193 protein-coding genes are annotated in these 220,812 nt (G+C 42.2%); 72 read left to right on the forward strand and 121 right to left on the reverse strand.

What is annotated here, in order from left to right; genetic code table 11:
* Window positions 1-17 precede the first annotated feature (17 nt).
* The 5 genes from ABKW31_RS10415 to ABKW31_RS10435 all read left to right on the forward strand — a co-directional run bounded on the left by ABKW31_RS10415 (window position 18) and on the right by ABKW31_RS10435 (window position 4,222).
* Entirely contained in the window at window positions 18-230 is a 213-nt protein-coding gene (locus ABKW31_RS10415) for a hypothetical protein (RefSeq protein WP_348616284.1), read from the forward strand.
* Between the two features lie 825 nt (window positions 231-1,055).
* Window positions 1,056-1,313, forward strand: coding sequence for a hypothetical protein (locus tag ABKW31_RS10420; RefSeq protein ID WP_348616285.1), 258 nt, complete (start codon window positions 1,056-1,058; stop codon window positions 1,311-1,313).
* A gap of 104 nt (window positions 1,314-1,417) precedes the next feature.
* A complete protein-coding gene (locus ABKW31_RS10425; protein WP_348616286.1) occupies window positions 1,418-1,882 on the forward strand; it encodes a hypothetical protein in 465 nt (154 codons plus the stop codon).
* A gap of 31 nt (window positions 1,883-1,913) precedes the next feature.
* Window positions 1,914-2,216, forward strand: a complete 303-nt coding sequence (locus ABKW31_RS10430) for a hypothetical protein (RefSeq protein ID WP_348616287.1) — start codon at window positions 1,914-1,916, stop codon at window positions 2,214-2,216.
* 518 nt (window positions 2,217-2,734) lie between these two features.
* Window positions 2,735-4,222, forward strand: a complete 1,488-nt coding sequence (locus ABKW31_RS10435; RefSeq protein WP_348616288.1) for a Fic family protein — start codon at window positions 2,735-2,737, stop codon at window positions 4,220-4,222.
* Window positions 4,223-4,521: 299 nt separating this feature from the next.
* Here ABKW31_RS10435 and ABKW31_RS10440 read toward each other — a convergent pair whose 3' ends face one another.
* Both ABKW31_RS10440 and ABKW31_RS10445 read right to left on the reverse strand, forming a co-directional pair.
* Complete coding sequence (locus ABKW31_RS10440; protein ID WP_348616289.1) at window positions 4,522-5,730, reverse strand: HipA domain-containing protein; 1,209 nt, start codon at window positions 5,728-5,730, stop codon at window positions 4,522-4,524.
* The gene (locus ABKW31_RS10445; protein WP_348616290.1) at window positions 5,720-5,941 is read right to left on the reverse strand and encodes a helix-turn-helix transcriptional regulator; all 222 of its coding nucleotides are present in this window, start codon (window positions 5,939-5,941) and stop codon (window positions 5,720-5,722) included. Before ABKW31_RS10445 ends, ABKW31_RS10440 begins: the two co-directional genes overlap by 11 nt.
* Before the next feature lie 759 nt (window positions 5,942-6,700).
* Here ABKW31_RS10445 and ABKW31_RS10450 point away from each other — a divergent pair.
* The 3 genes from ABKW31_RS10450 (at window position 6,701) to ABKW31_RS10460 (ending at window position 13,180) form a co-directional block, all read left to right on the forward strand.
* Window positions 6,701-7,726: an alpha/beta fold hydrolase gene (locus tag ABKW31_RS10450; protein WP_348616291.1), complete on the forward strand. Its 1,026-nt coding sequence runs from the start codon at window positions 6,701-6,703 to the stop codon at window positions 7,724-7,726.
* Between the two features lie 204 nt (window positions 7,727-7,930).
* Window positions 7,931-11,254 (forward strand): two-component regulator propeller domain-containing protein, encoded by a 3,324-nt coding sequence (locus ABKW31_RS10455; RefSeq protein WP_348616292.1) that lies wholly within the window; start codon window positions 7,931-7,933, stop codon window positions 11,252-11,254.
* Between the two features lie 324 nt (window positions 11,255-11,578).
* A complete protein-coding gene (locus tag ABKW31_RS10460) occupies window positions 11,579-13,180 on the forward strand; it encodes a diguanylate cyclase (RefSeq protein WP_348616293.1) in 1,602 nt (533 codons plus the stop codon).
* Between the two features lie 32 nt (window positions 13,181-13,212).
* On the opposite strand, the gene ABKW31_RS10465 is transcribed toward ABKW31_RS10460, so the two are convergent.
* The 8 genes from ABKW31_RS10465 to ABKW31_RS10500 form a co-directional block, all read right to left on the reverse strand.
* Entirely contained in the window at window positions 13,213-14,502 is a 1,290-nt protein-coding gene (locus tag ABKW31_RS10465) for an NAD(P)/FAD-dependent oxidoreductase (protein WP_348616294.1), read from the reverse strand.
* Between the two features lie 122 nt (window positions 14,503-14,624).
* Window positions 14,625-15,290, reverse strand: coding sequence for a 3'-5' exonuclease (locus ABKW31_RS10470; RefSeq protein WP_348616295.1), 666 nt, complete (start codon window positions 15,288-15,290; stop codon window positions 14,625-14,627).
* Window positions 15,291-17,132, reverse strand: a complete 1,842-nt coding sequence (locus ABKW31_RS10475) for a DUF294 nucleotidyltransferase-like domain-containing protein (protein WP_348616296.1) — start codon at window positions 17,130-17,132, stop codon at window positions 15,291-15,293. It abuts the gene before it with no gap.
* Window positions 17,133-17,197: 65 nt separating this feature from the next.
* Complete coding sequence (locus ABKW31_RS10480) at window positions 17,198-18,202, reverse strand: LacI family DNA-binding transcriptional regulator (RefSeq protein WP_348616297.1); 1,005 nt, start codon at window positions 18,200-18,202, stop codon at window positions 17,198-17,200.
* A gap of 60 nt (window positions 18,203-18,262) precedes the next feature.
* Window positions 18,263-19,594: an MFS transporter gene (locus tag ABKW31_RS10485; RefSeq protein ID WP_348616298.1), complete on the reverse strand. Its 1,332-nt coding sequence runs from the start codon at window positions 19,592-19,594 to the stop codon at window positions 18,263-18,265.
* A 104-nt stretch (window positions 19,595-19,698) separates the two neighbouring features.
* Window positions 19,699-22,305 (reverse strand): cellulase family glycosylhydrolase, encoded by a 2,607-nt coding sequence (locus ABKW31_RS10490; protein ID WP_348616299.1) that lies wholly within the window; start codon window positions 22,303-22,305, stop codon window positions 19,699-19,701.
* Between the two features lie 19 nt (window positions 22,306-22,324).
* Complete coding sequence (locus ABKW31_RS10495) at window positions 22,325-24,676, reverse strand: glycoside hydrolase family 2 TIM barrel-domain containing protein (protein WP_348616300.1); 2,352 nt, start codon at window positions 24,674-24,676, stop codon at window positions 22,325-22,327.
* Window positions 24,677-24,803: 127 nt separating this feature from the next.
* Window positions 24,804-27,530: a TonB-dependent receptor gene (locus ABKW31_RS10500; protein WP_348616301.1), complete on the reverse strand. Its 2,727-nt coding sequence runs from the start codon at window positions 27,528-27,530 to the stop codon at window positions 24,804-24,806.
* 552 nt (window positions 27,531-28,082) lie between these two features.
* Here ABKW31_RS10500 and ABKW31_RS10505 point away from each other — a divergent pair.
* Complete coding sequence (locus ABKW31_RS10505) at window positions 28,083-29,537, forward strand: sulfotransferase (RefSeq protein WP_348616302.1); 1,455 nt, start codon at window positions 28,083-28,085, stop codon at window positions 29,535-29,537.
* A 311-nt stretch (window positions 29,538-29,848) separates the two neighbouring features.
* Window positions 29,849-31,012, forward strand: coding sequence for an NF038122 family metalloprotease (locus tag ABKW31_RS10510; protein ID WP_348616303.1), 1,164 nt, complete (start codon window positions 29,849-29,851; stop codon window positions 31,010-31,012).
* Between the two features lie 190 nt (window positions 31,013-31,202).
* Here the strand turns inward: ABKW31_RS10510 and ABKW31_RS10515 are convergent, their stop codons facing one another.
* The 3 genes from ABKW31_RS10515 to ABKW31_RS10525 form a co-directional block, all read right to left on the reverse strand.
* Window positions 31,203-31,568 carry a hypothetical protein gene (locus ABKW31_RS10515; RefSeq protein ID WP_348616304.1) on the reverse strand — a complete coding sequence of 122 codons (366 nt, stop codon included), beginning with the start codon at window positions 31,566-31,568 and terminating at the stop codon, window positions 31,203-31,205.
* A 144-nt stretch (window positions 31,569-31,712) separates the two neighbouring features.
* Entirely contained in the window at window positions 31,713-33,521 is a 1,809-nt protein-coding gene (locus tag ABKW31_RS10520; protein ID WP_348616305.1) for a sodium:solute symporter family protein, read from the reverse strand.
* Window positions 33,522-33,531: 10 nt separating this feature from the next.
* Window positions 33,532-33,792, reverse strand: coding sequence for a DUF4212 domain-containing protein (locus ABKW31_RS10525; protein WP_348616306.1), 261 nt, complete (start codon window positions 33,790-33,792; stop codon window positions 33,532-33,534).
* Window positions 33,793-34,018: 226 nt separating this feature from the next.
* Here ABKW31_RS10525 and ABKW31_RS10530 point away from each other — a divergent pair, with 226 nt between their 5' ends.
* Window positions 34,019-37,441, forward strand: a complete 3,423-nt coding sequence (locus ABKW31_RS10530; protein ID WP_348616307.1) for a PAS domain-containing hybrid sensor histidine kinase/response regulator — start codon at window positions 34,019-34,021, stop codon at window positions 37,439-37,441.
* 6 nt (window positions 37,442-37,447) lie between these two features.
* Here the strand turns inward: ABKW31_RS10530 and ABKW31_RS10535 are convergent, their stop codons facing one another.
* Together ABKW31_RS10535 and acs are read right to left on the reverse strand one after the other, a co-directional pair.
* Window positions 37,448-38,098: a response regulator transcription factor gene (locus ABKW31_RS10535; protein WP_348616308.1), complete on the reverse strand. Its 651-nt coding sequence runs from the start codon at window positions 38,096-38,098 to the stop codon at window positions 37,448-37,450.
* A gap of 138 nt (window positions 38,099-38,236) precedes the next feature.
* Window positions 38,237-40,177, reverse strand: a complete 1,941-nt coding sequence (gene acs / locus ABKW31_RS10540) for an acetate--CoA ligase (protein ID WP_348616309.1) — start codon at window positions 40,175-40,177, stop codon at window positions 38,237-38,239.
* Between the two features lie 209 nt (window positions 40,178-40,386).
* Here acs and ABKW31_RS10545 point away from each other — a divergent pair, with 209 nt between their 5' ends.
* Complete coding sequence (locus ABKW31_RS10545) at window positions 40,387-41,553, forward strand: DcaP family trimeric outer membrane transporter (protein WP_348616310.1); 1,167 nt, start codon at window positions 40,387-40,389, stop codon at window positions 41,551-41,553.
* 38 nt (window positions 41,554-41,591) lie between these two features.
* Here the strand turns inward: ABKW31_RS10545 and ABKW31_RS10550 are convergent, their stop codons facing one another.
* Window positions 41,592-42,626, reverse strand: a complete 1,035-nt coding sequence (locus ABKW31_RS10550) for a GGDEF domain-containing protein (protein ID WP_348616311.1) — start codon at window positions 42,624-42,626, stop codon at window positions 41,592-41,594.
* A 330-nt stretch (window positions 42,627-42,956) separates the two neighbouring features.
* On the opposite strand from ABKW31_RS10550, the gene ABKW31_RS10555 reads away from it, so the two are divergent.
* Genes ABKW31_RS10555 through ABKW31_RS10585 form a run of 7 tightly spaced genes read left to right on the forward strand, consistent with a single transcriptional unit; the run spans window position 42,957 to window position 50,578 of the window.
* A complete protein-coding gene (locus ABKW31_RS10555) occupies window positions 42,957-44,123 on the forward strand; it encodes a Gfo/Idh/MocA family oxidoreductase (protein WP_348616312.1) in 1,167 nt (388 codons plus the stop codon).
* A 12-nt stretch (window positions 44,124-44,135) separates the two neighbouring features.
* Window positions 44,136-45,188 carry a sugar phosphate isomerase/epimerase gene (locus ABKW31_RS10560; protein ID WP_348616313.1) on the forward strand — a complete coding sequence of 351 codons (1,053 nt, stop codon included), beginning with the start codon at window positions 44,136-44,138 and terminating at the stop codon, window positions 45,186-45,188.
* A gap of 15 nt (window positions 45,189-45,203) precedes the next feature.
* A complete protein-coding gene (locus ABKW31_RS10565) occupies window positions 45,204-46,451 on the forward strand; it encodes an MFS transporter (RefSeq protein ID WP_348616314.1) in 1,248 nt (415 codons plus the stop codon).
* Window positions 46,452-46,472: 21 nt separating this feature from the next.
* The gene (locus tag ABKW31_RS10570; protein ID WP_348616315.1) at window positions 46,473-47,411 is read left to right on the forward strand and encodes a TIM barrel protein; all 939 of its coding nucleotides are present in this window, start codon (window positions 46,473-46,475) and stop codon (window positions 47,409-47,411) included.
* Between the two features lie 57 nt (window positions 47,412-47,468).
* Window positions 47,469-49,154 (forward strand): GMC family oxidoreductase, encoded by a 1,686-nt coding sequence (locus ABKW31_RS10575; RefSeq protein ID WP_348616316.1) that lies wholly within the window; start codon window positions 47,469-47,471, stop codon window positions 49,152-49,154.
* On the forward strand, window positions 49,154-49,765 hold the full coding sequence (locus ABKW31_RS10580; protein WP_348616317.1) for a gluconate 2-dehydrogenase subunit 3 family protein: 612 nt from the start codon (window positions 49,154-49,156) through the stop codon (window positions 49,763-49,765). Before ABKW31_RS10575 ends, ABKW31_RS10580 begins: the two co-directional genes overlap by 1 nt.
* 54 nt (window positions 49,766-49,819) lie before the next feature.
* Complete coding sequence (locus ABKW31_RS10585; protein WP_348616318.1) at window positions 49,820-50,578, forward strand: family 16 glycoside hydrolase; 759 nt, start codon at window positions 49,820-49,822, stop codon at window positions 50,576-50,578.
* Between the two features lie 41 nt (window positions 50,579-50,619).
* Here the strand turns inward: ABKW31_RS10585 and ABKW31_RS10590 are convergent, their stop codons facing one another.
* Window positions 50,620-51,372 carry an MBL fold metallo-hydrolase gene (locus tag ABKW31_RS10590; RefSeq protein WP_348616319.1) on the reverse strand — a complete coding sequence of 251 codons (753 nt, stop codon included), beginning with the start codon at window positions 51,370-51,372 and terminating at the stop codon, window positions 50,620-50,622.
* Between the two features lie 7 nt (window positions 51,373-51,379).
* On the reverse strand, window positions 51,380-51,553 hold the full coding sequence (locus tag ABKW31_RS10595) for a hypothetical protein (RefSeq protein WP_348616320.1): 174 nt from the start codon (window positions 51,551-51,553) through the stop codon (window positions 51,380-51,382).
* Between the two features lie 167 nt (window positions 51,554-51,720).
* Here ABKW31_RS10595 and yjjX point away from each other — a divergent pair, with 167 nt between their 5' ends.
* Window positions 51,721-52,266: an inosine/xanthosine triphosphatase gene (gene yjjX, locus ABKW31_RS10600; RefSeq protein ID WP_348616321.1), complete on the forward strand. Its 546-nt coding sequence runs from the start codon at window positions 51,721-51,723 to the stop codon at window positions 52,264-52,266.
* 163 nt (window positions 52,267-52,429) lie between these two features.
* Here the strand turns inward: yjjX and pdsS are convergent, their stop codons facing one another.
* Together pdsS and pdsR are read right to left on the reverse strand one after the other, a co-directional pair.
* Window positions 52,430-54,595, reverse strand: coding sequence for a proteobacterial dedicated sortase system histidine kinase (gene pdsS, locus ABKW31_RS10605; protein ID WP_348616322.1), 2,166 nt, complete (start codon window positions 54,593-54,595; stop codon window positions 52,430-52,432).
* Between the two features lie 18 nt (window positions 54,596-54,613).
* Complete coding sequence (pdsR, locus tag ABKW31_RS10610; RefSeq protein ID WP_348616323.1) at window positions 54,614-55,303, reverse strand: proteobacterial dedicated sortase system response regulator; 690 nt, start codon at window positions 55,301-55,303, stop codon at window positions 54,614-54,616.
* A 239-nt stretch (window positions 55,304-55,542) separates the two neighbouring features.
* On the opposite strand from pdsR, the gene pdsO reads away from it, so the two are divergent.
* From pdsO to ABKW31_RS10630, 4 genes are all read left to right on the forward strand, one after another.
* On the forward strand, window positions 55,543-56,259 hold the full coding sequence (gene pdsO, locus ABKW31_RS10615) for a sortase-associated OmpA-like protein PdsO (protein ID WP_348616324.1): 717 nt from the start codon (window positions 55,543-55,545) through the stop codon (window positions 56,257-56,259).
* A 38-nt stretch (window positions 56,260-56,297) separates the two neighbouring features.
* Window positions 56,298-58,451, forward strand: a complete 2,154-nt coding sequence (locus ABKW31_RS10620) for a marine proteobacterial sortase target protein (protein ID WP_348616325.1) — start codon at window positions 56,298-56,300, stop codon at window positions 58,449-58,451.
* Window positions 58,412-59,032, forward strand: coding sequence for a class GN sortase (locus ABKW31_RS10625; protein WP_348616326.1), 621 nt, complete (start codon window positions 58,412-58,414; stop codon window positions 59,030-59,032). Before ABKW31_RS10620 ends, ABKW31_RS10625 begins: the two co-directional genes overlap by 40 nt.
* A 253-nt stretch (window positions 59,033-59,285) precedes the next feature.
* Entirely contained in the window at window positions 59,286-59,651 is a 366-nt protein-coding gene (locus ABKW31_RS10630) for a hypothetical protein (protein ID WP_348616327.1), read from the forward strand.
* Between the two features lie 125 nt (window positions 59,652-59,776).
* Here ABKW31_RS10630 and ABKW31_RS10635 read toward each other — a convergent pair whose 3' ends face one another.
* The 11 genes from ABKW31_RS10635 to sufB all read right to left on the reverse strand — a co-directional run bounded on the left by ABKW31_RS10635 (window position 59,777) and on the right by sufB (window position 68,654).
* Window positions 59,777-60,559, reverse strand: coding sequence for a ferredoxin--NADP reductase (locus tag ABKW31_RS10635; protein ID WP_348616328.1), 783 nt, complete (start codon window positions 60,557-60,559; stop codon window positions 59,777-59,779).
* A gap of 19 nt (window positions 60,560-60,578) precedes the next feature.
* Window positions 60,579-61,550 carry a lipoyl synthase gene (lipA, locus tag ABKW31_RS10640; RefSeq protein ID WP_348616329.1) on the reverse strand — a complete coding sequence of 324 codons (972 nt, stop codon included), beginning with the start codon at window positions 61,548-61,550 and terminating at the stop codon, window positions 60,579-60,581.
* Between the two features lie 114 nt (window positions 61,551-61,664).
* Complete coding sequence (locus ABKW31_RS10645; protein ID WP_348616330.1) at window positions 61,665-61,907, reverse strand: BolA/IbaG family iron-sulfur metabolism protein; 243 nt, start codon at window positions 61,905-61,907, stop codon at window positions 61,665-61,667.
* Window positions 61,908-61,960: 53 nt separating this feature from the next.
* Window positions 61,961-62,323 (reverse strand): Grx4 family monothiol glutaredoxin, encoded by a 363-nt coding sequence (gene grxD / locus ABKW31_RS10650; RefSeq protein ID WP_348616331.1) that lies wholly within the window; start codon window positions 62,321-62,323, stop codon window positions 61,961-61,963.
* 43 nt (window positions 62,324-62,366) lie between these two features.
* Window positions 62,367-62,825: a SufE family protein gene (locus tag ABKW31_RS10655; RefSeq protein WP_348616332.1), complete on the reverse strand. Its 459-nt coding sequence runs from the start codon at window positions 62,823-62,825 to the stop codon at window positions 62,367-62,369.
* Window positions 62,825-63,349 (reverse strand): putative Fe-S cluster assembly protein SufT, encoded by a 525-nt coding sequence (sufT, locus tag ABKW31_RS10660; protein ID WP_348616333.1) that lies wholly within the window; start codon window positions 63,347-63,349, stop codon window positions 62,825-62,827. Before sufT ends, ABKW31_RS10655 begins: the two co-directional genes overlap by 1 nt.
* 29 nt (window positions 63,350-63,378) lie before the next feature.
* A complete protein-coding gene (locus ABKW31_RS10665; RefSeq protein WP_348616334.1) occupies window positions 63,379-63,735 on the reverse strand; it encodes an iron-sulfur cluster assembly accessory protein in 357 nt (118 codons plus the stop codon).
* A gap of 33 nt (window positions 63,736-63,768) precedes the next feature.
* Entirely contained in the window at window positions 63,769-65,016 is a 1,248-nt protein-coding gene (locus ABKW31_RS10670) for a cysteine desulfurase (RefSeq protein ID WP_348616335.1), read from the reverse strand.
* 2 nt (window positions 65,017-65,018) lie between these two features.
* Window positions 65,019-66,341 (reverse strand): Fe-S cluster assembly protein SufD, encoded by a 1,323-nt coding sequence (gene sufD / locus ABKW31_RS10675; protein ID WP_348616336.1) that lies wholly within the window; start codon window positions 66,339-66,341, stop codon window positions 65,019-65,021.
* 2 nt (window positions 66,342-66,343) lie between these two features.
* Window positions 66,344-67,117 (reverse strand): Fe-S cluster assembly ATPase SufC, encoded by a 774-nt coding sequence (gene sufC / locus ABKW31_RS10680; RefSeq protein ID WP_348616337.1) that lies wholly within the window; start codon window positions 67,115-67,117, stop codon window positions 66,344-66,346.
* Window positions 67,118-67,211: 94 nt separating this feature from the next.
* Window positions 67,212-68,654 (reverse strand): Fe-S cluster assembly protein SufB, encoded by a 1,443-nt coding sequence (gene sufB / locus ABKW31_RS10685; RefSeq protein ID WP_348616338.1) that lies wholly within the window; start codon window positions 68,652-68,654, stop codon window positions 67,212-67,214.
* Between the two features lie 402 nt (window positions 68,655-69,056).
* On the opposite strand from sufB, the gene ABKW31_RS10690 reads away from it, so the two are divergent.
* Window positions 69,057-69,503, forward strand: coding sequence for an SUF system Fe-S cluster assembly regulator (locus ABKW31_RS10690; protein ID WP_348616339.1), 447 nt, complete (start codon window positions 69,057-69,059; stop codon window positions 69,501-69,503).
* Between the two features lie 119 nt (window positions 69,504-69,622).
* The gene (locus tag ABKW31_RS10695) at window positions 69,623-70,063 is read left to right on the forward strand and encodes a phosphate-starvation-inducible PsiE family protein (protein WP_348616340.1); all 441 of its coding nucleotides are present in this window, start codon (window positions 69,623-69,625) and stop codon (window positions 70,061-70,063) included.
* Between the two features lie 45 nt (window positions 70,064-70,108).
* Here the strand turns inward: ABKW31_RS10695 and ABKW31_RS10700 are convergent, their stop codons facing one another.
* Both ABKW31_RS10700 and ABKW31_RS10705 read right to left on the reverse strand, forming a co-directional pair.
* Window positions 70,109-70,711, reverse strand: a complete 603-nt coding sequence (locus ABKW31_RS10700; protein WP_348616341.1) for a DNA-3-methyladenine glycosylase I — start codon at window positions 70,709-70,711, stop codon at window positions 70,109-70,111.
* A 46-nt stretch (window positions 70,712-70,757) separates the two neighbouring features.
* On the reverse strand, window positions 70,758-71,240 hold the full coding sequence (locus tag ABKW31_RS10705; protein WP_348616342.1) for a MarR family transcriptional regulator: 483 nt from the start codon (window positions 71,238-71,240) through the stop codon (window positions 70,758-70,760).
* Window positions 71,241-71,628: 388 nt separating this feature from the next.
* On the opposite strand from ABKW31_RS10705, the gene putP reads away from it, so the two are divergent.
* From putP to ABKW31_RS10730, 5 genes are all read left to right on the forward strand, one after another.
* Window positions 71,629-73,125 (forward strand): sodium/proline symporter PutP, encoded by a 1,497-nt coding sequence (gene putP / locus ABKW31_RS10710; protein ID WP_348616343.1) that lies wholly within the window; start codon window positions 71,629-71,631, stop codon window positions 73,123-73,125.
* On the forward strand, window positions 73,125-74,252 hold the full coding sequence (gene proB, locus ABKW31_RS10715; protein ID WP_348616344.1) for a glutamate 5-kinase: 1,128 nt from the start codon (window positions 73,125-73,127) through the stop codon (window positions 74,250-74,252). Before putP ends, proB begins: the two co-directional genes overlap by 1 nt.
* A gap of 297 nt (window positions 74,253-74,549) precedes the next feature.
* The gene (locus tag ABKW31_RS10720; RefSeq protein ID WP_348616345.1) at window positions 74,550-75,491 is read left to right on the forward strand and encodes an ABC transporter ATP-binding protein; all 942 of its coding nucleotides are present in this window, start codon (window positions 74,550-74,552) and stop codon (window positions 75,489-75,491) included.
* Window positions 75,484-76,254 (forward strand): ABC transporter permease, encoded by a 771-nt coding sequence (locus tag ABKW31_RS10725; RefSeq protein ID WP_348616346.1) that lies wholly within the window; start codon window positions 75,484-75,486, stop codon window positions 76,252-76,254. The genes ABKW31_RS10720 and ABKW31_RS10725 overlap by 8 nt, the downstream gene beginning before the upstream one ends.
* Window positions 76,255-76,286: 32 nt before the next feature.
* Window positions 76,287-76,943, forward strand: a complete 657-nt coding sequence (locus ABKW31_RS10730; protein WP_348616347.1) for an SAM-dependent methyltransferase — start codon at window positions 76,287-76,289, stop codon at window positions 76,941-76,943.
* Here the strand turns inward: ABKW31_RS10730 and ABKW31_RS10735 are convergent.
* Complete coding sequence (locus ABKW31_RS10735) at window positions 76,933-77,646, reverse strand: EAL domain-containing protein (RefSeq protein WP_348616348.1); 714 nt, start codon at window positions 77,644-77,646, stop codon at window positions 76,933-76,935. The genes ABKW31_RS10730 and ABKW31_RS10735 overlap by 11 nt on opposite strands.
* Before the next feature lie 141 nt (window positions 77,647-77,787).
* On the opposite strand from ABKW31_RS10735, the gene panP reads away from it, so the two are divergent.
* Window positions 77,788-79,407, forward strand: coding sequence for a pyridoxal-dependent aspartate 1-decarboxylase PanP (panP, locus tag ABKW31_RS10740; protein WP_348616349.1), 1,620 nt, complete (start codon window positions 77,788-77,790; stop codon window positions 79,405-79,407).
* 42 nt (window positions 79,408-79,449) lie between these two features.
* Here panP and panC read toward each other — a convergent pair whose 3' ends face one another.
* From panC to sfsA, 7 genes are all read right to left on the reverse strand, one after another.
* Window positions 79,450-80,298, reverse strand: a complete 849-nt coding sequence (gene panC / locus ABKW31_RS10745; protein ID WP_348616350.1) for a pantoate--beta-alanine ligase — start codon at window positions 80,296-80,298, stop codon at window positions 79,450-79,452.
* Window positions 80,299-80,336: 38 nt separating this feature from the next.
* Window positions 80,337-81,131, reverse strand: a complete 795-nt coding sequence (gene panB, locus ABKW31_RS10750) for a 3-methyl-2-oxobutanoate hydroxymethyltransferase (protein ID WP_348616351.1) — start codon at window positions 81,129-81,131, stop codon at window positions 80,337-80,339.
* An 84-nt stretch (window positions 81,132-81,215) separates the two neighbouring features.
* Entirely contained in the window at window positions 81,216-81,713 is a 498-nt protein-coding gene (gene folK, locus ABKW31_RS10755) for a 2-amino-4-hydroxy-6-hydroxymethyldihydropteridine diphosphokinase (protein WP_348616352.1), read from the reverse strand.
* Window positions 81,710-83,020: a polynucleotide adenylyltransferase PcnB gene (gene pcnB / locus ABKW31_RS10760; protein WP_348616481.1), complete on the reverse strand. Its 1,311-nt coding sequence runs from the start codon at window positions 83,018-83,020 to the stop codon at window positions 81,710-81,712. Before pcnB ends, folK begins: the two co-directional genes overlap by 4 nt.
* A gap of 128 nt (window positions 83,021-83,148) precedes the next feature.
* Complete coding sequence (gene gluQRS, locus ABKW31_RS10765) at window positions 83,149-84,069, reverse strand: tRNA glutamyl-Q(34) synthetase GluQRS (protein ID WP_348616353.1); 921 nt, start codon at window positions 84,067-84,069, stop codon at window positions 83,149-83,151.
* Window positions 84,070-84,141: 72 nt separating this feature from the next.
* Entirely contained in the window at window positions 84,142-84,591 is a 450-nt protein-coding gene (dksA, locus tag ABKW31_RS10770; protein ID WP_348616354.1) for an RNA polymerase-binding protein DksA, read from the reverse strand.
* 167 nt (window positions 84,592-84,758) lie between these two features.
* Window positions 84,759-85,463 (reverse strand): DNA/RNA nuclease SfsA, encoded by a 705-nt coding sequence (sfsA, locus tag ABKW31_RS10775; RefSeq protein ID WP_348616355.1) that lies wholly within the window; start codon window positions 85,461-85,463, stop codon window positions 84,759-84,761.
* Between the two features lie 118 nt (window positions 85,464-85,581).
* Here sfsA and pepB point away from each other — a divergent pair, with 118 nt between their 5' ends.
* On the forward strand, window positions 85,582-86,865 hold the full coding sequence (pepB, locus tag ABKW31_RS10780; RefSeq protein WP_348616356.1) for an aminopeptidase PepB: 1,284 nt from the start codon (window positions 85,582-85,584) through the stop codon (window positions 86,863-86,865).
* A 60-nt stretch (window positions 86,866-86,925) separates the two neighbouring features.
* Here the strand turns inward: pepB and ABKW31_RS10785 are convergent, their stop codons facing one another.
* Window positions 86,926-87,108: a helix-turn-helix domain-containing protein gene (locus ABKW31_RS10785; protein ID WP_348616357.1), complete on the reverse strand. Its 183-nt coding sequence runs from the start codon at window positions 87,106-87,108 to the stop codon at window positions 86,926-86,928.
* A 246-nt stretch (window positions 87,109-87,354) separates the two neighbouring features.
* On the opposite strand from ABKW31_RS10785, the gene ABKW31_RS10790 reads away from it, so the two are divergent.
* On the forward strand, window positions 87,355-87,945 hold the full coding sequence (locus ABKW31_RS10790; RefSeq protein ID WP_348616358.1) for a YhgN family NAAT transporter: 591 nt from the start codon (window positions 87,355-87,357) through the stop codon (window positions 87,943-87,945).
* Window positions 87,946-87,964: 19 nt separating this feature from the next.
* The gene (locus ABKW31_RS10795) at window positions 87,965-88,549 is read left to right on the forward strand and encodes a YjaG family protein (RefSeq protein WP_348616359.1); all 585 of its coding nucleotides are present in this window, start codon (window positions 87,965-87,967) and stop codon (window positions 88,547-88,549) included.
* A gap of 35 nt (window positions 88,550-88,584) precedes the next feature.
* On the opposite strand, the gene rsmD is transcribed toward ABKW31_RS10795, so the two are convergent.
* Window positions 88,585-89,172 (reverse strand): 16S rRNA (guanine(966)-N(2))-methyltransferase RsmD, encoded by a 588-nt coding sequence (gene rsmD, locus ABKW31_RS10800; RefSeq protein ID WP_348616360.1) that lies wholly within the window; start codon window positions 89,170-89,172, stop codon window positions 88,585-88,587.
* Window positions 89,173-89,257: 85 nt separating this feature from the next.
* Between rsmD and ftsY the strand changes: the two genes are divergently transcribed.
* The 3 genes from ftsY to ftsX are packed head-to-tail and all read left to right on the forward strand — an operon-like array spanning window position 89,258 to window position 92,229.
* Complete coding sequence (gene ftsY, locus ABKW31_RS10805; protein ID WP_348616361.1) at window positions 89,258-90,505, forward strand: signal recognition particle-docking protein FtsY; 1,248 nt, start codon at window positions 89,258-89,260, stop codon at window positions 90,503-90,505.
* A 5-nt stretch (window positions 90,506-90,510) separates the two neighbouring features.
* Entirely contained in the window at window positions 90,511-91,206 is a 696-nt protein-coding gene (gene ftsE, locus ABKW31_RS10810; RefSeq protein WP_348616362.1) for a cell division ATP-binding protein FtsE, read from the forward strand.
* A 42-nt stretch (window positions 91,207-91,248) separates the two neighbouring features.
* Complete coding sequence (gene ftsX / locus ABKW31_RS10815; RefSeq protein WP_348616363.1) at window positions 91,249-92,229, forward strand: permease-like cell division protein FtsX; 981 nt, start codon at window positions 91,249-91,251, stop codon at window positions 92,227-92,229.
* Between the two features lie 51 nt (window positions 92,230-92,280).
* Here ftsX and ABKW31_RS10820 read toward each other — a convergent pair whose 3' ends face one another.
* The 3 genes from ABKW31_RS10820 to ABKW31_RS10830 form a co-directional block, all read right to left on the reverse strand.
* Entirely contained in the window at window positions 92,281-93,864 is a 1,584-nt protein-coding gene (locus ABKW31_RS10820; protein WP_348616364.1) for a carboxylesterase family protein, read from the reverse strand.
* 61 nt (window positions 93,865-93,925) lie between these two features.
* Window positions 93,926-96,238, reverse strand: coding sequence for a DNA topoisomerase IV subunit A (parC, locus tag ABKW31_RS10825; protein WP_348616365.1), 2,313 nt, complete (start codon window positions 96,236-96,238; stop codon window positions 93,926-93,928).
* A 145-nt stretch (window positions 96,239-96,383) separates the two neighbouring features.
* Window positions 96,384-97,517, reverse strand: coding sequence for a PQQ-dependent sugar dehydrogenase (locus tag ABKW31_RS10830; protein WP_348616366.1), 1,134 nt, complete (start codon window positions 97,515-97,517; stop codon window positions 96,384-96,386).
* A gap of 130 nt (window positions 97,518-97,647) precedes the next feature.
* On the opposite strand from ABKW31_RS10830, the gene ABKW31_RS10835 reads away from it, so the two are divergent.
* Window positions 97,648-100,770: a 7TM diverse intracellular signaling domain-containing protein gene (locus ABKW31_RS10835; protein ID WP_348616367.1), complete on the forward strand. Its 3,123-nt coding sequence runs from the start codon at window positions 97,648-97,650 to the stop codon at window positions 100,768-100,770.
* 59 nt (window positions 100,771-100,829) lie between these two features.
* Here the strand turns inward: ABKW31_RS10835 and ABKW31_RS10840 are convergent, their stop codons facing one another.
* The 4 genes from ABKW31_RS10840 to ABKW31_RS10855 all read right to left on the reverse strand — a co-directional run bounded on the left by ABKW31_RS10840 (window position 100,830) and on the right by ABKW31_RS10855 (window position 108,877).
* Window positions 100,830-103,526 carry a CHASE domain-containing protein gene (locus tag ABKW31_RS10840; protein ID WP_348616368.1) on the reverse strand — a complete coding sequence of 899 codons (2,697 nt, stop codon included), beginning with the start codon at window positions 103,524-103,526 and terminating at the stop codon, window positions 100,830-100,832.
* 198 nt (window positions 103,527-103,724) lie between these two features.
* Window positions 103,725-104,426 (reverse strand): DUF2982 domain-containing protein, encoded by a 702-nt coding sequence (locus ABKW31_RS10845; RefSeq protein ID WP_348616369.1) that lies wholly within the window; start codon window positions 104,424-104,426, stop codon window positions 103,725-103,727.
* 156 nt (window positions 104,427-104,582) lie between these two features.
* Window positions 104,583-107,711 carry an efflux RND transporter permease subunit gene (locus ABKW31_RS10850; protein ID WP_348616370.1) on the reverse strand — a complete coding sequence of 1,043 codons (3,129 nt, stop codon included), beginning with the start codon at window positions 107,709-107,711 and terminating at the stop codon, window positions 104,583-104,585.
* Window positions 107,708-108,877 (reverse strand): efflux RND transporter periplasmic adaptor subunit, encoded by a 1,170-nt coding sequence (locus ABKW31_RS10855; RefSeq protein WP_348616371.1) that lies wholly within the window; start codon window positions 108,875-108,877, stop codon window positions 107,708-107,710. The genes ABKW31_RS10850 and ABKW31_RS10855 overlap by 4 nt, the downstream gene beginning before the upstream one ends.
* Window positions 108,878-108,999: 122 nt before the next feature.
* On the opposite strand from ABKW31_RS10855, the gene ABKW31_RS10860 reads away from it, so the two are divergent.
* The 3 genes from ABKW31_RS10860 (at window position 109,000) to ABKW31_RS10870 (ending at window position 112,815) form a co-directional block, all read left to right on the forward strand.
* A complete protein-coding gene (locus ABKW31_RS10860; RefSeq protein WP_348616372.1) occupies window positions 109,000-109,644 on the forward strand; it encodes a TetR/AcrR family transcriptional regulator in 645 nt (214 codons plus the stop codon).
* 107 nt (window positions 109,645-109,751) lie between these two features.
* A complete protein-coding gene (locus tag ABKW31_RS10865; RefSeq protein WP_348616373.1) occupies window positions 109,752-112,397 on the forward strand; it encodes a reprolysin-like metallopeptidase in 2,646 nt (881 codons plus the stop codon).
* Window positions 112,381-112,815 (forward strand): hypothetical protein, encoded by a 435-nt coding sequence (locus ABKW31_RS10870; RefSeq protein ID WP_348616374.1) that lies wholly within the window; start codon window positions 112,381-112,383, stop codon window positions 112,813-112,815. Before ABKW31_RS10865 ends, ABKW31_RS10870 begins: the two co-directional genes overlap by 17 nt.
* Before the next feature lie 39 nt (window positions 112,816-112,854).
* On the opposite strand, the gene ABKW31_RS10875 is transcribed toward ABKW31_RS10870, so the two are convergent.
* The gene (locus ABKW31_RS10875) at window positions 112,855-113,169 is read right to left on the reverse strand and encodes a hypothetical protein (protein WP_348616375.1); all 315 of its coding nucleotides are present in this window, start codon (window positions 113,167-113,169) and stop codon (window positions 112,855-112,857) included.
* A gap of 409 nt (window positions 113,170-113,578) precedes the next feature.
* On the opposite strand from ABKW31_RS10875, the gene ABKW31_RS10880 reads away from it, so the two are divergent.
* From ABKW31_RS10880 to ABKW31_RS10890, 3 genes are all read left to right on the forward strand, one after another.
* Entirely contained in the window at window positions 113,579-115,609 is a 2,031-nt protein-coding gene (locus ABKW31_RS10880) for a TonB-dependent receptor (RefSeq protein ID WP_348616376.1), read from the forward strand.
* A gap of 93 nt (window positions 115,610-115,702) precedes the next feature.
* Complete coding sequence (locus tag ABKW31_RS10885; protein WP_348616377.1) at window positions 115,703-116,755, forward strand: agmatine deiminase family protein; 1,053 nt, start codon at window positions 115,703-115,705, stop codon at window positions 116,753-116,755.
* Window positions 116,752-117,660: a carbon-nitrogen hydrolase gene (locus ABKW31_RS10890; protein WP_348616378.1), complete on the forward strand. Its 909-nt coding sequence runs from the start codon at window positions 116,752-116,754 to the stop codon at window positions 117,658-117,660. The genes ABKW31_RS10885 and ABKW31_RS10890 overlap by 4 nt, the downstream gene beginning before the upstream one ends.
* A 392-nt stretch (window positions 117,661-118,052) precedes the next feature.
* Here ABKW31_RS10890 and ABKW31_RS10895 read toward each other — a convergent pair whose 3' ends face one another.
* The 4 genes from ABKW31_RS10895 to ABKW31_RS10910 all read right to left on the reverse strand — a co-directional run bounded on the left by ABKW31_RS10895 (window position 118,053) and on the right by ABKW31_RS10910 (window position 120,758).
* Complete coding sequence (locus ABKW31_RS10895) at window positions 118,053-118,439, reverse strand: DUF2306 domain-containing protein (protein WP_348616379.1); 387 nt, start codon at window positions 118,437-118,439, stop codon at window positions 118,053-118,055.
* 71 nt (window positions 118,440-118,510) lie between these two features.
* A complete protein-coding gene (locus ABKW31_RS10900) occupies window positions 118,511-119,452 on the reverse strand; it encodes an MBL fold metallo-hydrolase (protein ID WP_348616380.1) in 942 nt (313 codons plus the stop codon).
* Window positions 119,453-119,539: 87 nt separating this feature from the next.
* Window positions 119,540-119,971, reverse strand: a complete 432-nt coding sequence (locus ABKW31_RS10905; RefSeq protein WP_348616381.1) for a DUF3859 domain-containing protein — start codon at window positions 119,969-119,971, stop codon at window positions 119,540-119,542.
* A 178-nt stretch (window positions 119,972-120,149) separates the two neighbouring features.
* Window positions 120,150-120,758 (reverse strand): glutathione S-transferase family protein, encoded by a 609-nt coding sequence (locus ABKW31_RS10910; RefSeq protein WP_348616382.1) that lies wholly within the window; start codon window positions 120,756-120,758, stop codon window positions 120,150-120,152.
* Window positions 120,759-120,946: 188 nt separating this feature from the next.
* Here ABKW31_RS10910 and ABKW31_RS10915 point away from each other — a divergent pair, with 188 nt between their 5' ends.
* Entirely contained in the window at window positions 120,947-121,315 is a 369-nt protein-coding gene (locus ABKW31_RS10915; RefSeq protein ID WP_348616383.1) for a DUF2237 domain-containing protein, read from the forward strand.
* A gap of 4 nt (window positions 121,316-121,319) precedes the next feature.
* Here the strand turns inward: ABKW31_RS10915 and ABKW31_RS10920 are convergent, their stop codons facing one another.
* The 3 genes from ABKW31_RS10920 to ABKW31_RS10930 form a co-directional block, all read right to left on the reverse strand.
* A complete protein-coding gene (locus tag ABKW31_RS10920; RefSeq protein WP_348616384.1) occupies window positions 121,320-121,739 on the reverse strand; it encodes a DUF4112 domain-containing protein in 420 nt (139 codons plus the stop codon).
* Entirely contained in the window at window positions 121,739-122,818 is a 1,080-nt protein-coding gene (hemH, locus tag ABKW31_RS10925) for a ferrochelatase (protein ID WP_348616385.1), read from the reverse strand. The genes ABKW31_RS10920 and hemH overlap by 1 nt, the downstream gene beginning before the upstream one ends.
* Window positions 122,819-123,258: 440 nt before the next feature.
* On the reverse strand, window positions 123,259-123,645 hold the full coding sequence (locus ABKW31_RS10930) for a DUF1304 domain-containing protein (protein WP_348616386.1): 387 nt from the start codon (window positions 123,643-123,645) through the stop codon (window positions 123,259-123,261).
* Window positions 123,646-123,858: 213 nt separating this feature from the next.
* On the opposite strand from ABKW31_RS10930, the gene ABKW31_RS10935 reads away from it, so the two are divergent.
* A complete protein-coding gene (locus ABKW31_RS10935) occupies window positions 123,859-125,046 on the forward strand; it encodes an SAM-dependent methyltransferase (RefSeq protein ID WP_348616387.1) in 1,188 nt (395 codons plus the stop codon).
* A gap of 39 nt (window positions 125,047-125,085) precedes the next feature.
* On the opposite strand, the gene ABKW31_RS10940 is transcribed toward ABKW31_RS10935, so the two are convergent.
* The 10 genes from ABKW31_RS10940 to ABKW31_RS10985 all read right to left on the reverse strand — a co-directional run bounded on the left by ABKW31_RS10940 (window position 125,086) and on the right by ABKW31_RS10985 (window position 136,397).
* Complete coding sequence (locus tag ABKW31_RS10940) at window positions 125,086-126,327, reverse strand: leucine-rich repeat-containing protein kinase family protein (protein ID WP_348616388.1); 1,242 nt, start codon at window positions 126,325-126,327, stop codon at window positions 125,086-125,088.
* Between the two features lie 83 nt (window positions 126,328-126,410).
* Window positions 126,411-127,289, reverse strand: a complete 879-nt coding sequence (gene hflC, locus ABKW31_RS10945) for a protease modulator HflC (RefSeq protein ID WP_348616389.1) — start codon at window positions 127,287-127,289, stop codon at window positions 126,411-126,413.
* 3 nt (window positions 127,290-127,292) lie between these two features.
* Window positions 127,293-128,447, reverse strand: a complete 1,155-nt coding sequence (gene hflK / locus ABKW31_RS10950; RefSeq protein ID WP_348616390.1) for an FtsH protease activity modulator HflK — start codon at window positions 128,445-128,447, stop codon at window positions 127,293-127,295.
* A 98-nt stretch (window positions 128,448-128,545) separates the two neighbouring features.
* Window positions 128,546-129,832, reverse strand: a complete 1,287-nt coding sequence (gene hflX / locus ABKW31_RS10955; RefSeq protein ID WP_348616391.1) for a ribosome rescue GTPase HflX — start codon at window positions 129,830-129,832, stop codon at window positions 128,546-128,548.
* Between the two features lie 21 nt (window positions 129,833-129,853).
* The gene (gene hfq, locus ABKW31_RS10960; RefSeq protein ID WP_348616392.1) at window positions 129,854-130,096 is read right to left on the reverse strand and encodes an RNA chaperone Hfq; all 243 of its coding nucleotides are present in this window, start codon (window positions 130,094-130,096) and stop codon (window positions 129,854-129,856) included.
* Between the two features lie 77 nt (window positions 130,097-130,173).
* Window positions 130,174-131,118 (reverse strand): tRNA (adenosine(37)-N6)-dimethylallyltransferase MiaA, encoded by a 945-nt coding sequence (gene miaA / locus ABKW31_RS10965; RefSeq protein WP_348616393.1) that lies wholly within the window; start codon window positions 131,116-131,118, stop codon window positions 130,174-130,176.
* Window positions 131,111-132,907, reverse strand: a complete 1,797-nt coding sequence (gene mutL / locus ABKW31_RS10970) for a DNA mismatch repair endonuclease MutL (protein ID WP_348616394.1) — start codon at window positions 132,905-132,907, stop codon at window positions 131,111-131,113. Before mutL ends, miaA begins: the two co-directional genes overlap by 8 nt.
* Window positions 132,908-132,953: 46 nt before the next feature.
* Window positions 132,954-134,300 carry an N-acetylmuramoyl-L-alanine amidase gene (locus tag ABKW31_RS10975; RefSeq protein WP_348616395.1) on the reverse strand — a complete coding sequence of 449 codons (1,347 nt, stop codon included), beginning with the start codon at window positions 134,298-134,300 and terminating at the stop codon, window positions 132,954-132,956.
* 10 nt (window positions 134,301-134,310) lie between these two features.
* Window positions 134,311-134,823, reverse strand: a complete 513-nt coding sequence (gene tsaE / locus ABKW31_RS10980; protein ID WP_348616396.1) for a tRNA (adenosine(37)-N6)-threonylcarbamoyltransferase complex ATPase subunit type 1 TsaE — start codon at window positions 134,821-134,823, stop codon at window positions 134,311-134,313.
* Window positions 134,820-136,397: an NAD(P)H-hydrate dehydratase gene (locus tag ABKW31_RS10985; RefSeq protein ID WP_348616397.1), complete on the reverse strand. Its 1,578-nt coding sequence runs from the start codon at window positions 136,395-136,397 to the stop codon at window positions 134,820-134,822. The genes tsaE and ABKW31_RS10985 overlap by 4 nt, the downstream gene beginning before the upstream one ends.
* On the opposite strand from ABKW31_RS10985, the gene queG reads away from it, so the two are divergent.
* Window positions 136,382-137,518, forward strand: a complete 1,137-nt coding sequence (gene queG, locus ABKW31_RS10990) for a tRNA epoxyqueuosine(34) reductase QueG (protein ID WP_348616398.1) — start codon at window positions 136,382-136,384, stop codon at window positions 137,516-137,518. The two genes, ABKW31_RS10985 and queG, sit on opposite strands and share 16 nt — an antisense overlap.
* A gap of 32 nt (window positions 137,519-137,550) precedes the next feature.
* Here queG and ABKW31_RS10995 read toward each other — a convergent pair whose 3' ends face one another.
* The 5 genes from ABKW31_RS10995 to ABKW31_RS11015 all read right to left on the reverse strand — a co-directional run bounded on the left by ABKW31_RS10995 (window position 137,551) and on the right by ABKW31_RS11015 (window position 143,018).
* Complete coding sequence (locus ABKW31_RS10995) at window positions 137,551-139,953, reverse strand: MMPL family transporter (RefSeq protein WP_348616399.1); 2,403 nt, start codon at window positions 139,951-139,953, stop codon at window positions 137,551-137,553.
* Between the two features lies 1 nt (window position 139,954).
* On the reverse strand, window positions 139,955-140,899 hold the full coding sequence (locus ABKW31_RS11000) for a VacJ family lipoprotein (RefSeq protein WP_348616400.1): 945 nt from the start codon (window positions 140,897-140,899) through the stop codon (window positions 139,955-139,957).
* A gap of 290 nt (window positions 140,900-141,189) precedes the next feature.
* A complete protein-coding gene (locus tag ABKW31_RS11005) occupies window positions 141,190-141,567 on the reverse strand; it encodes a hypothetical protein (RefSeq protein WP_348616401.1) in 378 nt (125 codons plus the stop codon).
* 64 nt (window positions 141,568-141,631) lie between these two features.
* On the reverse strand, window positions 141,632-142,381 hold the full coding sequence (locus tag ABKW31_RS11010) for a methyltransferase (RefSeq protein WP_348616403.1): 750 nt from the start codon (window positions 142,379-142,381) through the stop codon (window positions 141,632-141,634).
* A 7-nt stretch (window positions 142,382-142,388) separates the two neighbouring features.
* The gene (locus ABKW31_RS11015) at window positions 142,389-143,018 is read right to left on the reverse strand and encodes an NAD(P)H-binding protein (protein WP_348616405.1); all 630 of its coding nucleotides are present in this window, start codon (window positions 143,016-143,018) and stop codon (window positions 142,389-142,391) included.
* A gap of 125 nt (window positions 143,019-143,143) precedes the next feature.
* Between ABKW31_RS11015 and ABKW31_RS11020 the strand changes: the two genes are divergently transcribed.
* A complete protein-coding gene (locus ABKW31_RS11020; protein ID WP_348616406.1) occupies window positions 143,144-145,357 on the forward strand; it encodes a S9 family peptidase in 2,214 nt (737 codons plus the stop codon).
* A 76-nt stretch (window positions 145,358-145,433) separates the two neighbouring features.
* Here ABKW31_RS11020 and ABKW31_RS11025 read toward each other — a convergent pair whose 3' ends face one another.
* The 4 genes from ABKW31_RS11025 to ABKW31_RS11040 form a co-directional block, all read right to left on the reverse strand.
* Window positions 145,434-146,915: a HAMP domain-containing sensor histidine kinase gene (locus ABKW31_RS11025; protein WP_348616408.1), complete on the reverse strand. Its 1,482-nt coding sequence runs from the start codon at window positions 146,913-146,915 to the stop codon at window positions 145,434-145,436.
* Window positions 146,912-147,634, reverse strand: coding sequence for a response regulator transcription factor (locus ABKW31_RS11030; protein ID WP_348616409.1), 723 nt, complete (start codon window positions 147,632-147,634; stop codon window positions 146,912-146,914). The genes ABKW31_RS11025 and ABKW31_RS11030 overlap by 4 nt, the downstream gene beginning before the upstream one ends.
* A gap of 118 nt (window positions 147,635-147,752) precedes the next feature.
* Window positions 147,753-148,490: a spondin domain-containing protein gene (locus tag ABKW31_RS11035; protein ID WP_348616410.1), complete on the reverse strand. Its 738-nt coding sequence runs from the start codon at window positions 148,488-148,490 to the stop codon at window positions 147,753-147,755.
* A 10-nt stretch (window positions 148,491-148,500) separates the two neighbouring features.
* Complete coding sequence (locus ABKW31_RS11040) at window positions 148,501-149,205, reverse strand: spondin domain-containing protein (RefSeq protein ID WP_348616411.1); 705 nt, start codon at window positions 149,203-149,205, stop codon at window positions 148,501-148,503.
* Window positions 149,206-149,608: 403 nt separating this feature from the next.
* On the opposite strand from ABKW31_RS11040, the gene ABKW31_RS11045 reads away from it, so the two are divergent.
* Window positions 149,609-150,016: a hypothetical protein gene (locus ABKW31_RS11045; RefSeq protein ID WP_348616412.1), complete on the forward strand. Its 408-nt coding sequence runs from the start codon at window positions 149,609-149,611 to the stop codon at window positions 150,014-150,016.
* A 105-nt stretch (window positions 150,017-150,121) separates the two neighbouring features.
* On the opposite strand, the gene ABKW31_RS11050 is transcribed toward ABKW31_RS11045, so the two are convergent.
* On the reverse strand, window positions 150,122-150,985 hold the full coding sequence (locus ABKW31_RS11050) for a DUF4010 domain-containing protein (RefSeq protein WP_348616413.1): 864 nt from the start codon (window positions 150,983-150,985) through the stop codon (window positions 150,122-150,124).
* 364 nt (window positions 150,986-151,349) lie between these two features.
* Window positions 151,350-151,724 (reverse strand): PH domain-containing protein, encoded by a 375-nt coding sequence (locus ABKW31_RS11055; protein WP_348616414.1) that lies wholly within the window; start codon window positions 151,722-151,724, stop codon window positions 151,350-151,352.
* A 119-nt stretch (window positions 151,725-151,843) separates the two neighbouring features.
* On the opposite strand from ABKW31_RS11055, the gene ABKW31_RS11060 reads away from it, so the two are divergent.
* The 3 genes from ABKW31_RS11060 to ABKW31_RS11070 all read left to right on the forward strand — a co-directional run bounded on the left by ABKW31_RS11060 (window position 151,844) and on the right by ABKW31_RS11070 (window position 157,067).
* Window positions 151,844-152,839 carry a serine/threonine dehydratase gene (locus ABKW31_RS11060; protein ID WP_348616415.1) on the forward strand — a complete coding sequence of 332 codons (996 nt, stop codon included), beginning with the start codon at window positions 151,844-151,846 and terminating at the stop codon, window positions 152,837-152,839.
* A gap of 107 nt (window positions 152,840-152,946) precedes the next feature.
* The gene (locus tag ABKW31_RS11065) at window positions 152,947-154,590 is read left to right on the forward strand and encodes an amidohydrolase (protein ID WP_348616416.1); all 1,644 of its coding nucleotides are present in this window, start codon (window positions 152,947-152,949) and stop codon (window positions 154,588-154,590) included.
* Between the two features lie 122 nt (window positions 154,591-154,712).
* Window positions 154,713-157,067: a PilZ domain-containing protein gene (locus ABKW31_RS11070; protein WP_348616418.1), complete on the forward strand. Its 2,355-nt coding sequence runs from the start codon at window positions 154,713-154,715 to the stop codon at window positions 157,065-157,067.
* Window positions 157,068-157,092: 25 nt separating this feature from the next.
* Here ABKW31_RS11070 and ABKW31_RS11075 read toward each other — a convergent pair whose 3' ends face one another.
* The gene (locus tag ABKW31_RS11075; RefSeq protein ID WP_348616419.1) at window positions 157,093-157,578 is read right to left on the reverse strand and encodes a GNAT family N-acetyltransferase; all 486 of its coding nucleotides are present in this window, start codon (window positions 157,576-157,578) and stop codon (window positions 157,093-157,095) included.
* A gap of 1 nt (window position 157,579) precedes the next feature.
* On the reverse strand, window positions 157,580-158,443 hold the full coding sequence (locus ABKW31_RS11080; RefSeq protein ID WP_348616420.1) for an MBL fold metallo-hydrolase: 864 nt from the start codon (window positions 158,441-158,443) through the stop codon (window positions 157,580-157,582).
* A 79-nt stretch (window positions 158,444-158,522) separates the two neighbouring features.
* Here ABKW31_RS11080 and ABKW31_RS11085 point away from each other — a divergent pair, with 79 nt between their 5' ends.
* Window positions 158,523-160,274 carry a Na+/H+ antiporter NhaC family protein gene (locus ABKW31_RS11085; protein WP_348616421.1) on the forward strand — a complete coding sequence of 584 codons (1,752 nt, stop codon included), beginning with the start codon at window positions 158,523-158,525 and terminating at the stop codon, window positions 160,272-160,274.
* Between the two features lie 2 nt (window positions 160,275-160,276).
* Here ABKW31_RS11085 and ABKW31_RS11090 read toward each other — a convergent pair whose 3' ends face one another.
* From ABKW31_RS11090 to ABKW31_RS11170, 17 genes are all read right to left on the reverse strand, one after another.
* Entirely contained in the window at window positions 160,277-160,489 is a 213-nt protein-coding gene (locus tag ABKW31_RS11090) for a DUF1653 domain-containing protein (RefSeq protein WP_348616422.1), read from the reverse strand.
* A gap of 2 nt (window positions 160,490-160,491) precedes the next feature.
* Window positions 160,492-161,682 carry an MFS transporter gene (locus ABKW31_RS11095; RefSeq protein ID WP_348616423.1) on the reverse strand — a complete coding sequence of 397 codons (1,191 nt, stop codon included), beginning with the start codon at window positions 161,680-161,682 and terminating at the stop codon, window positions 160,492-160,494.
* A 75-nt stretch (window positions 161,683-161,757) separates the two neighbouring features.
* Window positions 161,758-162,828: a DNA polymerase IV gene (gene dinB / locus ABKW31_RS11100; protein ID WP_348616424.1), complete on the reverse strand. Its 1,071-nt coding sequence runs from the start codon at window positions 162,826-162,828 to the stop codon at window positions 161,758-161,760.
* 110 nt (window positions 162,829-162,938) lie between these two features.
* Complete coding sequence (gene nqrM / locus ABKW31_RS11105) at window positions 162,939-163,172, reverse strand: (Na+)-NQR maturation NqrM (protein WP_348616425.1); 234 nt, start codon at window positions 163,170-163,172, stop codon at window positions 162,939-162,941.
* Window positions 163,173-163,184: 12 nt separating this feature from the next.
* Window positions 163,185-164,201 carry an FAD:protein FMN transferase gene (locus ABKW31_RS11110; protein ID WP_348616426.1) on the reverse strand — a complete coding sequence of 339 codons (1,017 nt, stop codon included), beginning with the start codon at window positions 164,199-164,201 and terminating at the stop codon, window positions 163,185-163,187.
* A gap of 96 nt (window positions 164,202-164,297) precedes the next feature.
* Complete coding sequence (gene nqrF, locus ABKW31_RS11115) at window positions 164,298-165,530, reverse strand: NADH:ubiquinone reductase (Na(+)-transporting) subunit F (protein ID WP_348616427.1); 1,233 nt, start codon at window positions 165,528-165,530, stop codon at window positions 164,298-164,300.
* 26 nt (window positions 165,531-165,556) lie between these two features.
* Entirely contained in the window at window positions 165,557-166,165 is a 609-nt protein-coding gene (gene nqrE, locus ABKW31_RS11120; protein WP_348616428.1) for an NADH:ubiquinone reductase (Na(+)-transporting) subunit E, read from the reverse strand.
* Between the two features lie 3 nt (window positions 166,166-166,168).
* Window positions 166,169-166,801 carry an NADH:ubiquinone reductase (Na(+)-transporting) subunit D gene (locus tag ABKW31_RS11125; protein WP_348616429.1) on the reverse strand — a complete coding sequence of 211 codons (633 nt, stop codon included), beginning with the start codon at window positions 166,799-166,801 and terminating at the stop codon, window positions 166,169-166,171.
* Window positions 166,802-166,813: 12 nt separating this feature from the next.
* Complete coding sequence (locus tag ABKW31_RS11130) at window positions 166,814-167,569, reverse strand: Na(+)-translocating NADH-quinone reductase subunit C (RefSeq protein WP_348616430.1); 756 nt, start codon at window positions 167,567-167,569, stop codon at window positions 166,814-166,816.
* Window positions 167,559-168,770 carry an NADH:ubiquinone reductase (Na(+)-transporting) subunit B gene (locus ABKW31_RS11135; protein ID WP_348616431.1) on the reverse strand — a complete coding sequence of 404 codons (1,212 nt, stop codon included), beginning with the start codon at window positions 168,768-168,770 and terminating at the stop codon, window positions 167,559-167,561. The genes ABKW31_RS11130 and ABKW31_RS11135 overlap by 11 nt, the downstream gene beginning before the upstream one ends.
* A gap of 3 nt (window positions 168,771-168,773) precedes the next feature.
* On the reverse strand, window positions 168,774-170,117 hold the full coding sequence (locus ABKW31_RS11140) for a Na(+)-translocating NADH-quinone reductase subunit A (protein WP_348616432.1): 1,344 nt from the start codon (window positions 170,115-170,117) through the stop codon (window positions 168,774-168,776).
* Window positions 170,118-170,505: 388 nt separating this feature from the next.
* Window positions 170,506-171,684: an enoyl-ACP reductase FabV gene (fabV, locus tag ABKW31_RS11145; protein WP_348616433.1), complete on the reverse strand. Its 1,179-nt coding sequence runs from the start codon at window positions 171,682-171,684 to the stop codon at window positions 170,506-170,508.
* A 223-nt stretch (window positions 171,685-171,907) separates the two neighbouring features.
* On the reverse strand, window positions 171,908-173,032 hold the full coding sequence (locus ABKW31_RS11150) for a TRAP transporter substrate-binding protein (RefSeq protein ID WP_348616434.1): 1,125 nt from the start codon (window positions 173,030-173,032) through the stop codon (window positions 171,908-171,910).
* 5 nt (window positions 173,033-173,037) lie between these two features.
* Window positions 173,038-174,399, reverse strand: a complete 1,362-nt coding sequence (locus ABKW31_RS11155; RefSeq protein WP_348616482.1) for a TRAP transporter large permease subunit — start codon at window positions 174,397-174,399, stop codon at window positions 173,038-173,040.
* Complete coding sequence (locus ABKW31_RS11160) at window positions 174,399-174,920, reverse strand: TRAP transporter small permease subunit (protein WP_348616435.1); 522 nt, start codon at window positions 174,918-174,920, stop codon at window positions 174,399-174,401. Before ABKW31_RS11160 ends, ABKW31_RS11155 begins: the two co-directional genes overlap by 1 nt.
* Before the next feature lie 190 nt (window positions 174,921-175,110).
* Complete coding sequence (gene bolA / locus ABKW31_RS11165; protein WP_348616436.1) at window positions 175,111-175,431, reverse strand: transcriptional regulator BolA; 321 nt, start codon at window positions 175,429-175,431, stop codon at window positions 175,111-175,113.
* A 194-nt stretch (window positions 175,432-175,625) separates the two neighbouring features.
* Entirely contained in the window at window positions 175,626-176,243 is a 618-nt protein-coding gene (locus tag ABKW31_RS11170) for an alpha-ketoglutarate-dependent dioxygenase AlkB (protein ID WP_348616437.1), read from the reverse strand.
* Between the two features lie 32 nt (window positions 176,244-176,275).
* Here ABKW31_RS11170 and ABKW31_RS11175 point away from each other — a divergent pair, with 32 nt between their 5' ends.
* From ABKW31_RS11175 to ABKW31_RS11185, 3 genes are all read left to right on the forward strand, one after another.
* Complete coding sequence (locus ABKW31_RS11175; protein WP_348616438.1) at window positions 176,276-177,421, forward strand: methyltransferase; 1,146 nt, start codon at window positions 176,276-176,278, stop codon at window positions 177,419-177,421.
* A gap of 195 nt (window positions 177,422-177,616) precedes the next feature.
* The gene (locus ABKW31_RS11180) at window positions 177,617-177,877 is read left to right on the forward strand and encodes a hypothetical protein (protein ID WP_348616439.1); all 261 of its coding nucleotides are present in this window, start codon (window positions 177,617-177,619) and stop codon (window positions 177,875-177,877) included.
* A gap of 68 nt (window positions 177,878-177,945) precedes the next feature.
* Window positions 177,946-178,287 carry a hypothetical protein gene (locus ABKW31_RS11185; protein WP_348616440.1) on the forward strand — a complete coding sequence of 114 codons (342 nt, stop codon included), beginning with the start codon at window positions 177,946-177,948 and terminating at the stop codon, window positions 178,285-178,287.
* Between the two features lie 63 nt (window positions 178,288-178,350).
* On the opposite strand, the gene ABKW31_RS11190 is transcribed toward ABKW31_RS11185, so the two are convergent.
* Window positions 178,351-179,103 carry a transporter substrate-binding domain-containing protein gene (locus ABKW31_RS11190; RefSeq protein WP_348616441.1) on the reverse strand — a complete coding sequence of 251 codons (753 nt, stop codon included), beginning with the start codon at window positions 179,101-179,103 and terminating at the stop codon, window positions 178,351-178,353.
* Between the two features lie 176 nt (window positions 179,104-179,279).
* Here ABKW31_RS11190 and ABKW31_RS11195 point away from each other — a divergent pair, with 176 nt between their 5' ends.
* A complete protein-coding gene (locus ABKW31_RS11195; RefSeq protein WP_348616442.1) occupies window positions 179,280-179,882 on the forward strand; it encodes a peptidylprolyl isomerase in 603 nt (200 codons plus the stop codon).
* Here the strand turns inward: ABKW31_RS11195 and ABKW31_RS11200 are convergent.
* The 4 genes from ABKW31_RS11200 to efp form a co-directional block, all read right to left on the reverse strand.
* On the reverse strand, window positions 179,860-180,408 hold the full coding sequence (locus ABKW31_RS11200; RefSeq protein WP_348616443.1) for a GNAT family N-acetyltransferase: 549 nt from the start codon (window positions 180,406-180,408) through the stop codon (window positions 179,860-179,862). The two genes, ABKW31_RS11195 and ABKW31_RS11200, sit on opposite strands and share 23 nt — an antisense overlap.
* A gap of 5 nt (window positions 180,409-180,413) precedes the next feature.
* Window positions 180,414-180,857, reverse strand: a complete 444-nt coding sequence (locus ABKW31_RS11205) for a hypothetical protein (protein WP_348616444.1) — start codon at window positions 180,855-180,857, stop codon at window positions 180,414-180,416.
* Between the two features lie 25 nt (window positions 180,858-180,882).
* A complete protein-coding gene (gene epmA / locus ABKW31_RS11210; RefSeq protein ID WP_348616445.1) occupies window positions 180,883-181,860 on the reverse strand; it encodes an elongation factor P--(R)-beta-lysine ligase in 978 nt (325 codons plus the stop codon).
* 82 nt (window positions 181,861-181,942) lie between these two features.
* Entirely contained in the window at window positions 181,943-182,512 is a 570-nt protein-coding gene (gene efp / locus ABKW31_RS11215) for an elongation factor P (RefSeq protein WP_348616446.1), read from the reverse strand.
* A 35-nt stretch (window positions 182,513-182,547) separates the two neighbouring features.
* Between efp and epmB the strand changes: the two genes are divergently transcribed.
* Window positions 182,548-183,573, forward strand: a complete 1,026-nt coding sequence (epmB, locus tag ABKW31_RS11220; RefSeq protein ID WP_348616447.1) for an EF-P beta-lysylation protein EpmB — start codon at window positions 182,548-182,550, stop codon at window positions 183,571-183,573.
* Window positions 183,574-183,624: 51 nt separating this feature from the next.
* Here the strand turns inward: epmB and ABKW31_RS11225 are convergent, their stop codons facing one another.
* Complete coding sequence (locus ABKW31_RS11225) at window positions 183,625-183,816, reverse strand: hypothetical protein (RefSeq protein WP_348616448.1); 192 nt, start codon at window positions 183,814-183,816, stop codon at window positions 183,625-183,627.
* Between the two features lie 92 nt (window positions 183,817-183,908).
* On the opposite strand from ABKW31_RS11225, the gene ABKW31_RS11230 reads away from it, so the two are divergent.
* On the forward strand, window positions 183,909-184,217 hold the full coding sequence (locus ABKW31_RS11230) for a hypothetical protein (RefSeq protein WP_348616449.1): 309 nt from the start codon (window positions 183,909-183,911) through the stop codon (window positions 184,215-184,217).
* 105 nt (window positions 184,218-184,322) lie between these two features.
* The gene (locus ABKW31_RS11235) at window positions 184,323-184,658 is read left to right on the forward strand and encodes a hypothetical protein (protein ID WP_348616450.1); all 336 of its coding nucleotides are present in this window, start codon (window positions 184,323-184,325) and stop codon (window positions 184,656-184,658) included.
* Window positions 184,659-184,694: 36 nt separating this feature from the next.
* Here the strand turns inward: ABKW31_RS11235 and ABKW31_RS11240 are convergent, their stop codons facing one another.
* The 6 genes from ABKW31_RS11240 to nudF form a co-directional block, all read right to left on the reverse strand.
* Window positions 184,695-185,975: a hypothetical protein gene (locus ABKW31_RS11240; RefSeq protein ID WP_348616451.1), complete on the reverse strand. Its 1,281-nt coding sequence runs from the start codon at window positions 185,973-185,975 to the stop codon at window positions 184,695-184,697.
* A 57-nt stretch (window positions 185,976-186,032) separates the two neighbouring features.
* Complete coding sequence (gene parE, locus ABKW31_RS11245) at window positions 186,033-187,928, reverse strand: DNA topoisomerase IV subunit B (RefSeq protein WP_348616452.1); 1,896 nt, start codon at window positions 187,926-187,928, stop codon at window positions 186,033-186,035.
* A 76-nt stretch (window positions 187,929-188,004) separates the two neighbouring features.
* Window positions 188,005-188,583 (reverse strand): YqiA/YcfP family alpha/beta fold hydrolase, encoded by a 579-nt coding sequence (locus ABKW31_RS11250; protein ID WP_348616454.1) that lies wholly within the window; start codon window positions 188,581-188,583, stop codon window positions 188,005-188,007.
* A 3-nt stretch (window positions 188,584-188,586) separates the two neighbouring features.
* Entirely contained in the window at window positions 188,587-189,345 is a 759-nt protein-coding gene (locus ABKW31_RS11255) for a metallophosphoesterase (RefSeq protein WP_348616455.1), read from the reverse strand.
* Between the two features lie 28 nt (window positions 189,346-189,373).
* Window positions 189,374-189,817 (reverse strand): DUF1249 domain-containing protein, encoded by a 444-nt coding sequence (locus ABKW31_RS11260; protein WP_348616456.1) that lies wholly within the window; start codon window positions 189,815-189,817, stop codon window positions 189,374-189,376.
* Window positions 189,818-190,441 (reverse strand): ADP-ribose diphosphatase, encoded by a 624-nt coding sequence (gene nudF, locus ABKW31_RS11265; RefSeq protein WP_348616458.1) that lies wholly within the window; start codon window positions 190,439-190,441, stop codon window positions 189,818-189,820.
* Window positions 190,442-190,682: 241 nt separating this feature from the next.
* Here nudF and tolC point away from each other — a divergent pair, with 241 nt between their 5' ends.
* Window positions 190,683-191,999 (forward strand): outer membrane channel protein TolC, encoded by a 1,317-nt coding sequence (gene tolC / locus ABKW31_RS11270; RefSeq protein WP_348616459.1) that lies wholly within the window; start codon window positions 190,683-190,685, stop codon window positions 191,997-191,999.
* 103 nt (window positions 192,000-192,102) lie between these two features.
* Here tolC and ABKW31_RS11275 read toward each other — a convergent pair whose 3' ends face one another.
* Window positions 192,103-192,534 carry a thioesterase family protein gene (locus ABKW31_RS11275; RefSeq protein ID WP_348616460.1) on the reverse strand — a complete coding sequence of 144 codons (432 nt, stop codon included), beginning with the start codon at window positions 192,532-192,534 and terminating at the stop codon, window positions 192,103-192,105.
* Window positions 192,535-192,581: 47 nt separating this feature from the next.
* Entirely contained in the window at window positions 192,582-193,733 is a 1,152-nt protein-coding gene (locus ABKW31_RS11280; RefSeq protein ID WP_348616461.1) for an iron-containing alcohol dehydrogenase, read from the reverse strand.
* Between the two features lie 186 nt (window positions 193,734-193,919).
* Between ABKW31_RS11280 and ABKW31_RS11285 the strand changes: the two genes are divergently transcribed.
* Window positions 193,920-194,738 carry an ion transporter gene (locus ABKW31_RS11285; RefSeq protein WP_348616462.1) on the forward strand — a complete coding sequence of 273 codons (819 nt, stop codon included), beginning with the start codon at window positions 193,920-193,922 and terminating at the stop codon, window positions 194,736-194,738.
* 386 nt (window positions 194,739-195,124) lie between these two features.
* Window positions 195,125-196,603 (forward strand): M4 family metallopeptidase, encoded by a 1,479-nt coding sequence (locus tag ABKW31_RS11290; protein ID WP_348616463.1) that lies wholly within the window; start codon window positions 195,125-195,127, stop codon window positions 196,601-196,603.
* Between the two features lie 112 nt (window positions 196,604-196,715).
* On the opposite strand, the gene prsT is transcribed toward ABKW31_RS11290, so the two are convergent.
* A complete protein-coding gene (gene prsT / locus ABKW31_RS11295) occupies window positions 196,716-199,487 on the reverse strand; it encodes an XrtA/PEP-CTERM system TPR-repeat protein PrsT (RefSeq protein ID WP_348616464.1) in 2,772 nt (923 codons plus the stop codon).
* 404 nt (window positions 199,488-199,891) lie between these two features.
* Here prsT and ABKW31_RS11300 point away from each other — a divergent pair, with 404 nt between their 5' ends.
* Window positions 199,892-201,664, forward strand: a complete 1,773-nt coding sequence (locus ABKW31_RS11300) for a DEAD/DEAH box helicase (RefSeq protein ID WP_348616465.1) — start codon at window positions 199,892-199,894, stop codon at window positions 201,662-201,664.
* 177 nt (window positions 201,665-201,841) lie between these two features.
* Here the strand turns inward: ABKW31_RS11300 and ABKW31_RS11305 are convergent, their stop codons facing one another.
* Both ABKW31_RS11305 and ABKW31_RS11310 read right to left on the reverse strand, forming a co-directional pair.
* Window positions 201,842-202,198, reverse strand: a complete 357-nt coding sequence (locus ABKW31_RS11305; protein ID WP_348616466.1) for a RidA family protein — start codon at window positions 202,196-202,198, stop codon at window positions 201,842-201,844.
* A 116-nt stretch (window positions 202,199-202,314) separates the two neighbouring features.
* Complete coding sequence (locus tag ABKW31_RS11310) at window positions 202,315-202,932, reverse strand: FMN-binding negative transcriptional regulator (RefSeq protein WP_348616467.1); 618 nt, start codon at window positions 202,930-202,932, stop codon at window positions 202,315-202,317.
* A 172-nt stretch (window positions 202,933-203,104) separates the two neighbouring features.
* Between ABKW31_RS11310 and cysG the strand changes: the two genes are divergently transcribed.
* Complete coding sequence (cysG, locus tag ABKW31_RS11315; protein ID WP_348616468.1) at window positions 203,105-204,487, forward strand: siroheme synthase CysG; 1,383 nt, start codon at window positions 203,105-203,107, stop codon at window positions 204,485-204,487.
* Here cysG and ABKW31_RS11320 read toward each other — a convergent pair.
* Entirely contained in the window at window positions 204,484-205,596 is a 1,113-nt protein-coding gene (locus ABKW31_RS11320) for a hypothetical protein (protein WP_348616469.1), read from the reverse strand. The two genes, cysG and ABKW31_RS11320, sit on opposite strands and share 4 nt — an antisense overlap.
* A 91-nt stretch (window positions 205,597-205,687) precedes the next feature.
* Entirely contained in the window at window positions 205,688-206,437 is a 750-nt protein-coding gene (locus ABKW31_RS11325; protein ID WP_348616470.1) for a ferredoxin--NADP reductase, read from the reverse strand.
* A 194-nt stretch (window positions 206,438-206,631) separates the two neighbouring features.
* Between ABKW31_RS11325 and ABKW31_RS11330 the strand changes: the two genes are divergently transcribed.
* The gene (locus ABKW31_RS11330; protein WP_348616471.1) at window positions 206,632-207,378 is read left to right on the forward strand and encodes a tetratricopeptide repeat protein; all 747 of its coding nucleotides are present in this window, start codon (window positions 206,632-206,634) and stop codon (window positions 207,376-207,378) included.
* Here ABKW31_RS11330 and ABKW31_RS11335 read toward each other — a convergent pair.
* Together ABKW31_RS11335 and ABKW31_RS11340 are read right to left on the reverse strand one after the other, a co-directional pair.
* The gene (locus ABKW31_RS11335) at window positions 207,368-208,495 is read right to left on the reverse strand and encodes an aminotransferase class V-fold PLP-dependent enzyme (protein WP_348616472.1); all 1,128 of its coding nucleotides are present in this window, start codon (window positions 208,493-208,495) and stop codon (window positions 207,368-207,370) included. The genes ABKW31_RS11330 and ABKW31_RS11335 overlap by 11 nt on opposite strands.
* Entirely contained in the window at window positions 208,477-209,226 is a 750-nt protein-coding gene (locus tag ABKW31_RS11340; RefSeq protein ID WP_348616473.1) for a tryptophan 2,3-dioxygenase family protein, read from the reverse strand. The genes ABKW31_RS11335 and ABKW31_RS11340 overlap by 19 nt, the downstream gene beginning before the upstream one ends.
* Window positions 209,227-209,333: 107 nt before the next feature.
* On the opposite strand from ABKW31_RS11340, the gene ABKW31_RS11345 reads away from it, so the two are divergent.
* On the forward strand, window positions 209,334-209,819 hold the full coding sequence (locus tag ABKW31_RS11345; RefSeq protein WP_348616474.1) for an Lrp/AsnC family transcriptional regulator: 486 nt from the start codon (window positions 209,334-209,336) through the stop codon (window positions 209,817-209,819).
* On the opposite strand, the gene ABKW31_RS11350 is transcribed toward ABKW31_RS11345, so the two are convergent.
* On the reverse strand, window positions 209,816-210,685 hold the full coding sequence (locus tag ABKW31_RS11350; protein WP_348616475.1) for a hypothetical protein: 870 nt from the start codon (window positions 210,683-210,685) through the stop codon (window positions 209,816-209,818). The genes ABKW31_RS11345 and ABKW31_RS11350 overlap by 4 nt on opposite strands.
* A gap of 283 nt (window positions 210,686-210,968) precedes the next feature.
* Here ABKW31_RS11350 and ABKW31_RS11355 point away from each other — a divergent pair, with 283 nt between their 5' ends.
* From ABKW31_RS11355 to ABKW31_RS11370, 4 genes are all read left to right on the forward strand, one after another.
* Window positions 210,969-212,144, forward strand: a complete 1,176-nt coding sequence (locus ABKW31_RS11355; protein WP_348616476.1) for an efflux RND transporter periplasmic adaptor subunit — start codon at window positions 210,969-210,971, stop codon at window positions 212,142-212,144.
* Between the two features lie 9 nt (window positions 212,145-212,153).
* Window positions 212,154-215,315, forward strand: a complete 3,162-nt coding sequence (locus ABKW31_RS11360; protein WP_348616477.1) for an efflux RND transporter permease subunit — start codon at window positions 212,154-212,156, stop codon at window positions 215,313-215,315.
* Between the two features lie 468 nt (window positions 215,316-215,783).
* Entirely contained in the window at window positions 215,784-219,050 is a 3,267-nt protein-coding gene (locus ABKW31_RS11365; protein WP_348616478.1) for a winged helix-turn-helix domain-containing protein, read from the forward strand.
* A gap of 34 nt (window positions 219,051-219,084) precedes the next feature.
* Window positions 219,085-219,447, forward strand: a complete 363-nt coding sequence (locus ABKW31_RS11370) for a DP-EP family protein (RefSeq protein WP_348616479.1) — start codon at window positions 219,085-219,087, stop codon at window positions 219,445-219,447.
* A 298-nt stretch (window positions 219,448-219,745) separates the two neighbouring features.
* Here the strand turns inward: ABKW31_RS11370 and ABKW31_RS11375 are convergent, their stop codons facing one another.
* Window positions 219,746-220,465 (reverse strand): transposase, encoded by a 720-nt coding sequence (locus ABKW31_RS11375; protein WP_348616480.1) that lies wholly within the window; start codon window positions 220,463-220,465, stop codon window positions 219,746-219,748.
* Between the last annotated feature and the right edge of the window lie 347 nt (window positions 220,466-220,812).

Consider the following 220,812-nt stretch of genomic DNA (forward strand, 5'->3'; position numbering starts at 1 on the left):
GGTAAGTTAAATAAACGGTGACCTTCCTACAGAGGACTTTCACCTCATTAGTTCATGCCCATGCTGGGCGTACACAAGTTGCCAAAGTTCGCCGCAAAAAGCGCGGCTGGGACAAACACTCACAGGGCTTTGCCCAACAACGTTCGCATTTGCCCCTTGGCAAAGCGTTAGTGCGTCAAGCAAGCTTGATGCATCTTGCAGGGTGTAAGTCCCTGTCGGGTAAGGTTTAGCCAACCACCCGTATCGAGTCTTGCGCATTGCGCGGAGTCTGTGCAAAGGAAGTGCTTTGCAGTGTGAAGACACAATCAGACGAACAACCAATGTGAAGCGTAGACAGAGAATTATATAGGCCATAGGGGATACGTGTCCCTGAAGTGCTGGTATCGCTTCGATAATACATTAAGTTCTGACTGACCAGGCTTGTAACGCCGTCGAAGTCCATGCAAAGCAATCGTTATGGTGAGATTGTGGCGAGTCAGCGGAGTTATCAAGCCGTGGCATGTATAAAGAGATGGATCAGGAACTTGAGAGAGCCAAAGGTGTTCCATAGGGATATGGTAGGGATGCTAAGTCATAAACGAGGCGAACGAAGACCTTTTGGCAGTCAGACTTGCTCATAGTAGTCTGAGGTTGGGAAAGCCAACCACATGGCGAAGGGGCAAGCGGTTATATCAGAACTGCAACAGAAACATGCACCGGACATGTAGGGCTGGAGAATGCATGAAAACCGAATTGCAATTCGTCACATTCAGGCGAAGTTGTGTCGGGAATTAAATGTCGCTGGATAAAGGAACGAAAGTAAGATGTTTTATTATCGGACACGTGAAGGCAACGTCTGCACGAGTGAATATATAACTGAAGAGCCGGATGCGGTAGTTCCGCACGTCCGGATCTGTGTGGGGGCGGCTCAGTGATGGGCCGTTCTACCACGATTGCGTCTATGAAAAATGTTTAGTGACGGTTTAGTTTCTTGGTTTTTTATTTTGCTAAACATCGGTATCCCAATTCTACTGATTGTGCTTTATAAATATTCAAAGACTGAAAGAAATGCATATTTGAGTGGAATTGCAGCGATGGTTCCTGCTCTAGTATTTCATTTGATTATTACAATTGACTTCCATGTGAATCAACGCACTGGACCTGATTCTTTTGCCTATCATGCGCAATGGGCAATGGCTGGTTGGGTTGGCCCCATCTTCGCTTTAGCGAGTTATGTGCTGCGGCGTTCTTTGTTTAAAGGCCTCACTAAAACCTATTCAATATTGTTAGGCTTTATTCCATGTGCATTGCTATATTTGGGGATATACTTTTGAGTAAAACGACGCATAACAAATCAATGAAGACGGACGTTCCCGAAAAAAAAGCGCTCGGCGCTTATTGAGGCGTTAGGCCTTTTTTCGAGAAACTATCTCCGAATATGAAAATAAGCATCAACGCAAATATGGTAGATATTCATACTCAGCCAATATCGGTAGAATTAATTCCAATTTTCAAGAAATTGAGTGATAGTCTTGAAGGCGAATATGGTGGGGATATGGAAAATCTACTCATTGACTTTGAGCTAATTGAAAGCATAGCGAAAGAAAATGGACAACCATTACATGCATTTCGGTTTCAAAAGCGAGTTTCTGGCCGCTCTCATTTTGGATTGCCTTCGAGGCCGGATATGTACAACGTCGGACATTTCAGCGTTAGGCCTGATTTCCCAAAAATAGTTAGCCTGAAAGGCAAGGCATTAATTCATTATTCTCTGTCACTATTGTTTGATTCAACTAGCGTCTTACTCAGTAATCAAAAAAGATTAGGGGCTTTTGACGCTGTCTCATTCAGAAGTAAGTTCCAAGAAGCATGTGAAGTATTGGGGCATGCTGTAGGGCGTTAGGGTTTATCCAATTACCAAAGAGGATTCAGCAATGGCATTAATTACAAATATTCAGCACTTTTTGGATGAAGATGGAAGCTTGGCTGAATTAAACTTTGAATCAATCGAGTTATTAGCTTTTTTGACTGCAATTATTGAATCAGCTTCAATTGCATATGAGCGGCCAGTAAGTTTCGCTAGTGTTAACTGTCGTAAGTGTGATGGCGAAATAGAAGTATGGGTTGATCCTGATAGTCATATAATTGGGTGGGAATGTCTAGAGTGTGGTGAAGAAGGTTTTATATCGAATTGGGAAGGAACTCAATGGGATAAACGAGATGATGTGCGCCATTAAAAACCCATGCAAGCTCATCAAATCTGACTCCACAAGCTGTCCGATTTTTTGCAAAAAAAACGGCGCAAGAAAACGCCCAACTTACTCCGCATTTTATGCGGGCGTTAATGTCTGCTTTGCAGTAACTTGGAGGGTAACCAAATCAGTGGTGAATGTCTGCAATTGGCACATGGCCGATATTCGGCTTCGAGCGATAAAGCGGAAGTTGCTTCTGTAGATTTCTAATGACAGCAACAGACAATATTGCAGGCACTCATGAGGTTATTGTTATCGGACTTCCTATTTGTGCCATTTTTATTCTAAAAGAGTTGGGTTCTTAACTCTCATTGCTACTTATATCAATTAATTCCCTTTGCAACCCATTTTATATTAAGTAATTCACCAAATAGAATTTTTATATCTAATAACTCCCTTTGTAACGCACTTTATATTAAATAATTCACCTTATGGACTTTTTATATCGAATAATTCATTTATAATGCGTTTTATGTTAAGTAATTCGCTTTTTTGAGGTAACTATGTCTAATTTGTATTTCCCAAAAGATACCGCTGAGTCCAAAGCGCTGTCAAAGAAGTATACCGCTGGCGCACTTAAACGCATCAGGCAGGGGATATACACAGATGCACCTTATGAAGAAATTAACGATTTGGTGATCAAACAATGGTCGAAGATAGTTGATTACCTTTACCCAACAGCCATTGCTAGCCACAGCACAGCGGAATATCTCAAACCTATCGATGGTGTCGTTTATATCACGGCAGATATTAAAGTGCGTAAGAGCGTCAAGATAGCAGATTCACTAACAGTCAATATCATCCCTGGCGACGTTAACACATTAACTGAACGCTTCTTGCCAGAGTTATCTAGGAGTGCACCTGCAAGACTGTTACTTGAAAACCTGCAAATAGCCCATGGCGATACTGGCGCTATAAAGTCTCTGGGCAAAGTCTGGGTAGAAGAAAAGCTTTGCGCATTTCTGGATAGGTACGGTGAAGATGAGCTAAATCGATTACGTGACTTAGCAAACAAAAGTGCTATCACTCTTAACATGCAACGAGAAGCGAAAATGCTAGATTTTATTGTCGGCAGCATTCTTTCGACACAACCAATTAAAAACCTTGATAGCCCAAGAGCAATCGCTCACGCTAAGATTGAACCGTTTGATAATCATCGCATGACACTTTTCCATTCTTTAGCGAATTACTTACAGCGCTGTGAGTTAATTCCGTCATCATATAGCTACAATACTCAAGGATGGCGAAACCTCTCTTTTTACGAGAGTTATTTCTCGAATTACATTGAAGGCACTGAATTTGAAATCGACGAAGCTGAGAAGATTGTTTTTGAAAAAACGATGATCAACAATCGTTATCAAGATAGTCATGACGTCCTATCTGTATTTGGAGTAGTAAGTGATTATTCTGAAATGTGTGTTGTGCCATCTTCACCGGAAGAACTTATCAATCTACTTAAAGAGCGCCACGCACTCATCATGAGCGAGCGCCCAGAGAAGCGCCCTGGCGAATTCAAGATCGAACCGAATAAAGCTGGGGATACTTCGTTTGTGCTGCCGGAGCATGTAGAAGGCACATTTACACAAGCATTTCCAATATACCAATCATTGCCAGCAGGTTTACCCAGAGCCATCTTTATGCAGTTCTTAGTGGCCGAAGTCCATCCGCATGATGATGGTAATGGAAGGTTATCTCGCATCATGCTCAACGCAGAGCTTGTTGCCAATGAAGAGCATAAAGTTATCATCCCAACAGTTCACCGTGAAAGTTATTTAAATGGTCTAAGGCAGGCGACTCGCAGTGGAAAATTCAGAACACTGACCAAAGTCTTTGCAAATATGCAAGCGTATACAGCAAGCATTGATTGGAGTGATTATGGTGAGGCAAGAGGAACTCTTGAGCGACATATGGCTGACAAACTTCCCGATCAAGGTATAGCGACATTCAATAGGGAAATTGCCAAGCACAAAATTTCTCTCCCAGCAGGATAGTTATTGCACGGCTAAATCACAGTGATTTATTAAGGAAAAATCCGCTTCGGTGCATCACCAAGAAATATAAAGAACAATCCCAATAGCAGTTGTTAGCTCAAGCGTGCTATTAAAATCTCAGTGACCAGCGACCGGAATACGTACACAGTTGCCAATCAAAGAGGACTCTAAATGAACTGTTTTACCGAATTAGTTTCCCTAACATTTAAATTAACTATCTATAAAAGGCTGTATCCGCGTTATACCTAGGAAAATCTCGAAGTGTAAAATACATGTTAATCCTTCAAGTAGTTAATCCCTTAAACATCAACATGAATGTTAGGCACCATTGATGTTAATCGGCCTATGTCAGCAGAACTCACTTCATGGTTCATGAAGTAGCATTGCCATTCATGAACTAATTCTGCGACTTCTTTTACGATACGCTTTGCTTTAAAACGTCTTAACCCAAAACGCTTTGACTGACTTAATACATTGTCTATCTTACCAAAGCGCCCCTCTTCACCGACACCTATACCTTGCAGTACACTTTTATTTATAGGCAGAACATCATAGGCAGGAGATAATCTCCAAGTGCGCGTTGCGAACTCAAAGAGTAAAGCATGGTTACGTGAGTGGTCGTCAGTATTTCCCATCAGCACATTAAACACCATACGGTAATACAGCTCGTGGGCATCTTCTGGCTCAGCCCCATGCTTTCGAATGAACTCCGCTAGTTGACCATATGAGTAGTTTGTTTTAAGCGACGTATCACTGACCTTCTTGAGATTGAATAAAGAGTTGGCGCTCAGGAAGTGGGATGTTGGTACGCCCTTATCTACATCAAAGCGCTCAACTAACAGAACATCACCAGCTTCTGCTTTAAACACTCGCGTACCCGCCACTCGAACGGGCAACTCTGCTAGCATGTGCATACAGGCGTTTTCTACCCTCACCACATTAATAATGTCATCTGGCCGATTAAACTTTGCCAGGTACAATTTATCACCCTCAGATACAACCGTCTTGGGTCTTGCTCCGCCCATGCTACTGCCATATTCAAATGCTTTCTTGGCTTCGTCTGAAACATTTTCATCGTCCAATATCGCATCTTTAGTTCTTAACAACATTGGCAACATCCCAAGATTGTTTTTATTTACCTTATGCTTAGAGCCAGTCTTAGAGAGGCTAAATACGAGTGCGCCGACGCCCATACCCGATCCGGCCAGAAGGAACTCTAGTTTGTTTTTTGGCTTAGTGCTATGCAGCGATAAAATCACCTTCTCACCCCAGGAATCAGCGCCAGCATCTGACAGCGCACCGAATAATCCCTTATTTACTGTTGTCGTGAATTCTTTATCTACCAGAGGCAAGTTAACCGGATCAATAGGGAATGCATCATCTCGCTCAAGATACGATTTACCATAGCGGAAACGACCAAGCTCGTTTTCGGTGTCTAGCACGATGACACCACAAATAACCGGCTTGTTTTCTAAGCCGTCGACAAACACATAGGCTTTAGAATTCATTATCTAACTCTTGATATTTACGTGACTTACGCCGCAGTTTTGTATCGTGTTCACTGATCTTTTCATCCACAAATACTTGGAATTCATCTATCAGTTCCAGTTGTTCAAGGACTAACAATAGTGAAAGTCCACTTACGCTCTTTCCGTTCTCTATATTGGATACCGTATTGCGACCCACGCCACTTCGAACAGCCAATTCCTGCTGCCCCATAGTGAGAGAACGAACGCCTCGTACGAGCATTCCGATGGAATGTAGTAGATTGCCTGATTTCTGCATGAATTTCTAAACGTTAATAAGCTATTGCTTACATTATAGGGCTTAATTAGGATAATTCAATGTATGCTTTTCCACGTATTAGCAACCTTTTGATTCGTTTTTAAATTATTTGGATGAGCGTTAATGTCTGCTTTGCAGTAACTTGAGAGGGTCACCAAGCAGGTTGTCAACGGCTGCAATTGTGCCCTCAAGTGCCATTCAACGACAGTTTGGAATGGAGAGCTTTAACAACCAGATTAGTTAGTATCGGATATCGGATATCGGATGAATAACTTCCGCTATTGGTTTATTGTTATTAGAACGTGAGTCCATTTCCTAGACTCAAATTTGCGAATTACACTATTTAGATTTCGTTTGAATAGTGATGCTGGGTATATAGCGTCGCACTCTGTGCTATATTTAATCATTGTGAGCAATTATATTCACCTATCTCTATATGTTGTCGTTCTTTTCGGCTTACTCTCCTCTTGGTGAGTTCTGAGTTTCAAAATTAATTCGTCGAATTTTCAAAGTAATTACGCTTTAGCGTTGCACAATGTCAAACTTTACTTCAGTCATAAATGTGCAAGCTCATACCCATAAGGTTTTTGTGACTGCCTGCAGTTTCTTTGGGTCTCGATAATTGAAGAGCAGACCGGCTGCTAAAGTGGTTTAATAGGATCTAATGCCTATTGTAAATGAGACTCAAAGGCGATGAATTTCTATATTTTAGCAGTGATTTCAAGTGTTCTTCTGTGGAGCAATCTGAGTTTTGCCAGCGCCTTGCTCAAAGCCCCACAACAATTCGCCAACTTTGCTGAATGCCCTCTTATAAGCGGGCAAGTATTAGCGCCTTGCAAAATTGGCTATCGAACTTACGGCACACTGAATGACGAAAAATCCAATGCTGTGCTTGTTCCAACTTGGTTCACTGGCACGTCTGCTGAACACGCTTATTTGGCCTCTCCAGAATTACTCAATCCTGAAAAGTATTACATCATTATTGTCGATGCTCTAGCTAATGGGGTATCCACTTCACCATCAAACAGCGAGACGCAAGCGGGTGGTCAGTTTCCGCAGATAAATATTTCCGACATGGTCGACAGCCAGTACAGGCTTCTTAACGAAACCTTAAATATTCAGTCTTTACACAGCATAGTGGGCTTATCGATGGGCGGTATGCAGGCTTTTGAGTGGTCGGTCCGTTTTCCTGGTTTTGCTAAAAAAACGGTGGCAGTCATAGGTAGCCCTCGTTTAGCAGCGTTTGATATCGCTTTATGGAGTACCAACAATCGATTACTCGCTCTTTATAGGGAATGCCAGTGCAAAGAGGTTCTCGAGGTGATGGCTGGTATTGGCATGTTAGCCGCTGTTCCTTCCAAGTTGGCTGAAGATATAAGCCGCGAAGACACGATTTCGATTATCACTACAAGAGGCCAATCCAACACCATGAGTGTGGCTGAAAGCTGGGATAGGCAGCGTCAGGCCGAAGCGATGATAGAGCATAATATTGCTCGTAATTTCGACAACGATTGGCAAAAAACAGCCGCCCAAATCAAGACCGAGTTTTTGATTATAATTGCTGATGATGACAGAGTCGTTACGCCCCAACCTGCGCGAAAATTTGCTGCATTAATTGGGGCAAATGTGCTAGAGCTTGACGAGGACTGCGGCCATGGTGATCCGTGGTGCGCGCCAGAGGTTTTCGCTCAGGCAGTGCGCAGCTTTATTAATAAATGATCAAAGGTTAGCCAAAAAACGTGCTAGTAAAAACCCGTGTATTAATTGTTATTTTTAATGCCCAGATTAACAAGCTAAACACTAAATATTGCGGATTCTAAGTACTCATTGCCCCTACTAACTTATGTTTATCACGCCCAGTTATTGACTGCTTAGCAGCAAGCTTTTAATCTGGACTGAGAATTAATACAGGAAAGTCGTCAAGTGCCGCAAAATAGTATTTCACAACGATTAACGATGTATTGTTGTCTGCTACTCATGCTTCTATCTGGGCACCTGTACGGTAATGAATCACTTACTCCTTTTTCACTCGCCAATAACGAATTTATCAGAATCGGGGATGAAAAAAAGATCCCTGAAAATGTTGTCGCCTCTTTGGCTCAAGACCGTCAAGGCTATCTTTGGATTGGCACTGCAGCGGGAGTAGTAAGATATGACGGCTACCGTTTTCGCTTGTTTACGCACGATACTCAGAAGCCTGAATCGCTGGGTGGAAACTTTATTAGAGATATATTGCCCTTATCTGACGGTAGTATTTGGATCAGTACTGAGCCAGGCGGGGTGTCGGTATTTAATCCTTTAACAGAGACCTTCAGCCATCTTTTTGACCATCAACAATTGTTGCAACATCCTTACTTATCGAGTGTCTCGGCCGTTGTACAGGATAGATTAGGTAACATTTGGCTAGGCACCAAAAGCGGTGTAGTTAAAATCAACTCTCTCAATAAATCAGCCATACAGCCCTTCAATAAAGAACAAAATCAACTGCTACACAACGATATTCGGGCCTTGCTCATTGATGAAGCTGGGGACCTTTGGGTAGGTAGTCGAGGCGGTTTAAATAAATACAATTCTAAAGAAGAGCACTTTGAATCTATCTTGGCCGCGCCTGGCGAAGCCTTGGCAGAAAAGTTTATTCGCAGTCTTTATCAAGACGAAATGGGGCGTATTTGGATAGGTACCGACAAGGATGGTGTATACATACTAAATCCAGAAAAAATGACAATACAGCCTGCTTTGCAAGGCATTCTGCCCCAAGACAATAGTAGTGCTGTGTATACCATTACTCAGGCTGACAAAAATGAAATATGGATAGGCCGATTTGGCGGGATAGATAGAGTTGATCTGCGTTCTGGCGAATGGTTAAACAGAATAGTGCCTGATCCATCAGATCCCAACAGCCTAGCTAACAATGATATTCGAGCTCTGCTTAAAGATAATTCAGGGATAATGTGGGCAGCGGGTTATGGGGGAGGTTTGCAACGCCATCAGCAAAACCATAATGGCCTTAATGTGCTTCGCTACAGTATGTTAAAACCAAACTTATTATCTGATCCTAATATCAGCAGTGTACTTGAAACGCACAGTGGACAAATTTGGATAGGGACGCGAGGTAAGGGTATCGATATTTACGACATTAAAAACGGTGTTGTAGGTGGCTACCGTTCAAAACCAGGGGTAAGTGGCGCACTCCAAGCAGGTTGGATTACTGCAATGGCAGAGCGCATTGACGGTAAAATTTGGGTAGGTGTAAACCCGGGGAAACTCTACCTTTTTGATCCACAATCCGAGGTATTTGAGCCCTTTGGTCATGATAAGGGTTTGATTAGTGCCAATATTAGGGTACTTAAACCTGCTACAAACGGCGACCTTTGGATTGGTACTAATCAGGGATTGGCCTTATGGTCAGCATCAACAGATAAAATTTCAATGATATCTCTGCATGACGACATTGTATTTCGAGAGGGCATAAATGCTATCCAACAAGATCAACAAGGTAATGTGTGGGTCGCAACAGGCGCTACTGGCCTCTACAAAATAGCTCAGGGCTCTAACACGCTGCAGCAAATAAACGGTAAAGTTGATGGGGAGCTAGACTTACGTACTACCAGTATCGTGGGTATGTTAATCGACAGTAAACAACGATTCTGGTTAGACACGCCAGACGGACTCCTTAATATTACGAAGTGGCATAACGAGGACGATGTTGAGCTTACCAATATTAGCCGCCAAATGGGTTATGAGGGGCGCCCCCTTGGAGCCAACCTGTTAGAAGATAAGAGAGGAAGGATATGGTCGCAGAACTTCATATTCACACCTGACGAGAAACAAATTATCGAGTTACAACGGGCTGACGGTAATGACATTGGCACCCCGTGGTTCAGATCGTTTACCAAAACCCGCAATGGCACTTTACTTTTTGGCGGCAGCAAAGGCTTACTCATGATAGAGCCTGAAAAATTTGTCCCTTGGCAATTTCAGCCTCCACTGGTGGCAACAGAATTGCGGGTTAACGGTAAGAGTGCAAATATGGCTAGATTGTCAGAGGGCCTGAGTTTAAAAGCCGATGAGCAAAGTTTTAGTATTGAGTTTGCCGCCCTCGATTTGTCTGAACCAGAATCGAATCAATATTCTTATAAATTAGCAGGCTTTGACCGTGATTGGATTATAACTGACTCAAGTCGCCGCTCAGCAAGCTACAGTAATCTTTGGCCAGGAGACTATATTCTGCATGTTCGCGGAACCAACAGAAATGGTAACTGGAGCGACGACGAATTGGCTATCAAGGTAACAGTCTTGGCCAAGTTCTGGCAAACCCTTTGGTTTTTGTTACTTGTGTTAACACTCGGCGGTTTATTAATTTACGTGGCTGTAGGTCTGCGCACTAAAATTATTTTGCAAAGAGCTCACGAATTAGAAGGCTTAATCGCCGAGCGTACTCAAGAATTACAAAGTACCCAAAACAGTTTAATTGAACAAGAAAAAATGGCTTCACTAGGCAGCTTAGTGGCTGGAATATCGCACGAGATCAATACTCCAATAGGCATAGCAGTTACTGCAGCCTCTACTCTGGAGGATGCCACAACAGAGTTACTGAACAAGGTCAATAACGACAAACTGACTCGCTCGGGTTTCGTCAAATACCTTACGCATTTGGCAGAGTCGGTAAAACTTCTCATCAGCAGCCTTGAGAGGGCAAGACAATTGATCGGCAGTTTCAAACAAGTAGCGGTCGACCAATCCAGTGAAAGCAGGCGTAAAATCGAACTTAAAACATTTTTCCTCGATACCCATTTCGCCCTGCAAGCCTTGTTAAAACAGCAAAATTGTCAACTAAACATAGTTTGTTCAGAAGGAATAATGCTGGATACCTACCCAGGCGCGCTTTTTCAAATTATCAGTAACTTAGTCAATAATTCAATCACACATGGTTTTGCAGAAAATTTTTCTGGAGAAATTAACATTGACGTTGTTGCCAGCCAAGATTATGTGATCATTGAATATACTGATAATGGCATTGGTATGAGTGAGGAAGTGCAAAAAAGGGCTTTTGAACCCTTTTTTACAACCAAAAGGGGCTCTGGGGGCTCTGGACTAGGCTTACATTTAGTTTATAACTTTGTTACTCAATTGTTGGGTGGCGAAATTAAATTGCATGCTAGTCAGACCAATGGATTTAGTTGCTGTTTGAGCTTGCCAAAAGTAGCACCAGAACCGATAAATAAAAAACTATACACCTACAGTTAGGCTTCAGTAGTTTGTATAAACAATATAAAAAAGGTTGTTTCCATCGAGCCTAATGGCGCACTTTGAATAGCGATTGGGTGTCACCTTGCTGCCATTATCCTGATTGGTCGTTGCTTAAATTTTATGTGAGGTGATATTCCTTCTTTGTAGTATGATTCTAATAAAAGCGGGTTTTGCAAGGCTTAGGGATCTGCCATCAATTGTTTACCTGCTCATAACACCCCAAATTAGACAGCTTAGCTAACTTGCCAATATCTCAATATTCGACTGGCTAGTTCTCTAACGACCCGTTACCTGGTCCAATAAAAGTGGTTTACCGATTTAATGAAAATTAGCCAAAAACTCTATGTCCGAGTCGCATTATCCATTGCCTTTGTCGCAGTAATAGTTTCATTAGCTTCATCGACATTGTCTTATTACACTGGGCTTAAAGAAAAGCAACAAATAAACTATCAAATGGTCAAGCAGTTAGCTGAGACAATGGCAAAAACTGCAGCAGTTTCGGCTAATTTAGATGATAGCGAACTCGGTCAACAAATTGTCAATGGCTTACTCAATAACGATTTAGTAAAAGGGGTCAACTTAGAAAGTAAAACAGGCATGGTAATCTTTGTTGGCCAGATAGGGATTGATAAAGATCGCATTAGCATTAATTTAATGCATCCTTCTATCATTGATAATGTAGTTGGCGCATTAACACTTTATCCAAACAATACTTTTATTCAACAACAGGCCAAAAAATCCCTTAAAAAAGAAGTGCTGCTGATGTTAATTCATTCCATCATCATCGCTTTTTTTGTTTCACTTGTAGTGCGCAGGTGGTTAACAAAGCCGATTCAACGATTAACTGACAGCTTCGCGACGATTGATCCTAGTGCACCCGAAACGATGCGCATGTTAGTGGTAAAACAAGGTAAACAAGATGAAATTGGCAAACTAACCCAGGGCATTAACTCATTAATGCACGAACTGCACCTTACCATCAGTAATGAGAGAGAATTACGCGAAAAAACCCAAGAACTAGAAAGCAAATTCAGACTTATTTTTGAACAAGCCAGTGCCGGGATTTGTTTATTAGACGAAAAGAATATGATCACTACCTTCAACCCCGCTTTTGAACGTTATTTTACTGTGAATGAGCATGAAAAATTAGCCTCTTTGCACTTTCCTACCCTGCTAAATGATGTGGATAAGTTACAAGAACTATTATTTAGCATTCGGGCAGAAAATAATCTTCCACAAATCACCTTAGACATTGAATGTCGGGTAGGTAACAAAACCATGTGGATGCATTGTTTATTTGCAAAATTAACTGAGCAGCGCGCCACAACACGGGGTACACAAGATAGTTTGGTTGAAGTTATTTTACACGACGTCACTGAGCGCGCTGAGCGCGAATTTCAAACCCGCTTTGAGGCGGATCATGATCCCCTAACCCATTTACTCAATCGCCGCTCAGGCGAGAAAAAATTACATAAAACCCTATTTTACTGCCTTAAACAGAAACAGCACTTAGTATTGATGATGATCGATTTAGATAAATTCAAACCTATCAACGATACTTTTGGGCATGAGGCCGGTGATAAGGTCTTAGTAGAAATTGCCAGAAGACTCAAAACGCGTTTTAATTTGGATACAGATCTTTGTATACGTTGGGGTGGAGATGAGTTTATTGTCGCTCGTCAGCTTGGGCATTTTGAACAAAAATTAGTGGTCGAACAGGCCAACGCCATACTCGAAGATATCAAGCAGCCAATCTATATGACCGAATATGAGCAATGTGAAATTGGGGCAAGTATTGGTATTGTAGTCGGCCCTAAAGACGGCAATGTACTTCACGAGTTAATGGTAAATGCCGACAATATGATGTACCGCGTGAAAGAAAAAGGTCGGGGCCAAGTGGCCTTTTATGAAAAGCCCTATTAACCCCGTATTGTCAGGTATTGCTTTGAGTTAAGTTAATGAAGCTTAAGTTTACTTCCAACAAATTTACTCACCTGGCGACTTAACATGCCGACTGCACCTCTAATATAACCGTTTACCGCAAACTGGTGCATGCTATATAAGCTGTTATAAACGACTCGGGCCATATGCCCTTCGATAAACATACTGCTGTTAGATAAATTGCCCATCAAGCTACCTACTGTGCTGTATTTACTCAAATGAATTAACGAACCATAGTCATTGTAAATGTAGGCTTCTAAGGGTTTGCCCGTCATGGATGCTAGGATATTATTGTAGACCGTATTTGCCATTTGATGGGCTGATTGCGCTCGCGGCGGCACCCAACGACCATCGGGTTGTAAACAGGCACAACAGTCACCTAACACATAAATTCGTTGATCGACGGTGCTTTGTAATTGCTGATTCACCATAATTTGCTGAATTTTATTGGTTTCAAAGCCCCATTCTTTCACCGCATCTGGCGCCTTTATACCAGCTGCCCACACCATCAAATCAGCTTCAATTAGATGTTCGTCTTGGGTCACAAAACCAACTTTTTCTGCGCGAATAACGCGAGTGTTTTCAAGCACCTGAACGCCAATTTTTTGCAAAGCGTTTTTGGCTGACGCAGCTATCCGTTCGGGTAAGGCAGGTAGTATTCGGCTACCTGCTTCAATAATAGTCAATTGTAAACGTTTAGCTGAGAGACTTGTCATACCATAAGCGTTGGCCAGATTGGCAACGTGATGTAATTGAGCGGCTAGCTCTGTGCCCGTTGCACCACCACCGACAATACTTACTCGCAGAGGCGCTTGATTTTCACTGACATAATTAAGTCGCAGAAATTGATTGATCAGGGCGCGATGAAACTGTTCGGCTTGCTTGAGTGAATCGAGAAAATAACTGTGCTCTCTGACACCAGGGGTATTGAAGTCATTACTAACGCTACCCAAAGCCATAACTAAGTTATCGTATTCAATGTCTCGTTGCGGCAATATTTCATTACCCTCGTCGTCTAGCAGTCTTGCCAAAGTTAAACGCCGAGCTTCAATATCGAGAGCAATCATTTCGCCTTGTTGAAATTCGTAATGATGGCCACTAGCATGAATGCGATAATCGACACCATCAGAATTTTTATCAATAACTCCCGCAGCAACTTCATGTAACAGCGGCTTCCATACATGGGTGCGCTGTTTATCGACTAACACGATCTCTAACATCTCGCGTTTTTTAGCAAATTTACTTAACTTGGCAACTAACTCTAAACCGCCCGCTCCACCGCCAACCACAACAATACGTTTCACTTGTTAATCCTTCCCATTTGGCCGTGAATAGATAGTCACTATAATGCTTTATTCCTCTATTACTGCAAGTCTTGGCCGTGTTTTATGCACGATTTTTTGCTTATTTTGTTCCTACTCATATTTTAAACATAATATTGTAAACTGCGAGTATGACGTAAATCACTCACTGGATGCGGCATCGCTTTTAAATTATTTAACTGGGCAAAGGCCAATTCAAGTGTTGCCATTGCATCATCTAAAGCATTGTGCAGCGGTGCAGGCGGAAATTGATAACGATGACGGCAATCGGGCAAAGTAAAACTATGGCGACTAAATACCGCTTGGGCGCGTTCCATAATATATTTTTCAAGGCTCAAAGTATCCAAAGTCAGTAGACCGCTGAAATCAATTTGTCTGTTACGCATTTCTCTAGTAAGAATAGGCATATCCAAGGGCGCATGGTGAAATACCCAGAGATGAGTATGTAACATGCTACTGAGTTGTTGTAAGGCTGGCGCCAGTTCATTGCCTTTAGCAATGTCCTCAGCCGTTAAACCGTGGATCACTGGACTTTGCTGTAAATCGGCTTGGGTATTAATCACTTGGTAAAAAGCGCTAGTAAGATCGATTGTACCGTTGGTCCCCGCAATCCATCCAATTGATGTAATAGCGGCCACATTGGTATCTAAGCAGGTCAACTCTAAGTCGATAGCCAATAGTGGAATTTCCTGCCAAGAGCGATTTTTCCACTGCGCGGGCAAACGTTCGCTTAAACCCAGCCATTGTTTGTGTTTTGTCCACCAACTCATTTAACTCATTTCTCCACAAAATTTTAGCAAGGCACCTTGTTGAGCCACTTGAATAGCCTGGAATGCCGCTTTAAGTTGATGCTTTTCAATGGCAGACAAATCTTTAAGTAAAATACTATTATCAGTGACTTTATTGTTCACCTGATGGCGCCAGCGTAAACGATTTAAAAACAACCAAATATCCCGCAGATTATCAGCATCCTTTTTGGTCAAACTACCCTCTTCTGGCAAATTTGCCAGCCGACTTAGTGTACTGGGCATGCTGAGTTGAGCAGATAAGGCATAAATACGCACCAAGGAATTGATGATCACCACCGCGCCTTTTTTCAGATTAATCGCGTCTTCCGAACCTTTATCAAACGAAAAACGCTTAAATAAGGTCAGGGGTACGTGAAAGTCATGCACTTGTCTGGTTAACAGGGCTAAAAAACGGCTTTGTTTAAACAAGAGGCTACGTGCTTGATGCAGTTGTTTAAGCAAAGTTATATTACCTGCCACTGCGCGTACATCGAGAAAAATATTGAAACTTAACAGGGCTTTAGGATCAGGTGTATCGACCCAGTTATGGGCTTGATTTATCGCTTGCTCAATCGACAATCGCAATTCTGGGTTACTTGCCATAATGTTACCCGTACATAAGGCGATGCCACATTTATTCAAGCCTTTGCATACATAATCTGACATGTCAGCAAAGTACTGCCCTTGTTGCTCGTTAGGAATTTTTTCTAACAACAAGCCATTATCTTGATCTGAGCCCATCGTCTGGTCTTCACGAGCTTGGGAGCCATACACCAGCCAACAATAGTCAAAGGGCGCGGGCCCGTGCTTTTGTTGGAAAAACGTCAGTAACTTACGAGTCATAATGTCGGTAGCTTGCGATAAAATTTTGCCCGCTACATCAAAATCACCTAGTCGTTTGGCATGAGTCGAAAAATACTGCGGTAATTGCCACGACAAACGAGTCAACTCATACAAGCTTTGTGCTTTCATCAACTCGCCAATAATAAATAATACGTTGGCACGTTGATATCGCAACATATCGGTGGCTGTGACCAGCCCAATTGGAATTTGTTTATTACGTTCCACTATGGGTAAATGATGGATGTTTTTTTCGGTCATTAAACATAAGGCGTCAAACAAACTATGTTGTTCTTCGATATAACAGGGCTTCGCCGTCATGACCGAAGATACCGGCGCTTGGGTATCATAACTAACAGCAACTATACGATTACGAATGTCTCGGTCTGTAATAATGCCGACTAACTGCTCTTGATCATCGATAAAATCAGTAATCATCAAGGTAGACACTTGTTGCTGGGCCATGAGCTGTACTGCTAATAATATGGGCGTGTCTTGCCGAGCACTGACCAACTTATCGCTCAAGACCTCAGTCAGAGGTTTGTGCAACCAAATAGAATTGGAATCATCAATGGCTTGGTTATGCAGAGTTTGTTCTTTATAAGCCTGAAAAAATGCAGCAAATTCTGGGTGTTTTTGTAAGTACTGAAGCAAGGCTTCAGCGCCAATAACGTAGACTAAACCTGGATGATTGACAGTCAAAAACTCAGGATTAAACAGACCCAGTTTCGCCACAACGCTACCAAAATAGTCACCTTCGCTCAAATAACTCTGGATGCCATCTTGTTCCTGGATTGCAAACTGACCAGACTGAATTAGAAATAAGTTTTGTTTATTATCCGTTAATAGACTGTTGGCATTTTGCGCTGTTAAGTATAACACCGAGCAATACTGAGCTAAGTCAGCGAGTTGCTCTCTTTTGAGTTTGTCAAAAGGAGCCGATGCAGCGAGGAAATTAATCACTTGTTGCGGAACAGCGTGCATAAATGACTCCTATTGTATTGTTTAATCTCAGTCACATAAACCGTATTGCCTAGACTAACACTATATTAAGGCGGTGCGGCAACCGAATCCCGTTCAACCAATTCAGCTAAAAACAAATGGGTTTGACTGCTGAGCTTGCGGTTCGGACTATTTAATTCTATTGCCAAATTTGAGGCATAATTGGCCATTTCTTCTATGGGATAACGCATGGTAGTCAAGCGGGGCCTGCAAGCACGGGCCAAAGGTAAATCATCAAAACCTATCACCGAAACATCTTGTGGCACCCTTAACCCGGCAGCAAATAAGGCATGAATCGCACCGATTGCCATCAAATCATTGTAAGCCAATAATGCAGTAAATTTTATGCCTTTAGCCAACAGAGCATTAACCGCTTGCTCGCCACCTTCAATATTAGCAGTAGACTCCTCAATAGCATTATTGCTCAACTCTAAACCTGCACGAGCTAGTGCTTGGCGACTACCTTGCACCCGTAATTCAGGATCACCATTGCGATAGATACTCGTTATTATGGCGAATTTAAGATGGCCTTTATCAAGCAGATATTGTGCGGCTTGATCGGCACCTTGAATATTATCTAACCACACACATCGATTAGCTATTTTAGAAATAAAGCGATTAATTAATACTAGGCCGGGAATTTCGTTAGCCAATTTGGTTAGGGTTTTATGATCAGAATAATCACTGTGCAATATGATGCTATGGCAATTGTGCTCTCTGAGCGAATTAATAGCATCGAGTTCTGACTTGGTTTCATAGAGAGAATTAGCCATCAGTAATTTGTAACGATTTTCTCGGGCCGACTTTTCAACGCCGCTGGCCAAGGTACCAAAAAATGACATGGATAACTTAGGCGTCACAACACCAATGGTTTTACTGGTTTTGCCGACTAAAGCTTGGGCATTACTGTTAGGACGATAGCCCAGTTCAGCGATGACTTTTTTTACTCTGGCTCGGCACGCTGGCCCCACCTGAATACCATCATGAATAACCCGTGAAACAGTAGCCGTCGACACACCGGCAATTCGCGCCACATCTTTAATTGTCACCATGCCCGACTCTCTCTATTATCTAGTTGTTTTTTATAATAATTCATCAAGTTTCTTATTGCATTAATTGTTATTTACCGACAAACGTAAACGTATAACAAAGTAGGCCGCCAAACTAAAAAAACAGGTACCAAAAGCTAAAATAACACGTAAATTAGTCATACTACTGTCCGTTTGATTTGCACCTAATGCAGCGTCAAAACCGCTGAGATTCAAACACAGGCCTGAAAGCAGGATAGCCAATGCGCCACTTAGGCTGGCGACAACAGTAAACAAGGCGACAAAACGTCCTTCTTCTGCTCGGCCTGATTGCTGGGTATGTTGATCGCTTATGTCAGCTAACATTGAAGGGACCAAGGTTATCATCGCACTCCATACGACAGTGCAAAACAAGGCATCAACTATAATCCACAGACCCATATCTGGCACAAATATATACCATTTGATTACTCCCCCAAGCGCGGTTAACAAAAACACTCCCTGCAATACTTTTGTTTTATCTAGCCTAGCGGACAAACGAATTAAAAGTGGAATAGCCAACATGCCCAGCAAAGTGTAGGCAGTAGAAAGCCAACCTTTATCTATCGCTCCTTGGCTAATATCACCGCCGTGCACATAATAAACTAACAGGTAATAGTCCATACTGGCACTAAATGCCCCGCCCCCTAGTTGCAACACACAGACCACTAAAATAGCCACCAATGCTTTATTATTTTTTATTAGGCTCAGACTATCGTTGAGTTTAATTTTGATTTTTTTTTGTTTGATTGATTGTTGCTCACGACAAAAAATCGCTGGCAACATACCTAATAAGGCAATAACGCCAATACCGATAAGCCAGCCCACCACCTTAATCCCTAAAAAAACAGAGGAGAAAAGCGTCAATTGTGCCAAGGGAAATAACCATTGATAAAGCAAAGTCCCAAGTTTTACAAAGTAACTGGTGGTGCCCATTAGTCGCAAACGAATAACTGGATCTCGACTGATTTCATAGGATAAACAGGTCATGGGAATGTTTAAAAATGCATAGGCGCAATAGAGTAAAAAAGAGCTAAGCGCAAAATACAGCAACTGATTGTTGGCCGACCAGTGTTCTGGCACCATCCAAACGAGTCCAAACAATAAACCGCAAGCCCATGAAGACACAAAGATAAAAGGCCGGCGGCGCCCCCAGCGGCTGTAAAACTGATCACTTAAACGCCCCACCCAAGGATTGAGTAATGAGGCGAGAACTAAGGGGAGTATTAGTACAATACTGAGTAAAAAAGGGTCGACACCAAGCGTCATTTGATAAAATGGGATCGCCAACACCATCAAACTTTGGCTAACAAAAGAACTAGCAAAAAAGCCCGCGCCTAAGCTCCATTTTTGTCTGCTTGCTATGTTCTGGGACAAATCCCCCCCTATTGATTGGTATTCATACATGCTTCGCCGCTAAAGCAGCTCCTACAAAAAGCGGATTAATCACCTTGTAGGAGCAGCACGCAACTACAGATAATTTAACGGGATAGCAATTTAACCTCAGAAATGTCAATGCCATGCCAACCTTTGCTGGCCTTTTTAGCATATTTTTGCCCTAACAAAACCAACTGCATCCCTTGGAGAAGATTGAGTTGCTCAGTGAAGTGACTTTCTCTATCTTCATCAGCTACTTTATAGCTTGCTGGCATAAAACTCGGATAACTTTTTGGAAACAAGGTATCAAGCGCTTTTAAAGCAGACACGGGAACCACAAGATATTGCCAATCAGTGCTCACTTCAAGTGTAATTCCGTAGGCTAAGCCGTGACTATCTAATAAACTAAATTGTAGGTTTTCTGCTTGCTTTATGGCTCTTACCTTAATGGCCAGTGTATTGTATTTTGCAAGATTGCGCAGGGCTAATGGGTTATCAGGGGCTAAGGTCAAACGGAGCAGCGGGTTCTCTCCCTCAGTTAATTTTTCAGTTGATAAACGCAGGGCTAATCCTTGTCCTTGCTGACCGCTTACATACTGCCAATTTGATTCTGCATTTTTGGGATAAATCAGATTATCGTGATCCGCTAAAGCGTCAAAGAGGGTTACCGGCGCCCCAAGTGGCCTTAATTCAGTTGTCCAAAAAGGCACAGAGCTAACAAAGTCCCATTCCAAGGGTGAACCTTCAATTGCCCCCGGGAAAGTTGTATTTTTGCCATTTAGTGTCACTACAAAACCGTACTCTAATTGCCCAGCAACCGCCCATTGTTCCTGAGTAACGGGCAGACGCACTGTATAAGTATTGCCTGTAATCCTTTGCATATCTAACAGAGTAAAATCTTTATGGCCACGATATCGAATAGCCAAAGCCACATTGTTAGGTATTTTCTCACTGCCTATTTCGACTGAAAAAGTAAGTTTATCCGCTAAGTTCATTTCCCGTTGAGCTTGATGATGAATCGCTAACTTTGGGGGACTAAGTTGCGGTATTAAAAATTCAGTATTAATACCCACACTAGGGGTTTCTGGGGGGGTATTACGCGAAAGTAAATACACCCCTGGTCTTACCCAAACGGTGCCTTTTTCTGCTTGGGCAAACAACTCGTTATGCGCATTGAATCCTTTGATAAAATAACGCTTACCTAAATCAGCTAGTTTGATGTTCAGTTGCTGAGTTGACGAATACAGCCGCCCTACCTCACGTTTTAAGCTGGCAGGTTGATAAGGGTCTTGAATGGGCAGTAGGTCGGGATAGACTTCTAAACGCCAAAGTTCATCACCTATTTTATCTAAAAAGTAGGCTCCTGTTCCTTGATAATCTGCCACAGGAGAAGTACCAAGACCTGCAATCTGCTCTAGCTTTTGGCTGTCTGGCGGGCTAATTTCTGTTGTATTAGAATACAAAAACTGTTGCGCACTAACTAGCACACTTACATTTTGCTGATAATCCACACTTACTTGACTAGTACCTGCCATAAAGTGATTACTTTGTGGGTAATTGGCTTGTTTTTGTAAACGCGGCATTTGCCTGAAAGCTTCAGCAGCGATCATAAAGCTGATGGCCTTTGCCGGTGTGTACAACAAATTTAAATAGTGAGTATTGTAATCAGAATTTGTATCAGCAATAGCGGCCGGATCATAGGCAAACTGACTCGCCCACTGAAAGCCTGCTTCTCTAAAACTACGAGCCATGGCAGGGTACATCACCGACTTGCCCGTATCTGCTGCATCAAACTCATAAATCATCTTGGCTTTAGTTTGACAGGCGGCAATGTCGGCGAAAGGATCGCTATAATGAGCCACAGTGGCTAATAAATTTGATGTAAATTCAGCATTTTTCACTAGCCCCGCCGGATACCATTGATAAGCAATACCGTCGATTGACGTTGCACAAAGTCGAGCAGCAAAGTCAGGATTATTGCCCTGTTCACTAATGTTGTAATACAAAGGCAAGGTAATACCTTGCTCACGCACGGTTTTTATCAGACCTTCTATATAGTCTTCATTGTCTTTTAAACCGTCTTCATGTCGCGGTTCATTAAATAATTCAATAGCTAAAACATTGGGGTCTTGGCCGTAGCGCTTTTGAGTATAAGGGTTGATATGGGCAAAAAACTGTCTTAAGTAACGCTGTTGTGCGCTGATCGCTTGGCGGTTTTGGTTCATATCACCTTTGGAATACAGACTCGAGAACCCAGGTTCGTCGGGATCTGGCTCGGGATAGCCGCTGCCCCACCAGGCAATAGGCGTAATAATCACTCTGATACCTTTTTCTGCCAATTTTGCTAAGAGATAATCAAATAATTGAAGGTGTTCGTTGACTAACAAATTACCTTGTTCGTCGCTGATTTGCCTATCCCACACATGCACTCGATAGGCATCTAAACCTAATCTGGCAATATGAGCGACATCCATATCAATTGCCGCTTTATGGTCAATTCCCCGTTTTTGTAAAGCCCGATAACTATAAGCAAAAGGCACGGCATAATTGACCCCAAACAAGACCACTTCCTGACCTTGTTTACTGCCTGTGCTCCAGGTCAGTACTCCATTAATCACTTTTGCCTCAGCTGGCACTTCTCTAGCGAGTGCCGCTGAACTGACAAAGCCAAGTATCAATGTAAGTAAGGTGGTTTTAAGCAAAACACGCATAATCAAACTCTCTGTTTTATCAAAAGGTAACAGTGGGGCTAATAATATTCATGGAGGCTGACTTAGCTGAAACACTGGCGTTTTCTAAGGTAGAGCCAATGCGCAACAATACAGCTGCGGTGCCTTGCTCAGTCAATGGCGCCTCAGGATTCATAATTTCAATGTCGCCATTTACACTAAAATCAATTTGTTGATGATTTAACGGCACCTTATTACCTGCTGCATCTTGCAATTCTGCGTAGGCAAATACCACATCGTTTTGACCGGCTACTGGCGCCACACCACTGGTGTCAATCCGCAAACTTATGCTGGCAACATCACTCGGAGTTGTCACACTATCACTTGCTACTTCTTTGCCATCAATAAAGGCTTTAGCCACTAATTCACCTGCGGCAAATTGTGCCACTTCAAATTCAAAGGGTGGATGAGCAAGTTGATCCGATAAAGTGCTAGTGTTTGGTGTTTGTCTGGCGACTAATTTACCGTTTAAGTACAGCTCAACTTCCTGAGCATTGCTAAATACCCTGAGCTGAGTACTCGAGTCAGCCGTCCACTCGCTGGCTATTTTTACCATTGGACCTGCGCTGAATTTATCAGACTGCAAAGCAGGGTCACGCTGACTCTGAAAAAAGTAATAGCTGTATTTGGGTAAACGATACAAACTCATGATGCCCGAGGCTTCTAGGTCGTCGGCGTAACCGCGGTTATAGTCAAACATCACCCAATAACCATCAGCGTAAGCCGGTGTGTGCAAATTGTCGTTATGCGCTTCTTGAATATTACGGGCCTGTTGTAATAAGCGTGCTTCGCCACTACTTAATAACTGTCGACTGGTACGCTCTTCTTCTTTGAGATCAGCCCAACTATCCTGATTTAAACCAGCATTTTGTGCGTAATATTCCCAATCGCCATACTCTGAGACATTGTAGGGCACAGTGGGCGCTTCATAATGCTGCATACGGTGTTGGCGCGCTTGCAAGTACATATCAAAACCCATTTGCCACCCTGCTGAAAAAGCCCCAGGGTATTCTTGTTTAACCATGGCATCTAGATCAGCAATAAATTCTGCTGGCATCCACGATTCATTAAGTGAACACTCAAAGGCCAACACACTGGCATGATTGCGATCACGACGGACTAAATCCCGACAAGTACGCAGCGTTTGGGCCTTAAACTCAGGATTTTCCAGGTAATACTGCCAACCTAAGATCGCGTCTATTAACACCAAGCCAAGCTCATCTGCTGCTTGCATAAAAGCTGGAGAATGTGGGTAGTGGGATAAACGCACATAATCAAAGCCCGCCGATTTAATTTTAACCGCATCACGGTAATCAGCCTGCGGCGATACGGCATAACCCACATGGGGATATTCTTGATGGCGGTTTACCCCACGCAAAAACGTTTCTTCACCATTGATCAGTAATTTATTTTTAGCATTAAAGCTAAATTCACGAATGCCGATTTTGCGGCTTTGACTTTCGATAAGTTGACCGTCTTGCTCAACCGTAGTGGTTAAAGTATATAAATTGGGGTGATTGGGGTGCCATAAGTTTGCTTGCTCAACATCAATCAACTGAGAAAACTGTGCATCGCTATTGGCTGCTAGAATCTGTTGTTGGACATTTTCTGCCACAGTTTTATCACCAAAACTCAAGTGTTGGCGCAGGATAAAGCTTTGCTTTAGAGCCGTGTCATTAACAATATGGGTTTTTACTTGAACCTGAGACAACTGAGTATCTACTTTTGGATAGCTCACAAATACACCACCACTGGCAGTTTTATTCGCGAGTATTTCATCACTAATATACAGCGGAGATTTAATCGCCAAGGTCACACCACGATATAAACCACCGAAAGTATTAAAATCGAGTTGACTCAAAGGTTTAGGGCCAATTATCGGATTATCTTGGTTATTCAGTTTAACCAATAAAATATTGTCTTTAGCCAACAGCAATTTGTCGCTAAGATCAAAAGTGAAGGGTAAATATCCTCCCATATGACTACCTAATAACTCACCGTTTAACCACACTTGCGCATAATTCATCGCGGCTTCAAAACGTAAAAAGACCTTATTGCCTTGCCACTGTGGCTGTGCTTTTATCGTTTTACGGTACCAAGCGATGCCCTGCCATTGATTATTGACCACCATGGGTTCGATTTGCGGCGTGTGAGGTAAACTCACCTCTTGCCACGCCAAGTTGCTAGGAGGCTGACCTTCTGACTGCTCATCGCCTTTAGCAAACTGCCAATCTTGGCGATAATCCAAAACTACATGATTAAAAGTGTCTGTTTTTACATGGGGTACTGGACTGCATGCCAGTGCCGTCCAGCACAGCAGTGTCACAAGACTTATTCTTAGGGGATTAAACACAAACTTTTTCCTATCTATATAACGAGACTGCCCAACGGGTTTCACTTATTTGAGCCACAAATACACTTAACAGCAGAAAACAAAAAACAGACTGATTGGCATGCCAATCAGTCTGTTAGAGACTGACTTAAAGTGAGTATTGAAAACCAATCAGGAAGCGACGACCCCATTCAACAAAATCAGCGGGACGGGTTTTGTCGTTGTCCCAATAGCTAACTGACGCTTCATTTGTTAAGTTTTGCCCTTGTAGCGTCACTTTCAAATGCTCGTTCACTTCATAAGAGAAACTGGCATCAACTGTGGCTTGGGCATCTTGTAAGGCTATTCGACTTGGGTTCCAACTGTTAATCGAAGTATATTCACTGCGATAGTCATAAGACACTCGCGCTTCAAAACCTTCGTTGTAGTACCACAGGGTTAAATTAGCCACATCTTTCGACAGACCACCCAAGGTGTAAGGGTTATTTTCAGGAATGAATTCTTTCACGCTCGAGTCAGTATAAGAGTAGTTAGCATAGACCCCTAAGCCATCAAACGGAGCCGGTAGTCCAGTGAATGCATGTTGAAATAATACTTCAAGGCCCTTGATTTTACCGCCATCCCCATTAACAGGACCGGTAAATTCATAGTCTACGCCATTGAAACTTAAATTTTCTTGGGCATTACCTATGTGATTTTGCAGATCTTTGAAAAACAAAGACAGGGTAATGGCACCGTCATCACCAAAGTAGTATTCATAACCAAGATCAGCTTGATTGGCGACAAAGGGGTTTAAGCTTGGGTTACCACCCGATGCTGTATAAGGCTCTACAGTTTCATCAATCGCAAAACCGGTTCGCATCTCGATCAAAGGTGGACGTGAAATCGTTCTTGCTAGGCCAAAACGGAGTTGTGACTCTTCATTTAAGCTTAGAATTATATTTAAAGACGGCAACAACTCATTGTAATCATGGCTTACAGCAACAGGACTAAGAATCCCAGCGATTTGCTGAAAGCCCTTCGATTCAGATTCGGTTTTAACATATCTAACCCCAAGATTACCGCTATAGTCTAAACCACCGATTGTGCCTCGCAGATTGGCTTGTGCATATAAATTATAAGTGGTTTCAGCTAATTCCCACGATGCCAGTTTATCAGCTGCGTTTTGCTGTGAGTAATCACGTTCGCTTAGACCACCAAATACTTGCTCAGCAACTTGATCCCAATTGTTAAAGCTGTACAACATGGGGGCTACCACGTCACCACCGATTTCATATTGCATGGCGTAATCGCTTAAACCATTGTTGGCTATAACTTCACGAGCCCAATCTATAACGCGATTCTGTTTATCGCGGTCAGTGTAGCGTCCACCAAACTCAATGCTGTAAATATCGTTGAAATCAATATCATGGGAAAAGTCCAGCTGGGCACTGACCATCTCATCGCTGAGGTCTCGATCATCATCACCAAACATACCGTAGTTAAAGGGTTCCCACACACCAGGTGAAGTTTCAACCCACGTTTCGACCCCTTCCAAACTGTAGTTTTCAGGATTGCCAATATCCGTGTAGTTTAAGCCCTGTGCAGTGTTAGGTAATATCTCCACCGCTAAACGATCATTGTCAGCTAGATTCCAACCCAGATCATAAGCAGGGCCATTATAAGTTGAACGAATATCTACCCATACTGAATCGATACTCGCTTGTGAGTAACCCACATCCGCTTTAATTGTCCACTCATCGCCCACGTACTCGGCATTTAGGCCAGTACTGATTAATTCGTTTTCTTGAAACCACGTCGCGTTATGCACTTCATGAGAACCATAAGCTAATCCGCCACCAATCACTTGCTCGGTGCCATCAGGCTTGGTAATGATGTTAGGCGGCGTTATTGAATTTTGATAATTCCAGTTTTGCCCACCTTGCCAATTACCCCAATTAGTAAAATAATATTGGTCTTCACGCTCTTTAATCTCAAATTTGGAATAAAATAAATCATATTTTAAGGTCAGTTCATCAGTCGCTTGCCACTCAAGAATGCTTAAGGCACCAAAGCGTTCAGTATTGCCAATCTTAGTATCGGCTTGGCCGCCCCATGGCAAGGCTTCTGTCTTACCGTTTTCATTGATATCACCCTGATTTTCCGGTGTATTATTGTAGTCCCAAGACTCAATTCCGCGCTGTAAAGAGGGCTGATCTTGATAAGCAACACCAAAGGCATAACCAAAGTCATCGCCGATTTTGTCGACATAACTCACACTGAATTTTTTACCGGTAGACTGGCCATTAGGTAGTTCATCACCCAATTCATATTGCATTAGGTTGCCACTAACGGAAAATATGCGTTGGTCTTTGCTCAAAGGATCAACAAAGTCTAAGTTGACTAAACCAGAAATACCCCCTTCAATATTGCTCGCCATAGGGCTTTTATAAACTTGCGCACCGCTGACTAATTCGGCTGGAAACTGTTCATAACGCACATCCCGACTTGGCTCACCAGAAACAATTTCACGACCATTCATAGTCGCCATATTTAAACGGGGGCCCATACCGCGAATCGAAATACGACTTGCGTTACCTCTATCACGGTCGGCGGTGATACCGGGTAGTCTAGCTAACGCGTCGGTGATGGTGACATCGGGCAACGCTCCAAGGTCATCAGTGGAAATAATTTCTACAGTTTGCAGCGCACTGCGTTTTTCAAATAGAGATTGTTTTAAAGTGGAAGCAAAACCTCTCACTTCAATTTTTTCAAGTTCTTCAGGATTTTGTTGTACAGCATTTTCAAGTTCTACTTCTTGAGCATATACCACAGGCAGCGCCAGTGCATTAACGATAGCTGCAGCCATCAAACTGACTTTAAATGAATTTCTCATATTTTCCTCGTATCACTGTAATCATAATTAATTGTGTAAGCGTTAGCCTGTTACCGGCACTATGTTCAAAAACGGTTTGACCTAGAGTCGATAAATAAGCAGTCCTAAAGTCAATAACAACTTTATAACATAAGTTTAGGTAAACGTTTACCTAAATATACAATTAATTACCTAAATATATTATTAAGCATTGATATTATTAGTTATTTTTAAGTAACGATTTTCCAAATAAGCTGACAAAAATACAATACATGTCCTTTTTTGTGAACACCATTTGAGTCTGTTGGGCCAGCCGAATTTTGCTGGCCGACGGGGTCTACTAATCCAAACAACAGGCTTATCAATAAGGGGGCAAAGTGCTTGCCCTTTGACCTGCTATTTGGGTCCGCGCTAGTATGAGATGACAAAATCGTTATTTTTAGCCAACCAGTGTTGGTATGCTAAAAACAATACGCCGCATAATTAAGATTTTACCTAGGCTTGAAAAACTTATAAGATTTTTTATCTATTTATGAGGTATCTAGTTCAGTAACATTAGGGAACAGCACAGGTATGAATGCACCAAGTTGGATGCCAATAGTTGAAGCGCTGAAAAAGGCGATGGCAACTAAAGACCGTACAGCAATTAATTTAGCCATTAATCAACTCTTAGAAATGCATGCCCCTTTAGGGGAACATTGGCGCTCTTTTGCAGAATTAATGCGTATTAATGGTGAATTGACCTTGGCTCATAGGGCCATGGATGCTTTTGTTGTATCTACCGGCCATAGCCATGCAGCAAAATATGCCAAAGTGGTATTACATACCCAGTGCGGCCAAATGCAACAAGCTTTTGATTTACTCGCAACACTACCGTCTGACATACCCGACTCAGCAGGGCATCAATATGTACTGGGCAATATTGCCATGTCACTTGGCTTATTTGACGATGCAAAGTCGTATTTAAACCAAGCGGTGATGCTAAAGCCCGGTTGGGGGCCATCTTGGTTAACATTAGCCTCAATAGAGAACTTTAGTGATGATGCCTTGTGTCAGCGACTCATCGCTGACAAAGCTGCTGCGAAAAAACATGCTCCTGCTGAAGTTGCTCGCTTTTATTATGCCTTAGGAAAAATGTATCTAGACAAAGGCAAAGCAGATAAAGCGTTTGCTAGTTATAGTGACGGGGCTAAATTGCTTCGAAAAGAGGTGCCCTACAGCAAAAAGGGCAATGAAACCAATGCTAAAAATGCGATGACAGGCTTTGACAGTGGCTTAATTGAAAACCTGAACCAGCAAAAAAAGCAAGACACTAGCCGCCCCATATTTGTTACAGGCTTGCCTCGTTCTGGCACCACCTTAGTAGAACAAATTCTTGCCAGTCACAGTAAAGTGGCTAATGGCGCAGAGCTCAATATAGCGCAACAACTTGCTGTGACGGTAGGCGGCAATTCGGGTGAAGCCCTGCAAGCATATATTGATAGTGGTAAGTCCATTGATGAAGTGGCATCGCTGTATTTGCATTTGCTGTCAGAAAGATTTGGTCAAGAAGGCCGTATTATTGACAAAAGCATCGATATGAGCCGGTTTTTAGGACTCATTGCTGCAGCGCTGCCTGATGCCCCCTTAATTTGGATGCGACGGGATCCACTTGATTCAGCATGGTCTTGTTTTAGAACTTTCTTTATCCATGGTGTTGGCTGGAGCTATGACTTAAGTGATATTGCCCATCATTTTAGCTTAGAAGATCAGTTACTTGATTACTGGCAACAGCGTCTGGGTAAACGTTTACTCGTTGTACCTTATCAAGAACTAGTCACCTCACCCGAAGTCTGGACTAAAAAATTATTGGCTCATTGTGGGCTGTCAGAAGAAGCTGCCCCTTTTAGCCCGCATAAAACAGACAGAGTGGTTATGACTGCCAGTGCCCTGCAAGTACGTAAACCCATTAACCGCGATGGTCTTAATGTGGCACAACCGTATATTAAACAGATGCAGCCTTTTTCAAAAGCCTATTCAAAAACCTAACAGCAAATGACCTTAATATTGGTGTCCAGAAATTTTACAATCTTTTCTTAAGACTGCGTTTAATTTCTTGTGTTCACGAGCAATAGAATACTTATTACTGGCGTATACATCTGGTAACTTCAAGTTAAATGACTGTCGGTTTTTTTTACAAAAAGCCAACTTATCAACCAGATTAATTTGTTTTTTACAATTAAAACAATGCCTTGCAAAACTAGCACGATTAATGCTTACAATCTGATTAGCAAATTGATACACAGAATTTCAATTGCAACAAAATTATAAAAACAGATAAATTCAGAGGAACGTCTTTAATGAAAAAAACACTATTAGCCGCAGCAGTGGCAAGTACTATGGTTGTTGGGTATTCTCAAGCAGCTGTTATTAATTTGATTGATGTAGGTGGCGTGACCGGTTCAGTTGCAGAAAAGGGTTTTCAAGCAGCAGCAGATTATTGGGGCAAAATGTTTTCCAATGACGCAACCATTAACTTAGAGGTGTCTTTCGGTGCCTTACCACCTAATGTCATAGGATCTACCGGCAGTACAAGGATAGATTTTTTGGTTGAGGATTGGATTAATGGCGTTAATGCCACTAAAAGTGCGTCAACGATAGATCAAACAGCCGTATTACCTACAACCACAAATGCCATTTTTGGTGTCGAATCAATCATAGGCGGCTTAACTTCAGGTGTGAATGTTGATGGTAACAATGATACGACAGTCACCGCTTCTTTAGACGGTAAATACGCTTCTGCTGTTTTATACCAAAACACTTCGGTTCTTAAAGCTATCGGTTACGATGCTGCTCTCGCAGGCGTTGTAGATGGCTCAATGACCTTTAGCAGTACGTTTGCGTTCGATTTTGATCCAACCAATGGTATTTCTGCAGGTACTTTTGACTTTTTAGGTGTAGCTATTCATGAAATGGGGCATGCCTTAGGTTTTGTATCAGGCGTAGATTTTCTTGACGTTTATGGCTTTCCGAATGGACTTGGGACTCAAGCTCCTTATGGACCATTAGGCTATGATCTTAACGATACCTCTATTTTTAGTGCTTTAGACATGTTCCGATACAGCGCGCCTGGTGTAGTAGATTATAGACCAAATGTTGACTCATACTTCTCCATTGATGGTGGTGCTACTGCCTTGATGGGCGGCTACATGTCTACAGGTCGTTACAACGGTGATGGTAACCAAGCTTCACATTGGAAAGAAGAGCCATTTTGCGGCGTTGGTTTAGGTATCATGGACCCTACTTTCTGTTTTGGTCAAATGGGCGAAATCACTGGCCTAGATTTGGCTGCTTTCGATGCTATGGGTTGGAACTTAAAAGTTGACGCTCTTAATTATGGTAGTGAAACTTCAGCGCAAATTTACGCACGTTTAGTGCCAGCGCCTACAACTTGGGCCCTAATGTTAGGCGCCTTAGGTGGTTTAGTGGGTTTAAGCCGTCGTAGAAATGTAAAAGCTAAGTAGTTTATTGTGCTGCTATAGCAGCAATAGACAAACACTAAAAAAGCCCGCTAATTAGCGGGCTTTTTGTTGAGTGATATATTTGTTCATGGGGTTTTTAGCTGGCAATAAAAAAGTCAGCAAAGTGAGCTGACTTTTTTTATAACAAGCCAAGCGTATGCCTGGCGACTTAATTTGAGGTATTACCTGCTGACTAACTGGTGCGCCTAGCTACTTTCGCTGAAACCTTCAAATGCGCGTGCCGTGAAAGCGCAAAACTGAAGATCAATTTAGACCACAGAGTCGTGCCGGCAATAGCACTCCAAGTAGCGTAACTAGCAGAGCCCGTTACCACTAGATAAATCACTAATACAACCGTGATACCAGCTAATAAATTAATCAGTAACTCAAAGGTAGCAAATTTTTCTGGTGATGCCGGTGATTGACCGTGTTTGAGTGCAACTTCTGAAAAATCTCGTTTTATCGCTATGCGCCATGCTCTTCGCAACCAGAAAAAAGCCATAGGAAACAGCGCTAAGAATAAGATCCACGTTAATGCAACACTGACGTCAAAAACCATAAAATTCCCCTAATATTTACTACGCTATGCACTGCATAAGCGTTGATGAAAAAGACCCCTCCAAGAATACTGAGGGGCTTTACTCTCTTTTTGTTACTTGGATTAAGTGCAACAACTGTGCACTTAATCCAAAGGTACTGATACTTAGTGGGCGCCATCTACCGATTTAGAACCACGTGGTATACGTACTGCTTCTACCATAGCTTGAATGTGTTCTGGTGGCTCTTTAGTAAATTTGTCTACCACAAAGGCAACTGCAAAATTCACCATCGCACCAACAGCACCAAAGGCTTCCGGCGTGATGCCGAAGAAGCTATTAGCACCACCAATCATATCCAAGTAATCCGTACCTTTGACAAAGAACAGTCCTTTGTGGGCAAACACATAAAACAAAGTAATAAACAGACCAGCCAACATACCAGCAATAGCGCCTTCTTTGTTCATTTTCTTACTAAAAATACCCATCATAATGGCCGGGAACAGCGAACTAGCTGCAATACCAAAGGCAAGGGCTACTGTGCCTGCGGCAAATCCAGGTGGATTGAGTCCTAACCACCCTGCCAGCATTATTGCCACGGCCATGGATACCTTACCCGCCAAGAGTTCATTTTTGTCGCTGATCGTTGGTACAAAAATGTTCTTGATTAAATCATGCGATACCGCTGAAGAAATCGCCATCAACAAACCAGCGGCTGTCGACAATGCAGCCGCTAAACCACCAGCAGCAATCAAGGCAATAACCCAGTTAGGTAACAAAGCTATTTCAGGATTAGCTAATACGATAATATCCGCATTAACAGTCAATTCATTGCCTTTCCAGCCAGCTGCGTCAGCCTTAGCCTTCGCTTCTAGATTAGTCGTCTTGTCATTGTAGTACTGGATTCGACCATCAGCGTTTTTATCTTCAAAGGACAGTAGACCGGTTTTTTCCCAGCGTTTCATCCAATCAGGGCGTTTTTCGAATTCTAAAGAAGCACCTTTAGCATAAACATCTACATCGCCCATCACGACACCAGGTGTCATGGTACTGAGTAAGTTCATTTTTGCCATTGCAGCAACAGCAGGTGCTGTGGTGTATAAAATAGCAATAAAAACTAAGGCCCAACCAGCAGAAGAACGAGCATCTTTAACCGATGGTACGGTGAAAAAGCGCATAATAACGTGAGGTAGTCCGGCTGTACCTATCATTAATGATAGTGTGTACATGAACATATTCAGGGTACTACCGGGTACTGATGTTGTATATTGACCAAATCCAAGCTCAGTTACCACACTATCTAACTTAGCCAGCAACGATATGTCTTGACCGACTAAATCTGAACCCAATCCGAGCTGTGGAATTGGATTACCAGTGAGCTGAAAGGAGATAAATATAGCAGGTACTGTATACGCTAAAATCAACACAATATATTGAGCAACTTGGGTATATGTAATGCCTTTCATGCCGCCAAATACGGCGTACATAAATACAATGCCCATGCCAATATAGATGCCCATTTCGCTGGTTACACCTAAGAAACGTGAGAATGCCACACCCACACCGGTCATCTGCCCGATTATATAGGTCAATGAAGCGGTTAGTAGACATAATACCGCGACCGTGCTTGCACTCTTAGAGTAAAATCTGTCGCCAATAAATTGCGGCACCGTGAATTTGCCAAATTTGCGCAAATAAGGAGCCAAGAGCATGGCCAGTAACACATAACCGCCGGTCCAGCCCATTAAAAATAAGCCTCCACCGTAGCCCATGGTAGAGATCAAGCCCGCCATTGATATGAAAGAGGCAGCCGACATCCAATCTGCCGCTGTGGCCATGCCATTAGCAACAGGATGTACACTACCTCCAGCCACGTAAAACTCACTGGTGGAGCCAGCCCTAGCCCAAATCGCGATGCCGATGTAGAGCAAAAAGCTCAGGCTGACACCGATGTAAATAGTCGTTTGAAGTTCCATGATTTAGTCCTTAGTCTTCGTGCACGTCAAAGCGCACATCTAATTCGTTCATCTTCTTTTTGTAGTAAAAAATTAATACAATAAAGATATAAATTGAACCTTGTTGCGCAAACCAAAATCCTAAGGGATATCCACCTAGGTGGATGTTGTCTAAGACGGGGGCAAACAAAATGCCGGCGCCAAACGAAGCTAAGAACCACACAACCAGTATTTTGCCTAAAAGAGTAAGAGTTGCTCTCCAGTAGGCATGACTACTTAGGTCTTCTTTCATGTAAACCTCCTAAAAGTAATATTAAATGACATTGGTATTTTCCATCGATGTATTGCTAATGTTGATAACTTTAGACTGATATAATCAGTGATGAAATGCGACCATGGTCGTAGGTAACAAAAAAGTTAACAATGTTAATATTTTGCACACACTTAATAACCAGTAAATTGATAGTTTAATCAAGCAAGATGAGAGATGACGTGACTGCAAACGTAGGTAATTTTTTATGGGCTTAGCTTGGGTATTATTGGCTTTATTTTATTTGGGCGGACTTTTTTGGCTTGCCCGCTGGGGTGAAAGAAATAGCACCAAAGCCAAACGGTTTAGCTCGCATCCCGCCATTTATTCGCTAGCACTGGCCATTTATTGCACCGCATGGACTTTTTACGGCTCGGTTGGAGAGGCAAGTCGCACAAATTGGAATTATTTGCCAATACTGCTAGGGCCAATATTGCTGTATTTGTTTGGTTATCGCTTTATTTATAAATTGGCCTTGGTGAGCAAAAAACAACATATCACTACGATTGCTGATTTTATCTCTTCGCGTTATGGCAAAAGGCAAAACGTCGCCTTAATGGTCACACTTATCGCACTGTTAGCCACTATTCCCTATATCGCTTTGCAGCTCAAAGCCATTGGTTCAGCTTTTATTATTATATCTGGCCAAGTTAATGGTCAGTTGGTGATATTTTTGGCGGCCTCGTCTATTGCTACTTTTTCTATCCTATTTGGCACAAAACAGACAGACGTTACCGAATATCGCCGTGGACTCATGTTAGCTATTGCCTTTGAGTCGAGCATTAAACTCATTGCCCTAGTAGTGGTTGCGATCGTTGGTTTTACCTTATGGCAACATCAAAGTAGCTCGGCCTTATTTAGTAACTTAACCAGTAATGAGGCCTTAGCCACCTTTCAAACTGGTTCGTTTTGGGGCCAGACCTTAATGGCCGCAGCTGCCGTGATATGTTTACCACGCCAGTTTCATGTGGCCATTGTTGACAATCTGAGCTTGGAACACCTAAAAACCGCACGATGGTTATTTCCACTTTATTTAGCCATTACCGCTGTCACCATTCCAATTATTGCCGCCGCCGGGCAAGAGCTTTTTGCCCAAACCAATATCGAGCCTGATACCTATGTGCTCAATATTGCGGTTTTTTCGGATAGTTTATTGCTGCAATGTCTGGTTTTTATTGGTGGCTTGTCCGCTGCGACTGCGATGATTATTGTGGCAACACTGACCTTAAGTACGATGTTAACCAACGACGTTATTATGCCTAAGCTGTTAGTTAATAATCACTTTAATAAAGGCAGTCTCGACTACACCAATAAAATACTGCACATTCGCCGTTGGGTTATTGGTGCTATTTTGCTTCTGGCGTTTTTCTATCAACAACAAATAGCCAATACTAGCTCTTTATCTTCTATTGGCTTGTTAGCCTTTTCCTTAGTTGTGCAACTATTGCCTGCCATCGTCGGCGGCCTTTATTGGAAGCGCGGCCATGCACAAGGAGTTTATGCCGGTTTTATTACTGGCATAGGCAGTTGGATACTGTGGTTAATCGTGCCTTCAATAGATTCAAGTGTCTCTACTTCCTTGCAATCTGAAGATATTACCCGTGGTGCTATATTAAGTTTGGCAGTCAATTGCTTGGCTTATATCGTATTTTCACTGCTTGCAAGACCTCGATTGGCAGATAAAATTCAGGCCTTGGCTTTTGTTGCTCCCAAAGAAGCCATGTCAGGGCGCACAAAAAGGCGTTTGGGTAAAACTCAAGCTATCGATTTAATGACCCTAATGACGACCTTTATGGGCGAAAACCGATGCCAACAACTGTTAGCCGATTATCAGCTCAATAGTGGCAATACCGTCGAACCTCATGGGCCACCCGATCAAGAATTTCTCAGTTTTTGTGAGCGCGCCTTAGGCGGCGTACTGGGAGCGTCAACCGCTAAAGCCCTGCTAGACAGCGCCCTCAACGGTCGCAAACTAGACTTCGAAGAAGTCGCCAACGTATTTGATGAAACCACCCAAGCCATGCAATTCAATATGAGTGCATTGCTCATTTCACTGGAAAGCATTGATCAAGGTATCAGCGTGGTGGATAAAGATCTCAATTTAGTCGCCTGGAATAAACGTTATGTTGATTTATTTGACTACCCAGACTCTCTTGTCTCCATTGGCACACCGATTGAAAAATTAGTTCGTTATAATGCTCAGCGCGGCGAGTGTGGTTTAGGTGAAATTGATGAACTGGTTAGCAAACGCTTAGAACATATGCGTTTAGGCCACGCCCACCGTTTTATTCGCCAGCGTAGTGATGGAAAAATGATTGAAATGGTCGGCAACCCCCTGCCTGGCGGGGGATTTGTTACCAGTTTTAGTGATGTCACCGAACATATCGAGATCCAGAAAGCCTTAAAAGAAGCCAACATTGATTTGCAAATTCGGGTACAAAAACGCAGCGAAGAGGTACAAGCGATCAATGCTGAACTGCATAAAGAAATTGCGCGACGTGCTGAGTTAGAAGTTGAACTGACCAAGGCAATGAAACTAGCCGAGCAAGCAAACCACAGTAAAACCCATTTTTTGGCCATGGCAAGCCACGACATATTGCAACCCCTCAACGCAGCAAAACTGTATTTATCAGCCTTGAATGAAATGGCCAAACCGCAAGAAGTCGACACCATCATAGAAAAACTCGCTGAGAGCATTGGTTCAAGTGAAACCTTAATAGGCACTTTATTGGATATTGCCCGCCTTGATCAAGGCGGTTTACAAGCAAAAATTGGTCTGTATTCATTTTTAGATATTGTTAATCCCTTACTCGATGAAACGAAGATGATGGCTGCCAAGAAACAACTGAAGTTCAGAATAAGACTTGCTGACGCTTGGATTTACACCGACCGCACCTATTTATACCGAATCGTGCAAAACCTCTTGTCCAACGCGGTCAAATACACTGAGTCTGGCAGCATACTTTTTAGCGCTCGTATACGCCAAGGTAAGTTGCTCATACAAGTATGGGATAGCGGTTTGGGTATTTCAGCAGAGCAACAAAAACAAGTATTTAACGATTTTTACCGGGTTAGCAACCACAAAGAACATGGCATGGGCCTGGGTTTAGGGGTGGTATCTCGTCTAGCGGATAAAATAGAAGCCAATATCAGTCTGACTTCAAAATTTGGTAAAGGCAGTGTATTTAGCTTTTCACTACCACTGGGGACGGAAAGCCACGAAGTGAGTAAAACACCTCCGCCAATGGCAAGCACCCCGAGTAATATGCTTGCCCTATGTATTGACGATAAACAAGAAAACCTTGATGCAATGCAAACCTTGCTGTCTAAATGGCAAATTAAGTCAGTTATAGCCAATACCGTCGAACAAGCCAAAAAACAGTTTGAACAAGCTAAACCACAGGTATTATTGGTTGATTATCAATTAGAAGACAGTATCAATGGCATTGAACTTATTATGTTATTACGCCAGCAATGCGGCTCAAATCTACCCGCATTACTGATAAGTGCCAACCAAGAAGATGAGATCAAACAAGCCTGTATTGAGCAACAGATTACTTACCTGAGTAAACCAATTAAACCCGCGCGTTTAAGGGCGTTTTTGGCCAGCGTGGTGAGCACGCAAGCCTGACATTGATTAGTGTTGTAGACCTGAAGAGTTCAGTTGTAACTGTGCAGCAATTAATACCGCTTGAGTGCGATTGTTAATACCCAATTTTTTAAATACTGCGGTAATGTGAGCTTTAACCGTCGCCTCAGCAATCGCTAATTCATAAGCAATTTGTTTGTTTAACAGACCATCGCGCAACAAACACAGGACCTTGTATTGAGCAGGTGTCAAACTTGACACCTGTTGTACTAGTTGACTAAAAGCATCATTACTTTGACTTGCGCTAGCAGACATCGATTCAGGCAACCACAAATCTCCTTCTAGCATGCTACGAACGGCTTGTGCCAGATGCTCAGCACTGGTTGTTTTAGGAATAAACCCCAAGGCTCCTGCTTGCATTACTTTAGCGACTATATTGATATCTTCCAAACCCGAAATTACCGCTACAGGTAAGTCAGGAAACAACTTTCTTATATGAATTAAACCAAAGAGGTCACTGCTGCCTGGCATGTGTAAATCAAATAACAGCAAGTCAATATCTTGGTTGGATAACAAATCAACCGTTTCATCTAAATTGCTCGCTTCGAGCAATTTAAGATTTTCAATATTGTTGGACAATGCCCCGCGCAATGCATCGCGATAAAGCGGGTGATCGTCGGCGACTAACAATGTAATCATGCTGTTACCTAATTGTTATAATCATGACAGGAATGCCATGGTAACAATAGTGTCGCTTGGTGCAAAACAAATACTGCCCAAAAAGCAAAAAGGAATGCCGAAGCATTCCTTTTTTATAACAGCATCTATAGCTTAGGTTTAACGGTTAAGCCGCTTGTCAATCAGTGACTCGACTACCGTTGGATCGGCCAAGGTGGAGGTGTCACCAAGATTCTGATGTTCATTTGCAGCTATTTTACGCAGGATACGACGCATAATCTTGCCTGAACGGGTTTTGGGTAAACCGCTTGTCCAATGGATCAAGTCTGGCGTGGCAATAGGACTCAACTGTTTACGTACCCAATTGCGCACATCAATGGTCAATTGTTCAGTTACTTCAATGCCTTCAACTGGACTGACATAGACATATATGCCCTGCCCTTTTAAGTCATGGGGATAACCAACCACAGCCGCTTCGGCCACTGCCGGATGGGAGACTAAAGCGCTTTCTATCTCAGCTGTGCCTAAACGATGGCCTGAAACGTTCAATACATCATCTACGCGACCGGTGATCCAGTAATAACCATCCTCATCACGCTTAGCCCCATCCCCAGTAAAGTAGTTCCCTGGATAGGTGCTGAAATAGGTTTGGACAAAACGTTCATGATCGCCGTACACCGTGCGGGCTTGCGCAGGCCAACTGTCGGTAATAATTAAGTTACCTTCACAGGCACCTTGCATTTCATTGCCTTCATTGTCTACTAACGCAACTTGCACACCAAATAGGGGAAATGTAGCTGAGCCAGGTTTTAAATCAGTCACACTAGGCAAGGGAGATATCATCATTCCACCTGTTTCAGTTTGCCACCAAGTATCAACGATAGGACAACGACCTTTGCCAACAACTGAGTGATACCATTGCCACGCTTCAGGATTAATAGGTTCGCCTACCGAACCCAATAAGCGCAATGATTCACCACTAATACCTTCTGCCGGATAAGTACCGTGAGCCATCAGTGCGCGGATTGCTGTGGGGGCGGTATACAGTATATTAACTTTGTGTTTATCGATGATTTGCCCTATCCGTCTGACATCAGGATAAGTTGGAACACCTTCGAACAACAAGGTTGTTGCGCCATTTGCTAAAGGACCATAAACCATATAACTATGACCCGTTATCCAACCCACATCCGCTGCACACCAATAAATTTCGCCGAGATGATAGTCAAACACGTACTTGTGTGTCATGGCCGTGTAAAGCAAATATCCGCCAGTAGTATGCACTACACCTTTGGGTTTACCGGTTGAACCAGAGGTGTATAAGATAAACAGTGGGTCTTCGGCGTTCATCACTGTCGGTTCACAAGTGGCTTCGCAATCTTCAACTAGGTCATGCCACCAGATGTCATTGGCTTGCCAATGTACTTTGCCGCCGGTGTGTTTAAACACCACAACATGTTCCATAGACGGACAATCATGACTGGCAAAGGCTTCATCCACATTTGATTTAAGCGGTACAACTTTACCTGCGCGTAAGCCCTCATCCGCGGTTATCAGTACTTTAGCATCACAATTTTCAACTCTATCTGCGATGGCATTAGGCGAAAATCCGGCAAAAATAACCGAATGAATGGCACCAATGCGCGCGCAGGCCAACATGGCATAAGCGGCTTCAGGGATCATTGGCATATAGATCGCGACTCTATCGCCTTTCTTAACTCCCAATTTTTTCAAACCATTGGCAAGTTTACATACTTCATCATGCAGTCGTTGATAGCTTATTAAATCATGAGATTGCGGATCGTCTCCCTCCCAAATAATCGCTGTAACATTGCCGCGCGTGGCCAAATGCCGATCGATGCAGTTGTAGCTAAGATTTAACTCACCATCTTCAAACCAATTAATATGTACATTGTGGCTATCAAATGAGGTGTTTTTGATTTTAGTCGGCTGTTTGTACCAATCCAACATCTTGGCTTGTTCAGCCCAAAATACCTCAGGTTGCTCAACAGACTGTTTATACAGGCGTTGATGTTCGCTGGGCGTAAGATGCGAATTAAGTTTAGCCTGCTCCGGCACGGGATAAAGTGAACCCATCATTATATTCCTCTAATTTGTACTTTGTTTGTAAATACTTTACAGATAAACCAACAATATAGAATGAGACTTTGGTCTTACTTAGCTTAATCGAATCAATCATCCGTGGTAGGACAACTAAGACTTAAGTCTTATAGACCAAACGCTAATACCGAACAGAACATTTTTAGGTCATTGTTTGTTGTATAGAAACCAGACAATGAGAGACTATCATGAGTAAACCCACTTACATTCGTTACGCTGCACTTTTATCCACATTAAGTTTATCCACCTTAACCACAGCATCTGTATTAGATGATACTAAAGTTAATTTTAGTGGATATCTAAAGGCAGATGCCCTGATAAGTCAATATAGTGATGGAACCCTTGGAGCCGGAAACTTAGGTAGAGATTTCTATATCCCAAGTTTAACGCCCGTTGGCGGAGCCGAGGAAAATACTCAATTTGATGCACATATCCGTCAATCTCGTTTTCGCTTCACAACCAATACGGCTTTAGATTCAGGCGAAAAACTGACCGGCGTATTAGAATTCGACTTTCAAACCACAGTAGATGGTAACGAAAGAGTCAGTAACTCTTACACACCACGTGTTCGCCATGCCTTCATCCAATATAACAATTGGTTAATTGGACAAACATGGTCCACTTTTCAGGATACCTCAGCACTTCCCGAGACCTTAGACTTCGTCGGTGTCACTGATGGGACTATTTTTGTTCGCCAAACAATGGTGCGCTATTCAGCTAACGGCTTTGCCATTGCCTTAGAAAATCCAGAATCAACCATCACTCCCTTTGGTGGCGGTGGGCGAATAGTCGGCGATGACAATAGCATGCCTGATTTAGCCGCAAGCTATACCATGAAGCAAGATTGGGGATATTTCAAAGTCGCTGGTTTAATGCGAGAGCTAAGCTACGTGAACAAACAAAGTGGTGCCGATATCGACACTAGTACCAATAGCTACGGGATTAATGTAAGCGGAAAAATCATGTTAGGACAAGACGATATTCGTTTTATGCTTAACAGCGGTAAAGGTTTAGGCCGCTACTCAGCCTTAAATGCAGTCAATGGCGCGGTTCTCGATAGCAATAATGAGCTTCAAACTATTGATTCAACGGGTATTTCCTTAGCCTATCGTCATCAGTGGAATGAACAGTGGCGCAGCAACGTCACCTACTCTGCCCTTGATGTCGATAACGATGTTAGTTTAACAGGTGCAAGTGCAACACAAAAAACATCAAGCATGCGAGTAAACCTGCTTTATTCCCCCTCTAAAGAACTGACCTTTGGTGGCGAATACACCAGTGCAACTAGAGAATTAGAAAATGGTCAACAAGGCGATATGGATCGTTTGCAATTTTCAGCTATGTATAGCTTTTAATCAGTCACTAGGTGCCATCTAGGCAGTGGCAGCTAAGCTCAAGTAGACGCTGATTTAAGCGTCTTGTCTTGAGCAGTATAATACACCACTGTATTACGCCCTTGTTTCTTGCCTTGGTATAAGGCCTCATCTGCGGATTGTAACAATTTTTCGACCCCGTCAGTATAAGGCCTTATTGTAGAAAAAACGCCGATAGTTACGCTTACCTTACTGGTGGCATCTACCGCAACAGGGATACGGAGTTTAGCGATATTACTTCTAATTTTTTCTGCAATATTAGTAGCTTGAACCTCTGACACATCATCTAAAATAACCAAAAACTCTTCACCACCATAACGGCCAACGGTATCAATATTACTGCGAATACTGTGTTTGATACTATGCGCAACTGAGCGAAGGCATTCATCGCCTGTGGGGTGTCCATACTGATCATTAAATTGCTTGAAATGATCCACATCAATCATTAATACACTTAGCCAGTGTTTGTTGTTTTCATGACACTTTTCCTGCAATAACTGCATGATACTGCGCCTATTGGCAATTTGTGTAAGTTCATCTTCGAAAGCTTGTTTGCTTAACTTATGTCTTAGTAAGCGATTAGCTCGATCAAAATACATGACAAAGGTGGCACTGATAATGATGGCTAGTGACACCCAAATTGCTCGCGAGCGGCTTTTATGCAAAGACACAACTTCATTGGTTAGATCAGGTAAGTAGTCTTTAAAAATAAGCAATGTGAAGATAAGGACAAGCATAAAACTGCTGACCCACCAAGAAAATCGACTATTAGACATCAACGCCAGTGGGATGGGGATCATAGGAAATAATACAATGAATTGGCTATTCACTCCTCCCGAAATTATGACCAAAGGAATAAGGGTAATAAAACAGCCTATAGTGACAAACAGTTTATGCCAGTTAGCTGGTTTCCCCCGCGAAACCACCCAATAAATCGAACCAAAGAGGGCAGAATTAAAAAGTCCAATATAGGTAAAATAGAGACTTTGACTAACAACTAGCGGCACAAAACAGGTGGCAAATAACACCACGACAAACAATATGAGTGAAGTCATTTTAGTCACTTGATGTCGGGTATCTATCATAGCCTTGTGGTCACATTCGCTCGTTTTAGTTGCAGTTTGATTGTACTCAAATTTTTTTCCAAAAACAGACTTTAGTCGTCGACAGGTCGTTTGCATTAACTAAAAACAGTAAATAATTCAATATTTTCAGTCACTAAGAGTGTACAACGGCCCAATTTCTCTGATGAAAATAAAAAACAAACGCCGAATTTGTTGCATTCAAATGCCGATTTTATCTTAGTTATTACAGGACCACCTGGGTTAACATCATTAACATTACATTAACCTTTAGATAGCTAATCAAGCATACGGTGTCTTAAAATGGTAAGCAGTAAAATACGCATGGGTATGGTTGGTGGTGGACAAGGTGCCTTTATTGGTGCTGTTCATCGCATGGCCGCAAATCTTGATGGCCAAATCGAATTGGTCTGCGGCGCGTTCAGCTCTGACCCCGAAAAGTGTGTGCAATCAGGCGCAGAGTTATTTGTGCCAGCGGCACGTTGTTATGCCAATTATCAGCAAATGATGATTGCTGAGGCTAAACTTCCTATCGAGCAACGCATGCAATTTGTGGTAATTGTTACCCCAAATCATCTTCATTTCCCTGTCGCTAAAGCTGCCTTAGAAGCCGGTTTTCATGTACTTAGCGATAAACCTGCTACCTTTGATTTAGATGAAGTACTGGCCTTAGCCCAGATCGTCAAAAAATCAGGGCGACTCTACGGATTAACGCATACCTACAATGGTTATCCTTTGATCAAGCAAGCTAAGCATTTGGTTGCAACAGGCAGACTAGGCAAAATTACCAAAATAGTGGTTGAGTACAGTCAAGGTTGGTTAGCCAACAAAGATAATGATAGTGGTAAACAAGCCGCTTGGCGTATCGACCCCACCAAGGCCGGCATAAGTTGCTGCATGGGCGATATCGGCGTGCATGCAGCCAATTTAGCGGAATATGTCGCAGGTACAAATATCAGTGCCATGTGTGCTGATTTAGGCTCGGTTGTGCCCGGGCGTTTGTTAGATGACGATGGCAGTATTTTGTTGCGCTTTGATAACGGCGCACGCGGGGTATTGCTCGCCAGTCAAATTTCAATGGGTGATGAAAACAACCTGCGCCTGAGAGTCTACGGCGATAAGGCCAGTATCGAGTGGTCACAGCTCGAGCCCAATAGTTTGCAGCTTAAAACGAATGATAAACCTACTCAACTTATTCGCAGCGGGGTCGGTGAGTTTTGTGCAGCGGCCCAACAAGCGATGCGCACGCCAGCAGGTCACCCTGAAGGTTACTTAGAGGCTTTTGCTAATTTGTACCTTGGCTTTGCCGCTCAAATCCGCGCGTTTGAAAATCAGCAAAGCTGCAGTAATGCTGAGTTTGATATACCCGGTATTGAAGAGGCCATTCGTGGCATGGCATTTATTGAAAACAGTGTGCATGCCAGTCAATCAAACGAAAAATGGTTGCCTTTTCGCACCACCAAAGATTAGGAGAAACAAATAATGCAGCAAATTAAAGGACCCGGAATATTTTTAGCTCAGTTTGCCGGTGACGAGAGTCCGTTCAATAACTTCCCAGATATTTGCCGTTGGGCAGCCAGTGTGGGTTTCAAAGGTATACAAATCCCTACTTTTGACACTCGTTTGTTTGATTTAAAAGCCGCCGCCGAAAGCCAGCAATATTGTGACGATATAGCAGGTGTCGCAAAAGAAGCAGGACTAGAAATCACCGAATTATCCACTCACTTGCAAGGTCAGTTGGTAGCGGTTAATCCTGCCTATGACGATATGTTTGATGGTTTCGCCCCTGTGCATCTGCGCAAAAATCCTAAAGCACGCACCGAATGGGCTATCGAACAACTGAAATTTGCTGCTAAAGCCAGTCAAAGACTGGGCCTAAGTAGTCACGCAAGCTTTTCTGGCGCATTGTTATGGCATACCTTTTACCCTTGGCCGCAACGTCCTCAAGGTTTGGTTGAACAGGGATTTGCTGAGCTAGCAAAACGGTGGTTGCCCATATTAAATGTGTTTGATGAATGCGGAGTGGATGTTTGCTACGAATTACACCCGGGCGAAGATTTGCATGATGGCGTTACTTTCGAGCGTTTTCTCGATGCTGTTGGCAATCACAGCCGCGCCAACATTCTTTATGATCCGAGTCATTTTGTGCTGCAACAGCTTGATTATCTTGCCTTTATTGATATCTATCATGAGCGAATTAAAGCCTTTCATGTCAAAGATGCTGAGTTTACTCCTTCAGGCCGCTCTGGTGTTTATGGTGGATATCAGTCGTGGATTGACCGACCAGGGCGTTTTCGTTCACTGGGTGACGGCCAAATAAACTTTAAAAGCATATTCAGCAAATTAACCCAACATAACTTCAGTGGCTGGGCGGTAATGGAATGGGAATGTTGCATTAAGCATCCCTTAGATGGCGCAGCTGAAGGCGCAAAATTCATTGCAGAGCACCTTATTCGCCCTACAGAAAAAGCCTTTGACGATTTTGCAGGTCAAGGTAAAGACGTAGTACTGAACAATAAAATACTCGGCTTATAACTTAGAGAAATAATAATGAACGCCACACACAATATTTCAGAAAAAAACGCTAAAAGAATTTTTAATATCAGTTGTATCGCTCTCATCGTGACCGCGATGACATTTGCCATACGTGCGGGGATATTAGGCGAATTAGGTGTTCAATATGGATTAAGCGGTGAACAACTAGGTTGGATCACTACTATGGCATTTTGGGGTTTCCCTTTAGCCATGATATTTGGTGGCGCACTATATAACGCCATCGGCGCAAAATTAATTGTTTGGCTAGCCTTTATCGGTCATGCATTAGGATTAGTTCTAACGATTGTTGCTGATAGCTTTTGGGGCTTGATGATTTCATCTTTTCTTATTGGTTTTGCGAATGGCTTAGTTGAAGCAGGTTGTAACCCAATTATTGCGCAACTTTATCCAAACAATAAAACAGCTATGTTAAATCGATTCCACGTTTGGTTCCCAGGCGGCATTGTAATTGGCTCATTGGTTTCTGCTGGTATGACAAAATTAGGTCTAGGCTGGGAAGCACAAGTAGCCACTATGTTAATCCCCACCGCCATTTATGGTGTGATGATGTTAGGGTTCTCCTTCCCTAAATTAACCACAAAAGACGATTCTACTAGCGGTAATTTAAAAGCCTTATTCAATCCTATTTACCTGTTCTTATTTGTTTGTATGAGTATGACAGCAGTGAGTGAATTTGGTCCTGGACAATGGATCAACCAGATATTAGAAGCATCCGGTGCAACACCGATGCTAATTTTGGCATTAATTACCGGCATCATGGCGCTTGGTCGTTTTTATGCCGGTCCTCTGGTACATAAATTAAGCCCTCCTGGTGTGTTATTAGTGTCTGCAGTATTAGCTAGCTTTGGTTTATTTTTAATGACGCAACTTACTGGGTCTGCTGTGTATATTGCTGCGGTAGTCTTTGCCTTAGGAATCACTTACTTCTGGCCAACTATGATTGGTTGTACTGCTGAATATACCCCTAAAACTGGTGCGCTTGGCATGTCACTCATGGGTGGTGTGGGCATGTTCGCTATGGGTTGGTGGAGCCCGGTTATTGGTAAATGGGTAGATTCGGCCAAAACAACGGCAGCACAAGCTGGCCTAACAGGTAATGAAGCGTCGTTAGCTGCCGGTAACGAAGTATTAAACAGCCTTATTGTGTTTCCACTCGTCTTAATTGTGCTGTTTGCGGGTTTTTATTGGTTCATGCGCAAGAAAAGTGATGAAACTGCGAATTCAAGTTCGCTTAGTCACTGATCAATATATAGGGCGGATTATATGTCTACAAACAATAATACATTGCTACTAAAAGAACCTATTTCAGGTTCTCGGCGTCAGTTGATTAAGCATCTTGCTGCAGGAGCTGCAGGGGTTAGTTTATTGAGTCAAACCAGCATAGCCAGTACAAGTGATAAAAAATCAAACCAGACAGAAAATAGTGCTTTGAAAAACAACGTCCATCATTCAGTCGCTCGCTGGACTTATGGCGATCTGAGTGTTGAAGAGTTGTGTCAAGTGGTTAAACGTATTGGTTTTAGTGCCATTGATTTAATCGGCCCAGAAGAATGGCCCATTCTAAAAAAACATGGCATTGACTCGTCCATGTGTAACGGTGCCGAAATCAATCTAACCGATGGTTGGGGCGATACTCAATTTCATGATGTTCTCATTGAACGTTACCATCAACATATCGATTTAGTCGCGGATGCCGGCTATATCAACCTGATCTGTTTTAGTGGTAATAAACGTGGAATCGATCCAGAAGTCGGACTACAAAATGCGGTTAAAGGCTTAAAACAAATTATGCCACATGCAGAAAAGCGAGGGGTCATCATCCAAATGGAATTGTTTAACAGCAAAATCGATCATCCTGATTATTTTGCTGATAATTCAGCTTGGGGTATTGAGCTATGTAAGCGACTGGGCTCGGACAATTTTAAACTGCTCTACGACATTTATCATATGCAGGTTAATGAGGGCGACATCATTCGTACCATCAACAATAACCACCAATATTTTGGACACTACCATACGGCTGGTGTTCCAGGGCGACATGAAATAGACGATTCGCAGGAACTATTTTATCCAGCTATTGTACGCGCAATTTTAGCAACCGGTTATCAGGGCTATTTAGCTCAAGAATTTATACCCACCCCGGCTGACGTGGCAGGAAAAATAGCATCCTTACACCAGGCGATTCATATTTGTGATGTGTAGTCATCACCTCAAATCACGCACAATTAATCAAATTTAGGGGCTTAACTGAGAAAACTTATGGCAAATAATGAATATGATGCAATCGTCGTTGGCTCTGGGATCAGCGGCGGATGGGCAGCTAAAGAATTGGCTGAAAAGGGTCTTAAAGTATTGATGCTTGAGCGTGGTCGTAATATTGAACACATCAAAGATTACACGAATGCCTTTTATGAAGCGTGGGATTATCCCCATCGTGGTTTAGCGACTCAAAAAATGAAAGCCGACTCTCCTAAGTTAGCCCGCGAATATACTTTGAACGAACCCACCGAAGGCATGTGGGCTACGGATAAAGATCACCCCTACACTGAAGTTAAACGCTTTGACTGGTTTAGAGGCTACCACATGGGTGGACGCTCTTTATTATGGGGCCGTCAAAGTTACCGTTGGAATGCGGATGACTTTACCGCTAACGCCAAAGATGGCATTGCTGTCGATTGGCCCATTCGATACGATGATCTCGCACCTTGGTATGACTATGTAGAAAAATTTGCTGGGATTGCGGGAACTAGAGAAGGCTTAGATGTATTACCCGATGGCCAGTTTCTGCCACCAATACCATTGAATATGGTTGAAAAAGACGTGGCTAAGCGCATCGAGAAAGTCTACAAGGGCATGCGCCACCTTATTCATAGTCGCACCGCCAATATTACTCAAGCAATGCCCGAGCAAAATCGGGTTGGCTGTCAATACCGCAATAAGTGTTGGCTAGGCTGCCCCTTTGGCGGTTACTTTAGCACCCAATCTTCGACGCTACCTGCAGCCATGCAAACCGGCAATTTAACGGTACGCCCCTTTTCTATTGTGACCCGGGTGCTGTATGACAAAGACACTAAAAAAGCCACTGGAGTTGAAGTATTAGATGCTGAAACCAATCTGACTTACGAATTTAAAAGTAAAATTGTGTTCTTAAATGCCTCTACCTTAAATTCTACTTGGGTCATGATGAACTCAGCCACCGATGTTTGGCAAAATGGCTTAGGTTCAAGCTCCGGAGAGCTAGGACATAATGTTATGGATCATCATCTTGCCGTAGGCGCACAAGGCACTATCGATGGTTATGATGATAAATATTATTCCGGTCGCCGCCCTTGTGGATTTTATATTCCAAGATTTAGAAACTGGGGCAACGATAAACGCGATTATGTGCGTGGATTCGGTTACCAAGGGTCTGCTTCTCGTTCAAACTGGCAGCAGAATGTTGCAGAGTTAGGCATCGGTGCCGACTTTAAAAATGCCTTGGCCGAACCGGGATCTTGGAATATCGGCATGGGTGGCTTTGGCGAAATATTGCCCGACCATAGAAACAAAGTTAGTTTAGATAAAACGGTTAAAGACAAATGGGGCTTGCCGGTTTTATCCATGGATGCTGAGCTCCAAGCAAATGAACTTCGCATGCGTAAAGACATGAAACAAGATGCCATGGATATGTTAGAAGCCGCTGGTGTTAAAGATGTCAAAGGATGGGATGGTGAATCACCCATAGGTAAGGGTATTCACGAAATGGGCACGGCTCGTATGGGTAGAGATCCAAAAACCTCAGTACTTAACCGATTCAATCAAGTTTGGGATGCGCCCAATGTATTTGTTACCGATGGTGCTTGTATGACCTCTGCTTCATGTGTAAATCCGTCTTTAACCTATATGGCTTTGACGGCAAGAGCGGCTGACTTTGCGGTTGAAGAACTTAAGAAGGGGAATCTGTAATGGAAAGACGCAATCTACTCAAAATGATCATGGCGGCTACTGGCGTAGCCATGGTCGGCGGCAAAGCCTTTAGTTACCAACTTGGTAGTGCAATTCCTTTGTCTGCAACAGTATTTTCCTCTGATGATGTCATCTTGTTTAATGACATCGCTGAAGTCATTATACCGCGCACCGATACGCCGGGAGCAAAGGACGCTAATGTCGGCCTAATGGCATTAGTATTGGCCAACGATTGCTATACCATCAGCGAACGTAATGCATTAATTGAAGGTTTAAAAACTGTCGATAAACAAGCGCAAAAATCCTTCGATAAACCCTATTTGTTATTAAATACCGAGCAAAAAACTAAAATAGTGTCGCAGCTCGATAAAGAAGCTAAAAAATACAATTCAAAACAAGAACTCTATTATTTGTCAGTGAGTCCTTATGATAGAAATCGCGATGTTGCGGATCCAATCCCTCACTTTTTTACCCTGATTAAACAACTGACTATATTTAGCTTTTTTACCTCAAAAGTAGGCGCAACGGAAGTATTACGTTTTGAGGCGATACCCGGCAAGTACAATGGGGAGTTAGATTACAAAAAAGGTGATCGCGCTTGGGCCACATAAGTGAGTCCACTAATAAACTCAGCGCTGACTCAATTATTTTTCAAAGGTACTACTATGATTAAATTATCTAGCTCAATTGCCCTGCTCTGTTCTTTGTCAGTAGCAAATATCAATAATATACACGCACAAGAAAAACCACTTGAGCCTTGGCAACAAGCTGAAAAAACTGAAGTGTGGACTCCAGTTCCAGCCATAGTGAGTGCTATGCCCGGTAAAGTTCCCTCTGACGCCATTGTACTTATTGATAGTCAAAACTTAGAGCAATGGGAAGCCTTAGCAGGTGGACCAGCCCAGTGGACTGTGGATAATGGCAAAGTTACTGTTGCCCCAGGTAAAGGAGATATTAAAACCAAGCAATCTTTTTGCGATATTCAGTTACATATGGAATGGCAAGTACCGCAACCCACTGCAGACATGGAAGGACAACAGCGTAACAACAGCGGTATATTCTTCCAGCAGCGTTATGAAATACAGGTACTAGACTCGTTTGACAATCCGACTTACTCCAATGGCCAAGCGGCTTCTGTATATAAACAAACAATTCCTTTAGCCAATGCAATGCGACCACCGCAAACTTGGCAGGTTTACGATATTATTTATCAAGCGCCGCGTTTTTCAGGTGAAAAACTAAGCTCACCGGCTTACGTCACTGTCATACATAATGGTGTCGTTGTGCAAAACCACACCGAAATTTTAGGCACTACCGAATGGATTGGTGCCCCTAAATACGCGGCCCATGGGTGTGCACCTTTGCAATTACAAGATCATGGCAATCTTGTTAGCTTCCGCAATATGTGGGTACGTGAGTTATAAAAATCGTACTGAAACTACCGTCAGCCTTAAACACTGGCGGTTTATTTTCTGGTTCTTAGCCACAACTTTGCTTTAATTTTGGTGGCCCGCCAAGGCGTTTGCGGTAATCGTGGGGCTACAGTTGCCAAATGTGCATACTCATTCACACTTAAACTCACTTCACCGCCATGAGCCAACCATAATGCATCTAATTGCATATCTCTGACTTTTTGCAAAGAAACTTTGTATTGGTTGGGGTGGAATACCGGAAAAGGTGGAATAAAACGACTTTTTACTTTTACCATTAAGTCAGCTACATACATGCGCCGGGTGGGTGTATGCAGAACTGAAATATCTCGATCAGTGTGCCCAGGCGTTGAAACAACTTGCCACTCAGGAAAATACGGCAAACAGTCTCCATCAACTAAACCGAAATCTGGATGTAAAAATGGCGAGTACCATAGATTTTTTCTGGGCTTACCGAGTCGACCTGCCACCCAGCCAGCTAACAATAAATCAGTCAGATGCAGTAAACGTCCACCGAATCCGCGATACCAGTGTTTTGATGTTTTAGCAGACGCTATTTTACAGCCCGTCAACTCCCTCAGTTTGTGCGCTGCGCCGGCATGGTCAGGATGCATATGGGTCACCACAACCAGCTTTAAATCAGAAAACGGCCGCTGTAATACTTCAGTAATAGTACGTTTAAGCATCGCTATATCTGCTCGACAACACCCGTCAAGTAGCAATAAGCCCTCAGGATATTCAACTAAATACACACACTGGATATAACCTTGGAGCTGATGTAATTTCAAAGCGTTTTTATCGACTCTCGTTGAGATTGGCCTGCTGTTCAATATACTCTATGGCTTTTTGCAAGCTACCAAAAGCGTTAATTAAGTTTTGTCGGCCTTTTTGCATGAGCTCAGGATTATCTTTCTCTGACATCATCCAAACCCAGGTGCGAATTAATGACTCAGGCGGTATTTTATGCATAATGTGCTTCCCACTCAAATTGAAAATATAATGGCAGTTCAAGTTTTGATTATATAATGTCCACTTGACGCATTCGAGGATACTTTTTAATAATTTCAATGACTTGGGTAATATTAGTACTCCAAAAGATGTTTTTTTTAAACCAACTTATATCAGAACTTAAAAATATGCATAAAAACACCGTTAAAATCATCGTTGGCTCACTCAACCCAGTTAAAATAAATGCAGCTAAACAGGCGATCATGCAATTTTTTGAATTAGAACAAGTTGACTGCATTGGTATTGACGCGCCCTCTAAGGTCGCAGAGCAACCGATGACGGCGGTAGAAACTCGTCTGGGGGCAATCAACCGAGTCAGATATTGCCAATCACACCATGATGCTGATTATTATGTAGCCATGGAAGGTGGCGCAGATCTACTCGAGGATGGTCCCGTAACATTTGCTTATGTAGTCATAGCGGACAAGCAACAAATGTCTGTTGGGCGCAGTGCGACACTACCTTTACCCCCCGCGGTTTATCGTGCCTTGCAACAAGGTGAAGAACTCGGCCCTGTTATGGATCGTTTGTTCAATACCCATAACATTAAGCAAAAGGGAGGAGCCATAGGACTATTGACCCATGGTTTGGTCACGCGAGAAGGTAATTATATCCAAGCGTTAATATTGGCACTGGCTCCTTTTTTAAATAGCGATCTATTTATTGCCGAATAGCAATAACTGAAGCATAGCGCAAAGCGTTTTTAAGGGTCTGAGTCGCAGGATAGAATCAAAACCCCATGGCAGGTATTTGTAGCAGGCGCATTAATGAAATATCGGTATAGGTGGTTATTGGTGGAACTAGATCTAAGTTCGGAAAACGATACAACTGTCGTTGTTATTGCGTTCGAAAATTAACACTCACCACCACCCCATCATTTTCTTCGCGGTTTTTAATCGTAACGTCGCCATAGTGATAATTAGCAATCATTTTAGCAATATATAAACCGAGTCCAAGATGGGCTTGCTCGCTGTTCTGATTTTTACGGATTGATACCATCGAATCAAAAAGTTGGTGCTGCATTTTTTCAGGCAGTGCGGGGCCTAGATTGCTGATGCACAACTCAATTGTTTTATCAGTGTGGCGTAATGTTACGGTAATAACTGGCTTTTTTTCACTAAAATCAACCGCATTGGCAATAATTTTATCGAGCATTTGGGCGAATAATTCCGGTGCACCCTTAAGGATGGCTTTGTTGTTTAGTTTGCGGTCAAGTTCCAGCACAAATTTGCATTGGGGATAAGCCCCCTGATAGCCTTGCACACAACCTTGCAACACCTCTTGCACATCAAAGGCTTCCCGCTCACTACTTTGTATGGCTTGCTCTAAGCGTGTTGCCTCACTCATATTGGTGAGTATCTTACTCAATCGAGTAATTCCCTCTTTGGCTCGAGTCACATATTGTTGGCTCTCATCATTTAACGCCTCAGTACTTAAATTGTCTAACGATGAGTTAACTATGGCCACGGGTGTGCGTAATTCATGACTTAATCGTGAGGCCATATTTTCTAAATAGGTATTATATTGGCCTAATTTTACCAATACATTATTGAAGGTACGGGATAAGTCACCTATTTCGTCATTCGCTGTTGAAGGTTGAATCTGGCCGACAATTTTGCCGTGACTATCAATTGCCTCTTCAGTCTCATCTCTGAGCTTACGGATACGCCAAGAAATACGCGAAGCCAATAAAAACAAGGCTAAGGTTCCGATCACAATGACCGCTAAAAAATAATGGAACTGTTGCTCTAACGCTTTATTTCGCAGTGTTCTTATGCCATTAGTGGTTTGCTCAACCACCACTGCCCCCATGACTTTTTTATCGATATAAATAGGATGAGCAGCCGATAATATCACCGCTTTACTATCTGAACTTAAGCGCCAAAGCGTGCTAGGTGTGCCCGCTAATGCTTGACTAATATCTTGCCCTTTTAGGGCATAGGCATCTTGTAGATCGTCGACAAAATCAGAGGGTGGTTTAGTTAAAATTTGATAATAAAGTGGTAGCAACCACTCACTCTCAACATAATTCCACCAAGTTTTAGTCTTAGACTCGTCGCTGTTACTTTGCACACCACTCGAACGCTGAATTTGCCCCGAACGCGCCAATACCCGCATATGTTTATCTACTACCCACACGCGGGCATTAGAATATTGCAAGCCCTTGAGAATATTTTCAATTTCTGGCGAAGGGACCAAAACCGTGCCTAAAGAATCTAACTGCGAGGTATTAGCGGTGCCAATAGTATATTCAACCTTGCGGCTGTCAGAGTCATCAACATCAACAATAGCGAAGGCAATTTTACTCGACATCATACTAAGTGGAAATCTTAATTCAATCACGTAACCTTCAGTTGTATTGCGCCATTGTCCCTGAATACGGGTTTCTAGTTTATCTGGCAGTAATGATTCTGTTGCGTTTTTTAGTAAGTAAGCATTTACCCACCCAGGTTTAAAGGGTGCAACGATGTAGCGCTGAAATTCACCATTTTCATCTGTCATGGCTATTTGTAAGTGATCGTTGCGGTCAATGCGTAAACTATTACTTGGACGCATTACGACATGATCATCCCACACCTTGAACATTGCATAGAGATAACGATCGTATTGCCCGACCATATGGGTAAAACGCAGGCTTTGCGGATCATAATCTTGCACCTGATCAATCACATACGGACTGCCATAATTAAGCATAAGGTGTTGGTAATCTTGCCAATCATCTAACTCACCATCGAGTTGTATGGGATAAGCAATTTTGTAGGCATACAGATCTTTACCCGGTTCCACGTCGCTCAAATAAGCCGATTGGGCATCGAATAAGGCCGGTCTCTCATGCAATGCGGTTGCCACGGCTCTGGCCGTGCCAACCATAGTTTGTTCTTGACCAATGCGTAAATAGGTTTCTAGTTCCCATACGTACTGATAGCCCAACCAGGGAATGGCAAATAAAAATGAGGAGAAAAACACCAGTTTAAGGCGAATTCCGAAACGCAATTTAGTCATTCTTGCAACCATGCTTCATTAGTTTTTCCACCGATACCCCATACCGTAAACGGTTTCTACACAATCAAATTTGGCGTCAATGGCGATAAATTTTTTTCTAATACGTTTTATATGGGAGGTAATGGTGGTGTCATCTACCACCATTTTAGATTCATCCATTAATTGTTGACGACTTTTTACATGGCCAGAGTATTTTGCAATAGCGTGCAACATCCAAAATTCGGTCACGGTCAATTCGATAACTTGCTGTTGCCAGGTCACCGTCATGCGTTTGCTGTCCATACACAATTCGCCACATTGCACTAAGTCTGTGAGAGCTTGCGGTTGATTAAGTAATTCTGTACGCCTGAATAACGCAGCGATACGAGCCAACAAATGTGGCAAACTAATGTCTTTTGTCAAGTAGTCATCTGCGCCCATACGCAAGCCGCAAATGGTGTCATAGTCATTATCTCTGGCGGTAAAGAAGATGATAGGTAAGGTTTTCGACATACTGCGCAATTGTTGACAAACTGCAAAACCGCCGTCGATCTCATCCTGTAGGCCAATATCAATAATGGCTAAATCAGGCAATCGCGCAGCAAAAGCTTGCTCTGCTAACTTACGATTAGCAAAAGCAATAACCTCATAACCCTGTTTACTCAGGGCGGCAACATAGTTTTCCCGAAGGGCTTGGTCATCTTCTACCAAAGCAATACGTTTTGACATGGATCCTCTCTGTTAAGGTTATTTGCCAAAGCCGCCTTTAAATGATTCATTTAAAGATGAATTGGCAAAAAGCACTATATCGTAAAAAGTTTACTTTGTTACTAGTGCATGGCCGATCAAAGACAAAAGCCATTTTTTCGCCACAATTGCCCACCACATTGCCATTTTGTTTCCCTTAAACAGCCATGTAAATACGTTTTACTAATGAGGAATTAAAACAAACCTAAAGGGCAACCAATATGAAAAATATCTTTGTAAAATCAAGTGCCGCAATGGCGATCAGTTTACTGCTAGCTAGTCATGCCTTAGCTTCCTCTACTAGTGAAGAAAAAAATAATGAGTTAGTTGGGCTAGGTTCCGGAGTATTAGTAGGCACAGCAATAGCGGGACCATTAGGCGGCATGATTGCCGGAATTTTCGGTCTGATGATTGCGGATGATGTCAATTCAGATAAAAAATTAGCTGCCACCAGCGCCTTAGTCAGTCAAAAACAACAGGAATTGTTGGTCATGCAACAACGCTATGCTGAAGCTGATGTCAAAGCAAACATTCTGCTGGCTACCTTGGATAAGACCTTAGAGCAAAATACTCCCGAGATTAGCACTAATATTCAATTTAAAACCGCGTCGTCACAACTTGAACAACATTACAGAAGTGAATTGGATTTGCTCGCTGCCACCTTACGATACAACGCCAAATTGACGGTAAAACTATCTGGTTTTGCAGATCAACGCGGTGATTCAGACTATAACCAAGCACTCTCCGAACAACGCGCCTTAGCAGTGAAGGACTACTTACTTGGTCAAGGTGTAGCAGAAAGCCAGTTACTCACCCAATCGTATGGCGAATCACAATTGGTCAGTACTGGTAAAGAAGTGGAGGACAACTTTTTTGATCGCAGGGTAAGTCTTCAAGTGTCAGACAAAGTCGGTTCGATGACTGCGGCCAATCCCTAAACACCATTTGTCAATCCACTAATCAAAAGAGGTATCTCATGGCGCCAGTCATTAAACTTGCCAGTATTTTACTTGTTGTTCTGGCGCTCGGGGCACTGCAAATTGCAGTGCCATCACTTAATCCAGCACAAACACAAACGGATCAGCCCACTCAAGCAAAGCAAGCGTTTATCGAACTACCGGCCAATACTGGTAGTTGGCAAGTCGCCAATTATCAAGAGGCTGAACGTGGCAGCTTGTTTTTTAAAGCAAATCAGGATGAAGGACTCAGTTTAAGTCCCAGTTTAAGCACAAAAGCGACGATTAATGTCAGCGGTGTAGTGGCACGCACCCAGTTACAACAAACCTTTCATAACAATAGCGACCAATGGGTTAACGGCTTATATGTTTTTCCCTTACCCGAAAATGCTGCCCTTGACCATCTGCAAATACAAATTGGCGAACGCATTATTGAGGGCCAAATTAAAGAGAAGCAAGAGGCTAAACAGCTGTTTGAGCAAGCCAAAAAAGACGGTAAAAAAGCCAGTTTAATTGTACAACAACGTCCTAATTTATTTAGCAATTCAATAGCCAATATTGGTCCAAACGAAACCATCGTTGTTAGCATTGAATACCAACAAACCCTAGCCTATGAAAATAACGCTTTTCAATTGCGTCTGCCATTGACCATCACCCCGCGGTATACACCAAGTTCATCTGAGCAAGTTGCTAACAAGCAAAAAGCACATATGCCCGCTAGCTACCAAGCACCAGCTACCTTGGAGGAAGACATTAGTATAGAGGTTAAGTTGCACGTAGGCCTTACCCTTAATAGCATCACCAGTGACTTTCATACCATTAAAAGCCAAAAAGTGGCTGAGGGCGAATACAGAGTTAAACTAGCAGAGCCAAACATTGCCAATCAAGATTTTGTATTACGCTGGCAACCCCAATTAAGTCAACTACCACAAGTTGCGCATTTTCAACAGAATGTAAATGGTAATCAGTATGGCTTGATAATGATTTATCCCCCGCTGAGTGAAACAGAAAAAACAAATGACGTACTTACTGTGACGCGAGAAGTCATTTTTGTACTCGATACCTCAGGTTCAATGTCCGGCACCTCCCTTGAACAAGCGAAGCAAGCTTTGCTACTGGCACTAAGTGACCTCAGTCCAGTAGATCGTTTTAATGTGATTGAATTTAATAGTTATGCACAAAACCTGTGGACTGAGTCCAAACAAGCTGATTTAGCGGCGATTACTGAAGCTAGGAATTTCATTGTTAACTTAAGTGCCAATGGCGGCACGGAAATAGCTAGTGCGCTAAATTTAGCGTTTGAGCAAACAAGCACTGAACCAGAGCGCCTTAGACAAATTGTATTTATTACCGATGGCAGTGTTGGAAACGAAGAGGCTCTAATGCAACTCATCACTGAAAAGTTGCAAGACTCTCGTTTATTCACGGTCGGCATTGGTAGTGCCCCAAATAGTTATTTTATGACTGAAGCGGCGCTGATGGGCAGAGGTACCTATACCTATATAGGCTCCATTGAACAGGTTAAAAACCAAATGTTAGGTTTGTTGAATAAATTGGCTCACCCCGCCTTAACCGATATTCAACTGCAATCAAACGACAGCAACATAAAGGCCCAAACCGCTATCGAACTTTACCCTAAGGTGATTACTGATCTCTATCTTGGTGAGCCTCTAATCCTGAGTTATCGCCAAAACCTTGCAGCGACAAATGAAGAAGCCAACTTAAGTATTCTGGCCCGTTACGCTAACGCGGTTTGGCATCAACCGCTATCACTAGGTGCTACACGTCAACAATCTGGTCTTAATGTATTGTGGGCAAGACAAAAAATAGCCCAACTGAGTCGGGACCAACGTTCAGCTATGTTGGATAACCCAAGCAATGAACAACTAGAAAAATTTAAACAAGACATCACGCAAACGGCCTTAGAACACCATCTGGTAAGTCAATACACCAGCTTAGTCGCTATCGATTTAACGCCGACTAAACCCGCTGATTTGATGGCAGCAAACAGCCAGGTTGCGAATCGCATTCCCAAAGGCAGCACAGCCAGTTCACCATTAGCTCAATTGCCACAAACGGCTACAACAGCTGAGTTAAATTTACTAATCGGACTACTATTATTAGGAGGTGCATTGTGCATGCGTATTATCCCCCGAAAAACCACAAGCAACTAAAAGGTTTGCGTGCAATCAAACCCCAATATTGGATGCTACTTCTCATAGTTTTGGGAGCCTATCAATGTGGTACAGGACTGTGGATTTTTGCTAAAGCAAATCTAGCGCAATATTTTATTGCCCAGGCTTGGCAAGCAACACTGGCAGACAAGCAGCAGCACCGCCCTTGGTCTTGGGCAGATACCTATCCAGTGGTAGAACTTTCGATTAAAAAAGATACATGGTATGTATTGGCTGATGCAAACGGACGTAATCTGGCTTTTGGGCCTACACATTTGAGCACAACCCCAATACCGGGAGAAAAAGGTAATAGTGTTATTGTAGGGCATCGAGACACTCAATTTAATAGCCTCAAAGCCCTCAAAAATGGCGATATTATTGTAGTAAAAAATATCTATGGAATAAGCCAATATCAGGTAAGTGATTTGCGAATTGTCCAGGCCAGCCAGCTTAGTATGTGGCAATGGGATAATACTGATGAAGCAAACCAATCAACCTTAACCCTAATCACTTGTTATCCATTTGACAGTATTAAACCTAATCCAACTCAACGGTTTGTGGTAACTGCAGTGAAAATTTGAAGGTTAAAGTTGACTTTACTGTCTTTAATTTGCGACAAATCGCTACATACTAGAGGTGGCTGGGACTGAATAGATATAAATTAGCTATGTTTATCATAATGTTAAAAAATTGGAACGATTTAAGCATTGTTACTTCAGTTTCGCATTTTACCTCTTTTTTTGCGCGATATTGGTGATAATAAACTCCATCATCGATAAAAATTCGCATACACTATAAGAGCGTAAACCATCAATAATACAATAAGGGACCACCATGCAAATTACTAAAAACAAAATCGCAGTATTACTTTTAGCTGCTCTTCTTGGCACCTCGGCTTGCACAGAATCTCAAAAAGAATCTGCTGAAGAAACCAAACAAGAAGCCTTAGTAGAATTAGAACAGGCTAAGGACAAAACCGCAGAGATGGCTGAAGACGTGAGCGACGAGGCTGATGACATGTACGAAGACGCCAAAGAGTCAGCATCTGAAACGTATGACGAAGCCAAAGACAAAGCGGCAGATATGGTTGATGCAAGTAAAGAAAAAGCAGCAGAACTAAAAGACAGTGCCGCTGAAAAATTAAAAGCAGCTTGTATTGCTACCAAGAAAAAAACCGGTGGAGATCCAGAAGATTGCTAATAAATTGGCTAGTCGCGATTATGCGACAGATTTATTGACTGGAAAAAAGGCGGCCTAGCTGCCTTTTTTTTGTTTAATCACCTTGTAAATAAAGCGACTTTTCAATGCTATTAGTCTCAAGCTTTCTATTTTTCTACAAATGCTCTCTCAACCACATAGTCTCCTTGCACCCCTTTTTTAGGGCTTTCTTTAAAGCCTAATTGGTCGATAATTGCACAAGTCTCTTTTAACATGGAGGGGCTACCACATAACATCACTCGATCACATTCCGGATCAAGTTCGGCTAGCCCAATGTCCAAATGTAACTTTCCTGTTTTGATTAAATCTGTAATTCGGCCCTGGTTTTTATATGGCTCTCGAGTAACACTCGGATAGTAAATTAGCTGTTCAGTGATCATTTCGCCAAGATATTCATGATTAGGCAGGTCTGTGGTAAGTATTTTGTTGTACGACAATTCATTGATAAACCTAACACCATGGAACAAAACAATTTTTTCAAAACGTGCATAGGTTTCAGGATCTTTGATAATACTTAAAAAGGGGGCTAATCCGGTGCCGGTGCCGATTAAAAGTAAATTTCGCCCATCGCGTAAATCGTCAATAATGAGTGTCCCCGTTGGTTTGCTACCTATAATAAGTTCATCACCAATAGCTAAGTGTTGTAACTTGGATGTAAAAGCACCACCTTCAACTTTAATACTTAAAAACTCCAAATGGTCTTCATGGTTTGCACTGACGATACTATAGGCTCGCAAGATTGGCCTATGTTCGTCTTGCGCTAAACCAATAATGATATATTCCCCATTTCTAAAGCGAAGGCCTTGACTTCGAGTCGTTTTAAAAGAAAAAAGCGTATCATTCCAATGGACAACATCGATGACTTTTTCGGAACTAAACTTTTTTTGCATGATTTCTCCTCTAGGCTGATTATTTTATCTCTTGACCAGCGGCTTGCAAGTCAGCATGGTAGCTTGAACGCACCAAAGGGCCACTTGCAGCATGGGTAAAGCCAAGCTCTTTTGCGATGACACCCAGTTGCTCAAACTCGGCTGGAGTAACATAGCGTTTCACGGCCAAATGATGTTTACTCGGTTGTAAATACTGCCCTAAAGTGAGCATCTCTACATTATGTGCACGCAAGTCTTGTAATACCTCAGTAATTTCCGCAATAGTTTCGCCAAGACCCAACATCAGACCAGATTTGGTGGCCACCTGTGGATGGATCATTTTGAAGCGTCGTAACAATTCTAATGAATGCTTATAATTAGCTCCGGGGCGAACTTCACGATACATATGTGGAGCCGTCTCTAGGTTATGATTGAACACATCGGGCGGTGCCGTACTTAAAATTTCGAGTGCTTTGTCCATCCGCCCTTTGAAGTCAGGAACCAAAATTTCTATTTTTATATTGGGTACTTCCATCCGAATTGCATTAATGCAGTCGGCAAAGTGTTGAGCACCGCCGTCACGAAGATCATCTCTGTCGACTGATGTAATCACCACATACTTTAGTTTCATATCGCGTATTGTTGCTGCCAGTTTCTGTGGTTCTTCCGCATTAACTGGCAAGGGTCTGCCATGGGCCACATCACAAAATGGACAGCGGCGCGTACAAATAGCGCCAAGGATCATAAAAGTAGCGGTTCCGTGGTTAAAGCATTCGTTTAAATTAGGGCATGAAGCTTCTTCGCAAACTGAGCTTAAATTATGTTTACGCATAGCTTGTTTAATTTGTTCAATCTTAGCCGTATCTCTTGGCAGTTTTATTTTTAACCAGTTAGGCTTTTTTAATGTAGTTTCTTTTACGCTAGTGATTACTTTGACTGGGATAAAAGCTAATTTATCCGCATTACGCAGCTTTTCGCCAGCAACATATTTTGATTGTTTTATAGTAGTCATGATATTGGTGAATCCTCTTCATACCCAAGGCAGTGCTATCAAGTTTTGGCCACCTTGATCGCCCCAAGGAATAACCTGCAAATATGTTATATTGACCAATTGAGACGTCCTTGATTATGATGCCGTGGGTAGCATAGTTTCTAGGCTGTCAATGGCGTGCACTGGGGCGCTAGCTCCAAGCATCAGAGGCGCTATAGCACCGAGCACCAATTTGTGTTTAGCTAAGGTGTTTTTGCCAGCAAATTCTTGCGTTGTTACAATAAGGCCAAAATGCCCTGCCCCCCTATTTTTAACCGTGACCTGTGCGTCAGAAATTTTTTCTCTAATAATGTCTTGAATTTGCTCATTAATATTCACGTGATTAGTCCTTTTGGGAGGTATGCGATTGATGTCATAATTTACGTCTGAGACTATGGTTTGGTGGGCATGGCATCCGCTTTAACCTTGCTTGATTTAGCATTTTTCACTGCGGCTGAGATAATTCTTTTTAATTCTCCATTTTGATTCAGTTCACTAACAATATCACCACCCCCGATCAACTCACCATTTGCCCACACTTGAGGGAAACTTGGCCAATCGCCATAGATGGGCAATGCCGCGCGAATCTCTGGCTTAGCCAAGATATCAACGGAAGAAAAATTTTCACCGCAAGCGGTTAAGGCTTTTACTGCAATAGCTGAGAAGCCACATCGAGGGTGTTCTGGTGTACCTTTCATAAAAAGGACCACAGCATTACTGTTGATATATTCTTCAATTTCATTCATGACACTCATACATTACTCCTAGTAAATTATTGATTATTAACTGAAATACTCTTCAACTATAATGCTTTGCGAGATATAAGATTTTTTTAACCATGGCACGTAAACCATTACCACGCATCGAACTTAAATGGCTGAATAAATCAATCTCGATAAAGAATGCTTCGATATTAAAATCAGTCACTTGCTGAGGTGTTCTTTTATTAAATGCACTCAGAACAATACCAGCTAATCCTTTAACGATTTGGGCCTCACTGTCGACAGCCATCAACAGCATATTGTTTAGTTCATCGTATTCACATACTAACCACACTTGGCTTTGACAGCCGACGATAAGATTTTTGTCAGTTCTAAATGATACAGGTAGGCTAGGAAGCTCTTTACCAAGGTCGATTATATAACGGTAGCGATCTTCCCAGTCATCGAAGAAACATAGGGTGTCTTTGATGTCTGTAGACTGAATTTCACTGCCAAAAGGGCTGCCTGAGAGGCGGGTAATAAACTGTTTACTCATCAAAATAAGCCCATCTCTAATTGCGCCTCTTCCGTCATCATCTCTCGGCTCCAAGGTGGATCAAGCACTAGCTCGACCTTTACCCTATCGACATTAGGCACTAGGCCCACTTTATATTTAACATCTTCCACCAGTACCGGCCCCATACCACAACCGGGAGCCGTCAAAGTCATTGAAATCAAGACACTATTACCTTCGATTTTACAGTGATAAATCAAACCTAAATCGACAATATTGACTGGCATTTCTGGATCATAAACAGCAGATATCGCCTTCCATACATTGCTTTCAATCACCGTCTTATCACCTGAGTCATCAAACTCTAAAACGATGGGTTCAAATCCAAGTGCATCAGCATCAGTACCATCGACTCGTGCCATATTGCCGTTAACAAGAACGGTATACGCCCCACCTAATGATTGAGTTAGGGTGACAAAGGTATCTTTTTTAATGGTGATAGAAATTCCATCTGGCACTAATAGTGCGGGGCAATCTTTATTCACAACAATTATTTGTTTTTGCATAATATTCTTCAGTTTATTGAGTTAAATCATCAGACTGAAAAGCTTTCTCCGCAACCGCATTCAGCTGAGCTATTTGGATTAATAAACTTGATGACTTTGTTTAACCCTTCAGTAACACAATCAATTTCAGTCCCATTGACATAAGGTAAGGCTTCTTGAGTGACATAAAGCTTAAACTGCTGATCATTGATAACCACTAAATCATCTTCACTGCTGGGTTTGTCTATAAAATCCAACATATATTTAAAACCATTACAGCCACTTTTTTTCACCGAGAAACACAGCCCAGCGGCCTGTTTATTTCGGATTTCTTTAGACAGGTAAATTCGCGCACTGTCACTCAAGGTCACCCTGGGTTTACTCGGTTTAAAAGTCATTACCGTCATAATAGAATTACCCTTTTTGTAATCATTTTTTGGTTATAAGAAAGTTTTAATTTTAGTTAAAGCATTAAATAACATTGCCACTTCTTCTTCAGTGTTATAAAGAGAAAACGATGCGCGAACTGTGCCTGTAATGCCAAGCTCATTCATTAAGGGCATCGTGCAATGATGACCAGTTCGTACGGCAATACCTTGTTGATTGAGCAGAGTACCTACATCGCTTGGATGGGCATCACCCATGAGGAAAGAGAAAATAGCCATCTTGTTTTTTGCCCTGCCATAAACTTGAATATCCCCCATACTCAGTACTAAGTCTTCGCAATAATTCATCAAACGTTGTTCATGTACTATGGCGCCTGCCCGATCAATACCAGCAAGGTAATCAATGGCTGCAGCAAGCCCTATAGCACCACCAATATTTGGTGTACCTGCTTCAAATTTAAAGGGTAATTCATTCCATGTTGCTTGTTGAAAAGTCACCGTTTTGATCATCTCTCCACCCGTTTGAGTTGGTGGCAGTTGCTCTAAACACCGCTCTTTACCGTATAACACTCCGATACCTGTTGGGCCAAATAACTTATGCCCTGAGAAGGCGTAATAATCACAGCCGAGTTGCTGAACATCGACAGGACAATGTGCAACCGCTTGTGCCCCGTCTATAACTGTAATCGCACCAACTTGCTGTGCAGATTGCACGATTTCCCTAATCTGATTAATGGTGCCGAGCGCATTGGATACATGTGTCATGGCAACAATGGCGGTTTTATTATTAAGTAGTGCTTTATAAATTGAAAAATTTAACTCACCTTGCTCATTTATCGGCACAACCACAATTTTTGCGCCGCTACGCTGAGCTGCCATTTGCCAAGGCACAATGTTGGCATGGTGCTCCATTGCCGAAATAATGATTTCATCACCCGGCTTTAAAAGACTTTGCGCTAATCCATTTGCGATTGTATTAATCGCTTCCGTTGTACCTTTTGTCCAAATTATTTCATGACCATGCTTGGCATTAATAAAAGCTTGCACCTTAGTTCTTGCTTGCTCGAAAAGCTCAGTGGCGTTATCACTTAAAGTGTGAGCACCTCGATGCACATTAGCGTTGTTATGACGATAAAATTGATTAATAGCATCAAGCACAATCTGCGGTTTTTGAGTAGTTGCCGCATTATCCAAGTAGACTAGAGCTTGGCCTTTAATTTTCTGCTCTAACAAGGGAAAGTCTTGACGGATTTTTGCAATATCAAAGGTATTGTGTTGTGCAACTGCCGGTAAAGAAGGCATGCTTAGTTTGCTCCTTCGTACTGTAATGAGGTAAATAAACTAGATAAACGCTGCGTAACAAAGTCCCGCACACTATTTTCGCCTAACTGATCGACCACTTCGGCGATAAAAGCCAAACTTAATAATCGTTTCGCTTCGCCCCTTGGAATGCCCCTAGATTGCAAATAAAAAAGCGACTCACTGTCAATTTGACCGACTGTGGCACCATGTGAGCATTTCACATCATCTGCATAAATTTCCAGTTCGGGTTTAGTATTAATAGTGGCAAGATCTGACAGTAAAAGATTTTTATTGCTCAGCTCGGCCAAGGTTTTTTGAGCGTTTGGATGAATATGAATACGGCCATTGAACACCGCATTTGCTTGGTTATCGACTAAACCTCGAAAGACCTCATTGCTGCTGCAATTTGGCGCAATATGTTCCGTGCACGTATGAGTATCAATAGTTTGCTGGTGGCGGGCGCAGAAAGTACCACGAATATCTGTACGCCCATACTCCCCTTGTAAAGACACAGTAATATCATTACGTTTGAGTTTAGAGGCCAAGCTAATTTGATGTTGTTGATAAATGCTACTGCGGCCTTGTTTTACCCGATGGCTGCATAGGCTAGTCACACTCTCATCAAGTTGAATTCGATTATGAATTAAATGTGCCTTGTCATTAACAAAACATTCAATCACCGTATTAACCATTCCTGCGTGTTTTAGGGGAGCATCTTCATGTTCAATTAATGTCGCTTTGCTACCTCTTTCAGCAATAATTAATAAGCGCATCATGTTCGCTTTTGGTCGTTCACCTATTGTCAGATTGACAATGTAAAAGGGCTTATCAACTATGCAATCCTGAGGGATATGGATCAGTAAACCGTCTTCAAGTTGCGCGCTGTTTAGACTAGAAAAATAGTCATTATAATAGTTATGACTGGTATCTAAGTGAGCGACAATAAGTGCTTGCTGAGCAGGATTAGCCTCTGAGAACAAAACACTATAGGGCGTGCTATTAATATGTGATAACTTACTGACAAATACGCCATTAACAAAAACTAAGCGATAGCCATCTAGGCCGCTTATTAAAGACTGCGCAAGTAATTTATCAATATCATCTGCACTTTTTGCATGGAGCTCTCTTACACTTTGGGCCTCAAGTTGCTCATTCACTAATAATTTTTCAAGCTTTAAGTATTTCCAATCTTCCGTTTTTTGAGTCGGTAATTTAAGCCCCTTTAAACGTGACCTTGCCGCATCACGAACACTTTTTAACCACGGATTTTTATGAGCTTGGTGACCGTGAGTAAAATCAGTCGTTATTGATGTTAGATTATTCATGATTAAACCTTAAGTGGACTTGCTGATTGCTCAGTGCCACTATCTAACCATCCGTAGCCTTTTTCCTCTAATTCTAAGGCCAGTTCACTTCCGCCAGATTTAACAATCTGTCCGTCAGCCAATACATGCACAAAATCAGGTTGCACGTAATCTAACAAGCGTTGGTAATGCGTGATTAAGATAAAGGAACGCTCGGGGCTACGTAAGGCATTGATACCATCTGCAACCACTTTGAGTGCATCGATATCTAGGCCTGAGTCGGTCTCATCAAGCAGGCATAATTTTGGCTCTAACATCAGCATCTGCATAATTTCGTTACGCTTTTTCTCACCACCTGAAAAGCCTTCATTAACCCCGCGCTTCAGAAAGTCAGTATTTAAATCAACTAGAGCGCATTTTTCACGAGCCAGTTTCATAAACTCAACAGCACTTAGAAGCGGTTTATTTTGATAAGTATGCAGACACTCGAGTGACGTTTTTAAAAATTCAAGGTTACTCACCCCGGGGATTTCAACCGGATATTGAAAGGCAAGAAAAATACCTTCACGAGCACGGTCTTCAGGCTCAAGGCTTAATAAATCTTTGCCTGCAAATATAATCCTACCATCGGTCGCTGCATATTTATCACGACCAGCTAGTACATTGGATAAGGTGCTCTTACCGCTGCCGTTCGGTCCCATAATGGCGTGAACTTCACCTGGTTTAACCTCAATATTTAAGCCTTTAAGGATTTCTTTGCCATAAACTTTCGCTGTTAAATTTGTAATTTTTAGCATCTGGTACCTTTTATATATTCTAGAAAAGTCTTAATCAGCGTATTGCCAACACTAATATCTGTAGTTTGAATTTGTATAAATTCTGCTTAGAGCTCTATCCAACCGAACCTTCAAGGCTGACCTCTAACAATTTTCCAGCCTCAACAGCAAACTCCATGGGTAACTCTTTGAAAACTGATTTACAGAAACCATTAACTATCATCGATACTGCTTTTTCGGGATCAATGCCTCTTTGCTGGCACAGAAATAATTGATCTTCACTGACCTTTGATGTTGTCGCTTCATGTTCGACTATTGCACTGGGATTTTTGCTAACAATATAAGGGAAGGTATGAGCAGCGCATTTATCACCAATTAATAGTGAATCGCATTGGGTGAAATTACGTGCGCCTTGGGCTTTTGGTGAAATATTGACTAGGCCACGATAGGAATTAGATCCTTTGCCCGCTGAAATGCCTTTTGAGATAATGGTGCTGCGAGTATTACGACCAAGATGAATCATCTTTGTCCCAGTATCCGCTTGTTGCGCGTTGCGCGTTAAAGCAACTGAATAAAACTCACCAACACTATTATCGCCAAGTAATATTACGCTTGGGTACTTCCATGTAATTGCGGAGCCTGTTTCTACTTGGGTCCATGATATTTTTGCGTCGCGATGGCAGATACCGCGTTTGGTAACAAAATTGTAGATACCGCCTTTACCATCCGCATCGCCTGGATACCAATTTTGAACAGTTGAATATTTAATTTGCGCACCTTTTAGCGCGACTAACTCAACGACGGCTCCATGCAGTTGGTTTTCGTCTCGCGATGGCGCGGTGCAGCCTTCAAGATAACTAACATAGCTACCCTCATCAGCAATAATCAAGGTGCGTTCAAACTGTCCAGTATTCATTTCATTGATCCGAAAGTAGGTCGATAACTCCATCGGACACCTAACACCTTTGGGTATATAAACAAACGAACCGTCGCTAAATACCGCACAGTTCAGCGCCGCATAGAAGTTATCGTTTATCGGCACCACAGAGCCCAAATATTTTTTAATTAATTCTGGGTGATTGATAACAGCTTCTGAAAGTGAACAAAAAATCACGCCAGACTCAGCAAGCTTTTCTTTGAAAGTGGTGATGATAGAAACGCTATCAAATACTATATCAACGGCTACCCCAGCTAGCGCCTCTTGCTCATGCAATGGAATACCTAATTTTTCATAGGTACGCAGTAATTCTGGGTCGACCTCGGCTAAACTTTTAGGGGCATCTTCTTGGCTTTTGGGGCTTGAATAGTAAGCAATGGCGTTGAAATCAATTTCTGGGTAGTTTACGTGTGCCCAAGACGGACGCTCCATCGCTAACCATTGTCGATAGGCGTTTAAGCGCCATTCCAACATAAATTTAGGTTCATTTTTTTTTGCTGATATCTTCCTAATAACATTTTCATCCAAACCAGGATCGAAGGTTTGCATTTCAATATCGGTAATAAAACCTGCGTCGTAGCCGGAATTAAGACGCTCATCAATAACATTGCTATCGCTCATAGTGATCAATTCTCTTTGTGTAGGTTTGCAAAGTAAATAGTGCTAAGTCACACGACCATTTTTATGATTTTGCTTGTTTTGTGTGAGTCGTTAACATCATTAAGAATACTAATTTAGTAATGTACACTAACCTACATAAGCATAAGAATCAATACAATACTAAATTAGTATTTATATCGAATAGCATCCCTACGCGAAAGGTTTACTGTTAATAGAGGTTTGATATATCGTGTAAAAATAAACAAAATTATCTTTAATTTTTGCGCTTTTGCCCCAGGAGAGTCCTTTGGGCCTCCCCACTTACTGGCTGAGAATTGGGATAAAAAAGTAATACCATTGGGGTATACTATGTAATAGGATTGCCGCTGACATGAGGTCAGTATTTTTTCGAGAGAGTCTTTCATGATAAGAATTAGCCGTATGGCCGATTATGCGCTATTGGTGGTATCTAAAATGCGTGGTTTCGAAGAGCTCATTACTCTAGAGCGCTTATGTGAGCTAACGACCTTGCCTTTGCCAACCCTGCGTAAATTGATGCGCGCACTGACCCATAGCAATTTAGTAAAATCAGTTAGGGGACCTCAAGGTGGTTATAAACTGAGTCGTCAACCCGATCAAATGTCCATCGCAGAAATTATAGAAGCCATTGACGGACCAATTGCACTAACTGAATGTGCGAAGTCGGATGGAGGTGATTGTCAAATTGCCAGTACTTGTGAACTAAAAGAAAATTGGAACATCGTCAATCGTTTGATTTCCAGCGCTCTGCACAACGTAACACTTGATGCAATGGGCCGTGCGCCCATGGATGTCAAACGACTGAAGTCAGGGCTGATAAAAGTATCCTAGCAAAGTCAATAAGTTATCTAAAATGAGTTGCTGCAGTCTGTCCAGTTTCACTTCACTACACATACTAGTAAACTAATACTCCCTTAAAGGGCCTAATACATAATCGGAGTAAACATTCAGTGAGTAAAAGCATAGATCAAGCAGTTTCTTATATTCATACAATCAAAAAGTGGATGTCGTTTATTGTACTTATCTTGATGACAGTGATTGTCGCTATTGCAATAGTTGAGCTTGGCATAATTCTGTATTTAGATTTATTTGATCCGACAGATGATGTGCTTTTTCTTGAAATAGATGAATTGTTTAAAATATTTGGTTTCTTTTTTATTATTCTTATTGGGTTCGAGCTTGTAGAGACGGTAGAAATGTACTTCAAGGAAAATGTCATACATGCAGAGGTAGTTTTATTGGTGGCTGTTATCGCTGTATCTCGCAAGGTGATTTTATTGGATTTAGAGAAATATGAGCCCTTAGCAATAATTGGTTTAGGTATTATCATTCTCGCTCTAGGAGGTAGTTATTATCTTATAAAGCTGAGTTACAGAGGTGCAAAAGCCTGAGTTAAGTTATTAGACTGAGGGTTCGAAGCGTGTACCTAAGATCGATTAAGGTCTAATAAAGTTTTGTTTAGCTTGTTCAACAATATCCCTACTATGGCAATGTTCTGCATGATCGTTGATTAAGCCTGTTGCCTGCATAAAAGCAAAAATAGTGGTGGGCCCCAAAAATCTCCAACCACGTTTTTTCAATTCTTTAGCAAGTGTTACAGACTCTGCTGAGGTGGTTAAACTTTGTGGCATATAAGTATTCACTGCGACTTCGTAAGGCCAAAAAAAATGAGCTAATGACCCCCACTCTGCTATCAGGCTTTTGGCTCTGTGCGCATTATTGATGACTGCTTCAATTTTGCCACGATGACGAACAATACCCTCATCGGACATTAAACGGTTAATGTCATTGCCATTAAATAGCGCGACCTGATTGAAATCAAAATGTACAAACGCACGGCGAAAATTTTCACGTTTAGCCAATATTGTGCGCCAACTCAAACCAGACTGAAAACTTTCAAGACAGAATTTTTCAAATAATCCTTGGTCGTCTTTTACCGGCATTCCCCACTCATTATCATGATAGTGAATAAAGTCATCTTTTTCCGCACACCAACGACAACGTATTAACCCATCTGAACTAATAATCGTTTCCCTCACTTTCATATTCCTCAACTATGGTTACCTTAGCGCCAACATCCAAACTTTATTTGTTTGATAAACTTTTCAAGGTATCAAGTTCTAATAGTGGCGCCGCTTCAATATCCTGCGCATCCATCATCGAGGCGATACGCTGCATGGTAGCAACTAGTTGCGTTTGCTCCCAAGGCTCTAAGCAATCAAAACGTCGAATAAAGTGATCTTGTAGTGGTGTAGGCGCACCGTTGATCGCGGCGAATCCTGCAGGTGTCACGTGTAAGCCAACTTTGCGTTTATCGATTGTAGAGCGTTGTCTTGTCACCAGACCTCTGGGTTCTAAGCGATCTAAGATAGTAGTTACCGTCGCAGAGCTCAGATTTATACTTTTGGCGATATCCTTTACCATGACATCTTTTTGTATGGCTATTTGTTGCAAAACCAAAAGCTGAGGACTAGTTAAGCCCGTGTCTTTATTGAGTTTTTTAGAATATATATCGATGGCACGTATCACTTTTCGCAGCGATACTAGCAACTCTTCATACTTTTTCATTTCGGTGTCTTGTGGCTATAACAATGGTCAATTTCGAGTATAAACTTATTTTCAACATAAAATGAATTTAGTTTGAGCTCTAACTAATTATACTTATTTAATATAAGCAACTAATAGTGAAGATGTAAGATAACCACTAAACGTGCATAAAAAAGTAACAAAAATGCCATAAACAGGGCAGATTCGCCTTTCATATGAGAATTACGTATATATATAACGTTAGAACACTAAACATTAATAATGGTTTTAGTTTATAATGCTCGACTTTAGTGCACCAACAAGTGCATATTTTGCAATATATTGATTTATCCAACTTCCAAAACGAAAGTCTCTACAGAACGGACTTTTTCTTGTGGTCGTACCAAAATAAAAAATAATAAGGAACAATATGGACAATATGAGTTACATCACCTTAGCACTGTATTTTTTAGCGATGTTAGGTATTGGATTGTTTGCTTATAAAAATTCTACTAGCGATATGTCTGGTTATTTACTTGGTGGACGCAAAGTCAGTCCGCAAGTCACCGCTCTATCTGCGGGCGCCTCTGATATGAGTGGCTGGATGTTAATGGGTTTACCTGGCGCAATGTTTGCCACAGGATACGGCTCCATATATATCGCTATTGGTTTAACCCTAGGCGCTTTAATCAACTATATTATTGTGGCACCTAAATTGCGGGTTTACACCGAAGTGGCGCATGATTCACTCACCATACCTGAGTTTTTTGCTAAGCGTTTTGATCGACCCAAAGGCAGCATTAGAGTGATATCGGCTGTTATCATTGTATTATTTTTCACCCTCTATACCTCTGCAGGGCTAGTGGCTGGCGGTAAGTTATTTGAATCCGCTTTTAATCTAAATTATCACCTTGGTTTGGTCATCACCCTCGGTGTGGTTGTGTCTTATACCCTTCTAGGCGGTTTTTTAGCAGTCAGTATGACCGACTTTGTGCAGGGCTGTATTATGTTTATTGCTCTGATTTTAGTGCCTGTAGTGGCCTATATGCAATTCGACAACATCGCTGATTTAAATCACTTTGCGCAATTATCTATCCCTAGCTTTTCTGCCTCAATGGGAGATTTAAGCTTTTGGGCATTGATCTCGAGTTTGGCGTGGGGATTGGGTTATTTTGGTCAACCGCATATTATTGTTCGATTTATGGCTATTCGCTCAGTTGCTGATATCAAAGTTGCACGCTTAATTGGTATGAGCTGGATGAGCGTCACTATAATTGGTGCACTAGCGACTGGCTTAGTGGGCGTGGCTTATGCCAATAAATTTGGCTTAGTGGTTGATGATCCTGAAACCATTTTTATCATCTTTTCTAATTTACTTTTTCATCCCCTCATTAGCGGCTTTTTAATGGCGGCTATTCTTGCCGCTATCATGAGCACCATATCTTCTCAGCTACTGGTTTCTGCCAGCTCGCTGACTGAAGACATTTATCGAATGAAAGCCGGTAAAGAAGCCAGTGAAAAAGAGTCGGTACGCATTGGACGCTTTGGTGTTGCCGGGGTTGCCATTATAGCGATGCTATTGGCACTTGATAGTTCAAATAGTATTTTGTCCTTGGTGAGTAACGCATGGGCTGGTTTTGGCGCAGCCTTTGGACCACTTGTATTATTCAGTTTGTATAAAAAAGATCTAACCCACACTGCTGCCGTTTGGGGCATCGTTACCGGGGCAGTTACAGTGTTGTTTTGGATTTATGCGCCCGTGCTAAGCGATGGGCGCGCCCTCAGTAGTGTTGTGTATGAAATTATTCCTGGCTTCATATTAAGTAGCTCAGTTATTTGGGTGGTCAGTCGCTTTGGCACTGCACCGAACCAAAACACAATCACCTTATTTAATAAAACGAATCAAATTTTAGCGGAGCAGAAGTAATGGTTCATGGTAATAGCACTAATTTTAAATGGCAAAGAGTGGTCATTAAAGTCGGTAGTGCATTAATAGCACCAGATAGAAAAGGCGTAAGTAGTCGGTATTTACTCGGTATTGCACAATTTATTGTGCGTTGTCGTGAAATGGGAATTCAAGTTGTATTAGTGTCATCTGGCTCTGTTGCTGCCGGTGCCCATTTATTTCCCGATATCGAGAAACCTAGCGTATCGATTAAAAAGGCAATGGCTGCGGCCGGCCAGACTGAAATGATTGGCATTTGGAACAATTTATTTGATTTTGCCACCGCGCAAATACTTATGACTCATGGTGACCTGCGTGACAGAGAGCGGTATGTCAGTGTTAAAAACACAATTCATACCCTGTTAGATAATGGGATTTTACCCATCATTAATGAAAACGATACGGTTACCACAGATAAACTGAGAGTTGGTGATAATGACAACCTCTCGGCCATGGTTGCTGCGGCATCAGACGCCGATGTATTAATTATTTGTTCTGACATTAACGGTTTGTATGACAAAAACCCACGTACACATAGCGACGCCGTATTGGTTCCTGTAATAAAAGAGATTAATAAGCGCACTTATGCCATGGCGGGCAGCGAAGCGGGATTATTAGGAACAGGTGGCATGCGTACTAAAGTTGAGGCGGCAGAAAAGGCCACCTCTCATGGTATTGATACCTTTATCATTAATGGATTTTCAGAAACGGCATTTAATCAATTATTAGCCGGTCAAAATCCAGGCACGCATTTTTTCCCAGTAGCAAAGCCTATGAAAGAATTAGTGCATTGGATGACTTATACCTCTGATGCCCAAGGTGAAGTAGTGGTGGAAAATGACTTTGAGTTTGATATGGACATTCAAAGCGAACTCCTCACCAGTGAGGCAATTGCAGAAGTCAGAGGGCAGTTCACTGTAGGTGATACCGTATTAATTTCGAAGCGAGACGGCACCAAATTGGCCAAAGCTGTATCAAATTATAGTAGTTGTTTACTTAGCTTTATTGCTGATCAAGACGATGATAGTTTTGCAACCGACTTTCAATCCAATACGGGCTCTATTATTTCACCCAAAAATATGGCGATATTAAATAACATAAAACCTTAATTGTCATTGCATGACAAGCTTCTTGAGCGGAATAAGGCGATTCACTTTTGTGGCTCGCCTTATTTTCATCAGAACAGTAAACTATTCTCGCTCACTTACTTCAATGGTGTCAGCTGAATAACTTAGCGTCTGCAATTCAATAAAAAATGAATGTGTAACACTGAAAATAGATAAATTTTCGTAACAAAACTTGAATTATGAAAAGTGAGCGGCATATCGCCTGTCGAGAATAAAAGTCCTTTATTGGACTTAGACGCTTGTCTTCTGCACCCACCTCATCACGTTAGGGCAATAAAAATGTATGCACTCGATATAAAAGGTTTAACTAAAACCTATAAAAGTGGAACAAAGGCACTGCATGGCATTGACCTTCAGGTGAAGCAGGGCGATTTTTTTGCTTTACTTGGACCCAATGGAGCGGGTAAATCGACCACTATTGGAATTATTAGTTCATTAGTAAACAAGACAGCGGGCGACGTTACTATATTCGAATATTCGCTCTCTAAACAAGCTGAACTAGCCAAATCATGTATCGGCTTAGTCCCACAAGAATTCAATTTCAATCAGTTTGAAACCTTGATGCAAATTATGTTAAATCAAGCTGGTTATTACGGTGTACCGCGCAATATTGCAAAACCTAGAGCGGAAAAATATTTAAAACAGTTAGATTTATGGGAAAAGCGCAATGCGGCCGCACGAACCTTATCCGGCGGAATGAAAAGACGCCTTATGATTGCACGGGCGTTGATGCATGAACCTAGAATGCTTATTCTTGATGAACCTACCGCTGGGGTTGATATTGAAATTCGTCGTTCAATGTGGACTTTTTTAAAGGCCATAAATGAACAAGGCGTTACTATAATATTGACAACTCACTACCTTGAAGAAGCTGAAATGTTATGCCGTAATATTGCAATTATCGATAAAGGCATCATTGTTAAAAATACCAGTATGAAGTCTTTGTTGGCTACCTTAAATGTCGAAACATTTGTATTGGATTTATCTAAGAACATTGATTCTTTAACTTTAACAGGCTTTGAAACTCGTCTATTAGACGACCATACCCTGGAAATCGACGTGCACAAAGAAGCGAGCCTTAACAGCGTTTTTGAACAATTAAGTCAGCAAGACATTCAAGTATTAAGCATGCGCAATAAATCCAATCGCTTAGAAGAACTGTTTGTCAGACTTGTTGAATCCGGTCGTCACCCCGTCACAGGAGAAGTCACTAATGGTTAATCGTAATTTTGTAGCCTTGCGCACTATTTGGATCAAAGAGTGCACACGCTTCCTGCGTATTTGGGTGCAAACTTTATTACCCCCAGCCATCACCATGAGCCTGTATTTTGTCATATTTGGTAATTTGATAGGCAGCCGTATCGGCCAAATGGGTGGATTTAGCTATATGGAATTTATTGTTCCCGGCCTGATTATGATGGCGGTGATCACTAACTCCTATTCCAATGTTTGTTCGTCATTTTATAGCGCTAAGTTTCAACATAACATTGAAGAAATGCTCGTTGCCCCAGTACCTAATTGGGTTATCATTGCCGGATTTGTAGGCGGCGGTGTCGCTAGAGCATTATTAATTGGCATCATTGTGACCACGGTATCGCTATTTTTTGTTGATATCCAAATTCACCACCTTGGTTTTATTGTGATTACCTTAATATTAACCGCTATTCTATTTGCCACTGCGGGATTAATTAATGCTATTTTCGCCAATAGCTTTGACGATATCAGCATTATTCCAACCTTTATTTTAACCCCACTTACATACTTGGGTGGCGTATTTTACTCCCTATCAATGTTGCCGGAGTTTTGGCAATGGGTGAGTAAAATTAATCCTATCGTCTATATGGTTAATGGTTTTAGATATGGTTTTCTTGGTGTTTCTGACGTCAACCCTTACTGGGCACTCGGCTTGTTAGTAGTTTTCAACGTCATATTACTATCGGTCGCTTATTCACTCATCAATCGCGGTGTAGGTATTCGAAGCTGATAGCCCTAGTCATTTAAACAAAAGATAAACCTATGCAAAAGCTTGCTCGCAGCATAGATACTAATCAACTTGGTCTGCATCAAAACTTGCAGAAAGTAGTGGAGAAGTATTTAAACACGCAAACGCAAAAACCCTTGTCGGCTCATTCTGAGGCTGCCTTTATGGCAAGCAAAGATTGGCTTAATGGCTGGCAAGGCGAACTGATTTTTGATTCTTGCTGCGGTGTAGGTGAAAGTACCAGTCTCATTGCCCAAGCTCATCCTAATGCAAAAGTAATCGGAATTGATAAGTCAGCGGTGAGAATCGACAAACACCACTCCTATGCTATTGATACAGATAACTATTTACTTGTTAGAGCCGACCTCAATGACTTTTGGAGATTAGCTGTTCTTGAAAAATGGATGCTTACAAAACACTTTATTTTATACCCAAATCCTTATCCTAAGGCAGCACAATTACAAAACAGATGGTATGCCTCATCGGCATTTCCAAATATTCTTAAACTTGGCGGTTTACTTGAAGTTCGAAGCAATTGGCCACTTTATATTCAGGAGTTTGCAGCAGCCTTAAAAATCGCTAAGTTGCTTGCGCAAACTCAGCCCTATACAGCCGAAAAAGCTATGACGCCCTTTGAGCGCAAATATTGGCGCAGCGGCCAGTCAAGCTGGCAACTTATTGCTAATCTATAAAGGCTTTGGGCAGACTGAAATGAAAACCCTGTGCGTATTGAATGCCGAGGGCACGGATCATGTCTAGTTCAGCCTTATGTTCAATATGCTCTGCGATGAGATCAATCCCCTTTTCTTCGGCTTTACTAAAAAACACCTTTAAAGCCTCTGCAACTTTAGTCTTCTGTTGGGAATGTCTGATGTCTTTGACTGATATCTTGATTGCTTCGACTGGCAAAGATAATAATTGCAATAAGTCTTCCTGCTGAGGATCAAGTTGGTCGAGAGTTATATTCAAATTCAAACTCTTAGATAAGAGGGCAAATTCATTAAAAGCCGCGCGATTTTCTAAGGCGTTTGTTGCCGCAATTTCAATTGAAATACGAGTAGGATTTGGGTAATCCTGCAATTGTGTGCGCATAAAGTCAGTCATTTCTGGATCAAGCATGTCTTGTAAACTGAGATTAATACTCCATGCCATATTGATGTGACGAAAATAATTAGCACTGCCGTTAAATATAGTGTGAGTTAAGTGTGCTTTAGAATGACGACGATCAACTAGATACAAAAGTTCGGTTGGAACAAACGATTGCTGTTCCACATTGATAAACCTTGCCAAACATTCGTAGCGCCATACGATGTCATTGTGGATATCGATGATGGGTTGAAAAAAGGGTACGACCCTATCCAAACTAAAATCTCTGCTTACATGAGCGACTTGCATTTGACTCTTTCTTATTGTTTTTTACACAATATAGCAGGACTGACTAAATAACCAAGCAGCTATTCAAACGCAAACTATTGGTATGGCCCCGATTTTAAGGTAAAGTTCGCGCCTTGAAAGTTTTCAATTAGGGTCACGAGTGTGGGTGGAGCCGAAGTCAGTTTAGAACACCTTTATAAAGTCTTTACTATGCCAGAAGGTAAAAGTTCGAAGTTAGCCCAAATTGAACAACATCTTTCAGACAATCTTGCCGGATTTTTGTCGCAACATGTTGTCACCACGGTTAAGTCTTTGGAGCAAATTGAAAAGAACTTTTCCGAATATGCTGTACCTGAACAGCCGGAATTTGTTTCTGAACACGCGGCTAATTTGTTAGACAAACTCGTTGCGAACTCGGTCAATACTTATTCGCCGACATTTATTGGCCATATGACGTCTGCCTTACCCTATTTTCATTTGCCTTTAGCAAAGTTATTGGTAGGTTTGAATCAAAACTTAGTCAAAATTGAAACATCCAAAGCCTTTACTCCGCTTGAGCGACAAGTTTTGGGCATGATGCATGAATTGGTTTATGGCCAATCAAGTGATTTTTATCGTACTTACTTACACAGCGCGAATCATGCCTTAGGGGCTTTTTGCTCTGGTGGCACTATTGCAAATGTCACCGCGCTTTGGGTTGCCAGGAATAAAGCTTTACCAGCTACTCCGCAATTTCGTGGCGTCGCCTACGAAGGTTTGGCTGCCGGTTTACAGCATTATGGCATCAAGAAAATGGGTGTACTGTCATCTAGACGGGGTCATTATTCCTTATCTAAGTCGGTAGATTTGCTCGGTTTAGGTCGCGAACAATTACTCACTATAGACTGCCCGACTCAACGTTTATCGGCTGAGAAGGCCCTTGCAGTGGGCAAACAGTATCAAGCAGAAGGCAATAAAATATTGTCTATCGTAGGTATTGCGGGTACCACTGAAACTGGACACGTTGATCCCTTGGATGAATTAGCGGATGTGGCTGCTGAGTTAGGTTGTAACTTTCATGTTGACGCAGCTTGGGGTGGCGCTACGCTGTTTTCACGTACTTATCGCACCTTGTTGAAGGGTATCGAACGTGCTGATTCCGTTACCATAGATGCACACAAACAGATGTATGTACCAATGGGTGCTGGCATGGTGTTGTTTAAAGATCCTAACGACAGTAATGCAGTACGTCATCATGCCCAATATATCCTGCGTGCGGGCTCCAAAGATTTGGGAGCAACCACACTAGAAGGCTCTCGTAATGGCATGGCGATGATGGTGTACGCCTCATTACATATTTTTGGACGTCAAGGTTACGAATTATTAATTGATCAGAGCATAGAAAAGGCCAAAACTTTTGCTCGTATGATCCAGTCCAATCCTGACTTTGAACTGATCACTGCACCAACTCTGTCATTGTTAACCTATCGCCTTAATCCAGAAGCCTTACAAAGCAAAATCGATAGTATGCCTCAACTGGCTAGTGCTTTAAATTTAGAACTTGATCAACTTAATGTCGTTATACAGAAGCAACAACGTGAAGCAGGTAAATCTTTTGTCTCGCGCACTCGTTTGCAAACTGAAAAATACAATACACAAGCCATTACTGTCTTTAGAGTGGTTATTGCAAACCCATTGACCACTGAGTTAGATCTGCAGAATATTCTCGATGAGCAGTTAGCATTAGCGACTAAAACCAAGATTTGGCAAAAATTGTGTGCTAAGCATAAAAAAGCAGGTTAACCAACCTGCTTTTTATTCGTTTAAGCTCTTTTGGAGCCTTGGCTATAACTGAATTTGAATATTATCAATCAAGCGAGTTTTACCCATAAAAGCAGCAGCTAATATGACTAAACTGGTATCTTCATGACCAGGTGGTAGTAAGGAGTATGCATTACGGATCTCAATATAATCCGGACTAAAACCTTGCTCCACCAACTCCGCCTTACACTTCGCCACTAGCACCGAGAAATCTCTGCGACCTTGTTCAATTGCATCAGCAATATCGATTAACTGAGCGTATAGAAATGGCGCGGTGGCTCGTTGTTGTGGATTTAAGTACTGGTTGCGAGAACTCATGGCTAAACCATCTGATTCACGGGTTGTGGTTACACCTATGACTTGTAAATTCATGGATAGATCCGCCACCATGGCTTTAATCACTTGTAATTGTTGAAAGTCTTTTTCACCGAAAAACGCCAAGTTAGGTTGTACCATATTTAAAAGTTTACATACGATGGTAGCCACGCCACGAAAGTGGCCTGGTCGACTCGCGCCGCAAATCATATAAGAAATACCTGGAACTTCAACGAAGGTCTGTTGTTCAAGACCTCGAGCATAAATATCACTGACTTTTGGCACAAATAATACACTAACGCCCAAGTCCTCTAACAATTTAGCATCATCTTGTAACGTTCGTGGATAAGCATCTAAATCTTCGTCTGGGCCAAATTGCATCGGATTCACAAAAATAGACACGACTATAATATCAGCGTGTTTTTTTGCTTCTCTGACCAAATTCAGATGACCTTGGTGTAAGTTGCCCATAGTAGGGACAAAAGCTATGACTTTAGCACCCGCTTGCCATTCTCTTCTTTGTTCTCTTAAGAGCGGAATATCACTGATTATCTGCATCAAATGTGTCCTAACAAACTAATTAACCTGAATTCGATTTATTTAAAACTGTGCTCACTGGAAGGGAAACTACCATCCTGAACTTCCCGAATATAATCACTGACCGCCTGACGAATATCACCGCTAGACTGTAAATAGTTTTTCGAAAATTTAGGCATGTAGTTAGCACTTATGCCCAACATATCATGCATAACCAGTATCTGCCCGTCTGTCAGATTACCCGCACCGATACCAATAACAGGTATACTGACACTATTGGAAATAAGTTCAGCTAAACCTGAAGGCACACATTCTAATACCAACAATTGTATTCCGGCTTGTTCTAAATCTTTGGCCTGATCACAAATTTTTTCAGCCTGTAAATCTTCACGACCTTGGACCTTAAATCCACCAAAAACATGAACCGATTGAGGCGTTAAGCCCAAATGTCCACATACTGGAACACCTCGCTCAACTAAGCCTTTAATCGTGCCATGCAACCACGAACCACCTTCTAGTTTAACCATGCTGGCGCCTGCGCTCATAAGCTGTGCTGCATTGGTATATGTTTGCTCTGGTGTGGCATAGGACATAAACGGCATATCAGCTACCACAAAAGCCCGCTGCGTGCCTCTGCGTACCGATTTAGTATGATAAGCAATATCCGCAAGCGTCACACCTAAGGTATCGTCGCTACCTTGTAATACCATACCCAAAGAATCGCCAATCAATAAAACGTCGATTCCTTGCTCATCAAATAACTTAGCAAAACTGGCATCATAGGCGGTCAACGCTGAGATCCGTTGCTTATCGTGCTTCATCTTTAACAAGCTTGAAGTCGTTACCTTTTTCATAAATGCTGCTCCAATCCTAGTTCGAACAATAAGTGGGTTTAGATGAATTTACACGTAATAGTAACCTGCCTTTTTAGAGAATATCTAAAAAGTAGGAGCTGGTGACAAAATTGACAAGCCATTGACTGGACAATCTTTAGCGATATCTGCCAGCATTTTTCCCCCGGGCAAACACAGTTCAGGGTCAATTTCCAACAAGGGATAAAGCACGAACTCGCGAACGTTCATTCCATAATGAGGTACAACTAATTCGTCGTTATTTATCATCTCATTACCATATAATAAGATATCAATATCTAGCGTACGCGGACCCCAGCGTTCATTCTTACGCTCTCTACCCTGCTCTAACTCAATGGCTTGTGTGGCGGCTAATAAATCTAGAGGGGAAAGATTTGTGTGTAAATGAACCACCGCATTGACATAGTTTGCTTGGTCTTTGGGCCCCATTGGCAGGCTTGCATACAAGCTAGAGCAACTAACAACAGACGTGTCTTTAATTTTCGCTAGGGCGCGTAAGGCACGGCTAATTTGCACACTAGGCTCGGCTAAGTTACTACCTAAGCCCAAATAGACATTTATCATTCAGCTTTCTTATTTTTACCACGATAACGGCGTTTTCGCTGAGTGCTTGGTCCAGAACCTTCGGTCTTCCTAAGGTCATTAAGCTGATTCTTGCGCCCTTCTTCATCTGCGCTCTGAAATTCAGTCCACCACTCAGCTAACTCTAATAAAGGCCCACCTTCAACATCAGCACGCAATAATAAAAAGTCATAGGCGGCACGAAATTTAGGATGCTCAAGCATTTGATAGGCACGTCGACCAAAACGTTTAGATAAGCGCGTTTGCAACTGCCATATTTCGCGAATCGGCATACTAAAACGCTTGGGGATCATGATGCGCAGAATTTGTTTTTGCAATACGTCGTTTAAGGCCAGATTAAAGGCATCAAAATGGGTCAAGCCCCCTTCTACCATTAACTGCTGACAGCGCTCTTCCAAGGGATACCATAAAAATGCGGCAAAAATAAACGCTGGCGTGACACGCTGGCCGGTATTAATTCGATTGTCGGTATTGGTCAATACCTGTTCCACAAACTTAACTTCGCGACTTTGTCCATCAGCCAGTAAGGGACCTAATTGCGGAAAAAGGGGCTCAAATAAGTCGTAGGTGCAAAGCAGCCGGAAAGTGTCGAGTCCTTGGCCTGAGAGCAACAGTTTCAGTACTTCTTCAAATAAGCGTGCCGCCGGAATATTAGCTAACAAAGGAGCAAGTTGATTGATGGGTTTGGCACTTTTATCGCTGATCCGCATATTCAGCTTCACCGCAAACCTTACGGCTCTGAGCATACGCACGGGATCTTCACGATAACGAGTTTCTGGATCGCCAATTAGCGCAATTTCTTTGGCTTTTATGGCCGCCATACCACCGGCGAAATCACAAATTGAAAAATCAGCGATATTATAATACATAGCATTAATGGTGAAATCGCGGCGCTGAGCGTCTTCTTCAATACTGCCAAATACGTTATCCCGCAATAATTGGCCGTGATCGCTCTGTTTACTCAAATCAGAACTGGTCTCACTGTCGTCATCACTTTCTTCATGATGGCCGCGAAAAGTTGCAACCTCAATAACTTCCCTGCCATACACAATATGCGCAAGTCGGAAGCGTCGACCAATTAAACGACAATTGCGAAACAAGCCTTTGACTTGTTCTGGGGTAGCATTGGTGGTGACATCAAAATCTTTAGGGTGCTTGCCGAGCAATATATCTCTGACGCAGCCACCGACTAAATACGCTTGATAGCCAGCATTGTGCAGGCGGTACAGTACCTTCAACGCATTCTCGCTAATATCATCGCGAGAAATAGGATGATCGGCACGAGGTATTATAGCCGCGCTAAGTTTAGCTGGCTGAACAACAGCTTTGCCGCGCAAAGCATCTTTTACCTTGTCGATGACTCGAGAAATAATGAGCTGTACTCCCTGACTGAGTTAAGTCGAAAAATCGGCGCTAATCATATACTGTATAACGCCTTAATTCTATTGTCATTGCAGGCGATTTTGCGCGGCACGGCACTCAAATCCCATGCATTTATCGCCCAATTCAACATATCCTCTGGTGCTGCTTTTGCCAAGGACTGCGGCGGCATCAAACCCAGAAACTCCATGGCATTGAATAAATTCTGTGTTACTTGCTGATTATCAATGGCTAGGGCATGATTTTGTTTACTCAATTTAGCCCCATTGGCACTCAGTACCAAGGGCAAATGAGCGAAGCGAGGAGGCTGAGCACCAAAGGCTTTATACAAGGCAAGCTGATAAAATGTGGCATGTAATAAATCAGCACCACGCACAACTTCACTTATGCCTTGAGCAATGTCATCAACCACCACCGCCAATTGATATGCAAATAAACCGTCTTTACGTTTAATGGCAAACTGCGCTTGAGTGTCGCTGACTACTCTATTTACTTGCTGTTGCACGAGATCATAAAAAGAGACAATATCCGCAGAATTTTTAAAACGCACAGCAGCATCATCAGCTGACAATACATTATCCGCGCAGGGACATAGTTTTTTTGCTGCAAGACTGGCTAATTGCGCTCTGGTGCAATGGCAAAAGAAAGTTAAACCTTGAGCCACTAATTCATTTATTTTTTCTTGATAAAGCGCTGTACGCTGACTTTGATAAACTGGCGTGTCATCCCAATACAGATGATGTTGTTCTAAGGTATCTAGGATATGGGCACTCGCACCACTAATTTCTCTGGGCGGATCAATATCTTCGATACGAACTAACCATTTACCTTGCAATTTGCGTGCTTGCAAGTAGCTGCCTAATGCAGCGACTAAGGAGCCAAAATGTAAGGGCCCGGACGGCGAGGGGGCAAAGCGACCTACATAAACTAAGGATGGGTTAGCATTCAGTATGGGCATAGGGCGAGAACAGTCTATAAATAGCAATGGCCGTGTTGTATTGGTACAACACGGACCCTACTGATGCGAGGATTAACCTTGCAACTGTTTTTCTTTGATTTCGGCCATAGTTTTGCAATCGATGCAAAGGTCTGCTGTGGGTCTTGCTTCCAAACGGCGTACGCCGATTTCAATTCCGCAAGCATCACAAAAACCAAAATCGTCATCTTCGATGCGTTTTAAGGTTTTTTCGATTTTCTTAATAAGCTTACGCTCTCTATCACGAGTGCGCAGCTCTAAGCTGAATTCTTCTTCTTGAGCGGCTCTATCTACCGGATCAGGGAAGTTGGCTGCTTCATCTTGCATGTGATGAACAGTTCGATCGACTTCCTGACGCAATTGATTCCGCCACGCCTTCAACAATAAACGGAAATGTTCCATTTGTTTATCGTTCATATACTCTTCGCCGTCTTTCTCTACATAAGGAGTAAGACCGGCAAGCGCGAGTAAACCAAGTGTTTTTGTTGTTTTTTCTGTTGGCATTTGCCAAATCTCCTAAACTGCTGCACGAGTTGAAATGTGCAGGCGGCTATGTATATCAGAAAGCCCTTGCACAGGCAATTTTTTGCGCTTATACCTTCACCAACGCACGCGAAAATCAAAGTGAGCTGCGCAATATGGCGTCCCCGCGAGAAAAATCAACAGCTAATTTAAAAAATAAATGGGATTGCTTGATTTATAAAGATTTTTTCTGGAGACATACTGACGCCATAGGCGAAAATTTCAACACCACAGCCCACTGCTCGGTTTAATTCGAGAGCATAGAGGGGGTCGATATGTTGTGCCACTTTAACGGAATGGATCCCACTATGTTGCACACAAAATAGCAAAACAGCTCGTTTCCCTTCCCTCGCTAACTGGCTCAGCTCACGTAAATGTTTCTGTCCCCGCAAGCTAACCGCATCTGGAAAATAACCCTGTCCATTCTGTAATAAGGTCACTGACTTCACCTCGAGGTAACAATCAGCCCGCTTATCATCACGTAACAGAAAATCTATTCGACTGTTTTCTTGACCAAACTTGACCTCTCGCTGAATGCGGCTGTAGCCAAGGAGTTCTTTGAGCCTATTGTCAGCCAAGGCTTCTGCGACTAATTCATTTGCCTTATGGGTATTGATACCAATCCACTGTCCCTGAGTCGTAAGAACCAGCTCCCAACTGAAAGCTAGTTTACGTTTGGGATTATCACTATGGGATAACCAGACCTGCCAACCAGATACTGCACAACCTGTCATCGCTCCCGTGTTGGCGCAATGGGCGGTAACAACACTGCCATCATCCAATTCGACATCAGCTAAAAAACGCTTGTAACGCTTAATTAAGATTCCACGACGTAACTTTACAGGGTACTGCATTCAACATTTCTCCAAAGTGCCTATACACCTGTTATTATTGACCACGAACACAACTACTAGCTGAATTTCATTATTTGGAATTCACCTTAGTTAACTATCACACTTTAGTGGAGCCACTATGTCTTTTTGTAATATCTATTTAACTACCGACACTATTGCTGATTATTATGCACCCGGCACCCTTGTTTCTTCACAAGGCGATCAGTTTAAAATCCATATTAAGGATCTTTTACAAGACCATATATTAATCCAGAAAGCGGCACGAGTGTTAGACGCAATGGGTTTGCAGAATGTTAAGTTGTTAGGCGATTGGCAGATTGAGCAACAGTGGTCTTTTGCGCAAAGTTTTACCTCGGCTAAAAAAACAACACAAATTGAATGGACTAATAATCAAGACAAAGTCGAACTGCAACGCCGCTTAACTGCTATGTTATTTACTCGCAACTTGATAAACGCTACGCCCGAAGAATTGTCCCCTCAACTATTAGCTGAGCAAAGTATTGCATGGTTAAGTTCACTTAACCCCACTTCTATTACCAGTAAACTGATAGTGGGCGAAGAGTTACAACAACAAGGTTGGCATGGTATCTATCAAGTGGGCCGCGGCAGTTCTCGGCCACCGGTATTGGCTGAAATCGACTTCAACCCCAGCGGTGATGAAAATACACCTGTTGCTGCCTGTCTTGTGGGTAAAGGCATTACATTTGACAGCGGTGGTTATAGTCTTAAATCAAGTGAAGGCATGCTCAGCATGAAGTGCGATATGGGCGGCGCGGCAACAGTAGTGGGTGGTTTAGGCTTAGCCATACTGCGCGGTTTAAATAAACGGGTAAAAGTATTCCTGTGTTGTGCAGAGAATTTGGTTAGCGGCCATGCCTTTAAGCTAGGCGATATTATTACTTATAAAAATGGCACCTCAGTTGAGATTGTTAATACCGATGCTGAAGGTCGTTTGGTCTTAGCAGATGGTCTGATTGCTGCCAGCGAAACCAAGGCTCCCTTGATTATTGATGCCGCAACGCTGACCGGTGCAGCACATGTCGCATTAGGTGATGAGTACAATGCATTCTTCAGTCTAGATAAGTCTCTGCATCCGCATGTAATGGCATGGGCTGAATTAGAGAATGAACTAGCTTGGTGTCTGCCGTTAGAAAAATGGCATCGAGAAAAGTGCCCTTCTAACTTTGCCGATACCGCTAACAGTCGAGTACAAAAAGGCGGTGGAGCGGGTGGTGCGTCTAATGCAGCAGGATTTTTATCACGCTTTGTCAACGAAGAAGGAACTGGCTGGTTACATATAGACTTAGCTGCAGCTTATAACGGCAGTGCTAACAATCTTATGCCTGCTGGAGCAACTGCCCAAGGGTTTAGGACGATTGCTAGGGCCCTAGTTGCGTTCTAGGTAATCAAAAAATAGGAGTGAATGTGCTTTTAGCGAGAGGCATATTCACTCTTTCTATTTTTATAAGCCGCCTAAACGTTCCGCAAGGACTTTGTATCTTTCCACCGCGACTGAATCAAATAAGGGTTTTCCGTCTGAGTCTTTTTCTTGCGCTATTAATAAACTTTCACGCTCTAATCGTTCTACGCGAACGTCTTGTACGCCGAGAAACTCTGCAACTTGTGATACTGTCATGAGACTCATATTTGTTTCCTCTCTGTTTTATTCAGGTTATTTTCAGCAAATTAATGTATTCAATTAAAGCGTAATTGTTTAGTTTTACTAGTTAAGATTATGGCGAATTACAACAATGTTGAATTACGTATTTTAAAGTACCAATAATTAAAGCATCAAGCCCTTGAAATTAAAACTATTTTTTAACTAATAACTGGGTAGTGATCCAGAGATGCGTTAAACTAATGTTGTTTTAAGCACAGTTTCGAGTAAAAAATGGACACATGGTCAGCTGCCATAACGCTTTTCCTTATCATGGACCCCTTGGGAAACCTGCCAGTGTTTATGTCTGTTCTTAAATCCATAGAGCCTAAACGTCGCCGCATTGTGCTCGCTAGAGAACTGATATTCTCTCTCATTATTATGCTGATATTTCTATATAGTGGTCAGGCAGTACTCAGCTTTTTAAGTGTTAAACAGGAAACCGTCAGTATTGCTGGCGGAATCATATTGTTTCTTATAGCCCTAAAAATGATATTTCCACAACCGGGAGGAGTGACAGGCTTAGCACCAGGTGAAGAGCCCTTTATTGTGCCTCTTGCTATTCCTATGGTAGCAGGACCATCCATCCTTGCAGCCCTCATCTTGTTAGCAAATCAAGATCATAGTCGCATGTTAGATTGGACTATAGCTTTGGGCCTTGCTTGGTTTATTTCGGCCGGTATTTTGATGTTTTCCAGTTTGTTTCATAAGTTACTCGGAGAACGTGGTTTAATTGCTATTGAACGCCTTATGGGCATGATCTTAATCATGATTTCTATTCAGATGCTGCTTGACGGTGTCGGTCAATATTACTCATTACCTTAAATGAAGGAAGGAAAAAGCCTTGTTAAAAAAATTAACTATATTTCAAGAAGTTAGAGATTTAGAAGGATGGCAGGCCGTGGCTTATGCCGCAACACTACTTGAGAGAATGCTGCCCAACTATACGCTTTTTTGTGAAGTCACTGAGTTTGCTGATCCGAGCCTCTACCGCAATAGTTTAGATGCTATTTGGGATTGGCTGGCCTCGCCTAAGGCCAAAATTAATTTCACCGCTCAGTTAGAAAAAGTAGAAACGGCTGTGCCAGACACCGCTGATTTTGATAATTATGGTGTTTACCCTGCCCTAGATGTCGCTATGTCAATGACAGCTATTATTCTATTGATTCAAGGTGAAGATCCGCAAGGGGCCGTAGTTGTCAGCAAATTATCTCAAGGAGGAGTAGAAGCTTTTATTGAGGAAACCGCTGAAGGAGAAATTTCTGATGCTGAAATTAAAGCGCATCCTTTGATGCAATGGGAAATAGAAGTTCAAAAAGAACTGCTAGTCTTGATAAAAAAACATCCACACAACGCCTCTACATGCAAACTACTAAGAACCTTTGCTACTGAACCTGGAATTAGTAATATTGGCATTGAAATCAATTAGTTAACTTATTGAAGAATAGGTGGTTTAATATAAAACTAGTGCTTCTGATATAGACGCGAACATAGTTGACTGCCTTGCCGCTCTTTAAGTAAGTGCCATTCGCTAGGAATGGCATAGTCCGCAGCTGATAACTCACTCTCTATGTAAATAATGCCTGCTGGCGCCAAAAGTTTATGATGATTGATTAAACCTATGGTTTCGGGCAACAAACCTTGATGAAAGGGTGGGTCAAGAAATATCAGATCAAACTGCTGGTCACAGCGAGTTAATAATTGCAGAGCATTACCATTAATTACTTTAGCTTGCTGGGCGTCAACTTTCAGCTTGAGTAAATTATGCTGAATATTCTCCACTGCCCCTTTATCTAATTCCATAAATACCACGTGTTTTGCATAGCGAGACAAGGCTTCAAATCCTAAGCCCCCACTGCCAGCAAAAACGTCAAGACATTGGGCGTTTAGCACATAAGGCATCAACCAATTAAACAGAGTTTCTTTATTTCTATCGGTGGTTGGTCTCAGTCCTAGCACGTTAGCAACAGGTAATTTACTCCCGCGCCAGCGACCACTAATGATCCTGATTGAGCCTGTTGGCTGTTTTGATGGTTTTACGCCTCGCTTCATAGGTCTTTGAAATGCTATTATTGCCCACACTAAGTGATAGTTTATCTTAAATAACCTAAGAATTTCCCAAGGATTTAGCAAAAATATGTCAAAGTTTTTTAGCTGGCTAAATAAAGACAAGAAGAAAAGTGATGTGCCGCAGGCTGTCGAGACTGTAGAGACCGATTGCATAGAGGCCCAAGAAGCACATGATAATTCCAATAATGTGACGCAGATTGAGACTCACGCTGAGAATTCAATCGAGACTCAAGACGAATCTACAGCCCCAGTTATTAATCAAACTATTGATAATAATACATCACTGCCTGCTGACACTGAACAAGACAGCACGGAAAGTGAAGTAGTGGTCGATACTAGCCAAGAGTCAGCTCAAGTCAGCCAAGAAGTCAGTTTTTTCAGTCGCTTAAAACGCGGTTTATCGCGCACTACAGAAAATATTGGTAGTGGTTTAGCTAACCTATTTCGCGGTAAAGCCATAGACGATGAACTGTTTGAAGAATTAGAGACGCAATTATTAATCGCTGATGTGGGCATTACTACCACCAGTAAAATGGTGGCAAAACTGACCGAAGTTGCTGACCGCAAGCAATTGCGTGACTCTGGCGCATTATTTGATTTACTCAAAAGCCAAATGGTTGACATATTAAAGGCGGTAGACAGCCCTCTCAAAGTTGAAACCGACAAGAAACCTTTTGTGATATTAATGGTGGGAGTAAATGGTGTAGGTAAAACAACCACTATCGGCAAAATGGCCAAACAATTTCAGCAGCAAGGCAAAAAAGTCATGTTGGCCGCTGGCGACACCTTCAGGGCCGCGGCAGTAGAGCAATTACAAGTATGGGGAGAGCGCAACAATATTCCAGTGGTTGCGCAACAAAGTGGTGCCGATAGCGCTTCAGTCATTTTTGATGCTTTTCAGTCAGCTAAAGCCAGAAATATCGATGTATTAATCGCGGACACTGCAGGGCGCTTGCAGAATAAAGAGCATTTAATGGAAGAACTTAAAAAAGTAGTGCGAGTGATTAAGAAAATAGACCCGCAAGCTCCCCATGAAATCATGCTCACCTTAGATGCGGGCACAGGTCAGAACGCCCTGAGTCAAACCAAGCTGTTTAATGAGGCTGTTGGCTTAACTGGATTATGCTTAACAAAGCTGGATGGCACCGCCAAGGGGGGTGTAATCTTTGCTATTGCGGACCAATATCCCATTCCGATTCGCTATATTGGCATTGGTGAGGGCATAGAAGATTTACGTGCATTCAACAGTAAAGAATTTGTAGATGCTCTGTTCGCTGATAGCGAAAAAACTCAATCAAAACAAAAAAATCACTAAACACTATGATTAAATTTGCCCAAGTCAGTAAAACTTACGCAGGGGGTCAACAGGCACTACGTAAGGTGGACTTTCATATCGAGCCGGGAGAAATGGCCTTTCTAACTGGCCATTCAGGTGCCGGAAAAAGCACCATTTTGAAATTGATTAGCATTATGGAACGACCCACCGTTGGTAAAGTTTTTATCAACGGACATGATTTAGGTGCAATTGAACGCAAACAAATCGCCTATATTCGCCGCGATATCGGCATGATTTTTCAAAGCCATCAATTATTGATGGATAAAAGTGTTTATGACAACGTCGCTTTGCCGCTGGTTATCGAGGGCTATTCTCATAAAGAAATTACCAAGCGGGTGCATGCCTCACTTGAAATGGTTGGTCTGCGCGACAAAATAAAAAACATCCCCATCACGCTATCAGGTGGCGAGCAACAACGAGTTGGCATTGCCCGAGCTATCGTTAATAAACCGCCTTTGTTACTGGCTGATGAGCCCACTGGTAATTTAGATCCCAAGCTATCGATGGAAATTATTAAGTTATTTGAGAATTTCAACCAGGCAGGCGTATCAGTTTTTATTGCGACCCATGACTTGGGGCTGATTGCGAGAATGAAGTATCGAACTTTGACTTTAAAAAGTGGCCAAATGATCACCGATGGTCTAGCGGACGAGATGCCAGACAATGATTTTTATGTTTAATTATCCGCAATACCGAGCCGTTTTGCAGGGAGGGCGATAACAATGAGTATCTTATTTAAGGGCCGAGCCCAAGGAGCCCAGATATCTCAGGTTTCAGCCGTGCAACGATTTTTGATGTTTTTTGTCAGCCACTTGAGGCAAGCCCTTGGCAGTTTGGGGGAATTATGGCGTTCCAGAGTATCCTCAATCATGACCATCGGCGTGTTAGGTTTAAGTATTACCCTGCCTAGTACCCTGTATGTCATGGTAAAAAATGCCGAAAATATCAGCTCTGGCTGGCAACAAGCTTCAGAAATATCCCTATTTTTAAAACAAGATATTAACCCCGCAGATGTTAATCAACTGCTAACCCGCATTCAACTTTGGCCTGAGATAAATACCATTCATTATATTCCGGCGAGTGATGCCTTAGAGGAGTTTAAGCAATTATCAGGTTTTGGTGATGCTATTGCTTATTTGGATAAAAACCCCCTACCAAATGTGGTTTTGGTCATTCCTACCGAGCGACATGCTGGACCTACCGCCGCGCGCCTGTTACTCGAGAAATTACGCAAAGAGCGCGAGGTCGACATCGGCAAACTCGATATTGAATGGTTGGAACGCCTACATGCGCTATTAAGCGTTGCGCAAGAGCTAGTGACCGTTATCGCAGTATTATTGTTTTTAGCCGTTGTTCTGATAATTGGCAATACTATAAGATTAAATATTCTTAATAAAAAAGATGAAATTTTAGTGATGAAATTAGTCGGTGCCACAGACGCTTTTATTCAACGTCCTTTCCTTTACACCGGCTTTTGGTATGGCTTACTTGGCGGTTTATTGGCTTGGTTTGCGGTCATATTATTGCTGTGGTGGATGAGTAGCAGTGTTGCTGCCGTCAGTGAGTTGTATCAGAAAAACTTTAATGTCACCGGCATAGACGGCAACACCTTATTTGTTATGTTAGGTGTATCGGTCTTTTTAGGCTTGAGTGGTTCGTTATTATCGGTTAAACGCTATGTCAGCGAAATTGAGCCTAAATAAGCTCAACTCGAGTTGAGGTTAAATAAGCCAGCTAAAGCTAATGTAACCATATTAGAGACTGGATAAGGCTTGGTAGCGCTGCCGCAGTTTCTCTACTCCAACAACCTCTGGTTGTAATTTTATTATAAGTTGTTGATTGGTTTGAAAGCTTGGCCAGTCTGGCAACATTTCATTATTCGGGTTTCCCGTTTTAATAAAATTAATCAAATATTGTTGTGCTACCAACGATACCTGATGATCTTCTTTTTCCCAGTGGTAAATGTGATTTACGTCTAGGTTACCTAAAAAGTATTCAATTTCAGCAGAATGCACCGCACCTAAGTCGGTGATCTCAACATCTGCACCGCCGTTGTAAATAGATTTCATCGCCGGGCGTACATGATCATAAAGATAATAATAAGAATCTGCCTTGCCATTAGCGCTCGCGGCTTCAATCCAATTCCATGTGGACTCACTAATAAAACGGTCGCTCATCAGGTCTTGAGCTGCTAACTTCAGTTGTTCAGGGGTCTCGCCAGGATAAAGCGCAGCAACTCTTTCGTAAGCATCTGGATATAATTGCTGCAAGGCCAGTAAAAAATTCTCTTGATTAACCTCAGTTTCAGCAAACAATTGTTGAAAACTCCCTTCTTGAGAATTAACACCAGCTAAGATTGGCACATCGGCAAACTTCTTCTGCGCAAATAATTTTTGGGGACTGTCTAGCAGAAATTTTCCATCAATAGTGGGCATTAGTTGTTCAAATCCAGCCTCGCTTGCCCTTGCTAATAATTCTTCAGCAGGTATGTTCCGCAGAGCAACGATGCTTGCATCTTCACCTTCATGTACGGCTTCGGCAAAGAGTATGCCCTGTCTTTCGCTCTGAAGCAGTGGTGTAACAAACCGCCCCATTATCGAACCACTTTCGCCAACCACGCCCGCAATTAAAGGGATAGAATCTGGCGCTAAGGTTTGTGCACTGGCAGATATCGATCCTGCTGACTCTCCCGCGATGGTTATTTTGCTTGGATCGCCTCCAAAAATCTCTATATTCTTTGCCACCCAGATAAGGGCGGCTTGCTGATCTAATAAACCATAGTTTCCCGAACCACCATAACCACTTTCAGAGCTGAGTTCAGGATGAGCCAAAAAGCCAAATACGCCAAGACGATAATTCACAGTGACTGTGACAACACCATTTGACGCCATATCAGCGCCATCGTAGCGATTTTCAGAACCATCTCCCGCTATAAAACCACCGCCATAGAAATACACTAAGACAGGCAATGGCCCTGCAGAGCGTTCTACCGGCGACCATATGTTCAAGACTAAGCAGTCTTCACTCATACCCGAAGCGCGAAATTGCATATCACTAAACAATGCATTTTGCATGCATTTATGACCAAAATCATCAGCGTTCTTCACCCCTTTCCAAGGCTGTGGGGCTTTAGGTGCTCGCCACCTAAGGTCCGCGATCGGAGGCTGAGCGTAGGGAATACCTCTAAAAGACACCACGCCCAACTGAGGAATAATACGTCCTTTGAGTAAGCCTTGTTTTAACTCAACAAAGTTAACTTCAATTTCATCACTACTCTGCTCACAAGCAAACAAAAATAAGGTCAGCAGAACCACAAAAACCGATGCAAATTGACTCATTTAAGTATTTCCCTAATTGTTAAGTTTAACTCACGAACCTCACAGCGATTCGACACAAAAACTATTCACTACCTTCACCTAGCGGCGGTAATAGCCCATCGCCAGTATTAGGAGTGGTTTTAGCTAACTCGACTTCCACCCCATCAACTCGTTGCAGTCCTCGTGGTAGCTTATTTCCTCTGCGGCCCCGTTCACCTTGATAATGCGTCAAATCAGCAGCGGATAAACTCATACCACGTTTACCAGATAGAATTTTGATACTGGCTCCATCCGGAACAACGCTAAGCACTTTGACATATTCTTCACGAGAAGCGGCTCGTGCCGAAGGAATACTAATTAGCTTGTTGCCTTTGCCTTTACCTAACACGGGTAAGTCGCGTAAGGGGAACATTAACATACGACCTTCACTGGAAATGGCTAAACACCAATCTGACTCAAGATTTTTCAACACTTGCGGAGCAATGACTTTGGCGCCGTTTGACAAAGACAAATACGCTTTACCCGCCTTATTTTTACTCACCATGTCACTGAACTGGCCCACAAAGCCATAACCCGCATCAGAGGCCATTAGATATTGCTGCTCATCTTTGCCCATCACCACATGTTCAACATTTTCACCACCGACGATATTGAAACGACCAGTAAGCGGCTCGCCTTGGCTGCGGGCTGAAGCTAAACTGTGGGCATCACAAGAAAAGGTGCGCCCAGATGAATCAACAAAAACCGCTTGCTGATTACTGCGCCCCTTGGCACTGGTTAGAAAACTATCACCCGCTTTGTAACTTAAACCATGGACGTCAACATCATGACCCTTAGCACAGCGGGCCCAGCCTTTTTCAGAGACCACAACCGTGACGGACTCTGAAGGCATCAGTTCTTTTTCGCTGAGGGCTTTTGATTCGCCACGGGCCACGATGGGTGAACGACGATCGTCACCGTATAATTCTGCGGCGGCTAAAATTTCTTTCTTAATTAATGTTTTCAAACGTTGTTCAGAGCCCAGTAACAATTGCAATTGATCACGCTCTAAGGCCAATTCGTCTTGTTCGCCTTTGATCTTCATTTCTTCTAATTTGGCCAAATGGCGCAATTTCAGATCAAGAATAGCTTCTGCCTGAATATCAGATAAAGCGAATCGATTCATCAATTCTTGTTTAGGCTGCTCTTCATAACGAATAATGCGAATCACTTCGTCAATATTCAAAAAGGCAACCATTAAACCTTCAAGAATATGCAGTCTTGCAAGTACTTTATCAAGACGATACTGCAAACGGCGCACTACCGTGTCTTTTCTGAAAATTAACCATTCACTGAGAATTTGTTGCAGATTTTTAACTTTTGGACGGCCGTCTAAACCGATCATATTAATATTTACGCGATAACTCTTTTCTAAATCTGTGGTGGCAAACAAATGTTGCATCAATTGTTCTATGTCAACGCGGTTGGAGCGCGGTGTGATGAGTAATCGTGTGGGATTTTCATGATCAGATTCATCTCGCAGATCACTCACCATAGGCAGCTTTTTAGCCTGCATTTGCGCGGCAATTTGCTCTAGTATCTTTCCACCAGAAGCCTGATGAGGTAAAGCGGTAATAATAATATCACCGTTGTCTTCATGATAAACCGCGCGCATTCTAATTGAGCCTCGCCCAGTCTCATAAATTTTTGCGATTTCATCGGTTGGCGTAATGATCTCAGCTTCAGTGGGATAATCAGGTCCTTTAACGAAGGCGAGTAGTTCACTGAGTTCAGCTTTACTATTGTCAAGCAACAAGGCACAGGCATTGGCTATTTCGCGCACATTATGCGGCGGAATATCCGTTGCCATACCAACAGCAATACCAGTAATACCGTTAAGGAGTATATGCGGTAAGCGTGCGGGTAAAACTTTAGGTTCATCTAAGGTGCCATCAAAATTTGGCTGCCAGTCTACTGTGCCCTGACCCAGCTCAGTGAGCAATACTTCACTAAACTTAGACAGACGTGATTCGGTATAACGCATGGCCGCAAAGGATTTAGGGTCGTCTGGCGCGCCCCAGTTACCTTGCCCATCAACCAAGGGATAACGATAAGAAAAAGGCTGTGCCATCAATACCATGGCTTCATAACAGGCCGAGTCACCGTGAGGATGAAACTTACCTAATACATCACCGACTGTTCGTGCGGATTTTTTGTATTTTGCATTGTTGCTCAGACCAAGTTCTGACATAGCATAAACAATGCGCCGCTGCACTGGTTTCAAGCCGTCACCAATATGTGGCAAAGCTCGATCCATAATGACGTACATAGAATAGTTTAAGTATGATTGCTCGGTAAAGTCACGCATCGCCAATTGTTCGATGCCATCTTTGTTAATTATCGTATCTTGACTCATATAAAACTGGATTCACTATTTATTGTTATTTTCAATACAGCAAGGCTTATGCTGATTACATTGCTACGTTGATACTACCTTATGGCAAACCGATAAAACTACCAAACAAAAATCTAATACAAGCCTTGCTCTGTTACAAACTGTTTTATGGCTGATGGTAGGTTACCCTATAAATAACGTTGGCGAAATCATCGGCAATTAACAAACTACCATCGGCTAAGGAAGTAATGGCAGCAGGACGTCCCCAAGCGGTATTATCGCTATTTAACCAACCCTCTACAAAAGGTTGATAATCGCTAACCTTGCCATTTTCTACTGTTGCCATCATCACTCGATAACCTGACTTTTGAGTACGATTCCATGAACCGTGTTCAGCCACAAACAAGCGGTTCTGCATCTTAGAGTCAAACATTGCTCCGGCATAAAAATGAATGCCCAAAGGAGCTACATGAGCCATTAAATTTAATTTTGGCGCGGTGTAAGTAGAGCTCTTTTTACCCTGCCCAAAATGCGGATCAGCCAAACTACCACCATGAAAATAGGGGAAACCGAAATGCTCCCCAGGCACTGTTACCGCATTAAGTTCGCAAGGAGGAATATCATCACCCAACATATCGCGACCATTATCACTAAACCAAAACTGCTGAGTAACAGGGTGCCAGTCAAAACCTACGCTGTTGCGCACACCTTTGGCTACCCATTGCTTTTCACCAGTGGCTAAATTAAAACGCAGAATTGAAGCAAAACGTGGATCATCAAATTGCTCTCCCCCATTCGTTTCACAAATATTACACGGGGCACCAACGGGCACGTATAACCAACCATCTGGGCCAAAAGCAATATATTTCCAACCATGATGTTTTTCACTGGGTAGAGCACTCACTACCACTTCAGGTGGAGGTAAGTTTTGATAATGTTGTTCAATATCGGCATACTTTAAAATGCGGTCGACCTCAGCAACATACAAGTCGCCCTGATGTATTGTCAGCCCTGATGGCATATTGAGGCCACTCGCAATTTTTATGACCTGCTCAGCCACACCATCACCATTACTATCAATAACGGCATGCACTAAGCCCGCGTCTCGACTACCAACGAATACAATGCCCTGTTGACTGACAGCCATTTGCCGGGCATTTTTAACATTTTGGGCAAAAACGGATATTTGGTATCCCGCTGGTAATTTGAGTTTTTCCAATGGAAGTGCAGTTTGCTCTGCGGCACTAACATGACAAGCGACTAGTAGCACTAGGGTTAGAAAAGAAAATTTACTGCTCATATTTAGGTCAATTTTTAAGGTAATCGTCAGTTTTTATCATACGTTATCTGTTAGTCGAACGGTAGAGATTGCCTAAGACAAGGTGCAAATGGTTTAATGACATTATTGATTCGACCCAGACCGACGTGACATGCCAGACCTTATCTGTCGTTTAGTTATGCTTTTATTGTTGTTAATTTCAAGCCAAAGCTATGCTCAAAGCACTGTGCAGCTTATCGAAACGTCTAGCTCTATTAGGTTATCCGGCCAACTAAAAATTCTCTTCGAAGAAGACCAGCAACTCACAGTACAGCAAGTCAATCAGCAGATTGACCGCTTTGTTTGGCAGTCGGGTGACAATCCCAATTACGGTTTTACCGATAAAGGCGCATGGCTCTATACCACTATTAGCAATGTAACCGACGTTGATGATTGGGTGATCGATGTTGCGTTTAGTCAATTAGAAAAAGTCGACATCTACATATTACTCGAAGATAAAATTATATCTCAAACTCAGCAAGGCAAGGCGCGTTTTGGTCAGCATTATCGCTTGCCCACTCTCAAAACCGAACTTCCTTATGCACAAACAGTTTCTTTGTTTATTCGCATCGAAAGCGCGCATTCTAGTCTAGTTGCTCCCGTAGACATTCAAACTCATCACTATCATGAAAAAATCAACTTTTACGATAATTTGTTGTGGGGCTTGTTTTATGGCGGCTTACTGATCTTGGCTATTTATAATTTTGTTTTATTTCTAGGGATCAGAGAAAAAAGTTTAATTGCTTATGTTAGTTATATTGCTGCGGTAATCATTTGGCAGTTTGTTTGGAGCGGACACTCGCACTTAGTCATGCCTGAGGGATTCTCTCGTTGGGAAAATGAACACACCGACCTGATCTTTATCATTATTGGGGTTTTTTCGGGTCTATTTACCTGTGTCTTTTTAGACATTCAAAGAACAGCGCCTAAAAGTTATCGGGTGGTCGCGTCGAGCATAATACTATTAAGTATTTTAGGTTTGTGCTCTGTGGTTAGTCTCTTCCCGCCAATATGGCAATCATCTTTGGTTTACTTGGTTAGTTTAATTGCGATTAGCAGCTATACCTGTGCCGGATTTGAAAGTTATAACAATCAATTTTATGCTGCCCGTTATTTTATATTTGCTTGGAGCATACTCGCTGCCGCAGCCATTATTGGTATGCTCAGTTTAGTTGGCGTTTTTCCCTCTAATTTTTTTACTACCTATTGTTTTCAATTTGGCGTTTTCCTCGAAGCAGGTTTGTTTTCATTAGCTTTAATGGATAAGACTCGTCATCAATTAGAGGTAGAAATCAACCAAGCAACCAATGACCTGCGCAATAATATCGAACTGGTGGAAGAGCAAAATGCGCGCTTAGATATTGCCCGCAAAGAAGCGATTAATGCCAGCAACGTAAAATCACAGTTTTTAGCCAACATGAGTCATGAGATTCGCACACCACTCAACGCCATTCTCGGTTTTAGTAAAGAGCTAAACTCCTCTGGTTTAAGCCCTGAAAAACAAGAACAAGTTAATATTATTAATGCGGCAGCGGATAACTTGCTATCAATCGTCAATGACGTACTCGATTTTTCAAAAATTGAAGCAGGTAAACTTCGCATCAATAATCATGCTTTTTCCCCCACCCAAATGATCGAAGATTTAGTGGGTGTTATGGCCAAATCTGCTCATTTGAAAAGTTTAGAATTTAATTATGAGCTATCTCCTTTACCAGAGAAGTTAATTGGTGATAGTTACCGCATAAAACAAATTTTGAATAATTTATTGGGCAATGCACTCAAGTTTACTGATCACGGTCACATCGGCTTGGCCGTCAAAGGTATATTTCTTGAACACGGTATTTACGAACTGGTGTTTAAAATTGAAGATACCGGCATAGGTATTAGCCGTGAAGATAGACGTAAGTTATTCGCTGCGTTTTCACAAGTAGACGATGCCCTAAGTCGCTCTTATCAAGGCACTGGACTGGGGCTGGTTATTTGTCAAGAACTGGTGAAGCTAATGCGTGGTGATCTTGACTTGCAAAGTTCACCGGGGCAAGGAAGTATTTTTACCGTAACCTTGCGCACCAACTTACTAAATACTAAGTTGGCTTTGCGAAAAGACAGTGAATGGCAGGGTAAAAATATTGTGTATTTTGACCCTGAGCCCTATTCACGCTATAGCGCAGTAAAACTACTGAAAAACCTCGGTGCAAATGTAACTGGAGTTGAATCATTAGACTTTTTGCGCAAATTACGCGCTGACTACGATATGGTATTTATATCTATTCCAAGCAGAAAAGAAGATGAATTACCCAACATTCTTGAGGCCTGTCGCCAAATGTCTCGCCAACAGTCAGTCATACTTTATTCTGGTGCTAACTCACTTGGCCAACGCACTGACTTAGGTCAATATTTTGAACACAAAATGCGGCTGCCCCTGACCTTTAGTCGTCTGACTAACTTACTACATTTACCGCAAGTGAGCCCGGCTGACCATATTCAAGAACGTCTCAGTAAACTACCAAAAGCGCGGGTGCTAGCGGTCGATGATATGGAAATTAATCTGCGCCTACTCACTACGTGGTTTAGAAATACTGAATTACAGTTGACCCTCGCGTATAGCGGTAAAGATGCGGTAAAACAATGTTACGAAAATGAGTTTGATCTAATTTTGATGGATGTGCAAATGCCGCACATGGATGGTATTGAGACCACTCGACGTATTCGCCAAACCGAATTGAATTTGGGCACACCGATCATTGCTGTTACAGCCCACGCTTTTAAAGAGGAACAAAACCGTTTATTGGCATCTGGTCTGGACGATTACATAACCAAACCTGTAGATTTATCTGACTTAGTGGATTTAATTATTCGTTGGTGTCAGCAAGTAGAAGAAAAACCACCTGAGTTAGCAGATTTTGATTGGTCCTTGGCACTTAAACGCACAAATAATAATGAACAGGCAGCATTGGAAATTCTAGCGCAGTTTATTAAACAGTTGCCCAGTTTACAGACTAATATAGAGCGATCTTTTATGGCGCAAGATTACGCTGAAATGCAGTCTTTTATTCATAAGTTGCATGGGGCCTGTTGTTATACTGGCGTCACTAAACTACATAAGTTTTGCGAAGAAGTAGAAATCGCGCTTAAGCTTGGTCAGTTTGAGCAAGTAACTAAAAAGATGATCCTCTTCAATGACGTGGTACAAAGCGCCATCACAAAGGTAAAACAAGGGCAATATTTAAACTGAATTCGACGCATTTAGGCGTCAGAGCAATATGATATTAGTTGGCTACCCTTTGTCAGCAACTAGGTAAAAAGCGTTTGCTGGAGTTTCTGTAATAACAAGGTCAGTTCAACCGGCTTAGCAAGATGGCCACTGAAGCCCTCTCGCTGGTATAGATTGATATCATCACTCATCGCATTGGCTGTTAGCGCTATAATGGGCAAAGCAGGGTGAGTTGCTTTAATTTGCCTACAGGCTTCCATACCATCCATCACAGGCATTTGGATATCCATCAAAATAACATCAGGATGCTCTGTCTCTAGAACATTGACAGCTTCAAGTCCATTCCATACAAATATCAAGCTTGCCTGAGTAGGTTCTAACATCGCTTGAACAACCATTTGGTTTATTTCATTATCTTCCGCCACCAAAATAGTTTTACCAGAAAAGTTAAGGTCTTCTGCTTTTAGGTCTTGTTGTTCAATCGTTGGTGCAACCGCTTGCTGTAACGGCAGGGTGACCGTAAAAGTGCTGCCGACTTTGATTTCACTTTTAACCGCAATATGGCCAGCCATGAGAGTGACTAACGAGTGCGTAATGGACAAACCTAATCCTGTTCCGCCAAATTTGCGCGTAATCGAAGTATCAGCCTGCTCAAATCGTTGAAACAACCTATTTTGCTGTTCTTGCTCGATACCTATTCCAGTATCTTCAACTTCAAAGACTAGACTTTGCTCTGCAAGTTCATGGTGCACACGCAAATTCACATGACCGACTTGAGTAAATTTAATGGCATTTGAAGCCACATTTAACAAGACCTGCCTTATTCTAGTTGGATCGCCCTGCCAAAATTGATGAGTGACCTCATTGATCAAATTAAACGAGATGTGCTTGGTACTGGCCATCATGGATAAATCTGCACGCAAATACTCAAGTAGCTCAGACAAATTGAATTGGCTATTTTCCAATAAAAGTTTACCGGCTTCAATTTTTGAAAAATCCAGAATGTCATTGATAATAATATTCAGGCATTTAGAAGAGTATAAAGCTTTTGCTAAGCGCTCTCGGCCTTGAATCGACACCACTTCATTTTGTAGAACCTGCAAGGTGCCATAAATTCCGTTGAGTGGCGTGCGAATTTCATGACTCATATTGGCTAAGAATGCTGATTTAGCCTCATTGGCTTGCTCGGCCATCAGTCTTGCTTCAGCAATAACTTTCTCATGTTCTAATTGTTCAGTTTGGTCGTAAGCAATACCTAAAAAGCCAAATAAATTACCTTGTTCGTCGCGTAAACTACTCACATTTAGCTTAACAGGAATATGTCGACCATTTTTATGCACATAGGTCCAAGGATTAATATCCACTAAAGCCAAACGGGCTTTGGCCACAAACACCTCAAAGCCAGGCTCAATGGTATAGCCAAACTCCTTAGAAAGTCCCGCGGCCCTAGCCACCACTTCTTCAACAAGATGAAAAGATGCGGGGCTATCATACCCTATGACTTCTAAAGCAGAATAACCAAGCAGAGTTTCAGCCGCGGGATTAAAGACGGTAATGACTCCGTCTTCGTCTGTGGCAATAATCGCATAACCCGCACTTTCCAGAATACTGCGTTGCAAAGCACTTACTTGAGAAATTTGCTTCGTTCTTTTCGATACTTTTTTCTCAAGTTCTATATTGGCCAGCCTTAAGGCATTTTCTTTTACTTTCGACAATTCTGTTTTATGCGCTAATGTCTGCGCAATTCGAGCCAAGGTTAAATGAACACTGAACACCAGCAGCATAACTAATAAGGTCAGACCGATGATATTAAAAAATGTCTGATGCCGCGTCGGTAATAACAGTGAATCGATGAATGCAGGTTTGGCTGTGAGCTCCAAGTTCCAATTTCGCCCATAAAGGTGAATTGCAGCCGTGGCTGCTGGAGCCATGCTGGCGTCATCCATCAGACCAAATTGATAAAACAGCGTTGCAGCGCCATCTTCAATATCTTTAATCCTCAGTATGACATCGCTCTGAGTTGCAATACTGCTGTTTAAAACATCATCGGCAAATATAGGGGCGTATGCCCATCCCTGGATATTTTCTAGCCTATCTTGGGCGCTTGTGAGCGAACTATTTACCCGATAGATAGGCAGTAAAATTAAAAAACCATAAGGTGTTTGCTCGTTGACTTGAACTAATTTAATTGGCGCAGTAAGCCTAACTTCATTATATTTGGCGGCTTCTATTGCGGCATGGCGGCGATGAGTCTCTGAACCTATATCCAAACCCAAGGCAGCCTTATTACTATCCTCAGGCTCAATATATTGAATAACAAACAAAGTATCTGAGTGCTGATTTAATTGGCGCAGGTTGAATATGCCGTCAGGGCGGTCTTGACGAGCATATTCAACAAACTGCTCGATTTGAGCTGGCTTTACATAGCGAATTAAGCCAAAGCCATTGGCGCCAGGAAATTCCTCGTTAACATTACGCGACGCGCTATAAGCTTGCATGTTGGCATAGTTAAAGTGGTCTATACCTGCTGTTATTATTGAGCCTTTTAGTCCTCTCAAGCCATATTGGTATAGGGTTACCCAGTCCGTGACAGTTTCACTAATCAGACTCAATCTTGCTTGTAGCTTTGCTGCAATGTATTGCTGATTTTCTAGTGATTGACGTTTATCTGCATAGATTGCAATACTAAAACCGATAGTCAGAATTAAAAAAGGTAGCCAAAATAATTTTAGTTTTAAACTTTTGATGGGAGGGATTGCAGATTCACTTTCGGCCATGGCTCAAGTTATTCCTAGCTAATTAGCTATACAAGGTTATTTCACTAATGAGCAAACAGCACTGTTTGTGCTTAATTAGTTGACGCTATACAAACACCTTAGCACAAATAGTCGTTTACCTAGAATTATGACAACTTACCTCGTTTGTATGCCATGTCACTCGATTTAATCATGCTAAGATAATAAGCGAGCACCGCCTTATGACTCAACTGATCCGTCTAGTAATACCTGTTGCTGGCATTGTTGCAAAAGTTGGACAAAATCATGTTCGTCACGATCTAATTCAGTAGCGGCAATAAAAATATCAAAACCCAGTTGTTGCCTTAGCTTTTGCATCCGGTTAGCCAACATCGCTTGAATACCGGTATAAATTTGGCCGTCACTGTCTTTGAAGTGGTCATCTTCTAATAAGCCATTGCCATAACACGCACCGCTTTTGCAATTAAGTTGCTGATCGAGGCCCAAACCATAAAGCAGTAATGGCCGCTGTTCCATTAAAATATTAGTCATTAAACGAGGAGATATTGCGCCCAAAAAAGGTTGATATGACTTGAGCTTAATGCCAATCATAGCTAACTCTTTTTGCTCAACTCCCTGACTGATACGAGGCACGGCCATACGCTGGATATTATTCCACTCAAGCCGCCACGTGCCATTTTTATGTTGATAAAATAAGGTTTCCCGCGACAACACAAAACTGTGTAATGGCTCACGGTATTTGAAGTAGGCCACCAGCAACGTCACTAACGACAGGCTGGTTAGTAAGATGCCAATCAAATATGCACTTTTTGGCAACCAAATTAATAATTGGCTAGATAGCAATAAACCTAAACCACCGATGATGGCCGTAGTTAGCACATTGCGCTTCGCAGCGCGGCGGATTTCGATTAAATCTTGCATCGATTAAAGCCAAAAGTAAGTGAAAACTAAATACATAATAATGCCCCACAATATTATCATGCGCCAGCGATTGCAGTAGGGACAGTCTGTCTTCCACCATGATTTTTTCGGATTTTTCTGCTCTAACATTCGCTCAACTAAATTAGTTTTATGTTTTTACGCTGTTATCACCTTTTTAGTTTGTTTTTGACGATACATCAAAGCCACCACTAGAGGCGTAAAAATCAAAGATAGGATAATCGAAAATCCAACGCCTCCAGCTAAAACTACTGCCAAAGGAGGCCAAAAGGTACCTTCACTGAACAGCAGCAGCGGCACAAAACCACCCACAGTGGTGACAGTCGTTGAAAGTATATGACGACTGCAGCCCATCACTTCATCAACAATGTGCGGCACATTTCCCACTTTGGCAAGTGGATTAGCATTAATTGCTGCGATCACCACAATTGAACCGTTAATTGCCACACCAATAAGCCCTGCGCAAGCCAATAAGGGATTAAATCCAAGAGGTAACCCCGAGAGCCACAAGCTAAACATGCCCATCCCGACTGACAATATCGCCACTACGCCAATAACTAAGGCCAAACGTAAGCTACTAAAAGACAAAATTAAGGTGGTTACCATCAACACCAGTAGTACCGGCAAATAGGTTGCCAATTGACCCAAGGCTTCTTGCTGTTTATCCGCATCACCGGCCATTTTGAACTGATACCCTTTGGGTAGGGTGAAATTTAATTCAACTAACTTTTGCTGCACCATATTGCTGACATCAATGGCCGTGGCACCGGGCAACAAAAACGCTTCCACGTTATTAACACGCACCCCATTTAGGCGTGTAATTCCTGCAACACTGGGCATCAACTTAAACTCACCTAATGCGGCCACACTTAAACCATTCGTTGTGTTGGATTGTGTTATTGCTTGTAGAGGCAAGGCCTGTACCAGAGCTAAAGAATCTCGCTGTTGCTCGGCAACTCTCAAACGGATAGGAATCTCTTCGGTACCTTCAAGAATAGAACCACCAAGCTTACCATTGAGGGCTATTTGTAGTTGTTGAGCAATATCAACCAGCGATAAACCTGCCAATTGACTGGTATCACGTTTAGCATCTAAGACCAGTTCCGATTCACCTAAGGTAATAGACGCAATAGTTTGGCTAATACCCGGCACTTGTGTCATAGCAAAGCGCACTTGCTCACCAAGCTGATTAAGTAGGTCGATGTCTGGCCCCAATATCTTAAATCCGACCGGAGCACTAACAGGCGGACCTTGACCAAAGGCGCGTACTACAAATTTAACTTGGGGAAATTGTTGACCTAGCTGAGTTTGCAGCTCACTTATTAAGGCCTTAGCCCGTGCAACACTAGCTACACTGACCACCGCATTGGCAAAATGCGGTGAATTATCACGATTCATCACCTGATTATAGTAAACCGAAGGGCTAGAGCCCCCTACCAGCCATGTAACCTGTTTAACCCCGCTCGCTTCACTGATGACTTGATTAGCTTGCAGCACCACATTTTCGGTTTGTTTTATCGGCGTACCTTCGGGCATCCACAAGTAAATTTCGAACTGATCACGATCCGCACTGGGGAAAAATACATTACCAAGTTGAGCGGCTAAGAAAAAACCTGAAAGTGCAAAAATGAGCGTTGCACATATACCTAATAAGGGGCGTTTAAGGGCTTTTTCTAAGATTTGCTTAAAGCGCTGACTAACTTCTGGCAATTGCATGCCTTGTTGATACCAGTGAGTATTGGTGGCGACTTCGCCACGGGGTAGTAAGCGTGCGGCTAAGGCCGCGATAATAGTGAGGGAAATAAACAAAGAGCCTATTAAGGCCATCACCACACTAATAGCGATAGAGCCGATAAAATCACCAATATTACCCGGTAATAGAAAAATCGGCATAAAACCTAGGATGGTTGTCAACGTTGAGGCAAGCAGAGGGACAAATAGGTGGCGAATACTGCTCACTAATGCGTCGATTCTGGGCATTGTGGTATGGGCGAGTTTGGCACGGATCTCATCGGTGATGACAATGGCATTATCGATTAATAAACCAATGGCGATAATGATCCCAAAAATCGACATTTGGTGAATTTGTTCATCAAAAAAGCTCAATGAAAAAATCACAAAACTCGCACATAAAGGTAAGGACAAGCCGACTATCCAAGAGGCACGAAAGCCCATGAAAAACAGCACAACCAACATCACTACAAAACAACCCAACAACAGGTTTTGCACGAGTTGCGATAGGCGATCTTCGGTATAAATATTTTGTTCAAATACCACATCAGCAGCCACTGTAGCCCCAAATTGCTGGTTAAAGGCATCGACCGCTAGGGTTGCTTCTTCGGTCCATTTGTCTACTCGCACCGTGCTTTGCATACGTGCCGCAACAAACACAACTTGTTCGCCATTAACCGAGGCGATGTCATTTACTGGCGTGCGCCAGCCACGTGTTACTTGCGCTATATCACCCAAGCGTAAAAAGCCACCCTGTGAATTTGCTTTGAGGGGTAATTGCCTGACGCGTTCAAGGCTATCGAGTTCATCAGCCACCTGTAAACGCACATCTTGCAGACTGCCACGTATAGTGCCAGCTGGTACCTTAGGGTCAGCATAACTCACCGCACTACTTGCCTGCGAAATCGTTAAACCGGCGATTTCAAGCTCATGAGGGTCAATGGCGACATTAATTTCTTCGTCTAGCTCGCCGTAGATCCTAACCAGTTCTGTGCCACTGACATTACGCAGACGATCAGCCAATTCATCTGCCATACGACTCACTAACGTCATCGATGTGGTGTAACCTTGAGCAGGCTTTAAGGCTAACAACAAGGTAAAAGAATTGGCTCCTCGTCGCTCATCCAGCACTGGTTCACTAGCGCCCTGAGGAAACTTTTTTTGAGCATCACCTAGTGCCTGACGAATTTTCGAAAAAATTTGTTCATTCGAACTGTTATCAACCCACGCTTGCAGTTCAAGCACGATAATTGAAATTCCGGCTCGTGATGTGGATTTAATTTCGTGGATTTCATACAACTGACGCAGCTCATCTTCGATTACGTCGGTAACCAGAGCCTCTACTCGCTCAGCCGATGCTCCAGGATAGGGCGTAATGACTAATGCATTACGCGTATCAATGCGCGGATCTTCTAACCGCGGTAAGTTCATTACTGCCGACAAACCAGCCACCAGCACCACTAAAATACTTAAGATGAGTAAATGTTTATTGCGGAAAAAAAGACTGTACCAAGGGCCTGATAGCGCTGAACTCATAATACTGACCCGCTATTTTCATCTTGGGCACTGAGGGGCTTAGATTGGGTTTGCACTAATTGTCCAGGCACTAACTTATGCACCCCATTGATGACCACTTGTGAGTCAGATGCGAGGGCACCGCTCACATAGACCTTGAGATCATCCACGTAATTCACTTCAACCAATTTAGAAACTAAATAAGCTTGACCTTGCTCATTCTGTTCAACAACAAAAATACTCCATAGCCCTCTTACGCCGCTAATCAGTGCCGTTCTGGGCACCCAAGCACCGGGCAGTTCAATGTCGATTTGACGTTCTAATGTCACCAAGTCACCCGCTAATATTTGCGCACTAGAATCAATCGTAAAAAGTACGTCAATGGTGCGGGTACTGAGATTACGTTGTTGCGCAATGGACTTGACTTGAGCCTGTATCGGCTGTTGGGCCCACAATAATTCAGTCTGCTGTGCCACAGAAAAATGTTGTGCCTCAGCAGCTGGCAGAGCAATACGAACTTGTAAGTTATTTTCTTGTTGTAAAACTAATATCGGCTGCCCGGCATTGACGACCGTGCCAATATCAATAGCACGACTTACTACCATGCCAGCAAAAGGTGCATATAATCGGGTTTTAGTCAGTTCCACTTCAACACTGGCTTTACGAGCGGTTATTTCGGCTACTACCGCATTGGCGACTGCAGTGGCTTCAAGCACTTCGTCAAGCCGTTGACTTGATTCAAGATTTTTTGCTACCAACTCGGCAACACGTTTTTGGGATAATTTTGCTAAACGCAAATCGGCTTCAACTCGACTTAGGGTGGCGTTGATTTCTTGTAAATTAATTTCCAGTCGTTGCGCGTCTAACGTTGCCATCAACTGACCTGCTAGCACACTTTGCCCCTCGTCCACTAAGGTTTGTATCAGCACTCCGGGGCGATCAAAACCCAAGGAAGATAATTGATTGGCTTCTACTTGACCCACAGCGACGCGTTTTTCCAAATATTGTTGTGTCAGACTAATTGGCATAATATCAACTACTTGAGAAGGTGTTGCGCTCAGGTTAGTGTTAACTTGACCTCGGCCAGATACCCACATCAGAGCAACAAGGGCGGCAAACGAGAGCACGACAATCATCCAAAATGCCGATTTAGCGATCCTTGGTGCGGTAGTAGAAGGTGTTGTCATAAAATTTCCGAGTTAAAACAAAAGAATTTGAACGAAATAAATACTAGACTGTCTAGTATGATAATACAATACAGATTAATCTAATAGTTAAGATTATTTTTTTAGTGAAATTGGAGTACGCATTGACCAAAGCAACTGTGATTAAGGCTGGCCGACCTAAGAGCCAGCAAAAACGCAAACAAATATTATTAGCTGCGGGGGAGTTGTTTCTAGTGCACGGTTTTAGTGGTTGCTCAATGGATATGGTTGCTAAAAACTCTGACGTTTCTAAACAAACGGTGTATTCGCACTTTGATAACAAAGAAGCCCTCTTTACGGCAGTAATCAAGGCTAAATGTGAAGATTATCAGTTAAATAGCTCTCATCTTGAACATGAAAGTGGACGCTTTGAAGACATCCTTCAACAAAGTGGCTTACAAATTATCCGTCTGTTACACGACAGTCAGGTCATTGCTATTTATCGAGTTGTCATTGGTGAAATAAGTAATAATCCCCGTGTTGCCGAATTATTTTATGAAGCGGGTCCACAGCACAGTTTAGATATGTTGGCTCAATGTTTTCAATCTTTTACTGAGGGTCAGTTAAGCGCTCAGAAGGCCATGCAAGGGGCGGTGATGTATTTTAATTTACTCAAAGGCGAATTTCATACTCGAAGCATACTCGGTCTCGACTTTGCTTTGAGCCCTGAACAACAATATGCACAAGTGGCCGCCGCCACTCATGCTTTACAACATTTCCTGAAAACGCAGCTCGGTGAAACTATTTGACATTTAAGTAGCCCAATTGCTCAATACCATAATCAAAGTCATAAGTTATCAATGCAATGTACCACCTGCAAAGTAATGGAACTTTAGCGAATTAAAATGGGTTTATAATGAGATCAAAAAGCTGTTTTTCTATCATTTTATCGCTATACGTGCTGTGTTATGCCGCGTCATTACAGGCCGCCAACAAACTGTGGCATGGCCAAAGTCAAGTGAATCAACATACCAATTTAGAGCACCAAGCACTCAGGGCTACTGCACGTAACGCACGTTACTTGCGCATAGATAACGATGTCCTGGCGCAGATGCAAAACCAAATAAAACAAGGCCAAAGCATCGAATTACCTTTGCCAAATGGCCAATGGCTTGAGTTCACTCTGACTCCATCGCCCATATTATCGGCATCATTGAGTAGTAAATATCCGCAATTGATGACCTATAGGGGTGAACAAGTTGATAAACCAACAAACTATGGGCGTTTTAGTCTCAGCCCACAGGGATTTTTTGGCTTTTATCGAGCAGACAATGACTGGTTTTTATTATCTCCTCAATTAAAAGAGCGCGGTGATGACTACATGGTGTATCGCTATAAAGATGCGGTTGATGAAACAAACAACGAGGAGGCGAAAAAATCCACTCTGGCCGACTTTTTAACCATAGGATCACCTGATAATGACACCGCATTGCAGCAAAAAACCGCGTCTATCGGTGAACAGATTCGCACTTACCGCTTGGCTATTAGTACCAGCGGTGAGTATGGCCAAAAAATGGGCGGTACCGTGGCTGATGTGGTCGCCGAGAGCATGATTTTGGTCAACCGTATAAATCAGATTCTACTCAGTGACTTGGCGCTTCAATTTGAACTGGTGGACAGTGAGGCTGTCATGTTTATTGATGCCAACACCGACCCTTATACCAACACCGACGCTGCCAGTGATGTTGATATTAACCAAAGCACCCTTGATAACTTGCTCGGTCAAGCTAACTATGATGTTGGTCATTTACTAACAACCAACGGCGGTGGGCTAGCCGGCGTGGGAGTGGTCTGTCTGAGTAACTCTAAAGCACTCGGCACCACTGGAGCGTCTAACCCCAAGGGCGAACGTTTTTATATTGACTTAGTAGCTCACGAATTAGGCCATCAACTGGGTGCGCGGCATTCTTTTAATGCACAAGACCAAAGTAACTGTGATGCTGATCAACGCAGTGCGCAAAGTGCCTTTGAACCAGGCAGCGGTTCTACTATCATGGCTTATGCCGGTTTATGTAGTGGACAAAATTTACAAGCCAATAGCGATCCGTATTTTCATGCAGGTTCAATCGCAGAAATCCGCAGTTATGTTGAGAGTTTTAGTGGTTCATCCTGCGGAAGTTCGTCGTTACAAAATAACGCTATTCCGCAAATTCAGCTTAGTAATAACACCTATACAATCCCTGCCAACACTCCATTTGTCATCGAGGCCAGTGCCAGCAGCGATGCTGACAACGATGGCCTACTCTTTAATTGGGAACAAATCGACGCCGGAGGTGATAACGGCGGCACCACAAACGGCTCAGCAATGGCCACAGACAATGGGGCAAATCCACTATTTCGCTCCTACCCTGCGACAGAATCTTCACAGCGCTATTTTCCGCAGTTAAGCAGTGTCTCGAGTAGTCAACTAGCGGTCGGTGAAACCTATGCCAACACAGATAGAAGTCTTACATTGCGCCTTAGCGTAAGAGACAATAAGGGTGGCGTTAACAGCAGTGACGTAAACATAAAAGTGGTCAACAACCAGCAAAACTTTGCTATTACAGCGCCTGATTCAGAGCAAACGTGGGCGGGACTTGCACAACAAACAATAAACTGGAATGTGGCCGGCACCGATCTTAGCCCTTACAACTGCTCTGCTGTAGATATATTATTAAGCAGTGAGAGCAATACTAGCTTCGATATCGAATTAGCTAGTTCAGTCGCCAATGATGGCGAACATGTTATCACCGTACCCAATATTGATAGCACCACAGTAAGACTGATGGTGAAGTGCAGTGACAAGCTATTTTATGCCCTAAATTCACATAATCTCAGTATCACTAAAGCAGAGCCCGTTCAGCCCGTGATCACCGGACAAACTGCACTTACTACGAATGAGGACAGCAGTATTACCCTCAGCTTAGATGACTTAAGGGTGGAGGATGCTGATTCACTTTATCCCGATGATTTTAGCCTAAGTATACAGGCGGGTGATAATTACCTTGTGGCTGGATCAGACATCATTCCAGCGACCGATTTTAACGGTCAACTTGCGGTACTTGTAAGCGTTAATGATGGCAGCTTACCCAGTGAGTTATTTAGCTTGACCATCCAAGTTAATGCCCTCAACGATGCCCCTGTAGCCCAAGATGATAACGTCAGCCTATTGCAAAACGCACCGGCAACGCTGATTGATGTGCTGGCTAACGATAGCGACACTGACAATAATACGCTCACTATCACGTCTATTGGTTACAGTGGTCTAGGCTCGGTCAGTATTAGTAATCAACAAATCAGTTACCAACCCGCAAGCGGATTCAGTGGTAGCGAATCATTAACTTATACCCTCAGTGACGGTGAATTAAGTAGTACGGCACAACTTAATATTACGGTTAACATCCAAACGAGTGCCACCCCTACAAGCACAAGTAGTGGTGGCGTACTAACTTGGCCACTGTTTTTTTTAAGCGCTGTGTTGCTATTTGCGCGGAGGGTTAAGCCAAATGAAACCACTATTTAAACCGGTTTACTGTGGTGCCTTACTGCTATGTTGTGCAGGCCTTAATGCCTGTAATGAAGCGCCTAATCAGGCTGCAACTGCCCATCAAGCGCCTGCTGCACATTCTCTGGGAAACCGCCAACAACAAATAGTAAGTGAGGCCAAGGTGGATGCAGAGCATGCCATTGAGGCACAAGATTTTCGTTTATTGGCGCTACGCAATAAAAGTACCTCAATACCGGGGGTCGATATAGAGCTTAATGAGCTTGCAACGCTAGAACAAAAATGTGGTTTACTGTTTATGAAAAACAGTGGCGACGAAATTCTACAACGCAGCGAACTCAGTCTGCGCCAAGAACAATACGCTTATGCACTGATTTACAATACCTTAGTGCTGCCCGCCTGTTTAAGCCAAGCGGCTGAGCATCAAACAAAATAGCCTGCAAGGCAGGCTATTTTATTCGCGGGCTTAATACAACTACAACACCTCGCTAAGATAAGCTTGAACATCTTTTGCCTCACGCTGCTTAGAGAACTCTAACAAATCTATGTTGTTACACTTCATGCCATCATCAGCGACTAATTTTCGTAATACATCTTTGCTTGAATGAGCCACCTCTCCTACTTTATTGCGAATGCTGCGTTTTAATAGGCCTAGATCATCAGTCACCACGGCTTTACAAAAATCGGCGTAGGCCATTTCTCCAGCAAATTTGTAATTAGCCGCCGACTTCATGCCGGCATTCGCTGCAAAAGCACTTAAGGCAAATACTGCCAATATCAGTTTTTTCATTGTCGCTTCTCCTGTTATTTCACTTAACTTCACGTATTACGGCCCCTATTTATTACCTGAGCCGCAGCCTATTTATGACGCAAATGATCAAGTGTTTCTGTATTTTTATTGTTTAAACTCGGTAAAATTATTGTAAAACAACAAGTTACAGATATAAGACAAACTTAATTGATTAAAAAACAGACAGTTAGGCAAGTGAGATAGAAGCATTTAATCTAATCTGAGGCTTTGATAGTTCAAACTAGTCTTTAAAATGACCAATATATTGAGTTCAGGATCTGACTTTAGGCTGATTGTTAAGGACAATTAACCAGAGTCTCGCGGAACAATACTTATTTTGATCTGATCATTGGGTAAAGAGCTGAGCTTGTGTATGATCCCATTTTTGTCACTCTCAGTAGTAAAACACATGAAAATCAAGCAATTGTCGATAATTGTGAGCAGTATTGGCTTGCTGAGTCCAGTTTCAGCCAATATCCAAGACATTGACATTATTACCGTCACAGCCAATCGGCAAAGCCAAACAATCAGCCAACTAAGCAGTAATATCGCTTGGCTGGATGAATCAGAGTTAGCTTTGTTAGAGCCGCAGCATATTCAGCAAGCTTTAGCGAGAGTCGCAGGTGCGTGGATCAGCCGCGGCAACGGCCAAGAGCACCTAACCGCATTACGCTCCCCAGTGTTAACCGGTGCTGGCGCATGCGGTGCTTTTTTTATGGCTGAAGATGGTATTGCTTTGCGCGCCCCCGGCTTTTGCAATACTAATCAACTATTTGACGTTAATAGTGAACAAGCCGCACAGATCGAAGTAGTACTAGGTTCAAATAGTGCTTTATATGGTAGCAACGCAGTACACGGTGTGATTAATGTTCTTAGCCCGGACGCCATGCAAGCAAGTGCTAATTTAATCTCCCTTGAAACCGGACCTCATGATTATTATCGTGGTAAATTTCGGGTGGGTTCACAAAATGATAATCAGGCTTGGTTAGTCTATGGCAATGCCACCAGCGACGGCGGTTATCAAAATGACAGTGGCTATGACCAACAAAAACTCAATATCATTCAGCAAACTCAATTCCAGCAATGGTCAGTTAAATCGGTACTTGCCTTAAGTAATTTAAACCAACAAACCGCAGGCTTTGTCGAAGGTTTTGAGGTGTATAAAGATCCAATCTTACGGCGTATAAATGACAATCCAGAAGCGTTCAGGAATGCACGTTCTTTAAGAGCATATAGCCGCTGGAGCTATGAAGCTGACGCAGATACCCAATTTAACATTACGCCCTACGTACGTGCCAACCAAATGGCTTTTTTACAGCACTATTTGCCTTGGCAAGCATTAGAAGAAAACTCACATAATAGTGTTGGCATACAAAGCCAGTTTATCCAACGGTTTGCCAAACTAAGAGTATTAAGTGGTTTTGATTGGGATCAAACTTGGGGTAAGTTATCTGAATATCAAGCCGAACCTTTTTCAGCCACGATTCCACAGGGTATGCACTATGACTATAATGTCACCAGTCAAGTTTATTCGCCTTATGTCGAACTGAACTGGCAATTACAAACGGCAACCCAAATAGTGGCGGGGCTACGATATGAGCGCACCGAACTGGATTATGACAACCGATTAAGCGCAGGCAGCGCCTGTGCAGACGCAGCGGTAAACTGTCGTTTTATTCGCCCTGCCGATCAAGCATTAAGTTATAATAATTGGTCACAAAAATTAGCCATACAGCACCAACTCAGTGCGGGTATCAGCCTATACAGTCAGTGGGCACAAGGCCACCGAGTGCCGCAGACCAGTGAATTATTTCGCTTACAAAATCAGCAAAGTACGGCCAAATTGGAGGTTGAAAAAAGCCAATCACTCGAGCTAGGTAGCCGCTTTAGCAATACCACCAGCTATCTTGACCTAAGAGCATTTTATTTAGAAAAAGACCAAGTCATATTACAAGATACCGAGCGACAGATTATCAACAATGGCAGTACCTCTCATCGTGGCATTGAGGTGACAGTGCGTCATCAGTTCGACCCGAACTGGTATATTGCTGGTGCAGGTACCTATGCACAACATCGTTATGAGTCAGCCTTAACCATTAGCCGCCAAGATATTGCAGGAAATGATATTGATACAGCCCCTAAACAAATGGGCAGCGCACAAATCGGTTGGCAATCTGCTAAAACTCAAGTGGAACTAGAATGGTTAACTATGGGAAGATATTACTTAGACCCAGAGAATACTGCGACGTATGACGGGCATCAGCTTGTCAACCTGCGCGCCACTACGTACTTAAGCGACAAGCTTAAAGCCAGCCTGCGTTTGCTCAATATCACTAATAAGGATTATGCTGAACGCGCCGATATTGCCTTTGGCAATTATCGTTATTTTGTTGGTGAACCTCGCAGTGTGTTTTTCTCGCTGGCGTATTTATTTGAATAATAAAGATTAAGCTTAAATACGGGCTTGAATTTTTCAGCACAAGTCGCATTTTATAATAATGCGCAAGATTAAATTAGGATGGATTAAGACTGAATGACACCTTCAATGCAGTTGTTACCAGAATGGGCAAAACAAGAAGCCGTTATTTTTGCATGGCCTGACCTAGATACCGATTGGTATCGTTGGCTAGATGATGTCCGTCAGGTTTACCTCGATATCATACAGGCCTTAAACGCCGCCAATACACCGGTGCTTTTACTGGTTAAAGCCAAGGAAGTTGCTCACTGCAAAACCATGTTGCCAGCAGACGCTAAGGTACTTTTAGTGCCTACTCAGTACAATGATACCTGGGTACGGGACTACGGTTTTCTAACTTGTCGAAGCGAGCAAGGGCTGCAGCCTATTGAATTTACGTTCAATGGTTGGGGCGAAAAATTTGATGCCCGTAAAGACAATGAAGTTAATCGCACTACCCTCGCTAAATTATGCCAATTGCCTTTAATCTCTATTGATTTGGTGGCCGAGGGCGGGGCACTTGAAATCGACGAGTCTGGCCATTTGTTATCGACCCAGTTTTGTTTAAGTAATCCTAAACGAAATGGCGACTTGTCCTTTGAGCGTTATACAGAGATTTTTAAGAAGGCACTTGGCGCAAGTAAAGTCAGCATTTTTGAACATGGTCATTTAGAAGGTGATGATACCGACGGTCATATTGATACTTTGGTGCGTTTTACCCTTGGCCAAGGCATAGTAGTTCAGTCAGCTTTTAACCGCCCTAATGATGCACATTTTGTAGGTTTAGCAGCCTTGGTTGCTGAATGTAAGGCCGCCCTGCCTGGACATCAGGTATTTGAGTTACCTTTGCCAGAAATCTACAACGCCGAAGGCGACAGACTGCCTGCCTCCTATGCCAATTATTTAATTTCGAATCAGCATGTTTTATGCCCCATTTACCAACAGCCTGAAGACGAACTGGCTATGGCCATCATGCAACAAGCCTATCCAGACTTTAAAATCGTAGCCATTAATTGTTTGCCTCTGGTGCAGCAATTTGGCAGCTTGCATTGCATCAGTATGCAAGTGCCTGAAAACACTTTAAAAGCCGACATCGTGCATCGTTTAAATGAGGGAGTAAGCCAATTATGAGCAGACAAGCTAGCCCAAAAACCACCTTACGTGTTGGTTTAGTGCAACAAAAAGTCGCCAATAACGACAAACAACTGAGTTGGCAACGCAGCGCCGAGCAAGTCACCGCCCTTGCAGAACAGGGCTGTGAGCTTGTTATGTTGCAAGAACTGCATAGCACCCTGTATTTTTGCCAGCAAGAAAACACCGACTTTTTCGATTTAGCCGAGCCTATTCCCGGCCCTGCCACTGACTATTTCGCCGCATTGGCCGCCAAATTAAATATTGTGTTGATCACCTCGTTATTTGAAAAACGCGGTTCGGGTTTGTATCACAATACCGCCGTAGTCTTTGACCGGCAGCAAGGTATGGTAGGTAAATACCGCAAAATGCATATTCCTGACGACCCCGCTTTTTACGAAAAGTTTTATTTCACCCCAGGTGATTTAGGTTTTGAACCCATTCAAACCAGCGTAGGCAAACTTGGTGTATTGGTATGCTGGGATCAATGGTATCCAGAAGCCGCGCGTTTGATGGCGATGAAAGGCGCCGATATGTTGTTTTATCCCACGGCTATTGGCTGGGATCCTTTAGATACTAAAGAAGAGCAAGTACGCCAGCATGGCGCATGGCAAACTATTCAGCGTGCCCATGCGGTAGCCAACTCACTTCCGGTAATTGTTGCCAATCGCACGGGCTTTGAAGCCTCCCCAGTTGAAGGTGATGCAGGCATTCAATTCTGGGGGCAAAGTTTTATCGCTGGCCCACAAGGCGAGATATTGGCACAAGCTAGTATCGATAAAGAAGAAAACCTAGTGGTAGATATAGATCTCGCCCGTACCGAAAAAATCAAACGTATCTGGCCCTATTTCCGCGACCGCCGCATAGACGCCTATGATGATTTAACTAAACGCTGGAGAGACTAGTTTTTGGTCAATTAAAGGGCAGTGATACTGCCCTTTTTTGTATGTGATGCTTTTTATACAATCAAGCCCAAAAGTAAAAATTATTCACTGTGCTGACAACATCACTGTAAAACAGGTGCCTTGTTCAGACATCCCAGCTGACCATTACATAAGACACTAATTCTTTCCTTACGTTGGAGTGGAGAAAAAGCCACCTTCTTCGAATTGAAAATGAGTGAAATCAAAGTGTTCAAGGCATTTTATTGTCAAACACCAAAAGCAATAGCGTTCTCACCACAGAGGCTGGGCTGCACAGAGAACGCAGAGTATTAAGATAACTGCATTGCCGACGACATCAGATCGCTTTTAAGAACGACTAGTTAGCGGCACCTAAGACAAAAAGAACGATTTTTTTATTGGAACAACCACGTGTGCAACATTCTGCCTGGGGCAAAGGTAAAACTTCCTGCGATAAGCAGACCACCAACATAAAGGGCAATCATACTGCGTTTGTGGCGGTTAATGTCGCCATTACGCACGGCAACATAGGCGGTCGGTACGCTGTAGAGAACCAATAAACTAAACAAGTGAATAAAACCAAAATGCCCGAGAATTACGGGGCCGATGGTGGCTGACATAAATAGTGTGACCACTGCGCTGAATAACATCAGCAACATGTATATTTTGCCCAAGACCTTGTGCCTTGGGCTTCCTTTGCGCCGCATCAATAAATACGTACCCAGCAAGAAAGCCGGCAGTATGGTGATTAAGTGTAAGTAGCTTAATTGCAGATAATTCAAAATCAATCAGTCCTTTGTACTACAAAAAAATTAATGTGCGGCGGGCCTGTTCAGCAAAGCCAAAAACCACGCTATTTATCCAATGGATCTTTTACCAACAAACTAAAACCCTCAAACTCATAATTGCGCACATCTTCGTCTTCCAACTTACTGGGAAAAGCTGCGTTTTGCACGGCTAAAACGGCCGCTTGTAATTTGGCTAAATAGGCTACGGATTGCATGGTTTCATTGTGGCCAGGCAGCAGAAAGTCGACTCTGTCTTGATAACTCAGCATCGTTTTTACTGAATTGGCGAAATCTCGAAAGCTCGATGTCTCAGAATACAGGTATAGCGGTGCTGGATAAAAGCTATCGCCGGTCAACATCAGTCGATTATTTTTGTCTATTAACATGATGCTATCGGGTGAATGACCGGGTATGAAAACCACTTCAATGGGACGCTCGCCAAGCTCAATAATTTCACCGTCTGCCACATAGTACTCAATCTGATAGGGCTTGTTTTCATAGGACTCCATTGAAAACTCTGGTGGTACGTTTTTCCAAAATGTATCGGCCGTCATTTGTTGGCCATTGACTGCGTTGTCATGGCCTTTTGCGTTATTTAACGCAAAAGTATTGTTCACTCCATAGATAGTATCAAATTGATAGTTGCCGCTGACGTGATCAAAATGACTATGAGTATTAATCACAAGCAATGGTAAATTAGTCAGTTGAGCAACCAGCGATTTTAAATCACCAATACCTTGCAAGGTATCTACCAGCATGGCTTTATCTGAGCCGATCAATAAATAACTTATCGCTTCTTGCCACTGATTTGGTTCATAAATAGCATAGGTATTGGCATTTAATTGATAGACTTCAAACCAATCTTGCTTGGTATCAATCAACTGATACTTTGACCATGAAGCACGTGGCAAGGTGTCATACCAGTATGTGTCATGTTTAACTTTGGACACAGGGGCGCAGGATGAAACGATGCAAATCATGCAAACTAATAAAGTGATTCTATTCAACAATCTGTCCTGAATTCAATTCGGTTTGTGAGTATTAGAATATTTTAAACACAAAGCAATAGCTTAATACTGATTAAGCTAAACAAGCTAATAACCGCGTCTTTTCCAAAACTGAATTTCTCCATCAGCATACTCGGTGAGTACACTAAAGGTTTTTTCAGCAATAATTTTACCTGCGCATTCAATAACCATCAGCCAATCCCCAGTTTTGTCTGCTATGGGCTCCCATAAGGTATCCCCTAGATAAAATTGCCAATCATTATTGCGCACATAAACTTCACCCGTAAAGGGCGCCATTACCTGACCTTTTTTATCGATGATATCAGGATGATAAATGGTCCAATCAAGTCTTAAACCTTTGCCTTTGACTACTCTTAAGATAAAACCAAATTCAATGTTGACCAGCGCAGGAATTTTAGTGGTGAAGTCATTAATGAGCGGCAGTTGCTTAGACTTTTCGTTCCACTCTTGATATATCCCATAACTATCAATAGTAAAGTTTGCTTTAAGTTTTGACATTAACAGGGCTGACCTTTGCGATAAAATTATAGTGTTTGAAACTTATTTACTGGGGATGTACCAATTAGAACATCTTTCAAGCTAAATCAAATAGCCAGGATCACGTTAAACATTGGCCCAGCAATCCGGTATCACTTATCTACTCCTCGCTTGCACAGCCCTTTATCAGCAGTAACAACTAGGCTTGAGTGCTGGCACGCTCGTTCATCATTGCATACCAACGCTTTAAATTGAGTTGCTGATCTGTCATTTTTATTTTTACTACTCGACCAAAGTCGATTGCGCACAAAGCGGTAATATCAGTGACGCTAAAATGCTCACCCGCGATATAAGGACTCAGTGCTAAACGTTCATCAAGCACATTTAAAAAACTTTGTGCCTGTTTGCCCGCTTCAACACCGTATTCTTTTATCGGCGTCATTCTGTCTTTAAAATAGCCTGTGGTGTGCTGAAAACACATGCCAATTGGCATAAACAAATGCAATTCAGCAAAGCGTTGCCACATATCCACTTGGGCTTTTTCTAGGGGTGTGCGTCCGAATAAAGGCGGTTCAGGCTGTAATTCTTCAAAATAGCGACAAATCGAGATTGTTTCACTAATACAGGTGCCATCATCTAATTCTAAAATGGGAATTTTAGCCATAGGATTTTTAGTCCGCATGGCTGCAGATAAATTTTCACCTTTTACGATATCAACTTGCACGTATTCCATAGGGATATTTTTTTCAGCCAAAAATATTCTTACTCTTCTGGGCGATGGTGCAGTATGGGTTTCATAAATTTTCATATTTAGCCTGCTAGTAATAGCTCGTCAAGGTTAATGTATTGCGCTCAATAACAAGCTATACGAGAGATATAGCTTGTTATTGACGCGTTTTTCTGCACCAAACTGTAGCATATTCCAAATGATTTGACTGGGGTAAAGCTTGCTAATTTGTTATGCTTTCAGCAGATTAATTATGATTGAGAAACTCCATGGCAAATGAAAAAAATGTATTAGGTAAGCCTTTAAAATTATGTTGTGGTAACGGCGGCTATACCCGCGAAGGGTTTTGTTATGTGCCCGCCAGCGACTCCGGTAATCACAGTGTTTGCGCTATTGTTACTGAAGAATTTTTAGTTTTTTCAAAAAGCCAAGGTAATGATCTTTCTACTCCTATTAAGCAGTATCACTTTGACGGTCTTAAGGCGGGTGATCGTTGGTGTTTATGTGCCGCACGTTGGCAAGAGGCTTTTAACGCGGGTAAGGCTCCACAAGTTGTGTTATCTGCGACTAATGAGGCCTGCTTAGCTATTATAAAACTCGCAGACCTGCAGACTCATGCAGTAGAAGAACTCAGCTAACGCTTTACACGTCTTGTTTATCTTGCCAGTCTTTTAGCGCTTGTTGGCCATTGGCTTTAATTGCAGCATGCTGATTAGCCACCCACCAGCGCTCCATTATCCTGACATTCTTCTGGTTAGCCCGATAAAACACATCGGCAATATCACCAATAAAGGGTAACAAACCAATGATAAAATCAAATCCGATATTCTTTATCATTTGCGCTAACACTAAACCGGGCATACCCAATTGTTTGGCATAATGTACGATTTTAAATGACAATATTAGCGACACCACATCACCTGCGAAGGGCAATAAACCAATCAAAAAATCCAAACCCAATCTAATTTGGGTAAAAGGAATTCTGACCGCATTATCCAATAGATTGGCCAGTTTTTGCGCCTTGAGTAGACTATCGGGTGCAGTGATCGCTGGATTAGTCATCAGTCCTTTGCTCCTAAACTTTTTGCTAAATTGGCGCGCAGGGTCACATCAGCATCTACCGACCAACCCTGAATATTTTGGCTAACCAAACTGGCCAACAGTGCAATATGCTGCGGATCACTATTTAAGGCCTCAATATATTCATAACGTTCACCACCGGCATGCATAAAATATTCGCGATTTTCTTCGCCAATTTCTTCGATAGTTTCTAAACAATCAGCAGAAAAGCCCGGGCATACTACCTGCACTGACTTAACTCCTTGTAGCGGGAAACCTTTTAAGGTTTCGTCGGTATAAGGCTTTAACCATTCTTCGCGGCCGAAGCGAGATTGAAAGGTAGTCATATGCTCGTTTTTGTTCAAACCCAAGTTTTCAGCTATCAGTCGAGAAGTTTTATGGCATTCACAATGATAGGGGTCGCCATTTAATAAATAACGCTTGGGGATGCCATGATATGAAAATAATAATTTATCGGCTTTGGCGTGTGTTTGCCAATGAGCCCGAATTTTATCAGCAACGGCTTGGATGTAGTCGACATTATCATGATAGTGGCTAATAAAGCGGATATCCGGCAACCATCTTCTGTTTTCCATGCTGTGGCTCAAGGCATCAAATGTCGAACCACTGGTAGAAGCACAATATTGTGGATACAAGGGCAAAACAAGCAGTTTTCTTACCCCAGCTTGTAATAGCTTTTCTACGCTACTATCGATGGATGGAGAACCGTAACGCATGGCGTGCTCAACGATAACACTATCGCCAAACTGCTGTCGCATAACATCTGCCAACGCAACAGCCTGATTCTGAGTATGCACCAACAATGGCGAACCTTGTTCAGTCCATACGGTTGAATACGCTTTGGCAGAGCGCTTAGGCCGAATATTCAAAATAACTAAGTTAAGTATCATCCACCACAGCAAGCGCGGTACTTCTACCACTCTAGGATCTGATAAAAACTCTTTTAGATAGCGTTTTAAAGCGACTTTATTGGGAGCATCTGGTGTCCCTAGATTAGTGACAATGACACCAATCTTATCTTCTTGACCATGACTAAAATTAGGGCTACCACGATATTTCATAGAACAACTCAATACTATTTAAACTAAGCGTTATATTACGCGATTTAATCGCATTTGGACTAGACCATTCAGTTATTTACCAGGTTAATTTCTTCAGCCTACATTGGCTAGAGTTATAGGTGCATGACGCTCTAGCTTGCAAAGAACACAAACAGGTAAAAGTACTATTGTGGTGGCTCTTTAATATAGCGCTCTTGGCACTGCAGTATGAATGGTCTTAAACTCAATTTAATCGCAGGATTGGTGCCAGTGGTTTACAAGAAAATAAGCCATCCTTTAATTTAACTGACTTAAAGCATAATTCTATGGTTATAGTTTAGGCGATTTGGAGTTAAGAATAACTAAAGGTATCTTATGGGAGATTCTTTAAGTAAACATATAACCAAAAAAAAGAGCGTCATTTAGTCGCTCTTATTCTAAATTCTAGCTGTAGCTCAGGATTAGGAAAATAATCTCTGCTCACCCGCTTGGCGTCCTTTAGTTTTTAATACAAAAAGTAAAGTGATAAAAGCAGGTAAGGCTTGTACATAAAGAATCGAAGTATTAGCTGTTAAGCCTCCTACAATACCGGCACCGATAATAGCCAATAAAAAAAACACTTTTACACCCTGATTAGAACTAAACAAGCCCCACAATAAACCTACCGCTAAAATGCCGTTATAAAAACCTTGATTGAAGGCCAGTACTTGTGAACTTGCTGCAAATTCTGCAGTCATATTAAACACTTTTAAACCAATTGGCGCGTCCCAAAAAAACATTTCCAACGCCATAAAACCAAAGTGCATGAGCGCAACAAGTAGTGTCAACAAACCAGCAAAAAACTTCATTCAGGGTCCTTTTATTTTTATTGTTAGAGTATGAACATAGTGGGCGATTTACAAAAAAGTTGCAACGCTGATTTACCAGTAGCGTATTAACTTAGATACCGGCCTAGTCAGTTAAAAAGCTGCAACATTTAATTCTACAACGAATTAGTTCATCGCAGGCTTTAGGCGCTACAATAGCCAGTAAGTTCATTTATAAAGTAAAACAATATCCGCATGATGCCACAGCCTATCCGCACAAAAGAGCAGTTTTTAACTCTGTTATCAGAAAATTTGCAAACTAACAAATTAATTAAACTACTGCTTAGTAAGAATCGAGGTAGTGATAAAGAGTTGCAGCGCATAGTAGTGCGGCCGATAATAATTCGAGAACAGCCGATGCTATCTTTTGTACTGAGTTACAAAACCAACGATATCACTAAGAACCAGCCATTTACTGAAGGATTAGCTGCAATAAATGGTTATTTGGAGGCAGATTTTAAAGCCGCGCATATGTATTCCACTGAACAAGAAATACAATTAGATATCAGTAAAAAAGGCAAAGAAAGCATTCATAGTCATGCTCTTACAGCATCCACTAGCGTTGCAATCAATCAACAACATAATAAAGAAAAGCAACGCTTTGTTGAATTAAGCCGACCTTATTTGCAGGCATTGGGAGTCACTGACAGTGAGCAACGTTTAATCCCCTCAATGTCGCGTAAATGGAAACAAATTAATAAGTTTATCGAAGTATTCAGCCAGGCATTGGCTAACTCGCCCTTGAGTACAAACGAAGCCATGCAAGTGGTAGATTTTGGCTGTGGTAAGGGATATTTAACTTTCGCGATCCATGATTATTTGCAACATCAACTAGCAATAAACTCGCAGGTAAGTGGAGTAGAACTGCGCACTGAATTAGCCAAATTATGTCAAGATACTGCTGAGCAACTTGAACATAAGGGTTTAAATTTTGTTTGTGGTGATGTCAAAACCCATGCGCCACAGCAAACCGATGTAATGATTGCCTTGCACGCCTGTGACGTAGCTACTGATTATGCAATCAACTATGGGATAAGGGCCAACGCTGCCATTATTATGTGCTCACCTTGTTGTCATAAACAAATTCGGCCACAGATGCATAGCCCTGAGTTACTGCAGCCGATGCTACAATTTGGCGTACATCTAGGACAACAAGCCGAGATGGTCACTGACTCGTTACGTGCCTTGTTATTAGAAGCCCATGGATATCAAACTAAAGTCTTTGAGTTTGTTAGTCTAGAGCATACTAATAAAAATAAGATGATTTTAGCGACTAAACGCAAACAAGTAACAGATAACAGTCAGATACTCTTGCAAATAGAAAACATCAAACAATTTTACGGCATCAAAGAGCATTGTTTGCAAACATTGTTAGCTGAGTAAGTATATTCAAGCTAAATGACTCAGTCACATGTTATGGGTTCAAGTCTGGCTCACTTTGCGCCACTTTAAGTAACGAGTATCGGTGTGATCATGCTCATGGCAAATACTCAGTAAATCATCAATAAAAAGCTGTAGAGATCGATGTTCAATTTTTTTGATATTGCTCTGTTGATTAGCCGATAGCATATGATATTGACTTGCTGCACCAAAATCGCCAAAAATAATATTCGCTTCTTGATCAAACAAGGTGTTGTGAGCATAAAGGTCACCATGGCACACCAACTTATTATGCATATGCTCAAACACGTCTTGCATTTGCATGACGATTTTATCAATGTGGCTAATGGACAGCCGAAAGCCTGCAGGGAAGGTGTCCCGAGTACAGCTCTCTAATGATGGAGGCAGGCCTAAGTTGGCATAGTTTGGAGGGATTAATTCCATCACTAAGGCCAATGACTGCGGCTGAGCTACCTGCGCCAATGGTTTTACCAAATATGGATGATAGCCGACCTGTAAACATGCGTTCAGCTCATCTTGAGGATACCCATCACTGGTCACTTGGCCCTTAAACACCTTAACGGCAATATCGATTGGATATTGAGTTTGTGCTTGAGTCCATTGCCCTTGATAAATCACGCCAGAAGCGCCTTGCCCCAGAATCTCGCCCAAAGTAAAACTGGTAGGATCGATGTCGGGTACCTGCGTTGGATTATCTGTTGAATGGCAAAAAGGATTGCCTGCAAAGGCAAACCAAGCTAATTTTGGTAGCGTCAATAATTGCTCAGGACACTCAGTCAGACAGTTAGCCGAAATACGCACTAATTCAAGATTGTGTAATTGACTTAAAGTCTGCGGAAGTTGGCTCAAGCGATTGCCGGCCAAGGCGAGCTTTTGTAGTCTGGGCCTAGCACCTAATTCATCTGGTAACCTTTCAATTTGGTTGTCGGTGAGGATCAACCATCTCAATTGAGGAGGCAAAGCAGCAGCGCTTACCTGCCTAATCTGATTGGCTTTAAAACCTATCATTTCAAGATTGAGGCATTGACCTAAGACCTCAGGTAATGATTCAAATAAATTGTTCGAGGCAAAGACAATTTTCAGTTTTGTCATTTGAGCCAACTCTGCAGGCAAGCTGCTGAGGCGATTATTGGATAAATCAAGCACTTCTAGGCTATCAGCCAATGACAAAATTTCTAAGGGAAAGGTCGTTAAATCCTCAGCTAAGGCTAAACGTGTTATTCCAATTAGTTGACCAGCTTGTAGTTGAGCAAGGGTTTGCAAAATAGACTTTCCAAAGTAGATAAGGTGTAAACAGCAAAAAGCGCCCTAAGGCGCTTTTTATGTAGAATAAACTGTCGAGGAGCTTATTTGCCCTTTTGACCGTTCATGTAGCGGAAGAATTCAGTATCAGGCTCCACCACTAAGACGTCATTTTTACTATTAAAGCTGGCTCTATATGCATCCATACTGCGTAAGAAGCGATAAAACTCAGCGTCTTTAGTATAGGTATCAGCATAAATTTTGGCAGCCAAGGCATCGCCCTCACCTTTTAATTTACGCGCATTACGTTCAGCATCAGCAAGCATAACCGTTACCCGAGCATCAACATCTGCTTTGATAAAATCGGCTTTTTTCTTACCTTCAGAACGGTGCTCTCTAGCAACCGCTTCTCGCTCAGTTCGCATACGTTCAAAAATAAAGTTACGTACTTCAGGGGGTAAATTGATTTGCTTAACTCGCACATCAACAATTTCGATACCGAGCTCATCTGAACTTAACGACGCTTGGTTCATCGCCTCATCCATCAACTCAGAGCGCTCACCTGATACAATTTGAGAAATGGTGCGCGTACCAAACTCAGAGCGTAGTCCGTTATTGACTTTCTGTTGCAATAATATTTCAGCGTTGGCTTTAATTGCACCAGTAGCTAAATAATATTTGGCAAAATCTTTAATCTTCCACTTCACATACAAATCAACAATTAAGTCTTTCTTCTCTGAAGTAACAAAACGGCTAGGCATTTCATCTAAAGTTTGAATACGTGCATCTAACACCACAACACGGTCGAATATGGGCAGTTTAAAATGTAAACCCGGCTCAAATACAACCGTTAAGTTAGCGTTATCACGCTGTACCTTCCCAAACTGGATAACGATGGCTTTGTCACCTTCACTCACAACAAACAGCGAACCGTAAGCTAAGAAACCAAGTAAAATAACAATAACAGCAATAAAATTTTTCATACCTTAGTTCCTCCCCGTGCGACTGTTACTGCGCGAAGTAACCGTTGAATTATCTACAGAAGTTCCACCATCTTGATTACGCAGACCTTCTAAGGTGCTGCGGTTAGCAGCTGGCGCACTACCACTAGATTGGCGCTCAAGTATTTTATCCAAGGGTAAATACAGCATGTTGCCTGACCCTTTTGTATCCACCAATATTTTACTAGTATTGCTATACACTTCTTGCATAGTTTCTAGGTATATACGGCTTCGTGTAACGTCCGGAGCAGCTTGATACTGGGGTAGTAATTCTTCAAAACGTGCAATTTCACCTTGGGCTTGAAGTGACGCCTGCTCTTTATAAGCTTGTGCCTCTTGCGCCATACGGTTTACTTGACCACGAGCTCGAGGTTCAATCTCACGGGCATAAGCGTCTGCTTCATTGACAAAACGTTGCTCATCTTCTTGTGCTGCGATTGCATCATCGAAAGCGGCTTTCACTTCATCTGGTGGGCGTGCATCTTTAAAGTTCATATCGACAATAGCAAGACCCATGTCGTATGACTCAATGATGCTTTGCAATTCATCACGTACATTTTGACGGGCAACTTCACGACCACTAGTAAGAACGTCATCCATAACAGAATGACCGACTACATAACGAATGGCACTGTCGAAAGCCTGACTTAAGCTCTCTTCAGGGTTAGTTACCGCGAAGCTATATTTATAGGGTTCTAATATGCGATATTGAACTTCCATTTCAACTCGAACCACGTTTTCGTCTTGAGTCAGCATTGATCCAGACGAGGCCATTGAACGCACTGTTTGTACGTCAACCGGTACCACTTTATCAATAAAAGTCGGTTTCCAGCGCAGACCAGGCTCCACAAAATGGCTAAACTCACCAAAACGCAAGACCACACCGCGCTCTGCTTCACGGATAGTATAGAAACCACTTAATACCCATACAGCAATAAGTATCGCTGCGATGACACTAAGGCCGATACCGCCGAAGCTTTTACCGCCCGAACTAGATCCGCCTTTTCCACCACCACCAAACTTACCAAATTTATTCATGATGTTTTTAAACACCTCATCTAAATCTGGTGGACCTTGGTCTTTGCCACCCTTATTCTTCCAAGGGTCGTTGTTATTTCCGCCGGGCTCATTCCAAGCCATCTTCACTCTCCAATCAGTTGATTCAATTGTTTACAAGGTTTAGGACAACGTTAAATAGTATCAACGTTACCACATGAAATCTGCTTATATTACCCTCACTAACTCACTATATAGTCTTCTAAGTTGGTTTCGGATCGTTTAATTAGTCTTTGCCAGTCACTGTGAGCCATCCTCACATCAACTTGCCAATCACCTTCTTCAGTATAACTTTGTTCTGCAATGCAATTTAATTCGTAAAATACTCCTCTGAGTTTACTCAGACTAGGGGGAATACGTAAACGATGTTGCACCATATTAGTCGATAAACATTCGGTAATCGCGCTTAGTAGCAAATCAATACCAATGCCCTCTTGAGCCGACAACCATACCCGAATCGGCATATTGTCCTCATCACGATCTATCCTTGGGTTGATGCCTTCCATCCGATCAATTTTATTACATACCACCAATTGCTGAATATCATCAGCACCGATCTCTTCCAGCACCTGATTTACCTGATCGGTATTTTCTAAATAATGCTCATCAGCATAATCCACCACATGTAATAGTAGGTTAGCTTGCTGTGTTTCTTGCAATGTAGCCTTAAACGCCGCAATCAGATCATGGGGCAAGTGACGGATAAAACCAACCGTATCGGCTAAAATAGCTGAGCCAATATCTTGTAACTGAATTTTTCTAAGCGTTGGATCTAACGTAGCAAACAATTGGTCTGCCGCATAAACCGCTGATTGAGTAACAGTGTTAAATAAAGTCGATTTACCCGCGTTGGTATAGCCTACAAGGGACACAGTTGGAATTTCAGCTCTTAGACGCGCACGGCGACCTTGTTCACGCTGAACTTGGACTTTTGATAAACGACGGGTGATACTTTTAATACGTTCACGTAATAATCGTCTATCCGTTTCTAGTTGGGTTTCGCCCGGACCACGTAAACCGATGCCACCCGTTTGTCTTTCAAGGTGAGTCCATCCACGGATCAAACGGGTACTCATGTGTTTAAGTTGAGCAAGCTCTACTTGCAACTTACCTTCGTGAGTTCGCGCTCGCTGAGCAAAAATATCTAATATGAGACCGGTACGATCTAATACCCGACATTGACAAAGCTGCTCTAGATTACGTTCTTGAGAAGGGCTCAGACTATGATTAAAAATAACCACATCGGCTTGATTGGCACGCACAGCATTGGCAATTTCTTGGGCCTTACCGCTACCAACAAAATATCTGGCCTTGGGTGTTTGACGAGAGCCCGTTACAACATCAACAGCGTTAACACCTGCAGAAGATACTAAAAGTTGCAACTCGACTAAATCTTCTCTGCTGTTTTCATCGGAAAAATCAACATGAACTAAAACAGCTTGCTCACCAGCTGCATAACGATCAAACAATCAACTCTCCTACTACACGCATTATTCGTCGTCAGCGTCCTGCCCAGTTGCCGCCATAGGAATAGCGCGCGAAGGCACAACAGTTGAGATAGCGTGTTTATAAACCATTTGGCTGACGGTGTTCTTCAACAGGATAACAAATTGGTCGAAAGACTCGACCTGTCCTTGCAGTTTTATTCCGTTAACAAGGTAAATAGACACAGGAATACGTTCCTTCCGTAGCGCATTTAAGAATGGGTCTTGTAATGATTGCCCCTTTGCCATGATCTATCCTTTTCTTTTTATTATGAAAATTACTTTAATGGTGATTATACAGTTTTTCAAAAAGCTGTATAGCATTGCTAGTAGTGAAGTTTGCTTAGTTTAATGACTTGAGTCAAATTGTCTTTAGCAAATGTGTCTAATGGGTGAATATTTTCCCACCCTCGCAACCAAGTAAGTTGACGTTTTGCCAATTGACGTGTGGCAGCGATAGCGCGTTCCTGCATTTCACTGTAATCAAACTCTTGATCGAGATATTGCCACATCTGGCGATAACCTACACACCTCATAGAGGGCAAATTGAGATTAAGATCAAGACGTTGGCGCAAAAATTCAACTTCTTGTTGAAAACCTTGCTGCAACATTTGCTTAAATCGCACCTCAATTCTCTCATGTAAGACCTTTCGATCGGTCGGAGCAATAGAAAACTGATAGCTCTGATAGGCTAGCGGTGCAGATTTTTGCAGTAGCAATTCAGACATAGATTTTTTAGTTAATTCATATACTTCTAAGGCGCGCACTAAGCGTTGAGGATCATTTGGATGAATACGCTCTGCCGATTTAGGATCAATCGACTTTAAACGATCATGCAAGGTTTGCCAGCCAACTAGATCAGCTTCTTCTTCAATATTTGCTCTGATCGCTGCATTAGATTCTGGTAGGAGTGATAAACCATCCGTTAAAGCCTTGAAATACATCATTGTGCCGCCCACTAATAGCGGGATTTTCCCTCTAGCGCTGATTTCATCCATTGCAGAGATCGCATCACGACGAAATTCGGCTACCGAGTAACTTTCAGCGGGGTCTAGAATGTCGATCAAGCGATGAGGCGCCAAGGCTAATTCCTGCGCAGTGGGTTTGGCCGTGCCTATATCCATGTCTTTATATATCAGCGCTGAATCAACACTAATAATCTCACAGGGTAAATGTTGGCAAAGTTCGATGGCCAATGCCGTTTTGCCTGATGCGGTAGGGCCCATTAAAAATAGTGCGGGGGGCAGAGACGCCTGAGTATTTTTAAGCATATTGACTCAACCACTGTTCAAAGGGTATTTTTTTGGCCACCGCGGTTATATATTGCTCAAAACTCTGTGGAATATACTGCCAGTAATTTTGCCAAAAAACCATTAACTCGGCTTCGTTTATACTACTATGTTGTTCAGCCAAACAAGTGATCAAACTCTCTTTTAAGCTAGACAAGTCTGGATCTTCTGTAGCTAACAAACGTTCTAAAATTAAGCTCCAGTCAAACTGGCGCATTCCAGCAGGAATTTTGCGTAAAATGATACGTTTTCCCTGCCATGCAATTTCAATCTGTAAGGCTAATAAAGACGCTTGTAGTATTTTGGCGTTAGTGAGCAAGCGTTTATCACCCTCGATTGAAACTGGTAATAATAACGGCTGACAAACAGGTAGGCCCTTGGCAAAAGTATGTCGTAACTGCTGTTCAATGAGTTTTGCTATTTTGAACAAATAAAACTGACTGTTTGCTTTAACTAACAAGAGCTGTTCGTTTACCCGTAAAAAATTTGGCAAATTAGCGGTTTGTGGTTCAGTAGTAGTCATTAACGATTGATAAGCCTGACTCGCCTTTAGCACATTTGCTGATATGCTAGTTGCTGCTGAACTGCTCTTCTGATTTGTTGGGGGATAACGAGGCATACTACCGTTATTTGTTGAATAAACCGGTGTCTGCATCGACTGAGTTTCACTTACTTGAGAGTCACTTTGCTTAGTCAGAGGGCGAATATAATCATGATTTGGCTCAACGCTTGGTAGGTCTTGTTTAGTACTATTAGTGTCACTATTGCTGGTAAAATATTGGTTAAGGGCATCACTCAGTGCTCTAAAGATAAAATCATGCACTAGTCGACTTTGATGAAAACGCACCTCGTGTTTTGCCGGATGCACATTCACATCCACCTGATTAAGCTCTAGGGTGAAGTACAGTACATAGGCTAATTGGTGGTCTGGAGCAATCACGCCCTCAAGTGCTTGTCGCACGGCATGGTTCAACAATTTATCGCGCATCATGCGACCATTGACGTAAAAGTACTGGCAATCAACCTGCATTTTGGCCATTTGTGGCGAAGCTAACCAGCCCCGTAAACAAAAATCCTGATACTGACTATTCAAAACAATGCCATGTTCACTAAAATCATTGCCACAAATAGCCACTAATCGTCTTTGTTGGGCTTGTTCAGTTTCAGCTAAGGCATACTTACGGACTATTTTACCGTTGTGTTTCAGAGTAAATCCCACGTCAAACCGGCTCAAGGCGATGCGCCGAATAATTTCATCAATATGGGTGAATTCTGTTTTCTCTGCCCGCAAAAATTTACGTCTCGCTGGCGTATTAAAAAACAGATCACTAACGTCCACACTGGTGCCATTAGGGTGAGCAACGGGATTGAGTTTCACCTCCATGTCACGCCCTTCGCAATGAGCTTGCCACGCATCCTGCTGCTGCGCAGGTTTAGAGCTTAAAGTGAGTCGCGCCACAGAACTGATACTTGCCAAGGCCTCGCCTCTGAACCCCAAACTAGCAATATGTTCGAGATCATCCAAACTGCTTATTTTGCTCGTGGCATGGCGGCTTAAGGCTAAAGCTAACTCTGCTTGGGGAATTCCACTGCCGTTGTCACGGATCAAAATACGTTTATGCCCCCCTTTTTCAATTTCAACATCAATCTGTGTAGCCCCTGAATCAAGACTATTTTCTACCAATTCTTTGACCACAGATGCGGGGCGTTCAACCACTTCTCCGGCGGCTATTTGGTTGGCTAATCTGGCTGGTAAAATTTGTATTGGCACAATACAACCTGTAAAAACAATGAGGAATAAATGAAAAAGGCTAAAATCAGGTTTGCGGTATCGTCAGTATTTGACCAATCCGAACCACATCAGTCCTAAGATTATTGGCCTTTCTGAGCTGATCGACATCAACATTATAACGCTGGGCCAACAAAGACAAAGACTCGCCACTGCGAACTTGATGAGTACGGTGTTCCTTTTTAAGTTTGGCCCACAACGAACCATCGGGTGGAGTACGCTTAAAATGATTTTTAATACCATCAAAAATTGACTGCGCTATCTTCTGTCGGTGTTTTGCATTATTAAGATTTTTTTCTTCGCCGGGATTAGAAATAAAACCCGTTTCAACCAATATAGAAGCGATATCTGGAGAAGTTAACACCGCCAAACTTGCAGCCTGAGGCACTTTTTTATGCATTTTAGTGATGCCTTTTAGCTGGGCAATCACGTCTCGACTTAAGTCGTAACTAGTGGTTAGTGAATGATCCATCGACATATCTAATAAAGCTTGGGTCAAATACAATTCACTGGCAGTGTCTTGAATAATTTCGGCCGCACCGCCGAGCAACTCTGAATGTTTTTCGGTATTTTCCATCCAACGGCCTAATTCAGTATTTGCTCTACTCATCGATAGCACCCAAACAGAAGCACCACTGGGTTGTGGAGTAACAAAAGCATCAGCGTGAATGGATACTAATAAATCGGCTTTGTGTTGCCGTGCAATCGCAGGACGTTTATTGGGTGAAATATAATAATCACCGGTGCGCGTCATGATTGCTTGCATGCCCGGCTCTTTGCTGATTAAGGCTTCTAAATACTTGGAAATACTTAAAGTGACGTCTTTTTCATAGCTTCCACCACCACCGATAGAACCGGGGTCTTCTCCGCCGTGTCCGGCATCGATGACTACTACAATATTGCGCTCTGAACTAGCCGTTTGAGCATTAAGTATAATTGAGGGGGCGGGATTGTCATCACTTAGGTCGATGACTAAACGATCATTATACGGCGTCGTCGGAGGCAATGAAAAAACCGTTGTATCCAGTTTCTTATTAAGTTCAATAACAACCCGTATTGAGTCTTTAGTTTTTGCCTTGCTGTAACGTAGTTTTTTAACCAAGGTACTTTGATTATCAACTCGGCTAAAATCGAACTTATCGCTGGCGTTTGCGATGTCAATCACTAAACGCTCAGGATTACTCAGCGTAAAATAACTAAATTCTGGAGATTGACTCAGGTCAAAGACCAAACGGGTATTGGCCGGCGAAGGCCAAATCCGCAAACCATCGATGTTATTTTTCGCCTGTAGGGTAAAACTCAGCAATAAACAAACAAGCAATGCACAGACTGCTGTTATATTAACCCGTTTTCTAAAACACCAAGCAATTTGCATATTATTTTTCTTATTTTTCACTCTCAGATACTGAATTTCGAGCCACAAGACTTGCGAGCAATTTTTCTCCTCGAGCTGTCAAGGCACTCATTGACAACGATCTAACTTGCAGACTGAAGCTTATACTAATGTTTAAATCTGCTGCTGCCAAGAGTCTAAGACCTTTATCCGGCCACTCAATAAGGCAAATGCAGTCATTTTCAAAATAATCCCTAATCCCCATGAACTCTAGCTCTTCCGGATCAGCTAAGCGATATAGGTCAAAATGAAAAATCCGCCAAGGTGCGATTTCATAAGGTTCAACCAAAGTATAGGTTGGACTCTTGACCTTGCCAATATGCCCCAAACCTTGAATAAAACCGCGACTAAAGGTGGTTTTCCCCGCCCCCAAATCGCCCTGCAAATAGATGACGCAAGACTGACTGCATGATTGTGCCAAGTCTGCCGCCAATTGAAGCATGGTCAGCTCATCTAATGATTCAAAATTTCGGGTTTGTTTTATCCCTTGGCCAAATATTTTCATCGGTAGTTTAATAATACTCGTAGAGGTTGAAATAAATCACTGGCTATCATACCACGTTGGCCATACTCACTGGCAACTCTATCACCTGCCGCCGCATGCAAACAAACCCCATAATTAGCGGCAATTTGTCCAGACATACCCAGGCCTAACATAGCGCCAATCACGCCACTAAGCACATCCCCCATACCGGCAGTCGCCATGCCAGGATTACCATCAGCGCAAACATAACAGTCCTCACTGTTATGGGGATGACAGATAATAGTACCTGCACCTTTTAGCACACATACAGCTTGATAACGGCTTGCAATAGCCTGACATGCTGCATACCTGTCTTGTTCAATCTCTGGCACCGTGACACCTAACAATCGAGCCGCTTCACCGGGGTGAGGAGTAAGAACACAATGACCTAAATTTATGACTTGTTTCGCCTCATACCGTTTAGCCAGTAAATTAAGACCGTCAGCATCAATAACGATCGGTTTTTCAGTATGCTGTAAATAGGCCAATACGTGTTCAAACAGGCTTTTTGCCCACTGGTCGGTGCCAAGTCCTGGCCCCAAAACCAAACAAGTACTCCACTCGAGAGCAGACTTGATAGCGGCAATTCCTGTTTCAATCTGAAGCATTATTTCTGGCTGGCTTGTGGCAACTACCACTTGACTGTGTTCATGACAGAATACTTTTACCAATCCGGCACCGCTGCGCAAAGCCGCTGTAGCACTAAGACAAACTGCACCAGCCATGCCCTTGTTTCCGCCAAAGCATACTAGTCGGCCAAATTTACCTTTATTCGCGTGATTTTGCCTATCGGCTAATTTTGTCAGTGTGGCCCAACTTATCAAGTTTGCTTGTGCCTTAACTAAAGCAAAAAAAGGTTTACCAATCGCGAGCTCATCCAATAATAATTGCCCACAAAAGTGCTTACCTATTCCAGTAACCAAACCAGGTTTTATGGCAACAAAGGTCACTGTGCGCTCTGCTTCAACCGCTATGGGTAGCGGAGCGCCGGTGTCAGCGTGCAAACCCGAGGGCAAATCAATACTCACAACCGGTATCGTACTCAAATTGACTTGTTTAATCACATCCTGCATAGGGGAACGAATTACTCCCTGTAATCCTGTGCCCAGCAGTGCGTCAACCAATAAGTCGTATTCTCTAAAATCTACTTCCTGCCAGTTTAATACTAAGCCATCACCTTGCTGCCATAATTGTTGAGCCTTTAGCGCATCAGAGCTTAAGGTGTGAGTGGGGTCAGCACTGGCCAAAATAACGTTGAGGCCATGCAGTCTGGCCAAACTAGCCACAATATATCCATCGCCCGCATTATTGCCTCCCCCTACTAAGACAAGTATTTTTTCGGCTAAGGGATAATAGGTTTGAATACAATGCATAACCGCTGCGCCTGCACGCTGCATTAAAGCAAAACTAGTACACTCTAGTGATGCCGCCGCAGTCAGTTCATGTTGACGAACCTGCTCTGCGCTAACTAATTTATATGCTAAGCTGGCGGGCGTTTGTTCAATTACATTTTCTTTCAATTCTAGGGGTAAGCTCACTTTTGGATTCTCAAGCATTGACGCAATTAGCTGAAAATATCAAGGCTTGGGGCAAAGCGCTAGGCTTTCAGCAAGTTGGTATTTGTGATGTTGACCTAAGTCGTCATGAAAAACACTTGCAAACATGGCTAGATAAAGGCTTTGCTGGTGAAATGCAGTATATGCATGAACATGGTTTGAAACGCGCGCGTCCTGCAGAACTATTGGCTGGTACCGTGCGAGCTATCAGTGTGCGCATGGACTATCTGCCCCCTGATGCACAATTTGCACGAACCTTAAAAAATAAAAACCAAGCCTATATTAGCCGCTATGCCTTGGGTCGCGATTATCACAAATTAATACGCTCACGCTTAAAACAACTCGGTGAAAAAATAAAAAGCGAATGTGAACAATTAAATTATCGTCCTTTTGTTGACTCAGCCCCAGTGCTCGAACACGCCCTTGCAGAAAAAGCTGGAATTGGCTGGACTGGTAAGCACTCACTTACCATTAACAAAGAAGCAGGTTCATGGTTTTTTCTTGGCGAACTATTGATTAATTTGCCCTTACCGATTGATACCATGGTTAAAGAACAGTGCGGCAGTTGCACTGCTTGTCTGACCATCTGCCCAACACAAGCCATTGTAGAACCCTATGTGGTCGATGCCAGGCGCTGTATTTCCTATCTCACCATCGAACAAAAAGGCGCGATTCCAGAGGAGTTTCGTTCTTTGATCGGTAATCGGGTTTATGGCTGTGATGATTGCCAGTTAATTTGTCCGTGGAATCGTTACGCCAACATTACTGCCGAGGCCGACTTTCATCCACGTAAAACCCTGATGGCCAAAGACTTGTTGGATCTATTTAGTTGGGACGAAAACACCTTTCTAAAACTTACAGAAGGATCGGCTATTCGGCGTATTGGTTTCGAACGTTGGCAACGCAACATCGCAGTTGGTCTGGGGAATGCGCCCTATTCTTCGCAGGTACTTGCCGCACTCACTCAGGCACGTTTACACGCTTCTGAATTAGTCGCTGAACATATCGACTGGGCCATTAGCCAACAGCAAATAAAAGCCAATAGTCACAGTGCCGCCCTGCCACGCCAGACCGAACGTTTGATAAGAAGCATCGAAAAGGGTCTGAGTAGGGACGCTTGATTTAAACAGCTAAGCGCAATAGGCCGTTTACATTACCCTTTTACTTGTTCACTACCTTGGCAAAAGCGACTCAACATTGCTGGTAACAAGGTTAAGTCAGTTAACAAGGCCACCAACATCGCTAAACCTGTTAATAGCCCGAACATAACACTGGGTACAAAGTCAGAGAAACTCAGTAATGAAAATCCTAAGGTGATAATGAAGGTGGTGTATAACAAAGCAAAGCCAATACTGGCATAGGTAGCCTTGACTGCATCAGCCGCGGATTTATCATGTGACTCATGCGTGAAACGATGAACAAAGTGAATGGTATCATCCACTGCAATTCCCATCGCAATCGCTGCAATTGTGATCGTCATCAAATCAAGGGGGATCTTAAACCAGCCCATCAAACCCAACACCAGCATAGTGGATAATATATTGGGAATAATGGCAATAAGCGCTATTTTGAACGATCTAAATATGGCTAACAACACCACAAATAAAGCGGCATAGACAATACCCATGGTTAGGATCTGAGAGCTAAACAAACGCTGAAGTATGTCTTGATACAATACAAATAAATTGCCTAGAACAAAAGAATGTGGCACTACTGAAACGCCCTCCACATCTTGTTTGAGGGTTTGCATAAACTCAGCACGGTTGAGGCCTTCGGTGGTGTCTTTAATCCGACTACTGATGCGCAATTGTTGGGTTTCGGGCGAAAAATATGAACCCAATAACTGCTCTGTTAAGGATTTATCGATTAAACGATAGATTACGGTCAATTCGTATTCAGTAAGCGGTTTACCGCTATTAATAATCTGCGCCAGTTCCGTGAAGTTCACCACTGACGTGACATTACCCATGGCGGCAAACTGTCGCATGATAAACTGCACTTTTTGCAAAGATTGCACGCTTTGTGCGCTTAAAACTAGCTCTTTGTCTTGTTGCACTTCAGGAATGTTATAGATGATATCCAGTTGGGTTGAACCACCAAATTGCTGATCAATAAAGGAAAGCTCTTTGAACACCCGTGTCGATTTATCAAAATAATTAATAAAACTATTTTCCACACTGAGTTTACTTAAACCCACTGCGCTAGCTAACAACAAAACAAGGCTAATGGCAAAAATCCAGTTTGGCTGGCTTAAGCTTAAGCGCTGCAAACCATTGATTATAAAGCGACTTATGCGATGAACTTGTATTTTATCCTGACGGTTAAATAAGCTAACTATGGCCGGAAAAAGTATCAAACTTACCAAAATCGAAATAACCATAGCGACCATCATCATCCAACCAAACGATACCACTGGTTGAATACCACTAAACAACAAAGACGCAAAACCCACACAGGTAGTAAAGCCAGCATAAAAACATGGTTTGAGTTTATTAATGAAGGTTGTTTGCACTAACTCTTGTTGAGTTACGTCGGGTAACTGACCTGCCAACTGGCGATATTCCACCAGCAAATGGATCACAATAGCCAAGGTCAGAATAAGCTGGAGTGCCACAAAATTAGACGAGATAACTGTTGTGCGCAAATCAAGCAAACCAAACAAACCAATGGTCAGTACCACACTGACCGCACAGCAAATTATAGGAATAAGCACCCAGCGAAATTGACCAAATATCACCCATAATAAGAGGCAGATAACTACCCCGATAGCACTGCCAAAAATCACTAAATCATTCTGTATGATGTCAATCAGTTGAAAGGCCAGAACTTGAGCGCCACCTAAGTAGATATTTGCCTGCTGTTTATACGGCTCAATGATGTGATAAATCTCATTGATTTCCTTTTGACGTTGTTGATTGAGTTTTTGTTCCAAGGGATCCGCTTGTTGTCTTAAGCTGTTTATCTGCTGTTGATCTTGTTCGGTGAGCTCATCATTAAGGACTTTTTTCTGCAAATCAGTAATTTGGTTTTGAATGTCGCTCAGGGCCTTATCAGCTTTGAATACCACTTGAATAGCGGTGGCAGTCATGGCTTGATTAACTAAAAGGTCGGTATAAAGTGGGTGGTTTTTGAACACTTCACGCATTTCTTGTGGCGCATAGTGTTTACTCTGCCACTTCCATTCATCGGGATCTAATTTGGCATCAAGGGAAGTCGCTTTTGACAATAGTGGCACGTTAAGAATATTGGTCACTGAGGCAACTCTATCGAGTTTACTAAAGGCCTCACTGAGCTGGGCAATAGTTGTAAAAGATTCGTCGGAAAAAACGTCTCCACTCTTGGGCTCATAAGCCACCAGAATAAATTCTTGCGGAGCGAAGCGCTGATTAATAACCTGAGTTTCAATATACAGCTTGTTGTTTTTAAGTAACAAGGTTTCGGCAGAAGCATCAATTTTAAAATTTTGCACAAACCAAGCTAAAACAAGGGTCAAGACCACAAAAATGCCGATCATAAGTTTGTTGTGTTGGGTTATAAAACGCGCAGCTACCTGCATTTTAAGGTTCCAGCGCTGGCTTGGTAAACTCAGCTTCCTTGTCACTGGGCTCTAGCGCTTTTACAGTATGTTGCTTTTCTGAATAGGGGTTAAGCGGAAACGCCTCAATTGGCATGGCCCCTTCGGTAAATTGCGCATCACGTAATACGCCTTGTAAATAGAGATTACGGAAAAATAAGTAGGGGTCGTCACTTTGTTGCTGCAATATTTCATAACTACCTGCATGAGGGGCAAATTCATGAAAACTACCAAAAGCCTGAATATATAAACTTTGCGGTGCATCGGCCACAGTATTAAGGGGATGGATAACTCCCTCTACTAAGGTAGAGAAACCATTGCGGGTATCAGTTTGTCCAAGAAAGGGTAAAACTAAAAAACTGCCATAGGCCATATCATAACTAGCCAGCGTTTGATTTAAAGTGGCTTTTTGCTCTTTTAAGGCAAACCAAGCGTCGGCAGGATCAAATAATCCCAGTAGCCCGATAGTAGAATTGATTAGGAATCGCCCAACACTCACCCCCGTGTTAGAACCATTACCCTGCAAAACATGATTAAGCGCATTGAGTGGTTCACGAATATTACTGAAAAAATTAGTAACACCACCCCGAACGGGCGTTGGCACCACATTTTGATAACCGTTGCCTATGGGAATTAAAATATGTCTAAACATAAAGTCATTAAAGGCAAACATCGGGCGATTAAAACTTTCAAAGGGATCACTAAAATTTTCGGGCGCATAACTCACTACGGTAGGAGCAAGTTCAAAACTGCCGTGTGAGCTATCAATCCGCATGTTTTGTGTTTGTGAGTCTGTTGCCGGCTCATTTTGCGTTTTATTGACGGCACAGCCACTGCTCAGTCCTAACAGTAGCAAAACCAATAAACAGCAGATAGATAAGGCACTAGGTTTCTGTCCATTAAAGCTATATTTGGCGCAACATTTCATCGACACTTCCTTATTTTTAGCGAGCTATCTGATCAGACTGGCAAGCAGCTTATTCCACAATAAAAAACTTAGGTTTTCTAACTCCCTACAGCACAAATCATGAAACTTAGACAATGTGGTATTAGTGCAACAAGTAATGATACACCTCGTTGCAGAGTAGAATTACGTTACAAATATTGTTCCAATGTGGCTATCCAGCAGAATACAGGGCCTTAACAGTAAATATACGCTCTAGTACTTAATATATTCTGGCCATTTATACAGACTAAGTAGGAAAATACTACCCACTCCTAAACATAGGCCTGCACAATACGAGGAACTGAACCGTGGTAAAAAGGCAGGTTGATATCAAACTCTACGTGATCGGCTGTGTAGCCATATAAACCAAACAAATTGCCACGACAATGACTCATAATAATGACAAATTTAGGTTTGAGTTCAACATTTTCTTTAAAAGGGTCAAGCACAGGGATGTTATAACGCCCAAATTTTAACAAACCGATATGGCGACCATTTCGATAAACAACTTGATCATAAAGTGGGGAGTCAATAACGGCATACACGGCAAATTTAGGTACCTGGATTGGCACTCCCTGCCACGTCACTTCAACTATTTGCAATTGCTCAACCAATGAGCGGATAGACTCTGGCAACTTAGACGTATACATGACTTACTCCCATCAAGTTTGGTTGATCAATTCAGTAATGCAAACCCACTCAGGCTTACTTCCTTCAAAATCGCAAATAGTAGTCTCGACATAATTCAATATACTGTGATGAATATTGCTTAGCTTGTGAATAAATAAGCAAATTGTCATATAGGGTTTCACTTGAGTATCGACTGAATTTCAATATTTGACGAGTGATTTTTCCACCTACTATACTTTTTACTTGCAATTGATGGACGACAAACAACTGTTGCTGTTGCGCTTGCTGTATAAATTTGGCGCAAATATCAGCAGGTAAAATACAAATAAAAGTACCGCGATCAGATAAGTGAACATTGACATATTTGAGCAATTCACTATGAGCAAGGCAAGAGACTTGCCGAGCATTGATGCGTGCTTGGTCATGTTGCTGGATATTCTGCTGGTTGCTGCTTGGGTTTTGGGCAAAATATGGAGGATTACTCACAATTAAATCAAACTGCTGTGGCCAGTGACGTTGGTGTCGTAAGTCCTGCAATGCCACATGTGCAAAATTCAGCTTATTAGGCCAGGGGCTGAGAAGGCCGTTTATTTTTGCTTGTTTTACTGCATCGGGGTCAATATCGATGCCGTAAAGTTGACAACTATATGTTGTTTTTTGCGCCAACATCACCGCCAACAAACCTGAGCCCGTGCCGATATCGAGTACATTTTGTGCTTGCTCTGGCTTTATCCAACTACCAAGTAAGATACTGTCAGTGCCTACTTTCATGGCGCATAAGCTATGCTCAATAAAAAACTGCTTAAACTGAAAACCGGCTTTTACGCGTGTCATAAACCTTTCAAAACTGTTGTAAACGTATCATCTGCGCAGCCACGTCTGCAGCATGTACTGGTCGGTATTTGGCAAACTTGCCCCTTAACAATGGCGCAAAAACCTTAGCGGCTTGCATGCCGATTTGCTCACCCAGACGAAAATCTTGGCGCTCACCTAACAGTAACGACGGCCTAACCCCAGACGCATTATTTAAGCCTGTCATGCCCATAATCGCATTTTCTAATTCGCCCTTTACTCGCAGATAAAAATTACGACTTTTAGCATCTGCGCCAACTGATGAAATCCAAACAAAACTTAGGGCTCGCTGCGCGCGGGCTAATTGCGCCGCAATGTGCACATATTCAAAATCTACTCGTCGAAACGCAGAGCGACTACCCGCTTGTTTGATCGTTGTACCTAAACATACGTATATGTGGGCAGCACTAAAATAGCCTTGATAATCTTCTAATTGATTAAAATCAATCACTATGGGTTGGAGCTTTTGGTTAGGAGACTTAAATAAATGTTGCGGCAAAGGCTTGCGTAACAAACACGTTACGCTTTGGTAACGCCCATCATCAAGTAATTGATTAACCAGTGCTTTACCCACTAAGCCTGTGGCGCCTAATACTAATGCATGTAATTTGTCCGACATGTTTTACCTATGAGTAGAGAGAGATTACAATGCCCAACCAAGACCTATGCTACTTAAAACATTATCAGTTTCAGGTAGCATAGAAATAAATAGTTAACGACAGAAATAACAGGATACTGATAATAATGAAAAAACTCACCTGTCTTTTACTTTGCGGATTCAGTTTAATGACCAGCCATAGTTACAGCGAAAGTCTCACCATAGAGCGCATGTTTGCATCACCCGCCTTAGAAGGTAGCGCACCACGCAGCCTTAAAGTATCGCCAGACGGCAAAAGAGTGACCTTTTTACAAGGCAAAACCAGTGACTATGAACGACTTGACCTCTGGGAATACGATCTGAGAACGAAAAAGATCCAGATGTTATTTAATTCTGATGACCTTAGTTCCGGTCCAGAAGAATTGTCTGACGAAGAAAAAGCTCGGCGCGAACGTATGCGTTTGAGCGGCAGCGGCATTGTTAGTTATGAATGGTCGAAAGATGGAAAGGCCCTTTTGTTTCCCCTAGGTGGCGATCTTTACTATTTTAAATTGGGCGATAAAAAAGCCCTACAACTGCTTGATACGCCTGAATTTGAAACTGATTTTAAACTATCTCCACAGGGCAACTACGTATCTTATGTGCGTAATCAAGATCTCTACATCAAACACATTAAAAATGGTGTAGAAACACGCCTAACCCATGATGGTCAGGGCAATATAAAAAATGCCATGGCTGAGTTTGTTGCACAAGAAGAAATGAATCGCATGACGGGATATTGGTGGTCACCCGATGAACGCTATATTGCCTTTACCCAAATTGACGAGAGTCCAGTACAAGAAATTACTCGTAGCGAAATATACGCAGACTCCATCGAAATGATTACTCAGAGATATCCTGCTGCAGGCACCCCAAACGTATTGGTGAAACTGGCTGTCATGGATGTTGCTAAACAATCAAGCCAATGGATTGATTTAGGCGCAGATAAAGACATCTATTTAACCCGTGTAGATTGGATGGCTGATAGTCAAACTCTAAGCTATCAAATCATGCCCAGAGATCAACAGACACTGAAATTAAAGGCCTATAATTTACGTAAAACCACCCAACAGACATTGTTAGCAGAGACCAGTACAACTTGGGTTAACCTCAATGACGACTTGCATTTCTTAGCTGATAATAAACATTTTATTTGGGCTTCTGAGCGTGATGGCTACAAACATTTGTATTTGTATAAAACCAACGGTGAATTAGTTAAACAACTTACTCAGGGTAACTGGGTTGTGAATAATATTGAAGCCGTAAATGAAGCCAAACAACTGATCTATTTCAGCGGGCGCAAGGACACGCCTACTGAAAATCATTTATACTCTGTATCCCTTAAAGATGGCGCAATTGAGCGTATTAGCCAACGTGCCGGCACACATTCCATTTCATTTAGTCAAGATGCCAGTATTTATGTGGATAACTATTCGACTACCAATACTCCGCCGCAAGTCAGTTTACATAGGGCCGATGGCACACAAATCACCTGGTTAAGTGAAAATAATATTGATGAGAACCACCCACTTGTTGCCTATCAAGACCAATGGGTCAAACCAGAAATAGCCAGTTTTAAAGCTGAAGATGGTACCGAGTTGTATTATCGCTTGTACAAACCGGCAAATTTGCAGGAAAAACATCCGGTGATAGTTTACCTCTATGGTGGACCCCATGCGCAAATGGTAACCAACAGTTGGGGTGGTAATCGTGGCTTGTTATTTCAACATTGGGTAAACAAAGGTTATGTGGTATTTACTCTGGACAACCGTGGCTCAAACTATCGCGGCAAAGCCTTTGAAGATCCCATTTATAAAGCAATGGGGGCCATAGAAGTGCAAGACCAAGTCTCTGGTGTCAAATTTTTGCGTACTCTACCCTATGTGGACGCCACCCGTATTGGTGTTCATGGCCACAGTTATGGCGGCTATATGACGTTAATGAGCATGTTCAAAGCCGGTGATTATTTTCAAGCTGGGGTAGCAGGTGCACCGGTTACCGACTGGGAACTGTATGATACCTTTTACACAGAGCGTTATATGGGTAATCCTAATACCGATAAAGATGCTTACACCGCCTCATCTGTATTTCCTTATGCCAAGGACTTAAAGGGCGATCTACTCATCTACCATGGTATGGCTGATGACAATGTCTTGTTTACCAATAGCACCAAACTTTACAAACACCTACAGGACCTAGCGATTCCTTTTGAAGCCATGGATTATCCCGGTAAAAAGCACAGTATTCGCGGTAAAAACACGGGTATTCACTTATATAAAACGATCACTAACTTTTTCGACAAACATTTTGATATGAAATAAAAAAACGCGTCCTAGTGGCTAAAAATGAGCTAGTAGGACGCGCTATTAAATCTGCATTACAGAACAATTAATCGAATTAACTGACTAATTTAAGCTCAAAACTAAAACAAGAGCCTTGGCCCAATTGACTTTCGACCGTCAGCGAAGAATCAAACAGATCAATTAACTTTTTACAAATAGCCAAACCTAATCCTGCATGCATATTGCTGTCTTTTTCGCTGTTACTGGCTTGATAGCGGGCATCAAAAATAAAGCCAATTTCTTTGTCGCTGATACCCACTCCCGAATCACGTATATTGATTCTGAGCTTGTCTTTATGTTGGTTTACCTCAAGTTCAACCTTGCCATTTATCGGTGTATGGCGGATAGCATTTTCAAGCAAGTTAGTCATTACTCTCTCTAACTTTCCAATATCAGCAAAGACCTGAAAATCAAACTGAGCAGGGCTAATCGTTAGGCTAATATTTTTTTCTTTGGCCTTAAGGGCGAATTTTGCGGTGATATCATAAAGTAATTCCCCCAACAAAAATGACTCTTGATTAAGTGTCACTTGCTCACCCTCCAGATAGGCTAGCTCAAATATCTGGTCGATTAAACGTTTGAGATTTTTTGAATTTTTTAAGGATATTTCTACAAACCGCCTGCGGTCTTGTTCACTCAAATTATCGGCGTTGAGGGCAAGCGTTTCAATATAACCCTGTAAATTAGCCAAGGGCGTGCGCAGATCATGTGACAAATCAGCGAGTAGTATGCGTCTTTGTTTGTCTATTTGCTGCAATTGGGAAAACTGTTTGTCAATGTGATGCAACATATCATTAAAGGCACAACCTAATCTTTGCACCTCATCTTTACTCCCCTTACGCCAACGGCTTAACTGCGTGACTCGATGCTCGAATTGGAAGTCTTCGCCGCATATTTGCTCCATTTCATTACTCAATAATTTAAGTGGCGCAGTAAAATATTTGAACAAAACAAGCAGGGCAACAAGTAAAAAAATCATGCTGCTGACTAGCAAAAAAGCAAATTCTCTGAGGGTCTGACTGCTTTTTAAGCTATCAATAATCGAGTCATAAATTTGCCCACCGATAATGACGTACAAGTATCCCTGTAATATATTGTTTTGATAGACAGGCGCTGCTGAAAATATTTTTTGACCGGCTATTTGCCGCGGATCATCGCCCAAAATAGGGAAGTCATTACTTCCTTCGACCAACTGTAACATCGGTTCAAGTCTTATTTTATCTAACTTAACCTTACCCGGTTCAGCTGAGTAGGCTAGGATATTGCCACCGCTATCAACAAAATAAAATTCAAAATTAGGGCCCAATACCATCAGGGTATGGAATAGATTTTCCAAGGTGTCATGGTCATACTTACCTTGTTGCAATAGAGGATTGTCGCTCACCAAATGCTCTGCTAAACCCAGGTGGAGTTTTTGCTCTGCTTCACTTTTGGAAAGCGCTTGCATCTGCCCGCTAAACCACACAAATAAAACCATCACCAAAATAAAAACCGCCACCAAAGACAAGGCCATACGTTGATAAAAACACAGTTTCATAAGGCCACTCCTTGTGGATTAAATTTATAACCTACGCCCCACACTGTCTGGACAATTCGTGGAGCCGTTGCATCTAGCTCTATTTTGGCGCGTAAGCGATTAATGTGAGAGTTAACCGTATGTTCGTAACCACTGTGATGATAACCCCACACCGACTCTAATAACTGGCAACGACTAAAAACCTGATTAGGATGGCTAGCAAGGTGAAAAAGCAACTCGAATTCTGTTGCGGTTAAGTCCAGCAGCTGTTCGGCCAATTTTACTTGATGAGTCTGCTGATCAATTCTTAGATTGCCGATGTTAATGGCTTTTTCTGGGCTGAGCCCCTGTTCTTGAGTCGCTTGTTGCAAAAAATGTACTTTACGTAATTGCGACCTCACTCTGGCCTGCAATTCACGCACACTAAAGGGTTTAGTCATATAATCGTCGGCGCCCAGCTCTAAACCAAGCACGCGGTCTGTTTCGGAGTTTTTTGCAGTTAACATGATAATGGCTTGTTCGGGCTTTTTTTCGCGCACCTGACGACAAATATCCAAACCACTCATACCGGGCAACATAATATCTAACAACAGCACTGAGTAGTGTTTATCTAGCGCTTTTTTCAAAGCAAGTTGGCCATCTATTTCATGTTCGATTTCAATGCCCAGCTCCACCAGATTAACCCGAATAAGATTAGCAATATCGATATCATCTTCCACCACCAATACCTTATCTGTCATCCTTAGTTGTCCTTTTATCTGTCATTACTCAATGTGAAAAAACGTTTAAAACAAAATGCATAAACGCGCTCAGTGGTAAGCGCGTAAGGTGGTTAATTTAACTCTTCATTGCTGGGTGCTATTCAATGCGGGTTACCTTAATGCGCATACTCGGATTATCAAACTTATGGGCCTGAGTGAGAATCGATGTATTTAAACCGTCATCACTGCTCACCACTCCCGGATGCATAGAAATAAAACCACTATCATCCCTGTCGGTATTAAAGCCTGCACCCTCACTGCCATCCGCTGGTCCAGGAATGGTTCCTGCAGCTTCAGTATTGGCTTCGGTACCTGCATCATAAGTAAATGCATTAGTTGTCCAAGAGTCACCTAACGCTAGTTGACTTACATTCCAAGCATCAAGACCGCTAAAACCATCATTTGTATTCACTAACATTGAAGCTAACGACAAATTAGCATCACTCACGTCCTCAATAGTAATCATGATGGTCTCACTTGCGCCCGGCCCAATCGGCGCTGCGCCAGAGCGGCTAGCCAGACCAAAGCCCCAGTTCATCAAACCAGAATTATCACCACCCTCAGCCATTTGCTCGAGTTCGAGAGAAGCAATGCCTCCCACAGAAAACACGTGACTCTGTTTATGCAAGATCACAGCGACAGGCGACAAAGGTTGACTGTTGGTTAAATTGGTAACCGTAATTTCATAGCTAAAGTTGACCGGGGTCGGCACTGGTGCTGGCACTTCAACCTCTACCTCTTTAATGACCTCGACAATTTTATCGTCACCACAGGCAGTAAGCAGCAAAATACTGCTCACTAAGGTAGCCAGAGGTAATTTTTTAAGCTGATACATACATTACTCCTTAGTTGACAGTGACTGTCACTTTAGCCACTGGATTCAACCAACGTTGCACGGTATTGGAAACGTCACTATTGCCGTCCGTCATAGAATTATCGCCAATACTGCCACGATGAATGTGTACAGTCGCGTTAGTATCAGCACCTGCAACACCGCTACCACCTTGGCCAACTAAGGTTTCAAGCGGAGGAGGCACTGGCATACCTGGCATACCCGGAACGCCACTACCCCGAATCTCATCATTAGCTTCGGTGCCAGCATCATAGGCATTCAAATAAATGGTATAGGTGCCAGTTTCAGTCGGAATGGTCCAATTGTCTAAACCAATAAAACCATCGTTAGTGGGCAACATCATGGCTACTACCGACAAAACAGTATTGCCAGCAGCAGTACTTAGGGCACCCGCAGCCTTAGCCGATGGTGCCAACAAACCACCAGCAGGGTTAGCCAGAACATCAGCATTGATAGACGTTGCAATGGTCGACAAACCATCCAGCGCCCCCCCTTCAGCCATCATTTGCAATTCGGTACTGGCAGCCTCGCCAACTTCAAAAAGACTCGTTTCAGGTGTGTGAACCACTGCTGCGATAGGCGTAAAATAGATACCATGGGTTAAATTTTGAATTTCGATATTGAGTTCAGCAGCATTAGACGCCGTGCTGCTCAAAGCCAGTAACGCCGCAATATAAGTAGGTTTTAATTTAATCATCTTCAATCCTCGCTTGAATAGTTAGTTTGGTTAATCGCGAGTTGAAGTATGTGAAGTAGATGTCCCGAAAGTATCACAAAAGCTAAACGTTTTTATCCGGTGCGCGAGGTGATTGTTAGACAATCTGCTGTCTTGAAGCAAAAAAATGTTCCTACGCGAACAAGATTATTGTTTTCCACAGGCCATATGCTCTGCAGTGACCTTAGTAGCCACAGACCATTTCCTTTTGACGCAAGGTAAAATTATCGTGAGAGGCCGTGTCGCATTCAAGCTATTTCTAGGCATCGCCAAATCATTAAATTCTGCTAGAATAGGTGGGTATTAGCAGTGCTCTTTAATACTGATATTTTGCAGTCTAATTAAGCATCACCATAATTTATCCTTTTGGAAATACCGCAACTTAATGACTACTCAAGCTTCACATTCCATCACTTGTTTTGACGCTCTGATTTTTGTTAATTTACAAGGTCATTGGTCAATTCAACATGATCTGGCTTATTTATCTGACTTAGCTGAAATTCTCGCTCAGATGCGCGGTAAAGTCTGGACTTTATTGGTCGATATGCGTGGCTGGCACGTCCCTGATTCAATTCGACATGCCAAGTACCATGTTGATTTAGACAGACGTAATCAAAAAGCTGAGTGCTGGATTGTGGATAATCCTGAGGATAACGAATATTTATTAGCTTATTTTAAGGGACAGCCTGTTCAGCCTCAACGATGCCTAACTATGCAAAGTGCCCAACAGTTTTTGCTCACGCTTGAAATAGTTATACCCGCGGAACTACTGGCTATACAAGGCGAAAATTAACGTTCGATTGAAATGTAATAATCAGCGCTAAAGTCAAGTTATCTGTGGTCAAAAACAAACAACAATATAGTCATTAATAATCAATACTACGCTTTGTTGTTAGTATTATTCCAGCAGATTAATTCCCATCAAAGTGGCTGCAGTAGCGAGCACTAGTGCAAGGATAATTACCGTAATAAAAAACCCTTTTTGCCGCAGGTTAGTGCCCTTGTATACCAAGTACGATTTACTCAAGGTATTGCCTAATAAGATAACTAAAAACAACGGCAAAAGTTGAATCTCATTTGGGCTTATAGACCATTCAGTCATTAACGAGGCGAGAATAGCATGAGCTTCAAAAAGTGATACTAATAAGGTACTCAGACCACGGGATAAGCCAAATTCACTGCCAATAAAATGCATAAGCCATATAATAGCGAGGATAAATAGTGATAGCTTAATGACGTTTTTCCACACAATGGGATGATCGTTCAACAGCTCAATTTCTGGCACTGGCTCACCATCAAATTCGCTGATGAATCGCGGATGTTTACTGATATTGATATAAAAAATAATGCTACAAAAAAAGACTAGCTGAGCAACAAATGGCAAGTAGTAATTTAGTGGTGCAGTTTCAGTCAAAAAATAGATGATAAACACACATTCTAACAACATGGCACAAATGGCAAATAATAGAGCCAGTAACACATCTTTGTCTGGTGTCGCGGCAAATTTATGCTCGTTTAATACTTGTAAAAAAACCGCCGTACTAGAGATAAATCCACCCAAAAATCCCTGTAGCTGAAAACGGCTACCCTTAGCCAATAAGTGAAAACAGAAAAAACTAAATAGTTCCAAACTTGCGATTAAGGGTACAATTTTTAGCAGCGGAAAATAATGAGCCACAATAAACAATAAGGCTAATAAAATCATATCTAGCCAAATATGTTTGTCTTTAAAATGCAAGGACAGCGGTGTGTTGTGCGTCATCGGCTAGGAGGACCCTCTAATCATTGATAATGACTATTGACTGAAATTGTTTTAGCCAATAGTTGCATGACTACTGACTATAACACTTTATAAAACCGAGCGAGGAGGAGTGATAACGAGACATCCACGTTTAAGGTCGTCAACGAAGCCATTATTTTTTCTGGTTATGAGCAGCTACTACCTCTACTACAGTTGCAACCTCCTCAATACAAGCAACATAAAGTTCCAGAACATTCCCAAAAGCAAGGCATGTTGATTCATTTTTTGTAAGCTAGCATATTGTCTGCACTCGCTTATTATTTCTCAGATATGGCTTATTTAAACCCGGTAAAGCTTGGTCATCGTTAGTCTTTGTATTTAAAAATCAAGCAAACATATGCGTTGCTAATGTTTGCTGTATGCCCACTACTGTGTCTTTTTTCAATTCTTTGATAATGGGATTATCTTGACCTGAAATCCAAATTTTCAATTCGGCGTCTAAATCAAAATGCCCTGCCGTTTCCAATTTAAATTGAGTAATCGCGCGATAGGGTATTGAATGATAATCCACCTTACGACCTGTAATCCCTTGCTTGTCAATCAAGATAAGACGTTTATTAGTGAATACATACATATCGCGGATCACTTTAAATACACGCTGTATAGATTCAGTCTCTCCAATAATAGGGGCTAGCTCTTGTGCAACTGTTTCGACATCGACTTCTGAAGCATTACCTAATAAACCATCTAACAGACCCATATATTCCCTCTTGCGCAATTGTTTTGGATTTAGATAAATCCATGTTAAAAATAAACTATATCACCATGTTAAACTATGAGCTTCTCAATAATGAACCTTTTAAACGCAAATAAGCAGCCATGCAGACAGTGACTATTGATGATATTCAAGCTGCGCAACATCGTATTAATCCACATATAAATCACACACCTATACTTGAGTCATCGTTATTAAATGAATGGTTAGGTCACAGAGTTTTGTTTAAAGCTGAATGTTTACAAAAAGTCGGCGCTTTTAAAATTCGTGGTGCCTTAAATATGTTGCTTAAAGCCAAAGAGGAAGGCCGCTTAGCTAACAATATTGTTGCCAGTAGCTCAGGTAATCATGCGCAAGCAGTTGCTTACGCAGCCAAACTGCTGGGCGTTAAAGCAACGGTTTATAGTGGCCAAAATATTTCCAGTGTCAAAGCAGCAGCGACCCGTTTTTATGGCGCCGAGCTAATACTCAGCCCTACGCGCAAAGAAGCCGACGAACGAGTAAAACAAGCCGCATTACAACCAGATACCTTGTGGGTACCGCCTTTCAACCATCCTGACATTATTGCCGGACAAGGTACCGTCGCTGCTGATTGTTTCGCACAAACAGGCTATGTGGATGGTATTTTCGCGCCCGTCGGTGGCGGTGGCCTCATTGCGGGTACGTATATTTATACTAAGGCGCAACATCCAAATTGCGCAGTGATAGGTGTGGAACCTCTGCTTGGTAACGATGCTGCGCAGTCAGTGCGCCTAGGTAAAATTCAATCATTAGCTGAGGCCCCTCAAACCTTGGCGGACGGTGCTGCGACCTTAGCCGTGGGTAATTTGACCTTTCCTTTTTTACAACAGCTTGACGATATCGTGGAGGTTGACGAAAAAGGTATTGCCTACTGGACTCAATGGTTACAACATTTATTAAAAATTCATGTTGAACCCACTTGCGCCATGAGTATGCATGCCGTGTGTCGTTGGTTAGCCGGCAAATCAAATAAACAAACTGTGGTAGTTATCTTATCCGGTGGCAATATTGATAATCTTAAGATGCAACAGATTTGGCACACCAATCACTTAGATGAACGCCCTAATATCTTGCTTTAACCCGTCTTTTGTGACAAAACATAAGCATATTTTTTAGAGCATATCGCTGCGTAATATCACGTAGTGCACTTGCAGACTCAAAATAATGAGAACTTAAGGGAATTACTATGAGAATTTGGTTGATTGTTGCTATTAGCATCTTGAGTTTCGTGGCATCTGCTGCGCCTACTCATATTACTAACGTCAGAGGCTATACCTTAGATAACGATGGTCAACTTATTGTCTTCAGCAATCTCGTATTTGATGGTGGTAAGGTACTTGCCATCGGCAACCAAGAACTCATTACCAGCTACCCAACGGCCACCCTAATTGATGGCAATAACAGGGTCTTGTTACCCGGCTTAATCGATGCACATGGCCATATTATGGGCTTGGGTGAAACACTACTTGAGGTAGATTTGCGGGATATTGGCTCAGCAGCCTTAGCCGCACAAAAAGTAAGAGATTACGCGAATCAAAATAGTGAACTTGCATGGATAACCGGCCGTGGTTGGAATCAAGTGTTATGGCCTGACAAAGCCTTTCCGACAGCCAAACAATTAGATGAATATATTAGCGATCGTCCCGTGATGTTGTCTCGTGTCGACGGCCATGCAAGCTGGGTCAATAGTAAAGCACTCGCATTAGCGGGCATTACCAAAGAAACACTAGATCCACCCGGCGGTAAAATTGTCAGAGATAAAAGCGGCAATCCAACGGGAGTTTTAATAGATAATGCCGATTTACTACTGACCGCACATTTACCTAAATCATCAACAGAAAGCCTTAAAAGTAAATTAAACGCTGCCGGTAAACACCTACTTTCTGTGGGCATTACCAGCGCTCATGATGCTGGAATTGGTGAGAGTGTTTATGAGTATTATCAACAACGCGTGGCAGAACATACTCTACCTGTGCGTATCTATCCCATGATTGCAGCTACTGCCCCCAATCTCAGCGCTATGCTTGAAAAGGGCTTTGTACAAGATCAGTATGATTACTTGTCGATTCGCAGTGTAAAAGCCTATGGTGATGGAGCATTAGGCAGCAGAGGTGCAGCTCTCTTAGCACCTTATTCGGATGCACCTGAAAATAGTGGCTTATTACTTACTCGCAAATCAGAATTTAAACCCCTATTCGATCTTGTTCTAGGTCACGGGTTTCAATTGAATTTTCATGCTATAGGTGATCGTGCCAACCGTATGGTACTTGACCAGTTTGAGGACAGTTTTAAACGGATTGGTGGTCAAGAACTTCGCAACCGAGTGGAGCATGCACAAGTTGTAGCCGTTGAAGATATCCCCCGCTTTCTTAGTTTAAAAATTATTCCCTCAATGCAGCCCACACACGCCACCAGCGACAAAAACATGGCCGAAGACCGTATTGGAGCAGAGCGCTTAAAAGGTGCATATGCATGGCACTCTTTTTTAAAACAAGGTTCGCCCCTCGCATTTGGCTCGGATTTTCCCGTTGAATTAGCCAATCCCTTTTACGGTCTGCATGCAGCAGTGACAAGGCAAGATAGAGATAATCAACCTGTTGATGGTTGGATCCCTGAGGAAGCACTGAGCGTTCAACAAGCGTTTCGTGCATTTACCCTAGATGCTGCTTATGCAGCCCACCAAGAAAAAATATTAGGTGGCTTGACCCCAGGCAAATGGGCTGATTTCATTTTGGTCGACCAAGACATATTTAAAGTTGAGTCAAAAGATATTTGGCGTACCCAAGTGCTGCAAACATGGATAGGTGGTGAACAACGTTTTAAAAAATAAGCTATTACTACTTATTTAACTTGAACTCTACGTAAGTTGTTTACTTTTTGTTACATTACTATTACATAATGGGTGTCGACTGTTTTAACTTTGTAAAATACTAACAACCTAAAGGTCTAAGTTTGTCGAGTTCTCCTTTAATACCAGACAAAATCAGTGATGATGCGCTTGTTATAAAACAATATAAATCGCTCATCAATAAACTGATACCCCTGCAACAGGAAAATCGCCTGCTTGAAGGGCTGAATAAATTTTCTGGTCGACTGCCTAGCCGCGTACGAAATATTATTAAAGAAGAGGTCATACGCTTGACTTCTCTAACCGATGCATCAGCCGATAACTCACAGTTTGCTAAATTTCCCGTTCTGAAGTTTAAACATTTTGGCATTGCCATGCGTTTAGATAAAGTGGGACAAGAGATATTACAGCGTGAAACTAACCGTTTTTCCGACCGCTATACGGTAGGGGTATTCGAGTCGGTGATGAACTCGGAACACTATCAATCATTTATAAAACAAGAACAGCAAGAAAAAATTGTCAAAGCCTTTTGTGTTGAATCGCAATATTTTAATGATATCGATTTTGGTGAAGACTTAGCCATTCGCCCTAACTTTACGGTTTTTAGCCCTACTTTTGACAAAGGCAAAAACTGCCCGGTCTTATCCTTATCCCACAAAGGTATGGTAGTAGAAACCAAACGCACGCCAGTGATTGAAACCGAAAACAGCGTTTTTGTATTTACCTTTCCCAAGGTGGCTGGATTTACTGATAAACAAACCGACATTACCTATGTATTAACCGACACCAATTTTAATAAAGAATCGTCGGTATTTGAGACTGCTTTTAGTTTATCCCCCGCAACCCCGAAAAAATTTATTGAACGTCTAGCTAAATATGTTGAAAACGCTGTTAATCAGTTTCCTTTGCAACGAGAATTAGAAATTGAACGGGTTATGCAAAACTTGGAACGCGATAGAATTCTAGCGAATAGTCCTTGGATCCCGCTATTTCTTGGCCAAAAAGACGGTCAATTACAGCCCCTTTTTGAGTTAATGACGCCGACTAATTTAGAATACAACAGCCGCTATTCAAACCTCAAAGATTTACCCACCCACAATATTTTTTATAATTTAATTAAAGAGTTGCAAGTACACAAAGAAACTTTTCTGCTTAAAGGCGTGTTGGAAAACAAAAACCAAGAGGTGCATGTTGCCGCTACTCATCGGCAATTGGCCAACAATGGCTTAATCAAGCAATTTATTCAGTTAGCGACCCTATCAGATAAATTTAGTGTAATTCAATATCGTTTAGAAACGGTCGAAGCTAGCCATAAATCCGTGGCCTTTGATATTCATGATATCATTGCCAGTGAATACGGTGAGTTAAGTCAGATCAGTCACATACTTTTCTGTAAAGATGTGACCAACTGGATTGGTAATCTAAAAATAGCCCAACCCGAGCCGTTAAAACCTTTTCCGAAGGTTATTATTGATGACTTAAGCCGCTGGTCTATTGCAATTGTGATGGAAGATCAAACTGATCGACGAGCCGAAGCTCGTTATTTAATGAATGCACCCGCAATAATCAAAGTGGGCTTGTTTAAGCAACATGAGGCAACTTTGAATGATCTGTCGGCACATGGTTTAAAACTAACCTTGAATAAGCCGGGTGATATAAACTTCGAAGAGCAAATCAAAATCTCGGTCAAAGTCCTTAAACTAAGCGGCCAAAAATACCAAATAGTCAAATACGACAAAACTTCCGGTATTTTGCATCTTAAGTTACCTGAACAATTGGTTAAAACCGAAGGACAAAAGTTACGTGGTTTATTTAGTAACAATAGTGAATATTTTAACCAGCGAGACCTGAGCATACGGCAACGCAATATTTATCGCTTTTTATGGGAGCTAAGTATTCGTAATTTACCCTGCGCGTCAGTGTTAATAACCAACAACCGATTTACCATCGATCGCCTCAAAACCATTTATCACAAAGAAGAAAGTTTTGACTTACAGCCATTTGACGTATTAGGCAACGAAGTGCCTTTGCATGGATTTTTAGCCGATAAGGACGCTACGGGACCGAAGTCTCAGTTGCTAGAAGACATGTTACGCAAGAATCAAAGAGACGCCCATGTTGTGCATGTCGTGCGTAGTAATAACAAACAAATCATTTTTATTAAAGAACAGGACTTTTTGTTTGGTAAAGTCCGTAGTCAGATCAGTAGTCACGTGAGTAAAAATGCGATTGAACCTTTTGTAACCCATTTAAGTGCAATGCGTTGCACTGATCCCAATACGCCTTTAACCAGCAAACGGTTGGCTCAAATATCTAAGCTTGATCTGAATGTATATACCAAAATCAATGCCATGCAAAAGGGCTATACGCACGTGTTATACATCACCAATGTATCCTTATTTCATAGCGTATTATTAAAATTTTCGATCTACCCAGAAGCTAAAACCACTAATAAATAATACCTAAAGCCTGACTCAAATTGGCTTAACGCAACACCATATACACACAGTTTGGCATATTTTCTGGCATCGCCTCAGGATAGGTCTCTTCCCTAAAACCCATATTCTGGTAACAATGAAGGGCGGCAACATTATCCTTAAATACAAATAGCGAAGCCTCACGGGGTTTATTGTTTTTAACTGCTTGGTCTAGTAATCCTGCTATCAGAACTTTGGCTATACCTTGATTTCTATAGTTTGGATTAACTGCTAAACGCCCGAGATGGTGACGGTCCAACCTTAAATAGTATTGTCCGAATGCCAGTAAATGCTGAGCTGAATCAGTAATACAATAAGAGTTAAGATGAGGGGCCCTTAAAATGCTTATAAAGTCTTCATTCGCCACAGGATAGACCAAATCAGGTCCACCCCATGTTAAGATTTGCTGTTGACTGCTGAACCAGTTTTTCAGCTCTAGCACTTGTTCATTAGTAGCAAGTGCTAGCTCATAGTCGTGGCTTACATTGAGCAAACTACTGACCTTTGTACAAAGTACTTATCCATTTTTCTTCATTAATGAACTGCCAAGACCAGCTCTTCCATTTATCGCCCAAACCAGCCTTTGTTAAATCGCCAAGGCTAACACCCTGCGCTTTTTTAGTTTTCACATATTCAGCGGTTTCGACAAGCATATTCAAAACCATTTGATAATCTGCTTTGCTCGCCAATTTGCCATGGCCAGGTATGATTTGCGTGTCATCATTTAACATTGCGATCAAACTTTGAACATTTTTGATATAGCCCGCAACTGTGCCTCCGCCATCTAAATCAATATAGGGAAAACGACCTTCAAAAAACAAATCACCGGCATGTAATACATTGGCTTTTTCGAACCAAATAACACTATCGCTATCCGTATGGCCAGCTGGCATGTGGCTTACCTTAATTGTCTCGCCATTGAAATGAAACGTGATCCCATCTGCAAATGTCACTACCGGTAAGGCCGAAGCTTTTACTTCCTTATCAGCTTGTAGACGACTACGCACATTCTCATGCGCAAAAATCGTGGTGTTTTGAACTTCGCTAAAATATGCGTTAGAACCAGTGTGATCTCCATGATAATGAGTGTTAACTACATATTTCATTTTGGCTTTGGAAATATCACCAATGGCGACAGCGATCTTATCGGCTAATGGCGCATATTGATCATCAATAATCAAAATGCCATCCTCACCTGCTGAAACACCGATATTTCCGCCCATGCCAGTCAACATGTAAACAGATTCGTTTAAGCGCTGACTGCTTATTTTTGTGTTCTCGAAGGCATCTTGAGCTTGAACAACTGAAAAGCTAAGCGAACCAAGCACACCAAGAACTGCTAGTAGTTTTATTTGCATTGTATTATCCCTATGTTTTTAAATAGTAAAAGTAAGTGATAGATTGTTATCCAAGCGAGTCATCAAAGAAGAAACCAGCATGCCAAGCGTCAATAAACAGTTTACCCTAATTTTATTTGTTATCAGTATCATTGCGGCGTTTTACGTCAATTACCGTATTGCACCGACCTGGGTTGAGTCGCAGTTACGCTACGAGACTTATACAGATAACCAAGGCAATTGGATGTATCAGAGTGCTGGAAAACCGATCAAGATTGAAAACATTGTTGATTATAATAGGTCACCTGTCAGGCAAAGCATATTAGATGGCTCAAATAAAGAGCCTGAACTTAAACAACAATGGGTATGGTTAGCAACTGACTCAGGCATTGACAGTCAAGTTAAGAATGAGTTGGTCTTACTCAAGGCTGATTTTCATTACGGACTTTGGTCGTTATTACCAGCCATTATAGCCATTTTATTGTGTTTATTAAGCAAAGAGCCTCTTATAGCACTCCTCAGTGGCATTATAGTCGGTGCTATCATGATGGGTCAGTTTGATATTATTAATCAAGTTCTTATCCCATCCATTGGCACTACAAGCGCCGCCTCTATTTTAATTTTGTACTTATGGTTACTTGGCGGTTTGATGGGTATTTGGGCAAAAACTGGCGCCGCACAAGTGTTTGCCGACTACATGAGTCAGCACTATGTCAAAGGTCCACGTTCCGCTAAGTTAGTGGCCTGGTTTTTGGGCATTATCTTTTTTCAGGGCGGCACTATGAGCACCGTGCTGGTTGGCACCACAGTGAAGCCCATCGCTGACAAGGCCAAAGTCAGCCACGAGGAGTTGAGTTATGTGGTGGACTCAACAGCGTCGCCGGTGGCGGCTTTAATTGCCTTTAACGCTTGGCCAGCTTATGTTCAGGCATTTCTATTTATTCCTGGCGTAGCCTTTCTGGCCACAGAAAGCGATCGAGTTGCTTTCTTTTTCGCCAGTGTACCCTTTAGTTTCTATGCTATTTTCGCCATCATCGGCACCTTATTGTTGAGTTTAAATATCACCAAATTCAGTGGTCCACTATTAAAAAATGCACGAATTAGAGTTGAGAAAAGTGGAGAATTAGATGGCCCCAACGCTCATCCCGTTAGCGCCAAGGAACTACACGCCAATGATGTACCGCCTGGCTATCAAGCGCACATATTGGAATTTTTGCTTCCATTGGGAAGTTTAATTTTAGTGGCCGTGGTATCCCATATCGTATTGGGTTCTCCGCAGATTCATTGGGCCTTTAGTTGTGCCTTGTTGCTCGCTGCTGGCATAGCCTTATTTAAAGGCATGAAAGTAAAACAATTATTGGACGGTTTTGGTAATGGCTTAAAGGGAGTGGTGGTCGCCTCAGTAATACTGATGTTAGCCTTGACCATAGGCCTAATTAGTAAACAATTAGGTGGTGGCATTTATTTGGTGGAATCATTAGGTGAGCAAATACCTTATTGGAGTCTGCCGATTATTTTACAATTAATGACTATGTTAATCGCGTTTTCAACTGGCACTAGCTGGGGAACCTATGCCATTGCGTTTCCCTTAGCCATGCCTTTGGCTTGGAGTATTGCCCAAACCCAAGGTCTGGCCCATCCAGAACTCTACTTGATGATTTGCTTCGCAACTGTGCTCAATGGCAGTGTTTATGGTGATCAGTGTTCACCTATTTCTGACACCACGATATTGAGTGCCATGACCACCGGCTGTGACTTAATGGATCACGTTAAAAGCCAAATCGTACCTGCTAGTTATGCGGCCATGCTCGCCGGTCTGTGTTGGACACTTAGCGTAGTGCTGTTAACCTAAACTTAATTGTCGATGTATTTAAATCTTGGGGTTGCAATACCATTAACTACGACGGTTTCAGTGAACATTGACAAGGGCCTAACCCACAGGCCTTGCTGACCATATAGTGGCCGATAAACCACTAGTTGAGATTCGTCTTCTGAATGCGAGGCAACGCCTATTACTTCATAATCATTGCCTTTGTAATGACGGTATTTTCCTGTGGCGATACTCATAATTAAACAACCCTACTCTTAGTGCGGCCCCGTGCCTTCGCTCCTTGCAAAAGTAACACGCAAACTAAAAACAGCACGATAAACAAACTCAAGGCTAACAATCCTTGCCAACCAAATAAACTTAACATTATGCCCGCACTCAATGCTGCAAGCGCTTGACAACTAAAAACTAAAAACTCATTCAAACCCTGTACTTTAAATCGCTCTTCAGGACGATAAGTTTGCGCAAGCAACACCGTGCCACCGACAAACAAAAAATTCCAACCAATACCAAGTAAGACTAAAGCAAGCCAATAGTTAACCAATTGATTATCAATAAAGCCGATAAAGATAGTCAGTAAATAAGCGCCAATACCCATAAAAATAACTTTATTAACGCCTAATTTACTGATCAACCAACCACTAAATAAGGAAGGAAAAAACATGGCAAACACATGACTTTGAATAACCCATTTAGTATGTAAAAGACTATGGTGTTCGATTACATGCATATGCACAGGAGTGGCAGTCATAATAAAACTCATTAAAGCATAACCTACCACTGAGGACGAGACTGCGAGAATAAAGATAGGTTGTTGGGCAATCAGTTTAAGTGGCCTTGCTGCAGTTTGACTAGGTAGACTGATCGCATGGGTATTTTTGATTCGACTAAACAGCAAGCTGCATATCAGCAGTAAACCAGCCATTAAATAAAAAGCGCCTACAAACTCCCTTGCAATAAAAGCATTACCAAGGGTAACTAATTCAGGGCCTAAAAATGCAGCAACAAGTCCACCCAATAAGACAGTTGATGCCGCTTTGGGCATTAATTCTGTGCTAACTGACTCCATAGCGGCAAAACGTATTTGTTGGAAACCTGCGCTACATAAACCCAACATGAAAGTACTCATGCACAACAGCAAAAAAGATGCTTGACTAATTGCCCAACTCATCAAAAAACAGATGGTACAAGCCAATAGACTCAGGCTGATAAAAATTGGTTTGCGACCAAACCGCTGCATTAAGCGGGTAATCGGCACCACTCCAGTAGCAACACCAACAATCATTAAAGCAACAGGCAGGGTAGCTAGGCTTGGAACAGGGGCTAATTGAGCACCTAATACCCCGCCAGACAGCACCAACATAGTACCGATACACATGACCAAGGCTTGAATAAAGGTTAGTAACCAGATGTTGGCGGGCATAGTAAACATAGGAGCTTAAGTCAAAATATTAGGGCATAAAGGCGGATAAGTTTACCTAATCTTTGTAAAAGCTCACTCAAATTATCAAATATTTATTAAGTGATTAAAATCAAAGGTCAATTGCTGTACTTGAGTATCCGCTAACAGACCAACGTGTAAGCCAACCAAACGAATACCCCTGCCGTCTTGTCGTGCAAGTGCTTGCTGGAGTAAATCTTCAAAATAATCCTGATTTAACGCATGGCAACGATGCTCAACAGTAGTCTGTTGAAAATCGCTAAATTTGAGCTTAATACCTTGGCTTTGTATCCTAAGATCAGGACTCGACTTAAGCAGACGTTTTTTAAGCTGAGGGTATAGGCTTTGAATCATTATTCTACAGTCATCTTGATTTTGAATATCTTCGGACATAGTGCGCTCTACACCTACTGACTTTCGCTGTCGGTCAATTTGTAGCTCTCTCTCATCTTCACCGTGGCTCCGAGCCCAAATAATGGCCCCAAATTTTCCAAAGCGCTTAAGCAGTTCATCAAAAGGAAAAAGACGCACATCAGCGCAAGTAAATAGACCCATAGCGTTGAGCTTTTCACAGGTTACCTTACCAACACCCGGAATTTTACGCAGCGGCTGCTTGAGAACAAAAGCATCAAGCTTATCGGGCGTGATGACACAAATGCCATTTGGCTTATTTTCATCACTAGCAATTTTTGCCACAAACTTGCAAGGAGCAACACCAGCCGAAGCCGTCAGTTGCGTTTCGTTAAAAATAGCTTGGCGGATATCGTTAGCGATAAGGGTCGCGCTACCACCAAATAAGTCACTATCACTTACGTCAAGATAGGCTTCATCTAAAGATAGGGGTTCAATTTTATCAGTATAGCGACTAAAAATTTCACGTATTTGCTGTGAAATTTGGCTGTATATTTCCATACGACCCGGCGCCAAGACTAAATCTGGGCAGAGTTTAAAAGCATGAGCAGTGGCCATGGCTGAACGCACACCAAACTTTCGAGCGATATAGTTGCAGGTAGAAATGACACCGCGTCGATCGCTACTGCCCCCTATCGCTAAAGGGACATTTTGTAAGTGGGGATTGTCGCGCATTTCAACAGCCGCATAGAAACAATCCATATCAATATGTATGATTTTTTTCATGGCCAACAACACTGTATGTTATTACAGTATTTTGCAATAAATACAAAAGAAGTCAATAAGAAAGGCCGGAGTAACCGGCCTTTCTTATTAATAACGGCGTTGTTATGCCACTATAAAATTTGATTCTTTTTCCATTCACTTAATTTTTCTTGACGATGTTCTTCGCGCTCCAAACGCGCTTTCTTGCGGTCACAAGGCTCTGGGCAATCACATGCTTTTGCAATGCCCAAGGCACCTAGACCACCGCAACTGCCGCTTATGGTTTTTTTCTGAACCCAATAACCAACGGACATCGCGGCCACAACCACAACAAAAAATACGAAAGCTAAAATAAAAGTACTCATAAAATATCCTGGTTAATATACCGTGACTATTTGATCAAACATCGGACTAGTATACTCTTTAAACTCATTACCTTCTTTAGTAATCAGTAAAACAGCAAGTTGATTTTCTATCGCCAGTGACAAGGCTTTATCTTTACCCATAATGCTCAAAGCAGTCGCTAGTCCGTCGGCCGTCATACAAGATGCAGATACCACCGTAACCGACACTAAATTATGGGTAATCGGGGAGCCTGTCAATGGATCGATTAGATGTGAATAGCGGACACCATCCTCTTCAAAATAATTACGATAGTCGCCTGACGTGGCGATACCATTATTGCCAACACTAATAATACGCTCCACAGCACGTTCTTGGGTAACAGGTTTCTCGATAGCTATCCGCCATTCAGCACCACTTAACTTTTTACCAGATAAACGCATTTCCCCGCCAATTTCCACTAAATAGTTAGTGATCTGTTGTTCTTCAAGTACTTGCGCAACACGGTCAACACCATAACCTTTAGCGATAGTAGACAAATCAACGTATAGGCGAGGATCGGCTTTGCTGGCAGAATTTTTGTCTAATATGAGTTTATCTAAACCAATATGAGTGCTTAGCTCAGCGACTACATCTTTGCTTGGAGCTTTTTCAGGACGCGCTTGCGGTCCAAAGCCCCATAGGTTAACTAAGGGCCCAATGGTCACATCTAGTAAGCCGCCACTTAGTTTACCTAAACGCTTTGCTTCTCGCATGACGAGTAAGGTTTCTTCAGATAGCGGAAACGGCTCACTACTTTGCCATTGATTAAAACGAGACAGTTCTGAGTCGGGCATATAAGTCGACATCAACTTATTTACATCGAGCAAAACTGCGTATATCTCTTTTTGTAAGATATCTGCTTCAACCCCATCATTTGGCACATACTTAATATTATATATCGTGCCCATAGTGGGCCCGCTTAAATAGATCTCAGATTGATTCTCTGGAGAGCATTGACTGAGAAACAAAATAAAAAAAACACAGAAGGTTGCTCTAATGCTAGTGCGCATGGTTGTTTTCCATAGATAAAATAGACCCAAAAAAGGGGCTTACGCCCCTTTTAACTATATTTTACTTCAAGGGATTATTCCCAGTGACTGAAAAATCTAGCCACCAAAGTCATCCAGCATGATGTTTTCATCTTCAACACCCAACTCTTTCAGCATGTTAATCACAGCAGCATTCATCATGGGTGGACCACACATGTAGAATTCACAATCCTCAGGCGCTGGGTGAGCTTGCAAGTAGTTTTTTAATAATACTTGGTGAATAAAACCGGTATAGCCTTCCCAATTATCTTCAGGTTGAGGGTCAGAGAGTGCCACATGCCAATCGAAGTTTTCGTTTTCTTTGGCCAACATGTCGAAATCTTCAACATAAAACATTTCACGCAACGAGCGAGCACCATACCAAAAGGTAATCTTTCGATCGGTTTTAAGACGACGTAATTGGTCAAAAATGTGCGAGCGCATCGGTGCCATACCGGCACCGCCGCCAACAAATACCATTTCAGCTTTAGACTCTTTAGCAAAAAACTCACCAAATGGGCCAGAAATTGTTGCCTTGTCGCCTGCTTTAAGACTCCAAATATAAGATGACATTTTACCTGCTGGCAAGGTCAAATTATTAGGTGGCGGCGTAGCAATACGCACGTTCAACATAATAATACCTTCTTCTTCTGGGTAGTTTGCCATGGAGTAAGCGCGAATAGTTTCTTCGTCTACTTTTGATTCAATATTGAAAAAACCAAAACGTTCCCAGTCACCGCGATACTTATCAGGTACTTCGAATTCTGAATATTTTACATGGTGAGCAGGCGCTTCTATTTGAATATAACCACCGGCTTTGAAAGGCACGCTTTCACCATTAGGAATTTTAAGCTTAAGCTCTTTGATAAAAGTGGCTTTGTTATCGTTAGATATAACTTCACAGTCCCACTTTTTGATACCAAAGATTTCTTCTTCTAACTCAATATCCATGTCTTGTTTAATAGACAATTGGCAAGACAAGCGACAACCGTGTTTCGCTTCTTTTTTACTGATATGGTCAAGCTCAGTAGGTAAAATTTCGCCACCACCTGACTTAACTTCAACACGGCATTGGCCACATGAACCACCGCCACCACATGCTGAAGAGACAAAGATACCATTGTTAGCCAGTACGCCAAGCAGCTTATCACCTGATTGAGCTGTTAAACGTTTGTTTGGATCGCCGTTAATAGTGATAGTGATATCACCCTCGGGTACTAATTTCGATTTAGCAAGCATGATGATTGCAACCAAGGCTAGTACGATGACAATGAACATGCCAACACCTAGGTATATTTCATTTGGATTCATTAATAGTTACTCCTAATCGATGTGGATTACAGTGAAATGCCAGTAAAAGACTGGAAACCAAGGGCCATTAGACCCGCGATCATAAACACTGAACCTAAACCTCTTATACCTTCTGGCATATCAGCATATTTCAACTTTTCTCTAACAGCAGCCATCAAGGTAATAGCGATAGCCCACCCCAATCCACTGCCGATGCCATAAACGATACTTTCACTAAAGTTGTATTCACGTTGTATGGCGAACGCTACACCACCAAAAATGGCGCAGTTAACTGTAATCAATGGCAAGAATATACCTAAGGCGTTATACAAGGCGGGGAAGAACTTATCCAGAGTCATTTCCAACACCTGTACTAATGCAGCAATAACACCAATGAAAGTTAAAAAGTTCAGGAAGCTTAAATCAGCATCAGGAAAACCAGCCCATGCTAACGCGCCCGGAGCTAAAATATTCACATAGATAACTTGGTTTACGGGCACAGAAATACCTAAAACAACTATTACTGCTACGCCTAGACCCATAGCGGTCTTAACTTTTTTCGATACAGCTAAAAAGGTACACATACCTAAAAACAAAGACAGAGCCATGTTCTCAATGAACACAGATTTAACAAATATACTAATGTAGTGTTCCATGAATTACTCCTTAGGCTCGACTTGTTCAGGTCGAATGGTACGAATTGCCCAGATTAGACCTGCAATCAAGAAGAATGAGCTAAAAGGTAAAATCAATAAACCATTACCTTGATACCAGCCACCGTTTTGAATAAGTGGCATTATTTCAAAACCTAAAAGCGTGCCAAAACCAGCCAACTCTTTAATAGTTCCGATAACAATCAATACCAAAGAGTAGCCCAGTCCATTACCAATACCGTCTAAAAATGACATAAAGGGTGGACTCTTCATGGCGTAAGCTTCAGCTCGTCCCATTACAATACAGTTAGTAATAATCAAACCTACAAACACTGACAGCTGCTTAGAAATTTCATAACTGTAGGCTTTTAGTATTTGGTCAACCACAATTACCAAAGAGGCAATAATGGTCATTTGAATAATAATCCGTACACTCGAAGGAATTTGCTTACGAATAAGTGAAATAAACAAGTTTGAAAATGCCGTTACTGTGGTCAAGGCTATACCCATAACCAAGGCAGTTTCTAATTTAGTAGTAATTGCTAATGCCGAACAAACGCCCAGTACTTGCAAAGCGATAGGGTTATTGTCCAGGAGTGGCCCGAACAGTACCTTTTTCATTTCTTTAATTTCAGCCATGATAAAAAGCCCTTATGATTTCCAAGTCTGGTTTTTGAGGAACGGTCCATAGCCGTTATCGCCGGCCCAATAATCAAGCGTATTTTGTACGCCGTTACTGGTTAATGTTGCACCCGATAACGCATCAACTACATAGTCGCTGGAAGAGTCGGCATTTTTCTTCACTTCAATGGCAACTTCGCCATCTTTGAAAATTTTCTTACCGTCCCATTGAGCTTTCCAGCTTGGGTTTTGAACTTCACCGCCTAATCCTGGGGTTTCTTTCTGTTTGTAATAAACCAATTCACGAACAGTATTTCCGTCGACATCCAGTGCTAAATAACCATACATCATGTCCCACAAGCCGCTGCCGTTTACCGGTAAGATAATACGATTTACTTGACCCGTATCATCTTTAACTAAAAAGATATTAGCCACGCTAGAGCGATATTGAAACCCAACATTACTGTTCTCAACTTTGACGCTGTACTTGGGTTGCTTAGCCGCTTTGTACATATCAAAATCATTTGCAACCTCAACATATTCACCAGTACTTAAGTCGATAAAACGTTCTTCAACAAATTTGTCGTAAGTACCTGCAATATCACCGGCAGCGATGTCAGATAAGCCAGCAGCTTCAATAATATTTGATTGCTGATCTAACTTAGCATTGGTCTCTTGCAGGCTTCGCAAGCCAACAGCAGAGCCTGAAACAATGATTGAACAGACCAAACACACGGCCAATACAACGCCAATGGTTTTTCCTAAAGTTTCTTTCTTAGCCGACACGTGCCATCCTCCGTTTTATATTGCTTTGGGCAACAAAGTAATCAAATAAAGGTGCCCATAAATTGGCAAACAATATTGCTAACATCATACCTTCAGGGAAGGCGGGGTTAATAACTCGGATCATCACACACATCGCACCAATCAATATGCCGTAGCCCCACTTACCGATATTGGTAAACGACGCTGACACAGGGTCAGTTGCCATAAAGAACATCCCAAAGGCAAAACCACCTGTGACTAGATGCCAATACCAAGGCATAGCAAACATCGCATTAGTATCACTTCCAACAAAGTTGAGTAACAAACTAAAAGCGGCTCCCCCTAGTAATACGCCTAATACGATTCGCCAAGAAGCAATGCGTAGGTAAATTATAAATAAACCACCTAACATGATTGCCAAAGTTGATACTTCGCCCATAGAACCTTGGATGTTACCTAAGAAAGCATCCCACCAATCAGCATTAATACTCCAATCAGTTACCGATCCAGAAGCCGCTTTACTTAGCCAAGTTGCGCCAGAGAAGCCATCGGCTGCAGTCCAGATTGCATCACCAGAGATTTGTGCTGGATAAGCAAAGTATAAAAATGCGCGACCTGACAAAGCAGGGTTCAAGAAGTTACGTCCGGTACCACCAAAGACCTCTTTAGCGATAACCACACCAAAAGTAATACCTAAGGCGACTTGCCACAGAGGTATTGTCGCTGGCAACGTTAAGGCAAAAAGTACTGAGGTAACAAAAAAACCTTCGTTAATCTCATGCTTTCTAACTGAAGCAAACAATACTTCCCAGAAGCCACCAACAATAAAGGTCACGGCATACACAGGAATAAAGAAACATGCACCATATAAAAACATGGCTAAACCGCCAGTACTCTCGAGGCCAATTTGACCACCTAAGGCACTGAATAAGGCTGCTTGCCACATGTCAGGCAAAGTACCTGCGTTAGCAAGTATTGCGTTGTGCGCTTGATGACCAATGTTATACATACCGTAAAACATGGCGGGAAACGTCGCCATCCAAACCATTATCATAATACGTTTCAAGTCAATACTATCGCGTACATGAGTATTGGCTTTGTTTACCTTACCAGGAGTATAAAAAATGGTTGCTGCAGCTTCGTACAAAGCATAAAACTTTTCATACTTGCCGCCCGCTTCAAAATTAGGTTCAATCTTTTCTAAATACGTTTTTAAGCCCATGACTTAACCCTCTTTCTCAATCTTATCTAGACAATCACGCAAGATAGGCCCGTAGTTATATTTGCCAGGGCAAACATAAGTACACAAAGCCAAATCTTCTTCGTCCAATTCCAAGCAACCTAGGCTCTGTGCTCCATCTGTATCACCCGAGATGATATCTCTGAGTAACAAAGTAGGCAGAATATCTAAGGGCATAATGCGCTCGTAGTTACCGATAGGAACCATCGAACGATCAGAACCATTAGTGGTTGTAGTCATCTTGAACAGACGTTTAGGACTCAAGTGCGCCAAATACGCTCGTGTTACTGAGTGCTGGTTAACACCTGGCTTCAGCCAGCCAAACAATTCTTTTTCACGACCTTCGCGTAATACAGAAACCTGCACATGGAAGCGACCCAAATACCCATGGACACCGTTCGCTTTATTACCTAACAAAACTGACCCTGAAAGAATTCGCAAGTCACCGTCATTCACTTCGTTAGCAGTTAGCTGGCTAATATCAGCACCAACTAAGGTCCTGACCAAGCGAGGATTTTTAACTTCAGGTCCGCCAAGAGCGACAACCCGAGTAGAATCAAGCTCACCCGTAGTGAACAAATGACCGATGGCAATAACGTCTTGATAGCCAACATGCCAAACCTTTTTAGTCTGACCAACAGTATCTAAAAAGTGAATGTGGGTACCGACTAAGCCAGCAGGATGAGGCCCAGAGAACTCGTTACTTACCACTTTATTGACCGAACCGGTGGGAATAGTTGAACCCGGTGCTTTACCAACAAATACTTTGCCTTCAGTTAGCTGACTAATGACTTGCAAGCCATTAACAAAGTCTTCACTACGTTGAGCAATAATGACTTGTGGGTCAGCTGCTAAAGGATTGGTATCCATGGCACTAACAAAGATCGAATGGGGTCTGCTATCCAAAGCCGGAGATTTACTGTAGGGACGCGTTCGAATAGCGGTCCACAAGCCGGACTTAACCAATTGGTCTTGTACTTTGGCGGCATCCAAAGAAGCAAGTTCAGTTTGGCTAAACTTAGCAAAATCTTCACTTTCATCACCGTCAAGTTCAACAACCACAGATTGCAAAACACGTTTTGCTCCGCGGTTAACTTCAATGACCTTACCCGCGATCGGTGCAGTAAATAAAACCCCAGGATTCTTTTTGTCTTCAAAAAGAACTTGGCCTTTTTTCACTACATCGCCTTCTTGAACATGCATTGTAGGACGCATGCCAATATATTCTTCACCCAAAATAGCAACACGGTTAATTTTATTACCATCATGGATCGTTTGTTGTGGCACTCCCTCAATGGGAAGATCTAGCCCTTTCGTGATTTTTATCATACGCAATTGCACTACTCTAATTAATACACAGCACGATTAGACTCTCTTTGTTAAGCCGATATGAGTCTAGCCAAAAATCTAATCGTGATGTGTCTTGTTGTAACTCCGCTGAAATCACTTGCGGCTCTATGATTTGCTACCTTGCCTTCGCTTTATTTATTCTTAAAACAATAGATAAAGATCAACCTCATGTCATTAGCGGTGGAATTTTAGCACCAACCAAAGGCTATCTGCCACGCAAATTATGGTTTAAAACCTTTTTTTATGGTTTTTTTATTAATTTACTGCCAAGTTTCCTGATATCCGGGAGTAAAATCTACCATTAGCTTGATAAAATAAAAAACCGCAAGAGCACGGTTTTTTATTTTTCCGTTAATTAAGCCTCAACTTACCACTCAACTAGAGGTTCAACATCTGCTTCATAATCAACTCCTTGAATGTCAAACCCAAAGAGTTTTAAAAACTCATGATGGTAGCCGGCATAGTCACTAAGCTGATGGAAATTATCTTGGGTTACTTGATCCCACAAACTCGTTATTTTGGCCTGTGTACTATCATTAGTTTCTTTGGCATTCATATACAAACGCCCAAGTTCGTCAGTAACAGGCTGAGCTTGAGTTAATTTTTCATTAAACAAATCATAGATTTGCTCGATACATCCCTGGTGAGTGCCTTCTTCTTTCATAACTTTATAAATAAGTGAAATATATAAAGGCATCACAGGTATAGCTGAACTTGCTTGGGTAACCAGTGCTTTTAAAGATGAAACATAAGCTTGAACCTTTTTATCAGCTTTAGTTTTTACTATTGCAGCAGCAGCCCGATCCAAGTCTTCTTTAGCTCGTCCTATGGTGGCTTGACCGTAAATTGGCCATGTCAGTTCTTTACCAACATAGGTATAAGCCGTTGTTTTACATCCATCCGCCAGCAGGTCTGCGTCAGCTAAAGCGTTTAACCACAGTTCCCAATCTTCGCCACCCATGACTTTAATAGTTTGCTCAATTTCATCGTCGTTAGCTGGCTCAAGCGCAATTTCATGAACTAGATTTTTATCTGTATCATAGGTTTTGGTCTTGTAAGCTTGCCCAACCGGTTTTAAGGTTGATTTATAAACTTCACCAGTTTCTGGATCAGTACGACGAGGCGAAGCCAAACTGTATATGACTAAATCAACTTTACCCATATTGGCTTTTAAGGTATCGATAACCTCTTGTTTCATTTCCTTACCAAAAGCATCGCCATTTAAAGTTTGAGCATATAAACCAGCGGCTTGTGCTTCTTGATGGAATGCGGCGGTATTGTACCAACCGGCCGTAGCGGTTTTTCTATCACTAGGTGGCTTTTCAAAACAAACGCCTAAGGTGTTAGCACCACCCGCAAAGGCCGCAGTAATTCTAGACGCTAGGCCATAACCTGTTGAACAACCAATAACCAATACGTTTTTAGGCGCATTATGTAACTCACCTTGCGCTTGAACATACGAAATTTGCTGTTTTACATTTGCAGCACATCCAATGGGATGTGCATTAGTACAAATAAAGCCACGGATCTTAGGCTTAATAATCATGTTTTTTTCCTACTATTTTTATCTGCCAGTATTGTACCCGTTCAAAAGCCAAAAACAGATCTGAACAGCTTAAAAACGATGAATATCTTAGTCATCGCTACCATTTTTATTAGATATTACCCATCTAGTGCGAATACGGCGGTAAACTATAACAAAAAAGTCGATTAACGATGAAACCAAACCTATGCCTCACTCATTTTCCAATCAAACATCAAGGCTGATTTTATGGTTGCTCACTCGCACGATTTTTATAATATTCAAATTCAGAAATTTTGTGGTATTGCGCCACCTTAGTTTGGAATGCCATATACGACTCATACACTTTTTTAAACATCGGATCGGCCGCTGCTTGCTCCTGCATAACTTCGAGCGACGCTTTGCGCAGACCTTGCATTACGTCATTGGGAAGAGGTTGCATATTAACTCCATGTTTGTTCACTAAGGTTTGCATCGCTTCGTTATTACGTGCTGTGTATTCGGCTAACATATCTTGATTAACGGCTTGAGTGGCAACTTCAATGATAGCTTGTAAGTCCTGCGGTAAGGTTTCAAAAGCAGCTTTGTTAACAATGAATTCTAAAGCCGCGCCAGGTTCATGCCAGCCAGAATAATAATAATAGTCAGCCGCCTTATACAAACCAAAAGCGAGATCATTGTAAGGGCCAACCCATTCAGTGGCGTCAATAGCGCCCGATTGCAATGAGGTAAATAGGTCACCACCGGTAAGTGCCACAGGAATACCGCCTACTTTTTTGAGCACTTCACCGCCCAAACCAGGTATGCGCATCTTTAAGCCTTTCATGTCATCTAGGCTGGTGATTTCTTTTTTAAACCATCCAGCCATTTGTACACCGGTATTGCCACCAGGAAAGGGAATGAGACCAAAGGGCTCATAAACTTCTCGCCATAGCGCGAGTCCACCACCGTAGTAAAACCAACCATTCATCTCCTGTGCGTTCATGCCAAAAGGAATAGCCGTAAAAATCTGCGCGGCCGGAGCTTTACCTTTCCAGTAATAAGCCGCGGCATGACCCATTTGGGCGGTTCCACCCGCTACAGCATCAAACACCTCAAAACCGGGAACCAATTCACCGTCACCATAAACTTTGATTTTCAAGCGACCACCCGACATGCGCTCAACCTCTTTAGCAAAGGTTTCTGGTGCTTTGCCTAAACCGGGAAAATTCTTCGGCCATGAGGTAACTAACTTCCATTCATATTGTTGTTGTGATTGCGCCCCTTGGGTATCTACTTGCTCTTTACCACAGCCTTGTAATATCAGGCTCAGGCCCAAGACAGCAATAAAACCCAAAAAAGTTAAGTTAAAACGAATTTGTTTAGTAAACATTGAATTTATCCATATAGATAATGGGGCAACCACGTGGCCAAATTAGGCCATATAGCCAGGACGATTAATAGCAAAAGTTGGATCAAAATAAAGGGTATAACACCCCGATAGATGTCGGATGTCAACACAGATTTAGGGGCTACCCCACGCAAATAAAATAAGGCAAAACCAAAAGGGGGAGTCAAAAATGAGGTTTGTAAATTAATCGCAATCATAATACCCAACCAAATTGGATCTATTCCCATCGCCAGTAAGACCGGGGCCACTAACGGTACAACCACAAAAGTAATTTCGATAAAATCGAGGATGAAACCCAATAGAAAGATGACAACCATTACGAGCAATACAGCGGCAAAGACGCCACCTGGCAACTGATTAAATACGTCAGCAATCAACTCTTCACCACCAAAGCCTCGAAATACCAATGAAAACACTGAAGCACCAATTAATATCAAAAACACCATAGAGGTAACTTTTGTGGTATTTAGCATCACTTCTCTAAGCTTGTGTATAGTCAATTGCCCCTGCAGCAGAGCAAGCGCCAAAGCCCCCATAGCACCCACACCAGCAGCTTCTGTTGGGGTTGCAAACCCACCTAAAATAGACCCTAGTACTAACAAAATTAATACGATGGGCGGCAATAGCGCCATAAAAATATTTGTCCCTTGCACAATATCCGGCGCCGCTTTAGGTACTTTATGTGGTTGCAGCCAAGTCACCACTAATACATAGATGAGATACAACGTAACTAATATTGCCCCAGGGATAATCGCCCCCACAAACAAATCACCCACGGAGACAGAATCGGGCGAAAAGTTCCCCATGCTCAACTGAGCTTGTTGATACGCGTTGGATAACACATCACCCAATAACACAAGTGCAATAGAGGGAGGGATAATTTGTCCTAATGTACCCGTTGCACAGATACTTCCTGCGGCAAAACTAGGTGCGTAGCCCTGTTTTAACATAGAAGGCAAAGAGAGCAAGCCCATAGTCACGACAGTAGCACCCACGATACCTGTGCTTGCGGCTAATAAGGCCCCGACTACGATCACAGAAATAGCTAAACCGCCTCGGTATTGTCCAAAAAGTTGAGTCATGGCAGCAAGCAGGTTTTCAGCGACCTTAGACTTTTCTAACATTACCCCCATAAATACAAAAAGCGGCACGGCAATAAGCGTTTGGTTGGTCATAATCCCATAGAAGCGACTGGGCATAGCATGTAAATAGGCTTCGTCAAAATGTCCGGTCACCAAACCAACTAGTGCAAATATCAATGCAGTACCGGCTAGTGAGTAAGCGACCGGATAACCTAAAAGCAGCACAAGGCATACTGCAACAAACATAAAAAGGGGGATAAATTCAATCACTGGCTCTCTCCTTGACGCCAATTCATAAGGTTACGCAGCAACTCAGCTAAACCTTGCAGATTCATCGTGATGCAAAAAAGTAAAATGAGTGACTTAAGAGCGAAAACAAGAGGAAGACCGCCCGCTTCTGGTGAGCGCTCTAAAAGATCCCAAGCAGAGCTGACATAGTCCCAACTCATCCACAAAATAAAAAAGTTTACCGGCATTAGGAGAAGTAAGGCACCAGCGATATCGACGAGTGCTTTATTTTTTGGACTAAAACGACGATAAAATATATCCACTCTAACATGTTCATTTACTCGTAGAGTATGTGCCGCACCCAATAAAAAAACCATGGCATGCATGTACATAACCGATTCCTGCATGGCAATCCAACCGAGATTAAAGCCGTATCGCAGAACAACAATTAAAAACGTTTGCAGGACCATAAACAGGGTAAACCAACTGACTAACTGACACAGACGAAAATGCAAGGCATCGATATGCGCTTGCCAAAAACTGGCATTTATTGAAGACATGACAACTATTCGATATCCATGCGTCGAGCTATTCTCCCAAATCAAAGCTTTTTTGCAAAAGCTGAAAGGATGTTAGCCAAAATTAAGGTGAGGATTTTTAACAAAAATTACACATAAAAGGAAGGGTGAAACGAAAAATGCTCAACCTTATCTGCCCAAGTGGCTCAGATAAGGTCTATATTCGGACTAACTATGCGGGCACCCGACCTCCCCCAAGGCATCTGGGCGAATCTGGTGCAGCACCAAAAAGATGATGCCATTCATCATGAGTGTAAGTGTGTAGAGCCAAGGCGTGGATATGTTGGGCCAATTCTTCTTTCAGCACGGCATTTACCGCACGATGCCTATTGATTAGACGTTCTCCGGCAAATTTAGGGGTTACCAATACAACCTTGAAATGACTCTCCGAACCGCTTGGCACATTATGCATAAAGCTTTCATTAATCACTTCCAGGTGGGCAGGTTCAAAGTGCGCTAGCAACTTCTTTTCAATATTGTTTTGGATATTCATATTTTCTTCCTGACGCTTAAGCAGATAAAAACAAAAGCGTAATAGTCGACTTGGCTATGGGTGGCCTACACATTAAATTTAGTCCTATTTTCTTACTAAAAAAATCTGTTTTTCGTCATTTTTGTTAAATTGACGCTAAGCCATTGAGCCATAGCGAGTTATTTATTGAGACTCTAACATTCAACAAAAGCGACCTATTTGAAAATGGTTCGAAAAGTTAGATTAACTCTCGCTTGCAAAGGTCGTTTCGTTTTAGCAATGCCATGCTGCCAATATTTTTGGGTTTTTCCCTTCATAATCAACAAACTACCAGAAACCAAGGGCAAACGAATTCTCTCCTTGCTACTTTTATGGGAAAAAATCAAGGTGCGCTCTTGGCCCAAACTTAAAGATGCGATACAAGGCTCTAGCCCCAGTTCAGGTTCGTCATCGGAGTGCATCCCCATACTGTCTTGGCCATCTCGATATAAATTTGCCAAAACTGAATTGTAAGTATGACTGGTTTTTTGTTCACATAATGCTCTGAGGGTCAGTAGAGGATCTGTCCAGCCATTCGGCTGCATAGTTAAGTTAGAATAACAATAACTGGCCTCGCTATCGCCATACCATGCCTGTAAACGTGGCACTTTGAATAACTTACCGTACAATTGAATTTGCTCTTCGCGCCACTCTAATTTGTGTTTCAGCAGATTAAAGTAATGTAGCGCTTGGTCAGGGAGCAAAAAACTTGGATAATAGTGTACATCTGCATCCACCATATTGAGTTGAATGCTTTCGCCCGCTCCTTGCATACCAAAGAGTTCTTGTTGCATACCTAAGAGACTCCCTAGAGGTAAAATAATTCATGAAAGCCAGTTTAACGCTTATCGACAAGAGCCTAAAGCTTCTTCGCTATCCCCCACAGTTGCAACATCCAAGCTGGCAGGCCTGGGATGCGGCTGACGAATACATCATAGAATATGTGCAAGCTTTACCGAGCCTCAGTGCATCAACTCGCCTGCGTATCTATAATGATGACTTTGGTGCGTTAGCTTGTTGGTTTGTCGATTACCCAACAACGTGGATTAGTGATTCCTTTGTAGCCCATCAATCTTGTTTGATGAACCTAGCTAGCAATAATCTTAACGCAAACAATATACGTTTTGTCGATAGTTTGGATCGTATTGATAATCCATGTGATCTCGTGCTGATTAAAATTCCTAAAACCACGGCTTTACTGGAACAGCAATTAATTGATTTGCAAGCGGTTGTCACACCCGATACGCAGGTCATTGCTGCAGGAAAAATGTTAGCTATTCAAAAATCCACCCTGGCTTTATTTGAAAAATATCTCGGCCCTACCACGACTTCTTTAGCTAAGAAAAAAGCTAGACTGATTTTCTGTCAGCCCACTGGTAAATTAAGCCATACGTCGCCCTATCCCACTCGATGGTTAACAGAAAATCCCCAGTTCGAGTTGAGTAATCACGCGAACGTGTTCTCTCGACAACAATTAGATATCGGTGCTCGATTTATGCTGCAACATTTACCTAAGGTTGGTAAACAAAGGCTGGTTGATTTGGGTTGTGGCAATGGCGTACTAGGTTTGCATGTATTGCATAAGAATCCTGATGCTCATGTTATTTTTGTTGATGAGTCTTATATGGCCGTCGCATCGGCGAAAGAAAATATAAAAAATAATTTGCCTGAGGCCCTTGAGCGCAGTGATTTTATTGTTGGCAATTGCCTTGAAGAATTTCTCACAGACTCGAAGCAAAGCTCTGTCGACTTTGTGTTGTGTAACCCACCGTTTCATCAACAAAATACCATTACAGATCATATCGCCATGCAAATGTTTAGTGATGCAAAAAAAGCCCTAAGCAATGGCGGAGAGTTGATTATTGTAGGTAATCGGCATTTGGATTATCCCAATAAACTAAAACGCATGTTTAAATCAGTGAACCATGCGGCTAACAACCAGAAATTCAGCATATTTATCGCTAGAAAATAAGGCGTCGGCAGCGAATACCTCTTATAACATTAGGTGATTCGCAGCCAATTTAGTCAATAATGGCATATTAAAAATTAACTCTAATAGCATTATTTCACATCAAACTAACTCCCCCTTATATTCACCACTTCTGCACTTTTTCTGCACAATCAAATGACATACTTACGTTCAGATAATCTAGTATTTGGAAACAATATGAAAACAATTTACCCCTTTATTCTGTGTGCAGGCTCTATCTTATTTTCTGGCAATTTATTGGCCCAAGAAGACAATCAAAAACCCGGCCACAAACCGCCTCAAGAAGCGGTTACCGCCTGTAAAGGAAAATCAGAAGGCGACATAGTGAGTTTTGAAACCCCTCATGGCGACACTGTTGAAGGCACTTGTAAATTGATGCAAGAGCAATTGGCTGCAGTACCTGCCAAGGGGGAGCGCCCAAAACGCAAAAAAGACTAGGAGGTAGTGAGGTAAATGATGCACAAGTTTAGGCTTGGGCTTAATTTTAAATTAATGGAGTACTCAATATGCAAATAGACGGTGCAAATAATCAATTGATTACGCCTGCAGCTGTTAATCAACGCCCACCACCCAATGGCGGTCCACCTCCACCAGGAAGCACACCACCGGGCCTTGAAAATGCCGTCTCAACTTTGTCTCAAGAGGAACAAGATAGCGTATCTTCAAGCTTAAAGGCTCTTAGCAAAGAGCAACAAGATGAACTTAAAAGCATCTTAGACGAGCTTCAGAGCAGAGCAACTTCAATGTCTGATCAAGAAATAGGGCAGTCTTTCTTAACTGCTTTAAACAGCATTTCAAGCAACACAAGCCAAACAAACAGTACAAATATCATTGATACTTTTGCTTAAGCTGAAGACAGCACAGAATTTTGTGCTGTTTTTAATCTAGTGTGCAGGCAGAATAATCAACAACTACTGATTAACCTTTTGCCAATCTACCCCATAATATTGTTGCATCAGTGCCTTATAAGAAGGGTCGGCGACTGCGGTTGCCGTGGCCCTTTTAAGTCTAACAACATCAATTGATGTCGGCGTTTTTTTTGATAATTGCAACCATTGTGCCCGAGTTCCAAGCACCAACTTATTTGCAAAATCAATCGGTTCTTGACCTAAATACACATGTGACAACTGATAATAAAGCACCAAAGCGCTACCTGCTACCGCGTCTATCCTGCCTTTATTTAGTAAAGCTGCGGCTTGCCCATAATTAGTAAGCTCAACGACATTGAATTTCCCCGCTAAACTGATAGTGTCACTTAAATCTGTACCTCTAGTTTTACCGATTATCAATCCGTCTAAGCTGGCTAAGGAAGAAAGTTTAAAACGTCTATTGGCAACTATGATAGTTTGCATATCTTGCACATGCTCGACGAAGTCTATAAAACTCGAATTCTGCGGATATCTGAACAATATCCCACCATCATGTTGACCCTCTTGAAGACTGTGTAAAATTCGGGCGTACGGCATCAACTCAAGGCGAATACAAATTCCAGAAAGTTGCTCAATGTTTTTTAATAATTCGATATGCACGCCACGCTTTTCTCCATTTGAGTCGACAAAACCGAGTGGCGCTGAATCAATAACATGAAAGTTCAGGCAGTTTTTTTGGCCGTAAGCACAGGTGCCAACACACAAGAGCAATAACAAACCAAACTTAAATTTCATACCATGCCTTATAAACTCAAATCTTTGATATGAGTATTTTGTATCTTTTTTAAGCAAGTTATCAGGATGGATATTTAAAAGCAAAATTGCAAATTTGATAATCATTTTGAGAAGTGTTAAAAAATTTGCTAGGTTGCCCCTAAATTCTCTAAGTACTTTTATTAAATAGGCGTTTCATGTTGCGATACATATTGATTTTAGTTTTGCTTTCCATTTCCACTAGCATAGTTGCTGCAGCGAAGGATGATGGTTCACAAATTCAAGCGGGTAATTATTATCCAAGAGTTAAATTTGAAACCTCTATGGGCGACATTATTGTAGAACTTAACCGGAAAAGAGCGCCACTAACGGTAAATAACTTTTTACGTTATGTGCAAAAGCGCAGTTATGATGGCACGATATTTCATCGAGTTGTCATTGATTTTGTGGTGCAAGGCGGTGGATACGATGAAAACTTTGCTGAGTTATTTTCTTATGGGGATATTTTCAATGAATCAGGTAATGGTCTGAAAAATGACAAATACACCATAACAATGGCCAGACAAGACGACCCACATACCGCAAACCGCCAATTCTTTTTTAATATGGACGATAATGTCACCTTAAATCCTGGGCGATATTGGGGTTATGCGGTATTTGGCTCTGTAGTAGAGGGTTATGAAGTATTAGACAAAATTTCCCTAGTGCCCACGGGCATCGACCCTACCTATGGTTGGTCGGATGTACCAGTAGAAAAAGTTATCTTAAAAAGAGCGATCATATTACCGATGCAGTTTTAAGCCATGTTGCCTTACTTAGCTCAAACAAATTGCTGCCAGGATCATTTTCATCCATATGGTGCAGCCCCTTAAAAGTAAAACCGAGTTTTTGTAATAAAGCCTGGGAGCGCACATTGATTTTTGACGTAATAGCCGCTAAACAGTCTATGGATCTATGCTGGAAACTATGGGCAATCACAGCAGACGCGGCCTCATACGCGTAACCTTGTCGACGGGCTGCGGCTAGAAATGCAAAACCGACATCAGGCATGGGCAGATTATCGCGTTTTAATAAACCACAAAGACCGAGTGGTTTGCACGACTCAATACTCTCAACCAATAACAAACCCAGTCCATGTTGTTGATACATGGCTTGAGGACCATCACAAATATAACGTTTCGCATCTTCGATAGAATGCACGCCTTTGTCGCCAATATAAGTCAACCAATCCGGATCGGTCACCAGTTCTAGGATAAACTCTGCATCATCCATAATCAGTGGTCTTAAACGTAAGCGCGATGTCAGCAAGTTTTGTATCTTTTCCAAGCCATTTAATTCCCCGCCACCATGCACAATACGATGTACATAAAAATCAGCACTAGATGCGGATATGCCACAGTGGGCCTTAAGGCCTGACCCAAATATTCATTGATTAAACCCTTACTCGACGGACGAAGCGCCAACCAACTCTGATTAAATTGAAAAGGCACAATTTCAGGGTGATAAATACCACTTATATTTTTATGGATAGCTTCTTCTACGAGCAATAAACGTTGCGAAATCCTTTCTTTGAAGGTGCACCAAATAGCATCTTGTAGCCATAGAATAGCGACGACTAACAAGGTCCATAAGCCCACTCCTAAACTAAACCACAATAAACAACTGAGGCTAACATTAAGCAATTTAATCAATAATGAAAATTTTTCATAACTGTCAAACTGATTTTGTAAGGTCTGCCATTCATTTTGAAAAAGTAAAACGGTATCGGTTTGCATTATTTATCCTTGTGGATGATAAAAATTAAGCATTGGCATAACCAAAAGCTAATACTTGGGAAATGTGCTGGCAATCGAGGGCCAACATAATAAGTCTATCTACACCGACGGCCACACCAGCACAAGGTGGTAGGCCCGACTCCAACGCAGCCAGAAAAAACTCATCTACTGCTATGGTGGGCAAACCCACTTGGTGTCTTTTTTTATTATCTTGTTCAAAGCGCCTACGCTGCTCGCTAGCATCACTTAATTCATGAAAACCATTGGCTAGTTCAACACCGCGATAATAAAGCTCAAAACGCTCAGCCACCAAAGGATTGTTTGGATTAAGCCGTGCTAAAGCCGCCTGACTTGCGGGAAAGTCATACACAAAACAAGGTTGATGTTGACTTATTGCGGGCTCAATATGCTGACTAAACAGCAAGTTTAATAAAATATCAGGATCAGTTTCAGCAAGCGCTAATTCAGTGTAACCCCGCGACTCACATAAACGTTTAAGACTCGCCATATCTTCGAGTAAAGGATCAAATTGCAAGTGTTGTATAAATGCTTGTTGATAAGTAAGACGCCCTGCGTTGGCTGTGCCAAGAATAGCGCAGGCCAATGTTTCAACTTCATCCATCAGCATAAAATGGTCATAATCAGGGCGATACCATTCCAACATGGTAAATTCTGGATTATGCAAACGCCCTGCTTCTTCGTTTCTAAAGGCTTTACTCAGCTGATAAATGGCACCGCTACCCGCACACAGTAAACGCTTCATGGCAAACTCAGGTGAGGTCTGCAAATACAGTTGGGTGACGACAGGCGATAGAGGATCATCAAATCGACAACTAAAGGCGCGTAAGTTTAAATCCGTCACACTGGCGTGGCACAGTGTGGGTGTGTCAACTTCCATTACGTCTCTTTCTGCAAAAAACTGCCTAATTTTCTTAATGATTAATGCACGCTGACGCAGTACATCGAGTTTTGCTGAAGGCTGCCATTGAGTAGCTAGGCTCATGATGATGACTCAAATTTAATTTCTTAGGTTTAACGAACAAAAAAGCTCACCTAAGTGAGCTTTTTAAGTTAACTACTGACTATTATTTTTGCGCTCGTGAGACGTATTCACCACTGCGGGTATCCACTTTCACTATTTCACCTTGCTGCACAAACAAAGGCACTCTAACTACGGCACCTGTTGTTAAAGTAGCTGGCTTACCGCCGGTCCCTGCCGTATCACCTTTTAGGCCGGGATCAGTTTGCACAATTTCCAGTTCAACAAAATTGGGGGGAGACACGGTAATTGGAATACCATTCCACAAAGTAATAGTGCAAAGATTGTTTTCGACCAACCATTTAAGATTGTCACCAATTGCTTTAGAATCAGCAGCGATTTGCTCAAAAGTGTCGTTATTCATAAAGTGCCAGAATTCACCGTCTGAATACAAGTAAGCAAGTTCAACATCCATGACGTCTGCTGTTTCAAATGTTTCATTGGATTTAAAGGTTTTTTCGAGTACTTTGTTGGAAATCAGTTTACGTAACCTAACGCGACTAAAGGCTTGCCCTTTACCCGGTTTAACAAATTCATTTTCAAGAATGTTGCAAGGTTCGCCGTCGAGCATTAATTTAAGGCCCGCTTTAAATTCGTTTGTACCTATAGTAGCCATGTATCCTCGTAAATATAACTATGCTGAGTCTTTAATTGTTAGCAATAATACCTAAAAAAATCATCGCTGTAGAGCATAACTGGCAAAAAGAACTGGCAATGGCTTTTTCTGACCCTATTGCCTTGCTCAATTACTTGCAAATACCAGCTGAATCCTTCGAGCAAGACATCAAAGCGAGGTCACTGTTTCCCTTGCGTGTACCGCGACCTTTCGCGGCAAGAATGGCTAAAGGCGATCCTGATGACCCGCTATTTAAGCAAGTTTTTACCAGCCACTTAGAGTTCAATAAACAGACTGAATTTGTTGCCGATCCATTAAATGAACACCAAAATGCTCAGCCTGGCATACTGCATAAGTACCAGAGTCGTTTGCTGATGTTAATACGCGGTGGCTGCGCAGTTAATTGTCGCTATTGTTTCAGGCGTCATTTCCCTTACGCTGATAACCATCTAAATCGAAGTGAATGGCAAGAAGCTCTGCACTATATCCGCCAAGATAAGCAGTTAAATGAAATCATTTACTCCGGTGGCGATCCATTAATGGCCAAAGATGATTTTTTGCAGTGGCTAACCCAAGAAATAGCCATCATTCCACATATCACTCGTCTACGTATCCATACTCGTCTGCCGGTGGTTATTCCTTCACGCATTACCACCGAACTTATTGACTGGCTGACGGCTACGCGACTAAAGCCCATTTTAGTGCTGCACATCAATCACGCCAATGAAATTGATGAGAATGTTAAGCGCGCTATGGGCAAACTGAAAAAAGCGGGAGTAACCCTACTTAATCAAGCAGTATTACTTAAAGGTATTAATGATCAGCCAACACAGCAAGTCGCTTTAAGTGAGGCCTTGTTTGATTGCGGCATTCTACCTTACTACTTGCATGTATTAGATAAAGTAGAAGGTGCCAGCCATTTTGATCTTGATGATAATCATGCCCGTGACTTACTCAGTCACATGATCAGATTATTGCCGGGTTACCTTGTACCTAAATTAGTCAGAGAAATGAGTGGCCAACCAGGTAAAACCCCCATCGACTTAAAACTACATCCTTAAAATAAGCCCCACAGATTCTTTACGAGAACATGAGGGGCTGCACGATTAAACTCAGGCAAACGTGTCTACATTAGAACCGATTGCTGAATTAGCCGATGTTACTTTTGGCACGTCAGCTGCTGATTCCAGCAGTTGAAGCGTCGCTCGACCGTCGCGTTCTTGCTGTGATTTAGCAAGTTGCAAAGCTTTTATTTCAAGCGCCGACCCGGATGCACCAGAGGAACCCGCCCCTTGAATATCCATACCAACTCCCCTATTACTTGTAGCAAAGTTTAAAAACGGGCAGAATTGCCCGCCTCGTCACGTTATCGACCAACTATAGAAAAACTTTAGCCATGCAATCAATTATTCAACAATTATCTGAAAATCTTCAACTTATTTATCGAAAAGCCATCGATGCGGATCAAATCATTGGTCATCTGCGCAACGATGGAAAAGGCAAGTTTAGCGCGATCTTTCCAGCACAAGCAGGCTTCGAACATCAAGGTAAATTTTTTAAACCCTATGTAGAAGAGATAGCAAAAATCATATTAGAGCTGGAGCAGTTTGATCAAGCAACTCAGAAAAAAACAATCGCTAAAATAGTCAAACAAATGGAGCTACTGCTATCAACCCTGAGTCAATTTCAAAATAGTGTGCGTTAAAACAGCGGTATCTTGCGAGTTAATGTGTCGATTTCTTTCAATTTTGGCACTTAGCGACCATACTTTTAGATGAACTAAAATATTATTTTTTGCGGGGGGATTAAAATGGATATTTCATCGGTTGGCAATGTACCTCAATTAGCCTTTGCCTCTACCCCTGCGAAACCCGCACAAAGCGACAATAAAATTGCCTTTGGTATTGGCCAAGATAAAGCTGTGGAATTATCTGCTCAAGGTAAAATTTTACAACAAGCTGAACAAGCCCAAAATCAACGCACTCAAAATATTCAAGCAAACCCAAAAGATGCAGAACCTAAGGCTAATACAGAACAAATGAATGACTTTGTTCGAGTATCAAGTAGCGCAGGCTCTGCGCAAAGAAACAACCTCAGTAGCGAACAGGCAACTGAGGTTTATCGCTCTATCGAAAAATTATTGTAATTTAACATCTAGCCGCGGCTTACTGCCCCGGTTGGCTTATTGATGGATGGCTAATGAGTCAACCCTACTATGAATTTCATTGATTAATTTAAGATATTCAGGGCTATCTATCGTATCAAAGCGTTGCTTAAATTCAATTTTACTGAAGCCTTCAGGTAGCCCCGATATACTCGGAAAGAACACGGTCTCACTTGAAATTCCGGCTAGCAGACTTTGGAGTTGCAAGGCTTTTTCTGGTTCAGTCGCCGTTTGAGCAAATTTAACACCTGCATAATCAGCACTTAAATCTACAAAGCTATAGCCACTGCCGCCTTCGCCTCTGTCCATCAACTCTTTAAACTCGCCGACTGCAATACTCAAACCTTGGTCTGATAAAACTTTAATCGCTGCTGAGAAAATAAAGTGCTGATTAAGATCAACCCGCTGAGCCAAAATAGCGGGTGCCTTCGGCAGCGCTATCTTACCCACCACTGGCTGGACTTCACCGACAAAATTAGCAAAACGGTAATGGCCAACAAATATAGCCAATGCCATAATGGCCGCTTCATTTTCTTTAACGGCTGTTTGATAACTGGAACGCTCTTTCACTTTAACAAAAACCGGGCCAATAAACTTAGCTAAAGATTGCGATCTGGATTTTTTTGCTACATCTAAGCTGTTTAAATATTTTAAATAATAGGCAGTGCGCAAACCTAATTCTTCATCACCGATAGGGTTCATACTTTGCTTGACTGTATTTAACTCATTCAAAAAGTCATCAAGAGGCTGGATATGCACGGTCATCACTCCATCCATCATAGTGATGTTTTCAACTTGCGCAATAAACTGCGTAGCAATATCGCTGCGGGTATACCAATCAGCTAAATAGGTTACTACTGAAAGAGCAAGACTTCCTGGTATTGCCAGACCACCGACTTTCACATGCTCTAATTCAATGCCTTGGGCCGGTAATACATTAATATTAAGATTAACGTATTGTCCAAAAGGGTTAGCAGGTAACTTATACGAAGCAGACAAAGCCGTACGCTTGGCTGAAATGTCAACCACTCCATTAAAATGTTGATGAGCGCGTTGGGCAAACCCAACCAGGCTATTGAGTTGCACAGCATTAAGTTCAATCGTTTGGCGTTCAGAGCGGTTTCTAAAACTATCACTGATTTGGCTCATCAAAGCTTTGACAGAATCCGCTTCATCCACCTGCTGGCTGCTATTGGCGATGACCAAGGGTTGAGATTCAATAGCAACAAACAGCAGTCCTGCCAAAGTGATCATTAACACCAGTAAAATAATGAATAAAAATTTAAAAAATCTAAGCACTCTAAGCTCCAATTAAACCGAAAACATCCCTAATCTGAAGTGGTCAGTGCTTATATACTACAAAGTCACTTCAGCTAAATTACCTTTGGACTCTAGCCATTCTTTGCGATCTGGCGCGCGCTTCTTAGCCAGTAACATATCCATCATTTCTAACATGGATTCTGCATCATCTATGGTCAATTGCACCAAACGGCGGGTATTCGGGTCCATGGTAGTTTCGCGCAGTTGCAAGGGGTTCATCTCACCCAATCCTTTAAAGCGTTGAACATTAACTTTACCGCGTTTTTTTTCAGCTTCGATACGGTCGAGCACACCTTGTTTTTCGCCGTCGTCCAGGGCGTAATATACTTCTTTGCCCACATCGATTCGGTATAAAGGCGGCATGGCCACGTAAACGTGACCTAAGTTGACCAGCTTACGGAAGTGTTTTACAAACAAAGCGCACAGTAAGGTGGCGATGTGCAAACCATCAGAATCGGCATCGGCTAATATACAAATTTTATTGTAACGCAGACCGCTCATATCTTCTGAATCTGGGTCAATGCCCAACGCCACAGAAATATTGTGGATCTCTTGGGAAGCCAATACTTCTGACGAATCCACTTCCCAACTATTTAAGATTTTTCCTCGTAGCGGCATAATGGCTTGGAAATCTCGGTCGCGCGCCTGTTTAGCTGAGCCACCAGCCGAATCGCCTTCGACTAAGAAGAGTTCAGAGCGAGTGGTATCTTGGGTAGAGCAGTCAGTTAATTTGCCCGGCAACGCTGGGCCCTGGGTGACTTTTTTACGCGCTACTTTTTTGCTTTGACGAAGTCGATTTTGCGCATTATTGATGCACATGTCAGCGAGTAATTCAGCAATATCGGTATGGCGATTGAGCCACAAACTAAAAGCGTCTTTTACCACACCAGAGACAAAAGCAGCGGCTTGGCGAGAAGACAAACGCTCTTTAATTTGGCCTGCAAACTGCGGGTCTTGCATCTTGGTTGAGAGTATATAACTGCATCGGTCCCAAATATCTTCTGGGGTTAGTTTAACCCCCCGGGGCATAAGATTGCGGAATTCACAAAATTCACGCATTGATTCTAACAATCCTTGACGCAAGCCGTTCACATGAGTTCCACCTTGCGCTGTGGGTATTAGGTTAACGTAACTCTCTGTAACTAAGTCGCCGCCTTCTGGTAGCCAGACTATGGCCCAGTCAGCTGCTTCATTATTTGCTGAAAAAGAGCCAACAAAGGGCGCATCAGTGGGCAGGGTGATGCTATCTTTAACTGCTTGCTCAAGATAGTCACGCAGGCCATCTTCGAAATACCATTCTTGACTTTCATTGCTTATTTTATTGTCGAAACGAATTCGTAAGCCAGGGCATAACACTGCTTTGGCACGCAGAATATGCAATAGTTTGCTGACCGAAAACTTTGCTGAATCAAAGTATTGCGGATCGGGCCAAAAGTGTACTTTGGTACCCGTATTACGTTTGCCACAGGTATCAACTACCTGCAACTCTTCGACCTTATCACCATTTTCAAAGGCCATTTGATAGACATTGCCGTCGCGACGAATACTCACTTCAACTCGTTTTGACAGGGCATTAACCACCGAAATACCAACCCCATGCAAACCACCTGAAAACTGATAATTCTTATTAGAAAACTTACCACCAGCATGGAGTTTAGTCATAATCAGTTCCACACCAGAAATTTTCTCTTCTGGATGAATATCTACGGGCATACCTCGACCATCATCGGTAACGGATAAAGACTGGTCTTCATGCAATACAACGCGAATTGACGTGGCATAACCACCCATTGCCTCATCAACACTGTTATCAATAACCTCTTGGCTAAGGTGATTGGGTCGCGTGGTGTCGGTATACATGCCTGGGCGACGTTTTACGGGGTCAAGTCCATTAAGGACTTCAATGGCGTCTGCGTTATATTGATTTGTCATAGTTTTTATTATTTTTCAGTTAAGTAATTTCAACGTTGGCTATAGAGCTACGATGTGATGTTATACCAAGCTTCATTTAGTCTTGCAGTAGAAACCTAAAAATATCTGGTAAGAATCGTTCAAAATCTTGAAAACTATGGTCACCGCCCTCTTCAACCGTTAACTTAGCGCCCTGATATTTTTCTAAGGCTTGACGATAATCCAAGGTTTCATCTCCGGTTTGCAACAACACCCAAAAGTTTTCTACTTGTTCAATTGTTTTTACATCCAGATTGATGAGCTGCTCAATATGGCTTGCATCTAGAGTGAATTCCTCATGTGTATAAGGATTAACATGGGCGCCCATATAATCTGCTAATAATTCATAGGGCTTGACGGCTGGGTTGATAACAACAGCCTTACCTCCGAATTTTTGCACCATATAAGTAGATAAAAAACCGCCCAAAGAACTGCCGATAAAGTGGCATTTTTTCCCAGCGTGGCGCTTTACCAATTGCTCGATCAAATCGACTGCAGCTTGTGGATAATGGGCTAGTTTAGGTATTTCTATCAATATATCAGGGTAATGCGTCGTTACATAGGCAAGAGTTTGCTGGGCTTTTTGCGATTGCGGTGAGCTTAAAAAACCGTGCAAATAAATAATTACTTTTTCCATAATCTAAGGGTATTCCACTCTAAAAACTTCAGTATTGAACTGACCTGAATCGGCCAAATTAAGGATACGATAACCTGGGCCTTGTTCACTTAAACCAAACTCAGGCTGCAGTGCCCACTGCCAACAGGTACTAGGACAAGCAAGGTAACGACAATGATCAACGGTAACTTCAGTGGCGGCATGAATATGACCGTAAACCATGGCTTTAACAGAATCAAAACCTTGTAAAATTCTTACCAATTCAGCGCCATTTTGCCATCCATGGGCATCCATCCATGATTCACAGGGTATGGGGTGATGGTGGGCCGCAACCAGTTTATAGTAATTGCTTTGCTGACTCAGAACCTCAGATAAACCTGCTAATTCGTCAGTGGGCAACTCGCCGCCAGTACCCTGCGTTTTGGTATTGAGCAAATATATTTGCCAATTCGCCAAAGTTAGAGGGGCATGCAAAGGATAGTGTAGCCATAAGTTTGAGGACGCAAATTGCTGCTGTAATATGACTAAACTGTCATGATTGCCTGGCAAAATAACATAATGACTGCTTATACCGTACTTAATCACTAAGTCTTTGAAGTGCTGATAACTCGCGGCGCTACCGTCCGCACTTAAATCACCGGTAATTAATAATAAATCAATATTTTGCGGGGCGATATCCTGCAATACCTTAGCTAGGCTTTCATAAGGCGCGATATGTCCATAGCTTGATTTACTTGCCTCGGCAAATAAATGACAGTCCGAAATCTGCGCTATGCGGATCACGATTTTTCTCTCAGGAAATCCTGCATCTTTACACGCTTGTAGACTGCAATAAATCACTGTGTTTTAAACAAAACACTAACCACTCGCCTAGAAATAAATTAACCATCTCTTTTTCATTACGTTGGTACATTTTATTGTTGGGGTATTCATAACTGGGTTTAAGTGCGCCAATATGTTGTGACGTCAATACTTCAGCCATTTGTGCATCATGATAGAGCCTGACTACCACTACTGGTTTTAAAAAATCAGGGCCGTCGATACAACGTTGCGACATTTCGATGGTACTGGTGTAACGACTGCTATCGATAATTTTCATTTGATAACTCAAAGAACCATTCACTTTAAAATGATATTCCAGTGACTCTGTGTCGCAATCAGGTAGTAAAGACAACAAACGCGCATAGTTATGCTCACACACCTTGTGCATGTTAGCTAACTTGGGAACATAGCGCGTTTTATTCGGAAGATTCATTTAGCCCTCTTTCCACTCGGTTAAAATTTTGTGTTTATTCAAACAAAACCACTGCAGTGCAATCAAAGTGGCGGCATTTTCCACCACACCTTGCTCAATCCAATCCATCGCTTGTTGTTCAGCAACTCGGTGCACCAGAATATCTTCACTTTCATACTCTAAACCATGTACACCATGTGCCTTACTGGCATCGACTTTGGCAATATACACATCTAAGCGCTCAGTTGTGCCACCAGGACTGGCCAAATAGCTTACGGCTTTGCGCAATTGTTTTATTTCAAGTCCCGCCTCTTCTAAGGCCTCTCTTTTACAAACATTTTCAGGCGTTTCACCTTCATCAATAATGCCGGCGACAATCTCGATTAACCAAGGCGTTTTTGAGGTTGCTAAGGCACCAATACGGATTTGTTCTATCATAACGAACTCTGCCAGCTCAGGATCATATAGTAAGACGGCAACTGCATGACCACGCTCAAATATTTCACGCTCGACAACCTCACTCCAACCACCGTCATAAAGCCGGTGTTTAAAAGCATATTTGATCATCTTGAAAAAACCATCGTATAGAGTCTGAGTTTTTACAATCTTTACGTCTTTTGCTGAAAATTGTTGTATTTCTGGCAAAACAAATTTCCTGTGAGGGGCAGAGAGACACATGTGAGTATGCTATCACAAATTAGTGTTTATGCATTTGGTCAGCTACTGGTCTTCGAGTAAAATATTCTGTTACACTTGAGGGCTAAGTGTTACCACTAAGCGTTTTGGGTTATCGCTTGATTTGCATAGACTTTAGACAAACTAAAATACACACAGCTAAGTCATCTGTTCGGATACCATCGGATCAGGAACTATCAAAGGAAAACTAATGAAGAAAACACTTTTGGCGCTACTGATTGGTATAGGCATGACATCGTCTGTTTATGCTGACTCATTAATGGAAGTCTATCAGCAAGCGCTACAAAATGATCCCGCGACTTTACAAACTAAAGCACAGAAAGATGCGGCCTTTATCGATATTGATAAAAGTCGCTCAGGTCTCTTACCACAGGTTTCACTTTCGCTGTCAGCCAACGAGACTTTCGGTGATTTTGAGCGCTCGACCAACTCAGCTTCAGTAAACCTGAGCCAAAGTATATATGATCGCTCCGTGTGGGTTGCTTTAGATCGGGCAGAGCTTGTTGCTAGCCGTGCCGACACCACTTACGCTAATGCGATGCAAAACCTAATTGTCAGAACGGTAACAAGTTACTTCAATACTTTGCAAGCCCAGGATGATTTAGAATTTGCTCGCGCAGAGAAAAGGGCCATCGAACGCCAGTTAGAACAAACCAAGCAACGTTTTGAAGTCGGTTTAACTGCTATCACTGATGTTCACGAAGCGCAGGCCCAATATGATACATCGGTAGCGGCAGAAATTAGTGCACAGAACAATGTGGAAACTAACCTTGAAGCCTTAAGAGAAATCACTGGTGCTTATTACGAATCGTTGAATGTATTAAACACAGGTAGCTTTTCTGCCAGCATGCCAAACCCCAATGATATTAACAATTGGTTGAAATTGGCAGAAGAACGTAATTTACAATTAATGGTTGCAAATACCAGTGTCGACATTGCCAAATATGATATTAAGAGTGCCAGAGCAGGTCATTATCCTTCGGTCAGTTTAAGTGCTAATGCATCAACTTCTGACAACGGTAGTTTCATTATATCAACTGACGGCGTTGCAACACCCGCGGGACGGGCAAACACTTACGGCATCGGCTTAAATGTATCTGTGCCACTTTACACGGGCGGCCGAGTTACTGCTAACGTCGACTCAGCTAAATATAGCTTTATTGCCAATAGTGAAGAACGCGAGCGTATCCATCGTTCAGTTATCCGCAGTGTTCGTTCAAATTACAATGATGTTAAGGCTGCAATCTCGCGAATTAAGGCCTTTGAACAGGCTGTTATTTCTGCTGAAAGTGCTTTAAAAGCTACAGAAGCTGGTTTTGATGTTGGTACACGTACTATCGTTGATGTACTTAATAGTACGCGTAACCTGTTTGACGCTCGTCGTAACTTATCTCGTGTCAGATACGGTTATGTCACCAGCATGATGAGCTTAAAACTAGCCGCAGGTACTCTTAGCGAAAAAGATGTCAGTGATATTGATCAGGGATTGATGGCCAAACAAAAATAATTTGTGTTGGTTTCAAAAAAGGCAGCGTAAGCTGCCTTTTTACTATCTGCTATTTACTACAAAGCTAACTGGTGGTTGAGATAGTGGTCATACTTAATAAGGGCTAACTATGATAAACAAGGAGCCCCTCTCGTACTTTGGCCGGAATCGGCACCGGCAAACGCGTTTGGCTATCAACATAGACATGTACAAATTCACCCAAAGCCGCGACGTTATCTGCCCCCTGAACAAATACACCTAATTGGTAGGTTACTGAACTATTTCCGAGACGCTTAACTGACAAACCAATCTCCAATATCTGTGGAAAGGCGATCGAGCTTAAAAAGCGGCACTGCGTTTGAGCAACCAGTGCAATGACCTTATCTTGCAAAGGATTTAACCAAGCTTGTTCAATCAGTAGACGATTAACCACGGTATCAAAATAGGCATAATACACCACATTATTGACGTGCCCGTACATGTCATTATCTCCCCAGCGAGTGGATAATGTTTCAAAATGACGAAAATCACCTCTCGTTTTAACAGCATCACTCATGTTAATCATCCGTCCTAAAAATCAAGTTAATTGGGTAAAATTTCGTTCTACCAAGCGTCTTGATAAAGTTGTAGAGCATCTTCAAACAAAATGGGCCTAGGATTATTTTGCAATAAACGGCTTTGTAACATGGCCTCTTTGGCCAATCTTTCAAGATCCGTTTGTTTAACCCCATAGTCGCGTAAACGTCTATCCAGTCCCACGCTTTTACTTATTTTTTGCATACAATCTAAAAATGCTTGCGCTTGTTGATCCACATTTTTGGGTAAGTCATTCAATAATAATCCCGCAAGTTGTGCATATTCAGCCTCAGCTGCAGGTAAGTTAAATTTAAGCACATGAGGCAGCATTAAGGCGTTACTTAAACCATGGGCGAGATGAAAAATGCCGCCTAAAGGGTAAGCTAGTGCATGTACACCGGCAACGGGGGCGTTAGCAAATGCCTGACCGGCTAACATCGCGCCTAACATGGTGTCTTGGCGATATTCAAGATTATTGATGTTTGCATAAGCCAATGGCAGTGAATGGCTTAGCAATTTGAGCGCTTGTTGGGCCAAATTATCCGACAATGGATTTTTTTTCAGTTTACTAGTAAATGCCTCAATGGCATGCACCATTGCATCCACGCCAGTTTCTGCGGTTATGTGGGCTGGCATGCCGAGTAATAAAGTCGCATCTAACAAAACTAAATCTGCATATAAGACCGGTGACACCACCCCTGATTTAGTTGTTTCTCCGGTAGTTACTACAGAAATAGGCGTCACTTCTGAGCCGGTGCCTGCTGTGGTAGGTATTTGCACTAAGGGTTTGCGCGATGACCTAACGTTGTTGACGCCATACATCTCGGCCAAGGGCTGTTCAAGACGCGCCAAAACCGCCGCTAACTTTGCCGTATCCATCGAACTACCACCACCAAAACCAATAATGACATCGACGTCTTGAGCTTGCTCAGCTGCCTGTAAAATTAATGAATCTGAGGGGTCAGGTAAGACTTGGTCAAATACTTTTACCTTAATAGAGCTTGTCTCTAATGATGTTAGCAATGCTTGCAGTTTCCCCAATTTCACCAAACCTTGGTCGGTGATAATCAGAGCGCTGCGTGCAGCAAACTTTTCTTGTAGAATTACACCTATTTGCTCAGTGCAATGTGCACCAAAACGAATATCATTCACAGTTTGAAAGACAAAGGAAGTTGACATAGTTTCACCTAAAACAGAATACAAACGCTGTAAACCACTATAACGCAGCGATTTACATTACCAAATATCAAAGACATCATAATTATTGATGTATACCCATATACAATGATTGACAGGCTTTGTTAAATCACTACCCTATCGTCGAATTTCTCTAACAACCTTCAATATTCCGAGCTTAAGTTAACTATGAAAGCCAGCAAGCTAAAAGACCAATTTATCGCCATTCGCAGCAATAAGCTGTTTGAAATATTTGTCGTGTCTGTGATTATATTTTCTGCCCTGTTGGTTGGCGCTAAAACCTATGAAATGTCGTCAACCATGCTACAAGTGACCCATTTTTTAGATTGGTTTATCAGTGGTTTTTTTCTCACCGAAATAACTATTCGCTTTTTGGCTGAAAAACGTAAACGCGATTTCTTTAAAAGTTTTTGGAATATTTTTGATACCTTAATTGTATTGATAAGCATGATCCCCGTGAATGATACCGACCTTGCTTTAGTGGCCAGACTAGTTCGAGTCTTCAGGGTGCTGCGCATGATATCGATTATTCCAGAACTTCGTATTTTATTAGTTTCATTGATAAAAGCGATGCCGCAACTCGGCTACGTCATGCTGTTAATGTTTATTATCTTTTATATCTATGCCGCAGTGGGTAGCACTTTATTTGAAAGTATCAATCCTACATTATGGGGCGATATCACTATTTCCTTATTGACCCTGTTCCGTGTGATGACCTTTGAAGACTGGACCGACGTCATGTACGAAACAATGGAGGTCTATCCGCTAAGCTGGATATTTTATTTAACCTTTATCTTTTTTACTGCCTTTGCTTTTTTAAATATGGTCATCGGTATTGTAGTTAATGTCATGGAGCAAGAAAATGCCAAAGCCCGAGCCGAAGCAAGCGAAGAAGAAGGTGAACCGAGTTTAAAACAGATATCTCAACAGATTGCTGAGTTACAAAAACAACTAATACTGGCAAATCAATCAAAGACAAAATCTTAAAAAAGTAATTGATTTCGGCCTCATGTCAACTCAACCATGTTGAAAAATTTGCAACCGACAATACTAGGCTCTATATCAGTAAGCCTGGTATTGACTAACAGCATATTTGCCTAGTCAGGTCCTTTCCCATTCAAAATTTGGTTTTAGAGTCATATGTATAAAGTGACTAACTAACTAGACTCCCTCTTAACATAATAAGATTTTTGATAGCTTGAAAATGTAACATAAATGTTACATACGCTAATGCTACACCAATTTTAATAAGTAGCGATTTGTAAGAATTTATTACATAGTAAAAGCGCTTACACTTGGTTTTCTCCTGAGATAAAGCACGTTATGTAAAAACTATAATAAAATCAAACACTACAATAAGAGAAGTCCATAACATGATAATAAAGACACTCGTTAAAACAACTCTCGCCCTCAGCATCATGACAGCATTGCCTGCTTTAGCCAGCAAAGTAAACGTGAGCTCTGGTGAAGCTTTAAATAAAGCACTTGGTTTAAGTCAGGCCAATAGTTTCCAAGCAACTAAACAGTTTAAAACCAGCCAAGGCAGCCTGAAAACCAAACAACAACAAGTATTTAAAGGCATTAAAGTATACGGTCACCATCTTGTTGTAGACAAACAGGGTACGCAGAACAAGATAAAAGGGTTAATTGCCGATCTTAGCGATGACTTCTCGGTAGTTCCTAACATTACTCAAGGACAAGCCATTGCTGCACTCAACCGTATATATCAAGGAGCCTCAGCAGGGCACAAAGATGTGGAGTTGGTAATCTTGTCAGAAAATGGCGCTAATCGCTTAGCCTATCGTGTTTCCTATTTGAGCGAAAAAAACAGTATCTTGGAAAGACCTGCAGGTCTAGTTGACGCCAATAGTGGGGAAGTTATTCGCCATTGGAACGAGCTGATGACAAAAGGTAAGCCATCTGGCGGTGGCGGCTCTGATCCAGGGGTTTCGTTTGCGGCTACCGGTCCCGGTGGAAACAGCAAAACCGGTCAATATTACTATGGTGCTGACTTTAGTACCTTAGACGTCACGGCAAGTTCAGGTACGTGTACCATGCTCAATACCAACGTAAAAACGGTTGATATGAACAACAGCACACGCCGTGGCTCTACTTTTACGTTTACCTGCCCAGAAAACACCTACAAACCGGTTAATGGCGCGTATTCACCACTTAACGACGCACATTATTTTGGCAATGTAATTTTCAACATGTACCAAGATTGGTACAACACTGCACCACTGAGCTTTCAGTTAGAAATGCGCGTACATTATGGCCGTAACTATGAAAATGCCTTTTGGGATGGCCGTGCGATGTCATTTGGTGATGGGGGAAGTACTTTCCATCCATTAGTAAGTTTAGACGTATCTGCTCACGAAGTAAGTCATGGTTTTACTGAACAAAATTCAAGCTTAGAATACTCTGCTCAATCTGGTGGAATGAACGAAGCGTTTTCTGATATGGCTGGTGAAGCCGCTGAATTCTTTATGCGCGGTAGCAATGACTGGAAAGTCGGAAGTGACATAATTAAAGGTAGTGGCTCATTGCGTTACATGGATGACCCAAGCCGTGATGGGCGCTCAATAGGACATGCTTCTGATTATACTGCTGGCATGGACGTGCACTATTCTTCTGGTGTGTATAACAAAGCGTTTTATTTATTAGCCAATAAATCTGGTTGGGATACACATAAGGCATTCGACGTTTTTGTGTTGGCTAACCAAATGTACTGGTCACCTTCATCAAATTATAATGATGGAGCGTGTGGCGTAATAAACGCTGCAGGTGACTACGGCTATTCAGTCTCTGACATTACTGATGCATTTGCTTCTGTAGGCGTAAGCTGCCAATAAAAGCACACTAAGACCAAAACACAAAGGGCCAGAGCAAATCAATTACTCTGGCCCAAATAGTGTCAAGAGTTGTCGACACTCAATCCCATCAGGATAAGTGCCCCCCTAATATCTACAAATTATATTTGGCTTTAAATTCCGCAACTCGCTTGATTGAAGCATCTTCCTGATACTCTTTTTGTAATAATTTACGCTTGGCTAAAAAGTCTTGTTTAGCAAGAAAAAGGGCCTCTACATAATTTAAATAGATTTCCTCAGTGACATTTTTGTCTGTTACCGCACGTTCGTAATACTCTAAGGCATCATCATAACTTTTTTCTGCAACATAGACCTGTGCCAAGGTATCCAGTGTAGCTGGATTAGTTGGCATGATTTCTACTGCTTTTTGCGCGTACTCCTTAGCCTTTTGTAATTGTCCTTGTTGTAAATTAAGGTAGGCCAAATTATTCAAAGCGACATAGTTTTTCGCATTTGCTTCAATCGCCAACTCATAAGAACGCATCGCATTAGCAGTGTCGCCACCTATTTGTCGTTCAGCCAGCAACATTCTTGATGGCATATCACTAGCATGGTTAGCCGTGTGTGCATTCAAAAATGTTAAGCTATTTTCAGTTTGCTTTAGTTGATCGTAAATAATCGTCACTAATATGACATTGCGATAACTTGGATTAGCTCTATAGGCTAATAGTGCATTGGGTAGTGCCTCTGTGGGATTCTTATCTGCCAGCAGGAAGCGTGCTAAGAAGCCTTTAGCGATAGGCATATCAAGTACGCCTGAGGGCAATTTTTCATAGGCAGTTTTGGCTTTAACAATGTCTTGGTTCATCAGCAAAAAATGTGTGAGCAAAAGCTGCATTTGCACATCATCGCGCTTGTCTAAAAAGCTCTCGGTCATTTTAATGCCATCAGCAAATTTATTTTCACTGTCTAGCAACAATAAACGTCCAATAGTGGCTTCTTTATCATTGGGAAAAGCTTGCAACCAAGCATCATAGTGTTTTTCTGCATTACTGCGCTGATTGCTAGCAATTAGACTTTGCCCTTTTATTTTCCAATAGGTCTTCGGCAAATCACTAGTATCAGTAAAGGTATTGAGAACTTTTAAACTTTCGTCAAACTGTTGTTCTGCGAGGTAAATTCTGGCCAATAATAGTCGAGCATCCACATCTTGTGGTTTTTTACTGACTAGTTGCTTAATTTTGTCTATGCCCTTAGATGCTTCGCCATTTTGTTTTAATAACAAATAATTAGCTGCTAAGGCAGGCAAATAAGACGGTTCTTGTTTTAATAATACCGCTAACCTTTCTTTGGCTTGCTCTATATTATTTTGAATCATGGCTAAATTCACCAAGGCCATTTGTGGCTCAAGTGATTTACTGTCTAACGTTAAGGCACTTTCATACTCTTTTTGCGCCAGCTCAAACTCTTGGCGTTTAATGTGTATCTGGCCTTTTATCATATAAGGCTTAATGTCCTTAGGCACGCTAGCCTTCCATCGAGTGGCCAATTCCAAGGCTTTATCATATTGCCCTGTGGCAACATAAGCGGTGGCCAAGGTTGTTTGCGCACTTGCTAACTCTGGTGATTTCTCTACTGCCTCTTCAAGATTCACAATACCGTCAAGATTATTAAGTGATAATTGCAAAAGTCCCAGCCGAGTTAAATCTTCTGCGGTTTCACTTAACTCAGTCGATTTTTCAACCAATTGACGTGCGTCTTTTTCATAACCTTCTTTCATCAATTGATAGCTAGCCTTGGACAGTAATGGCGCATCTGCTCCACTCAGGTCATCTATTCTTTCTAGAACATCACCAGCTTCACTGGTTAAGCCAATTTGTAATTGACTGGCCGCGAGCATTCTTAATGCAGGGTGATTATCAGGTAGTTGACTAACGATAAAAGACAAATGCCGATTGGTACTGGTGTAATCGCCAATCTTAAACGCTGCATATCCTGCAACTAGGCGCAAAGAGGGGTCTGTTGCACCGTTTAAAATGGCAACTTCAGCAAATTTCAAAGCATTTGCATAATCTTGTTGAGACGCTCTCACCGCCGCTTTAAGCTGATTTAACAGGGGGTTCTGTTGATTTATTTTCAGTAAGCTATCGATGTTAGGTTCTGCTTCGTCCATACGGCCTAAATCAACTAGCAACTTGGCCAGTACAAATTTAATCTGCACGTCTTCAGGATAAAACTGCACATACTCATTAAATGTATCAGCCGCATCTTGTGGTTTACCCAGAGCCAACTGCAATTGCGCTAACAATTTCAACACTTCTGCATCTTGAGGCGTTTGCTGTTTAAGTAAAATCAAGTCTGCTAAGGCTTCATCATAATTTTTATCAAGCACCTTTACATAAGCAGCCGTTAAACCTTTATAAACAGAATTAGTTTCGATGCTGGCCAGCTCTTCAATTAAAGCGCGCGCCTCATCCTCTTTGGCCAATCGGACTAACGATAATACTTTGAAGTAACCAATTTCAGCACGTTCAACAGAGGTAAGACCCGCTTGCTGGTGCTCTATCTTACTTAGCGCAGAATAGGCACCGGTCTTTTGATAGGCTTTGGTCAGTAGTGGCAAAACTTTAGCTGGGTCGTAGCCAAACTCAAAGGCTCGATTTAGCTCTTTTTCAGCATTCTCAAATTCCTTGGCCTCTAAATAAACTTTACCTAATACAAAACGCGCCTCGCCCGACTTAGGGTCAGTTTGCACCGCATTTTTCAATGCTACGATGGCTGCAGTATTATTTTTTTCGCTAATGTATTGTTGAGCTTCAGCAATATGCTCCTCGGCGGTTTTTGGACCGCAACTAAGCAGTAGAGAAACGCTTAATCCAACAAAGCTTAGTTTCAGAATTTTAGGGAGTGATAGTTTGGTATTCATATTCTCTGTCTATAAGCATCAAATGTTGCACATAAAGATACTAGAGTTAGGATGCAATTAAAGACTTTTATTGTAAAAAAGTAAAAATTTTGAACCCTTAGCCACTCAAAATTAAACAAGCAAGCACTAGTTGTTTATTTTTCGCTCAAGCCAGACAAAAGCGCTGCATGTTAATTAAGCACTCACCATAGATCACAAATATGCAACATTATTGACATAAAAATGTAATTTGGACTTAACTTAGCTGACTATTTGAAAAAAAACAGCAATTAAACAACGCATTACGTGGAGTAAATGCAGGTTATCGAATATAATTCATCCTTTGAAACCGAGCCGGCTTCGCCTAAAAAAATTGTTTGACCGATTAAAATTATGCTGTGCCTGCTAGTACCCTGGGACTCTTGATGACCACCACATCTGAAATAACGTTTAAAGATCTAAATTTACCTGAAGAAATTCTCAAAGCCTTAGAAAAAGTAGGCTACGAAAAACCTTCGCCCATTCAAGCTGAGGCAATTCCACTTCTCCTACAAGGCCATGATTTATTAGGCACAGCGCAAACAGGAACCGGAAAAACTGCAGCATTCGCCTTACCCATGTTGGCCAACATTGATCCTGATGCTGACTTCACACAATTATTAGTATTAGCCCCTACTCGTGAGTTGGCTATTCAAGTAGCTGAAGCCTTTCAGGTTTATGCTAGTTTCAGCCGTAAAATCCGTGTTTTGCCGGTTTACGGTGGTTCATCATATGATAACCAAATACGCCAGTTGAAACGTGGTGTGCAAGTTGTTGTTGGAACACCTGGTCGAGTGATCGACCATATCAAAAAAGGCACATTGAAACTCGACCAACTTAAATTCTTAGTGTTGGATGAAGCCGACGAAATGTTGCGTATGGGTTTTATTGACGATGTTGAATGGATATTAAGCCACGCACCTAAAGAACGTCAGACCGCCTTGTTCTCTGCGACTATGCCAGATGCGATCCGCAAAATAACCCAGCGTTATTTAAAAGATCCAAAACACGTTAAGATTGCTTCTAACGTGACTACTGCGGCGCAAATTACTCAACGTTACTGTCAAGTAGCGGGTCATCACAAACTAGAAGCCTTAACTCGTATTCTAGAAGTTGAAGATTTTGATGGCGTTATAATTTTTGTGCGAACCAAAACAGCCACCTTAGAGTTGGCTGAAAAACTGTCGGCTCGTGGTTATGATGTTGAACCGCTAAATGGTGATATACCGCAGAATGCCCGCGAACGTACTGTAGAACGTTTGAAGAAAGGCAATATTGATATCTTGGTTGCAACCGACGTTGTGGCCCGTGGTTTAGATGTTGAACGTGTTAGCCACGTTATCAACTATGATATCCCCTATGACACTGAATCATACGTACACCGTATTGGTCGTACCGGCCGAGCAGGACGTCAAGGTGATGCAATATTATTTATTTCTCACCGTGAAAAACGTATGTTGTTTTCCATTGAAAAAGCGACTAACCAGTCAATTGAGCCAATGGCAATACCTTCAATTTCGCAATTGAATGAAACCCGTTTAAGCCGTTTCAAAGCGAGCGTTTTAGAAGCCATCAACGATGCCAGCATCGAAACTATGATCCCTATCGTTGAATCCATTATGAAAGAAGCAGATGCTTCACCCGAAGTGGTAATGGCAGCTTTGGCTAAAATAGCCCAAGGTGATGAGCCTTTGATTCTAAAAGAATCAGATCGTCCTAATCTTGAAGAACGCGCTCCTCGCGGCGAACGCGGTGCACGTGACAGTGGTGGTCGTGACTTCGGTGACAGACCTTCACGTGGCGGCGACCGTCCTCAACGTGGTGAACGCTCAGATCGTCCTGACCGTCCCAAACGTGAACGTAAATCAAGCCCTCCTAGTGAAGGGATGCAACGTTACCGTATTGAAGTGGGTCATACTCATGGCGCAAAACCTGGCAACATCGTTGGTGCTATCGCTAATGAAGCTAATATCTCTAGTAAAAATATCGGTGCAATTGAAATTTATGACAATTTCAGCACGGTAGATTTACCTAAAGATATGCCCAAGGCCACGCAAGACGTATTGCAAAAAACTCGCGTAGCAGGTCGAGCTCTCGGTATGCGTGAATGGTCAGAAACACCGCCTAAGCCTCGTGCAAAGCCTAGCTTTAAAGAATAAGCAAGGTAAGTTGAATTGAAGAAGGAGCCAAACGGCTCCTTTTTTTGTATAAATGAATCAAGCTAAGCACACCTAAGGTTATCCTAAGGCAGTAGTAGTGAGGAAATATTGAGCTGCAGTTAAAGAGCAAAGATAATTAGCTGCATAAGAAGTCTTTGCTAAGCAACATTTTTCAATTTACTCGTCTTGGTCTGAAGCCGCAATAAACGCTATCTCTGCCAAATAAGCGGGATCAGCAAGTTCAGCTTTAATGCAAGCACGACTTGGTGCGCAGCCCTGCGGTAACCACGCTTCCCATTCTCGATTCAATACATCGAAATTAGCAAAGTCAGTCACATAGATAGTCACCGATATTAAGCGAGACTTATTGCTCTTTACCGTCAGTAAACTGTCTTCGGCCTGAGTTAATATTTGCCTAATTTGGCCAAGCATGTCCACACTTGGATCGTCTGCAACCTCAACGAAATACGCGGTACCATTAAAGACAGTAGCGTCTGACCAACGGGGACTAGGGTTAATGCGTTTAATTTCCACTTCTATCTCCAAATATTTCTCAACACTCTACATCAATACAGTCTGATATTTTTGATTTACGTAGCATGAGGCAAAACATGTACACTTTTATTACTACTAAAACGCAGCAAACAAGCTTATTGGCGTCCCACACCAATGCCGGTTTGCTGCGTATAAGCCAACAAAGCCGAGCTGTCTGAGTGCTTACTGCTTTGTAAACCAGTCACTGTACCTTGTTGATCGGCTACACTTTTGTGCTGACCAAGTTTATGTTTGCCTTCAATCTGTTGAATTTCAATTTTAAAACCAACAATAGCGGTAGCCAACTTGTGTTGGTTATCAGCCGGCATCAGCGCTTCATTGTTCAATAAAGCGGGCTCATATTGATTGACTAAGGCCTGCACCGCTTGAAAAGTCTGAACGTCATCTAACAACGTTGCCTGTCCACTAACATGTACTGCCGCATAATTCCATGTCGGCACGGCTGGACCATTAGCATACCAACTGGGTGAAATATAAGCATGAGGACCGTTAAATACCACCTTTACCTTTTGTTTATCGAGTGTTCTCCAGTGTGGGTTTGCTCTAGCCATGTGTGCATATAGCACACCCAAGCCGCTCTCTTCGGTGACTAAGGTCATTGGCAGATGAGTCACTTGTAAGTCTTCACTGACCAATAAAGCAAAACCAAATTGTTCAATGAAGTCATGTTTCTCAGTTAAATCATTCATCAGCATATTTTTAGGAATAAACACAAGACCAACTTTGGCTAACTAATTGCTTTAGAAAATAATAGTAACGATTTTCAGACTGATTAAAACACAATTTTTTAATAACCAAATAGCATAACAACAGCCTTATCAATTGTTCCTTGGTGATAAAAGAAAAGGCAAAATATGTGTTCTTTCATATTAGGTGGCTCCATACATGCAATATTTTCCAATTTTTTTGGACACCACTGAATTAAATTGTTTAGTGGTAGGCGCGGGAGAGGTCGCAGCCCGTAAAATTGAACTACTGCTTAAAACACACGCCAAGATAAGCGTAGTGGCCCCGTGGGCCTGTGATACGGTTTTGCGCTTAGTTGACGAAGGCAAAGTAAGTTTTGAACATCGTCCCTACCAAGCCAACGACTTAACTGAAAAACAATTGGTATTTGTGGCAACAGATGACAGTCTAATCAATGCTCAAATACATGCCCAAGCCAAGGCACTTAATATTTTGGTCAATGTGGTAGATAACATCCCCCTTTGTCAATTTATCACACCTTCTATTATTGACCGTTCCCCTATCGTGATTGCTATAAGTAGTGGCGGTGTTGCACCAGTATTGCTCAGATATTTAAGACAAAAACTCGAATCACTGATCCCACAAAAGGTTAGCTTGCTAGGTCAATTTTCAGAAAAATTCCGCGACTTAGTCAAACAAAAGCTAGCTTCGGTGACAGAGCGCCGTTTCTTTTGGGAAGATGTGTTTGATGGTGATATTGCTGAAGATGTGCTGCTGGGCAATCACCAACAAGCAGAGCGTAAATTACTAACTAAATTAGAGTCTGATGATTCACCGCACAAGGGCGAGGTTTATTTGGTCGGCGCTGGTCCTGGCGATCCTGATTTATTAACGTTTCGAGCTTTACGCTTGATGCAAAAAGCCGATGTGGTGGTCTACGACCGTTTAGTTTCTCCCGAAATACTCGAGTTGGTTCGCCGCGATGCCGAAAAAATCTATGTGGGCAAAGCCAAAAGTAAACATACTGTGCCGCAAGAAGAAATTAACCAACTACTGGCCAGTGAAGCTTTGGCCGGTAAACGTGTAGTGCGTTTAAAAGGAGGCGACCCCTTTATATTTGGACGAGGTGGAGAAGAGCTTGAAACCTTAGTTGAAAAGGGAATTAGTTTCCAAGTGGTGCCGGGGATTACAGCCGCTAGCGGTGCCGCGAGTTATGCAGGAATTCCCTTAACCCATCGTGATCATGCTAAATCAGTGGTATTTGCTACCGGCCATTTACGCGACAACACCATCAATCTAAATTGGCAAGGCCTAGCCCAACCCGACCAGACTATCGTGTTTTATATGGGATTAACCGGGTTAGCGATTATCTGTGAAGAGTTGGTCAAACATGGTTTACCCGCCACAACGCCCATTGCAATGGTTCAATCTGCCACAACCGCGCAACAAAAGGTCATTACTGGCACTTTGATGGATATTCAGACCAAGGCAGAGGCAGCAGGTATAGAACCTCCAGCCTTGATCATTGTCGGCTCAGTAGTCAGCTTGCAAGAAAAGCTCAATTGGTTTGCCCAAAGCTAATACGGATTGTCTTGTAACAAGGTATGCAGCTTAGCTTCATACAGGCGCCTATCAGCAGAGGTATAAGTCAGTTCTATAGCTCGTGTAAGGGATTTTTCAGCCAAGTTAAGCCGACCAAGTTGATAATAGCTTTTAGCTAAGCCAAACTGACCTTCGTGCAGGTAGGGCGCAATATCCTCGGCTTTTTTGTAATATTTATTCGCTAAGGTGTATCGATTCTCTGCAAAAGCCTGTTCGGCTAAATCAATCCAGATATAGGGATTATCAGCGTTAATCGCATCAACTTCTTGTGTCAATTCTGCCACCTCACTATCTCGACCTTGAGACTGTAACAAAGCAACATAGTTACTAATGACATTACCAGAGGCGAAACTATGATCTAACATAAACTGGTACAAGATCTCCGCCTGCTTATGCTCACCAGCACGATTAAAAGTTACTGCTAAAGAATTTAAGGTTTCGGTATTAAAAGAATTAAATGACAGGCCTTTTTGCAACGCCGCATGAGCATAGTCCAATTTGCCATTTAACAAGGCCTCAGCAGCAATATTTTGATAGTACATGGCCCTAAAATCGGCTTCTGACACCATTTTACCAGCAACATCTGATTTACTCGGAAAATAATCAATAATGATGCTTCTTCGCCTTATCACGATAACGTCTGGTGAAGGTGCATAACTTGGATCATAAATATAGGTTCGAACATGAGATGACAAGGTCATTAATGTTGAGTTACGTGCATATACAGGGGCACTGTGTACACGTTGAAATGCAATTTCTAAATTCACAACATCAGCTAACGCCTTAGTGACAATAGCAAGAGTAAGACAGTTACCCGTTTTTAGCGATAGTGCTTCAGATGCGTTTAATGTAGCTCCTCGAAACCCGAAATCGCCAATAAATGCATGAAGATAGTCAAATAAACGCAGATGCTCTGGCGTATCCTGATTGTTCGGATCTTTATAGTAACGAAGAAAATCCTTCTGTTGTTCTTCACTTAAACTAAATATCTGATGTTCAGTGGGCACAGACACAGGTTTAAATATATCTGTATTAAAGCTTGGTAGAGTCAAAGGCACTTGTGCCAATGACGCTTGTTTTTTTGCCACTGAAGAACATCCGATTAGACATAGAACAGCACAGGCTGTAAATAATATTGATCCTTTTTGCATTAATATTATCCCCTTCAATTTGACTGGCTTACCAATAACGCTCCATAGAAATTTGCCCGGGCGAACGACGTAAATGTTTACTTAAACCGAGCTCACTCAGTAAATCCACGGTATCTTGGATCATTTCAGGATTACCGCACAACATGACTTGGCTGTCTGTCGCGCTCAGATGCAAACCAAGCCGAGATTGAATCTCTGTTGATTTTAACAACATGGGGATGCGCCCCTGTAGACATCCTGTTACTTGTTCGCGGCTCACCACCGGCACAAAATGAAAACGTTCAGGAGACTGTGCCTGCCAACTTTCGATAAGTGGTAAATAAGCGAGGTCTTGCTGCCAGCGAGTGCCATAGATTAATACCACATTCTCATAACTTGCCCACACTTGTTCAGTTGCGAGTATAGACAAAAAAGGCCCCACTCCAGTGCCCGTGGCAATCAACCACAAATCACGACTTTTAGGCACTTCATCCAAGATTAAAAAACCCGTCGGCGGTGCCATAATCTTAAGACTATCGCCTACTTGCAGCTCATGCAACTTAGGTGATAACACCCCGCCTTCAACGGGTACAGCAATAATTTCTAACTCATGATCTTGCGGGCCATTAACCAATGAATAGGGGCGTGAAACAACCTTGCCATCCTCTTGCAGTAAACCAATTTTGGTAAATTGGCCAGCCTTAAATTGAGGAAATTCAGCACATGAAAAGCGCAAACTAAATAAATGATCATTCCAATCTGTGCGCTTCACTACTGTTGCATCTAACCACTGTGCCATTTCTCTTCCCCTTGTAAACCTAGTTTAGTTCTCAGACTTTCATTTAAGCATGTTGTCACGATCGGTTCCAACAATCTGCATTCTGACAAAAAATCAGTCAGCTTTAGCTTTGCGATTGCTCACTTTTATGGAATCCTAGCAACTCGTTGACTCGATTTATTAGTTAAAACTTTCAGCACAGGATTTCATTTTTTATGCCCTTCTTTCTACTCTCAATTATTTTTCAAGTTGCCTTAGTGATCCACATTGTTAAAACAGGCCGCAATACCACTTGGATTTGGATAGTAGTTGTATTGCCTTTAGCGGGCTCTATCGCATATTTGTTGATTGAAGTTTTACCCAGTTTAGGTCAGTCCAGAAACGGCAGAACCGCGGTGCGCAAGGTATCTTCTGCTTTTAATCCAAATCGTGATTTGAAACTGGCGCAAGACCAATTTGAACGCAATGACACCATCGATAATAAGATGAAGTTAGCCAACGAATTACTCAATAAACAACAGTTCGAACAAGCCCGTGACCTGTTTAGCGCTTGTTTAACTGGGCTCTACATCACCGACCCTTATATTATGTTGGGATTAGCAAAAGCCCAATTTGCTTGTGAGCAAATTGCCGAGGCTAAAACGACCCTAGATCAGTTAATTGAGCACAATCCTAATTTCAAAGATCATAGTGGGCATTTGCTATATGCTCGATGTTTAGAAGCTCTAGATAAGAACGACGAAGCGGCCCATGAATACCAAACATTATGCCAATATTACGCAGGACCTGAGGCAAAATATCGCTATGCTTTGCTCTGTATCAAGATGGCTAAGCCCCAAATTGCCAAAGAGTTATTCGACGAAATACTGCTGGACGCTAAGAATGGGGGCGCCCATTACAATAGCGTACACAAAGAATGGATCAGCCAAACTAGAGCACAATATGAAGCACTTAAAGTCTAAGTTTTTGCAAGCATTCAATTAACTGAGTGGCTTGTTGTTCAGTATTGTAGATATGAAAGGACAATCTCAATACACCAGCACGCTGGTCATAATAAGCACCCAAAGCACGCAAGTCTTCAATAAAAGCTAACATCGCCTCTGGTTTAAAATCTAAACACAAGGTACCGCCTTCATCATCAAGCTGATGTACTGACAATAGTAAAGGCTCTGCGGCTTGATAGACTCTTTGACGCAGCAAGCGATTGTGCCGGGCAATCTGCGCCACCCCAATATGTTTGATAAGCTGCAAACTACCTAGGGCCGTGGCGTAAGCAGCAATGTTTGGTGTACCACCCCAAAACCGCTTAGCCTTATCTGCATAAACAAAATGTTCAATCTCAAATTCAAAGGGATTAGCATGGGAAAACCAACCCACATCAAGAGGTTTGAGTTCGCTAATGTGAGTAGGTTCAAGCCACATAAAGCCTGCTCCTGGCCCACCGCACAGCCACTTAACACAAGAACCTAATATACAATTAACTTGCCAACTCTTAACATCAATTGGCACCACGCCAACCGATTGGGCAACATCCACAATAACTTTGGCATCAAACGCTTTGGCTAATTCTGCAATCTCTTTGACCGGTGACTTTACTCCGCTATTACTGTGCACATGAGTAACTACTACAAAAGCAGTGTGTGAGCTGATCTTTTCCGCCCACACATCGAGATCTCTAGGATCAAATTGCTGGTCTATTAATTCAAGTATATAGCCTTGCTGTTCTAATGCTTTAGCCACAAACCCGACTGAAGGAAATGCACTGGCATGCATCAAAATGACGTTTTTATTAGCTCGAAGTGGCATCGACATGAGGTATTTAGTTAAGCCACTCGATACATTCTGTTGCGGGCAGATATCATTTGCATTGGCACCTATTACGTCGCCTAACTCGCGACAGAAATCGTCAATAATTCCCAGCCACTTAGGCCAAGCATCGCCCCCATGCTGTTGCCATTGAGTCAAATAACGCTCACTTAATACCTGTTCAGCTTGATGACTTAAACATCCCACAGAGTGACTCAATAAATACATGCCTTCAGGCACACTAAACTCTTGTTTCATGGGTGAAACGGACATTGACTAATCGACTCTCGGACTTGCCCATATTCGCCGCCCCAAGTGTCAGTCATGCGACTCCGAATATCCCAAAGTTGAGGAAAGAAACGGTGTTTGGCACCCTCTACTAGTAATTCTACCGGACGCCCTTTTAATGACTTAGACGCCATGCCTATTGAACGCTGAATAAGGAAAATATGATTAGAACGAAATTTTTGTAAGAGCTCATCAAACTCAAGTAAGGCCTCGGCAAGGGCATAGCTGTCATCGTGGGCAAATTCGCTGTCATAAATTTGCTCTACGGTTTTACCTCGATTGATCAAGTACTGCTGACTAAATACCTCCCATAAGTCAGCAGGCATTTTAAGTAAGGTACGAAAACCCGGAGACTCTTGGCCGCTACCGTTGCCTAATTGCAAACGAATTTGCTGGTACTCTTTAGGTGACATGGTTTCGAGTAGGTCTAATTGCTGAATCATCATGCGCTGCAAAAAGTGCACACGTTGCATGAGGTTAAGCACTTTTAAACTACGTTGTTGCTGGATATTTTCCAGCACATCGATCAAGGTATAGATCATTAACTTCATCCACAACTCTTCTACTTGATGCACTATCTGAAACTGTAGTTCGTCAGCATTACACAGCTCGTTAAGAGGTTTTTGGCATGTAAGTAAACGCTCACACTGAAGATAAGTTCCATAATCTAGCATGGTTGGTGTATTTAACAAAGTGGCATATTTATCGCGAAACATAAGGTTCTCAACAGGCAAAACATTAAATAGATGATATGCCATTGGTCTTTGAACATTGTTCCGATTAAACTTATAAATTCAGACAATTAAGAACGTTGGCCTTAAATATGACCACTTTAGAAAACAAAAGCCCTACAAAAGTCTTAGATACCTTAGATAGAAAAATTTTACAGTGTTTAGAGCATGATGGTCGCATTTCTTTTGCCACTTTGGGTGAGCATATTGGCTTAAGCAAAACCCCTTGCTGGAACCGAGTAAATGACTTACTTAAACACGGTATTATAGAGGGTTATAGTACCCGAATTGACCCGGCAAAATTAGGTTTAACGATCAGAGCGCTAGTCCACGTAGTGGTTGATTTTAGTTTTTACCAAGCTTTTGAAGCTGCAATTATCGCCCATCCTAATGTACGCTCCTGCCAAGCAGTAACCGGCGATTACGATTACGTATTAGAAATACTTGCTACCGATATTCATGCCTTTGACCGATTACTGCGTGAAAACTTAAGTCAGTTGCCAGGCGTTGAGCGCTTTAATACGGCAATCTCAACCCGCCTGGTTAAAAGCAATGGCCCTTATACTGCTATGGACTAACCCTTGCCATAACACTCGACAAAGGCATCGACAAAACGTTGTGGCGACGTTGGGTCCATATTAAAGTACAAAGAAGGCTCGATTAGTTCAATTTCCATCAAGGCATATTCGCCTTCACAGCGCACTAAATCCACTCTGGCATAGAGCGCGTCGCTTGGTAATGAAGCCAATGCATGACGAGCAGAGGTTAACATTTCTTCATCGGGCTCGATACACTTGAGCTGACCACCATGCTCTTCTTGTACCCGAAAATCACCTTGTTTTGGCTGCTTCAAAATAGCGTGACTGTAATGGCCAGCAAAATAGAACAACGAGTATTCACCCTCATGGATAATCGCGGGAATAAAGGGTTGCACCATAAAAGCTCGTTGGCTAAAGGTTTGACTTAACTGCGGCGCTAAATCTAACAATGCCTCAGGCGATAATCGGTAGGTATGGTCGGCGTTAGCACTCACCAGAGGTTTGAGTACCAATTGATCAGTCGCAAAATGACTAAAACCTTGCTGCACATCTGCTAAGGAGAATTGCTCGAACCACAAGGTCGGCACTATATTGATGCCTTGTCCTTGCATATCTTTTAAGTAGGCTTTACTAATATTCCATTTTACCAGTTCTAAATTATTTTCAAGTTTGGCACCGGAGGCAACAATTTCATTTAAACACGCCTCAAATCCCTTGGCATCACTCTGGTAATCCCACGTGCTGCGGATAATGACCACATCATATTTTGACCACTGCACGTTTTTATTTCGCCATGATACTTCTTCGGCGTGCCACCCTTGTTTGGCAAATGGCTCAACTAACATGTCGTCATAAGCAAAAAAGTTTTCCAATGAATCCATCGACAATAAGGCGCAATTTTTCATATTTGATATTTTCTCCTAGTAGTTGAGTGAGCTAGATAAAAGACAAGCTTTATTCAGTTGAATCCAAACACTTTTCAATAACTAAATTATTAATTAGTACGCCAAGCACATGGCTGAATTCAAACCCTTCAGCAAAAAAATTAAGTTTACAGCCCGTTTTAGCCTTTTTTCTGTCTAAATTGAGGAAATACTAAAAAATATTAACATTTGCAAATACTAAGTTGTAAACAGCTAAGGTAATATAACCCTGATGTAATTAGGGTTATATGGACGAATAATAATAATGAAGAACACTTGGACAAAAATTGCTTTACCGATTGTTGTACTGATCGTTGGAGTCGGCGCAATGTATACAATCACAGTTTCAGCCGCAAAAGATGAAAGTAAAGAAGCGGTTGATACTCGCCCCACAGTAAAAGTAGAGAGCATTCAATCAACTGATTATCCGGTACTAATCACCAGCTTTGGTGAAGTTACCCCGCTTGAAAGTACTCTTATTTCTTCTCAAGTTGCAGGAGAAGTAACGGGCTGGAATGAGAATTTTGTAGCCGGCGGCTTAGTATTGCGTGGCGAAATCTTATTCAGTATCGAAAAAGACACTTATGAAGCCGCGTTACTGCAAGCTGAAGCCAACTTAAGCTCGGCCCAAGCCTTATTAATCGAGGAACAAGCTCGTGCCAATGTCGCTAAACAGGAAGCTAAAAATCTGCCTAACAATAAAGTCAGCGACTTGTACCTGCGCATACCTCAAGTATTAAGTGCTGAGGCTGCGGTAAAATCAGCACAAGCAAGACTAAAAATTGCACAGCGTGATTTAGCTAACTGCGAGATTAAAGCCCCTTATGATGCACTAGTAATCAACCGTAATGTCGGTGTTGGCCAATATGTTAATCAAGGTGCCCAAGTAGCCGTGTTAAACAACGTAGAAAAAGCTGAGATAATTTTTCCTATCGCAGGTTTTGATAATGCGTTTTTACCTACAAATATTGCCGGCACACCAGTAACCATTAGTACCAAGGGTTTTGACGCAATCAGTCGGGAAGGTTTAATAGCAAGAGATTTAGGCGTTATTGACCAAGCAACCCGTATGAGTCAGTTAGTGGTAAGAATATATGACCCTTATGGCATTAAAAATGGTTTAGTCCCATTAAAATATGGCTCTTACGTTGAAGTGCAGTTTATCGGTAGAACCTTGCAGCAGGTTTATCGTTTACCGCAAGAATTAGTGACCAACCGTACCGTGTGGATAGTTGATCAAGATAACAAATTAGAACCCCGCAAAGTCGATATCATCCGCGAAGAAGGTGCTTATTTTCTGATTGGCGATGGTTTAAACAACAACGATAAAATTGTTATTACCTTGCCAGAGTATCCACAAAAAGGCATGGAAGTAAAAATGGCACAACCTAGTTCAGGATCGTCCAACGACGATGTTTTAGCCATCAAAAAATCTTCTTAAGGGGCGCAAATGGACATTAATAGCACTAAAGAAAAAGGTCTAATTGCCTTTTTTGCTGGTAATCCAGTGGCCGCGAATTTAATGATGTTTTTCATCATTGTGATGGGTCTTGTTAGTTACAATACTATTCAGCGGCAGATGTTCCCCAATATTGAAATTAATTATATCAACATCAATGCGACCTATCGCGGCGCATCTCCACAAGAAATAGAAGAAAGCATTCTGGTTAAGATTGAAGAATCGCTCAAAGATATCAGTGAAATCAAAAAGCTAGTAGGCCGTGCTTTTCGTAACGGAGGTAGTATTAGTTTAGAAATTTATCCTGATGAAAAACTGACTGATGTACTCGATAAAGTAAAAGCCAGAGTCGACAGTATTGCTACCTTTCCTGCTGATATGGAACCGGTGCAAATCTCTCAGGTAGAATTTAAACAAGATGTAGTGGAAATGTCTCTGGTGGGCGATGTGCCGCTGACAACCTTAAAACCACTGGCCAAACAAATTGAAAAAGAACTTCTTGAGCTAGATAATATTTCTTTGACCTCTATTAGCGCACCAGATGATGAAATATCCATAGAAATCCTACCTGAAGTCTTACGTAAATATAATCTGACGCTGAATGATGTTAGTGCTGCTATCAATCGACATTCTGCCAACTTTTCAGCAGGGCAAATTCGTACCGATTCAGGACTCATCTCGGTACGTATCGAAAATCAGTATTATCAAGGACAAGAGTTTGGCCAAATTCCCATCAAAATTGGCGCGAATGGCGCAAAGGTACTCTTACAAGATATAGCCACCATTACAGACGGTTTTGTTGAAGGTAAACGTTATTTTAAATATAACGGTAAAAATGCCATTGCCTTGGATGTAAAAGCCACCAAAACTCAAAATATAATTCCGGTTGCACAGTCAGTGCACAGTTATGTTGATCTTAAAAACCAATCTTTGCCTGATGGATTGGAGTTAAAAATCTTAGTAGACATGACATATTACCTCAATGGTCGTCTTGACATGATGCTGAAAAACTTAATTCAAGGCGCTATTTTGGTGGCTATTTTGCTATCGATATTCCTGCGGTTCAGGCTAGCGTTTTGGGTGATGATGGGTTTGCCTGTGTGTTTTTTGGGCGCGGTCATGATGATGCCGATGTTGGGCATTACCATTAATGTTATGTCTTTATTCGCTTTTATCATGGTGCTGGGTATCGTGGTGGATGATGCCATTGTAATAGGCGAAAGTGCCTACAGTGAGGTAGAAGAAAAAGGCGGTGGTATCGACAGTGTGGTGCGGGGAGCAAAAAAAGTCGCCACACCTGCAACATTTGGTGTTCTAACCACTATTGCAGTATTTGCTCCATTCGCTTTTTCATCTGGGCCTCAAGGCGCTATTTTCTATAATATAGCCGTTGTATTTATTTTGTGTTTGGTGTTCAGTTTAATTGAATCAAAATGGATATTGCCAGCTCACATTGCCCATATTAATTTCACACCAATAAAACCAGGTAGCTGGCGAGAAAGGTTTAATAAGCGCTTTTTTAATTTTGTGAATGGTCCTTACCGCAACTTTGTAAGTCGATGTATTGAATGGCGTTACCTTACTTTTGCTGTTTTTATTGCCTTATTACTGCTTAGCATTGGGCTTTTAAATGGTAATTATGTGCGCTTTATTCCCAACCCTAAAGTTCCCAACGACTTTCCTAGGGTGAGTATTGAGATGAATGAAAATGTCTCAGATCAAAGTACCATTGATGCATTGCAAGCAGTTGAAAAAATAATCTGGGACATTGAAGACAAGACCAAAGAAGAGTTTGGCCAAGGCATGATTAGAGATTTGATGGCCTTTAATCAAGAACGCAACACCGGCAGTATTATTGTGCCTTTAGTCTCGGAAGACGACCGACCATTCGATACCTTTGAATTGTCTAGGCGTTGGCGAGAAGTGATGCCTATTATTCCCGGTATGAAGTCTTTAACCATTCAAGACAGCATAAACGGCGGTGGTGGTGGTAATGGTGGCGGAGACTTCGGCTATCTATTGTATGGACCAGATGTTGAATTGCTCAATGCTGCAGGCCGTGAATTTATCGCCATGTTGCAACAACAAAAAGGCTTGTATGATATTAGTTCGACTATTGATCCTGCCAGTAAAGAAATTCAACTTGAATTACTGCCAGTTGCTTACGACCTAGGCTTGAACTTATCGAGCATAGCTAGTCAGGTTGGCGCGAGCTTTTATGGCAGTCAATCACAGCGTGTTATCAGAGGCGGAGAAGAGGTACGCGTGATGGTACGTTACCCTCAACTAACCCGTGAAAGCTTTGCTGAACTTAAATATACCGTTATTACGACTCCCAATGGCAGTGAGGTCTTACTTGGCGATGTTGTGACCTTAAGTGAAAAACCCGGTATCAGTTATATACGTCGTGAAAGTGGCTATCGCAGTGTTTATGTTTTTGGTGCTATAGACGCAAAAGCGGTCGAACCCAACGAAGTCGTTGAGCTCATCGACAGCAAACTACTCCCTCAATTGAAAGAGGACTTCCCTTCGGTTAAGACTGAATTAGGCGGTTCCATTGAAGAAGACCAAGCCCAGCAAGATGAGCAAATGTTGTTTTTAATTGCGGGTTTGATCATGGTGTATATTTTACTGGCAGTACCACTGAAAAGTTATGGCCAACCATTGATTATCATGTCCGTTATCCCATTTAGTTTGACCGGAGCCCTGTGGGGACATTATGCCTTTGGCATGGACTTAAGTTTGATGTCGTTCTTTGGTCTGATCGCAGCAGGCGGTGTGGTAATTAATGATAGCTTGGTGATGACCGATTTTGTTAACCAGCGACGAGCAGAAGGTTACTCTATTCGAGAAGCGGTAGCAGATGCAGGTTCAGCAAGATTTAGAGCTATAACACTGACATCGATCACCACCTTTTTTGGGGTAGTGCCGATTATGTTTGAACCCAGTTTACAAGCTAAATTTGTCGCACCCATGGCTAACGCCCTAGGTTTTGCGGTTTTATATGCCACTGTAGTTACCTTGATATTAGTACCTTGTTTGTACATGGTGCTCGAAGACATTAAAGGTGGATTGGTCAGATTCGGTGGTTTTATCGCACGTATATTTAAGCGTAAAAGTACCTCGGTTGACCCAAGCCCATCGCGGTTATAAAACTCAAGTCAAAATCAAAAAGCGCCAGTTGGCGCTTTTTTTGTATCACATTGTAATCACTTAAGGTTTTTGAGTTTTGCTGGTATGAGCTGAATCGGGCATGCCTAGCCTACTCAAGTAGCCTTAGGTATTTGCAAAAAACACAACGCGAGATGTGAAACTTTCAAAAATACCTACCCTTCACTGCCAACATGCTAAAAATGTTAATAAAACACACGTATCTATTGCGTCTATTTTGCCAAGATAAACGCTGGTTCACAGTGTCCGATGGGACAAGAATATTTTTGTTACTCGCTAAAACAAAGTCTTTAGCCAGCAAGGGGTGCTTACCATAAACAGATCAAGTATATTGACTCATCGTTGCACAAAATTTTGCCAAAAATATAAAAAGAAGTTGTCTTATGAAAGAAGTAAAGCAGCCAAGTGAAGTAACACTATCTCCCATGTTAAAAGAGCACTGATATCTCGATGTCTCAACAAGCAATAGAGCTCTTTTATATCGGTGACTGGCAAGTATCAGCTAGCACCAACAGTCTGCGTAATGGCGATACAGTCAAGCAACTCGAACCCAAGGCTATGAATGTGCTCATTGCCCTTTGCCAGCAACAAGGTGAGGTACTCAGTGCAGACCAAATAGTCGATCATTGTTGGGGTAATGTTGATGTAGGTGACAACCCCGTACATAAAGCGATTAACCAATTACGCAAAGCCTTTGACGACAAACCTAACACACCTACTTATATTGAAACCATACGTAAACGTGGTTATCGCATCATTGCCGAGCTTACTTTCCCACTCAATCAAGAACTAAAAGCCGCACAAGCAAATTGGCAAGGTGCATCACCCTTTCCTGGATTAAGTGCTTTTGAGCCCAACGAGGCCACTGTCTTTTTTGGTCGCAATGAACAAATATCCACCTTACTTAGCCGTATTTCAAAACAAGTCATTGCTAAGCGTGCTTTTTGTTTAATTTTAGGTCCAAGCGGCACCGGTAAGTCATCGTTGGTTAATGCGGGAGTCTTACCCAATTTACTAGACCACAATGGTTATGACGGTATTGGGGTTGTTTCTTACAGCCACCTCGACTTTGCCGACATCAACCAAGGTCGTTTATTGCTTGATTTAGCCTCATCTATGCTCGACTGGGATATTGACGATCAAGCGGTTTTTGCAGGAATGAGCGCTGACAACTTAGTACAGCAACTGCAAGGTGATTGCCAAACCCTCATTACACAATGCCAAAACGCACTCAACAAAGCCACTACCCCGTTTAGCAAACCACACTTTTTTTTGTTTATTGACCGTCTTGAAGTGTTGTTATCATCGCCCCTGTTTAGTGATGCAGAGCGCAGCCACTTTTTAAGCCTGATTGAAACCCTAGCCACCAGCGGCTGCATTATGGTGTTTAGTGCCTGTCGCAACGATTTTTACCCCTTAGTTGTGACGTATCCAAGTTTGATGGCAGGTAAAGATAATGGTGCGCATTTTGACTTATTAGCCCCGACACGCAGCGAACTGATGCAAATGATCCGTTTACCTGCCATTGCAGCTAATTTAACTTGGTCAAGTAACAGTCAAACAGCCATGTCACTGGATGAGCTGCTATGTAACGAAGCCAGTAATAACCCAGATTCTCTGCCTATGCTGCAATACACCTTGCAAGAGTTATATTTGCAGCGTAATGAAAGTAACGAGTTACAAGAATCGGTCTATCTATCGCTGGGTGGAATTGAAGGAGCCATAGGTAAAAAAGCCGAAGAAATTTTTCAGCAATTACCCGAATCACAACAAGCTGAGCTTGACTATGTATTATCTCTTTTAGTCACCTTAAACCCAGACGGTGAAACCATCACCAGTCGTGCAGCACGTTGGTCACAGCTCAAACAAGACAGTCAAAGCGCTTTTGTACAAGCCCTGGTGGACAGCCGTTTATTGGTTTCACACTTACAAAATAACGAAGCCTGTTTTAGTCTCGCCCACGAAGCACTGTTACGCCGCTGGCCGCGAGCTAGTGACTGGATAAGTACACATAAAAGCAGCTTGGCCATCAAAAGTCGTTTACAGATTCTAACCCAACGTTGGTTAGTTGAAGGTAAAAGTACGGCCTATTTATTGGCTGACGGCAAGCCGCTGCAAGAGGCCATGAGTTTACAACAACGCCCGCTATTTAATCTTGAGCCAGATGAACAAGCACTTATTCACAGTTCATTAAAACGGGTAAAACTCAAACGCTGGTCAACGGGTGCAACCATTATTATTTTATGCATTCTGTCTTTTACCTCAGTATTAATGAGCATTAAAAGTCAAGAATCACAAAATATTGCTCAACAAAAAAGGCTAGAAGCAGAAAGTTTATTGGGTTTTATGGTGGGTGAATTTGCCGACAAGTTGCGCAGCGTGCAACGTATGGACTTACTTGACGGTATCAGTAATAAGGCCTTAGAGTATTTTAGCCAGCAAGATAAAGCACCTTCACTGTTCACGTTTGGTAATACTGAACAAAATTTTAAAGCTCGCTTTCAGCATGCTCAAACCTTAAGTGCCATGGGCGAAGTGGCCTATTCACGGGCAAAATATGATGAAGCACAACAAGCCTTTAGTGCCGGAAAATTAATTTTAGATCAGCTTTACCAACAATACCCAGACAACATCGATTTGTTAAAAACACTAGGGGCTAACGCATTTTGGTTAGGTCAACTAGCCTATGAAAAAAGCGATTTTGCGCGCGCGCAGCCCTTGTTCGAGTTGTATCGTGATTACAGTGAGAAGATGAACAAACTTGAGCCGGATAACGTGGATAGCTGGATGGAACTTGCTTATGCTCAGAGTGGTTTGGGCGCCTTGTACTTTTTAATCAATAACTACCATGATTCCAAATTGGCATTTGAGAACGCAATGGGGCTGATGCAAAATGCCTTAGTAGTACAACCAAATAACAACCTAATTAGAACCAATCTTGTTGATGTTTATTCTTGGCTGGCCACAACAGAACAACATTTGGGAAATTTAGCACATACCCTTTCCTTACATCAGCAAGGACAAAGAGACCTTGAATTGATCCTGCAAGATGACGTCACTAATGCAAACACCATGGAATTACTTGCCTACTCGCATTGGCATCAGGCCAGAATACAACATTTTATGGGTCAATTTGCCAACGCAGCTAGGCAAGCTGAACAAGCTGAGCAATTAATGCAAACGATTTTAAAACAGGACAGTGCTAACGAGTTATGGCAAGAACAATATACCAGCATTCAAGTTTTACATATTTTACTTAACGCCAAGGCTCAGCAGCAAAAGGTTGATCACTCCTCCCAATTAAATCAAATAAGCGCACAATTTTTTAAGAATGAAAATAGCCGGTTAGAAATACCTATTAATATTATTAAGTATTATCAATACCAAGAAGAATGGCTTAAGAGTAAAGAAATAATTGAGTTGATGGTTGATTATTTTGACGCCAGTCAAAGAGAGCGAGAGACAGAGTATGTCGTAGCTTGGGCAGAGTTGAGCATACTACAAGCTTATCAAACCACAGCTAATGGCCATTCGACACAGAGGGATATTGCCTGCAACGAAGCTATTGAGCGCCTTAAGCCCTTGATTGCGGTAAGTAAAAACGTAGAATTCTTAGCGCCTTACGCTCAAGCCCATAGTTGCATTAAGCAATTAGCCGCAATACCAGAAGAAGTAGAAGCTCTGGATGCCATGGGTATAACTAATATCGAATTTTAAAAATACAACACTCTCATTAAGGATGAAACACAATATGACTGATCCAACAAAAATTAACTTTACGGTTTATGTAGACATTACCACCAGTCCTGCCACTTATACTTATACTGATGCTCAAGGAGTATCTTGTGATGGCTCAGTTACGGTTACTGAAGACAATACACAAATCGTTTACACCATGGGTACTAATGGTTTGATTTTTTTACCTCCAACAATAACAGGTGATACCGGCGGAGACCTCCTGACTTCAATTACTGCTGACAAACAGTGTTTAACCATTGTTGATAGTGATATTGATAATGAGAACGCGTGTTTAATTTTGGTTGTAGCTGAAGCTTCTAATCCCAATATCCCCTACCCAAGTCCCGATCCAATGATTAGAAACGTACCTCGTTAAAAGCTAACAAGTTTAAACTTGCTCGGGGACAAAGCTCGAAAGTCGCTACGATAATCGCATTGGTCTAGAAACTGCGGAAACTGCGGGGTCAAAACTGCGGAAAACTGCGGGGTCAGAGCCTGACGAAACTGCGGGGTCAGAGCGGTTGAAGACGCTTTTGATGGAATACTTCTGACTTTCTGTCTCCACCTTGAGGCAACGGATTAGCTCTTCGACCAGTTGCTGTCTCGATCTGCTGTATAAATCTATCTTGTCCTAACACCCACGCTTTATTGGTCGCGGTTCGAAAACTGCGGGGTCAGAGCCGTTGAAGACGCTTTTGATGGAATACTTCTGACTTTCTGTCTCCACCTTGAGGCAACGGATTAGCTCTTCGGCCAGTTGCTGTCTCGATCTGCTGTATAAATCTATCTTGTCCTAACACCCACGCTTTATTGGTCGCGGTTCGAATTTCATTAAGGGTTACCTTTGGTATTTGTTGTGCAAATAAATCTTTATAAGCTTTCTTACGTTCCTCAGACCCTTTTCCTAAGGCGTCATAGCAAGAGTGTGGAGTAATAAGCTGAATATGTTTTTCCAGCGCATTGTGATGATAGCTTGTCCAAGGATACTCTGCCGGATGCTGAACCATATTAGCTCTGACGGGATTTAATTCGATATATCGGCTTACTGTTAAAAAATAGTGCTCACTGTCCACTAAAGTAGATTTGTAGCGACCCTCCCATAAGGTGCCGCTTCGTTTATGAGTTTTGTTGATATACATCACATAACAGCGACCTAAAGATTGCATAAGTTGACTCACTCCCTTTTCTGTTGAGGGCGTCATCAACAGGTGCACATGATTTGTCATTAAGATAAAAGCATGAACGCTGACTGAAAACTTATCAGCATAAAGTCGGAGCTTGTCTAAATATACGGCATAGTCTTGTTCGGTAAAAAAGCAGGCATGCCGGTTGTTGCCCCGCTGGATCACATGTTGGGGAATATTGGGTAGGTTTAATCTTGGAAGTCTGGCCATCACTTTCATCCATGAAAATTATTAAATAGAGCATAGTACTTCGACTTAAAACCACCAAACTTGTTTAGTAAGATACGCCAATACCTATCATCGGCTCTGACCCCGCAGTTCCGCATGTTGGGGAATATTGGGTAGGTTTAATCTTGGAAGTCTGGCCATCACTTTCATCCATGAAAATTATTAAATAGAGCATAGTACTTCGACTTAAAACCACCAAACTTGTTTAGTAAGATACGCCAATACCTATCATCGGCTCTGACCCCGCAGTTCCCGGTTGTTGCCCCGCTGGATCACATGTTGGGGAATATTGGGTAGGTTTAATCTTGGAAGTCTGGCCATCACTTTCA

The organism is Paraglaciecola sp. 25GB23A, from assembly GCF_040012495.1.
Taxonomy (GTDB): Bacteria; Pseudomonadota; Gammaproteobacteria; order Enterobacterales; family Alteromonadaceae; genus Paraglaciecola.

Coding starts and splice junctions, on each gene's coding strand:
- ABKW31_RS10425 (WP_348616286.1), top strand. CDS start 1,418: ATGAAAATAAGCATCAACGCAAATATGGTAGATATTCATACTCAGCCA.
- ABKW31_RS10430 (WP_348616287.1), top strand. CDS start 1,914: ATGGCATTAATTACAAATATTCAGCACTTTTTGGATGAAGATGGAAGC.
- ABKW31_RS10435 (WP_348616288.1), top strand. CDS start 2,735: ATGTCTAATTTGTATTTCCCAAAAGATACCGCTGAGTCCAAAGCGCTG.
- ABKW31_RS10440 (WP_348616289.1), bottom strand. CDS start 5,730: ATGAATTCTAAAGCCTATGTGTTTGTCGACGGCTTAGAAAACAAGCCG.
- ABKW31_RS10445 (WP_348616290.1), bottom strand. CDS start 5,941: ATGGGGCAGCAGGAATTGGCTGTTCGAAGTGGCGTGGGTCGCAATACG.
- ABKW31_RS10450 (WP_348616291.1), top strand. CDS start 6,701: ATGAATTTCTATATTTTAGCAGTGATTTCAAGTGTTCTTCTGTGGAGC.
- ABKW31_RS10460 (WP_348616293.1), top strand. CDS start 11,579: ATGAAAATTAGCCAAAAACTCTATGTCCGAGTCGCATTATCCATTGCC.
- ABKW31_RS10470 (WP_348616295.1), bottom strand. CDS start 15,290: ATGAGTTGGTGGACAAAACACAAACAATGGCTGGGTTTAAGCGAACGT.
- ABKW31_RS10475 (WP_348616296.1), bottom strand. CDS start 17,132: ATGCACGCTGTTCCGCAACAAGTGATTAATTTCCTCGCTGCATCGGCT.
- ABKW31_RS10480 (WP_348616297.1), bottom strand. CDS start 18,202: ATGGTGACAATTAAAGATGTGGCGCGAATTGCCGGTGTGTCGACGGCT.
- ABKW31_RS10490 (WP_348616299.1), bottom strand. CDS start 22,305: ATGCGTGTTTTGCTTAAAACCACCTTACTTACATTGATACTTGGCTTT.
- ABKW31_RS10500 (WP_348616301.1), bottom strand. CDS start 27,530: ATGAGAAATTCATTTAAAGTCAGTTTGATGGCTGCAGCTATCGTTAAT.
- ABKW31_RS10505 (WP_348616302.1), top strand. CDS start 28,083: ATGAATGCACCAAGTTGGATGCCAATAGTTGAAGCGCTGAAAAAGGCG.
- ABKW31_RS10510 (WP_348616303.1), top strand. CDS start 29,849: ATGAAAAAAACACTATTAGCCGCAGCAGTGGCAAGTACTATGGTTGTT.
- ABKW31_RS10515 (WP_348616304.1), bottom strand. CDS start 31,568: ATGGTTTTTGACGTCAGTGTTGCATTAACGTGGATCTTATTCTTAGCG.
- ABKW31_RS10520 (WP_348616305.1), bottom strand. CDS start 33,521: ATGGAACTTCAAACGACTATTTACATCGGTGTCAGCCTGAGCTTTTTG.
- ABKW31_RS10525 (WP_348616306.1), bottom strand. CDS start 33,792: ATGAAAGAAGACCTAAGTAGTCATGCCTACTGGAGAGCAACTCTTACT.
- ABKW31_RS10530 (WP_348616307.1), top strand. CDS start 34,019: ATGGGCTTAGCTTGGGTATTATTGGCTTTATTTTATTTGGGCGGACTT.
- ABKW31_RS10535 (WP_348616308.1), bottom strand. CDS start 38,098: ATGATTACATTGTTAGTCGCCGACGATCACCCGCTTTATCGCGATGCA.
- acs (WP_348616309.1), bottom strand. CDS start 40,177: ATGATGGGTTCACTTTATCCCGTGCCGGAGCAGGCTAAACTTAATTCG.
- ABKW31_RS10545 (WP_348616310.1), top strand. CDS start 40,387: ATGAGTAAACCCACTTACATTCGTTACGCTGCACTTTTATCCACATTA.
- ABKW31_RS10550 (WP_348616311.1), bottom strand. CDS start 42,626: ATGACTTCACTCATATTGTTTGTCGTGGTGTTATTTGCCACCTGTTTT.
- ABKW31_RS10555 (WP_348616312.1), top strand. CDS start 42,957: ATGGTAAGCAGTAAAATACGCATGGGTATGGTTGGTGGTGGACAAGGT.
- ABKW31_RS10560 (WP_348616313.1), top strand. CDS start 44,136: ATGCAGCAAATTAAAGGACCCGGAATATTTTTAGCTCAGTTTGCCGGT.
- ABKW31_RS10565 (WP_348616314.1), top strand. CDS start 45,204: ATGAACGCCACACACAATATTTCAGAAAAAAACGCTAAAAGAATTTTT.
- ABKW31_RS10570 (WP_348616315.1), top strand. CDS start 46,473: ATGTCTACAAACAATAATACATTGCTACTAAAAGAACCTATTTCAGGT.
- ABKW31_RS10575 (WP_348616316.1), top strand. CDS start 47,469: ATGGCAAATAATGAATATGATGCAATCGTCGTTGGCTCTGGGATCAGC.
- ABKW31_RS10580 (WP_348616317.1), top strand. CDS start 49,154: ATGGAAAGACGCAATCTACTCAAAATGATCATGGCGGCTACTGGCGTA.
- ABKW31_RS10585 (WP_348616318.1), top strand. CDS start 49,820: ATGATTAAATTATCTAGCTCAATTGCCCTGCTCTGTTCTTTGTCAGTA.
- ABKW31_RS10595 (WP_348616320.1), bottom strand. CDS start 51,553: ATGCATAAAATACCGCCTGAGTCATTAATTCGCACCTGGGTTTGGATG.
- yjjX (WP_348616321.1), top strand. CDS start 51,721: ATGCATAAAAACACCGTTAAAATCATCGTTGGCTCACTCAACCCAGTT.
- pdsS (WP_348616322.1), bottom strand. CDS start 54,595: ATGACTAAATTGCGTTTCGGAATTCGCCTTAAACTGGTGTTTTTCTCC.
- pdsR (WP_348616323.1), bottom strand. CDS start 55,303: ATGTCAAAACGTATTGCTTTGGTAGAAGATGACCAAGCCCTTCGGGAA.
- pdsO (WP_348616324.1), top strand. CDS start 55,543: ATGAAAAATATCTTTGTAAAATCAAGTGCCGCAATGGCGATCAGTTTA.
- ABKW31_RS10620 (WP_348616325.1), top strand. CDS start 56,298: ATGGCGCCAGTCATTAAACTTGCCAGTATTTTACTTGTTGTTCTGGCG.
- ABKW31_RS10630 (WP_348616327.1), top strand. CDS start 59,286: ATGCAAATTACTAAAAACAAAATCGCAGTATTACTTTTAGCTGCTCTT.
- ABKW31_RS10635 (WP_348616328.1), bottom strand. CDS start 60,559: ATGCAAAAAAAGTTTAGTTCCGAAAAAGTCATCGATGTTGTCCATTGG.
- lipA (WP_348616329.1), bottom strand. CDS start 61,550: ATGACTACTATAAAACAATCAAAATATGTTGCTGGCGAAAAGCTGCGT.
- grxD (WP_348616331.1), bottom strand. CDS start 62,323: ATGAGTGTCATGAATGAAATTGAAGAATATATCAACAGTAATGCTGTG.
- ABKW31_RS10655 (WP_348616332.1), bottom strand. CDS start 62,825: ATGAGTAAACAGTTTATTACCCGCCTCTCAGGCAGCCCTTTTGGCAGT.
- sufT (WP_348616333.1), bottom strand. CDS start 63,349: ATGCAAAAACAAATAATTGTTGTGAATAAAGATTGCCCCGCACTATTA.
- ABKW31_RS10665 (WP_348616334.1), bottom strand. CDS start 63,735: ATGACGGTAATGACTTTTAAACCGAGTAAACCCAGGGTGACCTTGAGT.
- ABKW31_RS10670 (WP_348616335.1), bottom strand. CDS start 65,016: ATGCCTTCTTTACCGGCAGTTGCACAACACAATACCTTTGATATTGCA.
- sufD (WP_348616336.1), bottom strand. CDS start 66,341: ATGAATAATCTAACATCAATAACGACTGATTTTACTCACGGTCACCAA.
- sufC (WP_348616337.1), bottom strand. CDS start 67,117: ATGCTAAAAATTACAAATTTAACAGCGAAAGTTTATGGCAAAGAAATC.
- sufB (WP_348616338.1), bottom strand. CDS start 68,654: ATGAGCGATAGCAATGTTATTGATGAGCGTCTTAATTCCGGCTACGAC.
- ABKW31_RS10690 (WP_348616339.1), top strand. CDS start 69,057: ATGATAAGAATTAGCCGTATGGCCGATTATGCGCTATTGGTGGTATCT.
- ABKW31_RS10705 (WP_348616342.1), bottom strand. CDS start 71,240: ATGAAAAAGTATGAAGAGTTGCTAGTATCGCTGCGAAAAGTGATACGT.
- putP (WP_348616343.1), top strand. CDS start 71,629: ATGGACAATATGAGTTACATCACCTTAGCACTGTATTTTTTAGCGATG.
- proB (WP_348616344.1), top strand. CDS start 73,125: ATGGTTCATGGTAATAGCACTAATTTTAAATGGCAAAGAGTGGTCATT.
- ABKW31_RS10720 (WP_348616345.1), top strand. CDS start 74,550: ATGTATGCACTCGATATAAAAGGTTTAACTAAAACCTATAAAAGTGGA.
- ABKW31_RS10725 (WP_348616346.1), top strand. CDS start 75,484: ATGGTTAATCGTAATTTTGTAGCCTTGCGCACTATTTGGATCAAAGAG.
- ABKW31_RS10730 (WP_348616347.1), top strand. CDS start 76,287: ATGCAAAAGCTTGCTCGCAGCATAGATACTAATCAACTTGGTCTGCAT.
- ABKW31_RS10735 (WP_348616348.1), bottom strand. CDS start 77,646: ATGCAAGTCGCTCATGTAAGCAGAGATTTTAGTTTGGATAGGGTCGTA.
- panC (WP_348616350.1), bottom strand. CDS start 80,298: ATGCAGATAATCAGTGATATTCCGCTCTTAAGAGAACAAAGAAGAGAA.
- panB (WP_348616351.1), bottom strand. CDS start 81,131: ATGAAAAAGGTAACGACTTCAAGCTTGTTAAAGATGAAGCACGATAAG.
- folK (WP_348616352.1), bottom strand. CDS start 81,713: ATGATAAATGTCTATTTGGGCTTAGGTAGTAACTTAGCCGAGCCTAGT.
- gluQRS (WP_348616353.1), bottom strand. CDS start 84,069: ATGCCCATACTGAATGCTAACCCATCCTTAGTTTATGTAGGTCGCTTT.
- dksA (WP_348616354.1), bottom strand. CDS start 84,591: ATGCCAACAGAAAAAACAACAAAAACACTTGGTTTACTCGCGCTTGCC.
- sfsA (WP_348616355.1), bottom strand. CDS start 85,463: ATGCAGTACCCTGTAAAGTTACGTCGTGGAATCTTAATTAAGCGTTAC.
- pepB (WP_348616356.1), top strand. CDS start 85,582: ATGTCTTTTTGTAATATCTATTTAACTACCGACACTATTGCTGATTAT.
- ABKW31_RS10785 (WP_348616357.1), bottom strand. CDS start 87,108: ATGAGTCTCATGACAGTATCACAAGTTGCAGAGTTTCTCGGCGTACAA.
- ABKW31_RS10790 (WP_348616358.1), top strand. CDS start 87,355: ATGGACACATGGTCAGCTGCCATAACGCTTTTCCTTATCATGGACCCC.
- rsmD (WP_348616360.1), bottom strand. CDS start 89,172: ATGAAGCGAGGCGTAAAACCATCAAAACAGCCAACAGGCTCAATCAGG.
- ftsY (WP_348616361.1), top strand. CDS start 89,258: ATGTCAAAGTTTTTTAGCTGGCTAAATAAAGACAAGAAGAAAAGTGAT.
- ftsE (WP_348616362.1), top strand. CDS start 90,511: ATGATTAAATTTGCCCAAGTCAGTAAAACTTACGCAGGGGGTCAACAG.
- ftsX (WP_348616363.1), top strand. CDS start 91,249: ATGAGTATCTTATTTAAGGGCCGAGCCCAAGGAGCCCAGATATCTCAG.
- ABKW31_RS10820 (WP_348616364.1), bottom strand. CDS start 93,864: ATGAGTCAATTTGCATCGGTTTTTGTGGTTCTGCTGACCTTATTTTTG.
- parC (WP_348616365.1), bottom strand. CDS start 96,238: ATGAGTCAAGATACGATAATTAACAAAGATGGCATCGAACAATTGGCG.
- ABKW31_RS10830 (WP_348616366.1), bottom strand. CDS start 97,517: ATGAGCAGTAAATTTTCTTTTCTAACCCTAGTGCTACTAGTCGCTTGT.
- ABKW31_RS10835 (WP_348616367.1), top strand. CDS start 97,648: ATGCCAGACCTTATCTGTCGTTTAGTTATGCTTTTATTGTTGTTAATT.
- ABKW31_RS10840 (WP_348616368.1), bottom strand. CDS start 103,526: ATGGCCGAAAGTGAATCTGCAATCCCTCCCATCAAAAGTTTAAAACTA.
- ABKW31_RS10845 (WP_348616369.1), bottom strand. CDS start 104,426: ATGCAAGATTTAATCGAAATCCGCCGCGCTGCGAAGCGCAATGTGCTA.
- ABKW31_RS10850 (WP_348616370.1), bottom strand. CDS start 107,711: ATGAGTTCAGCGCTATCAGGCCCTTGGTACAGTCTTTTTTTCCGCAAT.
- ABKW31_RS10855 (WP_348616371.1), bottom strand. CDS start 108,877: ATGACAACACCTTCTACTACCGCACCAAGGATCGCTAAATCGGCATTT.
- ABKW31_RS10865 (WP_348616373.1), top strand. CDS start 109,752: ATGAGATCAAAAAGCTGTTTTTCTATCATTTTATCGCTATACGTGCTG.
- ABKW31_RS10870 (WP_348616374.1), top strand. CDS start 112,381: ATGAAACCACTATTTAAACCGGTTTACTGTGGTGCCTTACTGCTATGT.
- ABKW31_RS10875 (WP_348616375.1), bottom strand. CDS start 113,169: ATGAAAAAACTGATATTGGCAGTATTTGCCTTAAGTGCTTTTGCAGCG.
- ABKW31_RS10880 (WP_348616376.1), top strand. CDS start 113,579: ATGAAAATCAAGCAATTGTCGATAATTGTGAGCAGTATTGGCTTGCTG.
- ABKW31_RS10885 (WP_348616377.1), top strand. CDS start 115,703: ATGACACCTTCAATGCAGTTGTTACCAGAATGGGCAAAACAAGAAGCC.
- ABKW31_RS10890 (WP_348616378.1), top strand. CDS start 116,752: ATGAGCAGACAAGCTAGCCCAAAAACCACCTTACGTGTTGGTTTAGTG.
- ABKW31_RS10905 (WP_348616381.1), bottom strand. CDS start 119,971: ATGTCAAAACTTAAAGCAAACTTTACTATTGATAGTTATGGGATATAT.
- ABKW31_RS10910 (WP_348616382.1), bottom strand. CDS start 120,758: ATGAAAATTTATGAAACCCATACTGCACCATCGCCCAGAAGAGTAAGA.
- ABKW31_RS10915 (WP_348616383.1), top strand. CDS start 120,947: ATGGCAAATGAAAAAAATGTATTAGGTAAGCCTTTAAAATTATGTTGT.
- ABKW31_RS10920 (WP_348616384.1), bottom strand. CDS start 121,739: ATGACTAATCCAGCGATCACTGCACCCGATAGTCTACTCAAGGCGCAA.
- hemH (WP_348616385.1), bottom strand. CDS start 122,818: ATGAAATATCGTGGTAGCCCTAATTTTAGTCATGGTCAAGAAGATAAG.
- ABKW31_RS10930 (WP_348616386.1), bottom strand. CDS start 123,645: ATGAAGTTTTTTGCTGGTTTGTTGACACTACTTGTTGCGCTCATGCAC.
- ABKW31_RS10935 (WP_348616387.1), top strand. CDS start 123,859: ATGATGCCACAGCCTATCCGCACAAAAGAGCAGTTTTTAACTCTGTTA.
- hflC (WP_348616389.1), bottom strand. CDS start 127,289: ATGAAAAATTTTATTGCTGTTATTGTTATTTTACTTGGTTTCTTAGCT.
- hflK (WP_348616390.1), bottom strand. CDS start 128,447: ATGGCTTGGAATGAGCCCGGCGGAAATAACAACGACCCTTGGAAGAAT.
- hfq (WP_348616392.1), bottom strand. CDS start 130,096: ATGGCAAAGGGGCAATCATTACAAGACCCATTCTTAAATGCGCTACGG.
- miaA (WP_348616393.1), bottom strand. CDS start 131,118: ATGCTTAAAAATACTCAGGCGTCTCTGCCCCCCGCACTATTTTTAATG.
- ABKW31_RS10975 (WP_348616395.1), bottom strand. CDS start 134,300: ATGCAAATTGCTTGGTGTTTTAGAAAACGGGTTAATATAACAGCAGTC.
- tsaE (WP_348616396.1), bottom strand. CDS start 134,823: ATGAAAATATTTGGCCAAGGGATAAAACAAACCCGAAATTTTGAATCA.
- ABKW31_RS10985 (WP_348616397.1), bottom strand. CDS start 136,397: ATGCTTGAGAATCCAAAAGTGAGCTTACCCCTAGAATTGAAAGAAAAT.
- ABKW31_RS10995 (WP_348616399.1), bottom strand. CDS start 139,953: ATGCAGGTAGCTGCGCGTTTTATAACCCAACACAACAAACTTATGATC.
- ABKW31_RS11000 (WP_348616400.1), bottom strand. CDS start 140,899: ATGAAATGTTGCGCCAAATATAGCTTTAATGGACAGAAACCTAGTGCC.
- ABKW31_RS11005 (WP_348616401.1), bottom strand. CDS start 141,567: ATGTATACGTCTAAGTTGCCAGAGTCTATCCGCTCATTGGTTGAGCAA.
- ABKW31_RS11010 (WP_348616403.1), bottom strand. CDS start 142,381: ATGACACGCGTAAAAGCCGGTTTTCAGTTTAAGCAGTTTTTTATTGAG.
- ABKW31_RS11015 (WP_348616405.1), bottom strand. CDS start 143,018: ATGTCGGACAAATTACATGCATTAGTATTAGGCGCCACAGGCTTAGTG.
- ABKW31_RS11020 (WP_348616406.1), top strand. CDS start 143,144: ATGAAAAAACTCACCTGTCTTTTACTTTGCGGATTCAGTTTAATGACC.
- ABKW31_RS11025 (WP_348616408.1), bottom strand. CDS start 146,915: ATGAAACTGTGTTTTTATCAACGTATGGCCTTGTCTTTGGTGGCGGTT.
- ABKW31_RS11030 (WP_348616409.1), bottom strand. CDS start 147,634: ATGACAGATAAGGTATTGGTGGTGGAAGATGATATCGATATTGCTAAT.
- ABKW31_RS11035 (WP_348616410.1), bottom strand. CDS start 148,490: ATGTATCAGCTTAAAAAATTACCTCTGGCTACCTTAGTGAGCAGTATT.
- ABKW31_RS11040 (WP_348616411.1), bottom strand. CDS start 149,205: ATGATTAAATTAAAACCTACTTATATTGCGGCGTTACTGGCTTTGAGC.
- ABKW31_RS11045 (WP_348616412.1), top strand. CDS start 149,609: ATGACTACTCAAGCTTCACATTCCATCACTTGTTTTGACGCTCTGATT.
- ABKW31_RS11050 (WP_348616413.1), bottom strand. CDS start 150,985: ATGACGCACAACACACCGCTGTCCTTGCATTTTAAAGACAAACATATT.
- ABKW31_RS11055 (WP_348616414.1), bottom strand. CDS start 151,724: ATGGGTCTGTTAGATGGTTTATTAGGTAATGCTTCAGAAGTCGATGTC.
- ABKW31_RS11060 (WP_348616415.1), top strand. CDS start 151,844: ATGCAGACAGTGACTATTGATGATATTCAAGCTGCGCAACATCGTATT.
- ABKW31_RS11065 (WP_348616416.1), top strand. CDS start 152,947: ATGAGAATTTGGTTGATTGTTGCTATTAGCATCTTGAGTTTCGTGGCA.
- ABKW31_RS11080 (WP_348616420.1), bottom strand. CDS start 158,443: ATGCAAATAAAACTACTAGCAGTTCTTGGTGTGCTTGGTTCGCTTAGC.
- ABKW31_RS11085 (WP_348616421.1), top strand. CDS start 158,523: ATGCCAAGCGTCAATAAACAGTTTACCCTAATTTTATTTGTTATCAGT.
- ABKW31_RS11090 (WP_348616422.1), bottom strand. CDS start 160,489: ATGAGTATCGCCACAGGAAAATACCGTCATTACAAAGGCAATGATTAT.
- ABKW31_RS11095 (WP_348616423.1), bottom strand. CDS start 161,682: ATGTTTACTATGCCCGCCAACATCTGGTTACTAACCTTTATTCAAGCC.
- dinB (WP_348616424.1), bottom strand. CDS start 162,828: ATGAAAAAAATCATACATATTGATATGGATTGTTTCTATGCGGCTGTT.
- nqrM (WP_348616425.1), bottom strand. CDS start 163,172: ATGAGTACTTTTATTTTAGCTTTCGTATTTTTTGTTGTGGTTGTGGCC.
- ABKW31_RS11110 (WP_348616426.1), bottom strand. CDS start 164,201: ATGCGCACTAGCATTAGAGCAACCTTCTGTGTTTTTTTTATTTTGTTT.
- nqrF (WP_348616427.1), bottom strand. CDS start 165,530: ATGAATCCAAATGAAATATACCTAGGTGTTGGCATGTTCATTGTCATC.
- nqrE (WP_348616428.1), bottom strand. CDS start 166,165: ATGGAACACTACATTAGTATATTTGTTAAATCTGTGTTCATTGAGAAC.
- ABKW31_RS11125 (WP_348616429.1), bottom strand. CDS start 166,801: ATGGCTGAAATTAAAGAAATGAAAAAGGTACTGTTCGGGCCACTCCTG.
- ABKW31_RS11135 (WP_348616431.1), bottom strand. CDS start 168,770: ATGGGCTTAAAAACGTATTTAGAAAAGATTGAACCTAATTTTGAAGCG.
- ABKW31_RS11140 (WP_348616432.1), bottom strand. CDS start 170,117: ATGATAAAAATCACGAAAGGGCTAGATCTTCCCATTGAGGGAGTGCCA.
- fabV (WP_348616433.1), bottom strand. CDS start 171,684: ATGATTATTAAGCCTAAGATCCGTGGCTTTATTTGTACTAATGCACAT.
- ABKW31_RS11150 (WP_348616434.1), bottom strand. CDS start 173,032: ATGTTTACTAAACAAATTCGTTTTAACTTAACTTTTTTGGGTTTTATT.
- ABKW31_RS11160 (WP_348616435.1), bottom strand. CDS start 174,920: ATGTCTTCAATAAATGCCAGTTTTTGGCAAGCGCATATCGATGCCTTG.
- bolA (WP_348616436.1), bottom strand. CDS start 175,431: ATGAATATCCAAAACAATATTGAAAAGAAGTTGCTAGCGCACTTTGAA.
- ABKW31_RS11170 (WP_348616437.1), bottom strand. CDS start 176,243: ATGCAACAAGAACTCTTTGGTATGCAAGGAGCGGGCGAAAGCATTCAA.
- ABKW31_RS11175 (WP_348616438.1), top strand. CDS start 176,276: ATGAAAGCCAGTTTAACGCTTATCGACAAGAGCCTAAAGCTTCTTCGC.
- ABKW31_RS11180 (WP_348616439.1), top strand. CDS start 177,617: ATGAAAACAATTTACCCCTTTATTCTGTGTGCAGGCTCTATCTTATTT.
- ABKW31_RS11185 (WP_348616440.1), top strand. CDS start 177,946: ATGCAAATAGACGGTGCAAATAATCAATTGATTACGCCTGCAGCTGTT.
- ABKW31_RS11190 (WP_348616441.1), bottom strand. CDS start 179,103: ATGAAATTTAAGTTTGGTTTGTTATTGCTCTTGTGTGTTGGCACCTGT.
- ABKW31_RS11195 (WP_348616442.1), top strand. CDS start 179,280: ATGTTGCGATACATATTGATTTTAGTTTTGCTTTCCATTTCCACTAGC.
- ABKW31_RS11205 (WP_348616444.1), bottom strand. CDS start 180,857: ATGCAAACCGATACCGTTTTACTTTTTCAAAATGAATGGCAGACCTTA.
- epmA (WP_348616445.1), bottom strand. CDS start 181,860: ATGAGCCTAGCTACTCAATGGCAGCCTTCAGCAAAACTCGATGTACTG.
- efp (WP_348616446.1), bottom strand. CDS start 182,512: ATGGCTACTATAGGTACAAACGAATTTAAAGCGGGCCTTAAATTAATG.
- ABKW31_RS11225 (WP_348616448.1), bottom strand. CDS start 183,816: ATGGATATTCAAGGGGCGGGTTCCTCTGGTGCATCCGGGTCGGCGCTT.
- ABKW31_RS11230 (WP_348616449.1), top strand. CDS start 183,909: ATGCAATCAATTATTCAACAATTATCTGAAAATCTTCAACTTATTTAT.
- ABKW31_RS11235 (WP_348616450.1), top strand. CDS start 184,323: ATGGATATTTCATCGGTTGGCAATGTACCTCAATTAGCCTTTGCCTCT.
- parE (WP_348616452.1), bottom strand. CDS start 187,928: ATGACAAATCAATATAACGCAGACGCCATTGAAGTCCTTAATGGACTT.
- ABKW31_RS11250 (WP_348616454.1), bottom strand. CDS start 188,583: ATGGAAAAAGTAATTATTTATTTGCACGGTTTTTTAAGCTCACCGCAA.
- ABKW31_RS11260 (WP_348616456.1), bottom strand. CDS start 189,817: ATGAATCTTCCGAATAAAACGCGCTATGTTCCCAAGTTAGCTAACATG.
- tolC (WP_348616459.1), top strand. CDS start 190,683: ATGAAGAAAACACTTTTGGCGCTACTGATTGGTATAGGCATGACATCG.
- ABKW31_RS11275 (WP_348616460.1), bottom strand. CDS start 192,534: ATGAGTGATGCTGTTAAAACGAGAGGTGATTTTCGTCATTTTGAAACA.
- ABKW31_RS11280 (WP_348616461.1), bottom strand. CDS start 193,733: ATGTCAACTTCCTTTGTCTTTCAAACTGTGAATGATATTCGTTTTGGT.
- ABKW31_RS11285 (WP_348616462.1), top strand. CDS start 193,920: ATGAAAGCCAGCAAGCTAAAAGACCAATTTATCGCCATTCGCAGCAAT.
- ABKW31_RS11290 (WP_348616463.1), top strand. CDS start 195,125: ATGATAATAAAGACACTCGTTAAAACAACTCTCGCCCTCAGCATCATG.
- prsT (WP_348616464.1), bottom strand. CDS start 199,487: ATGAATACCAAACTATCACTCCCTAAAATTCTGAAACTAAGCTTTGTT.
- ABKW31_RS11300 (WP_348616465.1), top strand. CDS start 199,892: ATGACCACCACATCTGAAATAACGTTTAAAGATCTAAATTTACCTGAA.
- cysG (WP_348616468.1), top strand. CDS start 203,105: ATGCAATATTTTCCAATTTTTTTGGACACCACTGAATTAAATTGTTTA.
- ABKW31_RS11325 (WP_348616470.1), bottom strand. CDS start 206,437: ATGGCACAGTGGTTAGATGCAACAGTAGTGAAGCGCACAGATTGGAAT.
- ABKW31_RS11330 (WP_348616471.1), top strand. CDS start 206,632: ATGCCCTTCTTTCTACTCTCAATTATTTTTCAAGTTGCCTTAGTGATC.
- ABKW31_RS11335 (WP_348616472.1), bottom strand. CDS start 208,495: ATGTCCGTTTCACCCATGAAACAAGAGTTTAGTGTGCCTGAAGGCATG.
- ABKW31_RS11340 (WP_348616473.1), bottom strand. CDS start 209,226: ATGTTTCGCGATAAATATGCCACTTTGTTAAATACACCAACCATGCTA.
- ABKW31_RS11345 (WP_348616474.1), top strand. CDS start 209,334: ATGACCACTTTAGAAAACAAAAGCCCTACAAAAGTCTTAGATACCTTA.
- ABKW31_RS11350 (WP_348616475.1), bottom strand. CDS start 210,685: ATGAAAAATTGCGCCTTATTGTCGATGGATTCATTGGAAAACTTTTTT.
- ABKW31_RS11355 (WP_348616476.1), top strand. CDS start 210,969: ATGAAGAACACTTGGACAAAAATTGCTTTACCGATTGTTGTACTGATC.
- ABKW31_RS11360 (WP_348616477.1), top strand. CDS start 212,154: ATGGACATTAATAGCACTAAAGAAAAAGGTCTAATTGCCTTTTTTGCT.
- ABKW31_RS11365 (WP_348616478.1), top strand. CDS start 215,784: ATGTCTCAACAAGCAATAGAGCTCTTTTATATCGGTGACTGGCAAGTA.
- ABKW31_RS11370 (WP_348616479.1), top strand. CDS start 219,085: ATGACTGATCCAACAAAAATTAACTTTACGGTTTATGTAGACATTACC.
- ABKW31_RS11375 (WP_348616480.1), bottom strand. CDS start 220,465: ATGGCCAGACTTCCAAGATTAAACCTACCCAATATTCCCCAACATGTG.